The sequence below is a fragment of the Devosia alba genome, assembly GCF_039938915.1.
Taxonomy (GTDB): Bacteria; Pseudomonadota; Alphaproteobacteria; order Rhizobiales; family Devosiaceae; genus Devosia; species Devosia alba.
The window spans coordinates 1-179225 of sequence record NZ_JBDUUI010000009.1; the positions used below are offsets into that span (position 1 = coordinate 1).

Below are 179225 nucleotides of genomic sequence, written 5' to 3' on the forward strand. Positions count from 1 at the left end.
TGAAACCGAGACCACGCCGCACCCGCCCTCCCGCGAAGCGGGTTCGTGCATGGGGCGCAGAGCAGACGTTCAGCCAACCATCTCATACCTAGCCAATCGGTCTACTGCGGTCTTCTTCGTTCGCAATGTGACGTCTCTTCCTGGCAGGGCATGGAGATTGCCCCTCAGCGTATACCTCTTGAGGAAGCCACCGAGTAGAGTTTAACCTGCTCGTCATGAAGAGAGCCGGACGCGGCAGCACGCAGATCAGCGACGTATGAGTCGTTGATACCGACATTGGCCCAGCTCGGCCCAGAGTTGCGAAGCGCATCGTCCAATGCCAGCTGTTCGTTGTAGTGGGCACGCGCCATCTCGGATGGCGTCATGGGTGCAGCCCGGGCAACTGCCTTGGCTGCTTCAGTACCCTGCCCGGCGGCAAGTACATGTCTGGCGTGATCCAGCCTGGCGTTGATCGTGATCAAGGCAACGGGCAATCTTTCAATTGCGACGCGTCTATTCGGGCCCAGAGGCTCTCTGAGTTCTCTGGTGCCGACAATTGACCGAAGTTTGGGCGGGACGGTCCGGCGGGCACAATAGCGTCCGTCCCGGAATAGCAGATACGGAGTTTTTCGAGCCAATATGGCGTCCATTTGTAATGCAATTTGTAACGTCAAAATGGGCGCAACCCTTGAAAAAGCAAGAGCTTAAATGATTTCAAGGGGTTGGGATGGTGCTGCCGGACAGGATTGAACTGTCGGCCTCCCCATTACCAATGGGGTGCTCTACCACTGAGCTACGGCAGCAAATGTTACGCGGCAGGAATGCTCGGCGCGACGGGGGCTCTACTGCCATAGGGTCTGGCTCGACGCAAGGCAAAAAAACGCCTATCACCGGCTTCGACACCAACCCGAATCCATACCCTCCCATGACCAAATCCCAGCAGGCTGAGATTCGTGACCAAAGATTGGCCGCAAAGCTCCGCGAGAACCTCAAGCGCCGCAAGGGTCAGGCCAAGGCACGTTCCGGTTCGGAACAGCAGGCGCCCGATCCCCAACCGGCCCCCGAAACGGTCACGGTGAAGAAACCGTAAACCATTTTTGGGCGACTATCGACATCTTCAACGCTGAGTGCGGCGAGTCTGGCTTACGTGGCAACTAGGACTTGGCCTACCTCCATCCCCAGGTAGCAAGGGCAGCAGCCCGCCATATAGGACGACTAGACTATGGACCGTATCCGCTTGATCGGTGGCAATGCACTCAATGGCGAAATCGCCATTTCGGGTGCCAAGAATGCCGCTCTGCCCCTGATGATTGCCTCACTTCTGACCGACGAGCCGCTGGTGCTGCAGAATGTGCCGCGCCTTGCCGACGTCAAGCAGCTCGAACGCATTCTGGAGAACCACGGCGTCGACATCGCCGTGCATGGTCGCCGCCGCGGCGAGGACGAGATGGTCGGCCAGCGCATGACCTTCCACGCCGCCGATATCGTCGACACCACCGCGCCCTATGAACTGGTCTCCAAGATGCGCGCCAGTTTCTGGGTGATCGGTCCCCTGCTGGCGCGCTGCCACGAAGCCCGCGTCTCGCTGCCCGGCGGCTGTGCCATTGGCACCCGGCCGGTTGATCTGTTCCTGTTCGGGCTCAAGGCGCTCGGCGCCGAGATCGATATCGATGAGGGCTATGTCGTTGCCAGGGCGCCCAGCGGCGGCCTGATCGGCGCCACCATCATCTTCCCGAAGGTGTCGGTCGGCGCCACCCACACCATCCTGATGGCCGCCACCCTGGCCAAGGGCACGACAATCATCGAGAACGCTGCCTGCGAACCCGAAATCACCAATGTCGCCGAATGCCTGGTTGCCATGGGCGCGAGGATTTCCGGCATCGGTACCCGCACGCTCACCATCGAAGGCGTTGAGCGGTTGCATGGCGCCACGGTAGACGTGATCCCCGATCGTATCGAAACCGGCACCTTTGCCATGGCGACTGCCATGACCGGCGGCAATGTGCTGCTCAAGGGCGCGCGTCCCGAGCACCTGCAGGCTGCGCTCGATATTCTGGCCCGCACCGGGGTTGATCTCACTGTCGAATCCGGCGGCCTGCGCGTTCAGCGCAGTGACCAGCCCATTCTGCCCGTCGATGTCGAAACCGAGCCGTTCCCCGGCTTCCCCACCGATCTGCAGGCCCAGTTCATGGCCCTGATGACCATGAGCACCGGCACCAGCCATATCCGCGAAACCATTTTTGAGAACCGCTATATGCATGTCGCCGAACTGGTTCGCTTTGGCGCCGATATTTCGGTCGATGGTCAGCTGGCAACCATTCGCGGCAAGGCCCAGCTCAAGGGTGCGCAGGTGATGGCGACCGATCTGCGCGCCTCGGTGTCGCTGGTTATTGCCGGCCTCGCCGCCAAGGGCGAAACCATCGTCAACCGCATCTACCATCTCGATCGCGGCTTTGAGGGCCTGGAAGACAAGCTCAGCCGCTGCGGCGCCGAGATCGAGCGTGTCGCCGGCTAGCTGGTCCATCAGGCGGGCAGGCGCTGTCAGTCCAGCGTCTGCCGATAGCGCAGCATTGCCAGTAGCGAAAACACCACCAGAATCAGCGCCAGTGCGCCAAACTGGCCGGTGACATCGCCACTGTCGGCGCCTTTCAGCATCACCATGCGTACCAGCCGGATGAAATGGGTGGACGGCACGCCTGTGCCCAGCACTTGCGCCCAGCCCGGCATGCCGGCAAACGGGAACATGAAGCCCGACAGCAGGATCGAGGGCAGAATGGTGAAAAAGCTTAGCTGCATGGCCTGCATCTGGCTGCGTGCCACAGTCGAGATCAAAAATCCCAGCGCCAGATTGCCCAGCACGAACAGGTTGAAGCCGATGAAGAAGGCCAGGAAACTGCCTTCAAACGGCACCGAAAACAGCAGGAATGCCGCCGCCAGAAACACGACGGTCTGCCCGTAGCCCACCAGCACATAGGGCAGTATCTTGCCCAGCATCACTTCGAACGGCTTGACGGGGGTGGAGATCAGCATCTCCATGGTGCCGCGCTCATATTCCTTGACGATGGCCACCGCCGTGATCATCACCATGGTCATCGACAGGATGATGGCCAGCAGGCCCGGCACGATATTGGTCGAGGTTTTGCCCTCGGGATTGTATTGGCGGTGCACGATGACGCCAAACGGGGCAGGGGACCCCGCTACGCTGGCCAGTGGCCCGGTCAGCGTCTGCGACACCGCGCCATTGACGATGCCGCCCAGAGCGGCCGCCGCGCCCCCAACAGCGGCAGGGTCGGCCGCATCAGCCGCGATCAGGATGTCGGGGTGCAACCCCCGTACCACATCGCGCTCGAAATCGTCCGGGATCACCACCACGAAGCTGGCCGCGCCGCGTCGCAGTGCGTCCTCGCCCGCTTCCGGGCCATGCACCACGCCGGCAAAGTCGAAATAGCCTGAGGTTTCCATGCCCGCCAGCACGGCGCGCACCAGCGGCCCGTCATCATTGACTTCGATCAATGTCGGCAAGTGGCGGGGATCGGCATTGATGGCATAGCCGAACAGCAGCAGTTGCATGATGGGCAGGCCGATCATCATGGCAAAGGTGACGCGGTCGCGCTGCATCTGGATGAATTCCTTGGCCAGCACCGCCACAAAGCGGGAGAGGGAAAACCAGCTCATGCAACGTCCCGCGAAAAATTGTCCTGCGCCCCGGCCATCAGATAGATGAACGCCTCTTCCAGCCCCGCCGGCTGCAGGCTCCAGCGCTGCGGTCCCCTGGTCTCGAACCGCTTGACCGTGCTCGCCAGTGCCGCCGCGTCAATGCCCGATACGTGCAATGTCGAGCCGAAGCGGGCGATCTGCGCCACCCCGGCCTGTCCCACCAGCTCGGTCTCCAGCGCCGCCAGGTGAGGGCCCTCGGCGCGCCAGGTGGTCAGACCCACCTGGGCCGGAATATCGGCTGCCGGGCCGTCGATCAGCTTCTTGCCATAGGCGATATAGGTGATGAAGTCGCACTGCACGGCCTCGTCCATGTAGTGGGTCGAGACCAGCACTGTGACGCCGGTCTGGCTCAATCGCCTTATTTCGTCCCAGAAGTCGCGCCGTGCTTTGGGATCAACGCCCGCCGTGGGTTCATCGAGCAGCAGCAATTGCGGGTCGTGGATCAGGCAGGCCGCCAGCGCCAGGCGCTGCTTCCAGCCACCCGACAAAGTGCCGGCCAATTGTCCGGCGCGGTCGGCCAGTCCCAGTTCCTCCAGCGCCTTCGTTACCCGCGCCTTGCGGTTGCTGATGCCGTACATCCGGGCCACGAAATCCAGATTCTCGCGAATCGACAGATCTTCGTAGAGGCTGAACTTCTGCGTCATGTAGCCGACCTGCTTCTTGATCTCGCCGGCCTGCCTGCGCACATCAAACCCCAGGCACGTGCCTTCCCCTGCGTCGGGCACCAGCAGGCCGCACAGCATGCGGATAGTCGTCGTCTTGCCCGAGCCATTGGGCCCTAGAAAGCCGTAGATCGCGCCGCGCGGCACGGTGATGTCGAACGCGTCAACCACCAGCTTGTCACCAAACCGCTTGCTCATCCCGCGCACGTCGATAACCCCGGCTGCGCTCATCGCGTCACCGTAACCGGTTGACCCGGTTGCAGCGTGCCGGGCGCCGCCAGCTCGGCTTCCACCAGATAGACCAGCCGTCCCCGTTCCTCGCGCGAATAGATCACGGGCGGGGTCGTCTGCGGCGTCTGTGCCAGATAGCTGATGGTGGCGCGCATGGCCGCGCAGCCATCGCATCCCACCTGCACCTCATCGCCCAATGCCAGGCCGGCGCGATCAGATTCGGGCACGAAAAACCGCGCTTTCAATGCCCCCGCCGGCAGGATGGTCACCACCGGTGCGCCTCCGGCCATTTCCCCGGCGCTGAAAAACAGCCGGTCAACCAGACCATCCACCGGCGACGTGGTCTGGCGATCGGCGAAATCCAATGCCGCCCGGTGCGCATCGGCCCGCGCTGCAGTGAGATTGGCTTCCGCAGCCAGCTGCTGGGCATTGCGCGCCGGCAATTTGGCGACCCCGATCTGGGCGGCCAACTGGTCAACCTGAGCATGGGCTGCATTGAGGGCCGCCCGGTCCTGTTCGACACGCACCTCGGGTACCGTTCCGGCCGCCAGCAGCTTCTCGCTGCGGGCAAGATTGGATCGCGCCAGCACCAGATCTGACTGCGCCTTGCCTAGGGCGGCCTGGATGACATCGATTTCCTGCGCCCGGCTGCCCGTTACCAGATTGTCCAGCGTCGCCTCGGCTGACGCTACCCTTGCCTCAGCAGCGTCCAGCAAGGCCTGGTGCTGCCGCGCATCGAGCGTGAATAGGACTTGCCCTGCCGTGACGGACGCGCCTTCTTCCACGGCGATATCAACAATGCGGCCGCCACTGGCCGGCGCCACATAGACATAATCGGCCTCGAGATAGCCGATATAGCCGCCCTCCACAGGCGCGCTGCCCGGCAGCAGCGCCATCAGGGCGGCCAGAATGCCGGCAAAAAATGTGTTCATGGCCGTGCCTCGCTGATGCCATAAAACAGAATGTCGAGATGGTTCTTGAGCAGGCGCTCCAGCGCCAAGCCATCAGCCGGTCGCAGGTCGAACAATTCGCTCATCGCAAGATGGGCCAGCAGCGGTCCGATCACCGAACGAACCGCCATTTCCGGATCGATGGGCCGCAGGTGACCATTGGCGACGCCGCGCGCCAACAGGGTTTCCAACGCAGGGCGGACCTTGTCGAGCACCTCGCGCCGATACATGGCCGCCAGCTCGGGAAACCGCGAGACTTCGCTCAGGATCAGCTTGGGCACAGCCAGTTTGGCCGGGTCGGCCAAATGCCGACACAACATCGTCAGCAATTGGGTGATGGCCTCGCGCGGATCGCCGGCAAAATGGGCAAGGCTATCCACAGCGTGGTTGGCAATCGGTGCGAGGGCGCGCTGCACGATGCCCTCTAACAGCGCTTCCTTGGAGGGAAAATACAAATAAACCAGCCCTTTGGAGACTCCGGCGGCGCGGGCCACCTCGTCCACCTTGGTGGCGGCAAAGCCTTTTTCGACGAACATCGCAAGGGCGGCGTCGAGCACTTCATCGGGCCGAGCCTCGGCGCGACGCCGGAATTTCTTGGGCTTTTCGTTCATCGCAATCTCCAGACCCTTCAATATATAACTGACTGGTCAGTCATTAGGAAGGGGGTTTTGCGCAGATATTGACTCTCGGCTTTTTGCCGTGCCGCATTGCTCAATAGGCGTCAAACTTGTAGATCGGAGGCGGGGTGGCCAGATACGGTCCATCCAATTCAAAGGCCGACCATCCATGACCGACCTCAAGCTTCTGGCACTCGATACTGAAGACCTCGAAGTCATCTCCGCCCATGTGCAGGATGCCGTCGTGCGCGTTGCCGACATGGGCTATGCGCGCGCCGATCGCCGCTTTGCGCTGCTGATGAACCGCTTCGATTGGAATTCGGGCAAGACCCACCGGGACAAGGGCGTGCGCAAACGCGCCGCGCTGCATTTTGATTCCGTCCAGTCCGTCGTCACCAGTGGCTATGATCCCGCAGCCGCCGAAGGCGTGCTGGAACTGCTGGCCATCACCTTCAAGCCGATTGACGGGCCCGCCGGCATCATCGAACTCAGCTTTGCTGGCGGTGGCACCGTTCGACTCGGTGTTGAGTGCCTGGAAGCCAGGCTCAGCGATCTGGGTGGCGCCTGGGCCGCAGCGGCCAAGCCGGCCCACTCTCTCGACTGAGGACTGCTGATGCCTATTCGTCTCGACAGTGCCGACCCCGATTTCGAGCAGCGCTTCGTGCAACTGCTTGAGGGCAAGCGCGAAGCCAGCCAGGACGTCAACGACACCGTGGCGGCCATCATTGCCGATGTACGCCGGCGCGGCGACGTGGCGGTGGTGGAACTGACCAACAAGTTTGATCGCTCCCATGTTGCGCCCGACACGCTGGCCATCTCCGCCGACGAGATTGCCCGTGCCGCTGCCAGTGTACCCGACACGATCCGCGCGGCGCTGCAGACCGCCCATGACCGCATCTGGGCACACCACGTCAAACAGAAGCCGGAAGACCACATCTATACCGACCATCTCGGCGTCACGCTGGGGACCCGCTGGACCCCGGTTGATGCCGTCGGCATCTATGTGCCGGGCGGCCTGGCCTCCTACCCCTCTTCAGTTTTGATGAATGCGGTGCCAGCCCAGGTCGCCGGCGTGGCGCGCATCGCCATGGTCGTGCCCACCCCCAATGGCGAGATCAACCCCGCCATTCTGCTGGCCGCCCAGATCGCTGGCGTGACCGAGATTTACCGCATTGGCGGCGCCCAGGCCGTCGCCGCGCTGGCCTATGGCACCGCATCCATTGCCAGGGTCGACAAGGTCGTGGGGCCGGGCAATGCCTATGTCGCCACCGCCAAGCGTCAGGTTTTCGGCCAGGTCGGTATTGACATGATTGCCGGCCCCTCCGAGGTGCTGGTCATCGCCGATGGCTCGGCCAACCCGGCCTGGGTCGCCGCCGATCTCATCGCCCAGGCCGAGCACGGCGCCGGGGCCCAATCCATCCTGGTCACCACAGAAAAGGGCCTGGCCGATACCGTTGCTGCCGAGGTCGACCGCCAGCTTGCCCTGTTGCCCAAGCAAGAGATCGCCCGCCAGGGCTGGGACGAATTTGGCGCCATCATCACCGTGGCTTCGCTTGATGAAGCCGCGCTGCTGGCCAATCGCATTGCCTCCGAACATGTCGAACTGGCCATCAACGATCCGCAGGGCCTGTTGCCCGCCATCCGCCACGCTGGCGCGATCTTTTTGGGCCACCACACGCCCGAAGCCATTGGCGACTATGTCGGCGGCTCCAACCACGTGCTCCCCACCGCCCGTTCGGCACGTTTTGCCTCGGGCCTGGGCGTGCTCGATTTCATGAAGCGCACCTCCATTCTCGGCTGCGATCCGTCCTCGCTTTCCGCGCTCTCGGAGGCGGCCGTCACCATTGCCGAGGTTGAAGCGCTGCACGGGCACGGGCAGTCCATTTCCATTCGCCTGAACCGCTGAGCATGCTGGTGGGCACGAACACGCGCGCCACGTCCGATTCTGCCAGCACCGATCGTCTGGTGACCGTCACGCTCGATCCCAATACCATCACCTCGATCAATCCTGACGAGGTGCATGAATGGCGGGTCGCCATCTACGACCTGCTCGAAGACAACAACTTCCGGCCCGCCCGCGTCAGTGCCACCGGGCCGTTTGCCTTGCATATCTCCATCATCGGCAATTCCATCGTGCTCGATGTGCGCAACCCCGACACTTTCCAGCCCATTGCGGCGCATTATCTGTCGCTGACCCCGTTCCGCCGGCTGATCCGCGACTATTTCCGCATTCGCGACGCTTATTACGAAGCCATTCGGTCCGCCCAGCCATTCCAGATCGAGACTGTCGACATGGCCCGGCGCGGCCTGCACAACGAAGCCGCCGAACTGCTGCGCAGCCGACTCGACAATAAGCTGATCATCGATCTGAACACCGCCAGACGTCTGTTCACCCTGATCTGCGCCGTGCAGCCCTATGCCAGCCGCATCGATGAGAGCACCTCCATGCTGCCCACCGTGCTGTTTGTCTGCTCGATGAATGCGGTGCGCTCGCCCATCGCCGCTGCGCTCGCCCGCAAGGCCTTTCCCGGCCGCATCATTGCCCGCTCGGTGGGGGTCAATGGCGGCAAGGTCGATCAGTTCGTCCATCAGGTCATGGAGGAGGTGGGCATTGATATGAGCGTGCACACGCCACACACGCTCGATGAGCTGGTGGCCAGCCATTTTGATCTGGTGATCTGCCTGTCCGATGACGCGCTCGAAGCGGTGACGCGCAAGGATCTCGAGGCGGGCGCCATCGAGCATTGGGATGTGCCCGATCCCTCGCTGGTCGAGGGCAATCGCGAGGTTGTCCTGGGCGCCTATCGAGCTTTGCGCGACATGCTTTCCAGGCGGGTTCGCGAGCGCTTGGAGTCACTGGTTTCCGGTGGTTCACAAACCCGATAAATTGAAGTAGGTTCCGCCCAATTTCCGACCTCTGGCGCGCCAATCCGAGCAGCGCGGGGTCTTATCTGGAGACAGTATGGCAAAGGAAGAAGTGCTCGAATTCCCGGGCGTGGTAATGGAATTGCTTCCCAACGCGACCTTTCGGGTCAAGTTGGAGAACGACCATGAGATCATCGCCCACACCGCCGGTCGCATGCGCAAGAATCGCATTCGCGTCCTCGCCGGTGACAAGGTCCTGTGCGAAATGACGCCCTATGACCTCACCAAGGGCCGCATCACCTACCGCTTCAAATAGTTTGGCGCGACCGCCCGAAGGGTGGACAAAACGATTCAGTGGATCGTTTTGAGCGAATGAACGCCCTGAGCCACGCGAAGGGCCCAGTCCCTCAACGGAGTTCGACCTCATGGCCAGCCGTCCGGACCTGATCCTGGCCTCCGCCTCCCCGCGCCGGCTGGCTCTGCTCAACCAGATTGGCATTGAACCCGAGCACCTGGTGCCCGCCCATGTCGATGAGACGCCTGAAAAGGGCGAACTGCCGCGCAAGCTGGCCCAACGCCTTGCCGATCTCAAGGCGCTGACCGCCCAGCACAAGGCCCGCTCTGCTGGTTTTGGCGTGGGTGCGCTCGTGCTCGGCGCCGACACCGTCGTCGCCGTCGGGCGGCGCATCCTGCCCAAGGCCGAAACCATGCAGGAGGCCAGCGAGTGCCTGTCCCTGCTCTCGGGCCGGGCCCACCGGGTCTATACCGGCCTGACCGTGCTGACGCCCTCGGGCGCCAGGCGGCAGCGCCTGGTGGAAACCCGGATCCGCTTCAAGCGCCTCTCCAGCCGCGAAATGGAAGCCTATCTGGCCAGCGCCGAATGGCGGGGCAAGGCTGGCGGCTACGCCATCCAGGGCATCGCCGCGGCCTTTGTTGTCAAACTCTCCGGTTCCTATTCCGGTGTCGTTGGTCTGCCCCTGATGGAAACCGCCCAACTGCTGGCCGGCGAGGGCTACCCCGTCCATTTCAACTGGCTCAACCAGTCCACCCTGTCCGGTGTCTGATGAGCGAACCTGTCACACCGCTCCGCCCGTGCCCGATCTGCGGCAAGCCTGCCGTGGAGGCCTTTAAGCCCTTCTGCTCCAAGCGGTGCGCCGATGTGGACCTGCACCGCTGGCTGACCGGCGGCTACGTCATTCCGGCGCGCGATGATGAACTGCTGCCCGACACCGATGGCGCCAATTACGGCGACGACGAAGACAACAATATCTGAGCCCATCCTGGTCCTGCCGCCCCGCCCTTTGTCCCGCTGTCCGCTGGCTTTCCGGCGCCGATCGCAAACTCCTTTTCCACATGCCCTTTTCCCGCTTGCACGGCAAAAACCCATCCCCTATAAGGCCCATGGCTTCAAGCCGGGCGGACCTCCCGCCCACTTGCCCGGGTAGCTCAGTTGGTAGAGCAGCGGATTGAAAATCCGCGTGTCACTGGTTCGATTCCGGTCCCGGGCACCACAATTTCATTAGTTAAATCAGACACTTGTGGCCTTCGGCAGTTGCCTTGATGTTCGATGCGTGTGCCATCCTTGTGCCAGTGTATCCCCAGCATTTCCGAGCACTTCTCGACACCCTCGGCGAATCCATGGCACATGAAATGGCACATGGAAGCCAGAAACCCGCCAGGGACCAAACCGATCGGCCATCTAGCCTCTGTTCTTGACGAGGAAGGCGGGCGCCTGGATTGAGCGAGCCCGAATATATCGTCTACATTGATGAGGCCGGCGAGCCGGGCCTTCACAAGGTACGCCCCGACGATCCCGATGGCTCCAGTGAATGGCTCACTCTAGGCGCTGTTTTAGTCAGGGCAAAGCGAGAGCCTGAGATCGTGGATTGGGTGAAGCATCTTCGCACGACCATCGGGGCAACGCAGGGTCCGGAGTTGCACTTCAGAAACCTCAGCGACACGCGGAAGGTCCAAGCCTGCGCTGCCATGTCGGCGCTGCCGCTCCGGGCCTTTTGCATTGCTTCAAATAAGCGGAACATGAAGGGCTATCACAACGCGAAGGCCACCAAAATTCCTTCGCAGGAGTGGTTCTATAACTGGCTCAGTCGCCTTGTGCTGGAGCGTGTGAGCGACTTGGTTTGGCGGCAGTCGATGAAGGAACACGGCAAACCGAGCCTGGTGAAGATCATCTTCTCTCACAAGGGTGGGCATGCCTACAGCCAGACCAGAGCCTATGTCGAATATCTGAAGCGCCAAGAGACCAGCGGCACAACGGTGCTGATCAAGAGAGAAATTCGGCCTCAAGTCCTGAGCATGTGGCAGATCGAGCATGAGCGCTCCAAGTTTTCGGCCGGAGCACAGCTTGCCGACGTGATCGCCAGCGCGTTTTACTTTGCGTCGGACGGCAACTATCAACGGCCCCCATTTATCGAGCCTGCCAAGCAGCTTTGGTCCATCATGGCACGGGAACGAGGCCGCGTTGACGATTACGGGCTGGCGTTGATGCCGACGCCATTCCAGTCAGAACTGGTGTTGGTCCAAAAGAGGATATTCGAGTATTACGGCCACGTGTTGTCCGGCAGGTGAGGGAAGGCGGCAGGCCCCGGCCCTTGTTGCATCGCCGAGCGTTCAAAGGCTGCCGCTCTGGGACAACCGTCTCGGAATTGCCTTCCCTCACTGAAGGGGACGGCTAAGGGTAAATCCGGCGTATCCTGCCGACTCGCACCTTGAATCAAGCCGGAGTCCGCGTCAACACCATGGCGATCTGGTACAGGTCAGCGACCGCCGATAACGGGACTTAACGAAAAGCCCAGCGCCCATGACGAACAAGGGTCGGGTCCTACCAAGGGGCCGATCGTGCTGGGGCCCGGGATATACGAGTAAGTACGAGACGAGGTGCAGCGCTCAGGATCTGTGGTGCGGCCCGACGGCCGGAAGGCTCATGTGCGGCCCATTAGGCCTGAGGAGGAGAGCCTTCGCGACACCCTGGGTTCAGAGTGCGCTGCCCGATATCTTTAGGCATTTTCATCGCCTAAGTCTACAAGTAAGGCCGGATGGAGGGCATATCGGGGTCCGTCTCAGCGATCAGGCGAGCATATTTCTCTGCCTGTTGCCTGGTGCCGCCTTCAACTGCCGCCAAGAAGGCTTCGCGCCAAGCATTCACCCGAAGGTCGTCGCCGGCAGGCACATCGACCATAGCATCCTCGATGACGTGCATTGCTTCAGCAAACTGGCGCCGTCCTCGTAGCGCCGCAGCCTCTCGGATGGTTGGCGTCAACACAGATTCGTCCATCGGGTCCTCCATAAGGCGCAAACGCCACTTGGCAAGGCATTTAGGCTAGAGGCCAGAACAAAGCAATTCACCGACGCTGCAACCGTCGCGGAAACGCGCCGCGGCTACAAGAATCCGGATCCTGCATGATCCTTGTACCGATCGGCCCGCCGGATATAGGTCCGCACCGTCCTGGGATCTACATGGCGTGACACGTCCATAATCCGGTTCAGGTCGGCGCCGCGGTCGGCGGCAGACGTGACAAACCCAGCGCGCAGGGAATGCCCACTGAACCCCGCCACCTCGAGCCCGGCCAGCTTGGCATAGCGCTTCACCACATTGGCGACGGTATGGCCGGTGATGGCATCTTCCCCAACCTTGCCGCTGCGCGACACCGACCGGAATATCGGACCCGTGGTGATGCCTGCAGCCACCAGCCAGGTGCGGAGCGCTTGCACGGGCAGAAGGTGGGTGCCGTGGGGTACAGCCACCGTTTTGCCCTGTCCCTCCTGATCGGTCTTGCTGCGCCGGATAAGCACGTCCACCCCGGCCTCACCATAGGTCAGATCATCGACATTGAGCGCGGCCAGCTCGCTGCGTCGGAACGCGCCGGCAAAGCCCAGCAGCAACATGGCACGGTCCCGTTTGCCCGCCATGGTATCGGGGACATGCGCAATCATGGTGAGGATGCGCTCTGCGGTCGCCGGCTGCTTCTGGACGGGTGCCACGCCAACCTCGCGCCGAATGCCGCGCATGACGTTCTGAACCGCCTCGGCATCGGTCGGGGAGAGGAGCCCGGCGGTCTTGTGTGCCCACCGGATCGCTGCAGCTTTCTGGGCGATCGATGACACCTTGCGGCCGGCATCTGCCTCGGCGGAGAGAAAGTCCACAACGGTGGTGACGTCGGCCGGGACTGCCTGCAGGTCGTGGGCGCTGCACCAGGCCTCGAATGACCGCAGTGCGGAGCCATAGGCCCGCAGGGTGCCGTCGCTCTTGGAGGCCCTTGCATAACGCCTGGCGCTGTCCCCTGGGGTAGGGATGGTCACCAGAGCCAGCGATGCTGATGCTGCGTCGATGCGGGCAACATAGTTCATGGGTATTCCTCCGTTGTGGAGCAGCGGCGCCCCGATTTGCGCCCGTCTTTACCGGGGCGTCCTGCGAACCGTGGGGGTCCACCCAGACAGGTCGGGCATGGGGTCATAGTCGGCATGCTCCCCGGTGACCGGGTTGAACTCGCGGCTGCGGCCGACAAGGAACTTTGGATTTTTCATGTCCGGCACATTCCAGATGCGACGGACCCGGAACCAAGGCTTCGGCGAGTCATCCGTGTAGAGGCCTGCCTGCACGGTCCAGCCATCGCAGGGCCCGGACGTTTCGTTGATCAGGTCGACCAGACCGGCCAGGTGGAAGTCCAGACGCTGCTGTCGCGTCATGGTCTCGACCGGCGCGGCAATGACGACAGGGATGGCAGCCGATGCGCCAATGAAGGGGAGTGCCTGCAGGATCAGGCGACGGGTGATGTTCATGGCTGCACCTCACCGCGCAGGGCCTCGATGGCATCGATCGCCAAGTTGATGATGTGGTCGGCATCTTCGGCCAGCCAGCTCATAGCATCCCGCTCAGATCTCTCCGCCAGAGCCTCAGCTGCCATCATGAGCGCGGCGCACCGCGTCTTGGCGCAGCCCAGCGTGTCCTCGATGCTGATCAGCTTGACGCTGTCGATGGTGAGATCACGACGGGACATTCCGGGCTCGACCGGCCGGGCGGCGCCGGGCGTGATTTGTCTTCTGAGGGCGTCATCAGTATGGGTGTGGTCGGTCATCTGTCGTTCCTTCAAATGGTGGATTGGTGATCAGGCTCGGCTTGGGATTGCCCTCCCTGGCCGGGCCGCTTTGCTTCAGGCGTATTCGTGAACCTTGACGGCAGCGCCGCCGATCAGGACTGGCTTGGGGGAGGCGGGTACTGCGAAGGCCGCGCCGCTGTCGCGCTCACCACGCTCGAAGAAGGCGGCCAGGGCTGCGTCGGTGGTGATCTGGGAAAGGCGGACGGTGGCGGGGCGGTTGGTCAGCATTTGCTTGCTCCTATTGGGTTGATGTGATACCTATAGATCACTGTTATCCCAATAGTCAATACCTTTGGATCATTATGGATCAAAAAGATCATCGTGTCACCGGTCGGCAGATTGCGGCGGCCCGCGCACTGTCCGGCATTTCTCAATCTGAGCTCGCGTCATTGGCCAAGATATCCATCCCGACCCTGAAGCGGATGGAGGCGAGCCCAGGTGTAGCCTCAGGCATGGCCAACAACGTCGCAGCTGTCCGATCTGCACTTGAAGCGGCCGGCGTGGCGTTCCTGGACGAAGGCGACAAAGTTGATGGTGGGCCAGGCGTTCGGCTTCACAGGAAGCCGATCGACAACGGCTATATCGACGTCGACGACAATCGGAATTGAGGCAGAAGGGCCAGATTACTTCCCCGAACGAACTGGCCCCGCTGAAGGTGCTCATAGCCAGCGAAAAGCCTCGCCTAATAGGTATCGACGGCATGAACGGTGTGGGAAAATCCCGGCGCATAGCAAGGCACCTTGGCTTACCAGTAATCGCACTCGACGATTTCCTTTTGGGCAACGGCGAGTTCATCGGCGGCATTAAATATGCCGCGCTGCGCGCCGCCATTGGGAGCGCCGAAAGACCGGCAATAGTTGAAGGCTGTTGCCTCTTGGCGGTACTGGCCCAGATCGACGTAAGCATTGACCTGCATGTCTATGCCCGACGGGTGAGCGACGGCGGCCTCTGGTACGAGCGGGATGTCGGAGAAGGCGACGATCCTGACCACGCCCTGAAAGTCGAGCGAGCCATAGCGCGCTCCGTAAGAGGCTCTCGCACGGGACTGCCGTTCGACCTAATCCGGTACCACGCGATTTATAGGCCGGCGCAGCGGGCTGATATTATCGTCGACCTGGTGGAGCGGCCCGCAGATTAGCGCCTTTCGTTAATTCCCTTTAGCGGAGGTCAGCTCCAGCTTTTCCAGTGCATATGATCGGGGAAATAGGGGAAGCGCCAATCGCGTGACTGGCCTCAGCAACATAATCCCTCCTCACATGGGCCAGCCATTTTGAGGAGGCCGGCATGCACACCCTGGACACCAGCATTACTGTAGCACCCAAGAGCGACTTCCGCCCCGGCCCAGCGCCGATGCTGACATGGATCGGTACCGACAGGTTTGTGGTGGACGACACCTACCAGCGTGAGATCGGCAAGCGAGGTCGCCAGAACATCAATCACATCGCCGAGAACTTCGACTGGTCCAAGTTCGCACCGGTCATTGTCGCTCCAGTGGAGGGCGGGAAGTACGCGATCGTCGATGGCCAGCATCGAACAATCGCTGCCATGCTCAGGGGGCTCGAGGAGGTACCCTGTCAGATAGTCCAAGCTGACCGGGCGCAGCAGGCAGCAGCCTATGCCGCGGTCAATGGGAATGTCACCAAGACAACGGCGCAACAGCTGTTTCATGCCAAGCTCGCCGCCGGCCATGAGGATGCCAGAGAACTCCATGAGGTCTGCGGCGCTGCCGGTGTAAAGATCGTCCGACGCAGCGTGTCACTCGCGAACATGGCGGTCGGCGAGACCCAGGCTGTGGGGGCGCTCACCAGGTGCCTTAAGGTCTATGGCCGTGATACCCTGATCACCGCGCTCCAATGCATCACCGAAACGGCAGACGGCAATGCCGGCTTTGTTCGGGCGACGATCATCGAGGGATACTGCCAGGCGTTGCACGGGACACCCTGGGTCGATCAGGGCGAGACCCTCTTGCGAGCAATGGACGACTTCTGCATCGTAGATGTCTGGGGCGAGGTGACAGACGGTCGAGACAATATCTTTCCGGCCACTGTGCGCCACCTGGTGACCGAGCGAGTTCGTCAGCATCTGGAACGCAGGCTTCAAGAGCCGGGTCACAACGCCGTTGATCCTGTTCGGACAACGGCCGCTCACCTTCATTGACTATGGCCGGCGATGCTACTTCGGGCCCCGTCGAGCTTGCGGAGGCGCTGCGACTGCTGATCGAGCAACTGGTAGACATCCTCGACAGCCTTGAAGGTGACGCGGACCTTGAAGGGGACGACGCAGTTGAAGTGGAGACCGATCAGAACGATGCGCCGGTCACTCTGAACCGAACGGAGCTGCCCCCTAAGGTTGCGTAGGCGATCCCGACGAACCGTCGTGATCGCCTTGCTCGCAATCCACAGCTACAGGGGGGTGAAGCCGGGCTGGAAAGGCCTAACCCAATGTTGGGCATATAAAGTCAATGGCGAGCGTTCATTGACTCGTGGCGAAATTCTGTCTTTATTGCGGCAGTCATCTTGGGGAATTTCATGATTAAAACGATTTTTACATCTGCCATTGCAGTGCTAGCCGCTTCTACTGCTGTTCAGGCTGCGGATCTGGTTGCATTCCAGCCCGAGCCAATCGCCACCACCTATGCGGCGGGCTTTTCTTGGACCGGTTTCTATGTCGGCGCCAACGCTGGGTACGGCTGGGGCACAATCGACACTAGCATCGCAGGCGCACCGGACTACAATGCCAACGGCTTCGGCGGTGGCGTGCATGCGGGCTACAATTATGATCTCGGCGGGTTTGTCGTTGGCGCGGAAGCCGACTTCAGCCTCAGCGACATGAATTACACCGAGGTCTTCGGTGGCGTGACTTCGTCGCTTCGTGTTGACAATTTCGGCAGTGTTCGCGCTCGCGTCGGCCTGCCAGTTGATCGCTTCCTGCCTTACGTCACCGGCGGTTTCGCCTACGGCACGGGTAGCTTCAACGCTTCTGCTGGCGGTTTGTCGTTCAGCGAGCGCCAGACACATGCCGGCTGGACGATCGGCGCCGGCGCTGAGTATGCCGCAACCGACAATGTGATCGTGCGCGCCGAATACCTCTACACCGACCTCGGCACCCGGAACTATCTTGGTGCCTCCGTCCCAGGTGGCATTGATGCGAACGTCAAGTTCAGCACGGTCCGCGCCGGTGTAAGCTTCAAGTTCTAGCACTCCCAATGCAGAACGAAAGGCCCAGCGATTCCGATCGCTGGGCCCTTTTTATGTGCGGTGGGATAGTTGCCAGACATCGGCACTGGCTGCGGTGAAGTCATGGAGGAGCGGCGAAACGCTGTTCAGGGTATATCGGGTAGGGAAGACGGTTACGGGCGCTGCTCCCTGCATTTGCGCAGCTTCACCACACCGTCCGCATCGGGTCTTTCGAGGGGCCGGTGTTCATCACCGATATCCGGATCTCGGCATTGCGCCGTCCGCATCTGGTGCAGCGCAGCGCGCGGATGAACCGGGCATGGTTGGCCGGGATGCTAAAGCCGGGCCCAAGCCGATCGACCAGCTGAGTGAGGTCGACCTTGCCGCTGTGGTGGCACAGACAGTCATGGCTGGCGATGCAATAGGCCGTCACGCCATCGCCTGCCTCGATCATGCTCTGTAGTGTGCCCGGTTCCGCCATGGCGCCATGATGGCGCAGGCTCGATGATTCCGGGAGGGGGACGCTGCCGATAATCCCGCTTAGCGGGGGCTGGTGAGCGAAGAAAATCACTGTCTGTTCCCAGTGACTCTTGTTTGGCGTTGCAGTTGAATGGGGTTAGGGAGGGCTCTCATGCCAAAATTCAAAGTCGCGCATTTACGCCAGCAGGGCCAGGACATGGTGATCGTGCCGCTTAGCGCCGAGTTTGGGCGTAGGACGCAAGATGAACAGCAAGAGATGATCGCTGAAATCCAACAACATTCCAGCGCGGCCGGCTTGGCCGGTATCGTGGTTCCTGTTTGGCCTGGTGGTGGCGGACGGATGGGATTTATCGCTCCGCAGCCTTGGCACCCGTTCTTTCGCAGCATGAGCCTGGCAGGCGTTCAGCGGAACCTGAATAGGGAGCTGTCCTGGTAGCGGAGAGGCTGGCCATATTCGCCGCGCCAATGATCTCCATTTCCGCCTCAGCCTCCGGAGATCGAGCGTCACTCAAGCCTCTTGCGAATTTCGCGTCTGCCCGTTCACGCATCCAGCACAGCCCCGAACAGCCCGTCCCGGCAGATCGTCTCTGCCATCTTCGCCACCAGCTCGGGCAATTCCATGCCCCGGCGCGTGGCCTCGGCGGCAAGCGTGGTGCGGAACTTGGCGGCCAGGGGGACTGGCACGTCGGCATAGGTGAAGCGCGGGTCTGAGCACTTGGCCGCAATACCCCAATGGCCGACCATGCTGGACACCTGGTTCGGCGTCGTGCCGTCCTGGAGTTCGGCCGCGATCGCCGTGCCGCTGTAGCCCTTGGCCACCATGGCCGCGATGCGGGCCACCTTGGCGTTGGGCCATCTATCGGAGAATAGCGGGGCGCCGACGCGATCAAGGGCAGGGGTTGCGTTCATGCTGTGTGTCCTGAGTTCTGAGCCGCGAGCCAATCCTCTGGCGTCCACATGGGCGACCCGATTACGTCATCGGGCCAGACATGCAACCGCCGAGTTTCCACGCCGTACTGGTGGATGATGGTCAGGTCGACATGGCTGTTGCATTGGCGCCGGAACCGAGTTCTGAACGCGTCCATCATCGGCACCAGGCTAGCCAGAGTGGTTGCTTCATCTATCATTGCCACCTCGGCCTCGGTTGGTACCGACCCGAACAACCGGATACAGGGGCCATGTTCCGCAAGGCACCATGGCTCCGGGGTGGTGCCGAGGTGGTTGACGAACTCCCATAGGCGCGGGCCTTTGGTCTCGGAAATGCCGGCAATGAGCATTCGCGTCGGCTGCAGAGGCGGCCGACCCTCCAGCCTTTGCCGCTTCAATTCTTGCCGCGCCAGTCCAATCGTCGCATCGACAGAGCCAGTTTGGCGACTCCAGTTGACTACTGCACCAGCCACCTGGTCGCTATAGCCGACGGGGCCAGTGCCGGCTATCGCCAGCGGCGCGAAAATTGAGCCACGGACCTTGTTGATGGTTTTGATCAGCGGGTAAGAGCCGCTTGTAACGTTGAGAACGCCACCGTCGCTGAGTATCTCGACCCGGTCGCAAAAGGCTTTAGCGACGATCGTGGTCATGGCCTAGTTCCAGTAAAAATAGACGTCGTGCAACTCGACCATCTTGTTGTTCAGAGTCTTGAACCGCCAGCGCGGCGCGGTACCCGAAGGCTGGCCGGTCACGTCGGTATCGGAACTTTCGACCACCCGCAGACCGCCTGGTGTGCTGAACTTCTCGGTCAGCGCCATCGCGGTCCAGGTTGTTCCGCCGTTGCGGCTGCACTCCATGGTGTAATCCGTACCGGCAACAGCGGCGTCTACTTCCCTGACCTGGATCAGCGCCTTCATGGTGGTGGGCACTGACGCGGCGGTGAAACTGGTGGACGCGACTGTTAGGTTGTTTGCGGCCGGGGTGGGCGCCCTCTGAATTAAGTCCACCCCATGCGCATATCCCGCCGTTGAGCCCCATGTGCCGCCGGCATCTACAACGTCTGCTTCGGCGCCAGCTTTGGTGTAAGAGGTTCCAGCTGCGCCTGGTCCCTGGAACGGCACGCTGCCGGTGGTTACCTCGTAAGCGACGATCAAGTTCTTACTAGGCTCTACGGTAAAAGATCCGGTCCATAGTCCAGTTCCGCCGGCAGACAGGACGCCGCCCGCCGCCCCGTCCTTAAACAACTGCATTGGTGCCGCTTCAAAGTCATAGGCGTCTCCCGAGGCCGCAGCATGCCCTATAAAGACCCTTGCAATAGTCACCCCGCTCGTGCCGCCCTTCAACGTGACCCCTACGACACCAGGTCCGGTTGATAGAATTGAAGCGGCTGCGAAGACGACGCGCTCAGTCGTGGACTCCAGGGCCCCTGTATCGCTGCTAAGCAATAAATCCACGGCAGTCGTATAGGACGGCATCCCCAGTGTTGGCCTCAGCACCCCCGCCGTGCTGGTATCGAGATTCACCGCAACCGCGGCGCAGCATGTAGTCAAAGCATTGAAACTGTCGGTCATGGAATTGCCTTTGTGTGGGAAGTGTCGGCGCGATCATCCGGCGCCGTTGGGTTTCGATAACCGGCATTAACGGGGGCGGTGACTGTCGGCATGCGTGCCCGCAGGCATCGCCTCCAAGCGGCCGGTTCGTCCCGCAGGACTTGCCGCCACGTTCTGGTCTCCGCCTTGATCGGGACGGCCTGGCGCTCCAGCTTTCCGATCCGGCGGCTAAGCGAGCTATGCATCGGCTCGCTCCCGAAGTTCGGCCAACAGCTCGCCGGTCGTGACGCCACATAGACGGGCCGTTGCGGCTGCCCAAGCCTCCTGAGGCTGCCGGCCGCCATGGGCATCGACAAAGGCGATCACCTTGGGCAGCGGGTTCGTCACCGGGGTAAGTGACCGCAGCGTCGGCATGTTGCGTTCAACGTGGGTGAGGCGGGTGCGGAGGGTCATAGCGCCATGTCCTCGGGGTAGACGCCCATCACGGCAAAGATGGCCTGAAGCTCGATCTGGTCCGGCTCGCTGATGACGTGCACCGCCTCAATCCAAGGCAGGGATTCTGCTTCCTGCTTTGCCGATATCACCGAGTAGAGGGCTTCGAGGCGATCGAGCTGGGCATCGGTCAGCAGCGCCAGTCTTTCGGACCAAAAGTCGGCATTGGTGTTGGACCGGTTCTTTACCAGCCGATCTTCGATGCGCGCGATGCGCTGGCTAAGCGCCATGGCCGAGCCTCCCCTCGATATCCTTGAGGCGCTGCTCGAGATCGGTGATCTCAATGGCTTTCACGAACTTGTCCAGGATGGCTGTGACGTCGGCCGCCTCGTCTGTGGTCAGTTCGCCGGCAGCGACGGCGGCGATGATGAAACTGATGGCAGCTGGCACGTCAGATGCCGTTGTCACCGTGGGCATACCCGTCACCAGCACCGGGCGGCCCCGGCGGGGTGGAGCAATGCGCTCCAGGCACAACCGGAGGGCTGTGGTGTCTCCACCCTTGGCCAGATCGATCGCCTTCTTGGTGATGGCGCGGGCATCGGCATCGAGCAGCTTCTCGACAGCAACCGTGGTTTTGTGCCGGGCGCCGCGTGGTCGACCCGGGTTGCCCGCTGTGAAGCGACCGGCAACCGTTCTGCCTTTGGGTGCATCATTGGTCACGCAGCCACTCCGATCCGACACGCTGAGCCAGCTCGGGCTCGACCCACGATTGCGACGTGATTTCCCCGAATGGTCCGCTGCACGGCCTGGTAGCCTTGACCATCAGACGTCTGGCCGGTTTCCCATTGAATTTCGCATTGATATCCGGCGCTGAGTTCGCGAGTGCCATTGCGGATCATTTCGATGCCGGCGGCATCCTGGACAATCACGGTTCCACGGACGAATTCACCGTCGCGGGTAATTTCCTCTCCCATGCGTCCAATTGAATGCTGCCGCCATGTCTGGGCGGATACGGCTTCGACCGGGTGCCCCAGCGTCAGTGGCCGGCCAGCGAACGAGCGCATGGCATTAGCGCTGAAGACCTCCGCACCGGGGCGATAGACGCTGACCGTCGGCAGGTCACGTCGATCAAGTTCGAACCCCGCATAGGTCTGAATGCCTGTGCGGGCGAACCGGACGTCGGCCACTAGAAAGCCGTCGGCAGTGAGCCGATATCCCTCAAGTGATGCTGCAGCGTCGGCGAAAAACATTACTGATCTCGCCAGGTGTTCATGTCGCCGATCATCTTTTCGCGTGCCAGTTCCGAAGTGTGGAGATCTGCGATCAGCCGACCGTCACGAGTGTAGCTGGCCGGACTGGCGGCGATCTTGGCCTGGTGATCAATATTGGCCTGCATATGGTCGTTCTGGCGAATTCGGTCGGCAAGCATCCTGCACGCGGCAGCACTATCGAAGGCCGGCGCCCGATCACCAAGATAGCCGTGGACCATCTCATGCTTGCTTTTGTCGTGGGCGTGCTCAGGAGAGCTCATGTAGGCATCGAGCGTGGCCCGGTCGATGGTGAGGCCATCTACGATCAGATTGCCAGATGCCCCGTCCATCATGTGGGCCGGTACGCGAACACCGGCCCCGTCCTTGACGATGCCGTTGGCGCCGCAGTCGCAGAGCGGCCCGGTGCAGGTGCATTTCTGGTTGTCGTTGGCTATCATGTTTTCGATCCTTGAGATTGTTGGAAGGCGGCCGGTCCTTGGTCCGCCCGCCTTCAGCCACCGGAATGACCCTGAAAAGGACCGGCGGATGGGGTGTTATGGGTATTCCGTCCAGCCGCTCGTGTTATGGGGCGGCCAGACATGCCGACCATCGGGGCCCAGAAGCTTGGTGCTATCCACGATCGACGGTTGCTGGTGTGAGAGATGCTCGACGCCGCGGAGAATGGATTCGGCGCTGCGGTTGGGGCCGGCATGGCGATGATCGCCGCCCAGGCGCTTATTGTTGCGGCTAAGCCGGGTGAGAAGGCCGACCATCTTGTTGGTAAGCTGCCAGAATTCCTTCAGGTCATCGGCCAGTTGATCGCGCTCCTTGATGGCTGCAGCGTGCTCCAGTTGCCGGGCTTCATCCGCCTCGCGGCCCTTGGCCTGGGTGAGGAGCGCTTCCAGCCCTTCGACAGCCTTGGTGAAGCGGGCGGCCCGGAAAGTAGCATCCCCGCTGGCCTCCCGAGCCTCCCTGACCGCCTCGGGGCGGGTAGCGGGATCGAGTGCAACGCGATCGGCTTCGGCCTGAACGGCGACGGCGGCAGTAGCACCGTCGCGGACCTCCTGCAGGAGGGCGGACAGTTCAGTAGATGACTGCTTGGTCGCGAAGGCATCGGAGATTCGATGATCGAGATCGTCTTTCTTGGCGGTCATGAGGTCGTCCTTTTCGTTAAGTGGCATTCACGGCAGTCAGCCGACGTGGCGGGCGCTGCCGTGGGGATGGTCGTGGTTGTCGTTGATGGGCTGGACGTCGCCGGGCTCGAATGCGCCAGCGAACTGGATGCCGCGTTGCGCGAGCCGTTCGGCTGCGGCACGGATGATCACCTCGTTCACGGACTGGCCGGAGCGGTTCGATTCAGTGATCAGCGCGTCGCGGAAGTCGGGAAGGACATTGCCGCCGCGCAGAAGAATGGGGACTGTTCGATGAACCATGACGATGCCTCTCTATTGGTAGGCATCTGAGCATGACTGCTGGAACCTGTGGACTGGACAGGAGTGGACATGTTCGAAGCCCGGCCATGATTGGCCGAGCATGCTTTGAATTGCTTTACCGTCGCTGGGTCAGGCGACCAGCTGCAGGGCCCTCAGATAGCGGATGACCTCGGGCGCCTCACGTTGTCCGGCCCGCAGCAGCTCCAGAGCGACCAGGTCATTGCTCATCACCATCTGCAGCGCGGGCGACGATATCTGATAGTGCCCGCCGCGCGCCGATCGACGACCGATGCCGAACTCGATGCAAAGGCGCCGGATGGTCTTCTCCGATTGGTTCGTCTCGAACGCAGCCTGTTGCAGCGACAGGATCTCATTCTGCCACATAGGGACCGGCAAGGGCCGCTTTGCTGGCTCATTGTCGACCGTATTCGCGCCGTTATTTCGGGTCTCGACATCCGAACTCATACTGCACCGCCTGGGCCATGACGACCACCGACCCGATGCGAGGCTGGGCAGCGCATGGTTTCCGAATACACCGATCTCATCCAAACCCAGTCCGCAGCGTCTTCCCGCTTGCTGATTGGTTCATTGGCGGCGCGGTCTGCCGCGCGCCATGCCTGGGCATTGGTGTCGTGCAGGCTAACAATGTCTCCTCGATCGTTCACCAATGCGTACCCAACGTCTGGCTGATGGATGACAGAGAACGACTGAGAGGAGAGGGGGGAGGTGTTAGTTAGTATTGGGGTCATAAATTGACCCCCTTGAACCGGTAGATCGGGGGATCATTTGGGCGGCCTCCACCAGCATGGATGCACTCGATTAGGCCGCGCTCGATGAGCGCATCACGGGCGCCCCGGAAGGTATTGATCGACCACTTCAGGGTTTCAGTCATTGACTTGGCGAGAATGAAGGTACCGTCCGCCTTATGCTGCAGTCGCAGAATGGATAGCAGTGCAAATGCGCGGGGATCGGCGGCAGCGAGGCTGCCGACAAGAGTGGCCTCCATGACAAGGCGCGGGCCGTAGCCAACCCAATTCTTCCCCTCGACCTCATACCCCCACGCAGAGGCAATGACCTTCAACACCTCGTCTGCAGGCAGCGGCTCGGGATAGCCGCGATTGTATTCCATCGCCTTGTCCATCAATTCCTCCAGTCGCTTGCAAGTCCGGGCCAGCTTGAGGCATTGCCGGAACAGATCATCGTTTCGGCCCTGGCCCAGGAGAATGGTGCGGCCGGGCTCACTGCGAATATTCGCAGTGACAGGGTGAGGCTCACTGTCGCCAGCCGACAGTGACGGGCTGGATTTGTCCGACGCGTCAGACATTTTGGGCAGGCACTGCAGATCATCGAGAGAGCCCCGAATGATCTGATAGACGCCGGCAATGGCTTGGCTAGGCGGTGCCACCACGAACCCATCGCCCAGGATATCAATAGGAACACGCGTGTCAGGTCGGATGCGCCTTCCCTCACCATTGTGCCGGTACCACGCTTGATAGTGGCCAGAGCCGCTGCGGACGATGAATGGCGTGTCGCCATACTGGGCAAGGCCGTCGGCCAATATCCGCTCGTCGGTCGTGTCCACGTCCAGGACGGTGATGCGATTTCGCCTGCAGGCAAGGCCGATACCGGTCGCATCTGGGAAAGACATGGCCATCTGCTCGCTGGCCTTCCTGCCAATTCCAAGATAGCCGCGCACCGCGGGCGTCTTGTCTGGACGAACAGGGAAGGTCGACACCCGGCGCTCAGCATATTCGGCCTGCCAATGCTCAAAGAGACCGGCCCGCATCCGCCAAGCCCCTCTCCCCGTCTCGGGCAAGCTCGAACAGGGCCCGGCGCGCGGACTGGATGGTCGGGAACTTGGCAACATACTGACCATCGGGGCCCCAGGTCTCGCAGCCCTCGGCCTTGCAGTTGATCCTGCCCAAGGGGCGATGGCCGTCGGTGACGGTTTCGCTTCTGTTCGCCTGAGCCCGGGTCATGCCGCGACCTCGCGAAAGAATGCCTCGAGCGCGGCCCGACTTGCGACCCAACGCTGCCCTAATTGTTTGCAGCAAGGCAGGGCGCCCGACTCCAGCAGATGATAGGTTTTGCGCTCGGTGCAGCCGAGCACCTGGGCGATCGCTTTCGCGCCCCACACGAGATCCAGTGCTTCCGTTTGCTCACCCATTAGCGCCGGCCTCCGCGAGTTCGGGACAGGCTTGAGTAGGGGCGGGGTGCTTTCCGCCGTCCTTCGTGGTCTCACCCGCGTCGGTGCCCCGGAATTTGCGGGTGCGGGGACCAGCGGGACCGTCCTCGATGGTCAGCTTGGCGCCGGCCGGGATCGACATCGACATGCGCGGGGTGCCGGTGACGGCATCCACGAACTGTACCTTGCCGGTGAAGCCCCATGAAGCGAGCACCCGGCAGCTGTCGAAAAACGGTGTCGTGGACCGGATCACGACGGGCTGGCGGTCGAGGCTGGTCGAGAACTTCATGGGCTCACCGGGGTTCAGCGGGCGGCTGCGGTCTTCGGCCACCGTGACGGTATGCGTTGCCGCGCCGGGCGCGGGCGTGATATGACTGTTCATCGTCAAGTCCATTTCCATTGGGTTGATATCGGTGCCGCCTGCCAGGGCGGTGCCTAAGAGGGTCACGGTGCCAGCCGTGGCCCTTTTGCTTGCCGCCATCATGCGGCTTTCCCCGTTTTGGGAGTTTCGGTAGGAAGGGCCGCCTCAAGCAGGTGAATTACCTGACCGGTGAGTGTCCGACGTTCATCCAACGCCCGCTGCTTCAGGCGATCCTTCAGGTCAGCCGGAAGCCGAACGACGAGGGAGGGGTCAATTCGCGCCATTGATGTTAGCTCCTTGGTAAGCACGGTGATTAAGCACGGTGCTTAGAACATGGTTAGCTATTGCATGTCAATAAGCACCGTGCTTATGAATGCTGCATGGCTAGAAATGACCCCCAGATCAATGTCCGCTTGCCGGCCGAACTCAAAGAGCGCCTCGAAGAGGAGGCTCTGAGCAACAATCGTGCATTCAAGGCAGAGGTGGTTGCTCGCCTTCAAGCCTCGTTCGAGGACAATTTTGGCGATGCAGTCCTGCTCGAGCGTATCCGAGAGCTCGTGCTCGCAAAGCGGATAAACGACCTGTTCGGCGAGGAAATATCAGATGCCATTGGCGTGTATGCCTCAAGCTATTCGGGAGCAGAAACATGGCATGAGGCCGCCGCAGAACTGATGCGTCTAGGCTTGGTCGCTGCAGAAATATTGCCACCAGACGAGAGTAAGCCTGCTGGCGGTCGCGACCTCAGGTACTGGTCGACACCGGAAGGCAGAGCTTTCATGGAGAAGCATTGGGAAGAACGTGATCGCGATCTGGAAGAGGGATCGCGAGTGCTTGATGAACTGACCAAGGCGAACCCGAAGACGGACAAGGAATGAGCGTCCGCAAACGCCGTTGGCCCGATCCGGTCACAGGCCCAAATGAGGCCTGGGTCGCCGACTATGTCGACGGCAATGGCCGGCGGCACCGGAAGCAGTTCAAGATGAAGAAGGATGCCCTTGCATTCGAGAAGCGGGCAGGGACGGAAGTTGCCGACGGCGTGCACATCGCCGACACCGATAGCCAGACAATCGCGGCAGCCGGCGAACTGTGGATTGCCACCAAGGCAAAGGCTGGCAGGGAACAGGCCACCGTCGCGCAATACCGCCAGCACCTGGATCTCCACATTAAGCCCTATATCGGCGGCACCAAGCTCAACGCCTTCAACGCGCCGGCTCTGGCCGCATGGGAGCGGCGCCTGGCCGATGATGGCCGCTCGCTGGCTATGATCCGCAAGGTTCGCGTGTCGCTCGGCTCGATCCTGGCGCGGGCGCAGCGCGAAGGGTGGACAGCGCGCAACATTGTGCGGGACATGCGCGGTGTAGGCCAGGACAGTGATGCAAAGGCGGAGAAGCGCGCCAAGGGCAGGTTACGCGTCGGCGTCGACATTCCCAGCCCGGTCGAAATCAAGGCGATTGTGGGTGTGCTATCCGGGCGCTGGCGGCCGTTGTTGCTCACGGCCATCTTCTGTGGTCTCCGTGCGTCGGAGCTCCGTGGCCTGACCTGGCCCGCCGTCGATTTCGACAAGAAGCTGCTTCACGTCCGGCAGCGTGCCGATCGCTTCAACGCCATCGGGCGCCCGAAGTCGGATGCAGGGGACCGGGACGTGCCCATGCCTGATCTGGTGGCGAACACCTTGCGCGAATGGAAGCTGCAGTGCCCACGCCGTGACACCGGCAAGAAGGATGCCGACGGCAACCCGGTGAAGGTGCTCGAGCTCGTCTTCCCGAATGGGCAGGGCAAGGTTGAAAGCCTGGCGAACATCATCAACCGCGGGCTGTGCCCGGCCATGGTCAAGGCCGGCGTGACGGTGGACAGCGGCAAGCTCGATCCTGACGGCAATGCAATCTTGGTGGCGAAGTACACGGGCATGCACGCCCTGCGGCACTTCAATGCCAGTTGGATGATCAATAGGCCGGAAGAGGGCGGGCTAGGGCTCACACCCAAGCAGGTGCAGACGCGCCTTGGCCATAGCTCCATCACGCTCACTATGGACGTCTACAGCCATCTATTCCCCAGCCAGGACGATGGCGGACAGATGAGCTCGGCAGCGGCGGCGTTTCTCGCGTGACTTCAATGGACCATTGCGGCGTAGGGTAGCGTTGTAGTGAACACATCTTGTCATCGGCTCTGTGATGGAACATATACCGAGTAGACCCGTTCTCATGGTGTTCGGGAGCCGTTTGACAGTGCCGAATGTGTGTGGAACACTCATAGTGTCGGTGCTTCGGTTAGTGATCGACCGGCTTCGTGGTCGTATAGTTCAGCCGTTTTGATACTGTATTGGTAGTCAACGGTTAACGTTCCGAGTGCACATTCGGGGAAGGGCAAGGACACGAAATGGGCGCCGCATTGCTCAAAGATCGAAACGAACGCCAATCTGCTGCAGTAAACTACCGCCTCAATGACGAGCGCTGGTCTGACATTGCTTCGTCTGTCCGCAGTCAGCTAACTCAGAACGACGCCTTCAAGACCTGGGAAGCAGAAGCAATCACCGATGCGATGATTGATACTGTGCGGGAGTTCGGAACGCTTGTTGAAGCCGAGCTATTCAAAAAACTTCACGCCCGTCAGTTTTCGATACCATTGGCCAAGAACTTGGCGCACGTCCTGACGCGAGCCTTTGGTTAATCCACAGGTATCCCTGTTCATAACTGACATTCGAATTAACCTGTGGCATTGGTAATGCCTTGTCGGGTTTGGATGATTCAACTGTGGGCGAAAATCTCAACGGCGATAGAGCGCGCGCTGCCCAAAGTGCGGCCAAGACTCTCCGTGCAGTTCTTCGCACTGAAGAGCCGGAAGAACACGCCAAAGCCATACATCGCGAAGTTGTTGACCGGGCGAACGAAGTTCTCAAGGGTCACAAGACTCGCCCCTTCACTCAGGCCCAGACTGAGGTTTTGTGCGAGTTGATATCTGGCGCAATCCATATGTCCAACTTGGCTTCAAAAAGACCCGAGAGCTGGATCGTTCGGCTCATACGCAGCTATATGCAAAAAGATCCGATGGATCAGGTGAAGATCGCAATCGCGGTAATCTTATTTGCCGGTGGTCTGGCTGGTAGTGTCTCCTTTGGTTGGTACACTGTGCCAGCCGGCCTTCGAGGTCTTGCAGATGCCTGGGAAGGCAGACCCGCTGTCGCGGTCGCTGCTGAAGCTGCAGTCACCTCCCGAGATGCCGCAGTAACTCCTGACGCACCGCAGGCGAAGCCATAGATCTGGCACATGAGCGGCACAAATTCAAAAATTGCTTTGTGTTGCGGGCCTTGATGCCAGATTGAAAATCCGCGTGTCACTGGTTCGATTCCGGTCCCGGGCACCATTTCTCCTTTTCATAACTTCTCATGCCGTCACCTAAGCCATTGTCAATAAATGGTTTAGCCGAGGCTGGCTGCTGATAGCTCATCATGGAGCACCCCTGCTTCACATCAAGCTGGGGGTATCATTCGGGGGTACCGCCACATACCCCCAGAAGGGATACTCCCAATACCCCGTCTGAGTTCGGTGTGAAGGCTGCCAAGCCTAAGGAAAAATCGTACAAACTGGCCGATAGCGGCGGGTTGTATCTCTTGGCCCAGCCCAACGGCTCCAAACTGTGGCGCCTCAAGTATCGATATGCCGAAAAGGAGCAAGCACTAGAAGTCTGCCGTGAAGCCTGTGTTCGCTCGGGGCATATGCGGACCGGGTAGTTCACCTTTCTGGGTGTGCATTCCATAGACATCGCAGCGTTGACTAGAGCATGGGTGCACTGCCCAAAAATTCCACTTCAGCAAGAATGCCGCCGAGATAAAGATAACCTACCATCATCATCAGGATAGCTGCGCCGGCTCCCACCGGGCGCACCATGGTCGCATCGTGCAACTTGGCCTCTCCCAAAAAAAGGCCGGTAATAGCGGCAAATGATGCGGCCAGCGTGGCAATGAATTGGAACGTGTCGGGCTGTCCGCCAGACTCACTGGTGCCCAGCGAGAAGCCCCCCAAAAGTCGGATGATCAATCCGACAACAAATCCCACAATGCAGAAGCTAAGGACAAATAGGACCTCACTTCCAAACACCCTGGTGGCTTCGGCAGTTCTGGTTCTCACGAGGTTGTACAGTGAGATTGGGATCAAGACCAAGGAAACAAACAGCGAAATCGCGACAAGCGGAAGGAGGAACTCCGCGACATGTATCATAACGCTGATATATGAAATCCGGTCATCAAGCATAAGGACACCTATTCACCTGTACATTGGGAGTTCAGATCAAGGCTGAGACGGCGGATGTTGACCGCCGCCTGATCGATCGCAGATTGGATACGGCGTTGCTTCAACCAAAACAGATCCTTTCGCTCTCCGCGGTTAATGGCGTTGGCCTCGAGTACAAGGCGGGTAAGTCGCGTCACGTCCTCTGCAGAGCAAGCGTCGGTCAGTGACGCGAGCTGGATGTTCCGGTCAAAGCCGCGCACTCGTCGGTCATGATCAACCCGCGCGTCATCGAATTCCACGACCTCGCTTCTTGTTCGGACTAGCTCGCGAACATGGTCCTTCCAGTCCTCGATGCGGCAATCCCTGCCTTCAAATGCAGGAACATCAGGCGACTGTGCAGCAAATACCGGAAAGTCAGTCTCTATGACGGGGCAGGCGGCGGAGGGGTAGGCAAGAAGGACAGTCAACGTCAGTATTGTAAGCAACCTCTTCACGTTTGCCTCCATGGAAACTTCAGGCGTTGCGGTTGGTGAACGACTCGCTGACAGCAGCCAAGTGGTCTAGGTGATAGCTTTGATGGCGGTGTTTGTGATCAAGTTGATGAGCGCCTTGCGGAAGAGCTCGATTCGGGCCTGCGCAATACCGGCCTCTGTAAGCGTGTGAAACTTCAGGAGTGACACTCGGCTCTTGATGAGATGAGTGTACTCTTCCCGATTGATCGTTCCCTCGGCGAGCGCTGCGGTCCACTCAACGAGCTTCTTTTGCGACGACTTCAGTTGTGCTTGTCCGTCGGTCGTGGCGTCCTCCACGAGCCGCCTAATCGCATCAGCGCCCAGATCGACGATCTTCTGGCCAACTTCCTCAGCGGCGCTATGCCAATTTGCGGCAGCTTGCTCGATGATCTCTTGCGGATTCACAGTACACCCTCCGGCGTTTTGAGTTCGGAGCAGGAACTTGCTTGTTGTTTGTTCACCTCTAGACAAATAATAAAATTAAAGGCTTCAGCGATAATTTCCTTGGATTGGTCGCGGAAATACTCCGATACACCACCTGGCTCTTCAATCTCCCAAAACGCAAAGTAACCACCCAACAAGGCCTCTGATGGGTCGCGCAGGAGCGCCCATTGCTCGGCGGCTATCTTGTTGTTGGGAATTCCAGCCGCGAATTCGTAGGCGGCGTCAATATCAACTAGAAGCTGGTCAACGACCTCTGCGTGAGTAGAAAATGACTCAGTTGAAAGTTGGACGACTGCCAAGGAGCGCGCTTTGAGGCCGGTCGCGAGCGTGTAGGCTTCAAGGCTGTAACCCGCAATTGTCGAGGTACACGCCGAAAGTACTGTCGCAGAGAGCATCAGCGTCAATACCCATACTACGGCTCGAGCGACACGAATCCATTTCTGAAATAATGTCAACTTCGTCCTCCCCAAGATAGACACGGCTTCTTAATAAGGCGCTCAACTGTGCAATTGAGTCAATGGGGAGAATTTAGAGGCGGCCTTCTGTTGTTTCTCCGGGAACACATATGGCCAATATCGAATACGCGACGACATGACGATACGGAGGCAAATCATCAATGCAGCCGGAGATTTGTATGCGGACAATGAGCAATGCTGGTCCACTTGTATGCATACAATCTGACGCTGGGTGGCGCGATGGTTGGCTCCACCGGCCACCCCGCTCCTGGTTAGGAGTGCCGAGAGGTCTGATCTAGACGGTCGAGGCGTTCTTGTAGCCAGTCCTGAACCGCCGACTCCACCCAGCCCACTCATTGGCTCCAAGCCGTACCCGCTTGGGGAATTGGCCGGCAGCTTCTAGACCGGCGCTCGCCGGCCACCGGACGCATCAGCGCTGCCGGGGCTTGTCTGTTGCGGCGTCGCGCTCAACTATCCGATGACGGGAATCGGAATGGTGCAGTGCGCCCCGATGTGCCGTGCATAGTCCATTAGTGAAGGCGGATGCCATGAACCAGATTGATCTGCACGGCCAGGTAGCCGTTGTCACCGGCGGCGCCCAAGGCCTCGGTTTTGCCATTGCCCAGCGCCTGGTCGACAGCGGCGCGCGGGTCAGTCTGTGGGATGTTGATGCCGACAGGCTGTCGCAAGCCACCCTGGCCCTGGGTGCTGCTGCTTCCTCCATGGTGGTCGACATCACCGACTATCCCGGACTGGTGCAGGCCCATGCCGCGGCTGAACGCGAGATCGGCCCGGTGTCCATTCTGGTCAATTCCGCCGGCATTGCTGGCTCCAATACCAGCGTTGAGGATTACGACCCGGAGGAATGGCGCCGTGTGGTCGAGATCAATTTGAATGGCACGTTTTACGTCAACAAGGCCGTAATCACCGCCATGAAGGCCCGCAATTATGGGCGCATCGTCAATATCGCCTCGGTGGCTGGCAAGGAGGGCAATCCCAATCTCTCGGCCTATTCGGCAGCCAAGGCCGGCGTTATTGGCCTCACCAAATCGCTGGGAAAGGAGTTGGCCAGGTTCGATATCGCGGTCAACGCCATCACCCCGGCCACCGCCAGGACGCGCATTCTCGATACCCTGACCCCCGAATTCATCGACTATATGCTGGTGCGCATCCCGCGCGGGCGCCTCCTTGAAGTCGACGAAGCCGCCGCCATGGTGGCCTGGCTGGTCAGCAAGGACAACAGTTTCACTACCGCCAGCGTCTTTGACCTCTCGGGCGGCCGCACCACCTATTGATGCCTGCTGCGGACGGCGCAGCCAAGGGTAGGGCGGGTGCTGATCGGCCCGCCGCGCTGCTCAGGGCAGGCATGGCGCCACGAATCTGGGCCGGCAGGGGTCCGGACTACAGCAGTGTCGTCATCACCGTTGCCGCGACCACAACGATCGACACGGCGGTGATGCCAGCCGCCGCCAGCATGATCTGGACGTGCTGCAGCTGCCCGGTTTGGCGAGCGTGCCGCCGTGTATCGTCGAGGCTGTCAGCGGCGGAATGGATGTCGAGATGCGCCATTGTCAATTATCCCCACAGCTTGCCGATCCGGTGCCGGATCGGTCGCCGGGCCGCCGCATTGCGCTGTTCTCACCCGCTGCCTGGCAGGGTAGTCCCACGCCAATAAACGGCGAAATCCATGCTGCAAACGCGGTTAATGTACAATAAACGCCACCGGCCCAAATCTTGTATGGCAGATCATTGATTCCGGGCACGGATCATGGCAAACAAGCCCGATGACACACCTGCACCCAGATCGCCTGTTCCCCGCGTCCGAGCCCGCTCAGACCATTGCCCGCCAGCTTTATGCCGAGGTCCAGGGCCTCCCGCTGATCAGCCCGCACGGTCACACTGACCCGGCCTGGTTTGCCAACAATGCGCGCTTTTCCGATCCAGCCAGCCTGTTTCTGACGCCCGACCATTATGTGTTGCGCATGCTGCGCAGCAGGGGCCTGAGCTATGATGATTTGGGCGTGCCCCGCAAGGATGGCGGGCCGGTTGCCAGCGGGCGCGACGCCTGGCGCCTGTTCGCCGCCAACTATCACCTGTTTGCCGGCACACCCTCCAAGACCTGGGTCGATCATTCGCTCATGGCGGCCTTTGGCATCGAGGAAGAGCTTTCAGCCCAGACCGCCGACGCCATCTACGACCGCATTGATGCTGCGCTGGCCACGCCCGATCTCCTGCCACGCGCCATTCTCGACAGCGCCAAGGTGGAAGTTATTGCCACCACCGAATTCGCCCTCGATACCTTGCTGCATCATCAAAAGATGAAGGCCGATGGCTATCTCGGCCGCGTCCGCACCACCTATCGCCCTGATGACGTCACCGATCCCAGCCGCCCCGCCATTGCCGAAAACCTGCAGAAATTTGGCGAACTGGCCGGCGAGGACATCACCAGATGGGCCGGGCTGATCAACGCCCATCGCAATCGCCGCGACTATTTCCGGCAGCACGGCGCCGTCGCCACCGACCATGGTGTGCCGACGGCCAACACGGCAGATCTGCCGCTGGTCGAAAAGCAGGCGCTGCTCGACCGGGTGCTGGCCGGCAGCCACACCGCCGAGGATGCCGAACTGTTCCGCGCCCAGATGCTGACCGAAATGGCCCTGCTGGCTGTTGAGGACGGCATGGTCATGCAGATCCACGCCGGCTCGCGCCGCAATACCGATCCGCTGCTGCTGGCCGAACGTGGCACCGATCTGGGCGCCGACATTCCGGGCACCACCGATTATGTCAACGGCCTGCGTGCGTTGCTCGCCCGTTGCGGCAATGAGCCCAATCTGCGCGTCATCATGTTCGTGCTTGATGAAACCACCTATGCGCGCGAACTGGCGCCCATGGCCGGCTACTGGCCATCGCTGATGATCGGCCCTCCCTGGTGGTTCCATGATAGCCCGCAGGGCATTCGGCGCTATCTCGATCAGGTCGTGGAAACTGCCGGCTTCTATAATCTGGCAGGCTTTAACGACGATACGCGGGCCTTGCTGTCGATTCCGGCCCGGCACGATGTCTGGCGCCGCGAAGTCTGTGGTTTCCTTGGGCGCTGGGTTGGCGAGAACCGCCTGTCGCGCTCATCGGCCACCGATATCGCCAAACATCTGAGCTACCAGGCCGCCAAGGATGCCTATCGCATCAAATAGTGCGCGGCGTTGCTGCGCGGTCACAACTCACCCCGGCCCTCGGCCGGGGTTCTTGTATTGTGGGGCGGCCTAGGGCGATTTCCATAGTACTACGATCATCAGCACCAGCCCGGTGAGCAGCAGCACGATCAGCCCGCCAATCCCATTGCGGACCTGCCGCAGCAGGCCGGGCCGCGCTTCCTCGGCAGTGATGATGTCGCTCATCGCGGTTTGTCGGTGCGGTTCATTGTAACCATGATGCGTCATAGCTAGTCCTCCCCAGCTATTGCTTGTGCATCTCCCACCATGCGCCCTCAGCCGCTAAACAAGCGTTGTTGGCGGGCGCTTTTCACGCAATATGCTTGATTTTGTGTCAAATGCGATTGATCGACGACATGGCGCCGCCATATCTGATCAACTTTTCCGGCCTGATGCCGGTGCCAGTCGAATCCTTGCCACCGTTCTGCTCTAATGGCTTTCATGATGAATCAGTCGCCCATCGAAACCGCGCTCAGCCGCGCCATGATCCGTTGGTCCCTCACCAAGTCGACGCCGATTGCCGACACCCCAGGCAGCGCGCTGTTCAAGGTCGAGCAGAACGGCCGCAACTTTGCCGTGCTGAAAATTCTCAAGCCCGTTGCAGCCGAAGCGGAACGCCGCGGCGCCGAACTGATGAACTGGTATGGCGGCAATGGCGCAGCGACAATATTCGACATTCATGGTGATACCATCTTCATGGAATGGCTCGACGGCGGCACGCTGGGTGACGCGGTGCGCGCCGGCCATGATGATCAGGCGACCATTGCCATCTGCTCGCTGACGGCCAGCCTGCATGGCCCCCGTCCCGGTGCGCCCGAACACCTGCTGCCGCTGCGCGCGCATTTTCAGCCACTGTTTGACACCGATATCCGCGCCTGGCCGCACACGGCGCGCGACCTGTTTGCCCGGGCCAGTGGCATTACGCTCAAGCTGTTTGATCGCCCCTCGGCACAGATACCGCTGCATGGGGACCTCCATCACGACAATATCCTGTCCGCCGATCGCGGCTGGCTGGCTATCGATCCCAAGGGTCTGCTCGGCGATCCGCTCTATGATCTGGCCAACATATTTCGCAATCCGGTTGGCATGCCCGATCTGGTCAAGGATCCCCGCCGCATTCAGGCGCTGCTCGATGCCTTCGCTGACCGGCTCGGTTACGACCGCAAGCGGATGTTGGGCTGGGCCGCAGCCCATTCCGCGCTGAGCGCCTGCTGGAATCTGGCAGCAGGCAAGTCGATTGCCGTCGATCTGGCCGCCTTGCCGCTGCTGCTCAGTGCCCACGATCAGGCTTGACGTCGCGACCGGCCATTTTCATCATCTGGCAACCCCGCCTGCGCAATTATCTCACACAGTGGTGCGGAAGGCGCGACGCCAAAACGCCGCAATTATCCTGCCACAGGACGCCATTCCGGAGTGTATTTGATGACGTTACTGGCCCGCCGCAGCTTTCTCGTTTTTGGCGCCGCTGCAATTCTGGCCGCTTGTTCATCGACCATCCCGGTATTGCCCAAATCGGCCAGCACGCCCGAGACCCTGACCGATGCGGAAATCCTGACGGCCATCAACGCCGTTCGCGCGGCCAATGGGGCGCCGCCCTGGACCTACAATACGCAGCTGGAAAATGCCGCCCGGTCGCACGCCCGCCTGATGGCGCAGAAGAACACTCTCAGCCACAATCTGGGCGTCACCCTGCGCCAGCGTGTCACCGTCGCTGGCTATATCGGCGCCGTCGGCGAAAACGTCGCCAAGGGCTATAAGGATTTGCCTGCTGCAATTGAGGGCTGGATGAACTCGTCAGGCCACCGCTCGACCCTGCTCAACCCAAAATTCACCGAATTCGGCCTGGCTGCGGCCACTACCTCCAGCGGCAAGGTCTATTGGGCGATGATCGCCGGCGGCAGCTTCGCCCCCTGGCTGCGGGCAATCTAAACCGTCAGCGTCCGCCGCACCGCATCATCCCAGCCCTTGATCTTGGCGTCCCGCGTGGCGGCATCCATTTCCGGGGTGAACCGCTGGTCCAGTGCCCAACTCTGAGAAAATTCGGCCATTCCAGGCCAGACCCCCGCCTTCGATCCTGCCAGCCACGCCGCGCCCAGCGCCGTGGTTTCAAGGATTTTGGGTCTGTCCACCGGCGCGTCCAATATGTCGGCCAGAAACTGCATGGTCCAGTCCGACGCCACCATGCCGCCATCGACGCGCAGCACTGTCTTGCCGCTCTCGCCCCAGTCCTTGCGCATGGCTTCGAGCAGGTCGCGCGTCTGGTAGCACACCGCCTCCAGCGCCGCCTTGGCGATCTCGGCCGGGCCTGAATTGCGGGTCAACCCATAGATTGCCCCCCGCGCATCGGCATCCCACCACGGCGCCCCGAGGCCGACAAAAGCCGGCACCATATAAACACTCTGGCTCGGATCTGCAGTGCGGGCCAGCGGTCCGGTTTCGCTGGCATGCTTGACCAGTTTCAGCCCGTCTCGGATCCACTGCACCGCAGCGCCGGCAATAAAGATCGAGCCTTCCAGCGCATAAATCGTCTGCCCGTCCAGCCGATAGGCAATGGTGGTGAGCAGGCGGTTCTTCGAGCGCACCATGTCCGTGCCGGTATTGAGCAGGGCAAAGCACCCCGTGCCATAGGTCGATTTCAGCATGCCGGGCTCAAAGCATGCCTGCCCGATACTGGCGGCATGCTGGTCGCCTGCGACCCCCAGGATCGGCATGGCCGCACCGAACAGGCTGGCCTCGGTGGTGCCGAAATCAGCGGCGCAATCCTTGACCTCGGGCAGCAAGGCGGCGGGCACCGTGAATAGCGCCAATAGCTGCTCGTCCCAGCCATTAGCTGCAATATCGAACAATAGCGTACGGCCCGCATTGGTGGCGTCCGTCACATGCGATGCGCCGCCGGTCAGCCGCCAGATCAGAAAGCTGTCAATGGTCCCAAATGCCAGTTCGCCCGCCTCGGCCCGTTGCCGCGCGCCCTCGACATTGTCTAGTAGCCACTTGATCTTGGTGCCGGAAAAATACGGGTCGAGCAGCAGACCGGTCTTGTCGGTAACCAGCGCTTCATGCCCGTCCTGCTTGAGCTTGGCGCAATAGCCCGCCGTGCGCCGGTCCTGCCAGACAATGGCGTTGTGAATGGCTTTGCCGGTCTGTCGATCCCAGATCAGCGTGGTTTCGCGTTGATTGGTGATGCCGATGGCCGCCACATCGCCAGCCGTGATCCTGGCCTCGCTCAGCGCCGTCTTGACCGCCCAGACCACGCTTTCCCAGATTTCCTCGGGATCATGTTCTACCCAGCCATCCTGGGGGAAAATCTGGGCGAACTCCTTCTGACCCACCCCGGCAATGCTGCGATCCTGCGCGAATACCATCGCCCGGCTCGAGGTCGTGCCCTGATCGATCGCCAGAATATACTTGGTCATGCTCGTCTCCTCCGCCTCCTTTAGCCCTCTCCCGCAAGGGGAAAAGGAAGCATTCCGCTAAAGTGCCTTGCGCGCCATATAGGCTTCCAGCCGCGCCACATCCTCAGCACTAACCCGCAGCCCCAGCTTGGTGCGCCGCCACAACACGTCTTGTGCCGTTCGCGCCCACTCATGGGCAACTAGATAATCCACTTCGGCGGCATAGAGATCGGCGCCGAAATGCTGCCCCAGGCTGGCCAGGTCCTGTCGCTCGCCCAGCAGCCGGCGCGCCCTGGTGCCATAGAGCCTAGTCAACCTGTGCACCAGACTCTTGGGCAGTTCGGGGTAATCCTTGCCCAGCCGGCGTACTTCGGCGTCGAAAGCCAGGGGTTCAAAATCGCCGCCGGGCAGGGTGCTCTTCTTGGTCCACGGTTTACCCTTGGCCCCCAGCACCTCTTCGATTTTTTCCAGCACCGACTCGGCCAGCCGGCGCGAGGTGGTCAACTTGCCGCCAAACACATTGATCGCCGCGCCGCTTGCCGCATCGCCATCGAGTTTGAGCACATAGTCGCGGGTTGCTTCCTGCGCCGCGCTGGCGCCATCGTCAAACAGCGGCCGCACGCCCGAATAGCTCCAGTGGATATCGGCCCGCGTCAGCGGCTTGGCGAAATATTCACTAGCCGCGCTCAGCAGATAGTCGGTTTCGGCATCGGAGATTTTGACGTCCCTGGGGTCGCCCTCATAATCCTCGTCCGTGGTGCCGATCAGCGTGTAATCGCCTTCATAGGGAATTGCGAAAATGATCCGCCCGTCGCTATTCTGGAAAATGTAGCAGCGGTCGTGCTCATAGAGTTTGTGCACCACAAGATGGCTGCCTTTGACCAGCCGCACATTATGCGCGCCGTTCTGGCCCATTGCCCCGGTGATCACCTCGTCCACCCATGGCCCGGCGGCATTGACCACCAGCTTCGTCCGCACGGTTTGGTGCCCGGATTCGCCGTCCAGTTCGACAATCCATCCGCCCTGGTCCCGGCGCAGGCTGGTCACCTTGGTGCGCACATGCACCGTGGCGCCACGATCAGCGGCGTCGCGCGTGTTCAGTACCACGAAGCGGGCATCGTCAACCCAGCAGTCGGAATACTCAAACCCCAGCTTGAAGCCTGGCTTCAGCGGCTTGCCGGTAATGTCCTTTTGCAGATCCAGCGTCTTGGTCGGCGGCAGCAGGCGCCGCCCGCCCATATAGTCATACATTGCCAGCCCGGCGCGCAGGATCACCGCCGGGCGCAAGCCTTTGTGATGCGGCAACACGAAGCGCAGCGGCCAGATGATGTGCGGCGCGGCGGCCCACAGCACTTCGCGTTCCGCCAGCGCCTCATGCACCAGCCGGAATTCGTAATGCTCGAGATAGCGCAGCCCGCCATGCACCAACTTGGTCGCCGCCGACGAGGTGCCCGAGGCGAGGTCGTTCATCTCGGCCAGGGCGACCGAATAGCCGCGGCCCACCGCATCCCGCGCCACGCTGGCGCCGTTGATGCCGCCGCCGATGACAAAGATATCGACACTGTCGCTCACGCGCATGGATTCCATCCTCTGTTGCTTTCGTTTCTACGCGTTTGCATTTCGGATAGGAAGCGCAGAGTTTCGATTTTCTGCTTTGCAGATGATCTTGCCCACGACCTTGATCTACCATACCAGATCTGCATTGACCCCATTGGTGCGGCGGCGTAGGGCAGGGGGCCCTCCGGTCCCGGAACCCTCGGCCATGATCGCCATCATTAACGTCATTCTGCCCATCTTCGCCCTGATGGGGCTTGGTTTCGGCGCCGTGCGTCTGAAACTGTTCCCGGCTGAGGGCATCAAGAGCCTCATCGCCTTCGTCAACAATTTTGCCACGCCCTGCCTGCTGTTTCATTCCCTGGTCACCAGCGACTTCGCCGCCGCGTTCAATCCGGCGATCATCGGACCATTTTACATTGGGGCGCTGACCTGCTTTGTCCTGGGCATCGTCATTGCCCTGCGCGGCTTCGGCAACAGCCCCGGCGTTGCTGTTTCGGTCGGTTTTTCGGGCATGTTCACCAATACCGTGCTGGTGGGCCTGCCCATCATCCAGCGCGCCTATGGCGTGGACGCACTGCCCGTCGTGCTCTCCATTATCGGCCTGCACGGCGCCATCCTGCTCACCACCGGCATGATCACCATTGAACTGATGCGCCGGGACGGGGCCTCGCTCGGGCGCACCCTGGTGACTGCCGGCAAGCGCGTGGCTTCCAATCCGCTGATCTGGGGTATTGCCGCCGGCATGGTCGGCTATTTCGCCGGCCTGCAACTGATCGAACCGGCCGACGCCTTCCTGCGCATGATGAGCCAGGCGGTGGTCCCCGCCGCCCTGTTCGGCATTGGTGGGGCGCTCAACGAGTTCAAACTCTCCGACAATTGGCAGCAGGCGCTGATCGCCGCGCTCATCAAGCTGATCGTCCACCCCGCCATCGCCTATGTGCTGATGATCTGGGTGTTTCATGTCCCGATGGAAATCGCGCGCTACGGCATTCTGCTCTCGGCCATGCCTGCCGGGGTCAACGTCTATATCTTTGCCACCTACTACAATCGCGGTGTCAGCGTTGCCGCCAACACCATCCTGATCGCCACCATGGCGTCGGCGCTGACCATCTCTCTCTGGCTCTATATCCTCAGCCTATAGGGCGCCTTCGCCCCCGGCAGCACCAATCACGATTGATGGTCTGTCGGAACTCTTCGGGATGCCAAGCCATTCCCCGTCAGTGTTTTGCATAGCTGGCGGATATGATTTGCGCATTGTTCTGGTCTTCCTCCTCACACTGCTCGCGGGCTCTTTCTCTCTGCCCTCGGCCGTCTCAGCGCAGGACGTTGCGCTGGATGATGCCGTGTTCGGTTTCGCCGGGCGCTACGTCAATGCCTATATCGAGGGATCGCTGGTGCCGATTAGTGCCAGGTATGAGGACAATTTTGTCCTCGGTGGTGGCTATCAGAAATTCGTCGCCGAACCGCTGACCGATCTGCATCTGGGCCTTGAAGCGGGGCTTGCCCTGCGCGGTGGCGTTATCGTCAGCGGCGAAGCATGGCTTGGTGCCGTGGCGCGCTATGACGGCTTCCACCTCGGCGAAAACCTGCGCATTTCGCCCGCCATCACCGTGGGTCTCAGCGCCGTCACCAATCCCATTGGCATTGAAGCCGAGCGCGCGCAGCGCCGCAATGCCGATCCAAGCCTGCTGTTCTTCATGGCGCCCGAGATTGCCGTCTCCACCGTCGACAATCCCGAGATTGAGCTGTTCTACCGGGTGCAGCACCGCTCGGGTGCCTGGGGCACATTGGGTGGCATGGCCGACGGCGCCAATGCCCAGGTCATCGGCATGCGGTACCGCTTCTAGCCCCCGCCCTTCTGCTTTCGGAAACCCACCGCCCGCACCAATTGCATCAGTGAGTGTACGCCATCCAGGCCAGCCACGGTTCGAGAGAACTATTTGCGCCACTGGCCTCCGCTTGTATGGTACCGCCTTGTTCATCTCCCCTTGCCGTGAGCGCGCCATGACCATCGAAATTCTCCAGACCCACAAGCTGCTCGAGTCCTGCGAGGTGGCATTGGCCGAGCGCTTCACGGTTCACAAGCTGCATGAGGCGGCCGACAAGGCGGCCCTGATTGCCCAACTCGCCCCGCGCCTGCGGGCCATTGCGGGTGGCGCGGTCAATGCCGATCTCATCGCCCAACTACCCGCGCTCGAGATCATTGCCAATTTTGGTGTCGGCTATGATTCGATCGACACCGCCGCGGCCCGCGCCGCCAATGTGCGCGTCACCAATACCCCAAATGTCCTCAACGACGCCGTGGCCGAGCTCACCATCGGCCTGATGATCGCGCTGGCGCGCCGCATTCCCCAGGCCGATCAGTTCGTCCGTCAGGGCAAATGGCCCAACGGCAATATGGGTCTGTTCTCCGAACTCACCGGCAAGACCGTCGGCATTTTGGGCCTTGGCCGCATCGGCAAGGAAATCGCCGCCCGCGCCCAGGCCATGAAGATGCGTGTCGTCTATTACGGCCGCAAGCGCCAGGAGAGCGAGCCGCACGTCTTTTACGACAACCTGGTCGACATGGCCCGCGACAGCGACTGGCTGGTCGTCATCGCGCCGGGTGGCAAGGGCACCGAGCGCATCGTGTCGCGCGAAGTGCTCGAGGCTTTGGGTCCCCAGGGCAATATCGTCAACGTCGCCCGCGGCACGCTGATCGACGAAGCCGCCATGCTTGAGCTGTTGCAGACGGGCGACCTCGGCGGCGCCGCACTCGATGTCTTCGAAAACGAACCCGCCATGCCCGAGGCCTTCTTCGCCCTCGACAATGTCGTGCTCTCGCCCCACCAGGGCAGCGCCACCACCCAGACCCGCAACGCCATGGGCGCCCTGGTCGTCGCCAATCTCGACGCCCATTTTGCCGGCGAGCCATTGATCAGCGCGGTGGTGTGACGCTTGAGACAGCCGCGCATGCCCGCCACCCGGCCACCGCGCTGGAACTTTGTGCCTGATGCGCATAGCTACAGGTATTGAATCGGGAGCGTGCAGATGACGGAATGGTGGCGCGGCGGAGTGATCTATCAGGTCTATCCCCGCTCGTTTCAGGACAGCAATGGCGATGGCGTTGGCGATCTGCCCGGCATCATTGACCGGCTCGATCACATTGCCAGCCTGGGGGTCGATTGCATCTGGCTCTCGCCCATCACCCAGTCACCTCAGGACGATATGGGCTACGACGTCTCCGACTATCGTGAGGTTGATCGCCTATTCGGCTCGCTGCAAGATTTTGACAGCCTGCTCGACCAGGCCCATGCGCGCGGTCTCAAGGTGATCATGGACCAGGTGGTGAGCCACACCTCGGACCGGCATCCCTGGTTCGAGGAATCCCGTCTCAGTCGCACCAATGCCCGGGCCGACTGGTATGTCTGGGCCGATCCCTTGCCCGATGGTTCCCCGCCCAATAACTGGCCCGCCGTGTTCGGCGGCCGCGCCTGGGAGTGGAACCCGACGCGGGGCCAGTATTACCTGCACAATTTCCTCGCCAGCCAGCCCGACCTCAACTTCCACAATGCCGAGGTGCAGGAGGCCGTGCTCGACGTCATGCGCTTCTGGCTGGAGCGCGGCATTGATGGCTTCCGGCTCGATACCGTCAATTACTACTTCCACGACAGCAAGTTGCGCTCCAACCCGCCCAACAAGCTCAAAAACGAACACCTGCCCTATGCCGTCAATCCCTATGACATGCAGGAGCACCTGTTTTCCAAGAGCCGTCCGGAGAACCTCGATTTCCTCCGTCGCGTCCGCGCCCTGCTCAATGAATTTCCTGGCGCAACCTCGGTGGGCGAGGTCGGCGACAGCCACAAATCCGTGCAATTGATGGCCCAATACACCTCTGGCGGCGACACGCTGCATTTGTGCTACGGCTTCGATTTTCTCGGTGACGAGTTCACTGCTGCCCATTTCCGCAGCCGTATCGAACAGTTCTTCGAGATCGGCCCCGATGGCTGGCCGTGCTGGAGCTTTTCCAACCATGACGTGCCCCGCCATGTCACGCGCTGGGCCCCACACAGCCGGTCTGCAGCCGCGCTGGCCCGCCAGTCTGCCGCCCTGGTGCTCGCGCTCAGGGGGTCGGTCTGCCTCTATCAGGGCGAGGAACTGGGCCTGCCCGAAACCGATCTGCTGTTTGAAGAACTCACCGATCCGCGCGGCATCCGCTTCTGGCCCGAGGACAAGGGACGTGACGGCTGCCGCACGCCCATGCCCTGGGACGCCGGTGAGGCCCCAAATGGCTTCACCAGCGGCACCCCCTGGCTGCCGGTGAAATACCCCCAGTCCGCGCTCAATGTTGCCGACCAGAACGCCGACGCCGGCTCAACCCTGGCGTTTTACCGCACCATCCTGGCCTGGCGCAAAACCCACCCCATGCTGGCGCTGGGCGACATCGCGTTTTTCGATCTGGCCGAACCCATCCTGGCCTTCCGCCGCAGCACCGATGCCGGCGCCATGCTCTGCGTCTTCAACCTGTCTGCCGATGACCATGCCATTGCTGTCACCGGTCTGCCGCCGGGCACCCGGCTCGAACCCGTCTCGGCGGGCGCCGTGCTGCACGCCACAAAGCTGCAATTGGGCGCCAATGGCTATGCCTTCATCGCATTGCCCTCCGCCAGCGCGGCCGCCTTCGCCGATCTGGCGTGAGCCAATAAAACAACCCCGACTGCGCCATCATGCGCCGGTCGGGGTCGGGTCTCTGCGGCGCTGGCTGAACGGGCGATAGCCCGGTCTCGGCGCCGCTTAATAGGCGCGGCGATAGCTGCCGGGATTGAAGAACTGCATTTCCTCGGTGCCATCGGGCAGCCGCACATAGGCCCGGATGCACGTGCCCCAGCGCTCGACGCGGACGGCGTCGACGCCACGCTCGCGCAGCATCTGCATGTCGTGCTCATTGCGGGCCTGCTCATCAATTCTGATCTGGCCATTCTCTTCATAGCTGAAGCTGAGGGTTCCGCCCGAATCGGTGCAGAGCACGGCATAGGCAGGCATGGACGCCAGCAGCGTCAGGGCAAGGGCAGCAAGGCTTGTGCGTAACATGGTCTGGTCTCCGTTTGAGCTGAATTTTGCCCAATGATTGTGGCGCTTTCGCGCCGTATGATCTGCCCATCAAATGGCGACCACAGCCTATCCGACCGGCAGCGCCCGCTCGGCCAGCCGCGCCCAGAAACTGGTGCCCACCGGAATCGCGGCGTCATTGAAATCATAGCTATCGGTGTGCAATTCGCTGCTGTCGCCATTGCCCAGGAAAATATAGGCGCCGGGGCGCTGCTCCAGCATGAAGGAGAAATCCTCGCCACCCATGGATGGTGGTGCGTCGGTATCCACCCGCTGATGGCCGGCAACCTCCCCGGCCACCGCTGCCGCAAATGCTGTCTGCTCGGGCGCATTGACCGTCACCGGATAACCGCGCGCATAGCGCACCGTCGCCGTTGCGCCAAAGCTGGCCGCGAACTGCGGCACGAATTCGGCCAGCCGCTGCTCGATCTGGTCCTGCACGCCCAGATCAAGCGTGCGCACCGTGCCGGTGATCTTGGCGCTGCGGGAAATCACATTGTCCGCTTCGCCCGCTTCCAGCATCGTCACCGATAGCACCGCGCTGGCCAGCGGATCGACATTGCGCGACACGATCGCCTGCATCCCCACAATCATATTGGCCGCCACGATGATCGGATCGATCGTGGTCTGCGGCCGCGCCGCGTGGCCACCCTGGCCGGCAATGTCGATATAGAACCGGTCGGTTGCCGCCATGATGCCGCCGGCGCGAATGCCGAAATGCCCCGTCGGCATGCCCGGCCAATTGTGCATGCCGTAGAATTCGTCGATCCCGAACTGCTCGATCAGCCGGTCGTCCAGCATCGCCTTGGCGCCTGCGCCACCCTCTTCGGCCGGCTGGAAGATCAACGCGATCCGCCCATCGAAATTGCGCGTCTCGGCCAGATACTTCGCCGCGCCAAGCAGCATGGCCGTGTGCCCGTCATGGCCGCATGCATGCATCTTGCCGTCCACAGTGGACGCATAGGCCTTGCCGGTATTTTCGGTGATCGGCAGCGCATCCATATCGGCGCGTAGCCCGATGGTGCGGCCACTGGCATTGACCCGGCCATGGATGATGCCCACCACGCCGGTGCCGCCGATGCCGGTCACCACACTGTCGCATCCAAAGGCACGCAGTTTATCCGCCACAATCCCTGCCGTTCGCTCCACCGCATACAGCAGCTCTGGATGGGCGTGAAAATCCTGACGCCAGGCGGTGATTTCGTCGGCAAACTCGGCAATACGGTTGAGAACGGGCATATTTGGTCCGGCGATAATTCTGGGTCAGTGTTACTGACCCAATCCATGGCGTCAACACTAGCATGCTTTTGGCCGCCCATTGCCATGCGACAAAACGGGTCAGCCGGATCGACCGCAGCGCAGTATCGAGCGGACCTTTGCAAAGGCCGGGGATCGGTCGTTTTCGCTCCCCGCCAAGCCGTATTCAGCAAGCTACTCGCGGCGCAGGGCTTCGATGGGGTTGAGGCGGGCTGCCTGGCGCGCCGGGAAATAGCCAAAGATCACCCCGATCACCGCCGAGAAGGTGAAGGCGCCAACCACCACCAGCGGATCGACGACGAACGGCACCTCAAGAATGCTGCCGGCAATGGCAGCCAGCCCAAGCCCCAACCCGATGCCGATAATGCCGCCGAATAGCGACAGCACCACGGCTTCAACCAGGAATTGCATCAGGATCTGACGTTCGGAGGCGCCGACGGCGAGGCGAATGCCGATTTCCTTGGTCCGTTCGGTCACCGAAACCAGCATGATGTTCATGATGCCAATACCGCCAACCAATAGGCTCACCCCCGCCACGGCGGCCAGCAGGCCCGTCAGGATGCCGGTAACGGTAGAGAGCATGGAGGCGACCTGTTCCATGTCAAAGACATTGAAATCATCCTCGCCTCCGGCGGCGATCTGGCGGCGTTCGCGCATCAGGCGTTCGATGTCGCCCACGACTTTTTCGGTCGAAAACCCTTCCCGGACGGCGACATAGATCATGTTGACATCGCTATTGCCGGCAATGCGGCGCTGAAATGTGCGCAGCGGCATGATGACGGTGTCGTCCTGGTCAGCGCCAAAGCTGGAGCTGCCCCGCGAGGCCAGCACGCCGACGATGCGGCAGGAGATCTGGCCAACGCGAATGGTCTCACCCAGCGGATCGCCGCTGCCGAAGAAATTTGCGCTGGTGGTGTCCCCGATAATGCAGGCGGCACTACCTGCCTGCAGCTCACTTTCGTAAAAACTACGCCCTTGTTCGACAGGCCAGTCGCGGGCGATGAAATAGCGATTGTCGGTGCCGGTGACGGTCGAGGTGTAGTTTTTTGCCCCAAAGACCAGGGTCACTGAGCGCGAGGCATAGGGCGCCGCGGTCAGGGCGCCGGGGATCTGCTCGGCGACCGCGTCGACGTCGCGAATGGTGAAACTTGCCGAACTGGTGGCGCCCGAAGCGGGCCCGCCGGCGGCCTGCCCGGGCATGATCATCAACAGATTGCTGCCGAGTTGGGCGACTTCGGTGGCAACCCTGGCCGTTGTGCCCTGGCCCAGCGTGACCATGGCGATCACGGCAGCTACGCCGATCACCACGCCCAGCACTGTCAGCGAGGAGCGCAGGGCGTTGCGAAAGATCGCCTGAATGGCCAGTTTGCCGGTTTCGAGGATCATCGCGCTACCCCCTCGGTCACGGTGTCGGACTCGATCCGTCCGTCCCGGAAGCTGATCAGCCGCTCGGCATAGGCGGCCATGTCTGGCTCATGGGTGACCATGACAATGGTCATCCCCTCGTCGTGGTTGAGGGCAACCAGCAGTTTCATGATGTCCCCGGACATTACCGTATCCAGATTGCCGGTTGGCTCGTCGGCCAGCACCACATCAGGGCGGCTGACAATGGCGCGGGCGATGGCCACGCGTTGCTGCTGTCCGCCCGAGAGCTGCGATGGGTCGTGGTGCTCGCGCCCGGTCAATCCCACCCGGGCCAGGGCCTCCAGCGCCATTCGGCGCCGCACGTCACTCGGGATGCCCTGATAGATCAGCGGCAATTCCACATTGTCGAGCGCCGAGGTGCGGGCGAGCAGATTGTAGCCCTGAAACACGAAACCCAGGAAATTGCGCCGCAGTAGCGCGCTCTGATTGCGATCGATATTGCCGACATTGACGCCACCGAACCGGTAGCTTCCCGCCGTGGGGGTGTCGAGGCACCCGATAATGTTCATGGCGGTGGATTTGCCAGAGCCGCTGGGGCCCATAATGGCGACGAATTCGCCACGCTTTATCGTCAGGTCAATACCGCGCAGGGCGTGCACTTCGGCTTCGCCGCTGCCAAAGACCTTGGTGATGCCGCGCAGCTCGATAAGCGTACCGGCCACCTCTTCTGGTTCAACGGGCAAGACCGCGCGCGACGTCATCAATTGGGGCCCGCATCAACGATAACGCGGTCGCCAGCGGCAATCGCGCCGCTGACAATGACCGTGAAGCTGCCATCGCTGCTGCCGGGCTCGATGGTGACGGGCTCCGCCTGATCATTGCGCAGCACCCAGACGGTTTTCTGCCCTGCGGTGTCGGCGGGCAGCGATTCCGTCATGGTCGGCGTGAAGCGTAGCGCCGCATTGGGCACGCGCAGCACGTCGGCGGTTTCGGCAACGGTAATGGTGGCCGTCGCGGTCATGCCGGGGCGCAGCAGCAGATCGGTATTGTCGACGGCCAGGATGGCCTTGTAGGTGACCACGCCATTGACGGTGAGCGGGGCATAGCGCAATTCGGCAATTTCAGCGGGGAAGGTCTTGTTCTGGAACGCCTCGACGGTGAAATAGGCCCGATCGCCTTCTGATACCAGGCCGATATCGGCCTCATCGATATCGACCTGCAACTGCATGCGCGCCAGATCCTCCGCCAGGGTAAACAGCGTCGGCGCGGAGAATGACGCCGCCAGGATCTGACCGATTTCGACATTGCGATCCAGAATGATGCCGTCAATCGGTGCGCAGATGCAGGCCTTGGCGAGGTTGGCCTCGTTGAGCGCCAGATCAGCCTTGGCAATCGCCACATTGGCAGTTGCGCTCTGCAGCGCTGCCGTTGCCCGGGAAAAATTGGACTTGGCGCTTAGCAGCATCTGGTCGGAGGCCACGCCCTTGTCTGCCAGTTGCAGGGAGCGTTCATAGGCCTGGTCCATCTCTTCCAGTGTTGCCTGGGATTCCGCCAGCCGCGCTTCTGCCGCGTCAACATTGGCGCGGGCGCGGGTGAGGTTGGCTTCAAGCGTGGCCGTATCGAGCTGGGCCAGCACATCCCCGGCTTTGACAATATCGTTGAAGTCGAAATTGACCGCCCGAACCGTGCCGGACAGTTCGGTGGAAATCTCCACAACATTGGTTGGTTCCACCGATCCGGTGGCGGTCACCGTGACGGTGACGTCACCGCGATCAATGGCCTGGGTCACATATTGCGGCGCGCGCTGGGCCCCCGTGCCCGGCCACCACAACCACAGGCCGCCTGCAGACAACACCAGACCGGTCCCAATGATGACGGGCCAGAGCCACTTCCGTTTCGATGTGGACTGGCCGAGTATCGCTTCGATTTCGGCTGTTTTGTTTGGCACGCGGCAAGTCCTGAGCCAGATTGGGGCGGGGCGTATCGCCAATCATCCGCCACCCTAGCAGCGACCGCCGTCAGAACATTGATGTGGGTCAACTACCGGAACGTCGGGATTGGGCCACGCCATATCTGCGATGGCTTTGTCTCTGATGCCGGTCAGGAGTTGCGGCCTTGGCAAGTCCCTGATGGCGCAACAATTGGGAGACCACGCTGGTCTTGGCCGCACGCTCGCTATGGCGTTGGTTGCCATTGCAAATCCTGCCAGTCGACATACCTAGATACTAGGACCCGCCACATAGGCTGGCATTGGCGCGCTGACCGAGATCGGGGTGCCCGCAACAGGAACAGGAGATACTCAATGGGAATCCATATCGGCGATACCGCGCCTGATTTCACCGCAGACACTTCAACCGGTAAAATCAGCTTTCACGACTGGATCGGCGACAACTGGGTATTCTTTTTCAGTCACCCTGGCGACTTCACCCCGGTTTGCACAACCGAGATCGGCCGCACCGCTCAACTGGCCGACGAGTTCGCCAAGCGCCATGTCAAGCCGCTCGGCCTGTCCACAGATGGGGTCGAGGAGCATCTGAGCTGGATCGAAGACGTGAATGACACGCAGCACACGACTGTCAAATTCCCCATCATCGCAGATTCCGACAGCTCGATTGCGCGCCTGTACGAGATGATCCATGCCAACGAAAGCGCGACTGCGGCTGTCCGCTCGGTGTTCATCATTGACCCAAACAAGAAAATCCGGCTGACGATGACCTATCCGATGAACGTGGGCCGCAACTTTGACGAGATTTTGCGGGTGATCGACGCGCTGCAAACCGGCGACGCCAATAAGATCGCGACCCCTGCCGATTGGCTCCCCGGTGGTACCGTAATCATCCCGCCTTCAATCAAGGACGCCGAAGCAAAGACCTTGTTCCCACAGGGCTGGACCGAAGTGAGGCCCTACCTTCGGACCACCAAGATCTGACGACCAAAGACGATCGCCTCTGTCGGAGCTTCCGACGGAGGCCGACGCATCTGGAGAGGATGCGAGCGTGATGAAAACGCTGCCGCGGATCGGACTACTTCCGCCTTTGAGCCTCATCCTCGGCCTGATAGCGGAACAACAGATACATCAGGGATAGATAAACTGCAGGAACCACCGCGAGGACCAAAAACTCGGGAAATATTGATGCCGCACCGCAGTCGAGGCATGAAAAACGATAGCCGGCGTAAATGACTACGGCATGATAATAACAAAGCCAATCCACCAGGAGAGCATTGGATTACGACGTTGGATTGATTTTTCCATAGCGAGGCTCCCAAGGTTTCGCTGCTCAATCTCATGCCATTGACGGTCCTGCCAATCTAGTGGGTTCTGCGCTGAGAAGATAGGTTTTGAATAGCGAGACGGTATTCAAGCTAGATTTACCCGCCACTCTGGTGCGGCATCGACCCCGTCACAAATCTCCGTTGCGGTCTGACAGGCAGCCTTTTCCAACAATCGTCGCGCCCTTGGCCCATTATTTCTCGCACGCGGCTTGTTCCTCTGCCCGTGATTTGTCATGACACCCCTAACCACTCCGAGGGTCGCATGAAAATCCTGGTCGCCATCAAGCGCGTCGTCGATCACAATGTTCGCATCCGCGTTCGCCCTGACGGCAGCGGCGTTGAAACCGCCGGCGTCCGCCTGTCGATGAACCCCTTCTGCAAGAACGCGGTGGAAGCGGCCGTGCAATTGGCCGAAGCCGGGCACGCGGACGAAATCGTCGTTGTCTCAATCGGCCCCAAGGCCGCAACAGATGTCATCCTGACGGCGCTGGCCATGGGCGCCCATCGCGGCATTCTCCTTGAAACCGACGAAGCGCTCGAAACCCTGGCCATTGCCAAGCTGCTGGCCAAGATCGTCGCCGAGGAAACCCCGGACCTGGTCCTGCTCGGCAAGCAGGCCATTGATGACGACAGCAATCATGTCGGCCAGATGCTCGCCGCGCTCACCAATCGCCCCCAGGCGACCTTCGCCTCCGAGATCAAGGTCGTGGGGCCGGGCAACAAAGCGCTCGAAGTCACCCGCGAGGTAGATTCCGGCCGCGAGACGGTCGCCCTGCCGCTGCCTGCCGTGGTCACCGCCGATCTGCGCCTCAACACGCCCCGCAATGCCGCTTTGCCCATGGTGATGAAGGCGCGTTCCAAGCCGCTCGCCGTGCGCCCCGCCGCCGAATGCGGTGTCGACCTCGCCCCGCGTCTTGTCGTCGAAAAGATATCCCCGCCTGCTGAACGTGTGGCAGGAAAGACTGTCGGCTCCTCCTCCGAGCTGGCCGCCTATATTGCCGCCGAAGTCTCGCAGATGGAGGCGCTGTGATGAGCGTTCTGGTTATTGCCGACCATGATCTCGGCACGCTATCGCCGGCCACCGCCCGCGTGGTGCATGCGGCAAGTCAATTGGGGCCGATCGATCTGCTGGTCCTGGGACAGGACGCAGCCAATGTTGCAACCGAAGCTGCAAAGCTCGCCGGTGTCGCCAAAGTGCTGGTGGCCCAGGGCCCTGGCACGTCGGATGCCGATTCTCAGGTGATCGAAAAACTGGCCGCAGGGTATCTCTACGTTATTCAATCGGCCGGAAGTGCTGGAAGAGATCGAATGCCAGGTGTCGCGGCAAAGCTCGATCTGATGCCCGTCACCGATGTGGTCGAAATTCTCGGTCCCAACCGCTTTGTCCGCCCCATCTATGCCGGCAACGCGCTGCAGACGGTCACCGACAATCAACCTCGCCACGTCCTGACCCTGCGCGCCTCGGCCTTCCGCGCCGCCCCTGCTGGCCCTGCTGCACCGATCGAAGTGCTTGATAGTGCGCTGGATTCTGTCGTCAAGCTGCTGCGCAGCGATCGCACGCAAAGTGATACCGCCGATCTCGCCACCGCCCAGATCGTGATTGGCGGCGGCGTGGCGCTGGGCTCGGCTGAGAACTATCAACTGCTTGAATCTCTTGCTAAAAAACTAGGTGCTGCGGTCGGTGCGACCCGCGCGGCTGTCGACGCCGGCTACGCCCCCAATGATTGGCAGATCGGCCAGACCGGCAAGATCATCGCTCCCGATCTCTACATCGCCATCGGCATTTCCGGGGCCCTGCAGCACCTGGCCGGCATTCAGGGCGCCAAGAAAATCGTCGCTATCAATACCGATGCCGAAGCGCCACTGGTCAAGCTGGCCGACCTCGCCTTGATCGGCGATCTGTTTGAAATCATTCCGCAATTGACCGCCGAACTGGACCGCCTCGGCGTCTCCCGCTGAACCGCTATGCGATTGCAAAAATCTCTCCGCCGCCTATAAAGACCCTGCCTTTCCACCGGAACGACCCCTGACATGTTCGAGACTCTCACCAAGGCCCCCGGCGACAAGATTCTGGCGCTCATGGGCGAATACGCGGCCGACCCGCGCCCCACCAAGATCGACCTTGGCGTGGGCGTCTACAAAGACGAAGCCGGTGTCACCCCGATCATGAGTGCGGTGAAAAAGGCCGAGCAGCGCATCCTCGCCCAGGGCAAGACCAAGACCTATCTTGGCATCGCTGGCAATAAGGGCTTTGGCGCTGCCGTGCTCGATCTGGTGCTTGGCGATACGCTGGACCGCTCTCGCGTCCGCATCGCCCAGGCCCCCGGCGGCACCGGCTCGCTCTGGGTGCTGATGCAACTGGTCAATCGCGCTCGCCCCGGCGCCACCATCTGGGTTTCCGATCCGACTTGGCCCAACCACAACCCGATTGCCGAAAATTCGGGCCTCGTGGTCAAGACCTATCCCTATTTCGATGCCGAAACCCGCGGTGTGCGCTTCGAGGAGATGCTCGCCACCCTCGATGGCCTGGGCAAGGACGATGTCGTGCTGCTGCACGGCTGCTGCCACAACCCGACCGGCGCCAACCTGACCAATGCGCAGTGGGATCAGGTCGCCGCGAGCCTGGCCAAGACCGGCGCGCTGCCCTTCATCGATCTGGCCTATCTCGGCTTTGGCGACGGCCTGGCCGCCGATGCTTATGGCACACTCAAGGTAGTCTCGGCAGTGCCCGAAGCGCTGATTGCTTTCTCGGGCTCCAAGAATTTCGGTCTTTATCGCGAGCGCATCGGCGCCGCCATCCTGATCGCCCGCGACGCCGCGCAAGCCGACATTACCCAGTCGCAGTTGCTCAACATTATCCGCGGTTCCTATTCGCAGCCGCCCGATCATGGTGCCGAGATCATTCGCACCATCCTTGAGGATGCCGAACTGCGCTCCGAGTGGGAAGCCGAGCTTGATCTCATGCGTAACCGCATGATCCGGCTGCGCGAAAAGCTCAGCACCGCGATCCGCACCAAGTCCAATGCGGCCGATTTCGATTTCATCGCGGCCCATCGCGGTATGTTTTCACTGCTCGGACTCGAAAATGCGGTGGTTGAACATTTAAAAGCCGCCAATGGCATCTATATGATTGGTGATAGCCGCATCAACGTCGCTGGCATCCCTGAGGATCGCGTTGACGATCTGGCCGAAGCCATGCTGGCCGCCATCAAATAGTCCGGGGCGTTTGGACTTGCGGCAAGTCATTGCCGTGCTACACCTTTTGCCCACGGGCATGTTTGAAGACAATTAGGAGGGAACCATGAAGTTCTTCGTCGATACTGCGGAAATCAAGGACATCAAGGAGCTCCATGAGACCGGTCTCCTCGACGGCGTAACCACCAACCCATCGCTGATCGCCAAGTCCGGCCGTGACTTCAAGGAAGTCATCAAGGAAATCTGCGGGCTGGTTCCCGGCCCGGTTTCTGCCGAAGTGGCTTCGCTGGAATATGAAGGCATGGTCGCTGAGGGTGAGCACCTCGCCAAGATTGCCGACAACGTGGTCATCAAGCTGCCGTTGACGCTCAATGGCCTCAAGGCCACCAAGTACTTCCACGACAAGGGTATCAACACCAATGTCACGCTGTGCTTTTCGGCAAACCAGGCCCTGCTCGCCGCCAAGGTAGGCGCCACCTATATTTCGCCGTTCCTCGGGCGCCTGGATGACATCAATCTCGATGGCGTCGAACTGATCGAAAACATCCGGCAGATCTACGACAATTACGGCTTCGAGACCCAGATTCTGGCCGCGTCGATCCGTTCGCCCAACCACGTGACCCAGGTCGCGCTGGCCGGCGCTGACGTTGCCACCATCCCACCGGCGGTCATCCGCAAGCTGGCCGATCACCCGTTGACCAATTCGGGCATCGAAGGCTTCCTCAAGGACTGGAAGGCCACCGGCCAGTCCATCCTCTAGGGTTTGCCCCTGTGCCGATTATGATGTTACCCCGGCTCATCAGCCGGGGTAACGCTATCCGACACATCTGCGCGGCGGCCTGCCGAATCTGTCGACAGTGTTTGTCGCAGCGCAAAGCGAGCTGTAGGCCGGGCTGACACACTCTGTGTGTCGACGCCTCGCCCACCGAAAGCTGTTCATGGCCGATCCTGATCTCGCCGCCGCCATCAAGTCCGCACTTGCCGCCGTTGAAATCCCCGGCGGCGGCGATCTGGCCGGTTATGCCGGGCTCTCCGATATCATCGTCACCCCCTCGGCTGTAGCTTTCGCCATTGCGGTGGCCCCCGGCATGGAGGCTGCCTTTGGCCCCGCCCGTGAACAGGCTGCCGCTGCCGCGCAGCAGCTCGTCGGCACCCGCAAGGTCATGGTCTCACTGACCGGCGGCAAGCCGCCCGCCAAGGCCGGTCCCAATTTTTCCCATGGCAAACCGGTTCTGCCCGGCAAGACGCCGGTGCCCGGCATCAAGCGCATCATCGCGGCCGGTTCGGGCAAGGGCGGCGTCGGCAAATCCACCACGGCGGTCAATCTGGCGTTGGCACTGCAGGCCGAGGGCCTCCGCGTCGGCCTTCTCGATGCTGACCTCTACGGCCCCTCCATCCCCAAACTGCTTGCGCTCGAGGGCCAGCCAGCCATTCGCGACGACGGCATCTTTAACCCGCACGACGCCTTTGGCCTCAAGGTCATGTCGATCGGCTCCATGCTGGCCAAGGATCAGGCGGTGGTCTGGCGTGGCCCCATGGCCACCTCGGCGCTGCGCCAATTGCTGCGCGAGACCGCCTGGGGCGATCTTGATCTGCTGGTTGTTGATCTGCCGCCGGGCACTGGCGATATCCAGATTTCGCTGTTCCAGCAGACCGTCGTCGATGGGGTGATCATTGTCTCGACCCCGCAGGACCTCGCCCTGATCGACGCCAAAAAGGCCATCGACATGATCCGTCGCTTCAATGTGCCTCTGCTCGGGCTGGTCGAGAATATGAGCTATTTCATCGCCCCTGACACCGGCACCCGCTACGACATTTTTGGTTCAGGCGGCGCCGAACGGGCCGCTGCCGACCTCAAGATGCCGTTCCTCGGCGCCATCCCTCTGGTCATGTCGATCCGCGAAGGCTCCGACGCCGGTACGCCGCCGCTGGTCTCCGCGCCGGGCGGAGCAGAGGCCACCGCCTATCGCGCTATCGGCCAGCAGGTGCTGGCGCAATTGCCCGCTATTCCGCGCTAAGGGCTTGCTAGGCCGACAGATCCCCTGATTTGCGAGGTGCAATCGATTGCACAGCGGCTTTATCTACGCTATCGGCTTTCACTCAATAGGGTGCAGCGCCGCTAAGGAGCGTAGATGTTTTCGATCGACCGCAAGGATTTTGGACCACAATTCACCTTCGGCGTCGCCACCGCCGCCTATCAGATCGAAGGCGGCCAACGCGACGGGCGCGGGCCCTCCATCTGGGACAGCTTCTCCTCCACCCCCGGCAATGTCCACAATGGCGACACCGGCGCGGTGGCCTGCAATCACTACGAGCTCTGGCCGCAGGACCTAGATCTGATCCGCGGTGGCGGATTTGATGCCTATCGTTTCTCGTTTTCCTGGCCGCGTCTGATCCCCGAGGGCACTGGCGCCGTCAATCCCGCTGGCCTCGACTTCTATGATCGTCTCGTCGACGGCATGCTCGAGCGCGGTATCAGGCCCTATGCCACGCTCTACCATTGGGATCTGCCCTCGGCCCTGCAGGACAAGGGCGGCTGGATGAACCGCGACATCGCCGGCTGGTTTGCCGACTATGCTGCACTGATCGCCCAGAAATTCGGTGATCGTCTGCACGCGACCGCCACCATCAACGAACCCTGGTGCGTCGCTTTCCTCAGCCATTATCTGGGCATCCACGCCCCCGGCTATCGCGACATGCGCGCTGCCGCCCGCGCCATGCATCATGTGCTGTTCGCGCATGGCACCGCCATCGACGCCTTGCGCGCCAATGGCGCGAAAAACCTCGGTATTGTGCTGAACCTGGAAAAGTCCGAGGCCGCCAGCGACGAGCCGGAAGACCTGGCGGCAATGGATATGGGGGACGCCCTGTTCAACCGCTGGTATCTGGGCGGCGTCCTCAAGGGTCAGTATCCCGAGGCCGTCACCAACTGGCTTGGTGATAACCTGCCCAAGGACTACCAGAACGACATGGCCGTGATCTCCCGTCCGCTCGACTGGCTGGGCATCAACTACTACACCCGTAGTCTCTATAAGGCGAGCGCTCCGGGCGGCCAGCCCGTCGAGCAGGTCAAGGGACCGCTGGAAAAGACCGATATCGGTTGGGAGATCTACCCCAAGGGCCTGAGTGATCTGCTGGTGCGCGTCTCCAATGACTATACCAAGCTCCCCCTCTACGTCACCGAGAACGGCATGGCCGAGGTTGAGGGCGACGATGATCCGCGCCGCGTCAGATACTATGAGGAACACCTCAAGGCGGTGCTGAACGCCCGCGCGCAGGGCGCCGATGTGCGTGGCTATTTCGCCTGGTCCCTGCTCGACAATTACGAGTGGGCCGAGGGCTACAACAAGCGCTTCGGTATCGTCCATGTTGACTACGAAACCCAGCAGCGCACGCCCAAGTCCAGCTATCGCGCCTTTCAGGGATTGCTGCACAATACCAGGTAAGGTGGTCTTTCAGTGGCCATGGTGCGGGTGCTAAGGGTTGGCTTCAAAGTCCGATCCGGAGCCCCCCCCATGACTGCCAGCCCCCTGATGACCACATCGAAACCAGTTGCCGAGGGCGCCCTCGATGAGGATTGGTGGCGCGGCGCGGTGATCTACCAGATCTACCCGCGCTCGTTTCAGGATCAGGACGGCGACGGCATCGGCGATCTGGTGGGCATTACCAGCCGGCTTGATTATGTTGCCGATCTGGGCGTGGACGCTATCTGGCTGTCGCCGGTGTTCACCTCGCCCATGCGCGATTTCGGCTATGACGTTTCCAATTATCGCGACATCGATCCCTGCTTCGGCACGCTCGAGGATTTCGATCATCTGGTGCAAAAGGCCCATGCGCTGGGCCTCAAGGTCATCATCGATCAGGTGATATCGCACTCCTCCGACAAGCACGCCTGGTTCTCCGAGAGCCGACTGTCCCGCACCAATGAGAAGGCGGACTGGTATGTCTGGGCCGATCCCAAGCCCGATGGCACCCCGCCCAATAACTGGCTCTCGATTTTCGGCGGTTCGGCCTGGCATTGGGACAGCCGCCGCATGCAGTATTATCTGCACAATTTTCTGGTCTCCCAGCCCGATCTCAATTTTCACAGCCCCGCCGTGCAGGACGCCTTGCTGGCCGAAATGCGCTTCTGGCTGGAGCGGGGTGTCGATGGCTTCCGCCTCGATACCGTCAATTTCTACTTCTGCTCGCTCGGCTTTGAGGACAATCCGGTGGTCAAGGCCGAGGATTTCAACGCCTCGACTGCCCCCGCCGTGAACCCCTATAATTTCCAGGAGCATGTTTACGACAAGTCGCGCCCGGAAAATCTGGCCTTCCTGCGTCGCCTGCGCGCCCTGCTCGATGAATATCCCGGCCGCACTACGGTAGGTGAGATCGGCGACAGCCAGCATCAGCTCGAGCTGATGGCCCAATACACCTCGGGCGATGACCTGCTGCACATGGCCTATACCTTTGATTATCTGGGTGGTGAGTTCTCGGCCGGCCACTTCCATAAGGCGATCCTCGATACCGAGGCCAAGGCGCCTGATGGCTGGATCTGCCTGGCCTTCTCCAACCATGACGTGGTGCGCCATGTCAGCCGCTGGGCCACCCATGGTCAGGAAGAAGCCTTCACCCGCCTGGCCGCCACACTGATCTTGTCCATGCGCGGCTCGGTCTGCCTCTATCAGGGCGAGGAGCTCGGTCTCAAGGAAGCCGAACTCTCCTTCGCCGATCTGGTCGATCCTTATGGCATCGAGTTCTGGCCCGAATTCAAGGGGCGCGATGGCTGCCGCACGCCCATGGTCTGGCAGTCACATGCCCACAATGGCGCGTTTTCGACCGCCAACCGCACCTGGTTGCCGGTCCCTGCTGAGCATCTGACGCACGCTGTTGATGCCCAGCATGGCGTCGAGGGCTCCGTGCTGGAATATTATCGCGCCATGCTGGGGTTCCGCCACGCCCATCCGGCCCTGGCCAAGGGCAGCATTGAGCTGTTGCCCGTGCAGGGCGATGTGCTGGCTTTCATTCGCCGGCACGGTGACGAGCGCCTGGTCTGCGTCTTCAACATGGCCGAGGCTGCTGCCGCCTATCGCTTGCCAGCGGGCATGCAGCCGCTTGACGCGGGCTGCCCCGGCGTCCTCGCTGCAGCCAGCAATGGCGAAATCGATCTCGAACCGTTCGGCGCCTATATCGGCGTGCTCTAGCCCACTTCGGGCAGGCGCGCGGCCACCAGGTCGCGCGTCAGCCGATGCTGCGGCTTGGCAAAGATCTGCGCCGGCACGCCTTCTTCAACGATCTGTCCCGCTTCCATCACCAGCACGCGGTCGGCCATGGCGGTCACCATGTCCAGATCGTGGCTGATGATCAGATAGGTCAGCCCGAACTCGGCCTGCAACCGGGCCAGCAGGCTGAGCACGTCGCCGCGCACCGACATGTCCAGCGCCGAAACCGGTTCGTCCAGCACCACCAGTTTGGGCCGCGTCACCAGCGCCCGGGCAATCGCCAGGCGTTGGCGTTGCCCGCCGGAAAATTCGTTCGGATAACGCTCCAGCATGCCCGCTTCCAGCCCCACAGCCTCAACGGCCTCAACCAGGCGCGCCGGCACGGTCTCACGCCGCAGATCCGGCTCCAGCCGCAGCGGCTCGGCCAGCGACGTCCCGATCGTCAGGCGCGGATCAAAGCTGCCAAACGGGTCCTGAAACACCAGCGTCACATCGCGCCGCAAGCGCTGCGGCAGGTCCGCACCGTGATAGCGCTGCCCACTGAGCGTGATCTGCCCATTGCTGGCCGTGTCCAGACCGACGATGATCTTGGCCAGCGTGGTCTTGCCGCATCCCGATGGTCCCACCAGCGCCAGGCATTCCCCCCTGCCAATCTGCAGGCTGACCGCATCGACCGCCCGCACCGGCTCGCGGGCCCAGATCAGCACCCCGCCGCGACGGTAATCCCGCGTGACCCTGTCCACGCTCAACAGCGCGTCGCCGATGGGTTGGCGCACCAGTGTTGGCATCACAAAGCGCGATGCCGCCACCAGCAATTGGGTATAGTTTTCACGTGGGCGCGAGAACACCTCGGCTACCGGGCCGCTCTCCACCACGCGCCCGTCATGCAGCACCGCCACTCGCGAGCACAGCGCCGCCACGGCCTTGAGATCATGGCTGATGAACAGCAGCGCCATGTGCCGTCGCTCGCAGATCTCGGCAATCAGATCGAGCACCATGCGTTGGGTAATCATATCGAGCGCCGAAGTTGGCTCGTCGGCAATCAGAATGTCGGGCTGTCCGGCCAGCGCCATGGCGATCATCGCCCGCTGGCGTTGTCCCCCCGAAAGCTGGTGCGCAAAGCGCTCGCCATGCCGGGGTTCCAGTCCTACCTCGGCCAGCAACTGCGCCACGTCGACGTTGACCATCTCGCCGGGGTTCAGCGCGATGGCTTCGGCTATCTGCGCATTCACCCGCATCAACGGGTTCAGCGCCGTCATCGGCTCCTGAAACACCATGCCGATCCGCTTGCCGCGCAGCCGCGCCATTTCGCGTTCGGAGCGGGGCAGGGGCACGCCGTCGAGGGCAATGCTGCCCCCCATCTCGGCGCCTTCCGGTAGCAGCCCGCTGATTGCCAGTGCTGTCAGCGTCTTGCCCGAGCCGCTCTCGCCGATAATGCCGAAACGTTCGCCGCGCTGCAGCGTCAGGCTGACGTCGGCCACCGCCGCCATCGTTCCGAAATGTACCGACAGATCCGATAGTTCAAGCAAGGACATTGGTCGGTCCTTGCCGCAGGCGTGGGTCGATGGCGTCGCGCAGGCCGTCGCCGGCAATATTGAGGCCGATCACGATCAGCACGATGGCAATGCCGGGCAGCAGGGTCAGCCATGGATGGATCAGAAACACCCCCTGGGCGTCGCGCAGCATTAGGCCCAGGCTGGTTTCGGGCGGCTGCGTGCCCAGCCCGATATAGCTCAGCCCGGCCTCCGCCAGTATGCCCAGCGACATCTGAATGGTGCCCTGCACGATGAGCAGGCTCATGATATTGGGCAGCAGATGACGATAGGCAATCCTCGTATTGCCTAATCCCGCCAGCCGTCCCGCGGCAACAAAATCCAGCGTCGCAATGCTCAGCGCGCCGCCCCGCGCCACCCGGGCGAACACCGGAATATTGAAGATGCCAATGGCGATGATGGCGTTGATGGCGCCCGGCCCCACCAGCGTGGTGATCAGGATCGCCACGATCACGGCAGGAAAGGCGAAGATGAAATCGGAAAACCGCAGCACCAGCCATTCCACCGGCCCGCCCCAGGCAGCCGCCAGCAGTCCAAGCGGCACCCCGATGCCGGCGCCGATCCCCACCGCCAGCGCCGCCACCAGAAAACTGGTCAGCGTGCCCGCCATCAACAGCGAGACCATGTCGCGGCCCAGATTGTCGGTGCCCAGCCAATGCGCTGCCGTCACCCCGAGAAACCGCCGTCCGATATCGATATCGGCGATGGGGAAGGGGGTCCAGATCAAAGACACCAGCCCCAGTAGCGCGAACAGCAGCGTCGCACCCAGGCCAATGGTCAGGCTGGGATGGGCCAGCAGCCGTCTCATGAGGGTGGTCCTTCGCGCAGACGTGGATCAACCAGCCCATAGGCCAGATCGGTGACCAGCATGGTCAATGTCACCGCGATGATCAGAACGATGGTGGCGCCCCGCACCAGGGTCAGATCACGCTGGGAAATGGCGGTAAAAATCAGTCGGCCCAGCCCGGGCAGGTAGAACACATTCTCGACGATGATCGTGCCGGCAATCAGGAACGCGAATTGCAGCCCCAATATTGTCAGCACCGGCAGCAATGCATTGCGCACGCCGTGCCGCCACACGGCCTCGCCCATGGTCAGTCCCTTGGCCCGGGCGGTGCGGATGAAATCCTGCCCCGTCACATCCACCAGCGCCGTGCGCATCACCCGCGCCAATATCGACGCCTGCGGCAGCGCCAGCGCCAGGCTGGGCAGGACAAGACTGCGCAGCGCCGCACCGGCATCTTCATGCCAGGGGGTAAAGCCGCCCGGCGGCAGCCAGCCCAGCGTCACGGCAAACAGCAGTGCCAGCAACATGCCAAACCAGAAACTGGGCACGGCGACACCGGTCTGGGCCAGCACCATGATGGCCGTGTCGAGCGCCTTGCCACGCCGACGGGCCGCCAGAATGCCCAGCGGCAGCCCGACCACCATCGAAATGAGCATGGCAAACAGCGATAGCGGCACGGTGACCCCCAGCCGGTCCCAGATCAGGTGCGCCACTGGCGCGCGCTGCGTGTAGGACATGCCGAAATCACCTTGCAGCATGCCCCAGATCCAGCCAGCGAAGCGCTGCGGCGCCGGCACATCCAGTCCCATCTGCACGCGCAGCCGCGCCACCGATTCCGGCGTCGCATTCAATCCCAGAATGAACTGTGCCGGATCGCCCGGCAGCAGATCGAGCAGCAGGAAAATCACCAGAGCCGCAACTAGCAGCGTCGCGGCAAAGCCGAGGAAACGGCGGAGGATGTAAACGATCATGCGAGCATCAATTCCGGCCCGCCCCTACGTCTTCCCCACAAGGGGGCGGGGCGCGATGGGGTCAGGTTCAGCACCAGATTTTCGGTGTTGCGCCGCATAGGCTTCCCTCCCCCAGGTGGGGAGGGAATGAGGGTGGCGGTATTCACGTGCGCAATGCCGACGGGCTTACTCCGCCCACTTGATATCGCGCAGCACCAGGCCCTCGATGGGCGAGTTCTGCCACATGCCGCTGAGCTTGGCGTTCCACACGCCCGTCTGGGCCAGTTCGAACAGATAGCCATTGACCGCGTCCTTGGCGAGGATGGTCTGGGCCTCGATGGCCAGTTCCTGGCGCTTGGCTTCGTCGGTCGTGCCATTCAGGGTCTCGATCAGCGCCTGGAAGTCGGGATTGTCGTAGCCGTAGTAGTAGTCGGGGTTGGCATAATTGCCAATGTCGAACGGCTCCACATGGCTGATAATGGTCAGGTCGTAATCCTTGTTGGAATACACGTCCTCGATCCACTGCGCCCACTCCACATTGATCAGCTCGAGCTCGATGCCGACCTTGGCGAACTGGCTGGCAATGATCTGCCCCGAGAGCCGGGCATAGGCGACGGGCGGCAGCTTCAGCGTCGCGCTGAAGCCATCCGGATAGCCGGCCTCGGCCAGCAGCGCCTTGGCCGCCTCGATATCAAATGGATAGGTGCCGGTCAGGTCGACATAATAGGGATTGTGCGGCGCAAATGGCGCCCCGATCGGCACGCCATATCCATAGGTGGCGCCGTCAATGATGGCCTGCCGGTCAATGGCATGGGCCATGGCCTGGCGCACCTTGAGATTGTCGAACGGCGGCTTCTTGTTATTGGTGGTGAGGATGGTCTCGCCTTCAGTGGTGCCAACCAGCACCTTGAACTGCGGATTGTTCTCGAACACCGCCATTGCTTCGGAGGCGAAATTGTTGGTGCCGTCAATGTCGCCGGCCAGCAGCGCATTGGTCACTGTTGCGGTGTCGCCGATGAACACATAGGTCGCCTTGCTCAGATGCACCGGCTCGCCCCAATAGGGGCCATAGGCTTCCAATACCACCCGGCTGCCCTTGTCCCATTGCACAAAGGCAAATGGCCCGGTGCCGATCGGCTCATTGGCGTTGTTGTCGGCGCTTTCCGGCGCCACGATCACCGCGTCACCGCGCCCCAGGTCAAACAGGAAGCGGCCGATGACATGGTCCAGCGTCATTTCCACGGTCAGCGGATCGATCACAGTCACGCTTGTGATCGGGGTGAAGAACTCCTTGTGCGCATTGACGCTGTCTTCGGACAGGATGCGATCGAAGGTGAACTTGACGTCTTCGGCATCAAAGCTGGTGCCGTCGTGAAAGGTAACCCCGTCCTGCAACGTGAAGGTATAGGTCAGCCCGTCATCGGAAATGCTCCACGCGCTGGCCAGCCCCGGCTGCACGGCGCCGTTCTGGTCAATGCGGGTCAGACCCTCAAACACGTTCTGATAGACGACGATGTCGATGGCCTCGGCCGCCCCGGCGGTGGGGTCGAGCGCTGGTGGCTCCAGCGCCACGCCGATGCGGATTTCGCTCGGCTGTGCCAGTGCCACACCGGCCATGCCGACTGCCAGTGCTGCAGCGAGCCCGAATGCCTGCAACGTCTTGTCCATAGGTAACTCCCAGTTTCGGCGGTTCAGCGCCGTTCGATCATTCAGCTCGGACGGCGGTGCATCAGGTGCCAACCCGTCTGTCCCCCAGCCTCAGGATCATGCCGGCGCGTGAGGCTCCGGCTCCCATGACGCGAGCATATACGGTATCGCCACTAACATGGCAGCACGCACAAAGATTATACTTTCCTACGATCGCCCAGTCTCGTGGCAAGAATGACCGGAATGAGCCCTGCCAGGACAATGAAGAGGGCGGGCAGCGCCGCCTGGGCGAATAGTCCGACATTGGCGCGCGAATAGACCAGCGTCGCCAGCGTGTCCACGCCCAGCGGCCGTAGCAGCAGGGTGGCCGGCAACTCCTTGACGATTTCGACGAACACCAGCGTCCCCGCGCTCAATATTGCCGGCATCAGCGTCGGCAGGTCGATGCGCAGCAGCAAGCCCAGCCGCCGCTCTCCCAGCACCCGCCCGGCATCGAGCATCGCGTCGCCCCGCTTCTTGATGGCGGCGTCCAGCGTCGAATGGCTGACGGCGAGAAACCGCACCGTATAGACATAGAGCAGTGCCGCCATCGACCCCGACAGAATCAGTCCGGGCCGCCACCCCGCCAGCGCCATGGTCATCCGGTTGAACCACAGATCGGCCTGTCCCAGCGGCTGCAACAGCCCCAGCGCCAGCACGGTGCCGGGAATCGCGTAACCCAGGGTCGCCAGCCGGATCGCCCCGCGCCCGGTGGGGCCTGAGCGCTGCGCCAGCTTGGCCGCCACCAGCCCAACCAACACTGTTATCAGCGCGCCCAGACCGGCCAGGATCAGGGTGGGGATCAACGCCGTTACAGTCTGACCCAGGCTGCCGGGGCCCAATCCGCGCAACGCCAGATAGCTCAATTGCCCCACTGGAATGCCGAACCCCAGCGCCAGCAGCATGAGGCAAAATCCGAAGGCCAGCCAGCGCTGCGGCCCCATCAGATATTCCCGTGCGGGCGGCACCCGGCTGTCGCGCCGGCCCAGATAGACCCGGTCATGCCGGGCTCGCTGTTCGGCAGCAATCAGCAGTCCGATCACCAGCACCACGGTCACCGCCAGTTGCGCCGCGCCGCCAAAGTCCGAACGGTTGATCCAGGTCGAATAGATGATCGCGGTGATGGCGTTGATGCCGAAATACTGCACCGCTCCCAGATCATTGACCACTTCCATCATCGCCAGTGTGATGCCCACCACCAGGGCCGGGCGTGACAGCGGCAAAGTCACGCTGAAAAACGTCCGCATGCTGCCGGCCCCCAGCGTTCGGGCCGCGATATTCAGCGAGGTCGACTGCATCAGGAAAAACGCCCGGCAGGCGACATAGACATAGGGGTAGAGCACGCTGGACATGACAATCACCGCGCCCCACCGGCTGCGGATATCGGGGAACCAGTATTCCTGCAGCGTTGTGGCGCCATTGAGCCCCCGCAGGGCAGTCTGGATCGGCCCGGGAAAGCCCAGAAATTCTACATAGCTATAGGCGGCCAGATAGGTTGGCACCGCCAGCGGCAGCACCAGCGCCCAGTCAAACACCCGCCGCAGCGGAAACTCGTAATGCGTCACCAGCCAGGCAGCAACCAGCCCGACGCAGCCAGTCGCAAGACCGACACTGACCATCAGCCAGCCGGTTTCGCGCAAGGCGGTGGGCAGCATGGTCACGGCCAGCACATTGCTGCCCGAGGCGATGGCTCCCAGCGCCGACCAGCTCAGCCACCCAATGGGCAGCCCCATCAAGGCCGCGAGCAGAAGTGGAACGACCGGCAGGGCAACTGCCCTACCGGTCCATGCATTCTGGCGTTGGAATGGTGCGCCCGAAACAGCGCGATTCCGCGTCACTAGTTCTGCGCGCCTTCGTTGAACTTGAGCTCATCGACAAGGGCGGCCGCTTCGTCACGGTGTGCGGCAATCTCGGTCAATGGCGTCTTGGCCGGGTTCAGCTTGCCCCAGCTCTGGGTCAGTTCGGCAGGCGCCACCGAGGGCACTACGGGGAATTCGTAATTGGTGTCAGCATAGATCTGCTGCGCCTCGTCCGAGAGCAGAAAGCCAATCAAGGCATTGGCGTTTTCTGCATTGGGTGCATGCTTGGCGATGAAGCCACCGGCCACATTCACCTGCGTGCCATCACCATCGGCATCAGGATAGATGATGCGCGCCGCCGCGGCCCATTGCTTCTGCTCGGGCTCGGCATCGTTATTGAGCATGGCGCCCATGTAATAGGTATTGGTGATCGACAGATCGCAGGTCCCGGCCAGGATGTTCTTGACCCCCTCGCGGTCACTGCCCGCAGGTGGATAGGCCAGATTGTCACGCACGCCGGCCAGCCAGGTGCGGGTTTCTTCGAGCCCATTGGCGGCGATCCGCTGGGCGATCAGGCCGATATTGTAGGCATGGTCGCCCGGCCGGGTGCACAGACGGCCTTTCCATTCGGGCTTGGTAATGTCGTCATAGCTCAGCGCCGTGGCGTCAACGCGATCCTTGGAGACATAGAACACACGGGCGCGCAGCGACAGCGCGGTCCAGCTGTCGTCCTCGGCGCGGAACTCGGCGGGCACGCGCTCGTCAAGCATCGGGGTGGTGATCTTCTGGGTCAGGCCACGCTCCTGGGCACCCACCAGATTGCCGATATCAACAGTCACCACCACATCGGCCGGTGACAATTCGCCTTCTGCCTCCACCCGCTCGAGCAGGCCATCGCCGGCATAGAGCACATTGGCCTTGATCCCGGTTTCCGCCGAGAACCGATCGAGCAAGGGCTGCAGCAGGCTCTGCTCGCGATAGCTGTAGATGTTGACTTCGCCGCTCTGGGCAAAGGCCGGGGCGGCAGCGCCGGCCAGGCAGGCCGTGGTCAGCAGAGCGACCGAAAGGCGCGCGATGTTGGTCGTGTTCGTCATGTTGGTCTCCGGTTTCAGGCGAGGTTCAAGGGCTCGCTAAACTGTTGACCTTCTCCCCGATCGCGCCGGGCAAGTCAATATTGTCTAGTAAAATCAATGATTTAGACTCTAGAAGCGTTCAAAACTGGCGCACAATTGACTAGATAAAACAGGCCACTAGCGAATTGAGCTCCGCTGATTTTTTTCCTGCGACATAGTGCGCAATGCCGCGAGCCTATTCGTCCACGTCGCTCGTTGGCAGGTTTTCGACCAGATCGGCGGGGATTTTGAGCGTAAACAGCATCCCCATTTCGCCCGCTGGATCGACCGACAGCGAGAAGGCGTTGACTGCCAGCAGCGAGCGCGTCAGCGCCAGTCCGACGCTGGAGCGCACCGGTGCCAGCGCCTTGCCGTCGCGCCCGGGGCCGTCGCGGAACACCACGAAGCGCTCCGCCATATCGACGGCGTTGAGCGAACTGTCGCGCACATGCACGGCAATCCCGCCGCCATCCTCACGCTGAGCCGAGATCACCACCGCCCCGCCCGTCGGGCTTTGGTCAATGGCGCTGGCCAGCAGGTTGAGCACCGCCTGTTCCAGCGAAGCCCGATCCGCTGTCAGCCGGGGCAGGGTCTCGGAAATGCCGTTGCGCACAATCACCCGCGCATTGCGCGCCTGTTGGCGAATGCGCACGATGCAGCTTTCCAGCAATTCGGTCAGATCAATGCTGGCACGCTGCGGTAGATAGCGGCCATCGCGTAGCCGCGCGTAATCTTCCAGTTCGTCGACCAGTGCGACGATTTCCTGGCCAGCGGCGCCGATGTCGCGCGCATAGTCCTGCAATTGGTCGGCTTCGGCAGTGGGTGCTGTATTGCGGAGCAGTTCAGCAAAACCAATAATGGTATTGAGCGGGCGCCTCACGCCCCGGCTGATCCGTCCGAGCAGCGCCGGGTCTGCGTCCGAGGGGCCTGCCAGGCGCACCGGGGCCGGGGTCCGCCCATGCACAAAGCCGAAATAGCCGGTCACCACCCCGGCCTGACCTTGGGCAAATATCGAAATTTCCGCCTTGCCTGTGGCCGATAGCAGCTTCAGCCATGGCCGCGCCGTCTCGGCAAAGCGGGCGGGCCGCTCAAGGAACTCGCGCAGTACCGCAACATCGGCAGCGGCGATCAGATTGGCCAGGGGTTTGCCTTCCACCGGCCCGTCCCGGCCCAGCAGGGTGCTGGCCCGAGCCGTGATAGTGCTCATCACGCCGGTCCGGTTGGCTTCAAAAAAGCCGTCGCCGCGCACCTCGGCCATCGCCTGGGCGAAAGCGTTGACGGCCCCTTCGTGACCCGTCCGCACCTCAGTGCTACTGGCCGAGAGCATCAAGGCAGGCCGGCCATGCCACGAAATCGACTGCAGTCGCGCCGTGACCGGGATCAACGTGCCGTCGCGCTGCACCAGATGGTTGACCGGTCCGGCTTCCTGGCCCTCTGGCCCCGCTGCGGGGAATACTGCCGCAAGCCCGCCCTGCCGCAGCGCTTCCACCGATTCATAGCCCACCATCTCGGTGATCGCACGATTGGCGAACAATACCTGCTGGTCGCGGAACACCAGAATGCCCAGCGGCAGGCGGTTCAACACCAGGGTCTCGCCGCTGAGGCTAATCAAGGCGCCACTTTGCGTGGGGCTGGATGTCGGAGTCGGAGGCGGGGCAGGGGGCGGCAGGCTGGATTCACCGACGCGATCATTGAGAATGCGCGACAGCTCGTCAAAATTGTAGCGCGACACGCGCTCGACGATCTCGGGATCGGTGGCTGGTGGCGTCGCAATCTCGGCAAGGGCGGCATTCAGACGTTGAGCGGCCTCGTCTGCCGCATCGGCATCAGCATCAGCCTGTGGCGCATCGCCTGCGGTTGCATCAACCGGAGCATCCAGTGCCTCCAGCGCCGCGAGATCCGCTTCGGCCTCTGTTTGCTCGCCCGGCTCGGCATTCTGCTCGGCGCTGGCATCGCGCTCGCCCGCCTGCAGCGATGCCCGCATGTCATCGCCGACCTGTTCAAGCTCGGTCACAGGCTCGCCCTTTGCGCCCGCTGGTCCGGCAAAAGTGTCATCGGCTGCGCTCAGCGGCGTATAGAGCGCCTCATCTGCTGCCAGCCTGTCCACCAACTGGCTCAACCGGCTGCCCGGTTGCGGAACTTCCGCGTCGGGCGCAGCAGTCGCCTCCGCCTCGGGCACATCGCTGCTGGCATCGACCTGGGGCGGCTCGTCTGCCGCTGGTGTGGTGACCGCGCTCAGCGCTGGTTCGGCGTCCTGCTCGGCGGCGCGCCAATTATCGAGCGCCCGCGCATAGGCGGTGTCGTCGGCTGCGGCGCGCGTCTCCGCACTCTGGGCGGGCGGTTGGTCCTGTGTCTCGGGCTCGGCCGTGACGTGATCGTCTTCGCCATCCCAGGCGGTAACATCCTGGCTGGCCGGTGTCTCGTCGGGCGCGTTGGACGATTCGGTGCTGACCGGCGGCTGGTCGGCAGTTGCAGTCTCTGGTGGCAATGCCGCGGTGTCGTCCTCCGCCGAGGCGCCTTCGTCTGGGCCGGCAGCCAGTATCGCGGCGTCGATCGGGTCAACGCCGACGATCAGCAGCACACTCTGACCATCCTGCCAGATCAGGGGCGTGGTGACGCAGGTCGCCGATGCCGGCTTCGCCCCGGCGAGAAATTGAATGCGCGCCAGGCTGCTGCGATCGGTCGAGCCCAGCCGGATATTGCGGGCGATCTGTCCCTTGATCGGCACGGCGGGCGACGCCAGCTTCAGCCCGTATTTTTTCAGCTTGGCGAGGAAAAGCTCGGCCGCCGGATTGTGCCAGAGCAATGTCTGCCCATCATGCGACCATAGCCAAGCCGGCCGCGTGTCTGCGGCATGCTGCAGCACACGGCGTGCAGTCGGCGATGTGGTCCAGTCAGCATTCATGAACTGCCGTCTTCTCCGTTCCGGGGGGCTGGCATCCGATTGTGCCATTCCGGCACAGTTGTGCCCGGAACCTTAAGCTTTCTTCAATATAGTGCGGGTCGCGCACGGTCCACAGCGGCACGCCGTCCCCCGCCCGGCTTCGCCCGGCATGGTTAAGCGCCATATCCTGTCAAACTGTGATGTGCAGGATCGCCTTGGGTGTTTCCCACCGTCCTGGTGGCCGATAAAATGCTTGGGAACTTGCGCAAATGGGTGCTTGTCATCCCCGATTTCTCGCCCTATGTTCCGCCCGCTGTCGGGATGCGGCTTCGCCCCACCCCTTGATAAGCTTTGCCGCCTTAGCTCAGTTGGTTAGAGCGCTAGATTGTGGATCTAGAGGTCCTCCGTTCAATCCGGAGAGGCGGTACCATTCTCCTCCAGTTCCCATCATTGCGACAAGCGCAGCGCTGCTAGCTCATTCGCGATTCTGGCAAATACCGACTTCAGCTGGCTTGGTGAGGTTGGTAGATGCGCGCGATCCGGCGACGAAGCACAATTGCGCAGCATGGTTTGCACCACCGTCGGGCTACTTTGTGAAACGGCGTCGGTTGACAACCCGATCGTGTAAACGACGATGCCTCTGGCCTTGGCGTTCTCGCAGGTCTGGGACGTACGCTCATTCATCTGATTCACAAGATTGCTGTTGGCGGTGCCCATTGGGCCCAGACGTGGGACCGATAGGCTGTCGTTGCGGGGCCAACCATACGCTGAATAGTAGCAACTGCCGGTGAGGTCAGTGATCTTGGGGTCACAGTAATTGGTCTGCCATCCGGTATGGGGGAGATTGTACGCGGTATTCTCACCGTCAGTCATGATGATCAGTACCTTGTTCGTGGCCTCTTCGTACTCAGAGCCCTCTGCGAACGGCTCCCCCGGCGACAAGGCTCGGAAGCCCCAGGCGGCGCCCTCATGGATGTTGGTGCCCCCCTCCGCCTGCATTGCCGTAATTTTGTTGATGACGCTGGCGGGATCATTGGTCAGCGGCAGGATGGCTTCGCGGGTGCAATCGGCATTCGGTCCTTTGGAAAATCCCGAACTAAAACTGGCGCCGCTATACTTGCAGACCCGCTCCAGCTTCTCGACCACGCTCAGCCCCTGTGGGTCGTACTGCACTGAACAAGTCCAGGTCCGTGTCCGATTGTAACGCGTTCCCCAGTTGTTGCTTGAAGTGCTTTCGTTCGTGCTGGGGGTATTGTTGCAGGTGCAGGTAGGGTTGGAGCCGGTATTTTTGCCGGTCAGGGTCCGGGTAGTGTTCGTGCTGCTGCAATTGCCATATTTGTAGCTGCAGGAATTTTCTGTCGTCACCACCACACAGGTTCCGGTTGCCTTGCAAGCGGCCGGTTCGTCGCTGATATAGCTTTGCCCACCGTAGCCATAGGGCAAATCCGGGGAAAACATTGGCACATACAGGGTTTTAGGATCGGCGCTGGTGGCAGGCGTGTCGTCGGTGTCGAGATAGCGATTTGGATCTAGCGGATCAGATTTCGTGTGCGGTCGTGCCTCGACACAGCCCCGCCAACGCTCATTCGCCAAATTGTTGAACAGCTCCAGCCGGTTCAGCGGACCGACGAACTCGGTACTGTCATCGTCATCAATATCGAAATTGTGCGCCGAGACGGGCGAGTTGCCAAGCTTGTCGATCCAGCTCTGCGTGGCGTTGCCCGGGCCTACATTGACGAACATCGTGAAGGGCACAACCCCCATCTTGACCTCTTCGACCTTGGTGGCCGCCGGCGCCTTTACACAGGAATTGGAGTTCGCTGGATCATCGATAACTTCTGAGTAGAACAGGGTGTTGGTCGCGCATTTTGCTGCCAGTTGCAGGTAGTCCATGCGGTTTTCTTTATCCATGGATCCGGAATTGTCCAAAACCATCATCACTTCCAGCGCCAGCTTCTTGCGCGTTGCCTGCGAGGTAATGCGCGCATTCATTTCGTGCACCCCCACCAGCGCCACGAATACCGTTGGCACGGTCATCTCCGCCTCAAGCGTCAGCGTGCCATTGACTACGTCCACCGTAGGCTCCACCAGGCCGGCGACCACCCCGTGCTCGCCGGCGAGCCGGTCCAGCATCAGGTCCTGCGCCCGCTTCTTGATGTCTCCAACGTCGATGGGGTTCTTGAAAATTTCCGGCTGCAGCGCCAGGGCCGCCGCGTCCAAGGCGATCTGGCCGCGATTGCGCATCTGCTGCAGCGACACATAATCGACCACCGCGCCACCCAACGCGACCAGCACGATGGCCATCAACCCGAAAATGGCAGCAAAGGCGCCGCGCTCGTCACGGCCAAAGCGACGGATTAGGCTAGGAAATTGACGCATGACAGTCACCCACGGGCTGGCCGCCCCCATTGAGGCGCGGCGCAGTGTCGCCAGAATTCGTTATGAAAGCACAACCACCTTGCTGTTAAGTTTCACACGATCGTAAAGATCGATGACGTCCGCATTGGTCATTCTGATGCAGCCTGAAGACACATTTTGCCCGATGCTCCACGGTTCCGTGGTGCCGTGAATGCGGTACAGCGTAGAGCCGATATAGAGCGCGCGCGCGCCCAGCGGATTGTTCGGACCCCCCACCATATGCCGCGGCAGATCGGGTCGCCGCTTCAGCATTTCAGCTGGCGGCGTCCAGCCCGGCCACTCCGCCTTGCGGGAAACCCGATGGGTGCCGCGCCACTCAAAACCTGATTTGGCCACGCCGATGCCATAGCGCAGCGCCCGCCCGTCACCGAGCACGAAATACAGAAAATGCGCCCGCGTATCGACCACCAGTGTGCCGCTGCGCTCCTTTGTCGGGTAGCTGACGACCTGACGCAGATACATCGGATCGACCGCCATATTGGCCTGCATGGCCAGGGCATGACGTGGCGTGGTCTGAGTAATGGTAATGCCGGGCGGTGGGGCAAACCGCCACCCCGGTTGCAGGCCCGCGCTCATTGCCGGCATGACCATTGCTCCACTCAGCAACAGCGCCAGTGCGCCCCTGATGGCGATTGTGTTTGCCATTATCCCACTCGCATTTTCGCCGCCGGCCCGTTGCCGGCATTGGGGGCGAACAGTGCGGCCAAATTTTCAATTTGCGGTGAACCGGCATAGTTAAGTCATTGATGGAGCTCATGGTTAGCGCATTCCTAATGCCTTGAGCTTCGGCGAGTTACTAGCTCACCGCCATGCCGAGCGGGGGCAACCGGCCGCGCAACAAGGTTCGTGACTGCGCAAAACGTCGCCGTCGCAGTTCCCATCGGCGGTTTTGCGGTTTAATCAGAGCCCTCCACGCGTCGATGAGGTTTGGCCAGCCATGTCAGTTAGCGACCAGTCCTCCGCATTGCCGCGTTGCCCCTGGGCAGGCGATGACGCGCTCTATCGCCACTACCATGATGCCGAATGGGGCCGCCCCGTGCTCAGCGATACCAGGCTGTTCGAGAAGATCTGTCTTGAGGGGTTCCAGTCGGGTCTGTCCTGGATCACCATCCTGCGGAAGCGCGAGCGCTTCCGCGCGGTGTTTCACGGCTTCGACATTGCCCGCATCGCCGCCATGGACGAGGCTGACATTGCCCGCCTCTTGACCGACCCCGGTATCATCCGCCATCGCGGCAAGATCGCCGCCACTATCAACAATGCTGCCCGCGCCCTCGAAATTCAGCGCGATTTCGGCTCGCTGGCCGCCTATTTCTGGGGTTTTGAGACCCGTCCCGAACACCGCCCCGATGATTTGAGCTGGGCCGCCCTGCGGCTGCTCGCCCAGACCGATGCGTCGCGCGCACTGAGCAAGGATTTGCGCCAGCGGGGCTTCAAGTTCGTCGGCCCCACCACTTGCTACGCCTTCATGCAGGCCATGGGTCTGGTCAATGATCACACCGAAGATTGCTTCTGCCGTGATGCGGTCGAAGCCGAGCGCGCAGCGCTGACCCGCCCAACTCCGCTGCGTCAGCGCCCGCCGCTCTAACCTGTTGCCATCGGGCAACATTCGCTACCAAGTGCGACATTCCACCACACGGCTTCTTGCGGCTCACTTTCGCGTGAGCTAGAAGCAGATTGTCCACAACAGCCAACCCAAGGGAGGCACTACATGACAGGCATGTTTGATCTCCATCTGGGTAAAGCCACCTGGCATTGCACCCGACGCTAATCGTCGGCTTTTGATGCCACCGGTCCAGGCGCGTTTCCTGCTTGTGACCACGGACACTCCCTAACCAGTACTGCATGATGTGTGGAATCCGGGTCGCTCGCGGTCCCGATTCACCCCATCAAATCCTCACCACAACAAAAAGGCCGGTCGCGTGTGCGTCCGGGCATCATCATGTCGCAAAACTCTATTCCAGAGGGCAGCATTGTGCTGCGCCTCGAATTCTCCATCGCCGATGCCGTGCAGCAGCGCGGTCTGCTCTCCGTCATTGGCACTGCCATCGCTGCCTGGTGGAATCGGCCGCGGATTCCCGACAATCTGTCCAATCATCTCCGGGCTGATATCGGCCTGCCGCCGGCGGACGATCCCCTCTTGTGGTATTCGGTGCCATCCGTCTCCGCAGTGCCCAGTCTCGACCGGCGGAGACGGCAATGATCTGCCATGGCGGTCGGGGCCCCCCCGGCCGCCAGCCCGGCCCCGCCGCTGTTGTTTCCGCCGGGCCAATCGTCTAACAACAGCCCGACCGAGCAGGACTGCCAAAATGACCGAAAAAATCAAGCTGATCGCCCCACGCCTACCGCGTGGCTTTGAAGACCGCACGCCCGGCGAAATCGCCGCCGTTGGCACCATGATCGACAAGATCAAGGCGGTTTACGAGCGCTATGGCTTTGACCCGGTGGAAACCCCGCTGTTCGAGTTCACCGAAACCCTCGGCAAGTTCCTGCCCGATACCGACCGGCCCAATGCCGGCGTGTTTTCCCTGCAGGATGATGACGAGCAGTGGATGAGCCTGCGCTACGATCTGACCGCGCCGCTCGCCCGCTATTTCGCCGAGAATTTCGAAACCCTGCCCAAGCCTTATCGCTCCTATCGCCAGGGCTATGTGTTCCGCAACGAAAAGCCCGGCCCCGGCCGCTTCCGCCAGTTCATGCAGTTTGACGCCGACACCGTCGGCGCCGCTAGCCCCGAGGCTGACGCTGAAATGTGCATGATGATGGCCGATGTCATGGACGCGCTCGGCTTGTCCGGCCAGTACATCGTCCGCGTCAACAATCGCAAGGTGCTGGATGGCGTCCTGGCCACCGCCGGGGTCACCACCGAGGAGCAAAAGCTCACCGTGCTGCGCGCCATCGACAAGCTCGACAAATTCGGTGTCGAGGGCGTCAAGCTGCTGCTCGGTGCCGGCCGCAAGGATGAAAGCGGCGACTTCACCAAAGGCGCCGGGCTTTCCCCGGACCAGATCGCGCCCCTGCTGGCCTATGTCGCCAGCGGCGACGTGACCGAGGGCATGGAAAAGGGCAGCAACGCCCATGTCGTGGCCACAATCAATGCCCTGGCGGGCTTGATCGGCGGCTCGGAGACCGGTCTCGAAGGCGTCAAGGAACTGGCGACCATTTTCGGCCTGGTTCAGGCCAGCGGTTTCGGTGATCGCGTGGTGCTCGATCCCTCGGTGGTGCGCGGCCTCGAATATTACACTGGCCCGGTTTTCGAGATCGAACTGACTTTCAAGGTGCAGAACGAAAAGGGCCAGGACGTGGTGTTCGGCTCGGTCGGTGGCGGCGGTCGTTATGATGGGCTGGTCTCGCGCTTCCGCCGTGAACCGGTCCCGGCCACCGGCTTTTCCATCGGCGTGTCGCGGCTGGCCAATGCCCTCAAGCTCACCGGCAATCTGCAGGCCGAGGAGCCTGTCGGCCCAGTCGTCGTGCTGGTCATGGACAAGGATCAGACCGCCGGCTACCAGGCCATGGTCGCCGAACTGCGCCGCGCCGGCATCCGTGCCGAAATGTTCCTCGGCAACACCAAGAATTTTGGCAAGCAGGTTGCCTATGCCGACAAGCGCAATGCCCCCGCAGTGATCATCGAGGGCAGCCAGGAGCGCGAACAGGGCATCTTGCAGGTCAAGGATCTGGTGGCCGGCAAGCTGGCCGCCGCCGCCATCACCGATAACGCCGAATGGAAAGCCGCCCGTCCCGGCCAGTTCGAAATCAAACGCGACGACCTGGTTTCAGCGATCCAAAATCTGCTGAGCCAGCCATGAGCGGCGCCGCGCTGCGCCGCGCCAATCTTGAGGCCCTGGTCGAGGCGCAGGGGGCTACCCGCGCCACGCCGCCACTCTTGCTGTCGGCCGATCCCTATTTTGATCTGGCCGGCGAGGAGTTCGGCCGTCGCCTGTTGCTGACCACCGATGCCACCGGCGCCGAGTATTGCCTGCGCCCCGATTTTACCCTCCCCATCGTCAAAGCCTACATTGAGAATGGTGTCGGCAAACCGGCGGCTTTCTCCTATCTCGGACCCATCTTTCGCCAGCGCGACACTGGCGCCGCCCAATTTGACCAGGCCGGCATCGAATTGCTGGCCCAGCCTGATGGCGATGTGGCGCTCGATCAGGTGCTGACCTTCGCCCGTGCCGCCTTGTCCATCTATGGCGTTGCTCCGCAATTTCGCCTCGGTGGTGTCGGTCTGTTCGAGGCGCTGCTGGCCCAGGCCGATATGCCCGATGCCTGGCGCCCGCGGATCCGCAACCGCTTTGGCCACACCGAGGCGCTCAACCGCCTGCTCACCCGGCTCGAAGCCGCGCCCGATCTGCCGCGCGAGGCCCAGCCCAGCCGCGATGAACTGGTCGAGGACGTCACCGCCCAGATGGTCGCCGCCGGCCTCAGCCTCTCGGACGGCCGCACGCCCGATGAAATTGCCGACCGCTATCTCGAACAGCAGGCGCTCGACGCCGCTCTTGTTCCGCCCGCCACGCTCAAACTGCTGCGCGACTATCTGGCGATTTCCGGGCCTGTGCTGCAGGCCCTGACTCAGATCGAGGCCCTCGCCGCCGGACATAGGCTGATGCTCGGTGCGCCCATTCGCGCCCTGCGCCGCCATCTCAATGGGCTGGGCGAAGCCAAAGTCAGCTTTGATGCCGGCTTCTCGCCCCGCCTCGATTATTACACCGGCATCGTCTTTGAGCTGACCGGTCAGAGTGGCGCCATCCTCGCCTCTGGCGGCCAGTATGATCGCCTGCTCGAACGCCTGGGCGCCACCGCCCCCATCGCCGCATCCGGCTGCTCGGTCTGGGTTGATCGTCTCGAAGCGGAGGTTGCGCCATGAGTGGCATTACCCTGGCCGTGCCCTCCAAGGGGCGCCTTGAAGAACTAACCCGCGACTGGTTTGCGTCCAAGGGCCTGACCATTACCCGCCCCGGTGGCGCGCGCTCCTATCTTGGCGCCATTGATGGCATGCCCGAAGTCACGGTGCGCTTCTTCCCGGCCTCCGAGATTGCCCGCGAACTGATCCGTGGCAGCATCGATGTCGGCGTCACCGGCCTCGATCTGATTCACGAAACCAGCGAAACCGGTCCCGCCAGCGTCTCGATCGCCAGCCGGCTCGGTTTTGGCCAGGCCGACTGCGTCGTTGCCGTGCCTGAAGCCTGGATCGATGTCACCCACATGCACGACCTGGCCGATGTCGCGTCCGATTTCCGCGCCCGGCATGGTCGCTGGCTGCGCATCGCCACCAAATACATCACCATCACCCGCCAGCATTTTGCCAGGGCCGGCATTGCCGAATACCGCACCGTGGAGAGCCTGGGCGCCACCGAGGCCGCGCCGGCGTCCGGTGTGGCCGATATCGTGGTCGACATCACCACCACCGGCTCGACCCTGGCAGCCAACGGCCTGCGCGTGCTCGAAGATGGTGTGATGCTCAAAAGCGAAGCCTGCCTGATCGTCTCGCGTACAGCTGGCTGGTCGCCGGAGCGTCGCGCGATCCGCGACCAGATGCTGTCCCGCCTCGGCGTGACCGCCGAAGTCTGACGGACCCATCCGTGCCCAATGGGAGATTGCCATGGCAAGCCGATTCACGGCACACCTGACTTGCAGCGGACCGGGGGGATGATTTGGCTGATCAACTTGAACTGACCATCCTGATGCCATGCCTCAATGAGGCCGAGACTCTGGCAACCTGCATCGCCAAGGCTCGCAGCTTCCTGGCGTCCAGTGGCATCGCTGGCGAGGTGCTCATCGCCGACAATGGCTCGACCGACGGCTCGCGCGAAATCGCCGAAGCGGCCGGTGCCATCGTCGTGGCGATCGAGCAGCGCGGCTATGGGGCGGCACTGGCGGGCGGCATCGAGGCGGCGCGCGGGCGTTACGTCATCATGGGCGATGCTGACGACAGCTATGATTTCTCCCGGCTCGACGCCTTTGTCGCCCAATTGCGCGCAGGGGCCGATCTGGTGATGGGCAACCGGTTCGCCGGCGGCATTGCCCCTGGCGCCATGCCCTGGCTGCACCGATTTGTGGGCAACCCGGTGCTTAGCTCACTGGGGCGTCTGTTCTTCCGCACACCGATTGGCGATTTCCACTGCGGTCTGCGCGGCTTCTCGCGCGACGCCATTCTGCGGTTGAACCTGCGCACCACCGGCATGGAGTTCGCCTCGGAAATGGTGGTCAAGGCCACGCTGTCCCAGTTCGACGTGCGTGAAGTGCCCACCAAACTGGCCAAGGATGGCCGCTCGCGCCCGCCCCACTTGCGCTCGTTTCGCGATGGCTGGCGGCATCTGCGTTTTCTGTTGCTGTTTTCGCCGCGCTGGCTGTTCTTGTATCCCGGCATTGCCCTGCTGTGGGTTGGCCTGGTCGTTGGTGCAATCCTGCTGCCCGGTCCGGTGCGGCTGGGCGGTGTCAGTTTTGACGTCCACACCTTTCTGGTGGCGGCGCTTTGCGTAATTGTGGGGCTGCAGTCGATCTCCTTTGCCGTCATCGGTCGTCGTTTTGCTTCCCGCTACGGCTTCATTCCGCGCTCCGATACCTATGACCGGCTGCTTGAGGCGCTGACCCTGGAGCGCATCCTGCTGGTTGCCATTCTGCTCATGCTGACGGGCTTTGCGGCGCTGGTCTGGGGAGTTGGCGAATGGGCGGCCCGCGATTTTGGCGCCCTCAACGCCAGCAGGACCATGCGCCCGGTCATCCTCGCCATGACAGCGCTGGTCTCGGGGTTCCAAATGATGATGAGCGGCTTCATGTCCTCCATGATCAATATCCCGATCTATGAACGCCGCCTCGCCGAAGTCGCTACCCCCAGTGCTTCCCAGCAACGCCATCGCGAGATGGATCGGACCTGATCTTCTATGCTTGATCCCATGATCCTGCTGGCCCTGGCCGGTGTCGGCCTGCTGGCCGGATTTGTTGATGCCATTGCCGGGGGTGGCGGCATGATCGCGCTGCCCGCGCTGCTGTCAGTGGGTCTGCCGCCGGTCGCCGCGCTCGCCACCAACAAGCTGCAATCGGTGTTCGGCACCGGCATGGCCGCCTATACCTATTGGCGCCGCGGTTTCATCAATCTGCCCGCGCTGGTACCGGCCATTGCGCTGACCTATGCCGGCAGCTTCTGTGGCGCGCTGATCGTCAAGCAGATTGATACCAGCCTGCTCAATGTCGCCGTACCAATCGCGCTGATCGCCATTGCGCTCTATTTTCTGTTCGCGCCCAACCTGTCCGATGCCGACAAGGCAGCCCGCTTGCCATTCCACCGTTTCGTGCCGCTGCTGGGCTTTGCCGTCGGCTTCTACGATGGTGTTTTTGGCCCCGGCACTGGCTCGTTCTTCACCATTGGCTTTGTCATGCTGTTCGGGCTGGGTCTCACCCGCGCCGCCGGCAATACCAAGATCCTCAATGTCACCTCCAACCTGGCGGCATTGACCATCTTCATCACTGCTGGCGACGTGGTCTGGCCGGCCGCACTGGCCATGGCCATCGGGCAATTGCTGGGCGGCTATATCGGCGCCCATACCGGCATCCGCTATGGCGCCCGGCTGATCCGGCCGCTGGTGGTGGTGGTTTCCATCGCGTTGGCGCTGCGCCTGTTGTTTTTCCGCTAGGGCAGGGGTCAGGCCTCGCTTAGGCCCGCCGCCGCGCGCAGTGCAGCATTGATGCGGTCCTGCCAGCCGGGACCGTCGTCCTGAAAATGCTCCAGCACCGCGCGATCGAGCCGCAGGGTCACCATTTCCTTGCCCTCGGGCACGCTCTTGGCCTTGGCCGGCGCCTCCACCGGTTTGCTGGTGGCGGCTTTGAAGGCAGCTTCCGCCTGGTCCATGGCACTGCCTGTGCGTCTTGGTGGTCGCATCGAATCGTCCCTCCGGTTCGCGCCATGTTATCCCCGCAACCGCGCGCGGATACAATAAGCGGCAGCTTGGTGCCCTTGAGTACCGGGAGGCGGTACCAAAAAGAAAGGCACGGTGTTTCCACCGTGCCTTTCCTGAGAAGTCCGTGACTGGGAAGTAACGAACTTCTAAGTCTTGGTGAGGCTGGACTAGAAGTCCATGCCGCCCATGCCGCCCATGCCGCCGCCGCCGCCGGGCATTGCCGGTGCTGCGTCCTTGGGAGCCTCGACGATGAGGGCTTCGGTGGTGATCAGCAGCGAAGCAACCGAAGCGGCATCCTGCAGCGCGTGCCGCACGACCTTGACCGGATCGATGACACCCATGGTGATCATGTCACCATATTCACCCGTTGCGGCATTGTAGCCGAAGCTGACCGAGGAGTTTTCGAGGATCTTGCCGACTACGACGGAGCCTTCGGCACCGGCATTGTTGGCGATCGTGCGAACAGGTTCCTGCAGCGCGCGCTTGACGATGGCAATGCCCGCGTCCTGATCGGCATTGGCGCCCTTGACCTTCATGGCGCTCGAAGCCCGCAGCAGCGCAACGCCACCACCGGCTACAATGCCTTCTTCAACAGCAGCGCGGGTAGCGTTCAGCGCGTCGTCGACGCGGTCCTTGCGCTCCTTGACTTCGACTTCCGTCGAGCCGCCAACCTTGATCACTGCAACGCCACCGGCCAGCTTGGCCAGACGTTCCTGAAGCTTTTCCTTGTCGTAGTCCGAAGTGGTTTCTTCGATCTGCGCCTTGATCTGGCCAACACGACCCTGGATGTCTTCCTTGGTGCCAGCGCCATCAACGATAGTGGTGGTTTCCTTGGTGATTTCAACGCGCTTGGCAGTGCCCAGCATGTCGATGGTCACGTTCTCGAGCTTGATGCCGAGATCTTCGGAGATCACCTGGCCACCGGTCAGGATGGCGATGTCTTCGAGCATTGCCTTGCGGCGATCGCCGAAGCCAGGCGCCTTAACAGCAGCAACCTTGAGGCCGCCACGCAGGCGGTTGACGACCAAGGTGGCCAGTGCTTCGCCATCAATGTCTTCAGCAATGATCAGCAGTGGACGCTGGCTCTGCACAACCGATTCCAGGATCGGCAGCATGGCCTGCAGATTGCTGAGCTTCTTCTCGTGTAGCAGGATGACGGGATCTTCGAGAACCGCCGTCATCTTCTCGGCATTGGTCACGAAGTAGGGCGACAGGTAGCCGCGGTCGAACTGCATGCCTTCGACGACTTCAAGTTCGGTCTCGGCGGTCTTGGCTTCTTCGACGGTGATGACACCCTCATTGCCGACCTTCTGCATGGCTTCAGCAATCATCTCGCCGATAGCGGTTTCGCCATTGGCCGAAATGGTGCCGACCTGGGCAACTTCGCTCGATGACTTGATCTTTGACGAAGCGGTCTTCAGCGAAGCCACAACTTCTTCGACAGCCATGTCGATGCCGCGCTTGAGGTCCATCGGGTTGAAGCCGGCGGCAACTGCCTTGACGCCTTCAACAACGATAGCCTGACCGAGCACGGTCGCGGTGGTGGTGCCGTCACCGGCAACGTCATTGGTCTTGGAAGCGACCGAACGCAGCAACTGTGCGCCCAGGTTTTCGAAGCGGTCTTCCAGTTCGATTTCCTTGGCGACGGTTACGCCGTCCTTGGTGATGCGCGGTGCGCCGAACGACTTTTCGATAACGACGTTACGACCCTTGGGGCCGAGCGTTACCTTGACCGCATTGGCCAGGATGTTGACGCCGCGCAGCATTTTGTCGCGTGCGTCGGTGGAGAACTTTACTTCTTTGGCAGCCATGTGAGGCGCTCCTTGGAATGGGTTGAGAAGGAATGGGCGTGAAGCGGTTTAAGCTTCGATGATGCCCATGATGTCGCTTTCCTTCATGATCAACAGCTCTTCGTCGTTGACCTTGACTTCGGTGCCGCTCCACTTGCCGAACAGCACGCGGTCGCCTGCCTTGACGTCCAGCGCCGTGATTTTACCGTTGTCATCGCGAGCGCCTGGGCCCACGGCAACGATTACGCCCTCGGAGGGCTTTTCCTTGGCGGTGTCGGGGATGATGATCCCGCCTTTGGTCTTTTCTTCGCCATCGAGGCGGCGGACGACCACGCGGTCGTGCAGAGGACGGAAGCCCATGATTTGCTCCTATAGCAGCATTTTGAATGCAATATCTCGACTGTTAGCACTCACAGATGGAGAGTGCTAACAGGTGTCGGGGATATAGGATTGCGGCTGCGGAGAGTCAAGCGCGTGTGAACCTTGCAGCCCGTCAAACGTTGCTTGTATTCAACCGGCAATAATCTGAATGGCAGGTAATTATGACGCGTCAATGTCTCGACAAGGATATCAAGATCACCCCGGTCCAGGGCCGCGTGCACGTTTTCTTCGACCAGGCCGAGATCGGCAGCTCCATCAACGCCCTGCAGCTCGACGAGCCCGGCGCGCCCCTGCGCATTTATTTTCCGCGCAGCGACATCCAGCCCGGTATTCTCGAAGAAACCGAGACCCGGACCCAGTGTCCTTACAAGGGTGAAGCATGGTACTGCACCATCAAGACCTTGACCGCCACCGGTGTTGACCAAGTCTGGTACTATCCCGATCCGTGTCCCTTGGTGGAGCCCATCCGCGACATGCTCGCCTTTTGGGGCGATGGGATCGAGATACGCCACTCCGTAGTTTGATCACCGCAATGTAGCGACGATACATGGCGGGACTGTAACTTTTTCTTCCAGCCCCTTCCAAGCCCGGCAAAGCTAAGCCATAAGGCTGTCATGACCCAGAACAACACTCTTCAGATCAAGCTGAGCCTCAAGGGCGGCAGCGGCCCCAATGCCAACTGGCACTGGGAAATTCACGACGCCACCGGCAAGGTGGTCAAGACTGGCAGCGCTGTCGGACCAGAGCACAAGGCTTTCACGACCGCGCGCATTGCCAAGGAAAAGCTGGAAGCGGCCAAGAGCTGATTTCCTGCCCGGCGCGCCATAACCTGCTGCGCCGGGCATAATTTACGCCTTGTTTCCAGCCACGAGCCAATGGTGCCCCCTCCAGCGCCCGCCACCAAAGCCAATCCTGAGCGCGATGCGGCAGATCCGTTTCGCGGCATCCTGCTCAAGGTGCTCTCGGTGGTCAGCTTTGTGGTCATGGCGACGCTGCTCAAGGCAACCCAGACCATTCCCGCCGGCGAACTGGTCTTCTTCCGCTGTGTTTTTGCCATTGTGCCCGTCCTGGCCTATCTGGTCTGGAAGCGGCAATTGCACACTGCACTGCGCACCAGCAATCCCATGGGCCATGTCGTGCGCTCCTTTATCGGGGTCACCTCCATGGGTCTGGGCTTTTTTGCGCTGACTCGCCTGCCGCTGCCTGAAACCACCGCCATCGGCTACGCTTCGCCGCTGCTTATCGTGGTGTTCAGCGCTCTGCTGCTCAAGGAACGCGTACAACTGTTTCGCTGGTCGGCCGTGCTGATCGGTCTGGTGGGAGTGGTGATCATTCTCTGGCCGCGCCTGACCCTGTTTTCTGGTGGTGCGCCTTTGGGCAACGAGGAAACCGTCGGTGCGGTGGCGGCTCTGGGGGCCGCAGTCATGTCGGCCTTTGCCATGATGCAGGTGCGCCATCTGGTACAGACCGAGCGCACCGAAACCATCGTCATTTACTTCTTCATCTGTGCCAGCCTGATCTCGCTGCTGACCATGCCGTTCGGTTGGCTGATGCCAACGCCGGAACAAAGCGTGCTGCTGATCGGTGCAGGGTTCGCCGGCGGGGTTGGCCAGCTCCTGCTCACATCGTGTTACCGCTACGCCGATATGTCGGTGATCGCACCTTTCGAATATGTCTCGCTGATTCTGACCATTATCATCGGCCTGCTGGTGTTTGCCGACGTGCCAACGCTGAGTATGATTGCTGGCGCACTGATTATTGTCGCCTCGGGCATCGCGGTGATCATGCGTGAGCACTATCTGGGGCTTGATCGTGCCAGGGCCCGCGCTGCCGCCACGCCCTGATCGCTCCTGGATTTTAGCTGGCTGAGGCCAGTTCCGCCCAGCCCTGCCGTTTGCGGTAGATCGTGGACGGGCTGATCTCGAGTGCCGCTGCAGCCAAAGAAACATTGCCGCCAAAACTAGCGATCGCGTCTTCAATGATGCGCTGTTCCTGCTGCCACATCGGCAGAATGGCGGGCCGTCTTTCCTCGCGTGGCGCTAATTCGGGCACCCGGGACATGCCACTTGTCTCGATATCGGCCGCGCCGAGCATCTCCGCCGTGATCTCCCCGCCATCAAACATCACGACCAGACGGCGCACCAGGTTTTGCAGCTGGCGCACATTGCCAGGCCATTCGGCGGCCGACAGCATATTGCCGACCTCAAACGAATAGCCGGTGAAGCGCTTGTGTTCCTCGGCGGCATAGCGGGCCAGGAAATGGCGCGCCAGCACCATGATATCGGTGGGTCGCTGGCGCAGCGGTGGCAGATGGATGGGCAGCACATGCAGCCGGTAGAACAGATCCTCGCGGAATTTCTTTTCAGCGATCAACTGCATCGGATTGCGATTGGTGGCGCAGATCACCCGTACATCGACCCGCCGCACCGCTCCTTCGCCGACGCGGCTCAGCATGCCGGTCTGCAGGAATCGCAGCAATTTCGCCTGCAGGGACAAGTCCATTTCCCCGATCTCATCGAGAAACAGCGTGCCGCCATCTGCCAGTTCAGCCGCGCCCTTGCGATCTTCATGCGCGCCGGTGAAGGCGCCACGGGCCACCCCGAACAATTCGCTTTCCATCAGATCGCGCGGAATGGCGGCGCAATTGATCGCGACCAGCCGCTTGCCGGCGCGATGGCCCATCTCGTGCAGCGCTTCGGCGCAAACATCCTTGCCCGTGCCGCTTTCCCCGGTGATGAACACCGGCGCCGACGACGTCGAGATGCGCCCGATCTGCTCATAGACAAACTGCATGGCGCTTGAGGCGCCGATAAACCCGCCGAAATTGCTCGTACCCGCTTTGCCGCGGGCCTCAATGCCCAGCGAATGACACTTGCCGTGCCGCTGCGCCAGTTCGCCGATACGGGCAGCCATGCTGGGCCCGTTGATGGGCTTGGCCACATAATCATGCGCGCCGGCCCGCATGGCGCCCACTGCCGCCGATACCGAAACGCCATCCGACAGTGCCACCAGCAGCGCGCCCTGGGCCAGCCGGACCAGCCGCAATACCGCGTCATCGCTATGGCGTGCCAGATCGTCCAGACTCGATAGATCGGCCAGGACGATGTCAAAGCTGGTTTCGCGCAGCAGCGCTGCTGCCGGCTCGCCCCCCGCAACCACCGTGATGCTGGTGTTTGGTTCAAGGTATTGCGCCAGCGTCTCGGCCACCAATTGGGCCTGCGCCTGGTCGCGCTCGATCAGCATCAGCCGGCCGCTGGCATTGCTGTCGCTTCGATTCTGCATCGCCATGCGGCCCGGTCCTCGCGGTTGGATCTATTTGAGTTCCGGTGGTGCGGCGCCCGCAGCTTTTCCGGTGTTGATCCAATTGTTTCCTAACAGGGTAAATTTTCCGTTCCAGAATTCAGCCAATGATTATTGTATTGGGCTTGATCGGAGTAGTTGCAGTCGATTAAGTCACGCCCATGCAAAAGGATTCTGACCCGCCCGATTTCAATCCAATGTCTCGCGGCGTCGCCCAGTCTGGTGTGCGCATTACCAATGAGCGCGCGGTATTGACCTTGCTCGAGCAAAATCCCGGCGCATCCAATGCTGATCTTGCACGCCTGTCCGGTCTTGGCCCGCAAACCACATCGCGAATCATCGCCGAGCTGGAATCACGCGGCCTGGTTATTCGCGGCGACGTGCTGCGGGGCCGCCGTGGCCAGCCCGCCACGCCGCTTTTCGTCAACCCCCAGGGTGCCGTGGCAATCGGCATCGAGATCGGCTGGCGACATTTTGAAGTGCTGGTGGTGGAACTGTCGGGCAAAACACTGGCCAGCGTCCGCCGCAGTTACCCCTGGCCTGACGCCCGCACCATATTTTCCGAGATCGCTGCCGAAGTGGCCACCATCCGCTCCGGCTTGACTGAATTGCAGCAATCACGCCTGGCTGGTATCGGCGTCGCTAGCCCCTCTCATATCGGGCGCAATATCGACCTGCTGGATGCACCCCAAGAGCAGGCCGCCTTGTGGCACGACCTCAATCTGGTCGAGCGCCTGGCGCAGGAAACCGACGTCTCCGTGCAGTGGTTCAATGATGGCAATGCGGCCTGCTGGTCTGAATTGGTAGCGCGTTCCACCCAGCGCCCCCAGGCGTTCGCCTATTTTCAGGTGGGGGCATTCGTCGGTGGCGGCTTGGTCGCGAATGGAGAACTGTGGGAGGGCAATGGTCATGCGGCCAATCTGGGCTCGATCTTGGTTTGTGACGAGGAGGGTAACCCCACCTATGTCCATCTGCTCGCCTCGATAGTGGCGCTGCAGCGTTTGCTGACCAGCGCCGGTCGGGAGGTGCCCAATGGCAGCCCGTTCAACTGGGATTGGGATGCGCTGGAGCCAGTCGCCACCCAGTGGCTGGATACCGCCGGCAGGGCGCTGGCCGCCGCCATTGTCAACGCTGGTGCGGTGATCGAGCTGGATCATGCCACTATTGACGGGGCGATGCCGCGGGCGATTGTGGCGCGCCTGATCGACCGCGTCGAATACTATTTGGCGAACCTGCCAACCCTCACCACCGACCACCCCACCATTCAGATGGGGCAAATGGGCGCCTCGGCGGCTTCCACTGGCGCGGCGCAATTGGTGTTGTTCCAGCGCTACTTCTCGCGCGCCTGGAAGCTGTTTTCCACCTGAGCGGGCGCAATTAGCCTTGGGAAGAGCCGGCACGCGGCTTTTGCCGCCCTCGGCGCGATGCTAAGAGGGGAAGCCGAATCCCGGCAGATTTACAGGGTTCATAGGTCCGCGCGTGCAGGCACTGGTCTATACGTTCATCGCCCTTTCCGCAGCTGGCGTCGGTGCCGCTGCCTATTTTGGGCTGACGTTCACGCCTGCGGAAGCAATTCTTGCCGCCGTGGTCTTCGGCTGCGTCTGTGTTGTGCTGATGGAACGCAAGCTGCGCCAGCGCGCCGAAAACCGCCTGGAGCGAGCGATAGAGGATCTTTCCCGCCTGCTCGCCACCGATGCCCAGGCCGGTGCGGTGCTCGGTCAACGCATCAATGCCATGGCCGATATTGATGCCGAGCAGCGCCTTGAAGGCGTGGAGGCCGATATTTCCGTGCTGGGTACGGTAATCCGCCAGGTGGCCGAGGCTGTCTCCGAAATCGAGGACCGGGTCACCAAACCACAGCTCGACGGGCGCGATCGGATGCTTGCCGCTGCGGCAGTTCCACCCGCACCGGCGCGTGAACCCGATCCTGGCATTCCGGTTGAGATGGTGCGCCAGGCGCTGGCCGAAGGCCGCTTGATCTTTCATGTCCAGCCCGTGGTGACTCTGCCGCAGCGACGGCCGCAGGGCTATGATCTGGTGCCGCGCCTCAAGCTTGAGGGTGGCGATATTGCCGATAGCGCCGACTTCATGCCGCGCACGGGTGGCCCTGATGTGCTGCGTCATATCGAAGGACTCGCGCTGGCGGAGGCCATTACCATTGGCCGCCGCGCCCGTTCCAGCGGCCAACCCATCCGGCTCTACATTCCGCTTTCGCGCGCCACGCTTGGCGATTCTGCAGCGTCCGAGCAATTGCTGGCGTCACTTGAAGCCAACCGGGCGATTGCCGAGGGGCTGATCTTTGCCATCAGCGGGACCGATTGGCACGCGATGGCAAGTGGAGAACGGGCCATCGCCGACGCTGTCGCCCGCAAGGGTGCTGGATTCTCCCTGGTCAACGTGACATCGCTCCGCATTGATGTTGCCGAGCTGGCCGACCACAATGTCCGTTCCCTGCGCATCGATGCGGCCCGTTTTATCGAATCTCCCGAGAGCTTTACCGATTTCCACGCCTCTGACATTGCCGACTATGTGGCGCGTTTCGAGGTCGTCCTGCTCGCCACCGGCATTACCAATGAACGCCAGATCATCGAACTGCTCGATGACGGCATTGCCTTGGCTCAGGGGCCCTACATCGCCGCGCCTGGACCCGTCCGCCCCGATCTTGTGGTCGATGTTGGCCGACCCGCGCGCCCACAACTGCGCCGTGCTGAACTTTGAGCCGATACTGACTGGCGCGTGGCGCTTGCGCGCCTCAGAATCGTCCGCTCCCGCCAAACCCACGCTGCGAGCTACGCCAGCCAGACGAAGCGCCGTTTCGGTATTCCAGCATGGTTGTGATACCCACTCATTTGTGGTTTTCCCTTGATCCCGAAGGGCAAGCTGCCACATAGAAACCCTCAACTCTGCCCGCATCGGACCTTCGCGATGACCAGCCCGCTACCCTCGATCTCCGGCCTTGCCGATCTCACCGGCCGCTATGATGCCGTGCTGAGTGATGTATGGGGGGTCGTGCATAACGGCGTGGCGGCCTTCCCCAGCGCTGTCGACGCGCTGGTGCAGTTCCGCAAGGCAGGCGGCAAGGTGATCTTCATCACCAATGCCCCGCGCCCCTCTGGCCCCTTGATCGCCATGCTCGATCGGCTCGGCGTGGGGCGCGAAAGCTATGACGCCATCGTGTCGTCAGGTGATGCCACCCGCGTCATGATCGGCAAATACTCCGGCCGCGCCATCCACCATGTCGGCCCGCCCACCGAGGATGATGCGCTCTATGAGGGGCTCAATGTGCGCCGCGCCGGCCCGGAAGAAGCCGAAGTCGTGGTCGTTACCGATCTCGATACCGATGATGACACCCCCGAAATGTATCGTGAGCGCGCCCGGCTCTGGCTGGCCCGCAAACTGCCCATGATCTGTGCCAACCCCGACCGTGTCGTCGAACACGGTGACAAGATCATCTATTGCGGCGGCGCCCTGGGTGATCTCTACGCGGCCATGGGGGGCATGGTGCTGATGGCAGGCAAACCATATCGGCCCATCTATGAGGAGGCCTTTCGGCTCGCCGAAGTGGCGGCTGGCAAACAGCTGGACCGATCGCGCGTCCTGGCGATCGGCGATAGCGTCCGCACCGATGCGACCGGTGCTGCGCAGTTCGGGCTCGATTTGCTGTTTGTCACCGGCTCGATTCACGCCGCCGAACTTGATGCCTTCGGCAAGCCCGACCCGCAGGCCATCGCCGATCTGGTGGCGCCGAGCGGGGCGCGCCTGGCCGGCTTCCTGCCGCGCTTGACCTGGTAGTGTCGATGAGTGGGTTCGTGCGGCTATCCAGCCTTGATGCCGTGCCGGCAAAGTTGCGTGGCGCCTATGTGGCCATCGGCAATTTTGACGGCTTTCATCGTGGTCACCAGATGGTGCTGTCCACGCTCAAGGCCAGGGCCAGGGCGGCTGGCGTCCCGGCCATGGTGCTGACGTTCGAGCCGCATCCGCGCGACGTCTTCGCGCCGTCTCCATTCATGTTCCGGCTCACCGAAGGCGATGCCAAGGCCCGGCTTGCCGAGGCCTTTGGGCTCGACGCCATCGCCATCCTCAACTTTGACTGGGACTTTTCTCAGATCGAAGCGGAAGACTTCGTCTCGCGCTTCCTCGTTGGGGCCTTGGGTGTCACCGGCGTTATTGTCGGTGCTGATTTTCATTTTGGCCGCCAGCGCCGTGGCACGCCCGACTTCCTCAAGGCCGCCGGCAATGCCAATGGCTTCGTGGTCAAGACCCTCGATCTGATGGATGAGGGCGACGAGGTCATCTCATCCTCACGCATCCGCGCCGCCCTGTCCGAAGGCGCCATCAGTGCGGCCAATCGGCTGCTCGGCTACCACTGGTTTTTCGATGGTTGTGTCGTCAAGGGCGACCAGCGGGGCAGGGAGCTTGGCTATCCCACCGCCAATACCATGACCCATGCCAGCTTCCAGCTGGCCCAGGGCGTCTATGCCGTCCGCGCCAAGGTCGGCGGGCGCGTGTTTGATGGCGTCTCCGGCTTCGGCAAGCCGATGTTCAACAATCAGCGCCCACCCTTTGAGACCCATCTGTTTGATTTCGATGAGGACATTTACGGGCAAACCATTTCGGTCGCCCTGATCGGCCATATTCGTGGCCAGGAAGTGTTTTCCGGTCTCGATGGACTGATTGCCGCCATGGACCGCGACAGCGCCAAGGCGCGACAGCTGATTAGCACCGCGCGTCCAATCGGCGCGCTCGACAGTAAACTTGGCTTCATCGGCTGATCGTTACCACCTCAGCTGTCCCAAATCAGCCTTTGCCCCTTGGCCCCTGCCTTGCTAAAAGGCAGCCAAAATCTCCAGCATGATTGCCGTTTCCCATGACCGATACCGTCACAGGCGCCGCCGAAACCGATTATTCGGCTACCCTTTTCCTGCCCGAGACTAATTTCCCGATGCGCGCGGGCCTGCCCCAGCGCGAGCCCGAATGGCTCAAGCGTTGGGAAGCAATGGACATTTATGCGCTGCAACGCAAACAGGCCAAGGATCGGCCGCTCTTTACCATTCACGATGGCCCTCCCTACGCCAACGGCAACATCCATATCGGTCACGCGCTCAACAAGACCCTCAAGGATCTGGTGAGCCGCTCCATGCAGATGCTCGGCTTCAACTCAGCCTATGTGCCGGGCTGGGATTGTCATGGCCTGCCGATCGAGTGGAAAATCGAGGAACAGTACCGCGCCAAGGGCAAGGACAAGAACGATGTTCCCGTCGTCGAATTCCGCCAGGAATGCCGCACCTTTGCCGAGCAATGGGTCGATGTGCAGCGCGAGGAATTCAAGCGCCTCGGCATCCTCGGTGAGTGGGACAATCCCTATCTCACCATGAGCTTTGACGCCGAGGCCCAGATCGCCCGCGAACTGATGCAGGTCTCGATGAGCGGTCAGCTCTATCGCGGCTCCAAGCCCGTCATGTGGTCGGTGGTGGAACGCACCGCGCTGGCCGAAGCCGAAATCGAATATGCCGACTACGAGAGCGATACGATCTGGGTGAAGTTCCCGGTCCATTCTGGCGGTGGCGACATCAACTCCGGGGCCTTCCACGACCTGAACGCCTCAGTCGTGATCTGGACCACCACGCCGTGGACCATCCCGGCCAACCGCGCCATCAGCTTCTCGTCAAAGATCAGCTATGGCCTCTACGAGATCACCAAGGCGCCCGAGGGCAATTGGGCTTCGACGGGCGAAAAATACATCCTCGCCGACAATCTCGCCGCCGAAACCTTTGCCAAGGCCAAGGTCGAGGAATTTGCGCGCATCGGCGACGTCGATCCGGCTCGCATCACCTCATGCTTCCACCCGCTGCGCGGGCTCGGCGGCGGCTACGAGTTCGAAGTCCCGCTCCTCGATGGCGATCACGTCACCGATGACGCCGGCACCGGTTTCGTCCATACCGCACCCGGCCATGGCCTCGACGACTTTGAAATCTGGATGAATTCGACGCGCCTGCTGGCCGAAAAGGGCATCTCCACCGAGGTTCCCTATGTCGTCGGCGACGACGGCTTCTATACCAGGGACGCCCCCGGTCTCGGCCCCGATGCCGAGGGCGGTCCCGCCCGCGTCATCGACGATAACGGCAAGAAGGGTGACGCCAATAACCGTGTCATCGCCGCGCTTGCCGAGCGCAACGCCATGGTGGCCCGTGGTCGCGTCAAGCATCAATACCCCCATTCATGGCGCTCGAAAAAGCCGGTGATCTTCCGCAACACCCCGCAATGGTTCGTCTATATGGACCGCGATATCGAGGGCACTGCTGGCGACACCCTGCGCCACCGCGCGCTCAATGCCATCGACGCCACCAAATTCTACCCTGCTGCCGGCCAGAACCGCCTGCGCGCCATGATCGCCGATCGCCCCGATTGGGTGCTCAGCCGCCAGCGCGCCTGGGGCGTGCCGATCACTGTTTTCGTCAACAAGGCCACGAAAGAAATCCTCAAGGACGCAGTGGTCAATCATCGCATTGCCGACGCCTTTGAGGTCGAGGGTGCCGACGCCTGGTACAAGGACGGCGCCGCCCAGCGCTTCCTCGGCGATGCCTATGCCGCCGACGACTACGAAATGATCCGTGACGTGCTCGACGTCTGGTTCGACTCGGGCACCACCCACGCCTGGGTGCTGCGCAACAAGCAGAAATGGCCGCATCTGAAATTCCCGGCCTCGATGTATCTCGAAGGCAGTGATCAGCACCGCGGCTGGTTCCATTCGAGCCTGCTCGAAAGCTGCGCCACCAATGGCTTTGCCCCCTATGAGAGCGTGTTGACGCATGGCTTCACCATGGATGGCGAAGGCCGCAAGATGAGCAAGTCGCTGGGCAATACCGTTGCCCCGCAGGATATCATCAAGCAGTATGGCGCCGATATCCTGCGCCTCTGGGTCGCCTCGACCGATTATCAGGAAGATCAGCGCCTCGGTAAGGAAGTCATCCAGACCACGGTCGACAGCTACCGCAAGCTGCGCAATACGCTGCGCTGGCTGCTCGGCAATCTGGCGCATTACCAGCCCGACGATGCGGTCGAGCCCGGCGATATGCCCGAGCTCGAACAGGTCATCCTGCATCGTCTGGCCCAGCTCGATGGCCAGGTGCGCGGCGCCTACAAGGAATACGACTATCGCAAGATCGTCACGCTGCTGACCAATTTCATGAACATCGAGCTGAGCGCCTTCTACTTCGACATCCGCAAGGATGCGCTCTATTGCGAGCCGATCTCCTCGATCAAGCGCAAGTCGGCGCTGACCGTACTGAACCATCTGTTCGATTGCCTGACCGCCTGGCTGGCCCCCATCCTGGTGTTCACCATGGAAGAAGTCTGGCTCGAGCGGCACCCCGGCGAGGGTTCCTCGGTCCATCTGCGCCTGTTCCCCGAAGTCCCCTCTGACTGGCTCCATGCTGAACTGGCCGCCAAGTGGCAGTTGATCCGCACTGTCCGCCGCGTGGTCACCGGGTCGCTGGAGATCGAGCGTCGCGAAAAGCGCATCGGCTCCTCGCTGGAAGCAGCGCCAAAGGTCTTCATCGCCGACCCCCGCTATCTGACGGCGCTTGAGGGCCAGGATCTGGCTGAAATCGCCATCACCTCCGCCATTTCGATCGAGACTGCCGAAGGCCCCGCCGAGGCCTTCCGTCTCGACGACGTCGCCGGCATTGCGGTGCTGCCCGGCCTGGCGCAAGGCAAACGTTGTGCCCGCTCCTGGCGGGTGCTGCCCGAGGTCGGTTCTGATCCGGACTACCCCGATGTATCGCCGCGCGACGCCCAGGCCCTGCGCGAACGCACTGCCGCCGGGCTTTGAAGCAGGAGCCGTAGGCTCCATCGCCCTCTCCCCCTGTGGGAGAGGGTGCCCGAAGGGCGGGGGAGGGGCTTGCATCCATCGCTGACCTTTCATCCGGCGCTGGGCGCCATCTTCTCCCGCAAGGGGAGACGGCAAGAAGGAGCAAGTGCTCGATGAACCTGAAATCGCTCTTCCACCCCTCGGTCTATTTTTCCCTCACCCTGGCCATCCTGGCGTTCGGGCTGGACCGGGCGCACAAGGCCTTTCACGTAGCAGCCGAGTGCATTGCCATTGGTGCCGCGCCCTGCGTCGAGGTTTTCGTCAGCTACGTCCCCTTCGCCATGACCGGCTGGCGCGGCGGGGAGATTGTGCGGGTCACCGATTTCTTCGACTATGTGCTGGTGTGGAATACCGGCGTGTCCTATGGCCTGCTTGATGGTCTGCCGGTCTGGGGTCTGGGCGTGATCATGATGGTGGCGATTGTGGCGCTGTCGATCTGGTGGGTCCGCGCCGATTCAGCGATGATCCGCATGGGTCTGGCGCTGTGCATCGGCGGCGCGCTTTCCAATGCCGTTGATCGGCTGATCTACGGCGCGGTGGCGGACTTTTTCCATCTTCACTGGGGTGACTGGTCATTCTACATCTTCAACATTGCCGATGTCGCCATTACCTTGGGGGTGATCCTGCTGATTGCCGATCTGATCGGGCTCGGCGGCACCCGAAAACCGGTGAGCTGAGGGTGGTGAACACGTTGCTGCCAGAATCTGGTCTTAGTCCGCAGAATGCGCTATAAGCGCCGCCGACATCTTGAAGGACGTTTCATGCGTATTGGAATGACGGGGCAGCTGGCTGCTCTTCGCGCGACCTCCCGGGCTGGATCGGTAGCGTTGGCTGTTGTGCTGGCGCTGGCGCTGGGTGCCTGCACCACGGTGGAAGGCACCAATGCCCTGACCGATCCGGGCACTTTCGAGCGGGAAGTGATGAGCTCCACCGCGCGCGGCCTCGGGCTCATTCCTGGTGATGCCGCCAAGGAGGATTTGACCCAGGCACGGGCGCCTCTGGTATTGCCCCAGTCTGGCCAGGCCCTGCCGCCCCCCACGACCGAGGTGGCGGCGGCGCAGCTCCCGACCGACAGCGATACTGTCCAGATTGATGCGAGTAACCTGACCGAGGCCGATCTGCAGCGCCTGCGCAATGCCAAGGTGGTTGATTTGCGCTCCGTGTCGGGTCGTCCGCTGACCGAAGCCGAAGCGCGTGCGCTGACTGCCCGCATGCGGGCTGCCAATATGGACGTCCGTACCAGCACGGCCAAGCGGCCGCTCTACATGCCGCCCGAAGATTATTTCACCCGCGTTGGTGATGCCGAACTGGTCTGCTCGACGCCCGGCGGCGAACTGGTATCAATCAATGATCCAAAATGCCCTGAAGCGGTGCGCAAGGCCTTGCGTCGGACTGCCCAATCCTCGTCCTCCAGTGGTGGCGCGATGATCAGCAGTCCGGGCGTGTCGCTCACGGAAAAAGAAATCACCAACCGGTAGAATTCTTGCTGGTTTACGCGACTAAAAAGCGGCTGGATGATCCGGCCGCTTTCTCCTTTCTGCGCCGCCCCAATGGGTCACGCATGACATGAAAGCCCGCTCCAATGCGCGAACTGAACGACGCCACCCCCGCAAAACCTGATACCGGCGATCGTCTCGCCAAGGTCATAGCCCGCTCCGGGCTGTGCTCCCGCCGCGATGCCGAGGTGTGGATCACCGAGGGCCGCGTCGTGGTCAACGGCAAGAAGGTGCAGACCCCGGCCTTCAACGTTACCGACCGTGACAAGGTGATGGTCGATGGTGCCCCTCTGGCCGCCCGTCAGGGCACCCGCGTCTGGCTCTACCACAAGCCTGCGGGCCTGGTGGTGACCGAGAAGGACCCCGAAGGCCGCGAGACCATTTTCGAGCACCTCGAAACTCATGGCCTGCCGCGCGTCGTCACTGTCGGTCGGCTCGATATCAACACCGAGGGCCTGTTGCTGCTGACCAATGATGGCGGCCTGAAGCGCGTGCTGGAACTGCCGGCAACCGGCTGGCTGCGCCGCTATCGCGTCCGCGCCCACGGTTCGGTCACCCAGGCGGCGCTCGACAAGCTCAAGGACGGCATCGAGATCGACGGCATCAAATATGGCGCCATCGAAGCCACGCTGGAGCGCGAGCAGGGCGCCAATGTCTGGCTGGTGCTGGCGCTGCGCGAAGGCAAGAACCGCGAAGTCAAGAATGTGCTGGGCGCGCTCGGCCTCGAAGTGAACCGGCTGATCCGCGTCAGCTATGGTCCATTCCAGCTCGGCGATATCCCGGTTGGTGGCATTGAGACCATCAAGGCCAAGATGCTGCGCGATCAGCTCGGCAAGAAGCTGGCCGACGCCGCCGATGTCGATTTCGATAGCGAAATGCCCGAAGCCAGCGCGCTCGAAGGCAAGCCAACCCGCGACCGCCTGACCGGTCGCGGCACCAATACCGTGGAAATTGCCCGCCAGCGCTTCCGCTTCACCGACGGCGCCGAGCAGACCGAAGAAGAGCGCCGCGCCGAGCGGCCGCGTCAGGATCGTCCTGGTCGCTTCGATCCGCGCAAGCCGACCGGCAAGCGCCTTGATCCGCGTGACGAGGAAGAAGCCCCGCCACCGCGCCACATCCATTTTGACGAGGACGGCCGTGCGCCGGAAGAATTTGTGAAAAAGAACCTCGGCAAGGCGCCCACATGGCGCGATCCAGATGATCAGCCCGCTGCCAACTATGGCAAAAAGGCACCGCGCCCCGCTGGCGGCAAACCCGGTGCCGGCGACAAGAAGCCCTTTGGCGAGAAGAAGTCGTTTGGGGACAAGAAGTCCTTCGGCGACAAGAAACCCTATGGCGACAAAAAACCTTACGGCGACAAGAAGCCCTATGGTGACAAGAAGACGTTCGGTGACAAGCCACGCGGTCCGCGTCGCGAAGACGGTGATCGTCCCGCCCGGCCTTATGGCGATCGTCCAGCTGGTACCCGTCCCGCCGCTGGTCGGCCCGCCGCAGAGCGGTCCGCGCGCGATTTCGGTGACCGTCCCCAGCGCAGCTTTGGTGAGCGTCCGGCGCGCAGTTTCGAGCCGCGTACCCGGCCCGAAGGCGGCACTCGTCCGTCGCGAGATCGTGAATTCACTGGTACCCCACGCGGTCCCCGCCGTGGCGATGCGCCCGGTGGCGAACGCCCGGCCGCAAACTTCGAGCCCCGTCTGCGGCCCGATAGCGAACGCGGCGCTGGCGCGGCCTTCAAGGGGGAAGCCAAGCGCCCCGGCCGCAACTTCTCCGACAAGCCAGTGCGGGCCTACCGTCCCGAGGGGGATCGTCCGGTTTACGCCGACCGCGCCGAGCGGCCATCGCGTCCAGCCCATTCGGATCGTCCCGACCGCGCGTCGCGCCCCGGCCGTGACCATCTCGGCTCCGAGGCCAAGACCTATGGCAAGCCCCGGACCCGTCCGGATGGCAAGCCGCATCCCAAGCGCGATGGCGCTGCGCCGCAGCGCGCGCCCAAGTCCGGCGCTCGCTCCTTTGGGGGCCCAGCCGGTGGCGCTGGCCGTCCCGCCGGTGGCGCTGGTCGTCCAGCTGGCGGCGGTGGTCGTCCCGCCGGTGGCGCCGGTCGCCCAGCCGGTGGTGGTCGCCCTTCCGGTGGACCCGGTCGCCCGTCAGGTGGTCGTCCGTCGGGTGGCGCAGGCCGTTCCGCCGGTGGTCGTCCAGGCGCGCCGCGCCGTCCGAAGTCCTGAGATGCCAGGTCCGGGTCTGATGCGAGCTCACTAAGGATCGAAAGGATCACGCCATGCGCATCGTTGCCGGCAGGTTCAAGGGCAAACAACTGATCTCGCCGTCCGACGATTCCATTCGTCCGACCGGTGATCGCGTCCGTGAATCCATGTTCAACATCCTCGCCTCCCGTTTGGGGCCGGTGTTTGACGGTTTGCGCGTGCTCGACCTGTTTGCCGGTACCGGCGCGCTGGGCTTTGAAGCCCTGTCGCGCGGTGCCGCCCACGCCACCTTCGTCGATATGGGCGCCGAAGCCCGTGGTCTGATCCGCGACCACATCGAGGCCTTCGGCGTTGGTGGCAATACCAAGCTGCTGCGCCGCGACGCCATCGATCTCGGCCCCACCGGCACTTTTGGCAAATTCGATCTGGTGTTTCTCGATCCGCCCTATGGCCAGGGTCTTGGCGAACAGGCCCTTGCTGGCCTCGCCAAAGGCGGCTGGCTGGCGCTCGGCGCCACGCTGGTGTTTGAGGAAAGTGCCACGGCTGAGATCGTCATCCCCGATGGCTTCACCCTTGATGACCGCCGCGTCTATGGCGCCGCCGCCGTGCATTTTCTGAGCTTCGATCAGACCCCTTAGGACTCATTGCTCCTTGTCGACGGTGGCGCGCTTGCTCGCGTTCTTCTTCAGATTGGCCAGATTGTAGCTGATGGCGGCGCGGACCAGCGCCTGCAGCGCCGCCGCATTGAGCGCATCGCCTTCAAAGATGTCGATGGAGCGCCGGGTTTTGCCATTGTCCTGTCCATTGAACAGACCATCGGGGTCCGGCAGGTGCGCGCCGTAGGCAAAAGTCAGCTTGATCTTGGCCTTGTGCGCGTTGCCGACTGCGATCAACCCGTCACGCGACCAGGCCGGGCTGCCCATCCACTTCCAGTCCTCGACGATTTCAGGGTCAGCCCCGACAATGCACCGTCGCACCCTGGCCAGCATCTCGCCCCGCCAGTCCGCCAACGCGTCGATGGCCTGATCGATTTGTTCCGATGGATTCATGGCGCTCTCCCTGCACTTGCCATATCTGCCAGATTGGGACCGGGTGCAGGCTAGCTGACTTTGGCGCTTCGAGTCACCGGTGGATGCACGGAAATTGCCGCCACTCAGGCCAGTGCCGCGCACTGCCCGCATTTGCCACGGATCTCCATGGTGGTGCGCTCAATCTTGAAGCTTCTGGCTCCCGCCCACTCACCCAGCCGGTCCTCAATCACCGCATCGGTAAACTCATCCACCTTGCCGCAATTGGTGCAGATGGCAAAGGCCGTCAGTTGCTTGCGGTCGCAATGCTCATCGGCGCAGGCCACAAAAGCATTCAGCGATTCCAGCCGGTGCGCCAGGCCGCGTTCGACCAGCTTGTCGAGCGCGCGATATACCTGCAACGGTGCCCGCAACCCATCGGCCCGCAGCGCGTCGAGAATGTCATAGGCGCTCAGCGGCGCGCCCGATGAGTTGAGTGCCCCCAGCACCAGACCCTGATTGCGCGTCAGATCGCTAGGAACAGCGTGATTATGTGCCATGCGGAACCTTCCTGCCAAACAGCCGCGTGACGGGGATTGTCAACGACAGCAAAAATATAACCAGGGCCATCACCACGATGGAAGGACCTGACGCGGTGTCCCAGGTGCGCGAGCCAAACAGCCCGCCGACCACCGCAATGGCCCCCAGTACCGCCGCCACCACGGCCATCATTTCCGGCGTCGAACTCAGCCGGCGCGCCGTCGCGGCCGGAATGATCAGCAGCGAGGTGATCAGCAGCACCCCCACCAGCTTCATGGCGATGGCGATGACGCTGGCCATCAGGATCATCAGCACCAGCCGGCTCGTCTCGGGCCGCAGCCCCTCGGCCTCGGCCAGTTCCGGGCTCACCGTGGAGGCCAGCAGCGGCCGCCAGCTCAGCACCAGAATTGCCAGAATGGCGATGCCGCCACCATAGATGATGGCAATGTCCTGCACCGACACCGCCAGAATATCGCCGAACAGAAACCCCATCAGGTCAATTCGCACCGTGGTCAGAAACCCCACCAGCACCAGGCCCACCGCCAGCGTCGAATGGCTCAGAATGCCCAGCAGCGCATCGGTCGACAGCGTCGCCTGCCGCTGCAGCACGATCAGCGCCCCAGCCACCAATACGGCCACGGCAAACACGCCCAGCGTCATGTTCATCGACAAGATGATCGACAGCGCCACGCCCAGCAGCGCCGAATGCGCCATGGTGTCGCCGAAATAAGCCATCCGCCGCCACACTACAAAGCAGCCCAGCGGTCCGCTCACCAGCGCCAGCCCGACGCCCGCAATCAGCGCCCGTGAAAAATAGTCACCGAACATGGTTTTGCTCCCCGGCGACCCACACCCCGGCTCTCCCCTCCGGGGGGATGGAGGCCCAAACTGAAAATGCCGTGCTGTTGTGCACCCCTTCCCCTTGGGGGAAGGGGGGCCTTAGGCTCACCAAAGAAATCGCCTCACCCATGCGAATGCCCTTCATGGTGCTCATGCGTATGCGAATGACCGTCAACCACCACGCAGCCATCATCGTGATGCTCATGGTCGTGATGGTGCTGATACAGCGCCAACGCCCCAGATGCCCGCTCGCCGAACAACCGCAGATACTCCGGGCTGTTCTGCACCGCCGAAGGCGTGCCGCGGCAGCAGACATGGCCGTTCAGGCAGATTACCGTATCGGTTTCGGCCATCACCACATGCAGATCGTGGCTGATCATCAGAATGCCGCTGTGCGAGGTGTCGCGGATCTGCCGTACCAGTTCATACAGCGCCACCTCCCCGGAAAAATCCACGCCCTGCACCGGCTCGTCCAGCACCAGCAGATCAGGCTGGCGGATCATGGCGCGGGCAAACAGCACGCGTTGGAATTCTCCGCCCGATAGTTCCTGCACCGGCGCCTTGAGCAGGCGTGCCACGCCCACCGCCTCGAGCGCGGCCATGATCTCGGGGGACGAAAAATGCCCGGTCAGGGTCATCAGCCGTTCCACAGTCAATGGCAGTGTCCAGTCAATGTTGAGCTTTTGTGGCACATAGCCGATTCTGAGACCGGGCCGACGCGTCACCGTGCCCATGCTGGGCTTGAGCACCCCCGTCGCCAGCTTGGCCGTGGTCGATTTCCCCGAGCCGTTCGGGCCGATCAGTGTGACGATTTCGCCGCGCGCAATGGTGAGGTCGACGCCGCTGACCAGCGTGCGGCCGCCGCGCACTACGCCCGCACCAACCAGCGTAATCAGGTTTTCTTTTTTTGCCACCGCATCCATCCATTGCCTCTTGACGTCCTGCAATACGTTATAGCATAACATCCCCGCAAGCGTAATAACATAACATTACGCACAAACTCTCCGCTACCACGATGAGGCCAAGCCGATGAAACTGCTCGCTCCCCTTGCCCTGCTCACCGCGACCTTGTTGAGCGCCACGAGCGCCTGGGCGATGCCCAGCGTCGTCGCCTCGATCAAGCCGGTGCATTCTCTTGTCGCCGCTGTCATGGCGGGAATTGGCGAGCCAACACTGATTGTCAAGGGTGCCGCCTCGCCGCACACCTATGCGCTCAAGCCCTCCGACGCCAGCGCATTGGAGAGTGCGGACATCGTGTTCTGGACCGGGCACGACATGGAATTGTTTCTGGGTGATGCGCTAGAGACGCTCTCGACCGGGGCGGTCATCGTCGAGCTCGCGGAAGCTCCTGGCATCACGCTATTGCCCGTCCGCGAAGGCGGCGCCTTTGAGCCGCACCTCCACGAGGAAGAAGACCACGACCACGCTGCCGAGGATGATCACGACCACGCCGATCACGACGAGCATGGCGAAGGTGACATGCATTTCTGGCTCGATCCGCAAAACGCCAAGCTGATGGTCACCCACATCGCCACCACGCTGGCTGATGCCGACCCGGAAAACGCCGCGCGCTACCAGGCCAATGCCGAAGCCCAACTGCTCAGCCTCGACGCTCTCGAAGCCGAAATTGCCGCCACGCTCGCCCCGGTCAAGGACAAGCCCTTCATCGTCTTTCACGACGCCTATCAGTATTTCGAGGCCCGCTTTGGCCTCAACCTGGCCGGCTCGATCACCGTGACGCCCGACACCTTGCCCGGCGCCGCCCGCATTGATGAGCTCAAGGCCACGATTGCCGACCTGGGCGCCACCTGCGTCTTTGCCGAGCCGAACTTCCCGCCCACCATCATCAGCGCCATCACCGAAGGCAGCACTGCGAAATCCGGCACGCTGGACCCTGAGGGCGGGGCGCTCGAGTCGGGCGTCGCGCTCTATCCCAATCTGCTGCGCGGCCTGGCCACCAGCTTGGTCGACTGCCTGGGGTAGTCTTGCCCCGGCATTCAGCCTGGCCCACCTCCACAATTGATGCCTCCCCGTGAGGGGTGGAGACGATGAACACCGGCGTCCGGACTGGCGGCTTCCCCCCTCGATGGGAACGGGATGCGCGAGGGGTAACGCCGCATGTGCCGCGACGTCTCCTGCCATCCAGCAGACACCCACCCCCACAGTCAAAACACAACCCCAAAACGTAACGTGCTAACATATCGGAGACACTATGTCCGCTCGCCTTCTCCTACCCCTCATTGCCGCCACTGCCCTCACAGTTCCGACCGTGGCTGATGACCACGCCGCCGCTTGGCGCCTGTTCATCGCCGATCACACCAGGCCCGTAGTCACCGCGCTGGACCTCGAAACCGGTGACGCTCTCGCCACCTTCCAGCTCGCCAGCCCGGCAACCCTCTATGCCACTGACGGTGTCGTCGTCGCGGTGCAGGGGGCAGGCAACCAGGTCTCGGCCATCGACAGCGGCATTGCCGTCGACGACCATGGCGATCACGGCGATATCACCATCTCCGATCCCGAACTGATTGATGCCGTGCTGACCGGCGAAAAGCCCGCCCATTTCGTCGAGCATGGTAGCAAGGCCGCCATGTTTTTTGATGGGTCGGGTCTGATCAGCCTGTTCAATGCCCAGCAATGGGCGCACGAGGGCAAACTCGCCGCCACCCAGCTCGACAGCGGCACCTCCCACCACGGCGTTGCGATCCCCTGGGGCGTGCACACACTGACATCGTCTGCCAATGCAGATGATGAGAAAAAACCCCGCATCGGCCTCAATATTCTCGATTCCGATGGCAATCTGGTCGGCGACACCCATGTCTGTCCGGACCTGCATGGCGAGGCCACTTCGGGCAATATGGCAATCATTGGCTGCAGCGATGGCGTGCTGATCGCCTCCGGCTCTGGCGAACCCCAGATCACCAAACTGTCTTATGATGGCCTGCCCGCCGGCAAGTCCACCACCTTTCTGGGCGGCGTCGGCATGCAGTACTTCCTGGGTAATTATGGCGCCGACAAAGTGGCCATCATCGATCCCACCGAAGCAGCGCCCTTCCGCCTCGTGGACCTGCCGACCCGCCGTGTGCACTTCACCATCGATCCGGCGCAGCCCAAATTCGCCTATATCTTCACCGAAGACGGCCAGCTCCACCAGCTCGATATTGTCTCGGGGAAAATCACCCAATCCCTGGCGGTGACCGAGCCTTATTCGATGGATGGCGAATGGAGCCTGCCGCGACCGCGTATCGCCGTGGCCGGCAAGGTTGTGGCAGTTAGCGATCCCAATGCAGGCAAGGTGCACCTGATCGACATCGCCAGATTCACCGCAACACGCAGCATTCCGGTCGCCGGCGCACCTTACAACATCGTCGCTGTCGGCGGTTCAGGCAGCGTGCACTAAGGGTCCCTCGCCCTGCCTCCCCCTGAACAGGGCGAGGTATCCGGTCGGCGTTCGCCACAAATCTCGCCACTTATTCAATCTGTCCCTCCCCCTGTCAGGGGGAGGTTAGGTGGGGGTGCCCTCAATGCGTCTTCAGCTGCTATTTCAGCGGCCCCTTGAAGATGAAGAACGCCCCCAGCCCGATCAGCGCGAAGCCAACCCCGTGGTTCAGCGTCAGCTTCTCGCCGAAATAGAACACGGTGAACACCGCGAACACTGACAGGGAAATCACCTCCTGAATGGTTTTCAGTTCACTGGGCGAGTACACCGCTTCGCCGATCCGGTTGGCCGGCACGGCCAGCCAATACTCGAAAAAGGCGATGCCCCAACTGATCAGCACCGCCGCCCACAGCGCCGAGCCGGGCCATTTGAGATGCCCATACCAGGCAAAGGTCATGAAGATGTTCGACGCCAGCAGCAGGCCGATCGGCGCAAAGGTAGCAAAGTTGAAGCCCAAGGCCCTCTCCTGACAGCAACCAGCTTGCGCCGGCCGTGCTATCTAGCGCTGGCCGTGGCGGCGCGAAAGTCAGATTTTCAGCGCGTGTGCTTGGTCGGTTGTTCCAGCCCGAAAATATCGTCGGTCAGGCTGTCCATCCGCTCCCGGATTAGTCCCTGCGCGTCATAGACGCCGCGGTTGTAAAAATAGGCTCCCATCTTGTCGACGAAAAAGCTCATCAGCATCTCCGCCGGAATGGCGCCGATCTCCTGATCCAGCTCGTGGTGGAAATAGTCCTGGATTTCGCCCACGATGGCCTTGGTTTCCTCGCGGCTGAATTTGATCGGCTTCATCATCGTCTCCTTGCTTGGTCCTGAATTATAGCGAGTCGACCGCCGCCGCCGCGGTCAATTCGCCCCTTGGCGCCATCCGCAGGCTTGACCGTTCCGGCGTTTTCCGATCATCGGCGCTGCCAGACATTGCAGTTTGGCCAGTTTGGTGGCACACCAGTTCTCGTGTTGGTTCCCGAAGGCCGTTGTGCCGGAGGGATAATCCAGCCCAATGCGCATCGCATCATGCCCTGCGCGACGGGTTGGACAAGGGAACACGGTGCGACGTACCCATCAGGGCGCAAGACCGTGGCTGCCCCCGCAACTGTAAGCGGTGCGCTCTCTCACGATGCCACTGGCGCAAGCCGGGAAGGCGAGAGGGCTATCCTCACCGCGAGCCAGGAGACCTGCCGGCACACCACCGGGCCAGACGGCCCAATCATTCCGCGCACGGAGGGTGCTGCCATGAATTTGACGACCAATACGACAATCAATACTGCGACTGGCCTTCAGTCTCTCTCGATATCCCAGCGTCTGATCGCTGGTGCCCTGGCGCTCATGCTCGGCCTGACCCTTCTGGTGGGCACTGGCTTTGCCGGTGATTATCGCCTGCACAACGGCGCGCACGACGCCCGCCACGCCATGGGTTTTCCCTGCCACTAAGGCAGGCTGACAACGAGAGAACTGACATGATCCGCAATCTGTTTGCTGCTGCGCTTGTCGCAGCGCTTTGTGCTGGCCTGGCCACGGCCGCAATCCAGCATTTCCGCGTCACCCCGCTTATCCTGCATGCCGAAACCTTTGAGGGTGAAGGTGGCCACAGCCATGGCGAAGCAGCCGTCGCGGTCACCACTGAGCACCACCATGCCGAAGGTACCGCCGCCCATAGTCATGATGATGCCGCCGCCACCACTTCGGCCGCGTCCGAGGAATGGGCGCCACAGGATGGTTTCGAGCGTACCGCCTATACGACGCTGGCGAGTGTGCTCGCTGCCGCCGGCTTCGCGCTGCTCATCGGCGCCATCTCGATGTTCGCGGGCATCCCGATCACCTTCGCCAATGGCTTCCTCTGGGGCATTGCCGGCTTCATCACCTTTTCGCTGGCCCCCGCCTTTGGCCTGGCGCCCGAACTGCCCGGCATGCCGGCAGGCGATCTGATGGCTCGCCAGGTCTGGTGGGCCGGTACGGCCCTGGCCACCGGTGCCGCCTGCCTGTTGCTCGCCAAAACCCAAGCCAGCTGGGCCTTTGCCGTTGCCATTGCGCTGGTTGTCATCCCCCACATCATCGGCGCCCCACTCGCCCCCGATGAGCCGAGTGCTGTCCCGGCCCATCTGGCCACCGAATTCGCGGCCACCACACTGGGAACGGCCCTGGTGTTCTGGCTTGTTCTCGGCACCGTCTTCGGCAAGCTCAATGATGTTTTTGCCGTCCGCCACGCCGCCATTCCGGCAGGAGCCACCCTATGACCAGCAAGATCCCCACCACCGTCATCACCGGCTTTCTCGGCGCCGGCAAGACCACCCTTGTGCGCCATCTGCTGGCGCACGCCCCCAAGGGCAAACGTATCGCGCTGATCATCAACGAGTTTGGTGATCTCGGCGTCGACAAGGACATTCTGGCCGGTTGCGGCGATGAAACCTGCCGCGAAGAGGATATGATCGAGCTCTCCAATGGCTGCATCTGCTGCACCGTGGCCGATGAGTTTATCCCCACCATGCAGGCCCTGCTCGCCCGCCCGGAAAAATTCGATCACATCATTATCGAAACGTCGGGTCTCGCGCTGCCGCAACCCTTGATCCGCGCCTTCAACTGGCCCGAGATCAAGGCGCAGGTGACCATTGATGGCATTGTCACTGTCGCGGACGCTTCGGCGCTGGCCGAGGGACGTTTCGCTTCCGACGAAGCCGCCGTTGACGCGCTGCGCCGTCAGGACGAAATGCTCGATCACGAGACCCCGCTGGGTGAGCTTTTTGAAGATCAGCTCTCGGTGGCCGACCTCGTCGTCATCAACAAGGCCGATCTGCTCGACGCCGCCATGCTCGACAAGGTAGAGGCCAATATCCGGGCCGAACTGCGCCCCGGCGTCGGCGTCATTCGCGCCAGCAATGGCCATGTCGACATCACCGCGCTGCTGGGCCTAGGCATGGGTTCGGAAGACGACATCGCCAACCGCCCGAGCCACCATGAGCTGGAACATGAAGGCGAGCCGCATGAACACGATGACTTCGACAGCTTCTCGATCCGCCTGCCCGCCATTGCCGGCAAGGATGAACTGCTCGCCATCATCGAGACCACCATTCGCGATCACGATGTACTGCGTCTCAAAGGCTTTGCCGCAGTTCCCGGCGCTACCGCGCGTCTGGCGATCCAGGCCGTCGGCCCACGCGTCACCGCCTATTTCGATCGCCCGTGGAAAGCTGGCGAAACCCGCGACACGGCCCTCGTGGTCATCGGCGAAAGCCCGCTTGATCGCGCTGCTATCACCGCTAGCCTGCAACGGGCGCTCGCCGTCGCCGCCTGATCCCAGCCCGGCCCCTATCGGATTCCTCCCCCCTAAGGGGGAGGTTAGGTGGGGGCATCCAACCAAGGAAAAACCATGACCGAAATCACCAAAGACTCCAACGGCACCCAGCTCAATGATGGTGACGCCGTTACCCTGATCAAGGACCTCAAGGTCAAAGGCACGTCGGTGACGCTCAAGCGCGGAACGCTGGTCAAGAACATCCGCCTGACCGATGACACCGCCGAAATCGAGTGCAATGCCGAAAAGGTCAAGGGCCTGGTTCTGCGCACCGAGTTCCTCAAGAAGGCCTAGCGCCCGCCTGCCTCGCGGGTGAGCGCCGCCGTGATGAACAAGACGCCCGCCAGCGCGAAGGGGCCCGCAAGCATTGCGTTGACCCAGAATGGATTGGAGAGAAGCAGCATGGGCAGCGCGGCGACCACGAGATACAACGCGCCACCCACGAGTGGCCATCGCCAGCCGATCGCCAGAACCGCCACGAGGACGACGCTTGGCAGCAGGTGCATGAACAGGCCCAGCGCGAGCTGCAGCGGCGGCGCGTCCATGCCGAATATGTCCAACGCAAACATCGAAATGAAGCCGATGCCGAGAATGGCGACCGTGCGTGCGGCGATGGTGAGTATCCTGTGCATGCTCGATCATTGCACGACTGCACTGCAGCGCCATTTGATCCGCATCAAGTCGAAAGAGATCTGCTGATGCACCTCCTATCGGCCCAGGCCGGCGCCATTCAGCAGGAGGGCGAGGCCATCGATCTCGCCCAGCGCCCCGGCGCGCTGGTTTTTGCCTCTTCGGCCGATAGCGAACTCTCCATGCTGGCCGCCGCAGCCGATCGCGCTGGCGAGGACGAGTTGCGCCTCGCCAATACCCTGCGCCTCTCCAATAATCTCTCGGTCGATCTGTGGCTCGAACAGACCGTAGCCCACGCCCGTCTCGTCGTGCTGCGCCTGATCGGTGGCGCGGCCTATTTCCAGTATGGCGTCGACGAACTGACCGCGCTCTGCGCCAACCGCAGGATCCCGCTGGCCCTGCTGCCCGGCGACGCCAATCCCGACCCCATCCTGCAATCGCGCTCCACCATCCATCCCGACGACTGGAACCGCCTGCACAGCCTGTTCATCGCCGGCGGCCCCGACAATGCCGATTTGATTTTGCCTGCCTTCGCCCGACTGGCAACTGCCGGTCCACCGTCATCCGCCGGATCACCTTCTCGTCTTGTGGGAGAAGGTGCCCCAGGGGCGGATGAGGGGGTTCTTTCTTCATTGGCTCCCCAACCCTTCGCCCGCTTCGGCCTCTGGTATCCCGGCCTCGGTGTCACCGACCAGGACAGCATCCGCGCCACCCTCTGCCTGCCGCCCGGCCACAAGCCCGCCCACGTCCCCATCCTGTTCTACCGCGCCGCGCTCGAAGGCGCCGGCACCGCCACCATCGAAGCGCTCATCGCCGAACTGCTGGCGCAGGGCCTCGCCCCCGTGCCCCTGCTGGTTTCCTCGCTCAAGGAAGCCGCCTGCGTCCGTTTTGTGCAGCAGGTGCTGGGCAACACCGCGCCATCGGCGATCCTCAATTTGACCGGCTTTGCGCTTGGCATCGATGGCCTCGATGCCAAGGCCAACCCCTTTGCCGGCACCGACGCCCCGGTGATCCAGCTGATCCAGTCCGGTCGCTCCGAGGCGCAATGGCTGGCCGATAGCCAAGGCCTGAGTTCCAAGGATATGGCCATGTTCCTGGTCATGCCTGAAATCGATGGCCGCCTGGCCGGCCTGATCGTCGGCCACCGCGCCGATGCCGTCTGGCACGAGCGCTGCCAGATCCCCCTGACCGCCTACGCCCCCGACCATGCCGGCATCACCCGCGCCGCCAGCCTCGCCGCCAACTGGTCCCGCCTGCGCGCCACCCCGCGCGCCCACCGCCGCATCGCCCTCGTCCTCGCCAACTACCCCATCCGTGACGGCCGCCTCGCCAATGGCGTTGGTTATGACGCGCCGGAGTCGACCGTGCGCATGCTGCGGATGCTTGAAAGTGCGGGTTACACGACAACGACCCCCACTTCCTCCCCTCAAGGGGGAGGGGGGCCACCCGTTGACGCCCAATCGCTCATCACCGCCCTCCAATCGGGCCCCACCAACGCCGATCCTACGCGTGGTCAAGCCCCCGCCTCGCTCACCCTGGGCCGCTACGCCGAACTCTTCGCGACCCTGCCGGAAAAAATCCGCGTCGAGGTCACCGCCCGCTGGGGCGACCCCGCCGCCGATCCCTTCGCGCGTGGCGACAGCTTCCATCTGCCCGCGCTGATCTTTGGCAATGTCGCCATCCTGCTGCAGCCTGCCCGCGGCTATCATCTCGATGAAACCGCCAGCTATCACGATCCCGCCCTGGTCCCGCCGCATGCCTATCTCGCCGCCTATCTCTGGCTGCGCCACGAGTTCGGCGCCCACGCGCTGATCCATAATGGCAAGCACGGCACGCTCGAATGGCTGCCCGGCAAGGCCACGGCGCTGGATGACGCCAGCTACCCCGACGCGCTCTGGGGCCAGTTGCCCCATCTCTATCCCTTCATCGTCAACGACCCCGGCGAGGGCACCCAGGCCAAGCGGCGCAGCGGCGCGGTGATCATCGATCATCTGGTGCCTCCGCTCACCCGGGCGGAAACCTATGGTCCGCTCAAGGACCTCGAAGCCCTGCTCGATGAATACTACGCCGCCGCCGGTATGGACCGCCGCCGCCTCGCCGATCTCAGGCGCCGTATTCTCGATTTTACCCGTGACAGCCGGCTCGACCGCGATATCGGCCTGCCCGAGGACGAGACCGAGGCACTGATCAAGATCGACAACTTCCTCTGTGACCTCAAGGAAGCCCAGATCCGCGACGGCCTACATATTTTCGGTCAGTCGCCGCAGGGCGATCTGCAGCGCGATCTCATCGTTGCTTTGGCCCGCGTCCCGCGCGGCGATGGCGCCGGGGAAAATTCGCTGATCCGTGCCCTTGCCGATGATCTCAAGCTTGGTTTTGATCCGTTGACAGCCAAACTCGGCAAGCCATGGATGGGGCCTACCCCCACCTTCACTCCCTCCCCCTTGTGGGGAGGGACCGAGGGTGGGGCACTGCGCACTCAGGGCGACGTCGTCGAACTTCTCGAAGCCATCGCCGCCGATCTGGTCACCGGTGCCCGCATATCCGACCCCGCCTGGGCCGCCACTGCCGCCGTGCTCAACACCGTGCAAACCATTATTCGCCCCCGTCTGGCCGCCTCCGGCCCCGCCGAAATCCAGGCCTTGCTCGATGGCCTTGATGGCAAATTCATCGCCCCCGGTCCCTCCGGCGCCCCCTCGCGCGGCCGGCTCGACGTGCTGCCTACCGGCCGCAATTTCTTCTCGCTCGACAACCGCGCCGTGCCCACCCCAACGGCTTGGGATCTCGGCAAAAAGTCCGCCGAAAGCCTGGTCCTCCGCCACTTGCAGGGCCATGGCCACCATCTCCGCTCGGTCGCTCTGTCGGTATGGGGCACGGCCAATATGCGCACCGGCGGCGACGATATTGCCCAGGCGCTGGCGCTGATCGGCGCCAGGCCCGTCTGGGATCCCGGCTCGCTGCGCGTCTCTGGCTACGAGATCATCCCCCTGCCCAGGCTGGGCCGCCCCCGCGTCGACGTTACCCTGCGTATTTCCGGCTTCTTCCGCGACGCCTTTCCCGCCCAGATCGCCTTGTTCGACCGCGCCATCCGCGCCATCGGGGCGCTCGATGAGCCCACCGACGACAACCCCATTGCCGCCCGCATGCGCACCGACGCGCTCGGCCTGATGGCCGAGGGACAGAGCCAGGCTGAGGCTGGACTGGCCGCCGGACACCGAATTTTCGGTTCAAAGCCAGGCACCTACGGCGCCGGCCTCAATGCGCTGATCGATTCCGGCAACTGGGCCAGCAAGGCCGATTTGGGCAAGCGGGCGCTCGATTGGGGCCAATACGCCTATGGCGCCCAGGCCAGTGGCACGCCCGAACGCGACCGCTTTGCCGCCCGGCTCTCTGACATCGACGCGGTGATCCACAATCAGGACAATCGCGAGCACGACCTGCTCGACAGCGATAACTACTACCAGTTCGAAGGCGGCCTTTCCGCCGCGGCCGAGTCGCTGACCGGGCTGAAACCTGCCGCCTATCACAACGACCATTCCCGTCCCGAGCGGCCGCTTATCCGCACGCTCGAGGAAGAAATCAGCCACGTCATGCGATCCCGCGTGGTCAATCCAAAATGGCTCAATGGCGTCAAGCGCCACGGCTATCGCGGCGCCTTCGAGATCATCGCCACCGTCGATTTCATGTTCGCCTTTGCCGCCACCACGGGCGCTGTCAAGACGCACCATTTTGATCTGGCCTTCGAGGCTTTCGTCGAGGATGACGCCACCCGCGATTTCATCCAGACCGCCAACCGCTACGGCTATGACGAGCTGATCGCCAAGTTCAACGACGCCCGCCAGCGCGGCCTCTGGACCCCGCGCTCCAACTCCGCCTACGCTTTTCTGGAGGATGCCCCATGACCGAAAACCCCGCCGATACACCAGCCAGACCCGCCAAGAAAACCGACCTGATGACCGAGGCGGAACGCGATGCCTATCACGCCGAGAAGATGCGCAAGAAGCGTGAGGCGCGTAACAAGATCCTGGCCACCAAGACCCAGGAAAAGGGCCTGCTCATTGTCCATACCGGCAAGGGCAAGGGAAAGTCGACCGCTGCCTTCGGCATGGTATTCCGCGCCCTCGGCCATGGTTTCAAGGTCGGTGTGGTGCAGTTCGTCAAGGGCGCCTGGGAAACTGGCGAGCGTGATGTGCTGCTCAAATTCCCCGAGCTGGTCACCATCAACGCCATGGGCGAGGGTTTTACCTGGGACGTTGCCGACCGCCAGCGCGATCTGGCCGCCGCCCGCAAGGCCTGGGAGCATGCCAAGACGCTGATCATGGACCCCAGCTACAAGATGGTGCTGCTCGACGAGCTCAATATCTGCCTGCGCTACGACTATCTGCCGATCGCCGAAGTGGTGGAATTCCTCAGCAATAAGCCGGTCGATACCCATGTCATCGTCACCGGTCGCAATGCCAAGGACGAGCTGATCGAGATCGCTGATCTGGTCACCGAAATGACCGAGATCAAGCATCACTTCCGCGCCGGCGTGAAGGCACAGGTCGGTATCGAGTTCTAGCAGCCGCTCCCGCGCAGCGACACAGCCAGTTGCTCAATGACCGGGTCCATCTCGGCTCGGTCGCGCACGCCATATTCGGCGCGGAAGGCGGCGTAGCTCTGGCCGTCGCAGAGCAGGATCATCCGCTGGTAGAGAATTTGCCCTCCAGCAATCGCCGACCAACTGGCCCAGCGCGGCGTGACGGCCTGATAGGTCTGGTTCCAGCCTGCGGTGGCGTCCTGCGCCATGCGCGCGGCTACTTCGCTGTCAAAATTATCCAGCCAGCCGCCCCAGACGCTGAGCGTGATGGCGCGGCCGGGCAGGGCAAAGTGCTGCCCGTCACCATTGTCGCTCTCGCCCAGTCCAACAAAGCCGGCCGGTACGCTGATGCTGTAGCCAAAGCGCGCATTGTCATAACGGTCCCCGCCCTGCGCGAAGGCAGGCAGGCTCAGCAGGGCGAATAGGACAAACAGGAGCGTACGCATGGCGCCACTCTGCCGCCGTTGCTGCTGCGCCGCAAGCTTGCGCAAGGCGGACCGGCCAGGACCCCTGGTCGGTCCAATCGTTTGTCAGGCGCCGCGGAACATCACGCCGGCGGCCAATACGATAAAGGCCACCGTCATGATCCAGAACGAATAGACGCCGATGATCGCAATCGTCGGCATGAAGTAACCGATGAGTGCAACGAGGGCGAGTACTACGGCGATGATAAACACCATTTGGGTGGGCGCATTCAGGTTCATATTTATCTCCTCCTCCAAAGTTGACGAGGTGATTTTAGCCGAGTTGTCGAGATTCGAAATCCTCGCCAGCGGGTTACGCACCGCAAAGCTACACCACCACAATGCCCGAGTGCTTGGCCTTGTCTTCGGGTTCGACATGGATGGTGATCTGCACCTCGCGCACCGCCTCGCGTAGCTTGGCTTCGATGGTGTCGCAAATTTCATGCGCGGCATCCACGCGCATCGTCCCGGGGACCACCAGGTGAAAATCGATGAAGGTCATCTTGCCGGCCTGCCTTGTCCGGATGTCGTGGGCTTCGATGGCTCCCTCGGCATTGCTGGCAATGACTTCGCGTATCGTGTGCTGGATGTCCTTGGGCACGGCAACATCCATCAAGCCACCAACGCTGTCGCGAATGACGGCCCAGCCCGACCACAATATGTTCAGTGCCACCAGCGCCGCCAGGATGGCATCCAGCACGGCCCAGCCGGTCAGATAGACCAGCACCAGGCCGACAACCACGCCGGCCGTTGAGACCACGTCGGTCATCAAATGCTTGCCATCGGCCTGTAGCGCCGGCGAGCGCACCGATCGTCCATGGCGTATCAGCACATAGGCCCAGGCCATATTGATCATCGTTGCCACGATGCTGACGGCAAGGCCCTGGACCGGGGCGTCGGGCAGTGTAGGCGCCATGAAGCCCAACACCGCTTCGCGCACGATCAACATGGCGGCGACGATGATCATCACGCCCACAACTACCGCCGAGAAATACTCCGCCTTGTGATAGCCATAGGGCAGGGCGGCATCGGCCGGCTTCTGGGCCAGCCACACCGCGACCAGGGCCGCGACGGCGGTGACGACATTGACGATTGATTCCAGCGCATCAGAATACAGCGCAATCGAGCCGGTGATCCGCCAGGCGAGGAATTTCAGGCCCAGCACGATCAGCCCGATCAACAGGCTGATCGCCGCAATGGCAAGCGTCCGGTTTGCGGTGATGGTCACTGTTCAGCCTCGATCAGATTCATCAAAAGCCCATACCGTTCCATATCCCATGGTGCAAGTCGTTGAATTTGCAAATCATTTTCAGAAGCATTCTTATCTGGTCGCTGATCCTGCCAAGCCATTGATTGACCAAGCGCTTCTGCCCGCCTAGAACCGAACGGCGCAGAGTTCCCACGAAGGAACTGAAACAGAATTCGGTGCGGTCGACCCAAATCGGGGACCAACCCCGAAGCTGCAACGGTCTTGAGCGAACCTGCCTCTTCACGTTGAGAGGCGACTATGACGGCTAGATTCGGGGCAATTCCCACCCCAGCAGACAGATTTGTCGCCGGTATCGGCTTTGCTTCGGCGGCCAGTGCCGCTGAGATCATCGCCCTGATCGAATCGTGCCTCGCCGAACTGGCGCTCCACCCCAATCAACTGGCCGCCATCGGCACCCATAGCCGCAAGCAGGCCAGCTCGGTGCTCCTGCCGGTCGCACTGCATTTCGGCGTGCCGCTGCGTCTGCTTGACGATGATGATCTCAGTGGTGACGTGCCGGGCATCGCCGATGCGGTGGCTGCGATGGCGGGGCCGCTGCAACTGTATAAGCGCAAATCGGCCTTTGCCACCTGCGCCATTGCCCGCTGCAATCCCGGCTTCGACCTTGCCGGTTTCGGTCAGCCGTTCAGCGCCAGCGCCGTCATGGCAGCCTCGACGCTGCTCACTTCGAGCGCCGGGCCATAGGCGGGGCGGGCAATCATGATCACCTTTACGTCCATCTGCTGTGCCGCTTCCAGCTTGGCCATTGTCTGTTCGCCACCGGAATTCTTGGTGACCAGATGAGTGATTTTTTCGCGCTCCAGCAGCGCTGTTTCAGCAGCCAGATCATAGGGCGGCCGATCCTGCAACAGCCTGGCGTGCGGCGGCATCGTCATGGCCGGTGCTTCAATCAGGCGCACGAGAAGACAACAATCCGACCGCCCTACAAATTCGGCCAGACCGGCATGCCCCGTGGTCAGCAGCACCCTGGCGCCAGCTGGCAGCGCAGCGGCGGCTTCGGTAGCCGTGGTGACATGGGTCCAGTCCGCACCCTCGGGCTGGTCCCAGCCCGGTCGCATATAGCGCACCAGCGGTACGCCGCTTGCTGCCGCTGCCGCAACGGCATTTGCCGACATCGTGCCGGCATAGGGGTGGGTGGCATCGACCAGTCGCTCAATGCCTTCGCTGCCAAGATAGTCGGCCAACCCGGACGCGCCGCCAAACCCGCCCAGGCGCACCGCACCTGTGGGCAAAGTAGGGTTTTGCGTCCGGCCAGCCAGCGAACTGGTGACCGCATGCCCCAGCTCGACCAGACGGTTCGCCAGTTCACGCGCTTCGGCGGTGCCGCCCAGGATCAGAATCTTCATTGCACGCGGTGCTTCATGACGCGCCACTCTGCCCATTCCCATCCCGCGCCTCAAGGGTTGATGCACTAATGTTTGGCTGGATCCGCAAACCCCGCCGCCGCACCCATTTTGCCGCCCTCGACAATGCCGACTTTCCGGCGCTCGAACCGGGCAGTGTCTGGCTGGTTGGGGCCGGCCCCGGCGGGCCGGGCCTGGTGTCCCTCCTGGCCTATCACGCCTTGGGGCAGGCCGATGTCATCGTCCATGACGCACTGGTGTCGCCCGAGCTGTTGGCCCTGGCCCCGCGCCATATCGAACGCGTTTTTGCCGGCAAACGCGGTGGCAAGCCATCGCCCAGGCAGACCGATATTTCCCTGCAGCTGATCGCTCTGGCCAAGGCCGGCAAGCGCGTACTGCGGCTCAAGGGCGGTGATCCCTACATGTTTGGGCGCGGCGGCGAGGAGGCCGGTACCTTGGCCAGGGCGGGCGTTCCCTTCCGCATCGTGCCCGGCATATCCTCGGGCCTTGGCGGCCTGGCCTATGCCGGCATTCCCGTCACCCATCGCGATACCAATCAGGCGGTGATGTTTCTCACCGGCCACGATGAATCCGGCGCCGTGCCGCATGGCGTCAACTGGCCCGCGGTCGCCCAGGCCGCGCCGGTCATCGTCATGTTCATGGCGGTCAAGCACCTGGGCTCGATTGCCGAAAAACTGCTTGCTGCAGGACGGGCCGGCGATGATCGTCTCGCCATCATCTCGCATGCGGCCACCCCGCAGCAGAGCGTGATCGAAACCACGCTGGCCGAGGCCGGAAGCTTGCGCGACGTGCCGACCCCGGCCATCGTCGTGCTGGGGCCAGTCAGCCAATATCGCCATAGCCTCGACTGGTATGTCGACGAGGCCCGGAGGCATGTCTTTGGCTGAAATGAGCACCGCTCAGGGGCTTCTGCTCCAGTCTCCGCATTCCCTGGAGGGCAGAGCCGGGCAGGGGGGCGTTTGGACCCCCACGCCTAACCTGCCGCCCCTCAGTCCCGCCTCTCAAGGGAGCGGGGCGTCATGACGGCCGGCCTTGTCATCGCCGCGCCGCGCTCGGGCTCGGGCAAGACCGTGGTCACGCTCGGCCTGCTCGCGGCCTTGCGACAGCGCGGTGTCGTGGTGGCCCCTGCCAAGACCGGTCCTGACTATATCGACCCGACCTTCCTTGGCCGCGCCGCGTTGCGCGAAGCGGTCAATCTCGACCCATGGTCGATGAGCCCGCGCCGCATCAAGCATCTGGCTGCCACCCAGGCGACAGGCGCCGATCTGCTGCTGGTCGAGGGCGTGATGGGCCTGTTTGATGGTGCTGCCGACGGCGATGGTTCCACCGCCGATCTGGCTGAACTGCTCGCACTGCCCGTGGTGCTGGTGGTTGACGCTGACCGGCAAAGCCAGTCGGTCGCGCCCCTCGTGGCCGGCTTTGCCCATTGGCGGGTCGGCGTGCGGGTGGCGGGAGTGATTCTCAACCGCGTGGCGTCGACCAAGCATGAGCGCATGCTGGTTGATGCCCTTACCGCGACCGGCATCCCTTGCCTTGGCGCCATTCCACGCAATCCGGCGCTGGCGCTGCCCGAGCGCCATCTGGGATTGGTGCTGCCCGGCGAGGTCAATGAATTTGACAGCTTCCTGGCTGAAGCGGCGGCGGCCATGGGCGACTATGTCGATCTCGCCAGATTTCAGGCCATCGCTGCCCCGCTCGACGCTGACGTAAGCGCTGCACCCAGCCTGCCACCTCTGGGCCAGCATATGGCGATTGCTCGTGACGATGCCTTTGCCTTTGCCTATCCGCATCTGCTCGATGGCTGGCGCAGTCAGGGCGCGCAACTGAGTTTCTTTTCGCCTCTGCTCAATGAGGCCCCGGCCTTCGATGCCGATGCGATATTTCTGCCCGGCGGCTATCCCGAACTGCATGGCGCGACGCTCGCCGCCGCCAATCTGTTCAAGGCGGGTCTGGTGGCGGCCCGTGATCGCGGCGCGCTGCTCTATGGCGAGTGCGGCGGCTTTATGGTTCTGGGCGAGGCGCTGGTGGATAAGTCAGGCACCAGCCACGCCATGGCCGGGCTATTGCCGGTAACCACCCGCATCGACCGGCCCAAGCGCATTCTGGGCTATCGCCGTCTGATACAGTCTAGTGATCTGCCCTGGCCCGGGCATCTGAACGGCCACGAATTCCATTATTCCTCGGCCAAACAGTCACGCCTGCCGCCGCTATTTGCCGCGACCGACGCGCGCGGTGATGCCATGCCGCCCATGGGCGCGGTAATCGGGCGGGTGATGGGGTCTTACGCCCACGTCATTGATGCGGCATAAGTCCGGTCATGGCCAAGGCATTGATGTTCATGGGGACCGGGTCGGACGTTGGCAAATCGCTGATGGTCGCCGGACTGTGCCGCGCCCTGGCCAATCGCGGGCTCAGGGTCGCGCCGTTCAAGCCGCAGAACATGAGCAATAATGCCGCCGTCACCGCCGATGGTGGCGAGATCGGTCGGGCCCAGGCGCTGCAGGCGCGGGCGTCGCGGCGCGCGCCGATCACCGCAATGAACCCGGTTTTGCTCAAGCCTGAACTGGAAACTGGTTCACAAGTGGTTGTGCGAGGGCAGCGGCGGGCCTCAATGACCGCGCGCACCTACTGGAATGAGCGTGGCAAGATGCTGCCCGAAGTGCTCGGCGCCTTTCGCGAACTGGCTGCAGATGTGGACGTCGTTCTCGTCGAAGGCGCTGGCAGCGCCTCCGAAGTCAATCTGCGCAGCAATGACATTGCCAATTTTGGTTTCGCACAAGCTGCTGATATTCCAGTGATTTTGGTTGGTGACATCCATCGCGGCGGGGTCATCGCGTCGGTGGTCGGCACCTTTGCCGTGGTCGATCCCATGGATGCCAAACGCATCCGCGCTACCCTGATTAACAAGTTTCAGGGTGATCCGTCGCTTTTCGCCGACGGCATTGCCTTTCTCGCACAAAAAACCGGCGTGCCCTGCTTCGGCCCGGTGCCCTGGTTTCCCGCCGCTCACAAGCTGCCTGCCGAGGACGTGCTGGCGCTGGCCGACTATAGCACGGACAAGTCCGGCAGCTTCACCATTGCCGTGCCGCAACTGCCGCGCATCGCCAATTTTGACGATCTCGATCCGCTGCGCGCCGAGCCCGGGGTCAATCTCGTGCTGGTGGCGCCGGGCCAACCCATTCCGCGCAGGGCCGACCTGATCATCCTCCCGGGCTCCAAAGCCACCCGCAGCGATCTGACGGCCCTGCGCGCCAATGGCTGGGATATCGATATTGCGGCCCATCACCGTGCCGGGGGCCGTATCATCGGCATTTGCGGCGGTTACCAGATGCTGGGCCGTTCCATTGCCGACCCCGACGGCATCGAAGGGGCGCCCGGTGTCAGCGACGGCCTCGGCCTGCTCGATGTCCAAACCGTACTGACCCCGGTCAAGCAATTGCGCGTCGAACAGGCCCTGCATCTGGCATCCGGCGCCACCATCGCCGGCTATCACATGCATATGGGAGCCACCCAGGGTCCCGACATTGCCCGGCCCTTTGCGCAAGTCGGTGGCGTCGGCGAAGGCGCCGTCAGTGCCGATGGGCTGGTACAGGGTACCTATCTGCACGGCCTTTTTGCTGCTGACAGTTTCCGTCGCGCCGTGCTGGGTAATGTCGCGGCGCCCGATTTCGCCTATGAAGCCAGCATTGAGCAGACGCTTGATGATCTGGCTGCTCACCTCGAACAGCATATTGATATCGACGCCCTGGTGGCGCTCGCCGAACCGGTTAGGCTGAAATGATGCACGCATTGATCGCTCCCCTGGCCCTGATTCTCGAGCGGTGGCAGGGCTATCCTCCTCGCCTGCTCGACCAGATCGGCCACCCGGTGATCTGGATGGGCAATCTGCTCACCTGGCTCGAACAGCGGCTGTGGAAGGTCGGTCAATCCGCCGAACAGCGCCGCACGCGCGGCATTGTCGCCCTGGTCGCCCTGCTCGGCGCGACGCTGGTGGTAACTGTCATGGTGCAACAGGTGCTGCGCGGCATCCCGCTCGGCTGGGTGCTCGAAATCCTGCTGGCCACGCCCTTCCTGGCGCAAAAGGAGCTGGGTCGGGCGGTGCAGGCGGTGGCCGATGCGCTGCTGACCTCGCTCGAAGCCGGGCGCGAAGCGGTGAGCCACATTGTCGGTCGCGATCCGCAGCAGCTTGATAGTGCCGGCGTGTCCCGCGCCGCCATTGAAACCCTGGCCGAAAGTACCTCCGACGGCGTGGTCGCACCCTGGTTCTGGCTGATCCTGCTCGGCCTGCCGGGTATCGCGCTCTACAAGGCCATCAACACCGCCGACTCCATGATCGGCCACCACAATGCGCGCTATGCCGATTACGGTTGGGCGGCCGCGCGGCTCGATGATCTGGTCAATCTGGTCCCCGCCCGACTGACCGCGGTTCTGGTGACCATTGCCAGCTTCTTCGTGTCCGGCGCCAGCCCGTCCAAGGCCTGGCAGGCGGCAAAGCGCGACGCCATGCAGCACCGCTCGCCCAATTCAGGCTGGCCGGAAGCCAGTTTCGCCGGCGCGCTTGGGTTTTCGCTGGGTGGACCGCGCAGTTACGATGGCGAGATGGTTGATCTGCCAATTATGGGGCAGGGCGAAACCAGGCTCGGTCCCTACCACATCACCCGCGCGCTCACGCTCTATCGCGTGACCCTCAACGTGCTGCTGGTGGTCAGCAGTGTGCTGGCATTGCTGATCCTGGCGGCCTGAGCCGCAGCCTATGAGACCTCGGGGTGAGTCGGTCGTCCTGCCAGGCGTGCTCGTCAATTCCCCCACGCCTTCGCGGTCCCGGCGCCATCGCCTCTCTCCCCGCAATGGGAGAGAGTCCTGCCGCTTTTTATTGCGGCAGCCCCATGGTCGGAATGGGCGGCTCACCCTTCAGCGTCATCGGCAGGCCGGCAATGACGAAATACACATCGTCGCAGATGTCGGCGAGCCGCTGATGCGCGCTGCCGGCCAGGTCGCGGAAGGTGCGCGCCATCGCATTGTCCGGCACAATGCCCAGTCCGACCTCATTGCTCACCAGAATGACCCGCGTCCCGTCCAGTTGCCCCAGCGTATCGCTCAGCCGCTCGACCTTCTCGGAGACATTTTCCCCGGCGATCAGCAGATTGGTGATCCACAAGGTCAGGCAGTCCACCAGAATGACGTCGTGGCTCCGGGCCGCCTTGATCAGGGTCGTCGACAGCGCCAGCGGCTCCTCGATGGTGGCAAATTGCCCGGCGCGTCCTGCCTGGTGGCTGGCCACCCGGTCGCGCATCTCGCCGTCAAGCACCTCGGCGGTCGCCACATAGACCGGCGTGCTGCCGCTACGCAGCGCCAGACTTTCAGCAAAGGCGGTCTTGCCCGAACGGGCTCCCCCCAGCACCAGCGCGTGTCGTGTCATGTTCAGGATTCCCATCTGATTGCTCCCGCTGATATTGCCACAGAATCATCCCCCAATGCCTGCCCATGTCACCGGCGCCGGCAAGCCATGCAGCGCTTGGACTTGGCAGGGATTTTTTGTGCCTTATCCTACTTTCGTCTTAGCCGCTTTGGCATTATGGTCCGCGCCGAAACCACCTAGAATCCCTTCTGATTTCGGAGACTCCGAGCGTGACCAGATACTACCTTGGCGTTGATGGCGGCGGTACCAATTGCCGCGTGCGTCTGGCCGATGAGAATCTGCGCACCCTGGCAGAAGTCAAGAATGGCCGCTCCAACCTGCAGATTGACGATGGCGCGCCTGCCTACAAGGCCATTCTGGATGGCACGCGTGACGTCTTCAAGGCCGCCGGCATCGACTATGCGCAAACCGCCAACACCTTTGCCTGCTTCGGCATGGCCGGCGGCCGTATGGACTCGGCCCGTGATGAATTCGCCGCACGCGCCTGGCCCTTCGCCGGGGTGAAGGTCTATGATGATATCGATATTGCCCATGCCGGCGCCCTGGCTGGCGAGGAGGGCGCGGTGATCATTGTCGGCACCGGCTCGGCCGCCCTGGCTGTGGTGGATGGTCAGCGCCATCAGGCCGGTGGCTGGGGTTTCCAGATCGGTGACCAGATGAGTGGCGCCATTCTGGGGCGCGAACTGGTGCGCTATGCGGTGGAAGCCGAAGATGGCCTGGTGCCGGCCTCGCCGCTGACCAGGGCGGTGATTGCGATGCTTGGCGGCGACAATCAGGCGGTCATGACCTGGTCATTTGCCGCCGACATGGACCTCAAGATCATCAGCCGGGACGGCTCGGAAGGTTGCGACGATGCGTTGATCGGCCGTGCCCCCGCCGAATACGGTAAAATCATGCCGCTGTTGAGCGACTATCTTGAACAAGGCGACCCGGTTGCCCTCAAAATGCTCGACCTGCAGTTTGGCTACATCGAAACCTATGTGAACTGGTTCAAGGCGCGCAATGCCAAGGTGATGGCGATCGTCGGTGGCTTCGGCCAGCGTCTGTTCCCGTTGCTGGAAAAGCGCTATGGCGATTTCGTCATGCTGCCGCGCCACGAGCCGCTGCATGGCGCGATCATCCTCGCCAAGCAAAATTTCGCCTGAACCGACCGTAAAACCAGGGACTAGCCCATTGTCCAGCCGCATCATTCCCGTTCCGTCCTTCGACTATGTGGTGTTCGGCGCCACTGGTGACCTGACCAAGCGCAAGCTGATCCCGGCGCTGTATCACCGCTTCCACGATGGCCAGTTCGACGAAACCAGCCGCATCATCGGCGCCTCGCGCTCCAAGCTCAGTGACGCGGAGTTCCAGAAGGCGGCGCGCGACGCCATCGTCCAGTTCGTCGAGAAGGAATATCAGGATGAAAAGGTCATCGACCGCTTCATCAAGATTTTCTCCTATGTGCCGGTCGATGCCAGCAACCCCGAGGCCTCGGGCGATTTGGGTAAAAATCTGCGCGACGATCCGGAAGTGATCCGCGCCTTCTATCTCGCCGTCGCGCCTGACCTGTTCGCGCCGATCGCTGAATACCTGCACAAGAAGAAGCTTTACCGCCGCGATGCGCGTGTGGTGATCGAAAAACCCCTGGGCCACGACCTTGCCTCCTCGGTGGAGATCAATGACGGCGTCGCCAGGATTTTCAAGGAAGATCAGGTCTATCGCATCGACCACTACCTCGGCAAAGAGACGGTGCAGAACCTTCTGGCGCTGCGCTTTGCCAACACCATGTTCGAGCCGATCTGGAACTCCGCCCATATCGACCATGTCCAGCTCACCGTAGCCGAAAGCGTCGGCGCCGGCACGCGGGGCTATTACGATGAATCGGGCGCCCTGCGCGATATGATCCAGAACCACATGCTGCAGCTGCTGTGCCTGGTGGCCATGGAGCCGCCGGCCAGCGACGACGCCGATGCGCTGCGCGATGAAAAGCTCAAGGTGCTGCGTTCGCTCAAGCCCATCACCAATGGTGATGTCGCCAAGAATACCGTGCGCGGCCAGTATAGGGGTGTCAGCTCGGAAACCACCTCGGTGGCCAGCTATCAGGACGAATTGCCCGACGACAAGAAGGGCAGCCGCACCGAAACCTTTGTGGCGCTCAAGGCCGAAATTGAAAACTGGCGCTGGGCCGGCGTGCCCTTCTATTTCCGCACCGGCAAACGCATGGCCAACCGCGTCTCGGAAATTACCATCCAGTTCAAGCCGATCCCGCACTCCATCTTCGATCATGCCGAGGGCGCGCCCAAGGCCAACAAGCTGATCATCCGCCTGCAGCCCGATGAGGGCGTCAAGCTGATGATGATGATCAAGGATCCCGGTCCTGGCGGCATGCGCCTGCGCGAGGAGCCGCTCAATCTGAGCTTTGCCCTGGCGTTCTCCGAACGAACGCCAGAAGCCTATGAGCGGCTGCTGCTCGACGTGATCCGCGGCAACCAGACCTTGTTCATGCGCCGCGACGAACTGGAGGCGGCCTGGAAGTGGATCGACCCGATCCGTGAGGCTTGGGAGCGCTCGACCGATGCGCCGCAATCCTATGTGGCTGGCACCTGGGGCCCCAGCGGCGCCATCGCCCTGATCGAACGCGACGGCCGCACCTGGCATGAGGACGACAACTAATGCTTCGGCGCTGGCTCACCCTCCCCCTTGAGGGGAAGGTGGCGACGCTGGGCCCAATGGGCCTTGGCAAAGCTGGGGAGGGGGCGCCTTGTGGTTCGCTGATGGTCCCCACCTCAGTCCCTCCCCTCAAGGGGGGCGAAAGAGCGACTGTCTTGGAAGGAATTTGGGCATGACCATTGAACGCCGCAGCTTTGCTGACAAGCCGACCCTCGCCCAGGAATTGGCGGAGGCCGTTGCCGATCGCATTCGCGCTGCCATCGCCGCGCGGGGCGAGGCCGCCATTGCCGTCAGTGGTGGCTCGACGCCGGGCCGTTTCTTTCTCGCCTTGGGCAAGACCAAGGATATCGACTGGTCCAAGGTCATCGTCACTTTGGTCGATGAGCGCTGGGTCGACGAAACCAATGACCGCTCCAACGCGCTGCTGGTCAATGAGCGCATGCTGCAAGGCCCGGCTGCCGTGGCGCGGTTCTTCCCGCTCTATTCGGGCGGCGATGAGCCCGATGCCGCTGGTGTCGCTCGCACCAATGCTCTGCTGGCCGGGCTGCCCGAGCAGTTTGCTGCTGTCGTGCTGGGCATGGGCAGCGACGGCCACACGGCCTCGTTCTTTCCCGGCGGCGACACGCTGGACGAGGCGCTGACTGCCGACGGCCCGACCCTGGCGATCCGTGCGCCCGGCGCGGGCGAACCGCGCATCACCTTTACCCTGCCGCGACTCCTCCGCGCGGATGGGCTGTACCTTCATATCGAAGGGGAGGAAAAAGCCGCCGTTCTTGACGCTGCTTTGGGAGATGGCCCGATCGAGGACATGCCCATTCGTGCCGTCTTGCGGTCCGGCCATACTGTCAACGTCTACTGGTGCCCATAGTCCCCTCAGCGATCCCCAATTGACCGCTCTGGCCACGAAGGGCTCCCCGGCGCGTTTTTGAGGAAAAGCGGTCCCGCTTTTCCTCGTTGAAGGCGCGACAACTGCAAAGTTAGGAGCCGATATGTCTGTCCGTCAGGCCATCCAGGATGTTACCGATCGTATCACGGCACGCAGCCGCGATAGCCGCCTTGATTATCTAAACCGTCTTGATGCCGCCCGCGAGGCCGGCGTCAACCGCACCGTACTCTCCTGTGGCAATCTGGCCCACGCCTTTGCCGCCTGCTCGCCCACCGAGAAGGCGCAACTGGCCGGCGGCAAGTCGCTCAATCTGGGCATCGTCAGCAGTTACAACGACATGCTGAGCGCGCATCAGCCCTATCAATTCTATCCAGACATCATCAAGCAGGCCGCCCGTGAAATGGGCGCAACGGCCCAGTTTGCCGGCGGCGTTCCGGCGATGTGCGACGGCGTCACCCAGGGCCAGCCGGGCATGGATCTCAGCCTGTTCAGCCGCGACGTGATCGCCATGGCCACGGCCATCGCCTTGAGCCACAACATGTTTGACGCTGCTGTCTATCTTGGCATTTGCGACAAGATCGTCCCCGGCCTGCTGATCGGCGCCCTGACCTTCGGCCATCTGCCGGCCGTTTTCATTCCTGCCGGCCCCATGCCCTCGGGCCTGCCCAATGACGAGAAGGCCAAGGTCCGCCAGCTCTATATGGAGGGCAAGGTCGGCCGCGCCGAACTGCTCGAGGCCGAGTCCAAATCCTACCACTCGCCCGGCACGTGCACCTTCTATGGCACTGCCAATTCCAACCAGATGCTGATGGAAATCATGGGCCTGCACCTGCCGGGCGCCAGCTTCGTCAATCCGGGCACCCCGCTGCGCGATGCGCTGACCAAGGCCGCCTCGGTGCGGGCCCTGTCGTTGAGCGCGCAGGGCAATGACTACACCCCGGTCGGTCACGTCATTGATGCAAAGGCCATCGTCAACGGTCTGGTCGGCCTGCACGCCACAGGCGGATCCACCAACCACACCATGCATCTGATCGCCATTGCGGCCGCCGCTGGCCTGCAGGTCACCTGGGACGATATGAGCGATCTCTCCGACGCGACCCCGCTGCTGGCCCGCGTCTATCCCAATGGCGTGGCCGATGTGAACCATTTCCACGCCGCCGGCGGCATGGGCTTCCTCATCCAGGAACTGCTCGAGAGCGGCCATCTGCATGAAGACGTCAAGACCGTCTGGGGCAACGGGCTGTCCAACTATACCGTCGAGGCCAAGCTGATCGACGACAAGCTGGCCTTCGAGCCCGCACCCAAGGAATCGGCGCTGCCCAAGGTGCTGACCACGGTGGCCAAGCCATTCCAGGAGACCGGTGGCCTCAAGCTGCTGAGCGGCAATCTCGGCCGTTCGGTGATCAAGGTCTCCGCCGTCAAGCCCGAGCACCGCGTCATCGAAGCACCTGCACGGGTGTTCCATGGTCAGGAAGGCCTGCAGGCCGCCTTCAAGGCTGGCGAGCTCACTGGAGACCTCATTGCCGTAGTGCGCTTCTCCGGCCCCAAGGCACTCGGCATGCCCGAATTGCACAAGCTGACCCCGGCGCTGGGCCTGCTGCAGGATCGCGGCTTCAAGGTGGCATTGCTCACCGATGGCCGCATGTCCGGCGCCTCGGGCAAGGTGCCTGCTGCCATCCACATGACCCCCGAAGCGGTCAATGGCGGCCCGATCTCCAAGATCCGCGACGGCGACATGATCCGGCTCGACGCCAATGCGGGCACGCTGACCTTCCTCGGCGACGAAAAGGAGTTCTTCGCCCGCACCCCGGCCACCGAAGATCTGCGCAGCCAGCATTTCGGCATGGGCCGCGAACTCTTCGCCAACTTCCGCGCCATGGTCGGCGTCGCGGACAAGGGCGCGAGTGTGTTTCAGTAACTTCGAACCGACCCGCAGGGTCAAATCGCTCCTGTGGAGCGATTTGAGGCAAGAAGGCCATGAGGCCTATGGCCGAATGGCTCAGGCTGCGGGCAGGGTCATCGGTTCGATGGACCGCAAGGCCTCGTCCGCAGCCGCTTCGGCCAGTGTCAGGTCGTAGAGACCCTGCATGTTGATCCAGAATTCCGGCGTCATTGAAAAGAACCGCCCCAGTCGCAGCGCAGTGTCGGGCGTGACACCGGTTTCCGCGCGCACCAGTCGCTCGATCCGGGTGCGCGGCACGCCAAGCCGGGCCGCCAAGGCATAGGGCGTTAGCTTGAGCGGCTCCAGCAGTTCCTCGCGGAGATATTCCCCTGGATGCACCGGTGGCGTGATCCTGATAGCCATGGTCATGTCCTTTCAATGGTAGTCGACAATCTCTACATCCTCGGCGCGTCCATCCACCCAGCGGAAACAGATACGCCATTGTTGGTTGATGCGGATCGAATGCTGTCCTGCCCTAATGCCCGACAGCGCTTCCAGCCGGTTGCCAGGCGGCACGCGTAGATCGGCAAGCTTTGTGGCTGACATCAAAGCTGCCAACTTACGTTGCGCAGGACGCAACAGATCCGGCGCAAAGCCCTTGGGGCAGTTGCCACGCGATACCTGCTCGGCAAACTTGCCTTTGAACGATCCAATCATCCGCAACCTGAGAACGTATTATTAAGTGATACTAAGATTACTAAGATTGATGTCAAGAATACGTATCATCTAGAGATACGTCTACCGACTCCGCCCGAACAGCCGCTCGATATCCTTCTGTTTGAGCTCGACATAGGTCGGGCGGCCGTGGATGCACTGGCCGGAATGCGGCGTGGCTTCCATGTCCCGCAGCAGAGCGTTCATTTCGTCGACCCTGAGCCGTCGCCCTGACCGCACCGAGCCATGGCAGGCCATGCGGGCGATGATGGCCTCCATCCGGTCGCTGACCGCGGCGATGGAATCCCATTCGGCCAGCCCGTCGGCAATATCGCGCACCAGCCCTTCAATGTCGGTATTGCCCAATAGCGCGGGAGTTTCGCGCACGGCGACGGCACGCGGCCCGAAGCGTTCGAGATAGAGCCCGAAGCGTTCCAGTTCCGGTGCGGCGTCTTCGAGCCGGGCGCAGTCTTCCTCGGGCAGTTCCACCACCAGCGGGATCAGCTGCGCCTGGCTGGGTACCGGGCCCGACGCCAGCTGTGCCTTGAACCGCTCATAGACCAGCCGCTCATGAGCGGCGTGCTGATCGACTAGCAACAGGCCCTCGCCATTCTGCGCGATGATGAAATTGTCAAACATCTGCGCCCGCGCCGTGCCCAGCGGGTAGTCGGCCAGCGCCGGGGCCGGTTCGGCCTCCACCCGCGCGCTGGGCCCGTCAAGGCCCTCAATGCGCGGCTCGCCAAAGCCGGGCGAGAACGGGTTGCTGCTGCCCGATCCCGACACGCGCTCATAGCCGGCGAACGCTGCTGTCTGCGCGGGACGGTAGGGGAAGGCGGCCGAGGATGGGACACCGGCCTGCGGCTCTGGCGCCGTGAACGCCCCCAGCACATCGTCGGCCACACTGCTTGAGGCCCTGAACCCGGCGGCCGCCAGCCCCTCGCCAATCGCCCGGATCACCGCGCTGCGCACCGCCCCCCCATCGCGGAAGCGCAATTCGGCCTTGGCCGGGTGCACATTGACGTCAACCTCTGCTGGATCAATGGCAATATAGAGCGCCACCACCGGGAAGCGGTCGCGGAAGACATAGTCGCCATAGGCGGCCCGCACCGCCCCCACCAGCACCTTGTCGCGCACCGATCGACCATTGACGAAGTAGAACTGGCTCAGGCCATTGGCCCGCGTATAGGTGGGCAGCCCGGCCATCCCGGCCACCACCACACCATGCCGGCTATGCGCCAGCGTCACTGCGTTCTGCGCGAAATCATCACCGATCACCTGCGCCAGCCGGGCCTGCAGGGCGCCGGTGCCGGTGACCGCCGGCCAGTTCGACGCCGAGCGGTCGCTGCCATTGAGCACAAAATGCACGCTGGGATTGGCCATGGCGAGGCGCTTCAGCACATCGGTGATGGCGCCGGATTCACCGCGATCGGTCTTGAGAAATTTGAGCCGCGCCGGGACATTGGCGAAGAGGTTCTTCACTTCGACAATGGTGCCCCGATTCAGCGCCTGTGGCACCGGCCCCGAGCGCACGCCATTGCGCACCTCAATGCGCAACCCGTTCTCGGCATCAGCGGTGCGCGACGAAATGGTCAGCTCGGCCACCGAGCCAATTGATGCCAGCGCCTCGCCGCGAAAACCGAGGCTCCGGATATCGTCAAGGTCGTCGCCGGCGAGCTTGGAGGTGGCGTGGCGCTCCACTGACAGCAGCAGATCGGCCCGATCCATGCCGTGCCCGTCATCCTCGATGCGCAGCAGGCTCTTGCCGCCCGCCGCCGTGGTGACAACGATGCGACTGGCGCCGGCATCAATGGCGTTCTCCACCAGTTCCTTGACCACGCTGGCAGGCCGCTCCACCACCTCGCCAGCGGCGATGCGGTTGATCAGAACTTCGGGCAGTTGGCGGATGGGCACGGGCGATTCTCCTGAGTGCCGAATATAGAGGTTTAGCCGGCGCTTTCCGACCCGCTTGTGCAACTTGCCCCCGGCCAGTATCACCAGCGGATGACCCAGCCGCCCAGCACCCCGATGAACCACGCCCTGGCACTGGCCGAAGAAGCCGCCGCCAATGGTGAAGCCCCCGTCGGCGCCGTCATCATGGAAGGCAATATCGTGCTGGCCGCCGAGCGCAACCGCATGAAGGCGCTCAATGATCCCACCGCCCACGCCGAATTGCTGGCCATGCGTGCCGCGCTGGCCAGGCGCGGCACCGGCAGGCTCGATGGCTGCGATCTCTATGTGACGCTGGAGCCCTGCGCCATGTGCGCAGGCGCCATTGCGCATACGCGGCTGCGGCGGGTCTATTTTGCTGCCGAGGACCCCAAGGCCGGGGCGGTGGAAAACGGCATACGCCTGTTCGACCAGCCCACCTGCCACCACCAGCCCGAAGTGATCGGCGGCATCGGCGCTGAACGCGCCGAAACCATGCTCAAGGATTTCTTCCGCGCGCTGCGGCACGACTGAGCCTGCGCCGGTCCGCTCAGCTCAGCGGAAACACATCCCGGATTTTCGGGTCACGCAGCCACAGCGCTACCCACATGGCCACGCCGAAATAGATGCTGAACAGGGTATGGCTGAACAGCGGATTGTCGACCCGCAGATTGGCGGCCAGTGCGGCGCTCAGCAGGCCTGTCATCAGAACGGCCCCGAGCAGGGCTGTGCGGGGAAACGCATAGAGCGCCATGCAGGCCAGCTCGATGCAGCCGATCAGCAGCATGTACTTGATCGGCCAGCCGACCACGGTCAGCGGTTCGATGGCCGCCTGTAGCCCAAGCAGTTTGGGTGCGACCGATGCCCCCAGAATAAACACGATGAGCAACCCGCTCAAAATCCAGCCCGCCAGTACCATGATCGACCCCTTTCATGGGCAGCGTGAATGCTGCCTCAGCACCACGACGAACCAGGGGCGTCGGCTTCGACATACCCCATGATCCCATTGGCGAGCGAGGGCGTTTTCGCCGGGCTACCTGACCCCGGCCGCAGGCAACCGGTCCTGGATATAGTCTTCGATCTTCTGGGCCAGAATGCGCTTGAACCGGTCCTTCTCGGCCTCGCCATGGGACACGATTTCGCGCACGCGCCAGAACTCCAGCGCGCCGAAATTGGCGACATGTGGCCTTATGTAGATGTCGGGCGGATAGGCCGCCATCATATGCGCCGTCAGCGAATGCATCATGATCTGGGCTGAGCCGAACCACAGGTCGAGCGCCTTGTGATCGGTCTTGGCTATGCCTTGGGACGGGTCGCCATTGACGTCGATGCCGATCAGGAAATCGGTGCCGATATCGGCCTGGTCGAGCGGCAGCGGATTGACCACTCCGCCATCGACCAGGATGTGGTTGGCATAGGTCACCGGCCTGAACAGGCTCGGTATGGCGATCGAGCCGGCGATGGCGGGCCGCAGCGCGCCCGAATTGAACACCACCTGGTGCCAGCTTTGGAAATCGGTAGCCACAACATAGAGCGGGATCTTGAGATCCTTGAACTCGAGTGGGAACCCCTCCGGAATGAAGCTGTCGACAATGCTGCTGGCATCGAGCTGCATGGAAATGCCATTCTTGAGAATGCCGCCCAGGCCGCGCAACTGGATCGCCCACAGCTTGGTGGCGATGGTGCGCATCGTGCCCAGCACTGAAAAGGAGTGCTCGCGCAATTCCTTGCCCGTCATGCCCGCCGCCCAGCCGGCGCCGATCAAGGCGCCGATCGAGGTGCCCGAAATAACCGTCGGTCTCAGCCCGAGTTCATCCATGGCTTCAATATAGGGAATATGGGTCAGTCCGCGCGCCGAGCCGCCGCCCAGTGCGATGCCAATTCTTGGCCCCGAAATCGTGCTCATTGCGTCCCGCTCCTTGCCCTTGTTGCGCAGACGGTCGGCGAAGGCTTGGCCGCGCATTTGCAGCGGGGTCAGCGGACGGGGCGACGGCGTCTGGCCAAAGACTGTCTTGCCCGAGCTTAGCGTACTTAGGTTGAGGAAAGGTTCAGAGGCCGCTGCGGGCAAGCTCGCGCCAGCCGATGTCGCGGCGGCAGAAGCCTTCGGGCCAGTCAATTTTGTCCACGCCTGCGTAAGCACGCTGCTGTGCCTCCCGGACACTAGAGCCCAGTGCGGTCACGTTAAGCACGCGTCCGCCCTCAGCAAGTAAACGCAGGCCATCGCGCCGCGTTCCCGCGTGGAACACTTGAACATGCGCGGAGCCGGCATTTTCCAGTCCCTTGATCACCGAGCCCTTGGCGTAGCTGCCCGGATAGCCCTTTGTGGCCATGATGACGGTCAGGGCATATTGGTCCTTCCAGACCACGTCATGCCCCGCCAGCGTGCCGGTTGCTGTGGCGTGCAGCAACGGCAGGACGTCGCTCTCCATGCGCAGCATCATCACCTGGGTTTCCGGGTCACCAAAGCGGGCATTGTACTCCACCAGGCGGGGCCCGGTCGCCGTCAGCATCAGCCCGGCATAGAGCACGCCCTGATAAGGAGTGCCGCGCGCCGCAAGACCCCTGACCGTGGGCCAGATCACCCGGTCGAGTGTTTCCTGATAGATTTCCGGGGTCATCACCGGGGCAGGGGAATAGGCGCCCATGCCGCCGGTATTGGGGCCGGTATCGCCGTCAAAGGCGCGCTTGTGGTCCTGGGCGGTGGTCAGCGGCAGAATGTCGGTGCCGTCGCACAGCACGAACAGGCTGACCTCCTCGCCCTCCATGAATTCCTCGATCACCACTTCTGCGCCGGCCTGGCCAAAAGCCCCGGCAAAGCAATCGATGATCGCCGCCTCGGCTTCGTCCACGCTCATTGCGACCGTGACGCCCTTGCCGGCGGCCAGTCCGTCAGCCTTGATCACGATAGGGGCGCCTTGCGTATAGAGATAGGCCAGCGCCGCCGCTTCGGTGTCAAAGCGCCCATAGGCGGCGGTGGGGATGCCCATCTCGTCGCACAGTGCCTTGGTAAAGCCCTTGGACCCCTCGAGCTGGCCGGCTGCCCTGGATGGGCAGAAACAGTCAAACCCCGCGGCCCGCACGTCGTCGCCCAGCCCGGCCACGACCTGGGCATCGGGACCGACCACCACGAAGTCGATTTTTTGGGCTTGGCAGAAAGCCACGACAGCAGCGTGATCGGTAATGTCGAGTGCAACATTCTCGGCGACCGCGCCCGTCCCGCCATTCCCTGGGGCAATGAACAGCTTGCTCAACTGCGGCGACTGGGCGATTTTCCATGCCAGCGCATGCTCGCGCCCACCCGAACCGATCACCAGAACCCGCATGTCATGCCCTCCGCGCTTGTTGTGCGCGTGATGCACCAGCACGGCTGAGGGTGCAAGGGCGAGCGGTCACAATTGTGACCAGGCAGCCGCCCCTACATCTCGGCTTCGATGAACACGCGAGTCAGGTCGCCATTCCATTCGCCATGGAACTTGTCGAGCCAGCGCTCCGCCGGGGATTTTGACAGGCGGATGGTTTCTTCCAGCGGCGCCATGTGTATGGTCTCATCCTCACCCTTGGCGTTCAGGCGATTGCGGCGGACCAGACCTGCCTGGGCGATGCCCACCGCCTGCGCCGCAAAATCATAGACATTGGTCCGCTCAAACGGCGTCATCAGTCCCAGTCGCGGTACCTCGTGGCGCATATCCTCGCGCTCCGACTGGGTCCATGGCGCGATCAACTCATAGGCGGCTTCAAGCGATACGGCGTCGTACAGCAACCCGGTCCAGAACGCTGACAGCGCCGTCACCGATCTTTCGTCGCCCATATCGCCGCCGCGCATTTCCAGGAACTGCTTGAGGCGCACTTCGGGGAAAATCGTCGAAAGGTGGTCTTCCCAATCCTTGATGGTGGGTTTTTCGCCCGGCAACTGCCTCAGTTCGCCGCGCAGGAAGGCCCGGAAGCTCTCGCCAGCCACATTGACATAATTACCATCGCGGACCACGAAATACATCGGCACATCCAACGCGTAGTCGGCATATTGCTCGAAGCCGAAGCCCTCCTCGAAGGCGAAGGGCAGCATGCCGGTGCGCGCGTCATCGGTGTTGAGCCAGATGTGGCTGCGAAAGCTGAGATAGCCGGTGTCGCGACCATCAGCGAACGGGGAGTTGGCAAACAGCGCGGTGGCGACCGGCTGCAAGGCCACCGCCACGCGCAGCTTCTTGACCATGTCGGCTTCACTGGAAAAATCCAGATTGGCCTGCACCGTCGCCGAGCGGAACATCATCGAGGTGCCCAGCGTGCCGACCTTTTCCATATAGGGTTTCATGATGGCGTAGCGTGATTTGGGCATCGAGCAGATTTCCTCGACCGACCACAGCGGCGTAACGCCCAGGCCCAGGAAATGGATGTCGAGCGGGCCGGCGACCTTCTTGCTGACCGCCATATGGTCGGCCAACTCGGCCGCTGAGGCATGCAGGTCGATTTGCGGCGATCCCGACAGTTCGAACTGCCCGCCGGGCTCCAGCGAAATCCCGCCCGCGATCTCGTCATTGCGCAGGCCGATGACATTGTCGCCGTCATAGAATGGATGCCAACCGGTCTCTGCCTGGATGCCGTCCAGCAGGGCGCGAATGCCATTGGGACCCTCATAGGCCACTGGCCGCAGCGGATTGGTGTGGAACACATGCTTTTCGTGTTCGGTGCCAATGCGCCATTCGCTCTCGGGTTTGCACCCGCGCGCCATAGCCTCAATCAGGTCGGCACGCGATTCGATCAGAGGGCTGTAGCTATCGGCGCCGGCCATGAAGTATCCTCGGTCTAGGAGGGGAAAATGATGGGCGGAACATAGCGCCGCGCAAGCCGAATGCAATCGCCTTTTATCGCCAATCGCCGATGATTGCTTGAATTACCGCCAAGCCGGCCACCGCTGCCGTGTCGGCGCGCAAGATGCGGGGTCCCAGGCTAATCGGCGCCACATAAGGCAAGCCGAGCAACTTTGCCCGTTCCTCCTCGGAAAATCCACCCTCAGGCCCAATCAGCAGGCCCACGGGCTTGCCCCTCAGCGCGCTCACCGCCTCGACCGGCGAGGCAGACGCCGCGCCTTCGTCAGCCACGATCAGCTGTCGCTCGACCGGCCAGCCATCGAGCAGGCGTTCCAGGGTAATTTCCGGCTCAACGCGGGGAACGCTGAGGACTTCGCATTGTTCGGCCGCCTCAATGGCATTGGCCACCAGCCGCTCATGCTTGAGACGGCTGACCTGGGTGCGACGGGTCAGTACCGGCTGAATGGTGCCCACGCCCATTTCGACAGCCTTCTGGATTACATAGTCGAGACGCTCGCTTTTCAGCGGTGCAAAACCATACCAGAGATCCGAAACCGGCGTCTGTTCGGCGATCTGCTCGACCAGTTCGAGCCCCACCGACTTCTTGGAATCGCTGGTCAGCGCGCAGCGCCAGGCACCATCGCGCCCATTGAACAGCACCACCTCATCGCCCACGCTCTTGCGCAGCACGGCGGCCAGATACATCGACTGCTCCTTGCCCAGCGTCAGCTGTCCGCCAGCGGTCAGATCGGGTTCAACATAAAGGCGCGGCAGATTGGCATGGGTGCGGGGCATGCGTCGCAGATACCATCGTGATGACGCTTTTGTCATCGCCGTTATGCACGCCGACTTATTTCAAAGTACTCTTCTGCCCAATCCGCCCAAGCTTTACAGGCGGCTACGTCGTCATCCAACCTTCGGGTCAGATCTGCCTTTTCGCGTGCCAAGCGAAACGCGAAATATAGTTCCTGACATTTGTCGCCCTTCCGCTGCAAGCCGGATTCAAATTCGATCAGATCGCCCATATCAAGCTCCTTCGTGACTCAGTGATACTCGTGAATAAGTGTCGCCGCTCAGCCATGTCTCGGTTTAAGTCACCAATGGTTGGCACTCATCTCTCCCTAGCGGTTAACTCTGTTAACACCGGGGATAGCGGGTAATTATTCTTGCTGGGGCAGGCCGTTTCTGGGGAGCGCCAGAATCGAGTTTTGTGCATAACTGGTGCAAAGCTTGGTCGTATTCTCGCGGGATATATTTCCATATTTTTTTCGGCAGATGTCACCCCGGCACCTATCTCTGCTAAAAATTCCATCAGATTCTCCGCGCCAGCGAGAAGAATGCGGACAAGGAGCCCACCATGTCGGATGCCAACCAGCCCCAGAGCGTCGCCGATGCCCAATCGGGCAATTGGGTTGATCGCTACTTCCCCGACTGGCTCAAGCCCTATGCGCGGCTGGCGCGCTGGGATCGGCCCATCGGCTTCTGGCTGCTGTTCTGGCCCTGCACCTGGGGCCTGGGATTGGCGGCGATCGCCAAGCCGGAACGCGGCTTTGATTTTCCGGCGGCCATTATGATGCTGATTGGCGCGGTGCTGATGCGCGGCGCCGGTTGCACCTTCAACGATATTGTCGATCGCGACATCGATATGCAGGTCGCCCGCACCCGCTCGCGGCCGATACCTTCGGGGGCCGTCACCAGCCGCGATGCGCTGGCTTTTCTTGTCGCCCAGGCTCTGCTGGCCTCGGTCGTGCTGTTCCAGTTCAATCGCTTCACCGTGCTGGCCGGGGTGGCCTCGCTGGTTCTGGTGGCGATCTATCCCTTCATGAAGCGCATCACCTGGTGGCCCCAGCTATTCCTCGGCCTGGCCTTCTCCTATGGCGCGCTGGTCGGCTGGAGTTCGCAAAGCGCCGGCCTGGCCATGCCGGCGCTGCTCGCCTATTTCGGCACCATCCTCTGGGTCATCGGCTATGACACGATCTACGCGCTGCAGGATGTGGAGGACGACGCGCTGATCGGCGTCAAATCCACTGCGCTGCTGTTTGGCAGCAAGGCCCGCCTGATTGTGTCGGGGTTCTATGCCGCTGCCTATGTGCTGTGGCTCGCTGCCGCCACCCTGGCCGGTGCCGGTATCGTCTTTGCCGTGTTCTCGCTGGTAGCCGCCGGCCTGTTGGCCTGGCAGGTGCAGACCCTCGACGCCGAAGTCGAGGGCAATGCACTGGCCCGGTTCAAATCCAACCACTATGTCGGCATCGCGCTGGTGCTGGCCATGCTGGCCGACTGGGTGTGGTAGGCAGCGTTCGCCTCAGGCGCCGTTTGGGTCACAAAAGTGGTGCTCAATGTTAACATTGTACTAACGCCAAAAGGGTTGACCGCACCACCGGTCAACCCTTTTTGACGTCACTTGGAGGTGTAGAAAAACTCAGGCGTCAAGCTGGCCGGGCTTGCGGCGGTTGAGAAAACGCGGGCGGCGACCAGCTTCGGCAACCAGCTTGCGGCGGCTCTGACTATTGCCGACCATGACGCCATCGACCTGCTGGCTATAGGGCATATAGGCGCCGTCGCCGGCCTTGATGAACAGCGGCAGGCGCAGCTTCTTGCCCCAGTTCTGCCATTCAGCGACGACACTGTGGTTGCCCTCTTCTTCGAACACACGGTAGTTCAGCGCGCTGTCGGAATGGACCAGCTCGATCGAACTGGTCAGCACGCCGTCTTCCGACAGCGCCGTTGCCACGGCAACACCGATGAACTCGGTGACCGGCACCTTGATCTTGATCGCCACGCCGCTCTGTTCAAGCATGCGGCGGATCGTGACCGTTTTGACCGGGTCCCGGGGGCCGTTGTCGTTGGCGGCAACGAACCGGCGCTCCGCAACTGCGGGCTTGCCGAATGCCAGGACGACCGACGATCCTTCCAACGCAAAACCATGAACCATTGTGAATTCGCCTTCCTGTCAACCTCGAGAGCTGATTTTTGGTGCCCTCTTTTATAGGCTCAACATACCCGCCGAACTTACCTGGCTCCTTAATCGGTTGGGTTAAGTTTATCTTGTTTTTCGAGAGGGTTAGCAGGACGTTGCACCCAGTAGCAACCGGTTAACCCCGCCCGGTGTGGGGCTGTTAACGCTGCCACATTTGGCGCGCTGGCGAAGGCGCGCCGAGCCCCCCTTGTCCAAACTCCGGGGCAAGCCTAAAAGGCCCGGAATATGCCCGTTCCGCCCACCTCCCACGCCGACGATCTTGAACTGCTCCGCACTGCCGCGGTGGCAGCGGGCATCATTGCCACTGGCTTCTTCAGGCGTGATGTAAAGAGCTGGAACAAGGAAAATGCCTCTCCGGTAAGCGAAGCCGACATCCTGGTGGATCGCTATCTGGCCGCGACGCTGCTGCAGGCGCGCCCGACCTATGGCTGGTTGAGCGAAGAAACCACGGACAATCCTTCACGATTGAATTGCGAGCGCGTGTTCGTGGTCGATCCGATCGACGGGACGCGTGGCTTCCTGCGCGGTGAGGATAGCTGGACGGTGTGTCTGGCGGTGGTGGAAAACGGGGTCGCTGTGGCCGGGGTCGTTTACGCCCCCATGCGCGACGAACTCTATGAGGCGGTCAGGGGAGGGGGTGCCCGGCTCAATGGCCAGCCTATCCGGCGCCGCCGCCGTCCCGGATCGCCCCCGGTTATTCCCGCCGCTGGTGCTGTGCATCAACAATTGCAGGATGCCGGACTCAATTATACGCGTGGCCCCTATTATCCTTCCCTGGCCTATCGGCTGGTCCAGGTAGCCACCGGCACGCTCGATGCGGTGGTCAGCCGCCGCGGCAGTCAGGACTGGGATATCGCCGCCGCAACGGTCATTCTGGACGAGTGCGGCATCGACATTGCCGATGTCTGCTGTGGGTTCCCCCGCTTCAACAAACGCGATATCCGCCACGGGGCGGTTGCGGCGCTGGGCGACATGAGCCTAAAACCCCTGCTCCATGCGGCGCTGATCACGGTCTATGGCTGCCCTGCCGATGAAGCGTCCGCCGTATCGCAAACGTCCACCGATGAACGGATCTGAACCGATGGCTGATAAGAACGTCCCCCAAGAACAATTGCTGCACCTGGTGATCGGCGGCGAACTGTCCAGTATCGAAGGCATTACCTTTGCCGATCTCGACAAGGTCGACATTGTGGGACTGTATCCGAACTATGCTGCTGCGCTCGTCGCCTGGAAGCAGAAGGCACAGATGACCGTTGATAGCGCCCAGACACGCTATTTCATTGTGCACCTGCACCGTCTGCTCGACCCGCAGTCCGACAAGAGGTAACGGATCTAGGCCTCAGTCAGGTCTCGAGCACGTCCAGAATTGCCTGCATCGCGCCCGGGCCGCCAATTCGTTGGCGGCCAATATTGGCCTGCCGCCGCCGCTCCTCGTCGTCCCCCAGCAGGTTACGCAGTGCGGCGCCGATGGCCCCGGCATCTGCCGATACCACGGTGCGCGCATCACCAAACAGCTTCTGCTCATCGTTGAATCGTGAGCGGCGGTCGCGTTGGTTGACGAAGGTCACCGCCGGTCTGCCCAGCCCCAGCGCCTGTACGGTTGCAGTGCCAGCCTGCGACAGCACCACATCGGACGCCTCCAGAAGATTGCCCATCGCCCCACCCCGCGCCATCTGAACGGTCAGTTCGCCATCGGTCAACTCGCCCAGATCATCCGATTCCGCGCTCAGCATATGACTGCGCCGCAACCCGGTCTTTTTGGCCAGATCGTCAATATTGATACCGCCGGCGACGGCCAGAAAGATATCGGGCCGCTCATCGATCGGCAGGGTGCGCAGGGCATCTATCTGCAACTCAAAACTCTCGGCGGTCAACGCGCGACTGCCTGGCAGCAGCGTCACACCCAGCCGTCGGCTGCGACGCGCCTGGGCGTCGTAATTACCATGGGGAACCGTATCCATCATCACATTGCCCGCCGAGCGGGCATCGACGCCGACACTCTCCAGCGATTGCGCCAGGCTGTCGGCCCGACAGAACACCGTCCTGCAGGCGCGTTTGATGACAAATCGCTCAGCGGCCGAATACAGCCGCGCCGCGCCGGTCTTGTAGACGTCCAGATAGATCAGATCGCGATGTCCGGTGGCATAGGCCGCCAGCACACCGGTGACATCACCCACCACGACAACGCGCTCATATTTGCCGCGGATCCTGCGCAAGAAACGCAGGGCTGGTGGCACGGTCTTCAGCCCGCCATTGGCCAGGTCGCGTTGCAGTGAGCCTTTGACATTGCGCCAGCCTTCAGAGGCCAGCGTAGCGCGGGGCCCGACAATCGGACAGATCCCGGTAAAGGCATTGCCGGCGCCGATCATCGGATAGGCTTCAACTTCAGTGGTTTTTGGCAGGCGCGCAATAATGGCCGCGGCAATCCAGTCTTCGCCGTGACCATTGGATATGAACAGGAAACGACGGCGGCGGACAGACGCTTCCGGCACCATCAGGCGTCCAGGCCAAACCGGGCGAACGCCGTATGCGCCGCGGCAGCATCGGCATAGGCTTCCTGACGATCGACGTTCCAGTAAAATAGTTCATCAAGGGGAATAGGCTTGCCGGTGATGGCGCAACGGGCAAAACTGCCCGGCTTGAGGACGACGTAATCGCCATCAAGATAACGGATCACCGCTTCGGTGGGCCCAAGGCCCTTGTCGAAAAGGTTCATCATGAAAGTCCTTAAACTAGGTATCGATATAGCGCCCAATGCTGCGGATCAAAAGAGGCTTTCCTGACTGCCATTATCCTGTTGGCCACGTGGCTTTTTCTTGATTACCGGACTACCAGCAATTGTTGCCGGAACTGCGCCGTCAGCAAATTCGATGGCCACCGCATCGCCGGGGCTGAGTCCGGCCCGTTCTTGGACCAGATTACCGTCGGCGTCCTTTATGACGGCGTAGCCGCGCGCCAGCACGTTTCTGTAGCTCAGCGACGCCAGCATCTTGTCAGCTTGGCTCAGCGCCTTGCGGCAGTCACTCAAGCGCACTGTCATGCCACTGCGCAGCCGCGACGACATTGGCGTCAACAGGCTGCGCGCGTGGCGCAATTCAGTCCCCAGTGCAACTGGCGAGATTTTGTGCCCGACACCCAGCCACTGGGCCTGCTTGCGTTCGAGCAGCCGCGCTATCGCCGTTCCCAGCAGCGCGGCGCGCGGATCAAAAGTGAGGCGGGTGCGATCCACGGTCTTGCGCAACCCCGTTTCCGCGCGCAACGACAAGTTGCGCAACCGTTCGGTGCCCTCCTGGCGTTGGCCATGCAGCAGGCGCGGCGCAAATCGGGAATCAAGCCGCGAGAAATGGACGCGCGATGACTGCACCGAATGGCGCAGATTGCCCAGCAAATTGGCGGCGGCGTAGTCGAGCCGCTGGCGTTGCAGTGCCACCAGATCGCTCGCCCGGGGCAGGCCGGCCACGGCAGCACGCAAGCGGTCCCGTGCCGTCGCAGTAACGCGTCGCGTGGCTTGGCGCTGGCGGCCCCCCAGATCATCGACATAGCCGATCAGCTCGGTTCGCACCGGCACGGCGGCTTCGGCGGCGGCCGTCGGTGTGGGCGCGCGCATGTCGGCAGCGTAATCGATCAAGGTGGTGTCGGTCTCATGCCCGACCGCTGAAATAATCGGAATGCCGCTGGCGGCGACGGCCCGCACCACAGCTTCTTCGTTGAAGCCCCACAGGTCTTCGATTGAACCGCCACCCCGCGCCACAATCAGCAGATCGGGTCGCGGCATGGTCCCGCCGGGCAGCATGGCATTAAAGCCTTCAATGGCGGCGGCGACTTCGGTCGCGCAAGTCTCGCCCTGTACGCGTACGGGCCACACCATGACGTGGCTGGGAAAACGATCGGCCAGGCGGTGCAGGATATCGCGGATCACCGCGCCCGTGGGTGAGGTGATGACGCCAATCACGCGCGGCAGATAGGGCAGGGGTCTTTTGCGTTCACGCGCAAACAGCCCTTCGGCTTGCAGCTTGCGCTTGCGCTCTTCGAGCAGCGCCATCAGCGCGCCGGCCCCGGCTGGTTCGATATTGTCGATAACGATCTGATATTTGGACGAGCGTGGGAAGGTGGTCAGGCGCCCGGTGGCGATGACTTCGAGTCCTTCCTGGGGTTTGAAGGTCAGCTTGCTGTAATTGCCCTTCCACACGACCGCGTCGATAGCCGCGTTTTCATCCTTCAGGGTGAAATAGGCGTGGCCCGACGAGTGCTGGCCGCGAAAGCCGGAAATTTCGCCGCGCACCCGCACATGGCCAAATTCGTCCTCGACGGTGCGTTTGACCGCCTGAGCGATCTCGCTGACGCTGAACTCGGTGGCATTGGTAAGAATGTCGGCCATGACCGTTGGTGCGACATCGGCCCGGGCAGGTCAAGACCCGAGCCGGCTTACTCCGCAGCTTCTGCGTCGGGCAGGGCGGTTTCGAGATTGCCCATCGACTGAACGATATGGCTGGCCAGCGCGTCATAGATGCCGCCATAGGCGTGGCTGGCTCGCATGAGGGCGATCTGCGCATCGCCCAGCCGCGGCAGGCCGACATCGTCATTTATCACCCGCATGCCCGGCTGCAGTGCGCTTTCGGGTAGAAAGCCGATAGCCAGATCCGAGAGCACCGCGCTCGAAATCGCCGTGGCGTTCGAGGACGTATAGGCAATGCGATAGTCCTTGCCGGTGCGATCGAGGGCTTCGAGCGCGTCCTTGCGCCAGATGCAGCATGACGGACCGCAGGCAATGGCTATCGGCTCGCTGGCGAGAGCCCGTCCGCCATGCGACGTCACCCAGTGCATCTTCTCGGTGCGGAACAGCTCCCCGTAATTCTGTTCGGTGCCCTGGGTGAAAACGATCAGGTCATAGCGCCCGACCCGCATACCGTTCAGCAGCTCCTCCGAGGCCATGCAGGCGACATCCACGGCGATCTTGGGATGGGTGCGCTGAAAGCTCGACAGAATGACGGGCAGCAGCCGCACCGCATAGTCGTCCGGCACGCCGAAGCGGATCGACCCCGCCAATACGCCATCGGAGAAGTGGTCCATGATCTCGGCATTGGTGCGCAGCATCTTGCGTGCGCGGGCATAGAGCGCCTCGCCATGCACGGTCAGCGTCACGCTGCGGCCGTCGCGAGCCAACAAAGACTGCCCCAGCCGCTCTTCGAGCCGCTTGATTTGCATGGAGACGGCCGACTGGGTCTTGTTCACCCGCCGCGCCGCCTCGGTGAAGCTGCCGCAATCGGCAATGGCACAGAAGCTTTGCAGCTGGTCCAGATCAAGCGGTGCGGCCATAGCCCCTCACATCACTCAAATTGATGAATTAGATGAAATCTATTTGTTGGACGAATGAATGTCCAGAGGCGTATTCATTGATCACAGGCACCCGACTACACGGCGCCCGCACCGCCGGCCCCGCGCTCGGCACACCACATTGTCTGGAGACATATCATGGCTATCTCGCTGTTCAGCGAGCGGTCACTTGCGGCCGCCTCGCACCGTCCATTTGCCGCGTTTACGCGCTGGGTCGCCCAGGCGAAAGCGGCGCGCGCCCGTCGCAATGCCCTGACAACCATGCTTGAGCTCGATCAGGCCCGTCTCGCCGATCTGGGCATTACGCGCGCCGATATTCAGGCCGCGATCAAGGCGCCACGCTATGTCGGCACCGAGCATGTGCTCAATGCCGCCCGGGCCCGCAACGCCCGTTTTTAGGCCAGCCTGAACAAGTTTGCGCCGCCCGCGGTTTTGCGGGCCGGCGCCCCAAGGTTGGTACGTCTCGCTTTTGCCAGCGCGTACCATCTCCCGGACCGGTTTTGCCGCCGATCCGTTTCCTGATGACTTGCCGGACGGTGCTTGCACCTGTCCGGCTTTTTTCATGATCAGATGAATTTCACGCCGATTTCGAGCGCTGTACGCCAGGCAACCTGGCAGTCGAACTTTCGACCGTCATCCATAACCAGCTCAAAACTGTCAGGCACGCCAACGCTGCTGGCGATCTTCAAGCGGGCGCCGCCATCTGACAGGCTGCGCACCGTGCAGTCATAGGTCGAGTAACCGGCATTGGTAACAATGCGGCCGCCCTTGAGGACGCGGTGTCGGATCGTGGCGCGGCGTTCGACTGACATCAGATTGTCTCATCCCTTAGGGGAGTTGCTCAAACCCGTCTTTCAGCCCGTTAAGCGAGACTGGAATACCAATGCCTTCTTCAGGCGTCTTGAATACCACGAAGATGGCGCTGGTACCGCTCGTCAATGTCTCGATCAAAGTGTCATCAAGAACGACCTCGGCCACGCAGCCATTGGGCAGGCAGCGCACAAAAGCCACCCGTCCCATGTCCTGACCATCGACATTCAGGCCCAGTCCGTTGGGCAGCAACACGCCGAGCGGCGCAAGGATGCGCAACAGCCGCGCCTCTCGATCGGCGGTACGCAGGATAATGACCGAGAGACCAACATTGGGCTGATCCTCGGCCAGCACGTTCTGAATCAGGGCGCATTGCTCGAAGCTGGCCCCTGGTGGGGTATCGCAGCTCATCTGCCAGTCACCGTGCTGCGCGCGCACCACGCCCTGGGCCAACACAGCACTGCCACCGGCGGCGATTGTGAGGATGGCCAGACCAATGCCGGCGATATGGCGTTTTAGAATCCGCTTCAATATCGATACTCCCGCCGAATCGTGCGTCTACTCAAGGCTCTGACTATTTCCGACAGGCTGGCGCCCAAGTCAACCAAACCCCGGATTTGCAAGGGTTATATGGGCGAAACTGCGGCGTGGATGAGGCGAGCCGGCCTCTCCTGGCGCGCATTATGACGCAGCGCAGGTCAGTTGTGGTAATGGACTTGCCGGTTTCAATATGATTTAGGTCTCTGGAAGAGTTTTCGCTCCGAGGTTGAGTCGGGGCGGCGTTTTCTATGCCGCTGTCATCGCAACTCAATCCCGGTGCGGATGCACCAATTGCAGTCGACACAGGGGTTTAATGGTGATCGGTCAGTTCTTGAAAAAGGTGGGCGCCGTCGTGGCCGCCGCAGTTGCGCTGGCCCCGGCTATTGCCCTGGCCCAGGACGCGCCTGTTGAGCCAACCGGCTATGCCGCGCCCGGACAGATCCATTTGCAGCGTTCGGTAACGCCGGTCATGGACTCCATTGTCAGCTTCCATGATGGCATTCTGATGTGGACGATCAGCCTGATCGTGGTGTTTGTGCTGGCTTTGCTGCTGTGGATGGCCTTCCGCTTCAACGCCAAGCGCAATCCGACGCCAGCCAGCTTCACCCACAATACGATGGTCGAGGTCGTCTGGACCGTATTGCCCATCATCATCCTGATCGTCATCGCCATCCCCTCATTCGGCGTGCTGTCCGACCAGCTGACCGTGCCCGATGGCGAGCGCAAATATCTCGGCTCCAATATCTTCTCGTTCGGCGAGGTTGACGTTCCTGCGCCTGAACTCACCGTCAAGGCGACAGGCCAGCAGTGGTACTGGGATTACCAGTATGTCGACCAGGGCCTCGAATTCAGCTCGCTGATGCTGCAGGAAGATGACCGGACCGCGACCAAGCCGGCCCAGCCGCGTCTGCTCGCTGTGGACAGCGAACTTGTCGTGCCGGTCGATACGACAGTGCGCTTGCAGGTCACCGCCGATCCGCAAGGTGTGATTCATGCTTTTGCTGTCCCGTCGTTCGGCATCAAGATTGACGCTGTGCCCGGTCGCCTCAACGAAACCTGGTTTAACTCCCGTGAAACGGGCATTTTCTACGGTCAGTGCTCGGAACTGTGCGGCAAGGACCATGCCTTCATGCCAATCGCGGTGCGCGTCGTCACGAAAGAAGAATTTGCCACCTACATGGCGGCGTTTGAAGGGGGCGACTACACCGCCGCCAATGCCACTCTTGCCGCAGTGCAGTAGACCAGGGCTCAGAGGATAATCATATGACCGATACCGCTCACCTCCAGGCTCACGCTACCGGACACGACAGCGCGAGCCACGCGCATACGCCGACCGGCTGGCGTCGTTGGGTCTTCTCGACCAATCACAAGGACATCGGCCTGATGTACCTGGTGTTCACTATCTTCACTGGCGTTGTCGGTGGATTGCTGTCCGGCGTCATGCGCATGGAGCTGCAGGAGCCTGGCATTCAGATCTTCCACGGCCTGGCAGGCATGGCCTATGGCATGGACGGCGATGCCGCTCTCGATGCGGGCAAGCACATGTACAACGTGTTCACCACAGCCCACGCGCTGATCATGGTGTTCTTCGTCGTGATGCCGGCCACCATGGGTGGCTTTGCCAACTATTTTGCGCCGCTGATGATTGGCGCCCCCGATACGGCATTCCCGCGCATCAACAACATCGCGTTCTGGCTGCTGCCGCCAGCTTTCATCCTGCTGGTCATCAGCCTGTTTGTTGAGGGTGTCGGTCCTGGTGCCAATGGCGCTGGTGGCGGCTGGACGATCTACCCGCCATTCGCGACAACGGGTCATCCGGGTCCGGCGATGGACTTCGTGATCCTGTCACTGCACATCGCCGGTATCAGCTCCATTCTGGGTGCCATCAACCTCATCACCACCATATTCAACATGCGCGCCCCGGGCATGACGCTGCACAAGATGCCGCTGTTCGCCTGGTCCGTGCTGGTGACTGCCTTCCTGCTGCTCATGGCTCTGCCCGTTCTGGCTGGTGCCATCACCATGCTGCTGACCGACCGCAACCTTGGCACGGCCTTCTTCAAGCCCTCCGAGGGTGGTGATCCGATCCTGTTCCAGCATCTGTTCTGGTTCTTTGGTCACCCCGAAGTGTACATCATGATCCTGCCGGGCTTCGGCATTATCAGCCACATCGTCTCCACCTTCAGCCGCAAGCCGATCTTTGGCTACATGGCAATGGCCTACGCCATGGTCGCCATTGGTCTGGTCGGATTTGTCGTGTGGGCACACCACATGTTCACCACCGGCCTGAGTCTGGACGTGCAGCGCTACTTCGTGGCGGCGACAATGGTGATCGCGGTGCCAACCGGCATCAAGATCTTCAGCTGGATCGCTACCATGTGGGGCGGTTCGATCACCTTCAAGTCGCCCATGCTCTGGGCTGTCGGCTTCATCTTCCTGTTCACCGTTGGTGGTGTGACCGGTGTGGTGCTCGCCAATGCCGGCGCTGACCGTTCCCTGCATGACACCTACTACGTGGTCGCCCACTTCCACTATGTGCTGTCGCTGGGTGCCGTGTTCTCGATCTTCGCGGCATGGTACTACTGGTACCCCAAGATGTTCGGCTACATGTATAACGAGACCCTCGCCAAGGTGCATTTCTGGGTCATGTTCGTCGGCGTGAACCTGATCTTCTTCCCGCAGCACTTCCTTGGCCTGGCCGGCATGCCGCGTCGTTACATCGACTATCCGGATGCCTTCGCCCTGTGGAACCGCGTCTCCTCGGTTGGCTACTACATCACCTTCGTCGCAATGATCGTCTTCTTCTACGCGACCTGGGAAGCCTTCAAGCGGAAGCGCCCTGCTGGTGACAGCCCTTGGGGTGTCGGCGCAACGACGCTGGAATGGACGCTGAGTTCGCCGCCGCCATTCCATCAGTTCACCACGCTGCCCACGATCGAATCGACCAACGCGCATTGAATGCATCCGGGCCGCGCTCGCGCGGCCCGGCCAGTTACCCAAGGAAAGCAAGGCCCGTGGCTTTAAGCGACGACAGCAGATATCTATCGGCCATGACAGGCGAAGCACGCGTGGAGGATTACCTCGCGCTGCTGAAGCCCAATGTCATGCAGCTGGTCGTGTTCACTGCCATTGTTGGTCTGCTGGTGGCGCCAGGCGGGATCAACCCGCTGATCGGCTTCATCGCCGTGCTTTGCATTGCCATCGGCGCAGGCGCCGCCGGTGCGCTCAATATGTGGTATGATGCCGATATTGACGCCATTATGAGCCGCACCATCAATCGCCCGATCCCTGCAGGTCGCATTTCGGGTGGCGAAGCGCTGATCTTTGGCGTCGTGCTGTCGGTATTTTCCGTCGTACTGCTGGGTCTGGCGACCAATTGGGTCGCTGGTGGCCTGTTGGCCTTCACCATCTTCTTTTATGCCGTGATCTATACCGTTTGGCTCAAGCGCTCGACGTCGCAGAATATCGTCATCGGCGGCGCGGCCGGCGCTTTCCCACCCATGGTGGGCTGGGCTGCCGTCACCGGCACCATCACCCTGGAAAGCATCGCGCTATTCCTGATCATCTTCCTGTGGACGCCGCCCCATTTCTGGGCGCTCGCTCTCTACAAGCAGAGCGACTACGGCGCAGCCGGTATTCCCATGTTGCCCAACGTCAAGGGCGTACCCCACACCAAGGTACAGATCCTCATCTACACCGTGCTGCTGGCCGCCGCTGCCATGCTGCCGACCCTGTTGGGCTTTGCTGGCCTGATCTACACTGTTGTGGCCGTGCTGTCGGGCGCGGGCTTCCTGGTGTTGGCCTGGAGGCTGTTGCGGACTGGCGAAGATGTCGTGATGCGCAAATCGGCGCGCGCGCTGTTCAACTATTCGCTGGGCTATCTGTTCGTCCTGTTCCTGGCGCTGCTGGTCGACAATATGCTGGCGCGATATGGCGTCCTGCCAGGAGTTCTGTCATGAGCGCACCCGACGAAATTCGCGCCGTCGAGATCGAAACACCTGAGGTTGCCGCTGCCCGCGCCAAGCTACGCCGTCGCCGTGCGATTGCCCTGGGTGTCGCCTTGGCGCTGTTTGCCATCACTTTCTACATTCTGACCATCGTCAAGATGGGACCGGCGCTGTTTGATCGGGCAATATGATGGCTGACTTGACCCAATATGATAGTGCGGCGCGCACCAGCAGTCGCAATCGGCGCACCGCGCTGAGCGGTTTGTTCATTGCCGCCGGCATGGTGGGACTGGCTTATGCGTCAGTACCGCTCTACCAGCTATTCTGCCAGGTTACCGGTTATGGTGGCACCACACAGGTCGCGGCAGAGAATCCCAAGGGTATTATTGCCCGTGAAATGAAGGTGGGCTTCGACTCCAACGTCGCCAGTGACCTGCCTTGGAAGGTGATCGCGGCCCGTCCGGTCACCGACAAGATCGGCGCCGTCGATACAGTCAATTTCGTGGCGACCAATTATTCGGACAAGCCGGTTACCGGTCATGCCATTTTCAATGTCTCTCCGGACAAGGCTGGCGTTTACTTCAACAAGATCGAGTGCTTCTGCTTCACCGAGCAGACGCTGCAGCCCGGCGAAACCGTAGACATGCCGATCGTCTTCTTCATCGACCCCGAGCTTGATGACAATCACGAGCTCGCTACCGTTAAAGAGATCACCCTCTCTTATACTTTTTACGCTTCAGACAACGAGGGAAGCTGACCATGGCTGGAATTGCCAAGAATCACGACTATCACATGGTCGAACCGAGCCCGTGGCCGTTTGTCATGTCGGTCGCGGTGTTTTTACTGGCCCTGGGCATCATTTTCTGGATGCGCCAGTGGACGCCTTGGATGTTTTTCATCGGGCTGACCGCGGTGCTGTACACCATGTATGCGTGGTGGAGCGACGTCATCAAGGAAGCCAATAACGGCGTGGACCACACCCCTGTCGTGCAGATGCACCTGCGCTACGGGATGATCCTGTTCATCACGTCGGAAATCTTTGTCTTCTTCGGCTTTTTCTGGGCCTATTTCGACGGCTTCTTCCGCCTCGACGACGTCGAACAATATGCCCGCGTGGCCGGCACTGGCGGCGTCTGGCCGCCGATTGGTGTCGAACTGTTCGACCCCTTCCATCTGCCACTGTTCAACACGCTGCTGCTGCTGACTTCGGGCACTACCGTCACCTGGGCGCATCATGCGCTGCTGCAGAACGACCGTGAGGGCCTCAAATGGGGTCTTGCCTTGACGGTATTGCTGGGCGTGGTGTTCACCGCCGTGCAGGCCCTGGAATATAGCCAGGCCGGCTTCAGCTTCAGCGGCAATATTTATGGTGCCACCTTCTTCATGGCGACGGGCCTGCATGGCTTCCACGTCATCATCGGCACCATCTTCCTGGCTGTCTGTCTGCTGCGCGCCGTCAGGGGCGAATTCACGCCGGAGCGCCATGTCGGCTTCGAGCTGGCCGCCTGGTACTGGCATTTCGTCGACGTGGTGTGGATTTTCCTGTTTGCCTCCATCTATGTCTGGGGCAGCTGGGGTGTGCCGCTCAGCCACTAGGCTCACGCGATTGATTGCACGGGGCGCGGCTACATGCTGCGCCCCGATCTGTTTGGAGGCCAGCTTGTCGCAACCATCGCCGTTCACCGCCGGTCTGCTCTGCCGCTGCCCGCGCTGCGGCGAGGGCAAGCTGTTCAACGGGTATCTCAAGCTGGCGCCGAAATGCACGGTGTGTGGGCTGGACCTGTCCTTCGCCGATAGTGGTGATGGCCCGGCAGTCTTCGTCATTTTCCTGGTCGCGCCCGTCATTGTCGTACTGGCCATGGTGGTTGGCGCGCTCTTCAATCCGCCGCCTTTCGTCCACCTGATGCTGTGGATTCCCGCCACGATCGTTTTGTCGCTGGCGCTGTTGCCCCCCTTCAAGGGGGTGCTGGTGGCCCTGCAATATCGCCACGACGCCCATGAGGGGCGCCAATGAGCCAGCGCGGTCGCCTCGGATCGGTCATGACCGGCACATTTGTGGTGCTGATGCTGCTGTTGGCCGCTATCTGCGTCTGGCTCGGCGTCTGGCAATTGCAGCGTCTGGCCGAGAAGGAAGCGTTGATTGCAGCCGTCGACCAGCGCCTTGACGCGCCACCTGTCGAGGTGCCTGCGGTCAGCCAGTGGGCCAGCCTCGATCTGGACGACCTCAATTTCCGCCCCGTCTCGTTGAGCGGCGCCTTCCGCTACAACCAGACAATCACCGTCTTCACCAGCCTGTCCAACGCTCGCGGCGCCGCCTCCGGCCCCGGCTATTGGGTGGTGACCCCGTTTGTACTGACCGATGGTGGCACGGTATTCGTCAATCGTGGCTTTGTGCCCGAGGCGCTGCAGGAAGCTGCAGTTACCGACCCGGAAAGCGATATCGTCCCGGTGACCATCACTGGCCTGCTGCGCTCTGGAGAGAAGGCGGGCTTAATGACGCCGGCGCCCGACACCTCCAACCGCGTTGAATGGGTCCGCGATCCGGCGCGTCTGGCCGAAATGATCGACCCTGCGCTGGCGCCAATTGCCCCATTCTATGTTGATCTACCCGCCGGAGCGCCCGGCGAATTACCCCAGGGTGGTGAGACGGTGATCGAGTTCCCCAATAGCCACCTGGGCTACGCCCTCACCTGGTTCGGCTTTGCCATTGTCGCTGTCGTCATGCTTGGCTTCTGGTTGTTCCGGCAACGCACGAGCAGCAGGGACTGACGCGGCGAACTTGCGGTTCAACGCCGATTTCACTAGGTTATGGCAATTCCAAGAGGGCGTTTCCCCCCAATGCAGTTTGTTTCAACGCGCGGGCGGGCACCCGTGCTCGGCTTCTCTGACGCAGTTCTGGCTGGCCTGGCATCCGATGGTGGGCTCTATGTACCCCAGTCCTGGCCGCAAATAGGGGCCGACGAAATCGCCAGCTTTGCGGGCAAATCCTATGCCGAAGTCGCCTATGCCATCATCAGCCGCTTTACCGGCGACGAGATCGCACCGGCCAGACTCAAACAGATCATCGACGATTCCTATGCCGTGTTCCGTCACCCTTCGGTAGCGCCGCTGGTGGAGCTCGCTCCGGGCCAGTTTGTGCTCGAACTGTTCCACGGGCCGACGCTGGCATTCAAGGATGTCGCCATGCAGTTCCTCAGCCGGATCATGGATCATATCCTGGCCGAGCGGGGGCTCAAGGCAACCATTGTCGGCGCCACCTCGGGCGATACCGGTTCGGCTGCCATCGAAGCCTTCCGTGGTCGTGACACCACCGATATCTTCATCCTGCACCCACAGGGGCGCACCTCGCCGGTGCAGCGTCTGCAGATGACCACCGTGCTCGACGCCAATGTCCACAATATTGCCCTCGAGGGCACGTTTGATGACTGCCAGAACATCGTCAAGGCCATGTTCAACAATCACGGTTTCCGCAATCGCGTCCGCCTGTCAGGGGTAAACTCGATCAATTGGGGCCGCATCGTCGCGCAGATCGTCTACTATTTCACGGCGGGTGTTTCACTGGGCGCGCCGCACCGTCCGGTCAGCTTCACCGTGCCGACCGGCAATTTCGGCGATATCTTTGCTGGCTATTGTGCCAAGGCCATGGGCCTGCCCATCGACAGGCTGATCATCGCCACCAATGCCAATGACATTCTGCGCCGCACCCTGGACACCGGCCGTTATGAAATGGCCGGCGTGGCCCCAACCATCAGCCCGTCAATGGATATCGAGATCTCGTCGAACTTCGAGCGGCTGTTGTTTGAGGCCGCGGGACGCGATGCCGCTGCCGTGCGGCGGATGATGGATGGCCTCAAGCAATCGGGCGGCTTTGCCGTCCCCGACATGGCCTTGCAGGCCATTCGCCGCGACTTTGCTGCTGCCACCACCGACGAGGACGCGACCCGGGCCACCATCGCCCAGACCCTCAAGGCGGCCGACTATCTGCTCGATCCGCATACGGCCGTGGGCCTGAACGTGGCCCAGCAGCAACCCCATGGCACGACGCCGATGATTACCCTGGCGACCGCGCATCCGGCCAAATTCCCTGCCGCCGTCAAGGCCGCCTCGGGTGTTGATCCGGCGCTGCCGAGTTGGCTGGGCGACCTCTATGAGCGCGAGGAACGCCTCAGTGTCCTTGCCAACGACCAGCAAGCGGTTGAAGATTTCATTACAGCGCGTACGCGCGCTGCCTAGCGAGATGAGGGGCCGGCGGCCATCCGATCGCTGGGCCTGAGGAGAATGCTGAGTGAGCGTAGAATCAACGACCCTGGACAATGGCATGGTGATCCTGACCGATCACATGTCCCATCTCGAAAGTGCTTCGCTGGGCGTCTGGGTCAAGGCGGGAGCGCGCTCCGAACGCAAGACCGAGCATGGCATTTCCCATCTGCTCGAGCACATGGCCTTCAAGGGTACCAGTTCGCGCAACGCGCTGCAGATCGCTGAAGCCATCGAGAACGTGGGCGGTGATCTCAACGCTGCTACCTCGATCGAGCATACTGGCTATTTTGCGCGGGTGCTCAAGGAGGACGTTGTCCTTGCTGCCGATATCCTTGCCGATATTCTGCAGAATTCCCTGTTCGATGAGGACGAATTGGTCCGCGAGAAGCAGGTCATCGTCCAGGAGATCGGCGCGGCGCGCGACAATCCGGACGATCAGGTGTTCGACCTGTTTCAGGAAGCCGCATTTCCCCGCCAACCCATCGGCCGCACCATTCTGGGCACGGCTGACTCGGTCCGCGAGGTCAACTCCGATACCATCCGCAAATACATGAAGCGCAATTATGTGGGTGACCACATGGTGCTCGCGGCTGCCGGCAATGTCAGCCATGACGAGCTGGTCGATGTGGCGCGCGAGCGCTTTGCTGAACTCAAGCCCAATGGCGCCCCGGCCCCGCAACGCGCTGCCTATGAGGGTGGCCAGGAACGGCTGGTCTCCGATCATGAGCAGGCCCATATCGTGGTAGGCTTCGAGGGCCGCGCCTACAATGCTGACGGGTTCTACGCGGCGCAGGTCCTGGCCTCGATTCTGGGCGGCGGCATGAGCTCGCGCCTGTTCCAGGAAATCCGGGAGAAGCGCGGCCTGTGCTATTCGGTATATTCGTTCCACTGGGCTTTTGCCGACAGCGGCGTGTTCGGCGTCGCGGCAGCTACCGGCGAAAGCGAAGTGGCCGAGCTGGTGCCTGTTGTGCTCGATGAACTCAAACGGGCCACTGAGAGCATCACCGAAGATGAAGTGATCCGCGTGCGCAACCAGATCCGCGCTGGCCTGCTGATGTCGCTGGAAAGCCCCTCGGCACGGGCCGGGCAACTCGCCCGCCAGCAGATTCTGTGGGGCCGCCCCATCCCCATGCAGGAGACGGTGGACCGCATCAACGCCATCACTGCCAGGCGCGTCCAGGATATTGCCGAGCAGATCTTCACCCAGGGCGCACCCACCCTGGCCGGCATTGGCCCCATCGGCAATCTCGCCGATGTCCAGGCCATTGGTGAACACCTTAAGCGTTAGTGGCCAAAGCCATGCTCTGGCCCTGGTCGTCGCCGACATCGCTGGTCAACCTGCAGGGCAAGACTGTGCAACTGCGCCTGCCGCAGCTGTCCGATTACGAGCAGTGGTACGCACTGCGCCGGGGGAGCCGCGATTTTCTGCGCCCTTTCGAACCCCGCTGGACCGAGGCCGATCTGGCGCAGCGGGTCTTTGTCACGCGGGTCAAGCGCGCCCGCGAAGAGGCGGAGGAGGGGACCGACTACTCCCTGTTCATCTTCCTGCCTGACGGGCGCCAGCAGACCCTGGTGGGCGGAATAACCCTGTCCAATGTGCGCCGGCGCGCCGCCCAGTTCGTCAATCTGGGCTATTGGATGGGCCAGCAATTTGCCGGCAAGGGCCTGATGAGCGAGGCGGTTGCCACCTGCCTGCCCTTTGTTTTTGATACCCTTGCCTTGCACCGCATTCACGCAGCCTTTCTGCCGGGCAATCAGGCGTCGCGCCGGGTGCTGGAGAAGAATGGCTTCGTCGAAGAGGGTTTTGCCGAGAAATATCTGCAGATCAATGGCCGCTGGGAAGACCATGTTCTGTTCGGTCTGACCCGGGAACGCTATGAACTGGCCAGTTTCGTCGGGCGCGTGGGATAGAGTGTGGCTATTGCGCCACAGCGCGGGAAGCTTGTCGCCTGTTGCAATCCCCGCTACCTAATGGACGCTCCCCTCAAGAGGATGCCTTTCCGGCTGCGCGACAGTTTTCTTGCGCTTGGTCGGATCGCTGCCACAATGAAGCCTACCGCAGGATATACTCGCCCTTGATGCGTCACCTTTATGCACTCGCGATGTGTCTTGCCCTAGCGCTGACATCGCTCGCCCCCGCTCTTGCCCTGGAAGTCATCTCGGTTCCCGACGACGTCAATGCCGTCAATCTGTCGGATGTGCTGGACGTCCGGCCCGGCAGCGATGGACGCGTGCAATTGTCCACCGCACCTGGTGCTGACGGCATTATCCGCCGTATCGAAGTGCTCGCCTCCGAAGCGGGCACCAATCCCGGCTTCGCCCTGTTCGCGCTGCGCAATGAGAGCGATCAGCAGATCGAGCGGCTGCTGGTGGCGCCATTCTACCGACTGCCCGGATCGGGTATCTTGCAGCCCGACCTCGGCAGTGACCGCGTCACCGCCCTGACCCCCAGTGCCGGCATCAGGCCGGTGCGGTTGAGCGATGCCGAAGCCGATGTTTTCGAGGTGACGCTCGATCCCGGTGCCACCGTGACCTTTGTCGCCGAATTGACCGGTCAGGGCCTGCCCGAACTATATCTGTGGCAGCCCAATGCCTATCGTGACTACGTCAACTCTTTCACCTTGTTCCGCGGCGTGGTGCTGGGCGTTGCCTCACTCGCCGCGGTGTTCCTGACCATCATGTTCGTGGTCAAGGGACGCGGCGTGTTTCCAGCGACCGCTGCGGTTGCCTGGGCAGTGCTGACCTATTTGTTGATCGATTTCGGCGTGCTCGGCCGCCTACTGGGTCTGTCGGCCACCGGCGTACAGCCGCTTCGTGCCGCCGCTGAGGCAGGCATCGCCACGACTCTGGCCGGATTCCTGTTCATCTATCTCAATCTGCACAGATGGCACCTGCGCTTCGTGCACCTGGCCCTGGGCCTTGCAGCGCTGTTCCTGGCGCTGTTCGCCTTCGCTTTCTTTGAACCCGCCATCGCTGCCACCATTGCACGCCTGGTGCTGGTCTTGCTGGGCCTGTCGGGCTTCTTCCTGATCCTGCTGCTGGCCCTGCGCGGCTACGACCGCGCCGTCTTGCTGGTGCCCACCTGGATCATCGTCATTGCCTGGCTGTTCTATTCCTGGCTGGTGGTTTCCGGTCAGGTCTCCAATGACGTGGCACAGCCTGCCGTTGGCGGTGGCCTGGTGCTGATCGTCATGTTGCTCGGCTTCACCGCCGTGCAGCACGCCTTCTCAGAAGGTCAGGTCACCATCGGCACCCTGTCCGAGGTCGAGCGGCGCGCGCTGGCCCTGACCGGCTCGGGCGACTTTGTCTTTGACTGGAACATTGAGCGCGATCGCGTCGCCGTCAGCGACGAATTGGCGATTCGGCTGGGGGAAAAGCGCGGCGCGCTGCGCGGTGCCATCAAGCTCTGGCTCGATCGCGTGCATCCCGATGATCGTGATCGCTTCCGCACCGCCTTTGATACGCTGGTGGAACTGCGGCGCGGCAAGGTGTCTGCCGATATGCGCGTGGCCGGCCATGATGGCAATTACCGTTCCTTCCGTATGCGCGTGAAGCCGGTTTTGGGCGGCGACGGCCAGGTCAACCGCATCGTCGGGACCCTGCAGGATGTCACCGAAGACCGCGCCTCGCGCGAGCGCCTGCTGCACGACGCCGTGCATGACAGCCTGACCGGCCTGCCCAATCGGCAATTGCTGCTTGACCGGCTGGAGCGGGCGCTGGTCCGTGCCCGCCTCCCCGGCGGCACCAAGCCGGCCGTGTTCCTGATCGACATCGACCGCTTCATGGAGCTTGAGGAACGCATTGGACACGCTGCGTCCGATTCGGTTCTGTTGGCCATTTCGCGCCGAATTACCCGCGTCATGCGCCCGCTCGACACCGTGGCGCGCATTACCGGGGACCAGTTTGCCGTCATTCTGGCGTCCGAACAGGCCGCCGGAAAGATCGCCGAGACCGCCGAGCAGATCCGCAAGGCCCTCAAGGCCCCCTTCAACTTTGGCGACCGCGACCTGACACTGACCGCCTCGATCGGGGTAACCATCTATGACAGCAATCCTGCCGAAGCCGCCGATGTGCTGCGCGATGCTGAACTGGCCATGTATTACGCCAAGCGGCTGGGCGGTGACCGGATCGAGGCCTATCGGGCTTCGGCACGGTCGATTGCCGCCTATAACCGCGCCAGCGAGGAAGATCTCGAGCGGGGCATGAAGCACGGCGAACTGCATGTGCAGTTTCAGCCGGTGATGGATATCCAGACCAATCAGATGGTGGGGGCCGAGGCGCTGATGCGCTGGACCCACCCCACCCGCGGCGTCGTCAATCCGGACGAATTCGTGCCGCTGGCAGAACGCTCCGGGCAGATCGAAAAGCTCGGCCGGCTCGCCTTCGAGCAATCCGCCGCCCAGGCCAAGGACTGGATGACCGCCTTTGGCCTGCCCGAGGACTTCTTCATCTCGGTCAATCTCTCGCCGACCCAGCTGGCGACCGAAACCCTGCTCAACGACATGCGCAGCCTGGTGAGCCAGGACAAGGAACTGGCCCGCCACCTCAAGCTGGAGATCACCGAGAGTCAGGTGATGACCAATCCGGAGCACTCCGCCTATATGTTGCAGGCCTTGCGCAATCTCGGCCTGGGTCTGGCGCTCGACGATTTTGGCACCGGCCATTCCTCACTGAGCTATCTGCACCGCTTCCCGTTCGACACCATCAAGATTCCACAGGCCTTTGTGAAGCTGAGTGAAGGCACCGGCATTGCCCACACCCAGACCCCAATCATCAAGTCCATCGTGACGCTGGCCAGTGATCTCGATCTGATGGTGATCGCCGAGGGCGTTGAGAGCCAGGAAGAGCTTGAGCGCCTGCGTACGCTCAATTGTCGCTATGCCCAAGGCTATGCGTTTGGTGCGGCGATGACCGGCCCCGAATTCGGCAAGAAACTGGCCACGCAACTCGGCCGCTAGGCGTGTCCCGCATCCGGACTCAGCGAGGCCCGGGTGATATGCAGACTGGCCAAAGCGGCATCATAGCGGTCCGCTACCGGCGTCTCGAACAGCAGCTTGGGCGAGAATGGCGCCGTCAGCCAGCCATTGCGGGCAATCTCATCCTCCAACTGGCCCGCACTCCAGCCACAGCAGCCCAGCGCGAACAGGGCGGACGCCGGTGGCGGCCCAAAGGCCATGGCCTTGAGCACATCCAGTGTTGCCGTCAGGCTGACCCCGTCCGCCACGGCATAGGTATTGCCGCTCCGGTAATCGGACGAGTGCAGCACGAAGCCGCGTCCCCTCTCGACGGGCCCCCCCCGCATCACGGCGCGCTGGCGGATTGTGTCGGGCAGCCGGATGACGCTGTCGGGATCACCCAGATCGAGTTCATCGATGATGTCGGCAAAGCGCAGGTTTTCCAGCTCATGATTGACCACGAGCCCCATGGCGCCCTCATCGCCGTGGCCGACGAGCAGGATGACGCTTTCTGCAAAGCGTTCATCGTCCATATCGGGCATGGCGATCAGGAATTGTCCTTCAAGTGAGTTCATGACTGCAATGTAGGCGTCTGCACCTGTCCTGCCAAGTTCGGCAGGCAGCAAAGCGGTTCAGTGGTCTTCACGAAGGCCTGATGCGCCCGTAGCTGTTTCTTCATGCTGTCCTGCGCTATTGGCAATGCCATGCGCCCATCATTCCTCGCCGCTGCCGCTGCCGCTCTCGCCCTGCTTGCCCAGCCTGCTTTCGCGGGCGAGACCGCTTGGCAGGAAGTTGCCCCCGGCGTGAACCTGCGTCTGATCAGCACAGGACAGATCAAACCCAATGGCAAGATGCTGCTGGGGCTTGAGATCGACATGCCGGTCACGACCAAGACCTATTGGCGGGTGCCCGGCGAAACCGGACTGCCCACCGAGCTCGACTTCAGCACCTCACCTGCGGTGATCGATCATCAAATTCTCTGGCCCTATCCGACGCTGTCGAGCCAGGGTGGGTATTCCGATTATGTCTATTACGGTCCCACCGTGCTGCCGATCGAGGTGACGCTGTCCCCCGGCGCAACCCATGCCGAGATGGCGGCCGTGCTCGGCATCTGCTCGGACATCTGTGTGCCCGCCCAGGCGCGCTTTTCACTGGCCCTGGCAGACCCGACACCCGACCAGGCCAACGGTCTGCGACTGCGTCAGGCCGTGGCCATGGCGCCCATCGACTGGGATGAAGATACCCAGCCGATTGGCGAAGTGGTCTATGACGCCCAGTCTGGCATGCTCGAAGTTCCCGTCAGCGATGCGGCGCTCGACCCCAACTCGCTGATTGCGGCGACGGCAAGCGGCCAGCCGCTGTTCGGCGCGCCGCAAAAAAGCCCGGAACCGAACCTAGTGCTGATCCCGGTGCTGGGGGATGATGGCGAGACTGATCTGGCGAACCAGCCGGTGGAGCTCACCTTCATGACGGAGATGGGCGCTTTTGAAATCAACCGGTCCGTCGCGGTCTCACCAGCCGACTAGCGAGTGTTAAGGGGAAAGGCCGGCAAGGCCTTGTTTGTGGTGACAAAGCCGCATATTCCGGACACTTGTGTTGAGCGAGGCGAAGTGCTGCCCCTGGGGTAGCCATATGCAGGGGCCTATCGAAATATGATTGAACGCGGCAGTTCGTTACCGTCCGTACCGACCAAGCTTGTCAGTGCTGATGGCTTTGTCGACACCACTTCAGACGCCGTATTGGGGCAGGGGCTGGTGGTGCTGTTCACCGTTCCGGGGGCTTTTACGCCCACTTGCCACCTCAATCATCTGCCCGGCTTCCTTGCCAATCTACCCAAGCTCAAGGCTGCCGGCGTCGACCGTGTCGTCTGCGCTTCGGTCAATGACCATCACGTCATGAAGGCCTGGGCCGAAGCCAGCGGCGCATTGGGACAGATTGACTTTGTTGCTGACGGCAATGCCGCACTGGCCGAGGCGCTTGGCCTGGCCAAGGATCTTTCTGTTGCCGGCATGGGCCAGCGTTTTGCCCGCGCTGCCATGATCATCCGAGATGGTGTTGTCGACGCGGTCTTTCTCGAAGACGCCCCCGGCGTTGGCGCCAGCGGTGCGCCCGCTATTCTGATGGCCCTTGAAGCCGGCACCGTCTAGTATCGCGTTCGGAGATTTGCTGATGACCGTTTTCACGACCCTGTCCCTGCGCTTGACGGCCGCCGCTGCCGCCGCAACCGTGCTGGCCGGCTGCTCGATGGGCAGCATGTTTGGCGGCGGCAATGCCGCCCAGACCCAGACATTGCAGAACGCCACTGCCACGCCGGCTGCCGTGGCGCAGGCCCAGAGCAGCGCCTTGCCCGCCATCGCCACCCAGTGTCCGCCCATCCGCGTGCGCCCCGGCAGCGAGGCGATGTTCTACTATGGCAGCGGCAAGACCGGCGATGCGCGAGCGCTGCAGTATCAGGGCGTGATCGACGAAAGCACGCGCAATTGCGTGGTTTCCAATGGCCTGATTACCGTCAATATGGGCGTGACCGGTCGGGTCCTGCTCGGGCCCCAGGGCAAGCAGACCAGCGTCAATGCCCCGATCCGGTTTGCCGTCGAACGCGATGGCCAGGCCATCTTCTCGGAAAAATACACCATTCCCGTCGCCATCACCGCACCCGCCCGCTCGGCCGAGTTCGTCAAGGTGATCGACAATGTCGCCATCCCCTATCTGGGCGGCGAGGACATTGTCATCTGGGTTGGCTTCGACACCCGCGGCTGAAATTTCCGCAGTATCGCTTAGTTGAGAGGCCCGTGGACAAGTCCGCGGGCCTTTCTGTTCGGCGCATCGTCTATGACGACTACTCCGCTGCCTGGGGCAGCTCCTCGGGCCGTTCCCATTTCAGGATCGGCGCGCGGGCCGCGCGGGTTTCGTCGAGACGGCGGCGGGGCGCGTGGAGCGGCGCCGCAGTGAAGCGCGCCGCATTGCCGGCTTTGGCATCGAGCGCCAACTCTTCCATCACATCGCAGAAGTGATCCAGCGTCTGCTTGGATTCGCTCTCGGTTGGCTCGACCAGCATGGCCCCATGCACCACCAGCGGGAAATACATGGTCATGGGGTGGAAACCCTCGTCGATCAGCGCCTTGGCAAAGTCGAGCGTGGAGACACCGGTGCCGGCGAGGAAGCTGTCATCGAACAGCGCCTCATGCATGGTCGGGTAATCGGGGAACGGCACCGAGAACACATGGCCCAGCCGTGCCTTGATGTAATTGGCGTTCAGCACGGCATCTTCCGCCGCCTGTGCCAGCCCGTCGCCGCCATGGCTGAGCATATAGGTCAGCGCCCGGACATACATGCCCATCTGGCCCTGGAAGGCAGTGATGCGGCCCAGCGCCTCGCCTTCGGTGTGTTCGACCAGCTCCAGACCATCGCTGCCCTGGCGCACGAAGGGCACTGGGGCGAACGGCGCCAGCGCTGCCGACAGCACCACCGGACCGGCACCCGGCCCGCCGCCGCCATGCGGCGTCGAGAAGGTCTTGTGCAGGTTGATGTGCATGGCGTCGATGCCCAGATCGCCCGGGCGAACGACGCCCATGATGGCGTTGAAATTGGCGCCATCACAGTAGAAGAACGCCCCGGCATCGTGGACCGCCTGCGCAATCTCGATCACCTGCGGCTCAAACAGGCCACAGGTATTGGGGTTGGTCAGCATGATCGCCGCCACTTCGGGTGACAGTGCATCCTTGACCGCCTGCACGTCGACCGTGCCGTCGGAACGGGCCGGGATCGACTTGACCGAGTAGCCCAGGAACGCTGCCGTGGCCGGATTGGTGCCGTGCGCGCTTTCGGGGACCAGCACGATGGTGCGGTGACCCTGTCCGGCCGCCTGCTGCGCCGCCTTGATCGTCATCATGCCCAGCAGTTCACCATGCGCGCCGGCCTTGGGGGTGAGCGCCACGGCCGAGGTATTGGTCAGCGTCATCAGCCAGTGGCTGAGCTGGTTCATCAGCTCGAGCGCTCCCTGCACGGTGGAAACCGGCTGCAGCGGGTGGATATCGGCAAAGCCGGGCAGGCGGGCCATTTTCTCGTTCAGCCGCGGATTGTGCTTCATCGTGCACGAGCCCAGCGGATACATGCCAGAATCGATCGAGTGGTTGAGGCGGCTGAGGCGGACGTAGTGGCGCATCGCTTCCGGTTCGGTCAGGCCGGCCAGATCGAGCGGCATCTTGCGTTCGAAGCCGCCCAGACGGGCATTGGTGATCGTTGCGTCGGGCAGATCGACACCGGAATGCTCGGTATCGCCGATCTCGAACAGCAGCGGTTCATTGGGCAGCAGCGCCGAGCCCGAGGTGGAGGCGAAGTCTGAGGTGCCGGTGCCGGTAGGGCGGCCTTGCTTGTTCATGCTCATGCCAGTTCCTCGCTCAACGCAGCGCAGAGCGCGGCGATATCGCCTTCAGTGGTCAGTTCGGTTGCGGCCAGCACGATGAGATTGGCAACCCCCGGATCGCCCGGCTCCAGCCGGCTCACCGGCACGCCGCCCAGAATGCCGCGCTGGGCCAGGCGCTCAATCAGCGCAGCGGCAGGCGTGCTGGTGCGAATGGTCATTTCGTTGAAAAAGTTCTTGTTGAGCACCTCGACCCCGGGCACCGCTTCGAGCGCATCGGCCAGCTTGCAGGCATTGGCGTGGTTGAGCCGGGCCAGGCGGGTGAAGCCGGCTTCGCCCAGCAGCGCCATGTGGATGGAGAAGGCCAGGGCGCACAGCCCGGAATTGGTGCAGATATTGCTCGTCGCCTTTTCGCGGCGGATATGCTGCTCGCGGGTCGACAGCGTCAAAACGAAACCGCGCTGGCCTTCGGCGTCGACGGTCTCGCCACAGACCCGGCCGGGCATTTGCCGGATGAATTCCTTGCGCGTGGCCAAGAGGCCCAGATAAGGCCCGCCAAAATTCAGCGCATTGCCGATCGACTGGCCCTCGGCCACCACGATATCGGCGCCCAGTGCGCCCGGGGCTTCGAGCAGGCCCAGCGAGACCACCTCGGTGATCACCACGATCAGCAATGCGCCCTTGGCATGGGCCGCGTCGGCCGCAGTCTTGATGTTGCGCAGATGGCCGTAAAAGTCCGGCGTCTGCACCACGATGGCGGCGGTCTCTTCGTCGATATGATCGAGAATGTCGCCCTGGCCTTCGGGCGAGGCCGACAGGCATTCGAGATCGCTGTCGTCCTTGAGATAGGCCTTCACCACGTCGCGATAATGCGGATGCAGGCCGCCCGACAGCACCACCTTGTTGCGCTTGGTGAGGCGCCGCGCCATCAGCACGGCCTCGGCCGTGCCGGTGGAGCCGTCATACATGCTGGCATTGGCCACATCCATGCCGGTGAGCTTGGCCACCTGGGTCTGGAACTCGAACAGCATCTGCAGCGTGCCCTGCGAGATTTCCGGCTGGTAGGGCGTATAGGCTGTGAGGAACTCCGAGCGCTGGATCAGGTGATCGACCGTGGCCGGCACATGATGGCGATAGGCGCCGGCGCCGATAAAAAACGGACCATCGGCCCCGGCATGATTCTGGCCGGCCAGCGCCTTCATATGCGCTTCGACCAGGAATTCGGGACTATGGGCGGGCAGGCCGAGATCAAAGCTCTTGAGCGCGCCCTTGGGCACGGCACTGAACAGGGCGTCGATATTGGCGGCGCCGATAACGCCAAGCATTTCGGCGCGTTCGGCTGCGGAATGGGGGAGGTAGCGCATGTTTGTCCGTTACTTGGTCAGTTCGGCATAGGCCGCGTCATCGAGCAGGCCGTCGAGCTCGCTGGCATCGGCGATGGTGATCTTGTAGATCCAGCCGCCGCTTTCGGGATCGGTATTGATCAGGCCGGGTTCGCCCGATAGCGCCTCGTTGATCTCGGAAACGGTACCAGCCACCGGGGCATAGATTTCCGAAGCCGCTTTCACCGATTCGACCACGGCGGCCTCGTCGCCCTTCTTGAGCACCTTGCCGACGCTGGGCAGTTCGACAAAGACGATGTCGCCCAGCGCGTTCTGTGCGTAGGGCGTGATGCCGACAATCCCGGTCGATCCCTCGACGCGGATATATTCGTGGTCCGGGGTGAACTTGGTGGTCATGGCTGATCTCTCAACTGGCTTTGGACTTGCGGAAATAACGATGCGGTACGAAGGGCGTTGGTACCACTGTGGCGGCCTGGGCACGGCCGCGCACGCTCACCTGCAGCGCCGTGCCGATTTCGGCATGGCTGGGCGGCACGAAGCCCATGGCGATGGTCTTGCCCAGCGAAGGGGCAAAGCCGCCGCTGGTGACCGCGCCAATGATGGTGCCGGCAGCGTCAAGGATCTCAGCGCCTTCGCGGGCCGGTGCGCCCTCGACCATCAGGCCGACGCGAATGCGGCCGGGCGCCCCGTCGCGCTCGGCCAGTATGCGGCTGGCACCGGGGAAATCGGCGGCCTCGCGACGGCGCTTGGACACGGCAAAGCCCAATCCTGCCTCAATGGGCGAAACACTTGCATCCAGGTCATGACCATAGAGCGGCAGGCCGGCTTCGAGGCGCAGGCTGTCGCGGGCGCCCAGGCCCACTGGCTGGACGCGATCGTCGGCCAAAAGGGCATCCCACAGCCTGGCGGCACTGGCGGCAGAGACCAGGATTTCAAAACCGTCTTCGCCGGTATAGCCAGCGCGCGAGATGATCAGGCGTTCGCCGCTCCAGTCGAAAGCGCGGTACTGCATGAAGCTGAGGTCTTCGACACCGGGCGCGATCCGGGCCAGCACCTGCACGGCCTCGGGACCCTGCAGCGCCAGCAGCGCATTGTCGGCATCGGCGCGCATCAGCCTGGCCTTGTCGCCCGCTGCCGCCTCGATGATGGCGAAGTCGCCATCCTTGGTGCCGGCATTGACCACGATATAGAGCGCGCCACCCAACAGGGGCGAGCGGCCAACCATCAAGTCATCGATAACCCCGCCCTGATCATTGAGCAGCATGGTGTAGCGGATATTGCCGGGCTTGAGGCCGGTGATGTCACCACAGATCAGCGGTTCGATGATGGCAGCGACGGCGGCGTGATCGGCTTCGGCGTCGCCGCCGGGATTGTTGAGCGTCAAAAAGCCTGGCCCCATATGGCTGACATCAAACAGCCCCGCATGTTCGCGGGTCCATTTGTGTTCGGCCATGATACCGGAGGCATATTGCACGGGGAGAGAATATCCGCCGAACGGCACCATGCGGCCATTGGCGGCCAGGTGCTGCCCGTAGAGCGGCGTGGTCTTGAGCGATTCGGCTGAGGTTTGGGCCATCAACACATCCCGGATTCTGAACTCGGTGACACGACTACACTCGCCTTGCGGCGAATTCCGTGCCCCCTCTGTCCTGAACACCTGAGAGATTTCCCGGCTGAGCGCCGGTTGCTCCTTCGGTGGGACCCGGCAATGTGCCGGTCCGCTTTCCAGAGTTGTAGCCTACTACGGTCCTTTGGCCTGAGAGTTTCCGGGGCGGTTGCTCCTTCGGCGCCGGAGAAATCCAGTCTCTCCCGCAGTGGGCGCACCATGCTGGAGATTCCGCGAGGCGTCAATCTCGGGATATGGCGAAGGTGTTTCTTTGCTCGGATACCCCCACCTAACCTCCCCCTGAAGCGGGAAGGACAGATCCAGTATTCGGCACGCTCATGCCACACCCACCGTTCCGTCCCTCCTCCTGAAGGGGGAGGTCAGGCGGGGAGCTGAGAGTCTACCGCAAACGACAAGGGCGGGCATAAATGCCCGCCCTCAAATCTTGAATCGGCGCGACGCCTAGTTCAGGCGGTTGCCGACATCGGCGATGGCCTTGTCGACGACCTGGCCGCCCTTGCGGTTCATCTCGTCGGTCAGCACCAGACGAGCCGCTTCGATGGCCACATCGGCCGAGCGGGCGCGTACTTCGGCGACAGCATGGGCCTCGGCCTGGGCGATCTTGTCTTCCACCGACTTGGTGCGGCGGGTGATCAGATCCGCCAGCGCGGTCTGTGCTTCGGCAGTCAGCCGCGTCGCTTCTTCCTTGGCAGCGGTAATGATGCCGGCCGCCTCGCTCTCGGCGGCAACGCGCTTCTGCTCATACTCCACCAGCAGGGCAGCGGCCTCTTCGCGCAATTTCTTGGCTTCCGCCAGATCGTCGGCAATCTTCTTGATCTGGGCGTCGAGCATCTTGGCGATGATGGTGTGGATGCCGAAATACAGCGCGAGTCCGAGGAAGATGATCAGCGCGACGAGGGCGTAAAAGCTGTTGTCGAATTCCATCTCGCTTACTCCTTGGCCTTGGCGACCGCAGCGCGGACGCTATCAGCCGAGACGTCGCCGACCAGCTGGCTCACCACCGTCTGGGCGGTTTCGGTGGCGATCTCGTCCACATGGGTCAGTGTCTCGGTCTTGGTGACCAGGATGCGGGCTTCGGCTTCGCTCACCTTGGCGCTCAGATCGGCCTCGACGGCGCTGCGCTTGGCAGCCAGATCGGCCTGGATCGCCTCACGCGATTCATTGGCAATGCCCTGGGCCTTGGCCTTGGCGGCAGCCAGGGCAGCCTCATAGGCAGCAATGGCCGCGTCGGTCTGCTGGCGCGAGGCATCGGCGGCTGCCAGATCGGCGTCCATGATTGCCTTGCGGTTCTCCAGAATGCCGCCAATGCGGGGCAGGGCGATCTTGCTCATCAGCAGATACAGGGCGCCAAAGGTAATGGCGAGCCACAGCAGCTGCGATGGAAATGTTGCGGGGTCAAACGGCGGGAACACATCCGAACCATGCTCGCCACCCGATGCTTCGGTCGTGGCATGGGTGTCGGCGGTCGGATCGGCGTGAGGTGCGTCGGTGGCGCCAGGCGCCTCGACGAGCTCTTCGGCCGGTACAGCCGCTTCTTGGGCGTAGGCTTGCGTTGCCATCAGGTCAGGTCCCGTTAAATTCGGTCAGCCGGCAGATATGCCGGTGAAGAACGCGCAGCCGGAACGAGCCCGGCTGCGGAAAATCGTGATCGCCGTGTCAGTCCTAGACGACAAACAGCAGGATCAGGGCAACCAGGAACGAGAAGATGCCCAGAGCTTCGGTCACGGCGAAGCCGAAGATCAGGTTCGAGAACTGGCTTGGCGCTGCCGACGGGTTGCGCAGGGCGCCCGACAGGAAGTTGCCGAAAATGTTGGCCACGCCAATGGCGGCGCCAGCCATACCGAAACAAGCAATACCGGCACCGATGTACTTTGCGGCTTCAGCTTCCATAATATTAGTCCTTTCAAGCGACTTTTAAGCGGGGGTTCTGGCGGAACAGCCCGCCGTGACTGGTAGTTAGTGAGATGGGTGGATCGCGTCGTTGAGATACATGCAGGTCAGGACTGCGAAGACATAGGCCTGAACCGCACCGACGAGGAATTCGAGACCAGTCAGCGCGACGGCCATGATCAGCGGCAACGCCGACCCCAGGATGCCCAGGAAACCCAGGCTGCCCATGGTGACGATGAAGCCGGTGAAGACTTTGAGCGTGATGTGACCGGCAAGGATATTGCCGAACAGACGCACGGAAAGCGAAATCGGGCGGCTCATGAACGAGATGAACTCGATGGGCGCCACGATGGGAAGGATGTAGCCGGGCACGCCGGCCGGTACGAACAGCTTGAGGAATTTCGGGCCGTTCTTGACGAAGCCGTAGATGATGACCGTGAGGAACACCAGCATCGACAGCGCGAAGGTGACGATAATGTGGCTGGTGACGGTGAAAAAATACGGCACCATGCCCAGCATATTGGCCACGAAGATGAAGGTGAACAGGCTGAACACCAGCGGGAAGAAGGTCATGCCGGCGGTGCCGGCGGCACTTCGCACCATATTGGCGACGAAGCCATAGACCAGTTCGCTGAGCAGTTGCGCCCGGCCCGGGATCACGCTCTTGGAGCCGGTCGACAGGATCAGGTAGAGCCCGATAATGGCCACGGTGGCGACCATGAACAGCGCCGAATTGGTAAAGGCGAAGCTGAGGCCAGAACCCGCAGTGCCGTCACCGCCAAGGGTGAACAGCGGGAACATGTCCTCGATGACGAATTGGTGGATCGGATCAGTACCGGCCAAGATAGAGCCCTCTAAGCGTCATCATTATTGTCTTCACCGTCCTCGCCAGGTCCCAGATCGGACCCCGGCGGGGCTGGCGATGCGGCATTCATTTGTGCCACCACACGGGTGACATTGAGTATTCCAGCAGCAAAGCCCACCAACAGCATGATGAGCAAGCCCCAGGGGCTGGTTCCCAGGCCAAGATCGATGAGATAGCCGATAATGGCACCCACCAGGATCGCGGCAATGAACTCGGTACCGATGCGCATGCCACGCGCCATACCGCTCATCGCCGGGGATGCTTCTGCCGAGGCTCTGTTGTCCTCGATATCGCGGTCCCGCTTGGCTGAGGCAATGCGCGATGCAAGATCGTGCGTCACCCCGTTGGCGCTGTCCGGCTGGCCTTTGGTATCTTGCGGTTTTGCCATCCGCTTGCTCCCCTCGGCCGGCTTTCTCCCCGCTATTTCGGGGACGCCTTTTAAGTCGCGCGCAACATAGTAGTGGGGTCTGAGAGTGTCAAGACAACCTTACCGACTGTAACATGTTGATCTGTAACAGAAATTCAGCTTGTCGCGGGGGTGCGGCATGCTGTCCACCGGCGATCATGGCGAAGTCGGGGCGGGGATAGGGGGATTCTACCACCCAAGGGCATGCCGAAGCGCCGCCTGCAGTGCGGTTGTCACTCGCCATTCGAGCATAGCTCTCATGGCCTTCTTGGTTTGAAAGGCTCCACTGGAGCCTTTCATCTGCTTCGCAGACCACCTGCGAAGACGGACCCCGAGACGGCTTTCGCCTCTTGAGTAAAATAAAATGAGACAAGAGCCGTCTCGGAGCGCTGGTTTTTGGAACTGTCCGGCGGCATGGGGGTCGCTCGCCCCCTCACGGCCGGACTTGGAACCTGTGGAAGAGGCGCCTCCCACCCAGCTCACCCCACCACTGTTCGCCTGCAGGCCGCCCGTGCGGGGTGATGGCGGCAGTATGCGCGCAGTTTTGGCGGCGGGGACAAGATGGATAGCTGCTTGTCAAAACACCGTGGCTCGTTGATCGTGAACACCATGCCGCCACGCTGTCGGTATAGGGTGGTTCACAATGGACTGCGTCTGAGGAATCGCCCTTTCAGTCTCGCTTTGAAACCGGAGAATTCCTGTCATGCTGCCCAAGGGTATGATCACCGCCGCCATCCTGGCCGCCACTATCGGCTCGACCGCCGCCCAGGACCCCACCCCGGTGGAGGAAGGGCAGGCGCTGGTGACCATGTATTGCGCCGATTGTCATGCCACCGGGGCGACCGGCGACAGCCCGCTGGCCGGGGCCCCAAACTTTCGCGACCTGCATCTGCTTTACGATGTGTCGTTTCTCAGCGAGGCGCTGGTCGAGGGCATCGTCACCGCCCATCCCGAAATGCCGCAATTCGAGTTCGACCCCGCACAGGCCTCGGCGATCATCGACTATCTCAAATCGCTGGAACCCCAGACTTAGGGTGTTCGGGAGCATCGCCCGGCAGTGCCGGGCAAGCCACCGTGAGACTTTATACCCGGTACCGTAGAATGGCAGCGAGTTCCTGGCCCTCGGGCAGATCCTCCTTGCGCACGGCCATCACCTGGGCGCCCGACAGCCAGGCCCGGCTGGCGATCTCATCGACAATGCCATAGCTGGCAGCGCCTTCCTCTTCACTGAACACGATGGCCCCGCTTTCATCATCCACCGTCCCATTGACCACGCTGTCCATATCCACCAGCAGCGTGTCGATGGCGCCGAACGTGGCAGCGCGGGCGGCGTCCGACATATCGGTTGTTGCCCGTCCATCCGAGGCGCGCGCTTCGAATCGCTCGAAAAACGCGTCTATCTTGGTCCGGTAGTACTTATCGAGCACTGGCCGCGCCGCGTCGGCGAGATTGGCCTCGCTCATGGTGTCGATTTCCCCGGTGACCGTTCCCGGCAGCGCCTCCAGATTGGCGACCGACCGGAAGAGCGAGGCGAGGGGCTCGGTGGCCGCCAGGATCAGTGGCAGGCCCTTGCCCGCCAATACCGGGCGCAAGGCCCCCTCGACCACCCGAATATACTTTGTCAGCTGGACTTTCTGGCCTTCGGAGCCATGGATGCGCCGGCTGTGCGAGCGGTCATTGATGGTGGATTTACCCACCGCACTGGCTGCGTCCTTGGGCAGATCGGCTATCTTGAGTTCGTGCACCTCCGAATCCGCCGCGATTTCCACGGCTCGGACGGCATTTTCCGACAGCGCCAGCACGACGGCGGCATGGGGGAACGTCACCGCCCGCAACAGTGGCTTGAGGTGGAACCGATCGGAAACCGCCACGCTGCTGTTGACCCGATTGGCCAGTCGGAAGGTGCGAACCCGGTCCGGTGTCGCCAAAACGGCAAGGCTGGTCGCCTGGAAGCGCCAGAACGCATCGTCATCGGCAATATCGTCAAACAGCTCGTGCAGGCTGGCGAGGCGCCGTTTGTCGAAACCGGCGTCTTCCAGCTGCTGGCTGGCCTGCTTTGTCAGATTGCCGAACTCGATGCGCGCCTTGTCGATATCCTGTGTCTGCGCCGTGGTTGCAAGATAGATGGACACGCAGGCGTCGGCACGGGCCTCCATCAGGGCTGCAAGTTCAGCGCGGTCGGGAATGTCTACATAAAGCATATCGGTCCTTTCAGAGAACAAATCCATTCAGCTACAGTCTTAACCGCCCGCGCGGGAAATCGTTTCAAACAATCGCCTCAGTGGCGCTTTTGCCGCACGTGCGAACTGAACCCTATCCCGCAAACCATTATTGTTGCGCGCCCTTCAATCCTCCCCTGTGACTGAGAAACCTGCGCCAATCACCATTCACATGAATCAGTATCGGCCGCTGCAAATCCGGAGCGCACCGACCGCCTGATGTGCATGCAGGCCCAGGTCGCCCTCGTCGCCGTCACCTCGAATTCGGATGGGGCGCCCCACTTGGCATGGGACATCCAATATGATCCCGCTCCGCGCGCCAGTCCGTTTCGATGCGCTCGATCAGCAGTGGAGCACTCGGCAAAGACGGACCTACTGGGTATCTTCTTTCGTCATCGGTCAGTGGACGCTGCACTTTCCACTCCTTTTCTCCGTCCCAAAAGAACCACATGGTGTCATCACCCTTGAGGTTATTGGTACTACGGAAAATCGGGAAGTCTCTCAGCGACGGAGCAACCGGTACATTGGTTACCAAGGAAAACAAACCTCGTCGGATTGCATGCTGGATTAGGAAAGTGGTGATGAATTGGGGCTCTTTCGAAACCAGATCCTCGAACGCTTCTGGCTCCTTCGAGTAGAATTCTCAAAATACCGCTATGATGAACTTCCATTTTGGATGCGTGTTTATCACTTGGCCATAGCAAACGCCTTCGGACGTCAGAATTTGAAAAACGTCACCAATTTCGACAGTCCTTCTTCGCAACATCCAGAACTGCCTCTCGCGATCTCTCTCTGAGCCATATCTCACCGGACTGCACTATATGCCTCCGAAAGAGTCAGCCTGTGCTTCCATGTGCTGGTTATGCGTCACTGCACATCACCCCGCCTCCAAGAACGTCTCCGCCGTTGTCAGGTCCACCGAGACCAGCTGGCTGACGCCGCGTTCGGCCATGGTGACGCCGAACAATCTGTCGACGCGGCTCATGGTGATCGGGTTGTGGGTGATGACCATGAAGCGCGTATTGGTGCGCTGGCGCATGGAATCGAGCAGGTTGCAGAAGCGTTCCACATTGGCGTCGTCGAGCGGCGCATCGACTTCGTCGAGCACGCAGATCGGCGCGGGATTGGTGAGGAAGACGGCAAAGATCAGGCTCATGGCGGTCAGCGCCTGTTCGCCGCCCGAGAGCAGGGTCATGGTCTGCGGCTTCTTGCCCGGTGGGCGGGCGATGATTTCCAGGCCCGCTTCGAGCGGATCATCGCTTTCCACAAAGCTCAACTCGGCCGTGCCGCCGCCAAACAGCGTGGTGAACAGCTCCTGGAAGAACACATTGACCTTGACGAAGGCCTCGTTGAGGCGGGCGCGGCCCTCGCGGTTGAGCGAGGAGATGCCAGTGCGCAGCTTGGCGATGGCCTCGATCAGGTCGGTCTTGTCCCTGACCATCAGATCGAGCCTGGCCTGCACTTCGGTGGCTTCCTTTTCCGCCGACAGGTTGACCCCGCCCAGCCGCTCGCGCTCGGCCTTGAGCCGGTCGAGCTTCTGCTCGGTGGCCGCTTCGGAGGGCAGCGCCTCCTCGGGGCGGATGCCCGAGGCTTCCAGGGTCCTTGAGGCGGGAATGTCGAGGGTCTCTTCAATCTGGCGTTCGATCTGCTGGCGCTGGGCGATGAAGCCCTTGATCCGCTCGTCAATGCGGGTCAGCTCGATCCGGGCATTGCTGAGCGTGTCGCTGGCGGCGCGCAGTGCCTTGTCGGCCTCGCGCAGTTCCGATTGGGCAAGGTTGAAGCGGTCGCCGGCCGCCTGGTGTTCGATTTTTGCCGTCTCGATCTGCGCGTCGAGCTGGACGCGGCGGGCGGCAAAACCATCGGGGGTCTGGCTGGTGCTGGCCAGTTGCGCGCTGACTTCAGCCCGGCGCTGATCCAGCGTGGCCAATTGGGCCAGGGCGCTGTCGCGGCGGCGGCGCCAGCTTTGCGTGTCACGCTCGAGCTGGGCCAGGCGGCTGTCGCGCAGGCGGGCCGCGGTCTCAAAGCCACCCAGCTTGAGCCGGGCCTGATCGGCACGTTCGCGGGCGGCAACCAAAACGCGCTGTCTGGCCTCGGCAATACCGGCAGCATCGCCTTCGGTCCCGGCGGCAAGCAGCGCGCGCCCGGCATCGCCATGCTGGACCTGTGCTTCGCCCAGGCTGGTGCCCAGCCGCACGCGGGCCTCTTCCAGCGTGGATTGTCTGGTGGTCAGATCACCAATGGCGCGCTGTGCCTGATCGACGTCGAGCTGCGCCGCGCCAATGGCGTGCTGCGCCGCCCGCCAGGCCTCGCGCTGCTGCCGCTCGTCCTGCCGGGCCGCATCGAGCGCGGCGACCAGCGCATCGACATCGCGCTTCCAGCTGTTGCGTTCGCCCTTGGCGCGGGCAATTTCCTCGTCCAGTTCGGCCAGCCGATTGCGCTGCGCCAGGCGCTGTGCCGCCGCGCTCGGCGCGTCGGCGGCCGCGATGAACCCATCCCAACGCCACACCGCGCCTTCCAGCGTCACCAGAAGCTGGCCCGGCTTGAGCGCGTGCATCAGGCTGGGGCCATCGACCGCGTGAATCAGCCCGATCTGGTCGAGCCGGCGCTTGAGCAGGGCGCTGCCGGTGACATAGCGGCTGAGCGGCTCGGCGGCCTGGGGCAGGGCGGCGTCATCACTGTGATCGACCGGCACCGACCAGTGCATGGGCGCGCCGGCATCCGAGCTGGCATCGAGATCATCGCCCAGTGCGGCGCCCAGCGCGGTTTCGTAGCCGGGGGTGACCTTGAGTTCGTCGACAATGGCCGGCCACAGCCCCGCGCCGACATTGAGCATCTTGCCCAGCGTCGCCGCTTCGGCTTCCAGCCGGTTCAGCGCCGCGTCGATTTCGGCCAGGCGCGGGCGGGCCCCGTCGAGTTTCGATTGCGCCACGGCGGTGGCCTCTTCGGCCTGCGTGGCGGCCTGATCGGCCTCGGCGGTGCGCTCCTGTGCAGCCGCCAGCGCGGCGCGCTTCAGCGCCAAGGTTTCGTCGGCGTCGAGCCGGGCGGCAATGTTGCGGGCTTCGGTCTCGACCTCGGCAATTTGCTGGGTCAGCCGCTCGATGCGACCGGCCGCCTCCCTGGCACTGCGGGCAGCCTGGTCGCGGCGGGCGCGCACCTCGGCCAGTGCGTCAGCGGCGCTGCGGGCCTCGGCTTCGGCAGCCGCCACCGCGCTTGAAGCCGCCGCCGCTTCGCTGCGGGCCTTGTCGAAATCGTCCTGCGCGGCCTCGCCCTCGGCCTGCAATGTGTCCAGTTCTTCGGCGTAGAGCTCCAGCGTGGTTTCGCTCTCGGCCACCAGTTCGCCTTCGCGCGTGCCATCGGCGGTGAGCTGGCGAATGCGGTCTTCCAGCTCGGCCTGCCGCTGGCCGGCCCGGCGTGCCTCATCGGCCAGTTGTTCGGACAGGATGGTGTAGCGCTGCAGCACCGCGCCGGTGACGGCCTCGCGTTCGCGCAGCGGCTGCAGCGCCGCATCGGCCGCGGCGAGCTTGTTCTGCGCCTGCAGTTCGAGATGGGTGGCGTCAGCCAGTTCGCGCACCAGCACGGCCTGCTGCGCCGCGGTTTCCTGTTCGGCATAGCGCGCCGCGACCCAGCGGATATGGAACAGGGTGGCTTCGGTCCGGCGGATATCGCCACTGAGCGCCCGATAGCGGGTGGCGAGCCGGGCCTGGCGCTTGAGGGTTTCGAGCTGGGTCTCGACCTGGGCGATAATGTCATCGACGCGTTCGAGATTGGCCTCGGCCGCGCGCAGCCGCAGTTCCGCCTCGTGCCGGCGCGAATGCAGCCCGGAAATCCCGGCGGCCTCTTCGAGCAAGGCGCGGCGGGCGGTCGGCTTGGCCGAGATCAGCTCGCCAATCTGGCCCTGCCGCACCATGGCGGGCGAATGGGCGCCGGTGGAGGCATCGGCAAACAGCAATTGCACGTCGCGGGCGCGCACTTCCTTGCCATTGACCCGATAGACCGAGCCGGACTCGCGCTCGATGCGGCGGGTGACTTCCAGGATATCGGCATTGTTGAGGGCGGCGGGGGCGGTGCGGTCGCTATTGTCGAGCACCAGCGTGACTTCGGCGGAGTTGCGGGCGGGGCGATTGCCCGAGCCGGCAAAGATCACGTCGTCCATGCCCGAGGCGCGCATCGCCTTGTATGAGCTTTCCCCCATCACCCAGCGCATGGCTTCCACGAGATTGGATTTGCCACAGCCATTGGGGCCGACAATGCCGGTGAGCCCGGGCTCCATCACCAGGGTGGTTTCGTCGCTGAACGACTTGAAGCCATGCAGCTTGAGGCGGGAGAATTTCATGGCAGCGCCACCGGGGCGGCGCTGCCGGAACGCAGCCTATTGCGCAGCGGGAGCCATCGCATCGGTTGCCGGGGCCATAGCGTCTGCTGGCGCCATCGCGTCAGCAGCGGGCGCCATGGCGTCTGCTGGAGCCATGGCATCTGGGGCAGGGGCAGGAGCCGAGGCAACGAAATCGGCAGGCACCAGCGGGTCGATTGCCGCCGCCAGCTGTTCCAGCGTCTTGTCGCCACTAAGCGTTGTGCCGTTGACATAGAATGTCGGAGTTCCCACGAGGCCGAAATCGTTCAGTGCCTGATCCCGCACCGCTTCCATCCGGGTAAACAGGTCCTGATTCGTCAATGCAGCATCGAAAGTTTCCTGGGTAAAGCCCAGCTGCTTGGCAATGTCCAGGATGGCGTCGCGGGGCGTCTGCGAACTGGCCCAGGTGGTCTGGGTCTTGAAAAAGGTCGACAGCACATTGTGGTAATTGGTCGGGCCGGCAGCCTCGGCAAGCATGAAGACGGCCGCGTCGAGCACGTTGCGGACGAAGGGGCGCACGATCAGCTTGACCTTGCCGGTATCGACATAGGACTCGATGAAGCCCGGCAGCACGTCATTGGCGAAGTCGGCGCAGTGTGGGCAGGTCGGCGAAGCATATTCGATCACCGTAACGGGCGCGGTTTCACTGCCCTGAACGTGGTCGACATAGTCACCGGCGGGCGCCATCAGCTTGTCGACGGCGATGACATCGCCTTCAGCAGCGTTGGCGGTGGCGACCCCACACAGGCTCAGAGCCGATGCGGCAGCGGCCAACATAAGGGTGTCACGGCGGGTAAAATTCACAGCTAACGCTCCTGTTTTTGATTTCGGCGACACTATACAAGTCAAATTTGGGAGCAAGTGGGCAGATGCATCACTGCTCGGTGATCACCCCTGGCCCCCCTTGTGCTCCGAGCGGCTGGAGAGGGCATGGCCCAGGGTGCGCAAGGCCTCGCGCAACTCCTCGTTTTCCACCCCGGCCAATTGCGCGCCGACCTTGGCCTGCACGCCTGGGCTCGGTTGATAGGGAGCCTGTTCCTGTTTGCCTGAACCGGGGGTGAATGGCTCGGCCGACAGGCGCACGGACCCCACCAGCACGAAGCCGAAATAGCGGTTGATCGCGGCGGCGATTTTTTCCCCTTCATGGGCAATCGCCAGCGCATGGCCGGGCACGCAGCGCAGCACCAGCGTCGCCCCTTCGGCGCTGCGCTCACCGCGCGGCCAGCTCAATTTGTCCGGGATTGCCACTTCGTCATAGGGCTTGGGCGCCATCACCGGCCAATGCGCGATGATGTCGCGACTGGCAAAGCCGCGCTTTTTCAGCACCGGATCGAGCGCGCCAGCCAGCACATCGGCCACGCTCATGGTCCGGTTGCGGCGCTTGGGCTCGGGGAGATCGTCTTTGGCCATGCAGAAGCCATACCCCCACCCCCCCAACCCCACAAGGGGGCGGGCGCCAGATCGGGGTGGCGGCGAGATCGCCGTCTGAACCGGATGTGACCCGCTCCCCCTTGTGGGGCGGGCCGGGGTAGGGGTATCGGATGGACATGCAGCTCTCCCACCCCGCCCCCGTCGACGCCTCGGCCGTGCTCGCCTGGTATGACCGCCATGCCCGCGATCTGCCCTGGCGCATTGCCCCAGCCGACCGGGTGGCCGGCCAATTTCCCGATCCCTATCGGGTCTGGCTGAGCGAGGTCATGCTGCAACAGACCACCGTGGCCACGGTCAAAAGCTATTTCACCCGCTTCACTAGCCTGTGGCCGACAGTGTTTGATCTGGCTGCCGCGCCGCTGGATTCGGTGCTCAAGGAATGGGCCGGGCTGGGCTATTATGCCCGCGCCAGAAACCTGCACGCCTGCGCCCGGGCGGTGGTCAATGATCACGCCGGCAAATTCCCCGCGACCTCTGCGGCGCTGCAGACCCTGCCGGGCATCGGCAGCTATACCAGCGCCGCCATTGCCGCGATCTGCTTTGATGAACCCATCGCCGTGCTCGATGGCAATCTCGACCGGGTGCTGGCGCGCTACTACGCGGTTGCGGTGCCGGTGCGGGAGGCCAAGGACGAACTGCGCGCCGCCCTGCAGGCCTCGGTGCCCGCGCGGGCCGGCGATTTTGCCCAGGCCATGATGGATCTGGGCGCCACCATCTGTGCGCCCCGCGCCGCCGCCTGCCTGCTCTGCCCGATCCAGCCTGGCTGCATCGCCACCCGCCAGGGCGATCCGACACGCTACCCCATCAAACCCGCCAAGGCCGATCGCCCGGTGCGCAAGGGCCATGCCTTTGTGATGGTTGACCACGCCGGCGACGTCTATTTGCAGAGCCGGCCGGCCAAGGGGCTGCTGGGCGGCATGACCGAGGTGCCGGGATCAGACTGGAGCGCCGAGCTGGCCGACGTCAGCTATCCGCTCGCAGCCGATTGGTCCCATCGCGGCCAGGTGGTGCATGTCTTCACCCATTTCCGGCTCGAGCTCGAAATCTGGTCGGCGCAAGTGCCGCCCGAAACGCTGGCCGGCGGCTGGTGGTCCGAACCCGCCGCGCTTCGGGGCGAAGCCCTGCCAACCCTGTTCCGCAAGGTACTGGCCGCGGCGGGGCTGGAGTAGAGCTCCCGAGCGGTCCCTTCCGAGGGGGCGAGGCTTTGGCCGGGGTGGGGTGGGTAGGGACTGTCTGGTTCTGGTTTGCCCGCACATAGAGCGGTCGTTGAGGCACACTGGTTTGAATGGTCCACCTAAATGTCGACCTGCTTCACATCAGCACCTAGCTAAAGTCGTTATTCAACTTTCCAGGACATCAAAATTTCCTCCTCGAATGGCTCCGCACCCAGCTTGGCATAGAACTCCTGGGCGGCCTTGTTTTTCTGCCAAACGGTCCAAAAAAGTCGCGTTGCACCTATCGTCTTGGCGTACATTCTTATCTGCTCCATTAACGCTCGACCCAACCCACTACCTCGGTGTTCTGCGCGGACGAAAAGATCATCGACGTGTATGGAGCGGGCGAGCTCATCAGTATGCACACCCACAAAGTAGGTCAGATACCCAGCAAGCTTACCCGCATCGGTCTCCGCCACAAGAAAGTGGCACGTGGGCAAATCGGAAAAGGCAAGCGACCGCATTACCTCAAAGTCATCGGGGTCAACAGTCTTCGGCGCTTCTAGGGAGCCTAAGTGTGCTTCAAATTCAAACCAGAGCTCGCGAATTGCTTCGAAATCATCAACTACCGCTTGCCTGATCTTCATCTCACCCACCCCTCAACAGCTGCCAAGTTTTCATACGTGGCTGGCCGGTTCTGGGCAACACACGGGGACGTTCGAAAGGCTTGTATGGAGTCGACTGCTGCCGGGCCGATACGCGCCCCATTTCAACCATTGGCGCGGGCTCGACCGTATTCCAAAAGCGGTCGTCCCCGCGACAGGCTGGCAAGGGCGACAACGGGGTGGTTTGCCGACGGTCTGCAAATATCCGAGGATACACCTAAGTGGACAGCACCCGCCGGCACCAGGATCGCACGGCGGGATCGTCATGCGCAAAGCACCAAGAACTGGCTATCCATCGCTTCGCACTGAGATAATCGCTGTCCAAGCCCTTTGATTCAAGCCAGTCCAGAGCCACGTTTCTGTCACTGTCGGTTGCCGACGGCGAAATCTCCTGATCGAGATAGGCGACTGCCGACCAGACATCGAGGCGCCTGTCGGCCATCTTGGAAGAGGCACCAAAGTCAATTATTGCGCTGACACTGCCTGCTTCCACCAGCACGTTGTCAGGGAAGATATCGAAGTGCACCAAGGACGGCGTCAAGCAGTCCGGCATGACCTCGGGCTGCGCCATTACAAGATCAGCCAGAGGCCCGCTGACGGGCCGAACGCTTCGCAGCTTGTCAATGAGGTACGTCCTGTAGGTCGGGGCTCGAATGCCGGGCGGCGCAACAATATCGCCCCAGAATGGCAGGTGAACGTCGATATCGCCAATGGACGCTGCAGCGTCGAGATAGCTGCAAATGAGGCGATGGCGGGCCCGGTTCTGAGCAGTCTTTAAGGCGACGGCCAGAGTAACGCCGGGCAGCCTTTCCTCGATGACCGCCACGCGCCCGCCAACCTGGCAGATGTCGATCACTCTGGGCGTTCTGAAGGCTGCGGTTGGGTGTCCGGCGGAAGTTTTCCGCAGAAGCTCTGCGCGCTTTTGTTGAGCATCTGCTTGCCCTCCAGGCCGCACCAATCTCAGAACTCGTTCGCCGCCGATGTCGAACACCCGCGCTTCGCCACCCTCGCCGACAAGCGGCGCGTTTTCCCATCTAAGGTGCGAGAGCACTTGTCCGTCGGACCATTGTTTCTGCATCAATGAGCTCTCAGTCTGAAGGAAGGCGCCAACATGTGCGTTTGGCAGAAGCGTGGTCAACCGTTACGTCTGGAATCGTGGTTTCTTGACAGCCAGCCCAATGGCCGAAATGGATTCGGGCAATGCGCCCCAATATTGCCGTTCGGGCTGCCATTGCCATTTCGCAGAAGCGGCCGGTCCGCCCTGGTCGAGGCAATGGCGGCAACGGGGTGGACAGCGGACCACCTGCGGCCGGAGTGGCCCCCGGGCAAAGCGGAAATCAGTCTACAGCGCGCTGGATCGTGGCTGGATCGTGTGCGCCAATTCCTCGCTCAAGATCTTCTGCACGAGACGGATGCGGGGACTTGACGCCAAACCCCGATGCGTGACGAGCCAGACAGGAACCACAATCGGCGGCAAGTCGAGGGGCAGCCGCGTTACCTCTGGAGTCCGATCGGCAACTTCGCGCAGCATGGCCGCAATGCCGAGGCCGTTTTGCACCATCTGCCAGACGGCAATTCCGGAATTGGAAAGCAGCCGGAAGTCCGACGCCGCCATGGGAACGCCGATCGCGCTCATATAGGCCGCAAACTGATCAATATCGTCCATGCCGATGAGGCCGGAGCGCGCCAGTGCAGTTCCATCGGCTGGTATGCCGTTCTGCCTGACCCACTCGTTGGACGCGTAGAAATGAGCTTCAGTATCGGGGAGTCTTTGCCCCAGAAGCCCGTCCCGATCGGGTGCAACGTGGCGGATCGCTATATCGGCCTCACGTCGGTGAAGATCACTCAGGTCATTGGAAGCCAATACCATTACGGTGAGCTGTGGCGCTTCCAGCCGGATGCGGGCGAGAATGTCGGGCAGGACATAGGCCGAATACGTATCGGTAGCCGATATGCTCACCCGCCCGCCAAGCGCTTGCACATCGCCGACAGCTGACAGGGAAACGGCCTCTGCCGCTTCGCCCATGAGCTTGGTATGCTCAAGCAGCACGCTCCCGGTAGAGGTCAGAAACAATTTGCGCCCGATCCGCTCGAACAACGCCACGTCCAGGTCCGCTTCAAGCGCAAGGATCTGGCGAGACAACGTCGGCTGGGTGAGCGCGAGCCGACGTGCCGCTGCGGACAGCGAACCCAGGGTGGCCGTTGCATGGAAAGCGCGCAGCAGATTCCAGTCGAGTGGCTTCATGGTTTTATGTATATGGATTGTGCAGAATTAGGCAATTGTCGCGCTAAATGTATATGCTAGTTTCTGCCCAGAAAACTGGAGCATGACATGACGGCAGCTGACGACGCGCGTTTCTGGAACAAAACTGCCGAGCGCTATGCCGCCTCCAAAATTGCTGATCCGGGCGGATACGAGCGCACACTGGAGCGCACGCGCAGCTTCCTGCAGCCAAACCACCGCGTGCTCGAACTCGGCTGCGGCACGGGAACAACTGCCCTGCGCCTCGCCGGCTCGGTTGGCTCCTATCTTGCAACGGACATCTCAGAACGGATGATTGGCATCGCCAGGCAAAAACTCGACGAGGACCCTGTCCCATGCCTTTCGTTTCGTCCGGCTGTCGCCGAGGATTTGGCAGATGACGACCATCGCTTCGATATCATCCTGGCGTACAATTACTTGCATCTCGTCCGCGACCCTGATGCTACTTTGCGTACGATAGCTCGCCTGCTCAAGCCGCAGGGGGTGTTCATATCAAAAACGCCCTGTCTGGGAGAAATGAACGTGTTGATCCGACGCGTCCTGCTTCCTGCCATGCGCTCGGTGGGTAAGGCGCCGCATGTCGCCATTTTTGGCGCGAGAGAGCTCACGCAGATGATCGTGGGCAAAGGATTGGACATCGTCGCACACGAGAACCACGCGACCAAGGGTTCGGAGACGCGTCCGTTTATCGTGGCTAAAAACCGTGAGCCAGAACAATTCGTGGATGAAGACCGGCAGTAGGATTGCGCCGGTCGACGTGCGAAGACCGAAATGGGGTGGGGAGGGGACTGTCTGGTTCTGGGGAAGTAGCCGTCGAAAATCAGACTGCGCTCAGATTGTACATCTCAGTGTCCGTCGTCAGATGATTTGGCTCAGATTGGCTCTCGGATCAGCGGAGTGTCG

The 179225-nt window shown here is 62.2% G+C and carries 192 protein-coding genes, 3 tRNA genes and 3 riboswitches; of the genes, 97 read left to right on the plus strand and 98 right to left on the minus strand.

What is annotated here, in order from left to right; genetic code table 11:
• Positions 1 to 164: 164 nt before the first annotated feature.
• Both ABFY71_RS19420 and ABFY71_RS13330 read right to left on the minus strand, forming a co-directional pair.
• Positions 165 to 461: a hypothetical protein gene (locus ABFY71_RS19420; protein WP_347946533.1), complete on the minus strand. Its 297-nt coding sequence runs from the start codon at positions 459 to 461 to the stop codon at positions 165 to 167.
• Positions 462 to 707: 246 nt separating this feature from the next.
• Positions 708 to 782: transfer RNA gene (locus tag ABFY71_RS13330), tRNA-Thr, on the minus strand.
• Between the two features lie 122 nt (positions 783 to 904).
• Here ABFY71_RS13330 and ABFY71_RS13335 point away from each other — a divergent pair.
• Positions 905 to 1069: a hypothetical protein gene (locus tag ABFY71_RS13335; protein ID WP_305581183.1), complete on the plus strand. Its 165-nt coding sequence runs from the start codon at positions 905 to 907 to the stop codon at positions 1067 to 1069.
• Between the two features lie 132 nt (positions 1070 to 1201).
• Positions 1202 to 2494, plus strand: coding sequence for a UDP-N-acetylglucosamine 1-carboxyvinyltransferase (gene murA, locus ABFY71_RS13340; RefSeq protein ID WP_347946534.1), 1293 nt, complete (start codon positions 1202 to 1204; stop codon positions 2492 to 2494).
• Between the two features lie 26 nt (positions 2495 to 2520).
• On the opposite strand, the gene ABFY71_RS13345 is transcribed toward murA, so the two are convergent.
• From ABFY71_RS13345 to ABFY71_RS13360, 4 genes are read right to left on the minus strand one after another with little or no spacing between them, the layout of a single operon-like run.
• Positions 2521 to 3654: an ABC transporter permease gene (locus ABFY71_RS13345; RefSeq protein ID WP_347946535.1), complete on the minus strand. Its 1134-nt coding sequence runs from the start codon at positions 3652 to 3654 to the stop codon at positions 2521 to 2523.
• Positions 3651 to 4589 carry an ABC transporter ATP-binding protein gene (locus ABFY71_RS13350; RefSeq protein ID WP_347946536.1) on the minus strand — a complete coding sequence of 313 codons (939 nt, stop codon included), beginning with the start codon at positions 4587 to 4589 and terminating at the stop codon, positions 3651 to 3653. Before ABFY71_RS13350 ends, ABFY71_RS13345 begins: the two co-directional genes overlap by 4 nt.
• The gene (locus ABFY71_RS13355) at positions 4586 to 5521 is read right to left on the minus strand and encodes an HlyD family secretion protein (RefSeq protein WP_347946537.1); all 936 of its coding nucleotides are present in this window, start codon (positions 5519 to 5521) and stop codon (positions 4586 to 4588) included. The genes ABFY71_RS13350 and ABFY71_RS13355 overlap by 4 nt, the downstream gene beginning before the upstream one ends.
• Positions 5518 to 6150: a TetR/AcrR family transcriptional regulator gene (locus tag ABFY71_RS13360; RefSeq protein WP_347946538.1), complete on the minus strand. Its 633-nt coding sequence runs from the start codon at positions 6148 to 6150 to the stop codon at positions 5518 to 5520. Before ABFY71_RS13360 ends, ABFY71_RS13355 begins: the two co-directional genes overlap by 4 nt.
• A gap of 175 nt (positions 6151 to 6325) precedes the next feature.
• On the opposite strand from ABFY71_RS13360, the gene ABFY71_RS13365 reads away from it, so the two are divergent.
• The 8 genes from ABFY71_RS13365 (at position 6326) to ABFY71_RS13400 (ending at position 11607) form a co-directional block, all read left to right on the plus strand.
• Entirely contained in the window at positions 6326 to 6760 is a 435-nt protein-coding gene (locus ABFY71_RS13365; RefSeq protein WP_347946539.1) for a DUF2948 family protein, read from the plus strand.
• A gap of 9 nt (positions 6761 to 6769) precedes the next feature.
• Positions 6770 to 8062, plus strand: coding sequence for a histidinol dehydrogenase (gene hisD, locus ABFY71_RS13370; RefSeq protein ID WP_347946540.1), 1293 nt, complete (start codon positions 6770 to 6772; stop codon positions 8060 to 8062).
• Between the two features lie 8 nt (positions 8063 to 8070).
• Positions 8071 to 9042 (plus strand): UPF0262 family protein, encoded by a 972-nt coding sequence (locus tag ABFY71_RS13375; protein WP_347946541.1) that lies wholly within the window; start codon positions 8071 to 8073, stop codon positions 9040 to 9042.
• A gap of 76 nt (positions 9043 to 9118) precedes the next feature.
• Positions 9119 to 9337 (plus strand): translation initiation factor IF-1, encoded by a 219-nt coding sequence (gene infA, locus ABFY71_RS13380; RefSeq protein ID WP_046109701.1) that lies wholly within the window; start codon positions 9119 to 9121, stop codon positions 9335 to 9337.
• Between the two features lie 109 nt (positions 9338 to 9446).
• A complete protein-coding gene (locus ABFY71_RS13385) occupies positions 9447 to 10085 on the plus strand; it encodes a Maf family nucleotide pyrophosphatase (RefSeq protein WP_305581163.1) in 639 nt (212 codons plus the stop codon).
• Entirely contained in the window at positions 10085 to 10294 is a 210-nt protein-coding gene (gene yacG / locus ABFY71_RS13390) for a DNA gyrase inhibitor YacG (RefSeq protein WP_347946542.1), read from the plus strand. The genes ABFY71_RS13385 and yacG overlap by 1 nt, the downstream gene beginning before the upstream one ends.
• A 162-nt stretch (positions 10295 to 10456) precedes the next feature.
• Positions 10457 to 10532: transfer RNA gene (locus tag ABFY71_RS13395), tRNA-Phe, on the plus strand.
• Between the two features lie 226 nt (positions 10533 to 10758).
• The gene (locus ABFY71_RS13400; RefSeq protein WP_347946543.1) at positions 10759 to 11607 is read left to right on the plus strand and encodes a DUF3800 domain-containing protein; all 849 of its coding nucleotides are present in this window, start codon (positions 10759 to 10761) and stop codon (positions 11605 to 11607) included.
• Positions 11608 to 12058: 451 nt separating this feature from the next.
• On the opposite strand, the gene ABFY71_RS13405 is transcribed toward ABFY71_RS13400, so the two are convergent.
• The 5 genes from ABFY71_RS13405 to ABFY71_RS13425 form a co-directional block, all read right to left on the minus strand.
• Positions 12059 to 12313, minus strand: a complete 255-nt coding sequence (locus tag ABFY71_RS13405; RefSeq protein WP_347946544.1) for a hypothetical protein — start codon at positions 12311 to 12313, stop codon at positions 12059 to 12061.
• A 104-nt stretch (positions 12314 to 12417) separates the two neighbouring features.
• Positions 12418 to 13386 carry a site-specific integrase gene (locus ABFY71_RS13410; RefSeq protein WP_347946545.1) on the minus strand — a complete coding sequence of 323 codons (969 nt, stop codon included), beginning with the start codon at positions 13384 to 13386 and terminating at the stop codon, positions 12418 to 12420.
• Positions 13387 to 13434: 48 nt separating this feature from the next.
• Positions 13435 to 13818, minus strand: a complete 384-nt coding sequence (locus ABFY71_RS13415) for a hypothetical protein (RefSeq protein ID WP_347946546.1) — start codon at positions 13816 to 13818, stop codon at positions 13435 to 13437.
• Positions 13815 to 14114, minus strand: coding sequence for a hypothetical protein (locus tag ABFY71_RS13420; RefSeq protein ID WP_347946547.1), 300 nt, complete (start codon positions 14112 to 14114; stop codon positions 13815 to 13817). The genes ABFY71_RS13415 and ABFY71_RS13420 overlap by 4 nt, the downstream gene beginning before the upstream one ends.
• Before the next feature lie 75 nt (positions 14115 to 14189).
• Positions 14190 to 14363 (minus strand): hypothetical protein, encoded by a 174-nt coding sequence (locus ABFY71_RS13425; protein WP_347946548.1) that lies wholly within the window; start codon positions 14361 to 14363, stop codon positions 14190 to 14192.
• A 74-nt stretch (positions 14364 to 14437) separates the two neighbouring features.
• Between ABFY71_RS13425 and ABFY71_RS13430 the strand changes: the two genes are divergently transcribed.
• A complete protein-coding gene (locus ABFY71_RS13430; protein WP_347946549.1) occupies positions 14438 to 14743 on the plus strand; it encodes a helix-turn-helix transcriptional regulator in 306 nt (101 codons plus the stop codon).
• A 137-nt stretch (positions 14744 to 14880) separates the two neighbouring features.
• Here ABFY71_RS13430 and ABFY71_RS13435 read toward each other — a convergent pair whose 3' ends face one another.
• Positions 14881 to 15126, minus strand: coding sequence for a hypothetical protein (locus tag ABFY71_RS13435; RefSeq protein WP_347946550.1), 246 nt, complete (start codon positions 15124 to 15126; stop codon positions 14881 to 14883).
• 293 nt (positions 15127 to 15419) lie between these two features.
• On the opposite strand from ABFY71_RS13435, the gene ABFY71_RS13440 reads away from it, so the two are divergent.
• From ABFY71_RS13440 to ABFY71_RS13450, 3 genes are all read left to right on the plus strand, one after another.
• The gene (locus ABFY71_RS13440) at positions 15420 to 16292 is read left to right on the plus strand and encodes a DUF6551 family protein (RefSeq protein ID WP_347946551.1); all 873 of its coding nucleotides are present in this window, start codon (positions 15420 to 15422) and stop codon (positions 16290 to 16292) included.
• 2 nt (positions 16293 to 16294) lie between these two features.
• Positions 16295 to 16492 carry a hypothetical protein gene (locus tag ABFY71_RS13445; RefSeq protein WP_347946552.1) on the plus strand — a complete coding sequence of 66 codons (198 nt, stop codon included), beginning with the start codon at positions 16295 to 16297 and terminating at the stop codon, positions 16490 to 16492.
• Positions 16493 to 16663: 171 nt separating this feature from the next.
• Positions 16664 to 17332, plus strand: coding sequence for an outer membrane protein (locus ABFY71_RS13450; RefSeq protein WP_347946553.1), 669 nt, complete (start codon positions 16664 to 16666; stop codon positions 17330 to 17332).
• 184 nt (positions 17333 to 17516) lie between these two features.
• On the opposite strand, the gene ABFY71_RS13455 is transcribed toward ABFY71_RS13450, so the two are convergent.
• Entirely contained in the window at positions 17517 to 17882 is a 366-nt protein-coding gene (locus ABFY71_RS13455) for a hypothetical protein (RefSeq protein WP_347946554.1), read from the minus strand.
• Between the two features lie 60 nt (positions 17883 to 17942).
• Here ABFY71_RS13455 and ABFY71_RS13460 point away from each other — a divergent pair, with 60 nt between their 5' ends.
• Positions 17943 to 18227, plus strand: a complete 285-nt coding sequence (locus ABFY71_RS13460) for a hypothetical protein (protein ID WP_347946555.1) — start codon at positions 17943 to 17945, stop codon at positions 18225 to 18227.
• Between the two features lie 104 nt (positions 18228 to 18331).
• On the opposite strand, the gene ABFY71_RS13465 is transcribed toward ABFY71_RS13460, so the two are convergent.
• The 9 genes from ABFY71_RS13465 to ABFY71_RS13505 all read right to left on the minus strand — a co-directional run bounded on the left by ABFY71_RS13465 (position 18332) and on the right by ABFY71_RS13505 (position 23104).
• Positions 18332 to 18700, minus strand: coding sequence for a hypothetical protein (locus ABFY71_RS13465; protein WP_347946556.1), 369 nt, complete (start codon positions 18698 to 18700; stop codon positions 18332 to 18334).
• Positions 18697 to 19368: a hypothetical protein gene (locus ABFY71_RS13470; RefSeq protein ID WP_347946557.1), complete on the minus strand. Its 672-nt coding sequence runs from the start codon at positions 19366 to 19368 to the stop codon at positions 18697 to 18699. Before ABFY71_RS13470 ends, ABFY71_RS13465 begins: the two co-directional genes overlap by 4 nt.
• Before the next feature lie 3 nt (positions 19369 to 19371).
• Complete coding sequence (locus tag ABFY71_RS13475) at positions 19372 to 20289, minus strand: hypothetical protein (RefSeq protein ID WP_347946558.1); 918 nt, start codon at positions 20287 to 20289, stop codon at positions 19372 to 19374.
• Between the two features lie 216 nt (positions 20290 to 20505).
• A complete protein-coding gene (locus ABFY71_RS13480; protein ID WP_347946559.1) occupies positions 20506 to 20721 on the minus strand; it encodes a hypothetical protein in 216 nt (71 codons plus the stop codon).
• Positions 20718 to 20990: a hypothetical protein gene (locus tag ABFY71_RS13485; RefSeq protein WP_347946560.1), complete on the minus strand. Its 273-nt coding sequence runs from the start codon at positions 20988 to 20990 to the stop codon at positions 20718 to 20720. Before ABFY71_RS13485 ends, ABFY71_RS13480 begins: the two co-directional genes overlap by 4 nt.
• A complete protein-coding gene (locus ABFY71_RS13490; RefSeq protein ID WP_347946561.1) occupies positions 20980 to 21420 on the minus strand; it encodes a hypothetical protein in 441 nt (146 codons plus the stop codon). The genes ABFY71_RS13485 and ABFY71_RS13490 overlap by 11 nt, the downstream gene beginning before the upstream one ends.
• A complete protein-coding gene (locus ABFY71_RS13495) occupies positions 21417 to 21950 on the minus strand; it encodes a DUF2213 domain-containing protein (RefSeq protein WP_347946562.1) in 534 nt (177 codons plus the stop codon). Before ABFY71_RS13495 ends, ABFY71_RS13490 begins: the two co-directional genes overlap by 4 nt.
• Positions 21950 to 22408 (minus strand): hypothetical protein, encoded by a 459-nt coding sequence (locus ABFY71_RS13500; protein ID WP_347946563.1) that lies wholly within the window; start codon positions 22406 to 22408, stop codon positions 21950 to 21952. Before ABFY71_RS13500 ends, ABFY71_RS13495 begins: the two co-directional genes overlap by 1 nt.
• 96 nt (positions 22409 to 22504) lie before the next feature.
• The gene (locus ABFY71_RS13505) at positions 22505 to 23104 is read right to left on the minus strand and encodes a hypothetical protein (RefSeq protein ID WP_347946564.1); all 600 of its coding nucleotides are present in this window, start codon (positions 23102 to 23104) and stop codon (positions 22505 to 22507) included.
• Between ABFY71_RS13505 and ABFY71_RS13510 the strand changes: the two genes are divergently transcribed.
• Complete coding sequence (locus ABFY71_RS13510) at positions 23075 to 23413, plus strand: hypothetical protein (protein ID WP_347946565.1); 339 nt, start codon at positions 23075 to 23077, stop codon at positions 23411 to 23413. The genes ABFY71_RS13505 and ABFY71_RS13510 overlap by 30 nt on opposite strands.
• A 99-nt stretch (positions 23414 to 23512) precedes the next feature.
• Here the strand turns inward: ABFY71_RS13510 and ABFY71_RS13515 are convergent, their stop codons facing one another.
• The 5 genes from ABFY71_RS13515 to ABFY71_RS19335 form a co-directional block, all read right to left on the minus strand.
• On the minus strand, positions 23513 to 23848 hold the full coding sequence (locus ABFY71_RS13515) for a hypothetical protein (RefSeq protein ID WP_347946566.1): 336 nt from the start codon (positions 23846 to 23848) through the stop codon (positions 23513 to 23515).
• A gap of 280 nt (positions 23849 to 24128) precedes the next feature.
• On the minus strand, positions 24129 to 25169 hold the full coding sequence (locus tag ABFY71_RS13520) for a bifunctional DNA primase/polymerase (protein ID WP_347946567.1): 1041 nt from the start codon (positions 25167 to 25169) through the stop codon (positions 24129 to 24131).
• A gap of 189 nt (positions 25170 to 25358) precedes the next feature.
• A complete protein-coding gene (locus ABFY71_RS13525) occupies positions 25359 to 25550 on the minus strand; it encodes a helix-turn-helix domain-containing protein (RefSeq protein WP_347946568.1) in 192 nt (63 codons plus the stop codon).
• A complete protein-coding gene (locus ABFY71_RS13530) occupies positions 25543 to 26052 on the minus strand; it encodes a hypothetical protein (RefSeq protein ID WP_347946569.1) in 510 nt (169 codons plus the stop codon). The genes ABFY71_RS13525 and ABFY71_RS13530 overlap by 8 nt, the downstream gene beginning before the upstream one ends.
• Positions 26049 to 26213 carry a ribbon-helix-helix domain-containing protein gene (locus ABFY71_RS19335; RefSeq protein ID WP_431021536.1) on the minus strand — a complete coding sequence of 55 codons (165 nt, stop codon included), beginning with the start codon at positions 26211 to 26213 and terminating at the stop codon, positions 26049 to 26051. The genes ABFY71_RS13530 and ABFY71_RS19335 overlap by 4 nt, the downstream gene beginning before the upstream one ends.
• 96 nt (positions 26214 to 26309) lie before the next feature.
• Between ABFY71_RS19335 and ABFY71_RS13535 the strand changes: the two genes are divergently transcribed.
• The 5 genes from ABFY71_RS13535 (at position 26310) to ABFY71_RS13555 (ending at position 29656) form a co-directional block, all read left to right on the plus strand.
• Complete coding sequence (locus tag ABFY71_RS13535) at positions 26310 to 26804, plus strand: Arc family DNA-binding protein (protein WP_347946570.1); 495 nt, start codon at positions 26310 to 26312, stop codon at positions 26802 to 26804.
• Positions 26801 to 28036: a tyrosine-type recombinase/integrase gene (locus ABFY71_RS13540; RefSeq protein ID WP_347946571.1), complete on the plus strand. Its 1236-nt coding sequence runs from the start codon at positions 26801 to 26803 to the stop codon at positions 28034 to 28036. The genes ABFY71_RS13535 and ABFY71_RS13540 overlap by 4 nt, the downstream gene beginning before the upstream one ends.
• A 269-nt stretch (positions 28037 to 28305) precedes the next feature.
• A complete protein-coding gene (locus ABFY71_RS13545; protein ID WP_347946572.1) occupies positions 28306 to 28596 on the plus strand; it encodes a hypothetical protein in 291 nt (96 codons plus the stop codon).
• Between the two features lie 83 nt (positions 28597 to 28679).
• Positions 28680 to 29183, plus strand: a complete 504-nt coding sequence (locus ABFY71_RS13550) for a hypothetical protein (protein WP_347946573.1) — start codon at positions 28680 to 28682, stop codon at positions 29181 to 29183.
• 191 nt (positions 29184 to 29374) lie between these two features.
• Positions 29375 to 29656, plus strand: a complete 282-nt coding sequence (locus ABFY71_RS13555; RefSeq protein WP_347946574.1) for an Arm DNA-binding domain-containing protein — start codon at positions 29375 to 29377, stop codon at positions 29654 to 29656.
• A 43-nt stretch (positions 29657 to 29699) separates the two neighbouring features.
• Here the strand turns inward: ABFY71_RS13555 and ABFY71_RS13560 are convergent, their stop codons facing one another.
• The 4 genes from ABFY71_RS13560 to ABFY71_RS13575 all read right to left on the minus strand — a co-directional run bounded on the left by ABFY71_RS13560 (position 29700) and on the right by ABFY71_RS13575 (position 31566).
• Positions 29700 to 30176 (minus strand): hypothetical protein, encoded by a 477-nt coding sequence (locus ABFY71_RS13560; RefSeq protein WP_305580358.1) that lies wholly within the window; start codon positions 30174 to 30176, stop codon positions 29700 to 29702.
• Positions 30177 to 30184: 8 nt separating this feature from the next.
• Positions 30185 to 30649: a hypothetical protein gene (locus ABFY71_RS13565; RefSeq protein WP_347946575.1), complete on the minus strand. Its 465-nt coding sequence runs from the start codon at positions 30647 to 30649 to the stop codon at positions 30185 to 30187.
• Between the two features lie 66 nt (positions 30650 to 30715).
• Positions 30716 to 31072, minus strand: coding sequence for a hypothetical protein (locus ABFY71_RS13570; RefSeq protein ID WP_305580361.1), 357 nt, complete (start codon positions 31070 to 31072; stop codon positions 30716 to 30718).
• Positions 31069 to 31566 (minus strand): hypothetical protein, encoded by a 498-nt coding sequence (locus tag ABFY71_RS13575; protein ID WP_347946576.1) that lies wholly within the window; start codon positions 31564 to 31566, stop codon positions 31069 to 31071. Before ABFY71_RS13575 ends, ABFY71_RS13570 begins: the two co-directional genes overlap by 4 nt.
• A 548-nt stretch (positions 31567 to 32114) precedes the next feature.
• Between ABFY71_RS13575 and ABFY71_RS13580 the strand changes: the two genes are divergently transcribed.
• On the plus strand, positions 32115 to 32861 hold the full coding sequence (locus ABFY71_RS13580; protein ID WP_347946577.1) for an SDR family NAD(P)-dependent oxidoreductase: 747 nt from the start codon (positions 32115 to 32117) through the stop codon (positions 32859 to 32861).
• Positions 32862 to 32967: 106 nt separating this feature from the next.
• Here ABFY71_RS13580 and ABFY71_RS13585 read toward each other — a convergent pair whose 3' ends face one another.
• Positions 32968 to 33135, minus strand: a complete 168-nt coding sequence (locus tag ABFY71_RS13585; RefSeq protein WP_347946578.1) for a hypothetical protein — start codon at positions 33133 to 33135, stop codon at positions 32968 to 32970.
• 179 nt (positions 33136 to 33314) lie between these two features.
• On the opposite strand from ABFY71_RS13585, the gene uxaC reads away from it, so the two are divergent.
• Entirely contained in the window at positions 33315 to 34757 is a 1443-nt protein-coding gene (gene uxaC / locus ABFY71_RS13590) for a glucuronate isomerase (protein ID WP_431021542.1), read from the plus strand.
• A 69-nt stretch (positions 34758 to 34826) separates the two neighbouring features.
• On the opposite strand, the gene ABFY71_RS13595 is transcribed toward uxaC, so the two are convergent.
• Positions 34827 to 35003 carry a hypothetical protein gene (locus ABFY71_RS13595; protein ID WP_347946580.1) on the minus strand — a complete coding sequence of 59 codons (177 nt, stop codon included), beginning with the start codon at positions 35001 to 35003 and terminating at the stop codon, positions 34827 to 34829.
• Between the two features lie 216 nt (positions 35004 to 35219).
• On the opposite strand from ABFY71_RS13595, the gene ABFY71_RS13600 reads away from it, so the two are divergent.
• Positions 35220 to 36068, plus strand: a complete 849-nt coding sequence (locus tag ABFY71_RS13600) for an aminoglycoside phosphotransferase family protein (protein WP_347946581.1) — start codon at positions 35220 to 35222, stop codon at positions 36066 to 36068.
• A 129-nt stretch (positions 36069 to 36197) separates the two neighbouring features.
• A complete protein-coding gene (locus ABFY71_RS13605; protein WP_347946582.1) occupies positions 36198 to 36704 on the plus strand; it encodes a CAP domain-containing protein in 507 nt (168 codons plus the stop codon).
• Here the strand turns inward: ABFY71_RS13605 and glpK are convergent.
• On the minus strand, positions 36701 to 38188 hold the full coding sequence (gene glpK, locus ABFY71_RS13610) for a glycerol kinase GlpK (RefSeq protein ID WP_347946583.1): 1488 nt from the start codon (positions 38186 to 38188) through the stop codon (positions 36701 to 36703). The genes ABFY71_RS13605 and glpK overlap by 4 nt on opposite strands.
• 57 nt (positions 38189 to 38245) lie before the next feature.
• The gene (glpD, locus tag ABFY71_RS13615; protein WP_347946584.1) at positions 38246 to 39745 is read right to left on the minus strand and encodes a glycerol-3-phosphate dehydrogenase; all 1500 of its coding nucleotides are present in this window, start codon (positions 39743 to 39745) and stop codon (positions 38246 to 38248) included.
• A gap of 184 nt (positions 39746 to 39929) precedes the next feature.
• Here glpD and ABFY71_RS13620 point away from each other — a divergent pair, with 184 nt between their 5' ends.
• The 4 genes from ABFY71_RS13620 (at position 39930) to ABFY71_RS13635 (ending at position 44401) form a co-directional block, all read left to right on the plus strand.
• On the plus strand, positions 39930 to 40865 hold the full coding sequence (locus ABFY71_RS13620) for an AEC family transporter (protein WP_347946585.1): 936 nt from the start codon (positions 39930 to 39932) through the stop codon (positions 40863 to 40865).
• Between the two features lie 106 nt (positions 40866 to 40971).
• The gene (locus ABFY71_RS13625; protein ID WP_347946586.1) at positions 40972 to 41571 is read left to right on the plus strand and encodes a hypothetical protein; all 600 of its coding nucleotides are present in this window, start codon (positions 40972 to 40974) and stop codon (positions 41569 to 41571) included.
• A 157-nt stretch (positions 41572 to 41728) separates the two neighbouring features.
• Positions 41729 to 42658, plus strand: coding sequence for a 2-hydroxyacid dehydrogenase (locus tag ABFY71_RS13630; RefSeq protein ID WP_347946587.1), 930 nt, complete (start codon positions 41729 to 41731; stop codon positions 42656 to 42658).
• A 96-nt stretch (positions 42659 to 42754) separates the two neighbouring features.
• Entirely contained in the window at positions 42755 to 44401 is a 1647-nt protein-coding gene (locus ABFY71_RS13635) for an alpha-glucosidase (protein ID WP_347946588.1), read from the plus strand.
• A 96-nt stretch (positions 44402 to 44497) separates the two neighbouring features.
• On the opposite strand, the gene ABFY71_RS13640 is transcribed toward ABFY71_RS13635, so the two are convergent.
• The 5 genes from ABFY71_RS13640 to ABFY71_RS13660 all read right to left on the minus strand — a co-directional run bounded on the left by ABFY71_RS13640 (position 44498) and on the right by ABFY71_RS13660 (position 49382).
• Entirely contained in the window at positions 44498 to 44794 is a 297-nt protein-coding gene (locus ABFY71_RS13640) for a hypothetical protein (protein WP_305580389.1), read from the minus strand.
• An 87-nt stretch (positions 44795 to 44881) separates the two neighbouring features.
• Entirely contained in the window at positions 44882 to 46051 is a 1170-nt protein-coding gene (locus tag ABFY71_RS13645) for a M20 aminoacylase family protein (RefSeq protein ID WP_347946589.1), read from the minus strand.
• A 192-nt stretch (positions 46052 to 46243) separates the two neighbouring features.
• A complete protein-coding gene (locus tag ABFY71_RS13650) occupies positions 46244 to 47455 on the minus strand; it encodes an ABC transporter permease (protein ID WP_347946590.1) in 1212 nt (403 codons plus the stop codon).
• A complete protein-coding gene (locus tag ABFY71_RS13655) occupies positions 47452 to 48195 on the minus strand; it encodes an ABC transporter ATP-binding protein (protein ID WP_347946591.1) in 744 nt (247 codons plus the stop codon). The genes ABFY71_RS13650 and ABFY71_RS13655 overlap by 4 nt, the downstream gene beginning before the upstream one ends.
• Positions 48195 to 49382: an efflux RND transporter periplasmic adaptor subunit gene (locus ABFY71_RS13660; RefSeq protein WP_347946592.1), complete on the minus strand. Its 1188-nt coding sequence runs from the start codon at positions 49380 to 49382 to the stop codon at positions 48195 to 48197. The genes ABFY71_RS13655 and ABFY71_RS13660 overlap by 1 nt, the downstream gene beginning before the upstream one ends.
• A gap of 354 nt (positions 49383 to 49736) precedes the next feature.
• On the opposite strand from ABFY71_RS13660, the gene ABFY71_RS13665 reads away from it, so the two are divergent.
• The 8 genes from ABFY71_RS13665 to bglA all read left to right on the plus strand — a co-directional run bounded on the left by ABFY71_RS13665 (position 49737) and on the right by bglA (position 59088).
• Positions 49737 to 50363: a peroxiredoxin gene (locus ABFY71_RS13665; protein ID WP_347946593.1), complete on the plus strand. Its 627-nt coding sequence runs from the start codon at positions 49737 to 49739 to the stop codon at positions 50361 to 50363.
• A 606-nt stretch (positions 50364 to 50969) separates the two neighbouring features.
• Positions 50970 to 51737, plus strand: coding sequence for an electron transfer flavoprotein subunit beta/FixA family protein (locus tag ABFY71_RS13670; RefSeq protein ID WP_347946594.1), 768 nt, complete (start codon positions 50970 to 50972; stop codon positions 51735 to 51737).
• Entirely contained in the window at positions 51737 to 52666 is a 930-nt protein-coding gene (locus ABFY71_RS13675; protein WP_347946595.1) for an electron transfer flavoprotein subunit alpha/FixB family protein, read from the plus strand. The genes ABFY71_RS13670 and ABFY71_RS13675 overlap by 1 nt, the downstream gene beginning before the upstream one ends.
• A 72-nt stretch (positions 52667 to 52738) precedes the next feature.
• Positions 52739 to 53923, plus strand: a complete 1185-nt coding sequence (locus tag ABFY71_RS13680; protein ID WP_347946596.1) for an amino acid aminotransferase — start codon at positions 52739 to 52741, stop codon at positions 53921 to 53923.
• Positions 53924 to 54008: 85 nt separating this feature from the next.
• Positions 54009 to 54662, plus strand: a complete 654-nt coding sequence (fsa, locus tag ABFY71_RS13685; protein WP_305580409.1) for a fructose-6-phosphate aldolase — start codon at positions 54009 to 54011, stop codon at positions 54660 to 54662.
• A gap of 178 nt (positions 54663 to 54840) precedes the next feature.
• Positions 54841 to 55920: an Mrp/NBP35 family ATP-binding protein gene (locus ABFY71_RS13690; RefSeq protein ID WP_347946597.1), complete on the plus strand. Its 1080-nt coding sequence runs from the start codon at positions 54841 to 54843 to the stop codon at positions 55918 to 55920.
• Between the two features lie 114 nt (positions 55921 to 56034).
• The gene (locus ABFY71_RS13695; protein ID WP_347946598.1) at positions 56035 to 57348 is read left to right on the plus strand and encodes a GH1 family beta-glucosidase; all 1314 of its coding nucleotides are present in this window, start codon (positions 56035 to 56037) and stop codon (positions 57346 to 57348) included.
• A 69-nt stretch (positions 57349 to 57417) separates the two neighbouring features.
• Positions 57418 to 59088 carry a beta-galactosidase BglA gene (gene bglA / locus ABFY71_RS13700; protein ID WP_347946599.1) on the plus strand — a complete coding sequence of 557 codons (1671 nt, stop codon included), beginning with the start codon at positions 57418 to 57420 and terminating at the stop codon, positions 59086 to 59088.
• Here bglA and ABFY71_RS13705 read toward each other — a convergent pair.
• The 7 genes from ABFY71_RS13705 to ABFY71_RS13735 form a co-directional block, all read right to left on the minus strand.
• Positions 59085 to 60641: a dipeptide ABC transporter ATP-binding protein gene (locus ABFY71_RS13705; RefSeq protein WP_347946600.1), complete on the minus strand. Its 1557-nt coding sequence runs from the start codon at positions 60639 to 60641 to the stop codon at positions 59085 to 59087. The two genes, bglA and ABFY71_RS13705, sit on opposite strands and share 4 nt — an antisense overlap.
• Complete coding sequence (locus ABFY71_RS13710) at positions 60628 to 61467, minus strand: ABC transporter permease (protein WP_347946601.1); 840 nt, start codon at positions 61465 to 61467, stop codon at positions 60628 to 60630. The genes ABFY71_RS13705 and ABFY71_RS13710 overlap by 14 nt, the downstream gene beginning before the upstream one ends.
• Positions 61464 to 62417, minus strand: a complete 954-nt coding sequence (locus tag ABFY71_RS13715) for an ABC transporter permease (protein ID WP_347946602.1) — start codon at positions 62415 to 62417, stop codon at positions 61464 to 61466. The genes ABFY71_RS13710 and ABFY71_RS13715 overlap by 4 nt, the downstream gene beginning before the upstream one ends.
• Before the next feature lie 165 nt (positions 62418 to 62582).
• Positions 62583 to 64064 carry an ABC transporter substrate-binding protein gene (locus ABFY71_RS13720; RefSeq protein ID WP_347946603.1) on the minus strand — a complete coding sequence of 494 codons (1482 nt, stop codon included), beginning with the start codon at positions 64062 to 64064 and terminating at the stop codon, positions 62583 to 62585.
• Positions 64065 to 64240: 176 nt separating this feature from the next.
• Positions 64241 to 65815 (minus strand): ABC transporter permease, encoded by a 1575-nt coding sequence (locus tag ABFY71_RS13725; RefSeq protein WP_347946604.1) that lies wholly within the window; start codon positions 65813 to 65815, stop codon positions 64241 to 64243.
• Positions 65816 to 65919: 104 nt separating this feature from the next.
• The gene (locus tag ABFY71_RS13730; RefSeq protein WP_347946605.1) at positions 65920 to 66975 is read right to left on the minus strand and encodes an extracellular solute-binding protein; all 1056 of its coding nucleotides are present in this window, start codon (positions 66973 to 66975) and stop codon (positions 65920 to 65922) included.
• A 214-nt stretch (positions 66976 to 67189) separates the two neighbouring features.
• Complete coding sequence (locus ABFY71_RS13735) at positions 67190 to 69898, minus strand: histidine kinase dimerization/phospho-acceptor domain-containing protein (RefSeq protein WP_347946606.1); 2709 nt, start codon at positions 69896 to 69898, stop codon at positions 67190 to 67192.
• Between the two features lie 332 nt (positions 69899 to 70230).
• Here ABFY71_RS13735 and ABFY71_RS13740 point away from each other — a divergent pair.
• Positions 70231 to 70307, plus strand: a tRNA-His gene (locus ABFY71_RS13740).
• Between the two features lie 17 nt (positions 70308 to 70324).
• Here the strand turns inward: ABFY71_RS13740 and ABFY71_RS13745 are convergent.
• Positions 70325 to 72256, minus strand: coding sequence for a TadE/TadG family type IV pilus assembly protein (locus ABFY71_RS13745; protein WP_347946607.1), 1932 nt, complete (start codon positions 72254 to 72256; stop codon positions 70325 to 70327).
• A 60-nt stretch (positions 72257 to 72316) separates the two neighbouring features.
• On the minus strand, positions 72317 to 72940 hold the full coding sequence (locus ABFY71_RS13750) for a L,D-transpeptidase (protein ID WP_347946608.1): 624 nt from the start codon (positions 72938 to 72940) through the stop codon (positions 72317 to 72319).
• 292 nt (positions 72941 to 73232) lie between these two features.
• On the opposite strand from ABFY71_RS13750, the gene ABFY71_RS13755 reads away from it, so the two are divergent.
• The 7 genes from ABFY71_RS13755 to ABFY71_RS13785 all read left to right on the plus strand — a co-directional run bounded on the left by ABFY71_RS13755 (position 73233) and on the right by ABFY71_RS13785 (position 79926).
• Positions 73233 to 73880, plus strand: coding sequence for a DNA-3-methyladenine glycosylase I (locus ABFY71_RS13755; protein WP_347946609.1), 648 nt, complete (start codon positions 73233 to 73235; stop codon positions 73878 to 73880).
• Positions 73881 to 74234: 354 nt separating this feature from the next.
• The gene (locus ABFY71_RS13760; protein WP_347946610.1) at positions 74235 to 74495 is read left to right on the plus strand and encodes a hypothetical protein; all 261 of its coding nucleotides are present in this window, start codon (positions 74235 to 74237) and stop codon (positions 74493 to 74495) included.
• 106 nt (positions 74496 to 74601) lie between these two features.
• Positions 74602 to 76098 (plus strand): histidine--tRNA ligase, encoded by a 1497-nt coding sequence (hisS, locus tag ABFY71_RS13765; RefSeq protein ID WP_347946611.1) that lies wholly within the window; start codon positions 74602 to 74604, stop codon positions 76096 to 76098.
• Positions 76095 to 77159: an ATP phosphoribosyltransferase regulatory subunit gene (locus ABFY71_RS13770; RefSeq protein WP_347946612.1), complete on the plus strand. Its 1065-nt coding sequence runs from the start codon at positions 76095 to 76097 to the stop codon at positions 77157 to 77159. Before hisS ends, ABFY71_RS13770 begins: the two co-directional genes overlap by 4 nt.
• Positions 77156 to 77863, plus strand: coding sequence for an ATP phosphoribosyltransferase (hisG, locus tag ABFY71_RS13775; protein WP_347946613.1), 708 nt, complete (start codon positions 77156 to 77158; stop codon positions 77861 to 77863). The genes ABFY71_RS13770 and hisG overlap by 4 nt, the downstream gene beginning before the upstream one ends.
• An 83-nt stretch (positions 77864 to 77946) precedes the next feature.
• Complete coding sequence (locus ABFY71_RS13780) at positions 77947 to 79170, plus strand: glycosyltransferase family 2 protein (protein WP_347946614.1); 1224 nt, start codon at positions 77947 to 77949, stop codon at positions 79168 to 79170.
• Positions 79171 to 79176: 6 nt separating this feature from the next.
• Positions 79177 to 79926, plus strand: a complete 750-nt coding sequence (locus tag ABFY71_RS13785) for a TSUP family transporter (protein WP_347946615.1) — start codon at positions 79177 to 79179, stop codon at positions 79924 to 79926.
• Between the two features lie 8 nt (positions 79927 to 79934).
• On the opposite strand, the gene ABFY71_RS13790 is transcribed toward ABFY71_RS13785, so the two are convergent.
• The 3 genes from ABFY71_RS13790 to ABFY71_RS13800 all read right to left on the minus strand — a co-directional run bounded on the left by ABFY71_RS13790 (position 79935) and on the right by ABFY71_RS13800 (position 82340).
• Positions 79935 to 80171 (minus strand): BrnA antitoxin family protein, encoded by a 237-nt coding sequence (locus ABFY71_RS13790; RefSeq protein ID WP_347946616.1) that lies wholly within the window; start codon positions 80169 to 80171, stop codon positions 79935 to 79937.
• A 186-nt stretch (positions 80172 to 80357) separates the two neighbouring features.
• Entirely contained in the window at positions 80358 to 82001 is a 1644-nt protein-coding gene (groL, locus tag ABFY71_RS13795) for a chaperonin GroEL (RefSeq protein ID WP_347946617.1), read from the minus strand.
• Between the two features lie 48 nt (positions 82002 to 82049).
• Positions 82050 to 82340 carry a co-chaperone GroES gene (locus ABFY71_RS13800; protein ID WP_347946618.1) on the minus strand — a complete coding sequence of 97 codons (291 nt, stop codon included), beginning with the start codon at positions 82338 to 82340 and terminating at the stop codon, positions 82050 to 82052.
• Between the two features lie 182 nt (positions 82341 to 82522).
• On the opposite strand from ABFY71_RS13800, the gene ABFY71_RS13805 reads away from it, so the two are divergent.
• The 3 genes from ABFY71_RS13805 (at position 82523) to ABFY71_RS13815 (ending at position 84205) form a co-directional block, all read left to right on the plus strand.
• The gene (locus ABFY71_RS13805) at positions 82523 to 82885 is read left to right on the plus strand and encodes a DUF427 domain-containing protein (RefSeq protein WP_305582429.1); all 363 of its coding nucleotides are present in this window, start codon (positions 82523 to 82525) and stop codon (positions 82883 to 82885) included.
• A 90-nt stretch (positions 82886 to 82975) separates the two neighbouring features.
• Entirely contained in the window at positions 82976 to 83167 is a 192-nt protein-coding gene (locus ABFY71_RS13810) for a hypothetical protein (RefSeq protein ID WP_305582431.1), read from the plus strand.
• Between the two features lie 69 nt (positions 83168 to 83236).
• Entirely contained in the window at positions 83237 to 84205 is a 969-nt protein-coding gene (locus ABFY71_RS13815) for a DMT family transporter (protein WP_431021537.1), read from the plus strand.
• 13 nt (positions 84206 to 84218) lie between these two features.
• Here ABFY71_RS13815 and ABFY71_RS13820 read toward each other — a convergent pair whose 3' ends face one another.
• On the minus strand, positions 84219 to 85649 hold the full coding sequence (locus ABFY71_RS13820) for a sigma 54-interacting transcriptional regulator (RefSeq protein WP_347946620.1): 1431 nt from the start codon (positions 85647 to 85649) through the stop codon (positions 84219 to 84221).
• A 173-nt stretch (positions 85650 to 85822) separates the two neighbouring features.
• Here ABFY71_RS13820 and ABFY71_RS13825 point away from each other — a divergent pair, with 173 nt between their 5' ends.
• From ABFY71_RS13825 to rsmD, 9 genes are all read left to right on the plus strand, one after another.
• Entirely contained in the window at positions 85823 to 87028 is a 1206-nt protein-coding gene (locus tag ABFY71_RS13825; protein ID WP_347946621.1) for an ROK family transcriptional regulator, read from the plus strand.
• Positions 87029 to 87140: 112 nt separating this feature from the next.
• Positions 87141 to 88379 carry an EAL domain-containing protein gene (locus ABFY71_RS13830; protein WP_347946622.1) on the plus strand — a complete coding sequence of 413 codons (1239 nt, stop codon included), beginning with the start codon at positions 87141 to 87143 and terminating at the stop codon, positions 88377 to 88379.
• A gap of 207 nt (positions 88380 to 88586) precedes the next feature.
• Complete coding sequence (locus tag ABFY71_RS13835) at positions 88587 to 89453, plus strand: TIGR01459 family HAD-type hydrolase (RefSeq protein ID WP_347946623.1); 867 nt, start codon at positions 88587 to 88589, stop codon at positions 89451 to 89453.
• Positions 89454 to 89470: 17 nt separating this feature from the next.
• Positions 89471 to 90433, plus strand: coding sequence for a bifunctional riboflavin kinase/FAD synthetase (locus ABFY71_RS13840; protein WP_347946624.1), 963 nt, complete (start codon positions 89471 to 89473; stop codon positions 90431 to 90433).
• Positions 90434 to 90528: 95 nt separating this feature from the next.
• Positions 90529 to 93492 carry an isoleucine--tRNA ligase gene (ileS, locus tag ABFY71_RS13845; RefSeq protein ID WP_347946625.1) on the plus strand — a complete coding sequence of 988 codons (2964 nt, stop codon included), beginning with the start codon at positions 90529 to 90531 and terminating at the stop codon, positions 93490 to 93492.
• Positions 93493 to 93644: 152 nt separating this feature from the next.
• Positions 93645 to 94208: a signal peptidase II gene (gene lspA, locus ABFY71_RS13850; protein WP_347946626.1), complete on the plus strand. Its 564-nt coding sequence runs from the start codon at positions 93645 to 93647 to the stop codon at positions 94206 to 94208.
• A 150-nt stretch (positions 94209 to 94358) separates the two neighbouring features.
• Complete coding sequence (locus tag ABFY71_RS13855) at positions 94359 to 95009, plus strand: hypothetical protein (protein WP_347946627.1); 651 nt, start codon at positions 94359 to 94361, stop codon at positions 95007 to 95009.
• Positions 95010 to 95113: 104 nt separating this feature from the next.
• Positions 95114 to 97246, plus strand: coding sequence for a pseudouridine synthase (locus ABFY71_RS13860; RefSeq protein WP_347946628.1), 2133 nt, complete (start codon positions 95114 to 95116; stop codon positions 97244 to 97246).
• Between the two features lie 53 nt (positions 97247 to 97299).
• Positions 97300 to 97863 (plus strand): 16S rRNA (guanine(966)-N(2))-methyltransferase RsmD, encoded by a 564-nt coding sequence (gene rsmD / locus ABFY71_RS13865; RefSeq protein ID WP_347946629.1) that lies wholly within the window; start codon positions 97300 to 97302, stop codon positions 97861 to 97863.
• 3 nt (positions 97864 to 97866) lie between these two features.
• On the opposite strand, the gene ABFY71_RS13870 is transcribed toward rsmD, so the two are convergent.
• From ABFY71_RS13870 to ABFY71_RS13885, 4 genes are all read right to left on the minus strand, one after another.
• The gene (locus ABFY71_RS13870) at positions 97867 to 98274 is read right to left on the minus strand and encodes a DUF1801 domain-containing protein (protein WP_347946630.1); all 408 of its coding nucleotides are present in this window, start codon (positions 98272 to 98274) and stop codon (positions 97867 to 97869) included.
• 104 nt (positions 98275 to 98378) lie between these two features.
• Positions 98379 to 98792 carry a Fur family transcriptional regulator gene (locus ABFY71_RS13875; protein WP_347946631.1) on the minus strand — a complete coding sequence of 138 codons (414 nt, stop codon included), beginning with the start codon at positions 98790 to 98792 and terminating at the stop codon, positions 98379 to 98381.
• Positions 98782 to 99600, minus strand: coding sequence for a metal ABC transporter permease (locus tag ABFY71_RS13880; RefSeq protein ID WP_305582471.1), 819 nt, complete (start codon positions 99598 to 99600; stop codon positions 98782 to 98784). The genes ABFY71_RS13875 and ABFY71_RS13880 overlap by 11 nt, the downstream gene beginning before the upstream one ends.
• Before the next feature lie 134 nt (positions 99601 to 99734).
• On the minus strand, positions 99735 to 100535 hold the full coding sequence (locus ABFY71_RS13885; protein ID WP_347946632.1) for an ATP-binding cassette domain-containing protein: 801 nt from the start codon (positions 100533 to 100535) through the stop codon (positions 99735 to 99737).
• A gap of 106 nt (positions 100536 to 100641) precedes the next feature.
• On the opposite strand from ABFY71_RS13885, the gene ABFY71_RS13890 reads away from it, so the two are divergent.
• Together ABFY71_RS13890 and aztD are read left to right on the plus strand one after the other, a co-directional pair.
• Positions 100642 to 101595, plus strand: a complete 954-nt coding sequence (locus ABFY71_RS13890) for a zinc ABC transporter substrate-binding protein (RefSeq protein WP_347946633.1) — start codon at positions 100642 to 100644, stop codon at positions 101593 to 101595.
• A gap of 229 nt (positions 101596 to 101824) precedes the next feature.
• Positions 101825 to 103009, plus strand: a complete 1185-nt coding sequence (gene aztD, locus ABFY71_RS13895; protein ID WP_347946634.1) for a zinc metallochaperone AztD — start codon at positions 101825 to 101827, stop codon at positions 103007 to 103009.
• 139 nt (positions 103010 to 103148) lie between these two features.
• Here aztD and ABFY71_RS13900 read toward each other — a convergent pair whose 3' ends face one another.
• Together ABFY71_RS13900 and ABFY71_RS13905 are read right to left on the minus strand one after the other, a co-directional pair.
• Positions 103149 to 103505, minus strand: coding sequence for a DMT family protein (locus tag ABFY71_RS13900; protein WP_347946635.1), 357 nt, complete (start codon positions 103503 to 103505; stop codon positions 103149 to 103151).
• A gap of 77 nt (positions 103506 to 103582) precedes the next feature.
• Positions 103583 to 103837 (minus strand): DUF2164 domain-containing protein, encoded by a 255-nt coding sequence (locus ABFY71_RS13905; protein ID WP_305582481.1) that lies wholly within the window; start codon positions 103835 to 103837, stop codon positions 103583 to 103585.
• A gap of 246 nt (positions 103838 to 104083) precedes the next feature.
• Positions 104084 to 104222, plus strand: a riboswitch (cobalamin riboswitch).
• Positions 104223 to 104278: 56 nt separating this feature from the next.
• On the opposite strand from ABFY71_RS13905, the gene ABFY71_RS13910 reads away from it, so the two are divergent.
• The 4 genes from ABFY71_RS13910 (at position 104279) to ABFY71_RS13925 (ending at position 106628) form a co-directional block, all read left to right on the plus strand.
• A complete protein-coding gene (locus ABFY71_RS13910) occupies positions 104279 to 104476 on the plus strand; it encodes a CbtB domain-containing protein (protein ID WP_305582483.1) in 198 nt (65 codons plus the stop codon).
• A 26-nt stretch (positions 104477 to 104502) separates the two neighbouring features.
• Positions 104503 to 105279 carry a CbtA family protein gene (locus tag ABFY71_RS13915; protein ID WP_347946636.1) on the plus strand — a complete coding sequence of 259 codons (777 nt, stop codon included), beginning with the start codon at positions 104503 to 104505 and terminating at the stop codon, positions 105277 to 105279.
• A complete protein-coding gene (gene cobW / locus ABFY71_RS13920; protein WP_347946637.1) occupies positions 105276 to 106334 on the plus strand; it encodes a cobalamin biosynthesis protein CobW in 1059 nt (352 codons plus the stop codon). The genes ABFY71_RS13915 and cobW overlap by 4 nt, the downstream gene beginning before the upstream one ends.
• Positions 106335 to 106409: 75 nt before the next feature.
• Positions 106410 to 106628: an alkylphosphonate utilization protein gene (locus ABFY71_RS13925; RefSeq protein ID WP_305582490.1), complete on the plus strand. Its 219-nt coding sequence runs from the start codon at positions 106410 to 106412 to the stop codon at positions 106626 to 106628.
• Here ABFY71_RS13925 and ABFY71_RS13930 read toward each other — a convergent pair.
• On the minus strand, positions 106625 to 106966 hold the full coding sequence (locus tag ABFY71_RS13930; protein ID WP_347946638.1) for a DUF7670 domain-containing protein: 342 nt from the start codon (positions 106964 to 106966) through the stop codon (positions 106625 to 106627). The genes ABFY71_RS13925 and ABFY71_RS13930 overlap by 4 nt on opposite strands.
• Before the next feature lie 66 nt (positions 106967 to 107032).
• On the opposite strand from ABFY71_RS13930, the gene cobN reads away from it, so the two are divergent.
• Both cobN and cobO read left to right on the plus strand, forming a co-directional pair.
• Positions 107033 to 110866 (plus strand): cobaltochelatase subunit CobN, encoded by a 3834-nt coding sequence (gene cobN / locus ABFY71_RS13935; RefSeq protein ID WP_347946639.1) that lies wholly within the window; start codon positions 107033 to 107035, stop codon positions 110864 to 110866.
• The gene (gene cobO / locus ABFY71_RS13940; protein ID WP_305582496.1) at positions 110863 to 111525 is read left to right on the plus strand and encodes a cob(I)yrinic acid a,c-diamide adenosyltransferase; all 663 of its coding nucleotides are present in this window, start codon (positions 110863 to 110865) and stop codon (positions 111523 to 111525) included. The genes cobN and cobO overlap by 4 nt, the downstream gene beginning before the upstream one ends.
• Here cobO and ABFY71_RS13945 read toward each other — a convergent pair.
• From ABFY71_RS13945 to ABFY71_RS13955, 3 genes are all read right to left on the minus strand, one after another.
• Entirely contained in the window at positions 111522 to 111989 is a 468-nt protein-coding gene (locus ABFY71_RS13945; protein ID WP_347946640.1) for a hypothetical protein, read from the minus strand. The two genes, cobO and ABFY71_RS13945, sit on opposite strands and share 4 nt — an antisense overlap.
• A gap of 84 nt (positions 111990 to 112073) precedes the next feature.
• Positions 112074 to 112247 (minus strand): hypothetical protein, encoded by a 174-nt coding sequence (locus ABFY71_RS13950; protein WP_305582501.1) that lies wholly within the window; start codon positions 112245 to 112247, stop codon positions 112074 to 112076.
• Positions 112248 to 112335: 88 nt separating this feature from the next.
• Positions 112336 to 113229, minus strand: coding sequence for a cation diffusion facilitator family transporter (locus ABFY71_RS13955; RefSeq protein ID WP_371136245.1), 894 nt, complete (start codon positions 113227 to 113229; stop codon positions 112336 to 112338).
• A 285-nt stretch (positions 113230 to 113514) separates the two neighbouring features.
• Between ABFY71_RS13955 and ABFY71_RS13960 the strand changes: the two genes are divergently transcribed.
• Entirely contained in the window at positions 113515 to 113961 is a 447-nt protein-coding gene (locus ABFY71_RS13960; RefSeq protein WP_347946641.1) for a cobalamin biosynthesis protein, read from the plus strand.
• Here ABFY71_RS13960 and ABFY71_RS13965 read toward each other — a convergent pair.
• Positions 113895 to 114623, minus strand: coding sequence for a cobalt-precorrin-6A reductase (locus ABFY71_RS13965; protein ID WP_347946642.1), 729 nt, complete (start codon positions 114621 to 114623; stop codon positions 113895 to 113897). The two genes, ABFY71_RS13960 and ABFY71_RS13965, sit on opposite strands and share 67 nt — an antisense overlap.
• A gap of 68 nt (positions 114624 to 114691) precedes the next feature.
• Here ABFY71_RS13965 and cobA point away from each other — a divergent pair, with 68 nt between their 5' ends.
• The 4 genes from cobA to cbiB all read left to right on the plus strand — a co-directional run bounded on the left by cobA (position 114692) and on the right by cbiB (position 119384).
• A complete protein-coding gene (gene cobA / locus ABFY71_RS13970; protein ID WP_347946643.1) occupies positions 114692 to 115528 on the plus strand; it encodes a uroporphyrinogen-III C-methyltransferase in 837 nt (278 codons plus the stop codon).
• A gap of 132 nt (positions 115529 to 115660) precedes the next feature.
• A complete protein-coding gene (locus ABFY71_RS13975; RefSeq protein WP_347946644.1) occupies positions 115661 to 116950 on the plus strand; it encodes a cobyrinic acid a,c-diamide synthase CobB in 1290 nt (429 codons plus the stop codon).
• Between the two features lie 8 nt (positions 116951 to 116958).
• Complete coding sequence (locus tag ABFY71_RS13980; protein WP_347946645.1) at positions 116959 to 118422, plus strand: cobyric acid synthase; 1464 nt, start codon at positions 116959 to 116961, stop codon at positions 118420 to 118422.
• Entirely contained in the window at positions 118422 to 119384 is a 963-nt protein-coding gene (cbiB, locus tag ABFY71_RS13985) for an adenosylcobinamide-phosphate synthase CbiB (RefSeq protein ID WP_347946689.1), read from the plus strand. Before ABFY71_RS13980 ends, cbiB begins: the two co-directional genes overlap by 1 nt.
• 127 nt (positions 119385 to 119511) lie before the next feature.
• Here the strand turns inward: cbiB and cobU are convergent, their stop codons facing one another.
• Positions 119512 to 120075, minus strand: coding sequence for a bifunctional adenosylcobinamide kinase/adenosylcobinamide-phosphate guanylyltransferase (gene cobU / locus ABFY71_RS13990; RefSeq protein ID WP_347946646.1), 564 nt, complete (start codon positions 120073 to 120075; stop codon positions 119512 to 119514).
• A 194-nt stretch (positions 120076 to 120269) separates the two neighbouring features.
• Between cobU and ABFY71_RS13995 the strand changes: the two genes are divergently transcribed.
• The 4 genes from ABFY71_RS13995 to edd all read left to right on the plus strand — a co-directional run bounded on the left by ABFY71_RS13995 (position 120270) and on the right by edd (position 125516).
• Entirely contained in the window at positions 120270 to 121205 is a 936-nt protein-coding gene (locus ABFY71_RS13995) for a glucosamine kinase nucleotide-binding domain-containing protein (protein WP_305582517.1), read from the plus strand.
• Between the two features lie 28 nt (positions 121206 to 121233).
• A complete protein-coding gene (gene zwf, locus ABFY71_RS14000) occupies positions 121234 to 122715 on the plus strand; it encodes a glucose-6-phosphate dehydrogenase (RefSeq protein WP_347946647.1) in 1482 nt (493 codons plus the stop codon).
• Positions 122716 to 122884: 169 nt separating this feature from the next.
• Complete coding sequence (pgl, locus tag ABFY71_RS14005; RefSeq protein WP_347946648.1) at positions 122885 to 123580, plus strand: 6-phosphogluconolactonase; 696 nt, start codon at positions 122885 to 122887, stop codon at positions 123578 to 123580.
• A 121-nt stretch (positions 123581 to 123701) separates the two neighbouring features.
• Positions 123702 to 125516, plus strand: a complete 1815-nt coding sequence (edd, locus tag ABFY71_RS14010) for a phosphogluconate dehydratase (RefSeq protein ID WP_347946649.1) — start codon at positions 123702 to 123704, stop codon at positions 125514 to 125516.
• An 81-nt stretch (positions 125517 to 125597) separates the two neighbouring features.
• Here the strand turns inward: edd and ABFY71_RS14015 are convergent, their stop codons facing one another.
• The 3 genes from ABFY71_RS14015 to mutL all read right to left on the minus strand — a co-directional run bounded on the left by ABFY71_RS14015 (position 125598) and on the right by mutL (position 128105).
• Positions 125598 to 125903 carry a HigA family addiction module antitoxin gene (locus tag ABFY71_RS14015; protein ID WP_305582526.1) on the minus strand — a complete coding sequence of 102 codons (306 nt, stop codon included), beginning with the start codon at positions 125901 to 125903 and terminating at the stop codon, positions 125598 to 125600.
• Positions 125904 to 125915: 12 nt separating this feature from the next.
• A complete protein-coding gene (locus ABFY71_RS14020; protein WP_347946650.1) occupies positions 125916 to 126197 on the minus strand; it encodes a type II toxin-antitoxin system RelE/ParE family toxin in 282 nt (93 codons plus the stop codon).
• Positions 126198 to 126278: 81 nt separating this feature from the next.
• Positions 126279 to 128105 carry a DNA mismatch repair endonuclease MutL gene (gene mutL / locus ABFY71_RS14025; RefSeq protein ID WP_347946651.1) on the minus strand — a complete coding sequence of 609 codons (1827 nt, stop codon included), beginning with the start codon at positions 128103 to 128105 and terminating at the stop codon, positions 126279 to 126281.
• Between the two features lie 90 nt (positions 128106 to 128195).
• Between mutL and ABFY71_RS14030 the strand changes: the two genes are divergently transcribed.
• Positions 128196 to 128654, plus strand: a complete 459-nt coding sequence (locus ABFY71_RS14030; RefSeq protein ID WP_347946652.1) for a nucleoside deaminase — start codon at positions 128196 to 128198, stop codon at positions 128652 to 128654.
• Positions 128655 to 128670: 16 nt separating this feature from the next.
• Here the strand turns inward: ABFY71_RS14030 and ABFY71_RS14035 are convergent, their stop codons facing one another.
• The 6 genes from ABFY71_RS14035 to ABFY71_RS14060 all read right to left on the minus strand — a co-directional run bounded on the left by ABFY71_RS14035 (position 128671) and on the right by ABFY71_RS14060 (position 133950).
• Entirely contained in the window at positions 128671 to 129039 is a 369-nt protein-coding gene (locus tag ABFY71_RS14035) for a DoxX family protein (protein ID WP_347946653.1), read from the minus strand.
• Positions 129040 to 129153: 114 nt separating this feature from the next.
• On the minus strand, positions 129154 to 130026 hold the full coding sequence (locus tag ABFY71_RS14040) for a patatin-like phospholipase family protein (RefSeq protein WP_347946654.1): 873 nt from the start codon (positions 130024 to 130026) through the stop codon (positions 129154 to 129156).
• A 142-nt stretch (positions 130027 to 130168) separates the two neighbouring features.
• Entirely contained in the window at positions 130169 to 131443 is a 1275-nt protein-coding gene (gene purD / locus ABFY71_RS14045) for a phosphoribosylamine--glycine ligase (RefSeq protein ID WP_347946655.1), read from the minus strand.
• A 92-nt stretch (positions 131444 to 131535) separates the two neighbouring features.
• Positions 131536 to 132906, minus strand: coding sequence for a glutamate--cysteine ligase (locus ABFY71_RS14050; RefSeq protein ID WP_347946656.1), 1371 nt, complete (start codon positions 132904 to 132906; stop codon positions 131536 to 131538).
• A 73-nt stretch (positions 132907 to 132979) separates the two neighbouring features.
• Positions 132980 to 133720: a 16S rRNA (uracil(1498)-N(3))-methyltransferase gene (locus tag ABFY71_RS14055; RefSeq protein ID WP_347946657.1), complete on the minus strand. Its 741-nt coding sequence runs from the start codon at positions 133718 to 133720 to the stop codon at positions 132980 to 132982.
• Positions 133721 to 133761: 41 nt separating this feature from the next.
• Positions 133762 to 133950, minus strand: a complete 189-nt coding sequence (locus ABFY71_RS14060) for a hypothetical protein (protein ID WP_347946658.1) — start codon at positions 133948 to 133950, stop codon at positions 133762 to 133764.
• Positions 133951 to 134282: 332 nt separating this feature from the next.
• On the opposite strand from ABFY71_RS14060, the gene ubiA reads away from it, so the two are divergent.
• Positions 134283 to 135215, plus strand: a complete 933-nt coding sequence (gene ubiA / locus ABFY71_RS14065) for a 4-hydroxybenzoate octaprenyltransferase (protein WP_347946659.1) — start codon at positions 134283 to 134285, stop codon at positions 135213 to 135215.
• A 129-nt stretch (positions 135216 to 135344) separates the two neighbouring features.
• Here the strand turns inward: ubiA and ABFY71_RS14070 are convergent, their stop codons facing one another.
• The gene (locus tag ABFY71_RS14070) at positions 135345 to 135857 is read right to left on the minus strand and encodes a DUF6101 family protein (RefSeq protein WP_347946660.1); all 513 of its coding nucleotides are present in this window, start codon (positions 135855 to 135857) and stop codon (positions 135345 to 135347) included.
• 270 nt (positions 135858 to 136127) lie between these two features.
• On the opposite strand from ABFY71_RS14070, the gene ABFY71_RS14075 reads away from it, so the two are divergent.
• Both ABFY71_RS14075 and ABFY71_RS14080 read left to right on the plus strand, forming a co-directional pair.
• Positions 136128 to 136979, plus strand: a complete 852-nt coding sequence (locus ABFY71_RS14075) for a 3'(2'),5'-bisphosphate nucleotidase CysQ (protein WP_347946661.1) — start codon at positions 136128 to 136130, stop codon at positions 136977 to 136979.
• A gap of 4 nt (positions 136980 to 136983) precedes the next feature.
• A complete protein-coding gene (locus ABFY71_RS14080; protein WP_347946662.1) occupies positions 136984 to 137229 on the plus strand; it encodes a DUF4170 domain-containing protein in 246 nt (81 codons plus the stop codon).
• Between the two features lie 16 nt (positions 137230 to 137245).
• Here the strand turns inward: ABFY71_RS14080 and ABFY71_RS14085 are convergent, their stop codons facing one another.
• The 4 genes from ABFY71_RS14085 to ABFY71_RS14100 are packed head-to-tail and all read right to left on the minus strand — an operon-like array spanning position 137246 to position 141218.
• Positions 137246 to 138394, minus strand: a complete 1149-nt coding sequence (locus tag ABFY71_RS14085; protein ID WP_347946663.1) for a glycosyltransferase family protein — start codon at positions 138392 to 138394, stop codon at positions 137246 to 137248.
• A gap of 2 nt (positions 138395 to 138396) precedes the next feature.
• Complete coding sequence (locus ABFY71_RS14090) at positions 138397 to 138618, minus strand: DUF2093 domain-containing protein (protein ID WP_305577891.1); 222 nt, start codon at positions 138616 to 138618, stop codon at positions 138397 to 138399.
• Positions 138619 to 138666: 48 nt separating this feature from the next.
• Complete coding sequence (gene xseA / locus ABFY71_RS14095; RefSeq protein ID WP_347946664.1) at positions 138667 to 140280, minus strand: exodeoxyribonuclease VII large subunit; 1614 nt, start codon at positions 140278 to 140280, stop codon at positions 138667 to 138669.
• 47 nt (positions 140281 to 140327) lie between these two features.
• The gene (locus ABFY71_RS14100; protein WP_305577887.1) at positions 140328 to 141218 is read right to left on the minus strand and encodes a LysR family transcriptional regulator; all 891 of its coding nucleotides are present in this window, start codon (positions 141216 to 141218) and stop codon (positions 140328 to 140330) included.
• Between the two features lie 156 nt (positions 141219 to 141374).
• On the opposite strand from ABFY71_RS14100, the gene ABFY71_RS14105 reads away from it, so the two are divergent.
• Positions 141375 to 141635, plus strand: coding sequence for a hypothetical protein (locus ABFY71_RS14105; protein ID WP_347946665.1), 261 nt, complete (start codon positions 141375 to 141377; stop codon positions 141633 to 141635).
• Positions 141636 to 141802: 167 nt separating this feature from the next.
• Here ABFY71_RS14105 and ABFY71_RS14110 read toward each other — a convergent pair whose 3' ends face one another.
• Both ABFY71_RS14110 and ABFY71_RS14115 read right to left on the minus strand, forming a co-directional pair.
• Positions 141803 to 142048 (minus strand): PilZ domain-containing protein, encoded by a 246-nt coding sequence (locus tag ABFY71_RS14110; RefSeq protein ID WP_305579730.1) that lies wholly within the window; start codon positions 142046 to 142048, stop codon positions 141803 to 141805.
• 16 nt (positions 142049 to 142064) lie between these two features.
• The gene (locus tag ABFY71_RS14115; RefSeq protein WP_431021538.1) at positions 142065 to 142577 is read right to left on the minus strand and encodes an invasion associated locus B family protein; all 513 of its coding nucleotides are present in this window, start codon (positions 142575 to 142577) and stop codon (positions 142065 to 142067) included.
• A 322-nt stretch (positions 142578 to 142899) separates the two neighbouring features.
• On the opposite strand from ABFY71_RS14115, the gene coxB reads away from it, so the two are divergent.
• The 12 genes from coxB (at position 142900) to ABFY71_RS14175 (ending at position 155751) form a co-directional block, all read left to right on the plus strand.
• On the plus strand, positions 142900 to 143826 hold the full coding sequence (gene coxB, locus ABFY71_RS14120; RefSeq protein WP_431021539.1) for a cytochrome c oxidase subunit II: 927 nt from the start codon (positions 142900 to 142902) through the stop codon (positions 143824 to 143826).
• Between the two features lie 23 nt (positions 143827 to 143849).
• Positions 143850 to 145544: a cytochrome c oxidase subunit I gene (gene ctaD, locus ABFY71_RS14125; protein ID WP_347946667.1), complete on the plus strand. Its 1695-nt coding sequence runs from the start codon at positions 143850 to 143852 to the stop codon at positions 145542 to 145544.
• 92 nt (positions 145545 to 145636) lie between these two features.
• Positions 145637 to 146545, plus strand: a complete 909-nt coding sequence (locus ABFY71_RS14130) for a heme o synthase (RefSeq protein WP_305579734.1) — start codon at positions 145637 to 145639, stop codon at positions 146543 to 146545.
• Entirely contained in the window at positions 146542 to 146724 is a 183-nt protein-coding gene (locus ABFY71_RS14135; RefSeq protein ID WP_305579727.1) for a hypothetical protein, read from the plus strand. Before ABFY71_RS14130 ends, ABFY71_RS14135 begins: the two co-directional genes overlap by 4 nt.
• Positions 146724 to 147290: a cytochrome c oxidase assembly protein gene (locus ABFY71_RS14140; protein WP_431021540.1), complete on the plus strand. Its 567-nt coding sequence runs from the start codon at positions 146724 to 146726 to the stop codon at positions 147288 to 147290. The genes ABFY71_RS14135 and ABFY71_RS14140 overlap by 1 nt, the downstream gene beginning before the upstream one ends.
• 2 nt (positions 147291 to 147292) lie before the next feature.
• Complete coding sequence (locus ABFY71_RS14145) at positions 147293 to 148129, plus strand: cytochrome c oxidase subunit 3 (protein WP_347946668.1); 837 nt, start codon at positions 147293 to 147295, stop codon at positions 148127 to 148129.
• Between the two features lie 64 nt (positions 148130 to 148193).
• Complete coding sequence (locus ABFY71_RS14150; RefSeq protein ID WP_305579724.1) at positions 148194 to 148547, plus strand: DUF983 domain-containing protein; 354 nt, start codon at positions 148194 to 148196, stop codon at positions 148545 to 148547.
• Positions 148544 to 149302: an SURF1 family protein gene (locus tag ABFY71_RS14155; RefSeq protein WP_347946669.1), complete on the plus strand. Its 759-nt coding sequence runs from the start codon at positions 148544 to 148546 to the stop codon at positions 149300 to 149302. The genes ABFY71_RS14150 and ABFY71_RS14155 overlap by 4 nt, the downstream gene beginning before the upstream one ends.
• 69 nt (positions 149303 to 149371) lie before the next feature.
• On the plus strand, positions 149372 to 150766 hold the full coding sequence (thrC, locus tag ABFY71_RS14160) for a threonine synthase (protein ID WP_347946670.1): 1395 nt from the start codon (positions 149372 to 149374) through the stop codon (positions 150764 to 150766).
• Positions 150767 to 150818: 52 nt separating this feature from the next.
• Entirely contained in the window at positions 150819 to 152081 is a 1263-nt protein-coding gene (locus ABFY71_RS14165) for a M16 family metallopeptidase (RefSeq protein ID WP_305579721.1), read from the plus strand.
• Positions 152081 to 152704, plus strand: coding sequence for a GNAT family N-acetyltransferase (locus ABFY71_RS14170; RefSeq protein WP_347946671.1), 624 nt, complete (start codon positions 152081 to 152083; stop codon positions 152702 to 152704). Before ABFY71_RS14165 ends, ABFY71_RS14170 begins: the two co-directional genes overlap by 1 nt.
• Before the next feature lie 167 nt (positions 152705 to 152871).
• Positions 152872 to 155751, plus strand: a complete 2880-nt coding sequence (locus ABFY71_RS14175; RefSeq protein WP_347946691.1) for a putative bifunctional diguanylate cyclase/phosphodiesterase — start codon at positions 152872 to 152874, stop codon at positions 155749 to 155751.
• Here the strand turns inward: ABFY71_RS14175 and ABFY71_RS14180 are convergent.
• The gene (locus ABFY71_RS14180; RefSeq protein WP_347946672.1) at positions 155748 to 156323 is read right to left on the minus strand and encodes a YqgE/AlgH family protein; all 576 of its coding nucleotides are present in this window, start codon (positions 156321 to 156323) and stop codon (positions 155748 to 155750) included. The genes ABFY71_RS14175 and ABFY71_RS14180 overlap by 4 nt on opposite strands.
• A 129-nt stretch (positions 156324 to 156452) precedes the next feature.
• Between ABFY71_RS14180 and ABFY71_RS14185 the strand changes: the two genes are divergently transcribed.
• The 3 genes from ABFY71_RS14185 (at position 156453) to ABFY71_RS14195 (ending at position 158505) form a co-directional block, all read left to right on the plus strand.
• Positions 156453 to 157274, plus strand: coding sequence for a protein-disulfide reductase DsbD domain-containing protein (locus ABFY71_RS14185; RefSeq protein ID WP_347946673.1), 822 nt, complete (start codon positions 156453 to 156455; stop codon positions 157272 to 157274).
• Between the two features lie 126 nt (positions 157275 to 157400).
• Positions 157401 to 157895 (plus strand): peroxiredoxin family protein, encoded by a 495-nt coding sequence (locus tag ABFY71_RS14190; RefSeq protein WP_305579717.1) that lies wholly within the window; start codon positions 157401 to 157403, stop codon positions 157893 to 157895.
• A gap of 22 nt (positions 157896 to 157917) precedes the next feature.
• Positions 157918 to 158505 carry a hypothetical protein gene (locus ABFY71_RS14195; RefSeq protein ID WP_305579716.1) on the plus strand — a complete coding sequence of 196 codons (588 nt, stop codon included), beginning with the start codon at positions 157918 to 157920 and terminating at the stop codon, positions 158503 to 158505.
• A gap of 79 nt (positions 158506 to 158584) precedes the next feature.
• Here the strand turns inward: ABFY71_RS14195 and gcvPB are convergent, their stop codons facing one another.
• The 9 genes from gcvPB to ABFY71_RS14240 form a co-directional block, all read right to left on the minus strand.
• Entirely contained in the window at positions 158585 to 160132 is a 1548-nt protein-coding gene (gene gcvPB / locus ABFY71_RS14200) for an aminomethyl-transferring glycine dehydrogenase subunit GcvPB (protein WP_347946674.1), read from the minus strand.
• A complete protein-coding gene (gene gcvPA, locus ABFY71_RS14205; protein ID WP_347946675.1) occupies positions 160129 to 161472 on the minus strand; it encodes an aminomethyl-transferring glycine dehydrogenase subunit GcvPA in 1344 nt (447 codons plus the stop codon). Before gcvPA ends, gcvPB begins: the two co-directional genes overlap by 4 nt.
• Before the next feature lie 9 nt (positions 161473 to 161481).
• On the minus strand, positions 161482 to 161847 hold the full coding sequence (gcvH, locus tag ABFY71_RS14210; protein WP_305579713.1) for a glycine cleavage system protein GcvH: 366 nt from the start codon (positions 161845 to 161847) through the stop codon (positions 161482 to 161484).
• A 10-nt stretch (positions 161848 to 161857) separates the two neighbouring features.
• Positions 161858 to 163027 (minus strand): glycine cleavage system aminomethyltransferase GcvT, encoded by a 1170-nt coding sequence (gcvT, locus tag ABFY71_RS14215; protein ID WP_347946676.1) that lies wholly within the window; start codon positions 163025 to 163027, stop codon positions 161858 to 161860.
• A gap of 58 nt (positions 163028 to 163085) precedes the next feature.
• Positions 163086 to 163185: riboswitch (glycine riboswitch) on the minus strand.
• Positions 163186 to 163273, minus strand: a riboswitch (glycine riboswitch).
• Between the two features lie 246 nt (positions 163274 to 163519).
• On the minus strand, positions 163520 to 164002 hold the full coding sequence (locus ABFY71_RS14220) for a F0F1 ATP synthase subunit B family protein (protein ID WP_305579711.1): 483 nt from the start codon (positions 164000 to 164002) through the stop codon (positions 163520 to 163522).
• Between the two features lie 5 nt (positions 164003 to 164007).
• A complete protein-coding gene (locus tag ABFY71_RS14225; protein WP_347946677.1) occupies positions 164008 to 164637 on the minus strand; it encodes a F0F1 ATP synthase subunit B in 630 nt (209 codons plus the stop codon).
• A gap of 103 nt (positions 164638 to 164740) precedes the next feature.
• Complete coding sequence (locus ABFY71_RS14230) at positions 164741 to 164968, minus strand: F0F1 ATP synthase subunit C (protein ID WP_108462026.1); 228 nt, start codon at positions 164966 to 164968, stop codon at positions 164741 to 164743.
• A 66-nt stretch (positions 164969 to 165034) separates the two neighbouring features.
• Positions 165035 to 165811: a F0F1 ATP synthase subunit A gene (locus ABFY71_RS14235; RefSeq protein WP_347946678.1), complete on the minus strand. Its 777-nt coding sequence runs from the start codon at positions 165809 to 165811 to the stop codon at positions 165035 to 165037.
• An 11-nt stretch (positions 165812 to 165822) separates the two neighbouring features.
• Positions 165823 to 166221: an AtpZ/AtpI family protein gene (locus tag ABFY71_RS14240; RefSeq protein WP_347946679.1), complete on the minus strand. Its 399-nt coding sequence runs from the start codon at positions 166219 to 166221 to the stop codon at positions 165823 to 165825.
• 721 nt (positions 166222 to 166942) lie between these two features.
• Between ABFY71_RS14240 and ABFY71_RS14245 the strand changes: the two genes are divergently transcribed.
• Positions 166943 to 167272, plus strand: a complete 330-nt coding sequence (locus ABFY71_RS14245) for a c-type cytochrome (RefSeq protein ID WP_347946680.1) — start codon at positions 166943 to 166945, stop codon at positions 167270 to 167272.
• Positions 167273 to 167321: 49 nt separating this feature from the next.
• Here ABFY71_RS14245 and ABFY71_RS14250 read toward each other — a convergent pair whose 3' ends face one another.
• The 4 genes from ABFY71_RS14250 to ABFY71_RS14265 form a co-directional block, all read right to left on the minus strand.
• Complete coding sequence (locus tag ABFY71_RS14250) at positions 167322 to 168440, minus strand: baeRF11 domain-containing protein (RefSeq protein WP_347946681.1); 1119 nt, start codon at positions 168438 to 168440, stop codon at positions 167322 to 167324.
• A gap of 895 nt (positions 168441 to 169335) precedes the next feature.
• Positions 169336 to 172791 (minus strand): chromosome segregation protein SMC, encoded by a 3456-nt coding sequence (gene smc, locus ABFY71_RS14255; protein WP_347946682.1) that lies wholly within the window; start codon positions 172789 to 172791, stop codon positions 169336 to 169338.
• Between the two features lie 36 nt (positions 172792 to 172827).
• Complete coding sequence (locus tag ABFY71_RS14260) at positions 172828 to 173613, minus strand: thioredoxin domain-containing protein (RefSeq protein ID WP_347946683.1); 786 nt, start codon at positions 173611 to 173613, stop codon at positions 172828 to 172830.
• An 84-nt stretch (positions 173614 to 173697) separates the two neighbouring features.
• Positions 173698 to 174219, minus strand: coding sequence for a DUF721 domain-containing protein (locus ABFY71_RS14265; RefSeq protein ID WP_347946684.1), 522 nt, complete (start codon positions 174217 to 174219; stop codon positions 173698 to 173700).
• A gap of 137 nt (positions 174220 to 174356) precedes the next feature.
• Between ABFY71_RS14265 and mutY the strand changes: the two genes are divergently transcribed.
• Entirely contained in the window at positions 174357 to 175409 is a 1053-nt protein-coding gene (gene mutY, locus ABFY71_RS14270; protein ID WP_347946692.1) for an A/G-specific adenine glycosylase, read from the plus strand.
• A 167-nt stretch (positions 175410 to 175576) separates the two neighbouring features.
• Here mutY and ABFY71_RS14275 read toward each other — a convergent pair whose 3' ends face one another.
• The 3 genes from ABFY71_RS14275 to ABFY71_RS14285 form a co-directional block, all read right to left on the minus strand.
• Complete coding sequence (locus tag ABFY71_RS14275) at positions 175577 to 176041, minus strand: GNAT family N-acetyltransferase (RefSeq protein ID WP_347946685.1); 465 nt, start codon at positions 176039 to 176041, stop codon at positions 175577 to 175579.
• Between the two features lie 235 nt (positions 176042 to 176276).
• Positions 176277 to 177197: a phosphotransferase family protein gene (locus tag ABFY71_RS14280; protein WP_347946686.1), complete on the minus strand. Its 921-nt coding sequence runs from the start codon at positions 177195 to 177197 to the stop codon at positions 176277 to 176279.
• Positions 177198 to 177401: 204 nt separating this feature from the next.
• A complete protein-coding gene (locus ABFY71_RS14285; protein ID WP_347946687.1) occupies positions 177402 to 178304 on the minus strand; it encodes a LysR family transcriptional regulator in 903 nt (300 codons plus the stop codon).
• An 87-nt stretch (positions 178305 to 178391) separates the two neighbouring features.
• On the opposite strand from ABFY71_RS14285, the gene ABFY71_RS14290 reads away from it, so the two are divergent.
• Positions 178392 to 179063, plus strand: coding sequence for a class I SAM-dependent methyltransferase (locus tag ABFY71_RS14290; RefSeq protein ID WP_347946688.1), 672 nt, complete (start codon positions 178392 to 178394; stop codon positions 179061 to 179063).
• Positions 179064 to 179225: the final 162 nt, after the last annotated feature.

Excerpts from the sequence above, each read along its gene's own strand:
- ABFY71_RS14220 (WP_305579711.1), bottom strand. The coding sequence starts at position 164,002 with ATGGAATTCGACAACAGCTTTTACGCCCTCGTCGCGCTGATCATCTTC.
- ABFY71_RS13835 (WP_347946623.1), top strand. The coding sequence starts at position 88,587 with ATGACCAGCCCGCTACCCTCGATCTCCGGCCTTGCCGATCTCACCGGC.
- cobN (WP_347946639.1), top strand. The coding sequence starts at position 107,033 with ATGCACCTCCTATCGGCCCAGGCCGGCGCCATTCAGCAGGAGGGCGAG.
- ABFY71_RS14240 (WP_347946679.1), bottom strand. The coding sequence starts at position 166,221 with ATGGCAAAACCGCAAGATACCAAAGGCCAGCCGGACAGCGCCAACGGG.
- ABFY71_RS14070 (WP_347946660.1), bottom strand. The coding sequence starts at position 135,857 with ATGGTTCATGGTTTTGCGTTGGAAGGATCGTCGGTCGTCCTGGCATTC.
- glpK (WP_347946583.1), bottom strand. The coding sequence starts at position 38,188 with ATGACCAAGTATATTCTGGCGATCGATCAGGGCACGACCTCGAGCCGG.
- ABFY71_RS13755 (WP_347946609.1), top strand. The coding sequence starts at position 73,233 with ATGTCAGTTAGCGACCAGTCCTCCGCATTGCCGCGTTGCCCCTGGGCA.
- ABFY71_RS13735 (WP_347946606.1), bottom strand. The coding sequence starts at position 69,898 with ATGAATGCTGACTGGACCACATCGCCGACTGCACGCCGTGTGCTGCAG.
- ABFY71_RS13450 (WP_347946553.1), top strand. The coding sequence starts at position 16,664 with ATGATTAAAACGATTTTTACATCTGCCATTGCAGTGCTAGCCGCTTCT.
- ABFY71_RS13515 (WP_347946566.1), bottom strand. The coding sequence starts at position 23,848 with ATGAGTTCGGATGTCGAGACCCGAAATAACGGCGCGAATACGGTCGAC.
- ABFY71_RS14245 (WP_347946680.1), top strand. The coding sequence starts at position 166,943 with ATGCTGCCCAAGGGTATGATCACCGCCGCCATCCTGGCCGCCACTATC.
- cobA (WP_347946643.1), top strand. The coding sequence starts at position 114,692 with ATGTTTGGCTGGATCCGCAAACCCCGCCGCCGCACCCATTTTGCCGCC.
- ABFY71_RS13655 (WP_347946591.1), bottom strand. The coding sequence starts at position 48,195 with ATGACGTCGCGCGCGGTCTTGCCCGTTGAACCAGAAGAGGTGGCCGGT.
- hisD (WP_347946540.1), top strand. The coding sequence starts at position 6,770 with ATGCCTATTCGTCTCGACAGTGCCGACCCCGATTTCGAGCAGCGCTTC.
- ABFY71_RS13825 (WP_347946621.1), top strand. The coding sequence starts at position 85,823 with ATGCAAAAGGATTCTGACCCGCCCGATTTCAATCCAATGTCTCGCGGC.
- ABFY71_RS13690 (WP_347946597.1), top strand. The coding sequence starts at position 54,841 with ATGGCCGATCCTGATCTCGCCGCCGCCATCAAGTCCGCACTTGCCGCC.
- ABFY71_RS13495 (WP_347946562.1), bottom strand. The coding sequence starts at position 21,950 with ATGTTTTTCGCCGACGCTGCAGCATCACTTGAGGGATATCGGCTCACT.
- ABFY71_RS13930 (WP_347946638.1), bottom strand. The coding sequence starts at position 106,966 with ATGCACAGGATACTCACCATCGCCGCACGCACGGTCGCCATTCTCGGC.
- ABFY71_RS13925 (WP_305582490.1), top strand. The coding sequence starts at position 106,410 with ATGACCGAAATCACCAAAGACTCCAACGGCACCCAGCTCAATGATGGT.
- yacG (WP_347946542.1), top strand. The coding sequence starts at position 10,085 with ATGAGCGAACCTGTCACACCGCTCCGCCCGTGCCCGATCTGCGGCAAG.
- fsa (WP_305580409.1), top strand. The coding sequence starts at position 54,009 with ATGAAGTTCTTCGTCGATACTGCGGAAATCAAGGACATCAAGGAGCTC.
- ABFY71_RS13880 (WP_305582471.1), bottom strand. The coding sequence starts at position 99,600 with ATGTTCGGTGACTATTTTTCACGGGCGCTGATTGCGGGCGTCGGGCTG.
- ABFY71_RS13595 (WP_347946580.1), bottom strand. The coding sequence starts at position 35,003 with ATGACGCATCATGGTTACAATGAACCGCACCGACAAACCGCGATGAGC.
- ABFY71_RS13745 (WP_347946607.1), bottom strand. The coding sequence starts at position 72,256 with ATGCGTCAATTTCCTAGCCTAATCCGTCGCTTTGGCCGTGACGAGCGC.
- ABFY71_RS13465 (WP_347946556.1), bottom strand. The coding sequence starts at position 18,700 with ATGAACGCAACCCCTGCCCTTGATCGCGTCGGCGCCCCGCTATTCTCC.
- ABFY71_RS13715 (WP_347946602.1), bottom strand. The coding sequence starts at position 62,417 with ATGATCGTTTACATCCTCCGCCGTTTCCTCGGCTTTGCCGCGACGCTG.
- ABFY71_RS19335 (WP_431021536.1), bottom strand. The coding sequence starts at position 26,213 with ATGGCGCGAATTGACCCCTCCCTCGTCGTTCGGCTTCCGGCTGACCTG.
- lspA (WP_347946626.1), top strand. The coding sequence starts at position 93,645 with ATGAACCTGAAATCGCTCTTCCACCCCTCGGTCTATTTTTCCCTCACC.
- ABFY71_RS13545 (WP_347946572.1), top strand. The coding sequence starts at position 28,306 with ATGGGCGCCGCATTGCTCAAAGATCGAAACGAACGCCAATCTGCTGCA.
- ABFY71_RS13810 (WP_305582431.1), top strand. The coding sequence starts at position 82,976 with ATGACCCAGAACAACACTCTTCAGATCAAGCTGAGCCTCAAGGGCGGC.
- ABFY71_RS13420 (WP_347946547.1), bottom strand. The coding sequence starts at position 14,114 with ATGACCGACCACACCCATACTGATGACGCCCTCAGAAGACAAATCACG.
- ABFY71_RS14180 (WP_347946672.1), bottom strand. The coding sequence starts at position 156,323 with ATGAACTCACTTGAAGGACAATTCCTGATCGCCATGCCCGATATGGAC.
- ABFY71_RS13860 (WP_347946628.1), top strand. The coding sequence starts at position 95,114 with ATGCGCGAACTGAACGACGCCACCCCCGCAAAACCTGATACCGGCGAT.
- ABFY71_RS14155 (WP_347946669.1), top strand. The coding sequence starts at position 148,544 with ATGAGCCAGCGCGGTCGCCTCGGATCGGTCATGACCGGCACATTTGTG.
- ABFY71_RS13520 (WP_347946567.1), bottom strand. The coding sequence starts at position 25,169 with ATGCGGGCCGGTCTCTTTGAGCATTGGCAGGCCGAATATGCTGAGCGC.
- cobU (WP_347946646.1), bottom strand. The coding sequence starts at position 120,075 with ATGGGAATCCTGAACATGACACGACACGCGCTGGTGCTGGGGGGAGCC.
- pgl (WP_347946648.1), top strand. The coding sequence starts at position 122,885 with ATGACCATTGAACGCCGCAGCTTTGCTGACAAGCCGACCCTCGCCCAG.
- ABFY71_RS14050 (WP_347946656.1), bottom strand. The coding sequence starts at position 132,906 with ATGGCCGGCGCCGATAGCTACAGCCCTCTGATCGAATCGCGTGCCGAC.
- ABFY71_RS14230 (WP_108462026.1), bottom strand. The coding sequence starts at position 164,968 with ATGGAAGCTGAAGCCGCAAAGTACATCGGTGCCGGTATTGCTTGTTTC.
- ABFY71_RS14250 (WP_347946681.1), bottom strand. The coding sequence starts at position 168,440 with ATGCTTTATGTAGACATTCCCGACCGCGCTGAACTTGCAGCCCTGATG.
- aztD (WP_347946634.1), top strand. The coding sequence starts at position 101,825 with ATGTCCGCTCGCCTTCTCCTACCCCTCATTGCCGCCACTGCCCTCACA.
- ABFY71_RS13960 (WP_347946641.1), top strand. The coding sequence starts at position 113,515 with ATGACGGCTAGATTCGGGGCAATTCCCACCCCAGCAGACAGATTTGTC.
- ABFY71_RS13910 (WP_305582483.1), top strand. The coding sequence starts at position 104,279 with ATGAATTTGACGACCAATACGACAATCAATACTGCGACTGGCCTTCAG.
- ABFY71_RS13335 (WP_305581183.1), top strand. The coding sequence starts at position 905 with ATGACCAAATCCCAGCAGGCTGAGATTCGTGACCAAAGATTGGCCGCA.
- ABFY71_RS14225 (WP_347946677.1), bottom strand. The coding sequence starts at position 164,637 with ATGGCAACGCAAGCCTACGCCCAAGAAGCGGCTGTACCGGCCGAAGAG.
- ABFY71_RS14185 (WP_347946673.1), top strand. The coding sequence starts at position 156,453 with ATGCGCCCATCATTCCTCGCCGCTGCCGCTGCCGCTCTCGCCCTGCTT.
- ABFY71_RS14060 (WP_347946658.1), bottom strand. The coding sequence starts at position 133,950 with ATGGGCGATCTGATCGAATTTGAATCCGGCTTGCAGCGGAAGGGCGAC.
- ABFY71_RS13915 (WP_347946636.1), top strand. The coding sequence starts at position 104,503 with ATGATCCGCAATCTGTTTGCTGCTGCGCTTGTCGCAGCGCTTTGTGCT.
- ABFY71_RS13950 (WP_305582501.1), bottom strand. The coding sequence starts at position 112,247 with ATGAACCTGAATGCGCCCACCCAAATGGTGTTTATCATCGCCGTAGTA.
- ABFY71_RS13500 (WP_347946563.1), bottom strand. The coding sequence starts at position 22,408 with ATGATAGCCAACGACAACCAGAAATGCACCTGCACCGGGCCGCTCTGC.
- ABFY71_RS13605 (WP_347946582.1), top strand. The coding sequence starts at position 36,198 with ATGACGTTACTGGCCCGCCGCAGCTTTCTCGTTTTTGGCGCCGCTGCA.
- ABFY71_RS13750 (WP_347946608.1), bottom strand. The coding sequence starts at position 72,940 with ATGGCAAACACAATCGCCATCAGGGGCGCACTGGCGCTGTTGCTGAGT.
- ABFY71_RS13600 (WP_347946581.1), top strand. The coding sequence starts at position 35,220 with ATGAATCAGTCGCCCATCGAAACCGCGCTCAGCCGCGCCATGATCCGT.
- ABFY71_RS14265 (WP_347946684.1), bottom strand. The coding sequence starts at position 174,219 with ATGGCCAAAGACGATCTCCCCGAGCCCAAGCGCCGCAACCGGACCATG.
- ABFY71_RS13790 (WP_347946616.1), bottom strand. The coding sequence starts at position 80,171 with ATGCGACCACCAAGACGCACAGGCAGTGCCATGGACCAGGCGGAAGCT.
- ABFY71_RS13385 (WP_305581163.1), top strand. The coding sequence starts at position 9,447 with ATGGCCAGCCGTCCGGACCTGATCCTGGCCTCCGCCTCCCCGCGCCGG.
- ABFY71_RS14175 (WP_347946691.1), top strand. The coding sequence starts at position 152,872 with ATGCGTCACCTTTATGCACTCGCGATGTGTCTTGCCCTAGCGCTGACA.
- cbiB (WP_347946689.1), top strand. The coding sequence starts at position 118,422 with ATGCACGCATTGATCGCTCCCCTGGCCCTGATTCTCGAGCGGTGGCAG.
- ABFY71_RS13580 (WP_347946577.1), top strand. The coding sequence starts at position 32,115 with ATGAACCAGATTGATCTGCACGGCCAGGTAGCCGTTGTCACCGGCGGC.
- ABFY71_RS13820 (WP_347946620.1), bottom strand. The coding sequence starts at position 85,649 with ATGGCGATGCAGAATCGAAGCGACAGCAATGCCAGCGGCCGGCTGATG.
- ABFY71_RS14195 (WP_305579716.1), top strand. The coding sequence starts at position 157,918 with ATGACCGTTTTCACGACCCTGTCCCTGCGCTTGACGGCCGCCGCTGCC.
- mutY (WP_347946692.1), top strand. The coding sequence starts at position 174,357 with ATGCAGCTCTCCCACCCCGCCCCCGTCGACGCCTCGGCCGTGCTCGCC.
- ABFY71_RS13945 (WP_347946640.1), bottom strand. The coding sequence starts at position 111,989 with ATGCGTACGCTCCTGTTTGTCCTATTCGCCCTGCTGAGCCTGCCTGCC.
- ABFY71_RS13965 (WP_347946642.1), bottom strand. The coding sequence starts at position 114,623 with ATGAAGATTCTGATCCTGGGCGGCACCGCCGAAGCGCGTGAACTGGCG.
- ABFY71_RS13805 (WP_305582429.1), top strand. The coding sequence starts at position 82,523 with ATGACGCGTCAATGTCTCGACAAGGATATCAAGATCACCCCGGTCCAG.
- edd (WP_347946649.1), top strand. The coding sequence starts at position 123,702 with ATGTCTGTCCGTCAGGCCATCCAGGATGTTACCGATCGTATCACGGCA.
- ABFY71_RS13410 (WP_347946545.1), bottom strand. The coding sequence starts at position 13,386 with ATGAACTATGTTGCCCGCATCGACGCAGCATCAGCATCGCTGGCTCTG.
- ABFY71_RS13505 (WP_347946564.1), bottom strand. The coding sequence starts at position 23,104 with ATGACCGCCAAGAAAGACGATCTCGATCATCGAATCTCCGATGCCTTC.
- ABFY71_RS13585 (WP_347946578.1), bottom strand. The coding sequence starts at position 33,135 with ATGGCGCATCTCGACATCCATTCCGCCGCTGACAGCCTCGACGATACA.
- ABFY71_RS13640 (WP_305580389.1), bottom strand. The coding sequence starts at position 44,794 with ATGTTACGCACAAGCCTTGCTGCCCTTGCCCTGACGCTGCTGGCGTCC.
- ABFY71_RS13555 (WP_347946574.1), top strand. The coding sequence starts at position 29,375 with ATGGAGCACCCCTGCTTCACATCAAGCTGGGGGTATCATTCGGGGGTA.
- cobO (WP_305582496.1), top strand. The coding sequence starts at position 110,863 with ATGACCGAAAACCCCGCCGATACACCAGCCAGACCCGCCAAGAAAACC.
- ABFY71_RS13975 (WP_347946644.1), top strand. The coding sequence starts at position 115,661 with ATGACGGCCGGCCTTGTCATCGCCGCGCCGCGCTCGGGCTCGGGCAAG.
- ABFY71_RS13535 (WP_347946570.1), top strand. The coding sequence starts at position 26,310 with ATGGCTAGAAATGACCCCCAGATCAATGTCCGCTTGCCGGCCGAACTC.
- purD (WP_347946655.1), bottom strand. The coding sequence starts at position 131,443 with ATGCGGGTTCTGGTGATCGGTTCGGGTGGGCGCGAGCATGCGCTGGCA.
- ABFY71_RS13635 (WP_347946588.1), top strand. The coding sequence starts at position 42,755 with ATGACGGAATGGTGGCGCGGCGGAGTGATCTATCAGGTCTATCCCCGC.
- ABFY71_RS13785 (WP_347946615.1), top strand. The coding sequence starts at position 79,177 with ATGCTTGATCCCATGATCCTGCTGGCCCTGGCCGGTGTCGGCCTGCTG.
- ABFY71_RS13470 (WP_347946557.1), bottom strand. The coding sequence starts at position 19,368 with ATGACCACGATCGTCGCTAAAGCCTTTTGCGACCGGGTCGAGATACTC.
- ABFY71_RS14075 (WP_347946661.1), top strand. The coding sequence starts at position 136,128 with ATGCCCGTTCCGCCCACCTCCCACGCCGACGATCTTGAACTGCTCCGC.
- ABFY71_RS14080 (WP_347946662.1), top strand. The coding sequence starts at position 136,984 with ATGGCTGATAAGAACGTCCCCCAAGAACAATTGCTGCACCTGGTGATC.
- ABFY71_RS14100 (WP_305577887.1), bottom strand. The coding sequence starts at position 141,218 with ATGGCCGCACCGCTTGATCTGGACCAGCTGCAAAGCTTCTGTGCCATT.
- ABFY71_RS13485 (WP_347946560.1), bottom strand. The coding sequence starts at position 20,990 with ATGGCGCTTAGCCAGCGCATCGCGCGCATCGAAGATCGGCTGGTAAAG.
- ABFY71_RS13720 (WP_347946603.1), bottom strand. The coding sequence starts at position 64,064 with ATGGACAAGACGTTGCAGGCATTCGGGCTCGCTGCAGCACTGGCAGTC.
- ABFY71_RS13460 (WP_347946555.1), top strand. The coding sequence starts at position 17,943 with ATGCCAAAATTCAAAGTCGCGCATTTACGCCAGCAGGGCCAGGACATG.
- ABFY71_RS13770 (WP_347946612.1), top strand. The coding sequence starts at position 76,095 with ATGAGCGGCGCCGCGCTGCGCCGCGCCAATCTTGAGGCCCTGGTCGAG.
- ubiA (WP_347946659.1), top strand. The coding sequence starts at position 134,283 with ATGTCGGATGCCAACCAGCCCCAGAGCGTCGCCGATGCCCAATCGGGC.
- ABFY71_RS14035 (WP_347946653.1), bottom strand. The coding sequence starts at position 129,039 with ATGGTACTGGCGGGCTGGATTTTGAGCGGGTTGCTCATCGTGTTTATT.
- ABFY71_RS14290 (WP_347946688.1), top strand. The coding sequence starts at position 178,392 with ATGACGGCAGCTGACGACGCGCGTTTCTGGAACAAAACTGCCGAGCGC.
- ABFY71_RS14135 (WP_305579727.1), top strand. The coding sequence starts at position 146,542 with ATGAGCGCACCCGACGAAATTCGCGCCGTCGAGATCGAAACACCTGAG.
- coxB (WP_431021539.1), top strand. The coding sequence starts at position 142,900 with ATGGTGATCGGTCAGTTCTTGAAAAAGGTGGGCGCCGTCGTGGCCGCC.
- ABFY71_RS13430 (WP_347946549.1), top strand. The coding sequence starts at position 14,438 with ATGGATCAAAAAGATCATCGTGTCACCGGTCGGCAGATTGCGGCGGCC.
- glpD (WP_347946584.1), bottom strand. The coding sequence starts at position 39,745 with ATGCGCGTGAGCGACAGTGTCGATATCTTTGTCATCGGCGGCGGCATC.
- ABFY71_RS13475 (WP_347946558.1), bottom strand. The coding sequence starts at position 20,289 with ATGACCGACAGTTTCAATGCTTTGACTACATGCTGCGCCGCGGTTGCG.
- ABFY71_RS13680 (WP_347946596.1), top strand. The coding sequence starts at position 52,739 with ATGTTCGAGACTCTCACCAAGGCCCCCGGCGACAAGATTCTGGCGCTC.
- ABFY71_RS13695 (WP_347946598.1), top strand. The coding sequence starts at position 56,035 with ATGTTTTCGATCGACCGCAAGGATTTTGGACCACAATTCACCTTCGGC.
- ABFY71_RS13510 (WP_347946565.1), top strand. The coding sequence starts at position 23,075 with ATGATCGAGATCGTCTTTCTTGGCGGTCATGAGGTCGTCCTTTTCGTT.
- ABFY71_RS13980 (WP_347946645.1), top strand. The coding sequence starts at position 116,959 with ATGGCCAAGGCATTGATGTTCATGGGGACCGGGTCGGACGTTGGCAAA.
- ABFY71_RS14055 (WP_347946657.1), bottom strand. The coding sequence starts at position 133,720 with ATGCCCCGCACCCATGCCAATCTGCCGCGCCTTTATGTTGAACCCGAT.
- ABFY71_RS14020 (WP_347946650.1), bottom strand. The coding sequence starts at position 126,197 with ATGATTGGATCGTTCAAAGGCAAGTTTGCCGAGCAGGTATCGCGTGGC.
- ABFY71_RS13670 (WP_347946594.1), top strand. The coding sequence starts at position 50,970 with ATGAAAATCCTGGTCGCCATCAAGCGCGTCGTCGATCACAATGTTCGC.
- ABFY71_RS13480 (WP_347946559.1), bottom strand. The coding sequence starts at position 20,721 with ATGACCCTCCGCACCCGCCTCACCCACGTTGAACGCAACATGCCGACG.
- ABFY71_RS13360 (WP_347946538.1), bottom strand. The coding sequence starts at position 6,150 with ATGAACGAAAAGCCCAAGAAATTCCGGCGTCGCGCCGAGGCTCGGCCC.
- rsmD (WP_347946629.1), top strand. The coding sequence starts at position 97,300 with ATGCGCATCGTTGCCGGCAGGTTCAAGGGCAAACAACTGATCTCGCCG.
- murA (WP_347946534.1), top strand. The coding sequence starts at position 1,202 with ATGGACCGTATCCGCTTGATCGGTGGCAATGCACTCAATGGCGAAATC.
- ABFY71_RS13675 (WP_347946595.1), top strand. The coding sequence starts at position 51,737 with ATGAGCGTTCTGGTTATTGCCGACCATGATCTCGGCACGCTATCGCCG.
- ABFY71_RS13760 (WP_347946610.1), top strand. The coding sequence starts at position 74,235 with ATGTCGCAAAACTCTATTCCAGAGGGCAGCATTGTGCTGCGCCTCGAA.
- ABFY71_RS13530 (WP_347946569.1), bottom strand. The coding sequence starts at position 26,052 with ATGATGGCGGCAAGCAAAAGGGCCACGGCTGGCACCGTGACCCTCTTA.
- ABFY71_RS13710 (WP_347946601.1), bottom strand. The coding sequence starts at position 61,467 with ATGAGACGGCTGCTGGCCCATCCCAGCCTGACCATTGGCCTGGGTGCG.
- ABFY71_RS13650 (WP_347946590.1), bottom strand. The coding sequence starts at position 47,455 with ATGATCCTCGAAACCGGCAAACTGGCCATTCAGGCGATCTTTCGCAAC.
- ABFY71_RS13730 (WP_347946605.1), bottom strand. The coding sequence starts at position 66,975 with ATGACGAACACGACCAACATCGCGCGCCTTTCGGTCGCTCTGCTGACC.
- ABFY71_RS14110 (WP_305579730.1), bottom strand. The coding sequence starts at position 142,048 with ATGTCAGTCGAACGCCGCGCCACGATCCGACACCGCGTCCTCAAGGGC.
- ABFY71_RS13705 (WP_347946600.1), bottom strand. The coding sequence starts at position 60,641 with ATGTCCTTGCTTGAACTATCGGATCTGTCGGTACATTTCGGAACGATG.
- ABFY71_RS14030 (WP_347946652.1), top strand. The coding sequence starts at position 128,196 with ATGACCCAGCCGCCCAGCACCCCGATGAACCACGCCCTGGCACTGGCC.
- ABFY71_RS13345 (WP_347946535.1), bottom strand. The coding sequence starts at position 3,654 with ATGAGCTGGTTTTCCCTCTCCCGCTTTGTGGCGGTGCTGGCCAAGGAA.
- ABFY71_RS14285 (WP_347946687.1), bottom strand. The coding sequence starts at position 178,304 with ATGAAGCCACTCGACTGGAATCTGCTGCGCGCTTTCCATGCAACGGCC.
- infA (WP_046109701.1), top strand. The coding sequence starts at position 9,119 with ATGGCAAAGGAAGAAGTGCTCGAATTCCCGGGCGTGGTAATGGAATTG.
- ABFY71_RS13665 (WP_347946593.1), top strand. The coding sequence starts at position 49,737 with ATGGGAATCCATATCGGCGATACCGCGCCTGATTTCACCGCAGACACT.
- ctaD (WP_347946667.1), top strand. The coding sequence starts at position 143,850 with ATGACCGATACCGCTCACCTCCAGGCTCACGCTACCGGACACGACAGC.
- xseA (WP_347946664.1), bottom strand. The coding sequence starts at position 140,280 with ATGGCCGACATTCTTACCAATGCCACCGAGTTCAGCGTCAGCGAGATC.
- ABFY71_RS13350 (WP_347946536.1), bottom strand. The coding sequence starts at position 4,589 with ATGAGCGCAGCCGGGGTTATCGACGTGCGCGGGATGAGCAAGCGGTTT.
- groL (WP_347946617.1), bottom strand. The coding sequence starts at position 82,001 with ATGGCTGCCAAAGAAGTAAAGTTCTCCACCGACGCACGCGACAAAATG.
- thrC (WP_347946670.1), top strand. The coding sequence starts at position 149,372 with ATGCAGTTTGTTTCAACGCGCGGGCGGGCACCCGTGCTCGGCTTCTCT.
- gcvPB (WP_347946674.1), bottom strand. The coding sequence starts at position 160,132 with ATGAGCATGAACAAGCAAGGCCGCCCTACCGGCACCGGCACCTCAGAC.
- ABFY71_RS14190 (WP_305579717.1), top strand. The coding sequence starts at position 157,401 with ATGATTGAACGCGGCAGTTCGTTACCGTCCGTACCGACCAAGCTTGTC.
- ABFY71_RS13540 (WP_347946571.1), top strand. The coding sequence starts at position 26,801 with ATGAGCGTCCGCAAACGCCGTTGGCCCGATCCGGTCACAGGCCCAAAT.
- ABFY71_RS13445 (WP_347946552.1), top strand. The coding sequence starts at position 16,295 with ATGGCCGGCGATGCTACTTCGGGCCCCGTCGAGCTTGCGGAGGCGCTG.
- hisG (WP_347946613.1), top strand. The coding sequence starts at position 77,156 with ATGAGTGGCATTACCCTGGCCGTGCCCTCCAAGGGGCGCCTTGAAGAA.
- ABFY71_RS13425 (WP_347946548.1), bottom strand. The coding sequence starts at position 14,363 with ATGCTGACCAACCGCCCCGCCACCGTCCGCCTTTCCCAGATCACCACC.
- ABFY71_RS14140 (WP_431021540.1), top strand. The coding sequence starts at position 146,724 with ATGGCTGACTTGACCCAATATGATAGTGCGGCGCGCACCAGCAGTCGC.
- hisS (WP_347946611.1), top strand. The coding sequence starts at position 74,602 with ATGACCGAAAAAATCAAGCTGATCGCCCCACGCCTACCGCGTGGCTTT.
- ileS (WP_347946625.1), top strand. The coding sequence starts at position 90,529 with ATGACCGATACCGTCACAGGCGCCGCCGAAACCGATTATTCGGCTACC.
- ABFY71_RS13725 (WP_347946604.1), bottom strand. The coding sequence starts at position 65,815 with ATGGGGCTGCCCATTGGGTGGCTGAGCTGGTCGGCGCTGGGAGCCATC.
- ABFY71_RS13905 (WP_305582481.1), bottom strand. The coding sequence starts at position 103,837 with ATGAAGCCGATCAAATTCAGCCGCGAGGAAACCAAGGCCATCGTGGGC.
- ABFY71_RS13620 (WP_347946585.1), top strand. The coding sequence starts at position 39,930 with ATGATCGCCATCATTAACGTCATTCTGCCCATCTTCGCCCTGATGGGG.
- ABFY71_RS13630 (WP_347946587.1), top strand. The coding sequence starts at position 41,729 with ATGACCATCGAAATTCTCCAGACCCACAAGCTGCTCGAGTCCTGCGAG.
- ABFY71_RS13815 (WP_431021537.1), top strand. The coding sequence starts at position 83,237 with ATGGTGCCCCCTCCAGCGCCCGCCACCAAAGCCAATCCTGAGCGCGAT.
- cobW (WP_347946637.1), top strand. The coding sequence starts at position 105,276 with ATGACCAGCAAGATCCCCACCACCGTCATCACCGGCTTTCTCGGCGCC.
- ABFY71_RS14040 (WP_347946654.1), bottom strand. The coding sequence starts at position 130,026 with ATGAGCACGATTTCGGGGCCAAGAATTGGCATCGCACTGGGCGGCGGC.
- ABFY71_RS13645 (WP_347946589.1), bottom strand. The coding sequence starts at position 46,051 with ATGCCCGTTCTCAACCGTATTGCCGAGTTTGCCGACGAAATCACCGCC.
- ABFY71_RS13365 (WP_347946539.1), top strand. The coding sequence starts at position 6,326 with ATGACCGACCTCAAGCTTCTGGCACTCGATACTGAAGACCTCGAAGTC.
- ABFY71_RS14130 (WP_305579734.1), top strand. The coding sequence starts at position 145,637 with ATGACAGGCGAAGCACGCGTGGAGGATTACCTCGCGCTGCTGAAGCCC.
- ABFY71_RS13405 (WP_347946544.1), bottom strand. The coding sequence starts at position 12,313 with ATGGACGAATCTGTGTTGACGCCAACCATCCGAGAGGCTGCGGCGCTA.
- gcvH (WP_305579713.1), bottom strand. The coding sequence starts at position 161,847 with ATGACCACCAAGTTCACCCCGGACCACGAATATATCCGCGTCGAGGGA.
- ABFY71_RS13890 (WP_347946633.1), top strand. The coding sequence starts at position 100,642 with ATGAAACTGCTCGCTCCCCTTGCCCTGCTCACCGCGACCTTGTTGAGC.
- ABFY71_RS13415 (WP_347946546.1), bottom strand. The coding sequence starts at position 13,818 with ATGAACATCACCCGTCGCCTGATCCTGCAGGCACTCCCCTTCATTGGC.
- ABFY71_RS13560 (WP_305580358.1), bottom strand. The coding sequence starts at position 30,176 with ATGCTTGATGACCGGATTTCATATATCAGCGTTATGATACATGTCGCG.
- smc (WP_347946682.1), bottom strand. The coding sequence starts at position 172,791 with ATGAAATTCTCCCGCCTCAAGCTGCATGGCTTCAAGTCGTTCAGCGAC.
- ABFY71_RS13525 (WP_347946568.1), bottom strand. The coding sequence starts at position 25,550 with ATGGGTGAGCAAACGGAAGCACTGGATCTCGTGTGGGGCGCGAAAGCG.
- ABFY71_RS13885 (WP_347946632.1), bottom strand. The coding sequence starts at position 100,535 with ATGGATGCGGTGGCAAAAAAAGAAAACCTGATTACGCTGGTTGGTGCG.
- ABFY71_RS14090 (WP_305577891.1), bottom strand. The coding sequence starts at position 138,618 with ATGAACCTTTTCGACAAGGGCCTTGGGCCCACCGAAGCGGTGATCCGT.
- ABFY71_RS13800 (WP_347946618.1), bottom strand. The coding sequence starts at position 82,340 with ATGGGCTTCCGTCCTCTGCACGACCGCGTGGTCGTCCGCCGCCTCGAT.
- ABFY71_RS14145 (WP_347946668.1), top strand. The coding sequence starts at position 147,293 with ATGGCTGGAATTGCCAAGAATCACGACTATCACATGGTCGAACCGAGC.
- gcvT (WP_347946676.1), bottom strand. The coding sequence starts at position 163,027 with ATGGCCCAAACCTCAGCCGAATCGCTCAAGACCACGCCGCTCTACGGG.
- ABFY71_RS13875 (WP_347946631.1), bottom strand. The coding sequence starts at position 98,792 with ATGGCACATAATCACGCTGTTCCTAGCGATCTGACGCGCAATCAGGGT.
- ABFY71_RS13440 (WP_347946551.1), top strand. The coding sequence starts at position 15,420 with ATGCACACCCTGGACACCAGCATTACTGTAGCACCCAAGAGCGACTTC.
- ABFY71_RS14275 (WP_347946685.1), bottom strand. The coding sequence starts at position 176,041 with ATGAAGATCAGGCAAGCGGTAGTTGATGATTTCGAAGCAATTCGCGAG.
- ABFY71_RS14015 (WP_305582526.1), bottom strand. The coding sequence starts at position 125,903 with ATGGCTATCAGGATCACGCCACCGGTGCATCCAGGGGAATATCTCCGC.
- ABFY71_RS13355 (WP_347946537.1), bottom strand. The coding sequence starts at position 5,521 with ATGAACACATTTTTTGCCGGCATTCTGGCCGCCCTGATGGCGCTGCTG.
- bglA (WP_347946599.1), top strand. The coding sequence starts at position 57,418 with ATGACTGCCAGCCCCCTGATGACCACATCGAAACCAGTTGCCGAGGGC.
- ABFY71_RS13870 (WP_347946630.1), bottom strand. The coding sequence starts at position 98,274 with ATGAATCCATCGGAACAAATCGATCAGGCCATCGACGCGTTGGCGGAC.
- ABFY71_RS14105 (WP_347946665.1), top strand. The coding sequence starts at position 141,375 with ATGGCTATCTCGCTGTTCAGCGAGCGGTCACTTGCGGCCGCCTCGCAC.
- gcvPA (WP_347946675.1), bottom strand. The coding sequence starts at position 161,472 with ATGCGCTACCTCCCCCATTCCGCAGCCGAACGCGCCGAAATGCTTGGC.